Source organism: Mucilaginibacter kameinonensis (genome assembly GCF_003675385.1).
GTDB classification, from domain to species: domain Bacteria; phylum Bacteroidota; class Bacteroidia; order Sphingobacteriales; family Sphingobacteriaceae; genus Mucilaginibacter; species Mucilaginibacter kameinonensis.
The window spans coordinates 576,715-807,400 of record NZ_RCWZ01000005.1 but is presented as its reverse complement, the minus strand read 5'-3'; the positions used below and the strand labels follow the sequence as shown (position 1 = coordinate 807,400).

157 protein-coding genes, 1 pseudogene and 3 riboswitches (2 of these 161 running past the window's edge) are annotated in these 230,686 nt (G+C 43.0%); of the genes and pseudogenes, 97 read left to right on the top strand and 61 right to left on the bottom strand.

The features are described from left to right. From EAH55_RS26265 to EAH55_RS26225, 10 genes are all read left to right on the top strand, one after another. On the top strand, positions 1-1,028 hold the 3' portion of the coding sequence (locus tag EAH55_RS26265) for a FecR family protein (RefSeq protein WP_121812267.1). The gene continues 19 nt to the left of window position 1, outside the view; 1,028 of the gene's 1,047 nt are visible here — the last part of the coding sequence; its start codon lies beyond the left edge, outside the window; its stop codon occupies positions 1,026-1,028. A gap of 253 nt (positions 1,029-1,281) precedes the next feature. Further along, positions 1,282-4,569 carry a SusC/RagA family TonB-linked outer membrane protein gene (locus EAH55_RS26260; RefSeq protein ID WP_121812463.1) on the top strand — a complete coding sequence of 1,096 codons (3,288 nt, stop codon included), beginning with the start codon at positions 1,282-1,284 and terminating at the stop codon, positions 4,567-4,569. A gap of 12 nt (positions 4,570-4,581) precedes the next feature. Continuing rightward, entirely contained in the window at positions 4,582-6,219 is a 1,638-nt protein-coding gene (locus EAH55_RS26255) for a RagB/SusD family nutrient uptake outer membrane protein (protein WP_114940728.1), read from the top strand. Positions 6,220-6,287: 68 nt separating this feature from the next. After that, positions 6,288-8,264, top strand: a complete 1,977-nt coding sequence (locus EAH55_RS26250; RefSeq protein ID WP_121812266.1) for a glycoside hydrolase family 127 protein — start codon at positions 6,288-6,290, stop codon at positions 8,262-8,264. A gap of 4 nt (positions 8,265-8,268) precedes the next feature. Further along, positions 8,269-10,095, top strand: a complete 1,827-nt coding sequence (locus tag EAH55_RS26245) for a GDSL-type esterase/lipase family protein (RefSeq protein WP_162997055.1) — start codon at positions 8,269-8,271, stop codon at positions 10,093-10,095. Further along, the gene (locus EAH55_RS26240; RefSeq protein ID WP_121812264.1) at positions 10,092-10,475 is read left to right on the top strand and encodes an SxtJ family membrane protein; all 384 of its coding nucleotides are present in this window, start codon (positions 10,092-10,094) and stop codon (positions 10,473-10,475) included. The genes EAH55_RS26245 and EAH55_RS26240 overlap by 4 nt, the downstream gene beginning before the upstream one ends. 10 nt (positions 10,476-10,485) lie before the next feature. Continuing rightward, a complete protein-coding gene (locus EAH55_RS31345; protein ID WP_262707314.1) occupies positions 10,486-10,635 on the top strand; it encodes a DUF5989 family protein in 150 nt (49 codons plus the stop codon). Between the two features lie 4 nt (positions 10,636-10,639). Then, positions 10,640-12,427: a carbamoyltransferase family protein gene (locus tag EAH55_RS26235; protein WP_121812263.1), complete on the top strand. Its 1,788-nt coding sequence runs from the start codon at positions 10,640-10,642 to the stop codon at positions 12,425-12,427. 182 nt (positions 12,428-12,609) lie between these two features. Beyond that, positions 12,610-19,800: an FG-GAP-like repeat-containing protein gene (locus EAH55_RS26230; RefSeq protein WP_121812262.1), complete on the top strand. Its 7,191-nt coding sequence runs from the start codon at positions 12,610-12,612 to the stop codon at positions 19,798-19,800. Beyond that, positions 19,797-20,495 (top strand): fibronectin type III domain-containing protein, encoded by a 699-nt coding sequence (locus tag EAH55_RS26225; RefSeq protein WP_121812261.1) that lies wholly within the window; start codon positions 19,797-19,799, stop codon positions 20,493-20,495. Before EAH55_RS26230 ends, EAH55_RS26225 begins: the two co-directional genes overlap by 4 nt. 139 nt (positions 20,496-20,634) lie before the next feature. Here EAH55_RS26225 and EAH55_RS26220 read toward each other — a convergent pair whose 3' ends face one another. The 3 genes from EAH55_RS26220 to EAH55_RS26210 are packed head-to-tail and all read right to left on the bottom strand — an operon-like array spanning position 20,635 to position 26,544. After that, positions 20,635-22,323, bottom strand: a complete 1,689-nt coding sequence (locus tag EAH55_RS26220) for a glycoside hydrolase family 26 protein (RefSeq protein WP_121812260.1) — start codon at positions 22,321-22,323, stop codon at positions 20,635-20,637. A gap of 7 nt (positions 22,324-22,330) precedes the next feature. Then, a complete protein-coding gene (locus EAH55_RS26215) occupies positions 22,331-25,228 on the bottom strand; it encodes a glycosyltransferase family 2 protein (protein WP_121812259.1) in 2,898 nt (965 codons plus the stop codon). Further along, complete coding sequence (locus EAH55_RS26210) at positions 25,225-26,544, bottom strand: glycoside hydrolase family 2 TIM barrel-domain containing protein (RefSeq protein ID WP_121812258.1); 1,320 nt, start codon at positions 26,542-26,544, stop codon at positions 25,225-25,227. The genes EAH55_RS26215 and EAH55_RS26210 overlap by 4 nt, the downstream gene beginning before the upstream one ends. Before the next feature lie 399 nt (positions 26,545-26,943). Here EAH55_RS26210 and EAH55_RS26205 point away from each other — a divergent pair, with 399 nt between their 5' ends. Both EAH55_RS26205 and EAH55_RS26200 read left to right on the top strand, forming a co-directional pair. Further along, positions 26,944-27,633 carry a VIT1/CCC1 transporter family protein gene (locus EAH55_RS26205; RefSeq protein ID WP_121812257.1) on the top strand — a complete coding sequence of 230 codons (690 nt, stop codon included), beginning with the start codon at positions 26,944-26,946 and terminating at the stop codon, positions 27,631-27,633. A 12-nt stretch (positions 27,634-27,645) separates the two neighbouring features. Beyond that, positions 27,646-28,320 (top strand): cytochrome b/b6 domain-containing protein, encoded by a 675-nt coding sequence (locus EAH55_RS26200; protein WP_121812256.1) that lies wholly within the window; start codon positions 27,646-27,648, stop codon positions 28,318-28,320. Position 28,321: 1 nt separating this feature from the next. Here the strand turns inward: EAH55_RS26200 and EAH55_RS26195 are convergent, their stop codons facing one another. Continuing rightward, positions 28,322-29,089, bottom strand: coding sequence for a transporter (locus EAH55_RS26195; RefSeq protein WP_121812255.1), 768 nt, complete (start codon positions 29,087-29,089; stop codon positions 28,322-28,324). Positions 29,090-29,232: 143 nt separating this feature from the next. On the opposite strand from EAH55_RS26195, the gene EAH55_RS26190 reads away from it, so the two are divergent. Then, the gene (locus tag EAH55_RS26190) at positions 29,233-29,904 is read left to right on the top strand and encodes a response regulator transcription factor (RefSeq protein ID WP_121812254.1); all 672 of its coding nucleotides are present in this window, start codon (positions 29,233-29,235) and stop codon (positions 29,902-29,904) included. Continuing rightward, positions 29,904-31,154 (top strand): sensor histidine kinase, encoded by a 1,251-nt coding sequence (locus tag EAH55_RS26185; protein ID WP_121812253.1) that lies wholly within the window; start codon positions 29,904-29,906, stop codon positions 31,152-31,154. The genes EAH55_RS26190 and EAH55_RS26185 overlap by 1 nt, the downstream gene beginning before the upstream one ends. Here the strand turns inward: EAH55_RS26185 and EAH55_RS26180 are convergent, their stop codons facing one another. The 4 genes from EAH55_RS26180 to EAH55_RS26165 are packed head-to-tail and all read right to left on the bottom strand — an operon-like array spanning position 31,155 to position 34,096. After that, a complete protein-coding gene (locus EAH55_RS26180; RefSeq protein ID WP_112566133.1) occupies positions 31,155-31,580 on the bottom strand; it encodes a thioredoxin family protein in 426 nt (141 codons plus the stop codon). An 8-nt stretch (positions 31,581-31,588) separates the two neighbouring features. After that, positions 31,589-32,905, bottom strand: coding sequence for a DUF3570 domain-containing protein (locus tag EAH55_RS26175; protein ID WP_121812252.1), 1,317 nt, complete (start codon positions 32,903-32,905; stop codon positions 31,589-31,591). Positions 32,906-32,916: 11 nt separating this feature from the next. Next, entirely contained in the window at positions 32,917-33,138 is a 222-nt protein-coding gene (locus tag EAH55_RS26170; protein WP_121812251.1) for a DUF4266 domain-containing protein, read from the bottom strand. Positions 33,139-33,163: 25 nt separating this feature from the next. Further along, positions 33,164-34,096 (bottom strand): FAD:protein FMN transferase, encoded by a 933-nt coding sequence (locus EAH55_RS26165; protein WP_121812250.1) that lies wholly within the window; start codon positions 34,094-34,096, stop codon positions 33,164-33,166. Positions 34,097-34,504: 408 nt separating this feature from the next. Here EAH55_RS26165 and adhP point away from each other — a divergent pair, with 408 nt between their 5' ends. Next, a complete protein-coding gene (gene adhP, locus EAH55_RS26160; RefSeq protein WP_121812249.1) occupies positions 34,505-35,539 on the top strand; it encodes an alcohol dehydrogenase AdhP in 1,035 nt (344 codons plus the stop codon). 94 nt (positions 35,540-35,633) lie between these two features. After that, entirely contained in the window at positions 35,634-35,933 is a 300-nt protein-coding gene (locus EAH55_RS26155) for a hypothetical protein (protein WP_121812248.1), read from the top strand. Positions 35,934-36,146: 213 nt separating this feature from the next. On the opposite strand, the gene gap is transcribed toward EAH55_RS26155, so the two are convergent. From gap to EAH55_RS26140, 3 genes are all read right to left on the bottom strand, one after another. Next, positions 36,147-37,124: a type I glyceraldehyde-3-phosphate dehydrogenase gene (gene gap / locus EAH55_RS26150; protein WP_121812247.1), complete on the bottom strand. Its 978-nt coding sequence runs from the start codon at positions 37,122-37,124 to the stop codon at positions 36,147-36,149. A 97-nt stretch (positions 37,125-37,221) separates the two neighbouring features. Beyond that, positions 37,222-38,283 carry a GlxA family transcriptional regulator gene (locus EAH55_RS26145; RefSeq protein WP_121812246.1) on the bottom strand — a complete coding sequence of 354 codons (1,062 nt, stop codon included), beginning with the start codon at positions 38,281-38,283 and terminating at the stop codon, positions 37,222-37,224. 78 nt (positions 38,284-38,361) lie between these two features. Next, positions 38,362-39,339 carry an NmrA/HSCARG family protein gene (locus tag EAH55_RS26140; protein ID WP_208644944.1) on the bottom strand — a complete coding sequence of 326 codons (978 nt, stop codon included), beginning with the start codon at positions 39,337-39,339 and terminating at the stop codon, positions 38,362-38,364. A gap of 104 nt (positions 39,340-39,443) precedes the next feature. Between EAH55_RS26140 and EAH55_RS26135 the strand changes: the two genes are divergently transcribed. The 22 genes from EAH55_RS26135 to EAH55_RS26030 all read left to right on the top strand — a co-directional run bounded on the left by EAH55_RS26135 (position 39,444) and on the right by EAH55_RS26030 (position 75,514). Next, a complete protein-coding gene (locus EAH55_RS26135; RefSeq protein WP_121812244.1) occupies positions 39,444-39,821 on the top strand; it encodes a winged helix-turn-helix transcriptional regulator in 378 nt (125 codons plus the stop codon). Positions 39,822-40,512: 691 nt separating this feature from the next. After that, positions 40,513-43,701, top strand: a complete 3,189-nt coding sequence (locus EAH55_RS26130; RefSeq protein ID WP_121812243.1) for a SusC/RagA family TonB-linked outer membrane protein — start codon at positions 40,513-40,515, stop codon at positions 43,699-43,701. 69 nt (positions 43,702-43,770) lie between these two features. Next, positions 43,771-45,273, top strand: a complete 1,503-nt coding sequence (locus EAH55_RS26125) for a RagB/SusD family nutrient uptake outer membrane protein (protein WP_121812242.1) — start codon at positions 43,771-43,773, stop codon at positions 45,271-45,273. A 29-nt stretch (positions 45,274-45,302) separates the two neighbouring features. After that, positions 45,303-45,959, top strand: coding sequence for a hypothetical protein (locus tag EAH55_RS26120; RefSeq protein WP_112566097.1), 657 nt, complete (start codon positions 45,303-45,305; stop codon positions 45,957-45,959). Between the two features lie 33 nt (positions 45,960-45,992). After that, positions 45,993-46,973, top strand: a complete 981-nt coding sequence (locus EAH55_RS26115) for a hypothetical protein (protein ID WP_121812241.1) — start codon at positions 45,993-45,995, stop codon at positions 46,971-46,973. 326 nt (positions 46,974-47,299) lie between these two features. Next, on the top strand, positions 47,300-48,283 hold the full coding sequence (locus tag EAH55_RS26110) for an AraC family transcriptional regulator (protein ID WP_121812240.1): 984 nt from the start codon (positions 47,300-47,302) through the stop codon (positions 48,281-48,283). A gap of 239 nt (positions 48,284-48,522) precedes the next feature. Then, positions 48,523-49,092 carry an RNA polymerase sigma-70 factor gene (locus tag EAH55_RS26105; protein ID WP_112566106.1) on the top strand — a complete coding sequence of 190 codons (570 nt, stop codon included), beginning with the start codon at positions 48,523-48,525 and terminating at the stop codon, positions 49,090-49,092. 64 nt (positions 49,093-49,156) lie between these two features. Continuing rightward, positions 49,157-50,296, top strand: coding sequence for a FecR family protein (locus tag EAH55_RS26100; RefSeq protein ID WP_121812239.1), 1,140 nt, complete (start codon positions 49,157-49,159; stop codon positions 50,294-50,296). A 214-nt stretch (positions 50,297-50,510) separates the two neighbouring features. Next, positions 50,511-53,858, top strand: a complete 3,348-nt coding sequence (locus EAH55_RS26095; RefSeq protein ID WP_121812238.1) for a TonB-dependent receptor — start codon at positions 50,511-50,513, stop codon at positions 53,856-53,858. A 10-nt stretch (positions 53,859-53,868) separates the two neighbouring features. Then, positions 53,869-55,455 (top strand): RagB/SusD family nutrient uptake outer membrane protein, encoded by a 1,587-nt coding sequence (locus EAH55_RS26090; RefSeq protein WP_121812462.1) that lies wholly within the window; start codon positions 53,869-53,871, stop codon positions 55,453-55,455. A 79-nt stretch (positions 55,456-55,534) separates the two neighbouring features. Further along, positions 55,535-57,337: a glycoside hydrolase family 35 protein gene (locus tag EAH55_RS26085; RefSeq protein ID WP_208644943.1), complete on the top strand. Its 1,803-nt coding sequence runs from the start codon at positions 55,535-55,537 to the stop codon at positions 57,335-57,337. 109 nt (positions 57,338-57,446) lie between these two features. Continuing rightward, positions 57,447-59,438, top strand: coding sequence for a beta-N-acetylhexosaminidase family protein (locus EAH55_RS26080; RefSeq protein ID WP_208644942.1), 1,992 nt, complete (start codon positions 57,447-57,449; stop codon positions 59,436-59,438). 320 nt (positions 59,439-59,758) lie between these two features. Beyond that, on the top strand, positions 59,759-61,774 hold the full coding sequence (locus EAH55_RS26075; protein WP_121812236.1) for an enterotoxin: 2,016 nt from the start codon (positions 59,759-59,761) through the stop codon (positions 61,772-61,774). Positions 61,775-61,834: 60 nt separating this feature from the next. Continuing rightward, positions 61,835-62,956 carry a phosphotransferase enzyme family protein gene (locus EAH55_RS26070; protein WP_121812235.1) on the top strand — a complete coding sequence of 374 codons (1,122 nt, stop codon included), beginning with the start codon at positions 61,835-61,837 and terminating at the stop codon, positions 62,954-62,956. A 1-nt stretch (position 62,957) separates the two neighbouring features. Continuing rightward, entirely contained in the window at positions 62,958-63,608 is a 651-nt protein-coding gene (locus EAH55_RS26065; RefSeq protein WP_121812234.1) for a carbohydrate-binding family 9-like protein, read from the top strand. Between the two features lie 305 nt (positions 63,609-63,913). Then, on the top strand, positions 63,914-64,504 hold the full coding sequence (locus tag EAH55_RS26060; RefSeq protein ID WP_121812233.1) for an RNA polymerase sigma-70 factor: 591 nt from the start codon (positions 63,914-63,916) through the stop codon (positions 64,502-64,504). Between the two features lie 157 nt (positions 64,505-64,661). After that, a complete protein-coding gene (locus EAH55_RS26055; RefSeq protein ID WP_121812232.1) occupies positions 64,662-65,831 on the top strand; it encodes a FecR family protein in 1,170 nt (389 codons plus the stop codon). A gap of 197 nt (positions 65,832-66,028) precedes the next feature. Continuing rightward, on the top strand, positions 66,029-69,379 hold the full coding sequence (locus EAH55_RS26050; protein WP_208644941.1) for a TonB-dependent receptor: 3,351 nt from the start codon (positions 66,029-66,031) through the stop codon (positions 69,377-69,379). Positions 69,380-69,425: 46 nt separating this feature from the next. Then, positions 69,426-71,261, top strand: a complete 1,836-nt coding sequence (locus tag EAH55_RS26045) for a RagB/SusD family nutrient uptake outer membrane protein (RefSeq protein WP_121812460.1) — start codon at positions 69,426-69,428, stop codon at positions 71,259-71,261. A gap of 97 nt (positions 71,262-71,358) precedes the next feature. After that, positions 71,359-72,660 carry an IPT/TIG domain-containing protein gene (locus EAH55_RS26040; RefSeq protein WP_208644940.1) on the top strand — a complete coding sequence of 434 codons (1,302 nt, stop codon included), beginning with the start codon at positions 71,359-71,361 and terminating at the stop codon, positions 72,658-72,660. A gap of 211 nt (positions 72,661-72,871) precedes the next feature. Then, a complete protein-coding gene (locus tag EAH55_RS26035) occupies positions 72,872-74,425 on the top strand; it encodes a right-handed parallel beta-helix repeat-containing protein (RefSeq protein ID WP_121812230.1) in 1,554 nt (517 codons plus the stop codon). Positions 74,426-74,479: 54 nt separating this feature from the next. Continuing rightward, a complete protein-coding gene (locus EAH55_RS26030) occupies positions 74,480-75,514 on the top strand; it encodes a LacI family DNA-binding transcriptional regulator (protein WP_112565959.1) in 1,035 nt (344 codons plus the stop codon). A gap of 10 nt (positions 75,515-75,524) precedes the next feature. Here the strand turns inward: EAH55_RS26030 and EAH55_RS26025 are convergent, their stop codons facing one another. Together EAH55_RS26025 and EAH55_RS26020 are read right to left on the bottom strand one after the other, a co-directional pair. Beyond that, positions 75,525-76,937 carry an alpha-L-fucosidase gene (locus tag EAH55_RS26025; RefSeq protein ID WP_121812229.1) on the bottom strand — a complete coding sequence of 471 codons (1,413 nt, stop codon included), beginning with the start codon at positions 76,935-76,937 and terminating at the stop codon, positions 75,525-75,527. Between the two features lie 27 nt (positions 76,938-76,964). Beyond that, positions 76,965-79,097 carry an alpha-N-acetylglucosaminidase gene (locus EAH55_RS26020; RefSeq protein WP_121812228.1) on the bottom strand — a complete coding sequence of 711 codons (2,133 nt, stop codon included), beginning with the start codon at positions 79,095-79,097 and terminating at the stop codon, positions 76,965-76,967. A 283-nt stretch (positions 79,098-79,380) separates the two neighbouring features. Here EAH55_RS26020 and EAH55_RS26015 point away from each other — a divergent pair, with 283 nt between their 5' ends. From EAH55_RS26015 to EAH55_RS25995, 5 genes are all read left to right on the top strand, one after another. Further along, positions 79,381-81,720, top strand: coding sequence for a beta-galactosidase (locus EAH55_RS26015; protein ID WP_121812227.1), 2,340 nt, complete (start codon positions 79,381-79,383; stop codon positions 81,718-81,720). Between the two features lie 136 nt (positions 81,721-81,856). Further along, positions 81,857-82,330, top strand: coding sequence for a hypothetical protein (locus EAH55_RS26010; RefSeq protein ID WP_121812226.1), 474 nt, complete (start codon positions 81,857-81,859; stop codon positions 82,328-82,330). Positions 82,331-82,488: 158 nt separating this feature from the next. After that, positions 82,489-82,866, top strand: a complete 378-nt coding sequence (locus EAH55_RS26005) for an HYC_CC_PP family protein (protein ID WP_162997054.1) — start codon at positions 82,489-82,491, stop codon at positions 82,864-82,866. Between the two features lie 137 nt (positions 82,867-83,003). After that, positions 83,004-83,426, top strand: coding sequence for a hypothetical protein (locus EAH55_RS26000; protein WP_121812224.1), 423 nt, complete (start codon positions 83,004-83,006; stop codon positions 83,424-83,426). 45 nt (positions 83,427-83,471) lie between these two features. After that, positions 83,472-83,723: a heavy metal-binding domain-containing protein gene (locus EAH55_RS25995; RefSeq protein WP_121812223.1), complete on the top strand. Its 252-nt coding sequence runs from the start codon at positions 83,472-83,474 to the stop codon at positions 83,721-83,723. A gap of 162 nt (positions 83,724-83,885) precedes the next feature. On the opposite strand, the gene EAH55_RS25990 is transcribed toward EAH55_RS25995, so the two are convergent. The 14 genes from EAH55_RS25990 to EAH55_RS25925 all read right to left on the bottom strand — a co-directional run bounded on the left by EAH55_RS25990 (position 83,886) and on the right by EAH55_RS25925 (position 101,456). Beyond that, complete coding sequence (locus EAH55_RS25990; RefSeq protein ID WP_244228366.1) at positions 83,886-86,426, bottom strand: zinc-dependent metalloprotease; 2,541 nt, start codon at positions 86,424-86,426, stop codon at positions 83,886-83,888. Between the two features lie 120 nt (positions 86,427-86,546). After that, the gene (locus tag EAH55_RS25985) at positions 86,547-88,019 is read right to left on the bottom strand and encodes a RagB/SusD family nutrient uptake outer membrane protein (protein ID WP_121812222.1); all 1,473 of its coding nucleotides are present in this window, start codon (positions 88,017-88,019) and stop codon (positions 86,547-86,549) included. Between the two features lie 13 nt (positions 88,020-88,032). After that, the gene (locus EAH55_RS25980) at positions 88,033-91,305 is read right to left on the bottom strand and encodes a SusC/RagA family TonB-linked outer membrane protein (RefSeq protein WP_162997053.1); all 3,273 of its coding nucleotides are present in this window, start codon (positions 91,303-91,305) and stop codon (positions 88,033-88,035) included. Between the two features lie 230 nt (positions 91,306-91,535). Continuing rightward, complete coding sequence (locus tag EAH55_RS25975) at positions 91,536-92,696, bottom strand: FecR family protein (protein WP_121812220.1); 1,161 nt, start codon at positions 92,694-92,696, stop codon at positions 91,536-91,538. A gap of 74 nt (positions 92,697-92,770) precedes the next feature. Next, on the bottom strand, positions 92,771-93,370 hold the full coding sequence (locus tag EAH55_RS25970) for an RNA polymerase sigma factor (protein ID WP_121812219.1): 600 nt from the start codon (positions 93,368-93,370) through the stop codon (positions 92,771-92,773). A 164-nt stretch (positions 93,371-93,534) separates the two neighbouring features. Further along, on the bottom strand, positions 93,535-94,365 hold the full coding sequence (thiD, locus tag EAH55_RS25965) for a bifunctional hydroxymethylpyrimidine kinase/phosphomethylpyrimidine kinase (protein ID WP_121812218.1): 831 nt from the start codon (positions 94,363-94,365) through the stop codon (positions 93,535-93,537). A gap of 9 nt (positions 94,366-94,374) precedes the next feature. After that, positions 94,375-95,436, bottom strand: coding sequence for a HesA/MoeB/ThiF family protein (gene moeB, locus EAH55_RS25960; RefSeq protein ID WP_121812217.1), 1,062 nt, complete (start codon positions 95,434-95,436; stop codon positions 94,375-94,377). Between the two features lie 4 nt (positions 95,437-95,440). Next, entirely contained in the window at positions 95,441-96,553 is a 1,113-nt protein-coding gene (thiH, locus tag EAH55_RS25955) for a 2-iminoacetate synthase ThiH (RefSeq protein WP_121812216.1), read from the bottom strand. Next, on the bottom strand, positions 96,546-97,313 hold the full coding sequence (locus tag EAH55_RS25950; RefSeq protein WP_121812215.1) for a thiazole synthase: 768 nt from the start codon (positions 97,311-97,313) through the stop codon (positions 96,546-96,548). Before EAH55_RS25950 ends, thiH begins: the two co-directional genes overlap by 8 nt. An 11-nt stretch (positions 97,314-97,324) precedes the next feature. Then, the gene (locus tag EAH55_RS25945; RefSeq protein WP_121812214.1) at positions 97,325-97,969 is read right to left on the bottom strand and encodes a thiamine phosphate synthase; all 645 of its coding nucleotides are present in this window, start codon (positions 97,967-97,969) and stop codon (positions 97,325-97,327) included. Beyond that, the gene (locus tag EAH55_RS25940; protein WP_121812213.1) at positions 97,966-98,574 is read right to left on the bottom strand and encodes a thiamine phosphate synthase; all 609 of its coding nucleotides are present in this window, start codon (positions 98,572-98,574) and stop codon (positions 97,966-97,968) included. Before EAH55_RS25940 ends, EAH55_RS25945 begins: the two co-directional genes overlap by 4 nt. Further along, the gene (gene thiC, locus EAH55_RS25935) at positions 98,574-100,457 is read right to left on the bottom strand and encodes a phosphomethylpyrimidine synthase ThiC (protein WP_121812212.1); all 1,884 of its coding nucleotides are present in this window, start codon (positions 100,455-100,457) and stop codon (positions 98,574-98,576) included. Before thiC ends, EAH55_RS25940 begins: the two co-directional genes overlap by 1 nt. A 16-nt stretch (positions 100,458-100,473) precedes the next feature. Continuing rightward, on the bottom strand, positions 100,474-100,677 hold the full coding sequence (thiS, locus tag EAH55_RS25930) for a sulfur carrier protein ThiS (RefSeq protein ID WP_121812211.1): 204 nt from the start codon (positions 100,675-100,677) through the stop codon (positions 100,474-100,476). Positions 100,678-100,743: 66 nt separating this feature from the next. Next, a riboswitch (TPP riboswitch) is annotated at positions 100,744-100,835 on the bottom strand. 291 nt (positions 100,836-101,126) lie between these two features. After that, positions 101,127-101,456: a c-type cytochrome gene (locus EAH55_RS25925; protein WP_162997052.1), complete on the bottom strand. Its 330-nt coding sequence runs from the start codon at positions 101,454-101,456 to the stop codon at positions 101,127-101,129. A gap of 130 nt (positions 101,457-101,586) precedes the next feature. Between EAH55_RS25925 and EAH55_RS25920 the strand changes: the two genes are divergently transcribed. Together EAH55_RS25920 and EAH55_RS25915 are read left to right on the top strand one after the other, a co-directional pair. Then, the gene (locus tag EAH55_RS25920; RefSeq protein WP_121812209.1) at positions 101,587-102,381 is read left to right on the top strand and encodes a helix-turn-helix transcriptional regulator; all 795 of its coding nucleotides are present in this window, start codon (positions 101,587-101,589) and stop codon (positions 102,379-102,381) included. A gap of 65 nt (positions 102,382-102,446) precedes the next feature. Further along, entirely contained in the window at positions 102,447-103,295 is an 849-nt protein-coding gene (locus EAH55_RS25915) for an NmrA family NAD(P)-binding protein (RefSeq protein ID WP_121812208.1), read from the top strand. Positions 103,296-103,378: 83 nt separating this feature from the next. Here the strand turns inward: EAH55_RS25915 and hxlA are convergent, their stop codons facing one another. Continuing rightward, on the bottom strand, positions 103,379-104,011 hold the full coding sequence (gene hxlA, locus EAH55_RS25910; protein ID WP_121812207.1) for a 3-hexulose-6-phosphate synthase: 633 nt from the start codon (positions 104,009-104,011) through the stop codon (positions 103,379-103,381). Between the two features lie 37 nt (positions 104,012-104,048). Next, positions 104,049-104,645 (bottom strand): 6-phospho-3-hexuloisomerase, encoded by a 597-nt coding sequence (hxlB, locus tag EAH55_RS25905; RefSeq protein ID WP_121812206.1) that lies wholly within the window; start codon positions 104,643-104,645, stop codon positions 104,049-104,051. Positions 104,646-104,842: 197 nt separating this feature from the next. On the opposite strand from hxlB, the gene EAH55_RS25900 reads away from it, so the two are divergent. Continuing rightward, a complete protein-coding gene (locus EAH55_RS25900; protein WP_121812205.1) occupies positions 104,843-105,706 on the top strand; it encodes a helix-turn-helix domain-containing protein in 864 nt (287 codons plus the stop codon). Between the two features lie 28 nt (positions 105,707-105,734). On the opposite strand, the gene EAH55_RS25895 is transcribed toward EAH55_RS25900, so the two are convergent. Together EAH55_RS25895 and EAH55_RS25890 are read right to left on the bottom strand one after the other, a co-directional pair. Continuing rightward, positions 105,735-107,822, bottom strand: a complete 2,088-nt coding sequence (locus tag EAH55_RS25895; protein WP_121812204.1) for a hypothetical protein — start codon at positions 107,820-107,822, stop codon at positions 105,735-105,737. 91 nt (positions 107,823-107,913) lie between these two features. Beyond that, the gene (locus EAH55_RS25890) at positions 107,914-110,511 is read right to left on the bottom strand and encodes a bifunctional YncE family protein/alkaline phosphatase family protein (RefSeq protein WP_121812203.1); all 2,598 of its coding nucleotides are present in this window, start codon (positions 110,509-110,511) and stop codon (positions 107,914-107,916) included. 429 nt (positions 110,512-110,940) lie between these two features. On the opposite strand from EAH55_RS25890, the gene EAH55_RS25885 reads away from it, so the two are divergent. Further along, positions 110,941-111,549, top strand: coding sequence for a DUF4202 domain-containing protein (locus tag EAH55_RS25885; protein ID WP_121812202.1), 609 nt, complete (start codon positions 110,941-110,943; stop codon positions 111,547-111,549). A gap of 74 nt (positions 111,550-111,623) precedes the next feature. Here the strand turns inward: EAH55_RS25885 and EAH55_RS25880 are convergent, their stop codons facing one another. The 4 genes from EAH55_RS25880 to EAH55_RS25860 all read right to left on the bottom strand — a co-directional run bounded on the left by EAH55_RS25880 (position 111,624) and on the right by EAH55_RS25860 (position 118,375). Then, on the bottom strand, positions 111,624-114,029 hold the full coding sequence (locus EAH55_RS25880; protein WP_121812201.1) for an outer membrane beta-barrel protein: 2,406 nt from the start codon (positions 114,027-114,029) through the stop codon (positions 111,624-111,626). Positions 114,030-114,324: 295 nt separating this feature from the next. Beyond that, entirely contained in the window at positions 114,325-116,226 is a 1,902-nt protein-coding gene (locus EAH55_RS25870; RefSeq protein ID WP_121812199.1) for a hypothetical protein, read from the bottom strand. Between the two features lie 609 nt (positions 116,227-116,835). After that, the gene (locus tag EAH55_RS25865) at positions 116,836-117,426 is read right to left on the bottom strand and encodes a hypothetical protein (RefSeq protein WP_162997051.1); all 591 of its coding nucleotides are present in this window, start codon (positions 117,424-117,426) and stop codon (positions 116,836-116,838) included. Positions 117,427-117,922: 496 nt separating this feature from the next. Further along, positions 117,923-118,375 (bottom strand): hypothetical protein, encoded by a 453-nt coding sequence (locus EAH55_RS25860; protein ID WP_121812197.1) that lies wholly within the window; start codon positions 118,373-118,375, stop codon positions 117,923-117,925. 359 nt (positions 118,376-118,734) lie between these two features. Between EAH55_RS25860 and EAH55_RS25855 the strand changes: the two genes are divergently transcribed. Then, positions 118,735-119,427 carry a Crp/Fnr family transcriptional regulator gene (locus EAH55_RS25855; RefSeq protein WP_244228364.1) on the top strand — a complete coding sequence of 231 codons (693 nt, stop codon included), beginning with the start codon at positions 118,735-118,737 and terminating at the stop codon, positions 119,425-119,427. A gap of 176 nt (positions 119,428-119,603) precedes the next feature. Here EAH55_RS25855 and EAH55_RS25850 read toward each other — a convergent pair whose 3' ends face one another. From EAH55_RS25850 to EAH55_RS25835, 4 genes are all read right to left on the bottom strand, one after another. Beyond that, the gene (locus EAH55_RS25850) at positions 119,604-120,620 is read right to left on the bottom strand and encodes a VOC family protein (protein ID WP_121812196.1); all 1,017 of its coding nucleotides are present in this window, start codon (positions 120,618-120,620) and stop codon (positions 119,604-119,606) included. Positions 120,621-120,847: 227 nt separating this feature from the next. Next, a complete protein-coding gene (locus EAH55_RS25845; RefSeq protein WP_121812195.1) occupies positions 120,848-121,705 on the bottom strand; it encodes an SDR family oxidoreductase in 858 nt (285 codons plus the stop codon). A 310-nt stretch (positions 121,706-122,015) separates the two neighbouring features. Then, on the bottom strand, positions 122,016-123,095 hold the full coding sequence (locus tag EAH55_RS25840) for an alpha/beta hydrolase (RefSeq protein ID WP_208644939.1): 1,080 nt from the start codon (positions 123,093-123,095) through the stop codon (positions 122,016-122,018). A 171-nt stretch (positions 123,096-123,266) separates the two neighbouring features. Next, positions 123,267-124,337, bottom strand: coding sequence for a SphA family protein (locus EAH55_RS25835; protein WP_121812194.1), 1,071 nt, complete (start codon positions 124,335-124,337; stop codon positions 123,267-123,269). Positions 124,338-124,571: 234 nt separating this feature from the next. Here EAH55_RS25835 and EAH55_RS25830 point away from each other — a divergent pair, with 234 nt between their 5' ends. The 4 genes from EAH55_RS25830 to EAH55_RS25815 all read left to right on the top strand — a co-directional run bounded on the left by EAH55_RS25830 (position 124,572) and on the right by EAH55_RS25815 (position 127,256). Next, positions 124,572-125,219 carry a nitroreductase family protein gene (locus EAH55_RS25830; RefSeq protein WP_121812193.1) on the top strand — a complete coding sequence of 216 codons (648 nt, stop codon included), beginning with the start codon at positions 124,572-124,574 and terminating at the stop codon, positions 125,217-125,219. A gap of 56 nt (positions 125,220-125,275) precedes the next feature. Continuing rightward, positions 125,276-125,980 carry a pirin family protein gene (locus EAH55_RS25825; RefSeq protein ID WP_121812192.1) on the top strand — a complete coding sequence of 235 codons (705 nt, stop codon included), beginning with the start codon at positions 125,276-125,278 and terminating at the stop codon, positions 125,978-125,980. 155 nt (positions 125,981-126,135) lie between these two features. Next, positions 126,136-126,714, top strand: coding sequence for a Crp/Fnr family transcriptional regulator (locus tag EAH55_RS25820; protein ID WP_121812191.1), 579 nt, complete (start codon positions 126,136-126,138; stop codon positions 126,712-126,714). Positions 126,715-126,863: 149 nt separating this feature from the next. Further along, a complete protein-coding gene (locus tag EAH55_RS25815) occupies positions 126,864-127,256 on the top strand; it encodes a hypothetical protein (protein ID WP_162997050.1) in 393 nt (130 codons plus the stop codon). Positions 127,257-127,305: 49 nt separating this feature from the next. On the opposite strand, the gene EAH55_RS31470 is transcribed toward EAH55_RS25815, so the two are convergent. The 5 genes from EAH55_RS31470 to EAH55_RS25790 all read right to left on the bottom strand — a co-directional run bounded on the left by EAH55_RS31470 (position 127,306) and on the right by EAH55_RS25790 (position 132,949). Beyond that, the gene (locus EAH55_RS31470) at positions 127,306-129,243 is read right to left on the bottom strand and encodes a sigma-54 dependent transcriptional regulator (protein ID WP_121812189.1); all 1,938 of its coding nucleotides are present in this window, start codon (positions 129,241-129,243) and stop codon (positions 127,306-127,308) included. Between the two features lie 19 nt (positions 129,244-129,262). Beyond that, positions 129,263-130,162, bottom strand: coding sequence for a sensor histidine kinase (locus EAH55_RS25805; RefSeq protein WP_121812188.1), 900 nt, complete (start codon positions 130,160-130,162; stop codon positions 129,263-129,265). A gap of 636 nt (positions 130,163-130,798) precedes the next feature. After that, positions 130,799-131,179: a putative quinol monooxygenase gene (locus tag EAH55_RS25800; RefSeq protein ID WP_121812187.1), complete on the bottom strand. Its 381-nt coding sequence runs from the start codon at positions 131,177-131,179 to the stop codon at positions 130,799-130,801. 44 nt (positions 131,180-131,223) lie between these two features. After that, on the bottom strand, positions 131,224-131,682 hold the full coding sequence (locus tag EAH55_RS25795; protein WP_121812186.1) for a nuclear transport factor 2 family protein: 459 nt from the start codon (positions 131,680-131,682) through the stop codon (positions 131,224-131,226). A gap of 130 nt (positions 131,683-131,812) precedes the next feature. Then, the gene (locus EAH55_RS25790; RefSeq protein WP_121812185.1) at positions 131,813-132,949 is read right to left on the bottom strand and encodes a TlpA disulfide reductase family protein; all 1,137 of its coding nucleotides are present in this window, start codon (positions 132,947-132,949) and stop codon (positions 131,813-131,815) included. A gap of 426 nt (positions 132,950-133,375) precedes the next feature. On the opposite strand from EAH55_RS25790, the gene EAH55_RS25785 reads away from it, so the two are divergent. Then, positions 133,376-134,128, top strand: a complete 753-nt coding sequence (locus tag EAH55_RS25785) for a peroxiredoxin family protein (RefSeq protein WP_162997049.1) — start codon at positions 133,376-133,378, stop codon at positions 134,126-134,128. Between the two features lie 78 nt (positions 134,129-134,206). Here EAH55_RS25785 and EAH55_RS25780 read toward each other — a convergent pair whose 3' ends face one another. Together EAH55_RS25780 and EAH55_RS25775 are read right to left on the bottom strand one after the other, a co-directional pair. Beyond that, positions 134,207-135,103: a VOC family protein gene (locus tag EAH55_RS25780; protein ID WP_121812184.1), complete on the bottom strand. Its 897-nt coding sequence runs from the start codon at positions 135,101-135,103 to the stop codon at positions 134,207-134,209. Between the two features lie 218 nt (positions 135,104-135,321). After that, positions 135,322-137,631 carry a sensor histidine kinase gene (locus EAH55_RS25775; RefSeq protein WP_121812183.1) on the bottom strand — a complete coding sequence of 770 codons (2,310 nt, stop codon included), beginning with the start codon at positions 137,629-137,631 and terminating at the stop codon, positions 135,322-135,324. Positions 137,632-137,964: 333 nt separating this feature from the next. Between EAH55_RS25775 and EAH55_RS25770 the strand changes: the two genes are divergently transcribed. The 11 genes from EAH55_RS25770 (at position 137,965) to EAH55_RS25720 (ending at position 162,131) form a co-directional block, all read left to right on the top strand. Further along, positions 137,965-140,535, top strand: a complete 2,571-nt coding sequence (locus tag EAH55_RS25770) for a tetratricopeptide repeat-containing sensor histidine kinase (RefSeq protein WP_121812182.1) — start codon at positions 137,965-137,967, stop codon at positions 140,533-140,535. A gap of 349 nt (positions 140,536-140,884) precedes the next feature. Next, complete coding sequence (locus EAH55_RS25765; protein ID WP_121812181.1) at positions 140,885-143,251, top strand: ABC transporter permease; 2,367 nt, start codon at positions 140,885-140,887, stop codon at positions 143,249-143,251. Between the two features lie 694 nt (positions 143,252-143,945). After that, positions 143,946-146,933 carry a SusC/RagA family TonB-linked outer membrane protein gene (locus EAH55_RS25760; protein WP_121812180.1) on the top strand — a complete coding sequence of 996 codons (2,988 nt, stop codon included), beginning with the start codon at positions 143,946-143,948 and terminating at the stop codon, positions 146,931-146,933. A 12-nt stretch (positions 146,934-146,945) separates the two neighbouring features. After that, positions 146,946-148,676: a RagB/SusD family nutrient uptake outer membrane protein gene (locus EAH55_RS25755; RefSeq protein WP_121812179.1), complete on the top strand. Its 1,731-nt coding sequence runs from the start codon at positions 146,946-146,948 to the stop codon at positions 148,674-148,676. A 208-nt stretch (positions 148,677-148,884) separates the two neighbouring features. Further along, complete coding sequence (locus EAH55_RS25750) at positions 148,885-150,513, top strand: DUF6377 domain-containing protein (protein ID WP_162997048.1); 1,629 nt, start codon at positions 148,885-148,887, stop codon at positions 150,511-150,513. A 272-nt stretch (positions 150,514-150,785) separates the two neighbouring features. After that, positions 150,786-152,414 carry a DUF6377 domain-containing protein gene (locus EAH55_RS25745; RefSeq protein WP_121812177.1) on the top strand — a complete coding sequence of 543 codons (1,629 nt, stop codon included), beginning with the start codon at positions 150,786-150,788 and terminating at the stop codon, positions 152,412-152,414. Between the two features lie 210 nt (positions 152,415-152,624). Then, a complete protein-coding gene (locus EAH55_RS25740) occupies positions 152,625-155,579 on the top strand; it encodes a SusC/RagA family TonB-linked outer membrane protein (protein ID WP_121812176.1) in 2,955 nt (984 codons plus the stop codon). A 12-nt stretch (positions 155,580-155,591) separates the two neighbouring features. Further along, positions 155,592-157,091: a RagB/SusD family nutrient uptake outer membrane protein gene (locus EAH55_RS25735; protein WP_121812175.1), complete on the top strand. Its 1,500-nt coding sequence runs from the start codon at positions 155,592-155,594 to the stop codon at positions 157,089-157,091. Between the two features lie 8 nt (positions 157,092-157,099). Continuing rightward, positions 157,100-158,191, top strand: coding sequence for a SusE domain-containing protein (locus EAH55_RS25730; protein ID WP_162997047.1), 1,092 nt, complete (start codon positions 157,100-157,102; stop codon positions 158,189-158,191). A gap of 98 nt (positions 158,192-158,289) precedes the next feature. Then, a complete protein-coding gene (locus tag EAH55_RS25725) occupies positions 158,290-160,713 on the top strand; it encodes a glycoside hydrolase family 31 protein (protein ID WP_121812454.1) in 2,424 nt (807 codons plus the stop codon). Positions 160,714-160,733: 20 nt separating this feature from the next. Continuing rightward, positions 160,734-162,131 carry an alpha-amylase family glycosyl hydrolase gene (locus EAH55_RS25720; RefSeq protein WP_121812173.1) on the top strand — a complete coding sequence of 466 codons (1,398 nt, stop codon included), beginning with the start codon at positions 160,734-160,736 and terminating at the stop codon, positions 162,129-162,131. 158 nt (positions 162,132-162,289) lie between these two features. Here EAH55_RS25720 and EAH55_RS25715 read toward each other — a convergent pair whose 3' ends face one another. From EAH55_RS25715 to EAH55_RS25695, 5 genes are all read right to left on the bottom strand, one after another. Continuing rightward, positions 162,290-163,528, bottom strand: a complete 1,239-nt coding sequence (locus EAH55_RS25715) for a PQQ-dependent sugar dehydrogenase (RefSeq protein WP_244228362.1) — start codon at positions 163,526-163,528, stop codon at positions 162,290-162,292. 30 nt (positions 163,529-163,558) lie between these two features. After that, the gene (locus tag EAH55_RS25710; protein ID WP_121812172.1) at positions 163,559-166,315 is read right to left on the bottom strand and encodes a glycoside hydrolase family 2 protein; all 2,757 of its coding nucleotides are present in this window, start codon (positions 166,313-166,315) and stop codon (positions 163,559-163,561) included. A 246-nt stretch (positions 166,316-166,561) separates the two neighbouring features. Next, positions 166,562-169,765: a glycoside hydrolase family 2 TIM barrel-domain containing protein gene (locus EAH55_RS25705; RefSeq protein ID WP_121812171.1), complete on the bottom strand. Its 3,204-nt coding sequence runs from the start codon at positions 169,763-169,765 to the stop codon at positions 166,562-166,564. A 315-nt stretch (positions 169,766-170,080) separates the two neighbouring features. Continuing rightward, positions 170,081-171,760: a RagB/SusD family nutrient uptake outer membrane protein gene (locus EAH55_RS25700; protein WP_121812170.1), complete on the bottom strand. Its 1,680-nt coding sequence runs from the start codon at positions 171,758-171,760 to the stop codon at positions 170,081-170,083. 11 nt (positions 171,761-171,771) lie between these two features. After that, complete coding sequence (locus EAH55_RS25695; RefSeq protein WP_121812169.1) at positions 171,772-174,984, bottom strand: SusC/RagA family TonB-linked outer membrane protein; 3,213 nt, start codon at positions 174,982-174,984, stop codon at positions 171,772-171,774. 673 nt (positions 174,985-175,657) lie between these two features. On the opposite strand from EAH55_RS25695, the gene EAH55_RS25690 reads away from it, so the two are divergent. The 4 genes from EAH55_RS25690 to EAH55_RS25675 all read left to right on the top strand — a co-directional run bounded on the left by EAH55_RS25690 (position 175,658) and on the right by EAH55_RS25675 (position 186,282). Then, positions 175,658-179,839: a response regulator gene (locus EAH55_RS25690; RefSeq protein ID WP_121812168.1), complete on the top strand. Its 4,182-nt coding sequence runs from the start codon at positions 175,658-175,660 to the stop codon at positions 179,837-179,839. Between the two features lie 785 nt (positions 179,840-180,624). Next, positions 180,625-183,489: a sugar-binding domain-containing protein gene (locus EAH55_RS25685; protein ID WP_121812167.1), complete on the top strand. Its 2,865-nt coding sequence runs from the start codon at positions 180,625-180,627 to the stop codon at positions 183,487-183,489. 241 nt (positions 183,490-183,730) lie between these two features. Further along, complete coding sequence (locus tag EAH55_RS25680; RefSeq protein WP_121812166.1) at positions 183,731-184,099, top strand: BlaI/MecI/CopY family transcriptional regulator; 369 nt, start codon at positions 183,731-183,733, stop codon at positions 184,097-184,099. Beyond that, entirely contained in the window at positions 184,096-186,282 is a 2,187-nt protein-coding gene (locus EAH55_RS25675; RefSeq protein WP_121812165.1) for a M56 family metallopeptidase, read from the top strand. Before EAH55_RS25680 ends, EAH55_RS25675 begins: the two co-directional genes overlap by 4 nt. Positions 186,283-186,430: 148 nt before the next feature. Here EAH55_RS25675 and EAH55_RS25670 read toward each other — a convergent pair whose 3' ends face one another. Then, the gene (locus EAH55_RS25670) at positions 186,431-186,619 is read right to left on the bottom strand and encodes an FCD domain-containing protein (protein ID WP_208644938.1); all 189 of its coding nucleotides are present in this window, start codon (positions 186,617-186,619) and stop codon (positions 186,431-186,433) included. A 407-nt stretch (positions 186,620-187,026) separates the two neighbouring features. Here EAH55_RS25670 and purL point away from each other — a divergent pair, with 407 nt between their 5' ends. The 6 genes from purL to EAH55_RS25640 all read left to right on the top strand — a co-directional run bounded on the left by purL (position 187,027) and on the right by EAH55_RS25640 (position 197,904). Further along, positions 187,027-190,683 (top strand): phosphoribosylformylglycinamidine synthase, encoded by a 3,657-nt coding sequence (gene purL / locus EAH55_RS25665; protein WP_121812164.1) that lies wholly within the window; start codon positions 187,027-187,029, stop codon positions 190,681-190,683. 292 nt (positions 190,684-190,975) lie between these two features. After that, the gene (locus tag EAH55_RS25660; protein ID WP_121812163.1) at positions 190,976-192,316 is read left to right on the top strand and encodes a DUF5977 domain-containing protein; all 1,341 of its coding nucleotides are present in this window, start codon (positions 190,976-190,978) and stop codon (positions 192,314-192,316) included. A gap of 27 nt (positions 192,317-192,343) precedes the next feature. Next, a complete protein-coding gene (locus EAH55_RS25655; RefSeq protein WP_121812162.1) occupies positions 192,344-192,802 on the top strand; it encodes a hypothetical protein in 459 nt (152 codons plus the stop codon). Positions 192,803-192,855: 53 nt separating this feature from the next. Next, positions 192,856-196,857 (top strand): DUF6443 domain-containing protein, encoded by a 4,002-nt coding sequence (locus tag EAH55_RS25650; protein ID WP_121812161.1) that lies wholly within the window; start codon positions 192,856-192,858, stop codon positions 196,855-196,857. 7 nt (positions 196,858-196,864) lie between these two features. Further along, positions 196,865-197,416, top strand: a complete 552-nt coding sequence (locus tag EAH55_RS25645; protein WP_121812160.1) for a hypothetical protein — start codon at positions 196,865-196,867, stop codon at positions 197,414-197,416. Positions 197,417-197,613: 197 nt separating this feature from the next. Beyond that, positions 197,614-197,904, top strand: coding sequence for a hypothetical protein (locus EAH55_RS25640; RefSeq protein ID WP_121812159.1), 291 nt, complete (start codon positions 197,614-197,616; stop codon positions 197,902-197,904). Between the two features lie 266 nt (positions 197,905-198,170). On the opposite strand, the gene EAH55_RS25635 is transcribed toward EAH55_RS25640, so the two are convergent. Next, positions 198,171-198,620 (bottom strand): Arm DNA-binding domain-containing protein, encoded by a 450-nt coding sequence (locus tag EAH55_RS25635; RefSeq protein ID WP_244228360.1) that lies wholly within the window; start codon positions 198,618-198,620, stop codon positions 198,171-198,173. A 34-nt stretch (positions 198,621-198,654) separates the two neighbouring features. On the opposite strand from EAH55_RS25635, the gene EAH55_RS25630 reads away from it, so the two are divergent. The 5 genes and pseudogenes from EAH55_RS25630 (at position 198,655) to EAH55_RS25615 (ending at position 206,529) form a co-directional block, all read left to right on the top strand. Beyond that, positions 198,655-202,029: a TonB-dependent receptor gene (locus EAH55_RS25630; protein ID WP_208644937.1), complete on the top strand. Its 3,375-nt coding sequence runs from the start codon at positions 198,655-198,657 to the stop codon at positions 202,027-202,029. A gap of 19 nt (positions 202,030-202,048) precedes the next feature. Beyond that, a pseudogene (locus EAH55_RS31325) lies at positions 202,049-202,678 on the top strand (RagB/SusD family nutrient uptake outer membrane protein); the annotation flags it as partial. A gap of 278 nt (positions 202,679-202,956) precedes the next feature. Then, complete coding sequence (locus EAH55_RS31320) at positions 202,957-203,628, top strand: RagB/SusD family nutrient uptake outer membrane protein (protein WP_244228381.1); 672 nt, start codon at positions 202,957-202,959, stop codon at positions 203,626-203,628. Between the two features lie 6 nt (positions 203,629-203,634). Beyond that, entirely contained in the window at positions 203,635-205,023 is a 1,389-nt protein-coding gene (locus tag EAH55_RS25620) for a sulfatase family protein (protein ID WP_244228358.1), read from the top strand. A gap of 12 nt (positions 205,024-205,035) precedes the next feature. Beyond that, on the top strand, positions 205,036-206,529 hold the full coding sequence (locus tag EAH55_RS25615; protein ID WP_121812158.1) for an arylsulfatase: 1,494 nt from the start codon (positions 205,036-205,038) through the stop codon (positions 206,527-206,529). A 25-nt stretch (positions 206,530-206,554) separates the two neighbouring features. Here EAH55_RS25615 and EAH55_RS31090 read toward each other — a convergent pair whose 3' ends face one another. Genes EAH55_RS31090 through EAH55_RS25595 form a run of 5 tightly spaced genes read right to left on the bottom strand, consistent with a single transcriptional unit; the run spans position 206,555 to position 211,691 of the window. Next, positions 206,555-206,692 (bottom strand): hypothetical protein, encoded by a 138-nt coding sequence (locus tag EAH55_RS31090; RefSeq protein WP_162997046.1) that lies wholly within the window; start codon positions 206,690-206,692, stop codon positions 206,555-206,557. Positions 206,693-206,715: 23 nt separating this feature from the next. Further along, complete coding sequence (locus tag EAH55_RS25610) at positions 206,716-208,014, bottom strand: cation:proton antiporter (RefSeq protein ID WP_121812157.1); 1,299 nt, start codon at positions 208,012-208,014, stop codon at positions 206,716-206,718. A 10-nt stretch (positions 208,015-208,024) separates the two neighbouring features. Continuing rightward, positions 208,025-208,843 (bottom strand): serine O-acetyltransferase, encoded by an 819-nt coding sequence (locus EAH55_RS25605; RefSeq protein ID WP_121812156.1) that lies wholly within the window; start codon positions 208,841-208,843, stop codon positions 208,025-208,027. An 18-nt stretch (positions 208,844-208,861) separates the two neighbouring features. Continuing rightward, entirely contained in the window at positions 208,862-210,787 is a 1,926-nt protein-coding gene (locus tag EAH55_RS25600) for a family 2A encapsulin nanocompartment cargo protein cysteine desulfurase (protein ID WP_121812155.1), read from the bottom strand. Next, positions 210,771-211,691 carry a family 2A encapsulin nanocompartment shell protein gene (locus EAH55_RS25595; RefSeq protein WP_121812154.1) on the bottom strand — a complete coding sequence of 307 codons (921 nt, stop codon included), beginning with the start codon at positions 211,689-211,691 and terminating at the stop codon, positions 210,771-210,773. The genes EAH55_RS25600 and EAH55_RS25595 overlap by 17 nt, the downstream gene beginning before the upstream one ends. 146 nt (positions 211,692-211,837) lie before the next feature. Then, positions 211,838-211,960, top strand: a riboswitch (SAM riboswitch). A 97-nt stretch (positions 211,961-212,057) separates the two neighbouring features. Between EAH55_RS25595 and EAH55_RS25590 the strand changes: the two genes are divergently transcribed. The 10 genes from EAH55_RS25590 (at position 212,058) to EAH55_RS31575 (ending at position 224,084) form a co-directional block, all read left to right on the top strand. Next, positions 212,058-212,504, top strand: a complete 447-nt coding sequence (locus tag EAH55_RS25590; protein ID WP_112566059.1) for a protein-disulfide reductase DsbD domain-containing protein — start codon at positions 212,058-212,060, stop codon at positions 212,502-212,504. 435 nt (positions 212,505-212,939) lie between these two features. Then, positions 212,940-213,052, top strand: a riboswitch (SAM riboswitch). Between the two features lie 210 nt (positions 213,053-213,262). Beyond that, positions 213,263-214,576: a peroxiredoxin family protein gene (locus EAH55_RS25585; protein WP_121812153.1), complete on the top strand. Its 1,314-nt coding sequence runs from the start codon at positions 213,263-213,265 to the stop codon at positions 214,574-214,576. 29 nt (positions 214,577-214,605) lie between these two features. Continuing rightward, entirely contained in the window at positions 214,606-215,931 is a 1,326-nt protein-coding gene (locus EAH55_RS25580) for a peroxiredoxin family protein (protein WP_121812152.1), read from the top strand. 80 nt (positions 215,932-216,011) lie between these two features. Further along, positions 216,012-216,680, top strand: a complete 669-nt coding sequence (locus EAH55_RS25575) for a YceI family protein (protein ID WP_121812151.1) — start codon at positions 216,012-216,014, stop codon at positions 216,678-216,680. Positions 216,681-216,874: 194 nt separating this feature from the next. Next, positions 216,875-217,837, top strand: a complete 963-nt coding sequence (locus tag EAH55_RS25570) for a cytochrome-c peroxidase (protein WP_208644934.1) — start codon at positions 216,875-216,877, stop codon at positions 217,835-217,837. 104 nt (positions 217,838-217,941) lie between these two features. Continuing rightward, entirely contained in the window at positions 217,942-220,710 is a 2,769-nt protein-coding gene (locus EAH55_RS25565) for a TonB-dependent receptor (RefSeq protein ID WP_121812150.1), read from the top strand. Between the two features lie 10 nt (positions 220,711-220,720). After that, positions 220,721-221,563 (top strand): DUF4397 domain-containing protein, encoded by an 843-nt coding sequence (locus tag EAH55_RS25560; protein ID WP_121812149.1) that lies wholly within the window; start codon positions 220,721-220,723, stop codon positions 221,561-221,563. A gap of 98 nt (positions 221,564-221,661) precedes the next feature. Beyond that, entirely contained in the window at positions 221,662-222,402 is a 741-nt protein-coding gene (locus EAH55_RS25555; RefSeq protein ID WP_121812148.1) for a superoxide dismutase, read from the top strand. A gap of 1 nt (position 222,403) precedes the next feature. Further along, positions 222,404-223,756, top strand: a complete 1,353-nt coding sequence (locus EAH55_RS25550; RefSeq protein ID WP_121812147.1) for a hypothetical protein — start codon at positions 222,404-222,406, stop codon at positions 223,754-223,756. A gap of 142 nt (positions 223,757-223,898) precedes the next feature. Next, a complete protein-coding gene (locus tag EAH55_RS31575) occupies positions 223,899-224,084 on the top strand; it encodes a sulfatase/phosphatase domain-containing protein (RefSeq protein ID WP_394339802.1) in 186 nt (61 codons plus the stop codon). A gap of 143 nt (positions 224,085-224,227) precedes the next feature. Here the strand turns inward: EAH55_RS31575 and EAH55_RS25545 are convergent, their stop codons facing one another. Further along, positions 224,228-224,593: a winged helix-turn-helix transcriptional regulator gene (locus EAH55_RS25545; protein WP_121812146.1), complete on the bottom strand. Its 366-nt coding sequence runs from the start codon at positions 224,591-224,593 to the stop codon at positions 224,228-224,230. Positions 224,594-224,669: 76 nt separating this feature from the next. Between EAH55_RS25545 and EAH55_RS25540 the strand changes: the two genes are divergently transcribed. Beyond that, positions 224,670-225,638 carry a quinone oxidoreductase family protein gene (locus tag EAH55_RS25540; protein ID WP_162997045.1) on the top strand — a complete coding sequence of 323 codons (969 nt, stop codon included), beginning with the start codon at positions 224,670-224,672 and terminating at the stop codon, positions 225,636-225,638. Further along, positions 225,635-226,111 carry a cupin domain-containing protein gene (locus EAH55_RS25535; protein WP_121812144.1) on the top strand — a complete coding sequence of 159 codons (477 nt, stop codon included), beginning with the start codon at positions 225,635-225,637 and terminating at the stop codon, positions 226,109-226,111. The genes EAH55_RS25540 and EAH55_RS25535 overlap by 4 nt, the downstream gene beginning before the upstream one ends. Positions 226,112-226,137: 26 nt before the next feature. Here EAH55_RS25535 and EAH55_RS25530 read toward each other — a convergent pair whose 3' ends face one another. Then, on the bottom strand, positions 226,138-226,992 hold the full coding sequence (locus EAH55_RS25530) for a helix-turn-helix domain-containing protein (RefSeq protein WP_121812143.1): 855 nt from the start codon (positions 226,990-226,992) through the stop codon (positions 226,138-226,140). Positions 226,993-227,061: 69 nt separating this feature from the next. Here EAH55_RS25530 and EAH55_RS25525 point away from each other — a divergent pair, with 69 nt between their 5' ends. From EAH55_RS25525 to EAH55_RS25510, 5 genes are all read left to right on the top strand, one after another. Continuing rightward, positions 227,062-228,180 (top strand): MFS transporter, encoded by a 1,119-nt coding sequence (locus EAH55_RS25525; RefSeq protein ID WP_121812142.1) that lies wholly within the window; start codon positions 227,062-227,064, stop codon positions 228,178-228,180. A 28-nt stretch (positions 228,181-228,208) separates the two neighbouring features. Then, on the top strand, positions 228,209-228,499 hold the full coding sequence (locus EAH55_RS25520) for an RNA polymerase sigma factor (RefSeq protein WP_162997044.1): 291 nt from the start codon (positions 228,209-228,211) through the stop codon (positions 228,497-228,499). A 153-nt stretch (positions 228,500-228,652) separates the two neighbouring features. Beyond that, positions 228,653-228,835, top strand: a complete 183-nt coding sequence (locus EAH55_RS25515; protein ID WP_162997043.1) for a hypothetical protein — start codon at positions 228,653-228,655, stop codon at positions 228,833-228,835. A gap of 47 nt (positions 228,836-228,882) precedes the next feature. Next, positions 228,883-229,029, top strand: a complete 147-nt coding sequence (locus EAH55_RS31085) for a hypothetical protein (protein ID WP_162997042.1) — start codon at positions 228,883-228,885, stop codon at positions 229,027-229,029. Between the two features lie 80 nt (positions 229,030-229,109). Beyond that, complete coding sequence (locus tag EAH55_RS25510; protein ID WP_121812139.1) at positions 229,110-229,691, top strand: GNAT family N-acetyltransferase; 582 nt, start codon at positions 229,110-229,112, stop codon at positions 229,689-229,691. Here EAH55_RS25510 and EAH55_RS25505 read toward each other — a convergent pair. Then, complete coding sequence (locus EAH55_RS25505; RefSeq protein ID WP_121812138.1) at positions 229,645-230,511, bottom strand: SGNH/GDSL hydrolase family protein; 867 nt, start codon at positions 230,509-230,511, stop codon at positions 229,645-229,647. The two genes, EAH55_RS25510 and EAH55_RS25505, sit on opposite strands and share 47 nt — an antisense overlap. 127 nt (positions 230,512-230,638) lie before the next feature. On the opposite strand from EAH55_RS25505, the gene EAH55_RS25500 reads away from it, so the two are divergent. After that, positions 230,639-230,686, top strand: the 5' end (the start) of a protein-coding gene (locus tag EAH55_RS25500) for an ABC transporter permease (RefSeq protein WP_162997041.1). 3,318 nt of this gene lie beyond the right edge of the window; the window shows 48 of its 3,366 coding nt (coding positions 1-48); its start codon is at positions 230,639-230,641; its stop codon lies off the right edge, out of view.

Below are 230,686 nucleotides of genomic sequence, written 5' to 3'. Positions count from 1 at the left end.
CCGAACTATTGGAGAAATATTTTGCCGGCACCTGCGATGAACAGGAAATGGCCATGATCCATGCGTGGTACACCTCGTTTCAGGATGCGCCTGATGATGTATCGATATTGCCGGAGGCAGAACAACAGTTATTTAAAGCCGTGATGTGGGAGAACATCAAATCCAATATCGATGCAGCCGAAAATAAAAATATAGTTCCTATAAAACCCAAAAGATCCAACCTGAAACAGGTGATTTACTGGTTATCCGGCGTGGCCGCAGTTTTGATAGCTGTATTTTTTGTGCGGCTTAAAACTTCTCCTGTCGGGGTGCCGCCTAAGATGGTTGATGATCAGCAGCAGGTATTTACCAATACCGGTAATACCATAAAAGAACTCATTTTATCTGATGGAAGCAGGGTATGGGTAAGTCCAAATTCAACCCTTACTTATATAAAACCCTTTGAAAAGTTAAGCCGCAAAGTGTCCCTGAGTGGTGAAGCCTTTTTTGAGGTTACCAAAGATCATAAGCGCCCGTTTTCAATTTACACCGGTAATGTGATCACCAAGGTATGGGGCACCAGTTTCCGGATTCGTGCATACGCGGCCGATAAAACAACTAAGGTTGATGTTGTTACGGGAAAAGTTTCGGTATCAGTTGCAGGTAAAGGAACGGCACAGGTAAGTAATACCAATGCCGTTATAGCCAGCGCTGGTAATGGCGTGATGTTATTACCAAACCAGGAGGCCGTTTATGACAAACCTACAGATAACCTGAAAAAGAATCTTGAAATCAAAGATGTTTCGATAGGGATGTGGCGTAAAACGAGCTTGTCGTTTAACAATACGCCTTTAAGAGAAGTTTTCAGGGTACTAAACAAAAGCTTTAATGTCAACATCAGTTCGGTCGACGAAAGTATCAATACGGATAACCTGAAGGCCGATTTTACTGATGAAAACCTGCCAACCATACTGGAGATCCTGAAAAAGACACTTAATGTAAGCTACCGTGTAAACGGCAACCAGTTTGTTCTGGAAAGCACCCAATAAACCAATTATCTAAAACACCAATAAAACCCAAACAAACCTATATGGAGAAAAGAACCGATACTTAAACGCCCCCTCAAACTTTCCTGGAAAAGGAAATAGGAGTGCTGGAGACACTCCTATAAACTTTTAATCCCCGGTGTGCAACGCCTTTTTTTCGAGGTGATCCGGGAATCCTTTGTCTCAATTTTTTCAAAAAGAAACACTTAAATGTATGAAGATTTATTTACAAAACCACTTTGACTGGTGTAAAATTATGAGAATCACTTTTAGTCAAATTTTAATACTGCTCGTTTTTACAGGCGTTTCCCTGGCTAATCCCAGCAAGGGGCAAAGCTTGCTTGACAGGCGTGTTGATTATAATATTCAAAATGCAAGCCTTGTAAAAGCAATTCAACAGCTGGAAAAAGCTACCAGTTTGAAGTTTGTTTACCACATGAATTTGGTTGAAAAAGAGCAAGGCTTGTCGCTTGAAGCCAAACAGGAAAAACTGCGCGATGTTCTTGATAAACTACTTACCCCAAGGGGGATTACTTTCGATATCATTGGCGATCAGATTGTTTTGGGTAAAGCAAATCCGGCAAAGCAGGATAACGCTGATGATAAGGAGGATGCACCACTCGCGGTTGCAAAAACAATAACGGGTAAAGTAACCGATGATCATGATCAGCCTCTGCCCGGCGTTACCGTAGCGCTTAAGGGCACTACCGTTGGCGCGCAAACAGATGTAAATGGAAAATATAGCATCAACGTCCCTGATTCGGAAACTGAAAGGGCTTTATTGTTATTCTCATTTATCGGTTTTACTTCGCAGGAAATCCCGGCGGGTGGCCGTACGGTAATTAACGTACAATTGAAAGCTACACCGAGTTCATTGAACGAGGTTATTGTAATTGGCTATGGCAGTCAGCGCAAAGGCGATGTAACCAGCTCGGTAGCCACGGTTAAGGCCGAAAACTTTGTAAAAGGCCCGGTATTGGATGCCGGTCAGCTTTTACAGGGCAAAGTGGCAGGCCTTACGGTTTCGGCCCCGAGTGGCGACCCAACATCAGGCTCACAGATTGCATTAAGGGGTAATACTACCTTATTTGGTGCCAATTCAGATCCTTTGGTATTGGTTGACGGCGTTCCCGGAAGTTTAAAAACCGTAGTGCCTGAAGATATTGAAACTATCGACGTATTAAAAGATGGTTCTGCTGCGGCTATTTACGGTGTGCGTGGTACAAACGGCGTTATCATCATTACTACAAAAAGAGCGACAGGCAATTTCACCAATGCCGTTGATTACAGCGGTTACGTAAGTACCCAAACCCTCGCCCGCGAACCAAAACTTTTTACAGCCGCCGATTACCGCCAGCAAATTGCCGCCGGTACAAGGGATAAATCATATGACCAGGGCAGCTCGACCGATTGGCTTAAAGCTATCTCCAATAACCTGCCAATAACTACAGTACACAATTTAACGTTACGTGGCGGTACTTCTAAAACCAATTACCTGGCATCGGTTAATTACCGTTCGTTAAATGGTATTTTCCAAAAATCAGATAACAAGACATTTTCAGGCAGGGTTGATATCAATCATTACATGTTTGATGATAAGGTAAAGATCAACTTTGGCTTATTACAGCAAAATAACAGCTTCACCCAAACACAGGATGGCGGTACATTTAACGGTTATACTTATCGTCAGGCTATATTGCAAAACCCTACCTCGCCAATTAAAAATGCAGATGGCACTTATTTTGAACAGCCAAGCATTTTCAATTATCAAAACCCGGTATCCATGTTGTACAACAGCGATGGCCATACCTCTAATACAACTTCAAAATATAATTCGACTATAACTTATACGCCAATAAGCGGATTGAAGCTTTCGGCCTTGGGTTCATACACCCGCTTTAACCAGGTTGCAGGTTATTCAGAAAACAAACAAAATATTTCCAATATCCGCGATCACCTGAACGGTTATGCGGGTGTTGGCCAAACCCAGTCAATTGACAGGTTGTTGGAGCTAACTGCCGAATACCGCAAAACAATAGGCAGCCATAACTTCTCGGTTTTAGGTGGATACAGCTACCAGGATAACGACACGTTCGGCTTTTTTGAGCAGAACCATGATTTCCCTACTGATATTTTCAGCTATAACAATATAGGGCTTGGCCGTGCTGCTGCCGAAGGCTTGGGCGTTGAAAACAGCTCAAGGTCACAAACTAACCTGATCAGCTTTTTTGGTCGCGCTACCTACAATTACAAAGACAGGTATTTGCTGTTAGCCAGCGTCCGTCGTGAAGAAGCAAGTCAATTATACGGAACTAAAGAGCCCTGGGGTACATTCCCGGCAGTGCAGGTGGGCTGGCGTTTAACCAAGGAGCCTTTTATGCAATCGCAGCGTATTTTTGACGATTTAAAATTCCGTGCAGGCTATGGTGTTACCGGTAATCAGCCAAGCCAGGGGTTTTTAGGAGTAGGATTGTTAGGCTATGGTTATTATGTGTACTCAAACGGACAATGGATCCAAACGCTTGGCCCGTCACAAAACCCGAACCCGGATTTGAAATGGGAAGAGAAACACGAGGCCGATCTTGGTTTGGATTTTAGCTTGCTGAAAGGCATGGTTACAGGTTCAGTCGATCTGTATGACCGTAAAATTAAAGGCTTATTGTATGACTATGCCGTGCCAAGTCCGCCAAACTTATACAATAGTACAAGAGCAAACGTAGGTACCATGCAAAACAAAGGTATCGAGGTTATCGTAAATGTTACCCCAATCCGTTCGGCAAATTTCCAGTGGACAAGCAGCTTTAATTTTTCGACCAATTCCAATAAACTGATCAGTTTGTCAAATAGCATTTACAAAACTACCAGCGATTATTTTACAACAGGTAGTACGGGCGAGCCCATCCAAACCTTTACCAACATAGTAAGGGTTGGTAAAAATATCGGCGATTTTTACGGTTTTAAAGTAACTGGAGTATCACAGGATGGACAATGGATTTACGAAGATGCAAACGGTAAATCGGTGGCTTATAAAGATTTTACTCACTCGTTTGAGGATAAAAGGGTGCTTGGTAACGGCTTGCCAAAATATTATGCAGGCTGGAACAATAATATCAGGTATAAAGACTGGGACTTCAGTGTAACCATGCGTGGCGCTTTTGATTACCAGATCCTGAACTTTCAGCGCATGTATTATGAAAATACTTCCATTCAATATTACAACCGTCTAAAATCGGCTAAAGACAAGGTTTTTGGTACGGCAGTACTTAATAATACCATGCCGCTTGAGTTTAACAGCTACTACATTGAAAATGGCGATTTCTGGAAAATTGATAATATAAACCTGGGCTACACCTTTAACAACTTCAAGTCTAAATATATCCACGGAATGCGTGTTTATTTATCAACGCTTAATACGTTCGTGATAACCGGGTACAAAGGTATCGACCCGGAAGTTGACAGGAGCGGTCTTGCTCCCGGTAATGATAACCGCGACAAGTATCCAACCACAAGGACATTTACTTTAGGTGCAAGCGCAAGCTTTTAATTATTAAACATCATGAAAAAGATATATTATATACTAAGCAGCCTGATTATCATCAGTATAATTGCTTTTACATTTTCCTGTACTAAATTAAAGGATAAAGATTACGTAACCATTGTAGCAAGCGATTTTAAACCCGGTTCAGAAGATCTGGCATCACTTCTGGGGGCAGGCTATATTTACTGGCGCCCGCTTGAACTGGGCCGTAGCGCCAATTCTGTTTTCAGGACTAACGAAATCTCGGCTGATGAATTGGTGATTCCTGAACGCCCTAACGGATGGGTGGACGGTGGTATTTACCGCCGAATGCACGAGCATAAATGGACATCTGACGAGGATAACAGCTACCAGATCTGGAATAATGCTTATGCAGGTATTACCACCTGTAACCGCGTTATTTACCAGATTGAAAACGGCCTTATCCCTATGACAACAGGTAAGGAGGCAGCTCTGGCTGAATTAAAAGTGCTTCGTGCCTCATTTTATTATCCGCTTTGCGATTTTTTTGGCGGTGTACCCATCATTACCAAATTCGATCTGCCTTCCGGTTTCTTGCCAACCCAAAGCACCCGGAAAGATGTTTATGATTTCATTGTATCGGAGGTGACTACCAATTTGCCGCAACTTAGTGCCGCTAATGATCAAACCACTTATGGTAAATTTAACCAGTGGGCGGCGCACGCGTTGCTGGCTAAGGTGTACCTTAATGCAGGCGTTTATACCGGTACCCCGGCCTGGGACAAATGTATTACCGAATGTAATGCCATCATTAATTCGGGCGTGGGTTTTGGCCTGGAAGCCAGCCAAAGCACGGTTTTTGCAACAGAGAACCAGCTTTCAAAAGAGATTGTTTTTGCTATCCCTTTTGATGAAAAATATACTGCTGATGGCGCAAACGCTTTTGCTTTGCACATGGAAAGTCTGGAGCCGGAGAACCAGGCAACCTATAACTTTCAATACTCGCCATGGGGCGGTATCTGCGCCATCCCACAATTCATCAATACGTTTGACCCGGACGACAGCCGTTTGAAAAACAACTGGATTCAGGGGCAGCAGTATACCCTGGCAGGCGTGCCTATTAATGGCTCATTGGGTGCTTATACAGGCAAGCCTTTAAACTATATCAACGTAGTGCCAGGTGTCGATTCAACCGAAGAGGTACACGGCTTTCGCTTAGGAAAGTTTGAGTACAAACAAGGGGCCTTACTGGGCTTGAGTAATGATTTTCCGCTATTTCGCTATGCCGATGTGCTGATGATGAAAGCCGAATGTCTCCTTCGTTCAGGCGATGCAAACGGTGCGGCAGCTTTGGTTACACAAGTTAGGCAGCGTGACTTTACATCAAACCCGGCAAAGGCAACCGTTACCGGCGCTCAGTTACAAGCAGGTAGCGTGTATGATTACGGTTTAAGAAATCACATCAATACCTCGCACGAAGGTGGTGCGGATATCCAGTACGGAAGATTTTTGGATGAGCTGGGCTGGGAGTTTACAACCGAAGGCCGCCGCAGGCAGGATTTGATCCGCTTTGGTGTATTTACTAAAAAGTCATGGCTGTCGCATTCACCTAACGGCGATTACCGGGCATTACTGCCCTTACCAAGACAGGAAGTTGTTAAAAACCCTAACCTGAAACAAAATACAGGCTATTAATCAAATAAATTGAATCAGCGGAAGTTCGCGTGATCTTCCGCTGATTTCTGAACTAATATATCATCAGGATGAAAATAATACTCATTGCATTATCGTTTTATTGCGGCGCTGCTTACGCGCAAACCAAGGATTATCCCATAAAGCCGGTACCATTTACCGATGTGAAGCTCAGCGATAAGTTCTGGACCCCGCGTATCGAAACTAACCGCACAGTTACTATTCCCGCGTCATTTGCCAGGTGTGAGAATACCGGTAGGGTTAAAAATTTTGAAATGGCAGCAGCCCGCAGCGGTAAGTTTTGTACCAAGTTCCCTTTTGATGATACTGATATTTATAAAACTATTGAAGGGGCATCTTACTCCATGGCAGTTCATCCGGATGCCAAACTTGATGCTTATGTTGATTCGCTGATAACTATTGTTGGCAAAGCGCAGGAGCCTGACGGATACCTGTATACAGCCCGCACTATTGATCCGCTGCACCCGCACGCCTGGTCGGGCCCGGAGCGTTGGGTAAAGGAGAACGAATTGAGCCATGAGCTGTATAATTCAGGCCACATGTTTGAAGCGGCCGCGGCTCATTACCTGGCTACCAATAAACGAAACTTCTTAGATATTGCGCTTAGGAATGCTGATCTGCTGGTTAAAACCTTCGGCCCCGGTAAAAGGCACGTAGCACCGGGACATGAAATTGTAGAGATGGGCCTGGTACGCTTGTACCGTATCACCGGTAAAAAAGAGTACCTGGACCTGGCTAAATTTTTCATTGACGAAAGGGGACACCGCACCTACGATAAAACCAGTACCGACGAATGGAAAAACGGTATGTACTGGCAGGATAACGAGCCGGTTATTGCCCAGGAGGATGCCGAAGGGCATGCTGTAAGGGCGATGTACCTGTACTCGGGTATGGCCGATGTAGCCGCTTTAACCGGCGACAAGGAATACATTACCGCCATTGATAAGATCTGGAACAATATGGTTGGCAAAAAGATCTATGTACAAGGCGGCATTGGTGCTGTTCCCGGCGGCGAGCGTTTTGGAGCCGATTATGAATTGCCCAACACTACAGCTTATAATGAAACCTGCGCTGCAATAGGCGATGTTTTCTGGAACCAGAGAATGTTCCTGCTGCACGGCGAATCAAAATATATTGATGTGCTGGAGAAGGTATTATACAACGGTTTAATTTCGGGTGTTGGGTTGGATGGTAAAACATTTTTCTACACCAATGCTATGCAGGTAACCAATGGCATTTCGCACCATGAGCTTGAGCCCGAGCGCTCCGGCTGGTTTGAATGCTCATGCTGCCCAACCAATATGGCGCGTTTTCTGCCTTCATTATCGGGTTATATGTATGCCCAAAAAGGCAACAATGTTTTTGTTAACCTGTTTATCGCGGGTACGGCAAATATAGAGGTAGGCAGCAAAAAGGTAAATATCGCGCAAAGCAACAGCTACCCATGGAATGGCGCCTTATCTTTTGCGGTAGCTCCGGAAGCACCAATCAGTTTTGCTATGCGCATTCGTATTCCGGGCTGGGCGAGGGCGGAGGCTATTCCGTCTGATCTGTATGCTTTCCAGAATCTTTCTGCGGCAAAGGTCAGCCTTAAACTAAATGGCAAAGTAGTTCCATATAAAGTTGAAAACGGTTATGCTGTAATTAATAGGCAATGGAAAAAAGGTGATAACATCGAGCTAAACCTGCCAATGGAGGTTAAAAAAGTTGTTGCCAACAAGGCATTGGTTGATGATAGAGGCAAAACAGCCTTACAGCGTGGCCCGATCATTTATTGTGCCGAATGGAAAGACAATGGCGGTACCGTAAGCAACCTGGAAATCCCGACAAACGCCACGTTTAAACCTGTTGCAGAACCTGGTTTACTGAACGGCGTAACCGTTTTAAAGGGACAGGCTTTGAGCAAAGCCAATGGCGAAGCTGCTAAGAAAGTAGAACTCACCGCGATACCATATTATTCGTGGGCTAATCGTGGTAAAGGCGAAATGACTGTTTGGTTCCCTGAAGTAAATGCCGCCGCAAAATAAACACATGAAGCCTCAGCAATTGTCACGGAAAAAATTAAGATGGTTCAGGATTATAGCTTTAAGCATTCCTGTACTGATTTTATTGCTTGCCGAAGGCTTGCTGAGGCTTTTCAATTACGGACATGATACCAGTTTGTTTATCCGGTATCCCGATGATAATAACTATTGGGTGATTAACAAATACGCTTCAGAAAAGTATTTCACCGACACCGCCAACGCTACCAAAGGCAACATTGAACCATTTAAGGTTGTAAAAGCAAAAAACACATTCAGGATTTTTGTACTCGGCGAATCGACAACAGCAGGGTACCCATATCTGCATAATGGTTCATTTCACCGCTGGCTGCAATACCGCTTAATGCATACGTACCCCGATGTTAATTTCGAGGTGGTCAACGTGTCCTTAACCGCCGTAAATTCTTACACTGTACTGGATTTTGGCAAGCAGGTAGTTAATTATCAGCCCGATGCCGTATTGATTTATACCGGCCACAATGAGTATTATGGCGCCTTGGGCATCGGCTCTACCAGTCATATCGCCAATAATAGGTTTTTAGTGCAAACTTTACTATCGCTTAAAGAGTTGAGGTTGGTGCAAATGGCCAACAATATCATCGGCAGTTTTAAACCGGTATCATCCAAGCCCGACCAGCGTGATAACCTGATGGAACGAATGGCTAAACAGCAGTCTATCTCTTATCACTCTGAAGCATATAGGGCGGGAGTAACACAGTTTAAGGATAATATGACTGAACTGTGCCGGTTTATGCAGGACAAAAAAATACCTGTTTTTTTAAGCACGCTGGTGAGTAATGAAAAAGATCTGAAGCCCTTTATTAGTGATACTTCTGATACTTCGGCCAATCTGCAATATGCGCAGGCCAGTGATTCCTATCAGGCGGGTAAATACCGACAGGCTAAGCAGGAGTTTGTAAGGGCTAAAGAATTGGATCTGTTACGCTTTCGCGCACCGGAAGCTATGAACGATATTATTACCGGTATGGCTAAGCAATTCGGTAATGTGCATTTAGTAAATGCAAGGGCCGTTTTTGAACAACATTCGCCAAAGGGCATCCTGGGTAATGAAACCCTGCTTGAGCATGTACATCCTAATTTATATGGCTATGCGTTGCTTTCGGAGGCCTTTTATCAGTCATTGGAAAATGCTAAACTCATTAAAGCCCGGGCCGACCATGAAATGAGTTTAACAGAGTTACTTAGCCGCATGCCGGTTACGAAGGTTGATTCATTATATGGCGCTTATACCATCATGATGCTGAAGGCCGGCTGGCCTTTCAATCAACCGATCCCTGCAAACTTTAAACGGAGCGATGATATTTCGGCACAATTGGCCGGAGCTTTATCGGTAAACCGTATCAGCTGGTTGGATGCTATGGATCAGTTGTTTAAATACTGTATGAAAACCGGTGATAAAAAAACAGCGCTAAAAGCTGTTGAAGCCGTAATGCTGGAGAAACCTCAAAATACAACCTATCCCATTTACGCGGGAAGGTTAAGTTTTGAGATGGGCGACAGCAACGGTGCTGCTTTTTACTTTAAAAAAGCCTATCAGCTTGACCCTTCCTTTGCCAACACGCAAACCATGTACTTGGTGTTTTTGAAAAGCGACCAGCCCGCTAAAGCCACACCGTATATCGATTCGGCCATAAGGCAGCATCCCTCGGATATCGAACTGGTGAATTTAAAAGCTATAGTAGGAGAGATCATCAGGCTAAAAAACACAACCGAGAAAAAAGCCTACATGCAAATAGCAGCCGATTACCATGCCATTGGCGCGGATGAAGCTGCTGTAAAATACAAGCAACAATGAGTGGCAGGGAAGTAAACCGGAAATTTGGCCTCATTGTAGGAGGCGCGTGTTTATCAATATCAGCGTGGCGATACATAGCTTATCATCAACAGGTAACCTGGTTGTTTGCAACGGGTATTTTACTGGTGGTACTGGCGCTAATTACTCCACTGATTTTAAATCCGCTACGGTTACTTTGGGACAGGGTAGGCAATTGCCTGGGAACGATCAATACAACTATCGTTTTGTTTGTTCTGTATTTCCTGGTGATCACGCCAATTGGCTTGATGATGCGCTTATTCAAAAAAAGCAAACTCGAGTTGAGGTTCGATCCGCAGGCTCTCAGCTACTGGAAACCGGTAAAGCAGGAAGATCATCAATCTATGAAACATCAATTTTAATCATACAGCAATGGAAGTTATAGCCGAGTTTTTTATGTTCCTGAAATCCCGAAAGCGCTTATGGTTATGGCCGTTATTCATCCTGCTGCTTTTATTGAGCTTGCTGCTTGTCTTCGCACAGGGCTCCGCGCTCGCGCCTTTCATTTACTCTTTGTTTTAGTTCGATGTACATTCTGGGTGTTTCGGCTTATTTTCATGACAGCGCGGCCTGTTTACTCCGGGATGAGCATATTGTTGCTGCAGCGCAGGAAGAGCGTTTCACTCGTATAAAAAATGACGAAGGCTTCCCTGTAAATGCTATAAAATATTGTTTGTTGGAAGCCGGAATCTCTTTGAATCAGGTTGATCACATCGTTTTTTACGAAAAACCATTCCTGAAATTTGAGAGGCTTTTGGAAACCTATCTTGCTTTTGCGCCATCTGGTTTTATTTCGTTTATGAAAGCGATGCCCATATGGCTCAAGGAAAAGCTGTTTCTGAAAAAGAATATCGTTAAACAGCTAAAAATAATTGACGATAGCTGGGATACAAAAAAAGCCAGCTTGTTGTTTACTACCCATCACCAATCACATGCTGCCTCAGCTTTTTATCCATCGCCATTTAATGAAGCCGTTATTCTTACTGCCGATGGCGTAGGGGAGTGGACAACCACATCTGTAGCTATTGGTGAGGGTAATAAAATAGAACAGGTTAAGGAGATCGGTTTCCCGCATTCCATCGGCCTGTTATATTCGGCATTTACCTATTATCTTGGTTTTAAGGTTAATTGCGATGAATATAAAGTGATGGGCCTGGCACCCTATGGTAAACCGGCTTATGTAGATCTGATATTTAAGCATATTGTGGACTTAAAAACCGATGGTTCATTCCGGTTGGATATGCGGTATTTTAATTATTGCCAGGGGCTCACCATGACCTCTACATGTTTTAATGAATTATTTAGCCATGCAGCCCGTAAGCCCCAATCAACTATTACCCCCTTTCATATGGATGTGGCCGCATCCATACAAAGAGCAGCCGAACGGATCATGCTTACCTTAACTAAAGCATTACACCAGGAATACCAGATTGATGACCTTTGTATGGCTGGCGGCGTAGCGCTCAACTGCGTAGTTAACGGTAAAATATTAAAGCAGTCGGGCTTTAAGCGTTTGTGGATCCAACCGGCAGCGGGTGACGCCGGCGGAGCTTTGGGTGCGGCATATGCAGTTTGGTATGAGAAGTTAGGTAATGAGCGTGAAGATCCCCAGGGCGAAGACAAAATGCAGAACGCATTGCTTGGGCCTTCATTTGACGGCGCCACCGTAAGGAAATGTTTAATAGATAACCATATCAGCTTTGAAGAATTAAAAAACTCCGATCTGCATAGTAAGATCGCGCAACATCTTAGTGAAGGTAAGGTGGTAGGCTATTTTAAAGGCAGGGCTGAATTTGGTCCGCGGGCATTAGGTGCAAGAAGTATACTGGCAGATCCACGGAGAGCTGATATGCAAACCGTTTTAAATCAAAAGATCAAGTTCCGGGAATCATTCCGGCCGTTTGCGCCTGCAGTGTTACAAGAATATGCCGCCGCTTACTTTGACTTGGAACCCCCAAGCCCTTACATGCTATTGGTCAGCACAATCAACCAGGAATTACGCATTGCTTCAACCAGCGAAGACCAGCTAAGCGCATTTGATCAGTTAAAGGTTAAGAGGTCAACAATTCCGGCGGTAACACATGTAGATTATTCTGCCAGGGTACAAACCGTCAACGCAAAGCATCATTCCGATTTTTATAGGCTTATCAAAGCTTTTTACAACTTAACCGCCTGCCCCTGCATTGTTAATACCTCCTTTAACCGGATGGACGAACCCATCGTAAATACGCCCCAAGAAGCGATTGATTGTTTTCTTCAAACTGAAATGGACGTTTTGGTAATTGAAGATTGCCTTGTAGAAAAGATGGCATAAGCTAATGGTTCGCTTTTGTCCGTTAGCTGGTGTTCCCTCAAAAAGTAATATTTCATGATCGGTCCGGATATGATGACGAAATAAATTTCTTTGATAGATTATTGTGTGCCAGTGAAATTATATCTTTATGCCTGTTATTCACGGTAATTATATTTCATTTATCGTGGACCTAAACCTGCACAATGAAAAAAACTTTACTATTTTACAATATATTACTGCTCTTTACAGTAAATGCATTCGCACAATCGCCCTATGTTAGTACAGTTAGCCCCGGAACTGGCCCGGTTGGTACAACAGTAACGTTAAGCGGGAATTATTTCAACACAAATCCAACCAATAATATAGTTTTTTTTGGCGGTGTAAAAGCAAGCGTAATAAATGCAACAGCAACATCTTTAACCGTAAAGGTACCGGTAGGAGCTACTTATAAACCTATTTCGGTGTTAAATAAGGGTAATGGCTTAACAGGTTATTCCACAGCTCCTTTCCTGGTCACTTCAGATAGTAAAAGCGCGTTAGGCGCGGCCGATATTGACCCCAAGGTTGATCTGCAAACTGGTTACCTGCCTAAAAATATTTGTCTGAGTGATATCGACGGCGATGGCAAGCTCGACATGGCTGTTTTAAATACATCCGATATCAATTATAGCGTTTCAATCTACCGTAGCGTTGCCGTTAAGGGGACTATAATCAGTTCATCATTCGCAGGCAAAGTTGATATTCCAACCGGTACCGCACCAGTGGGCCTTGCATTGCAGGATATGGACGGAGATGGTAAGCCCGATTTAATAGTGGCGAACAAAGCAGATAATAATGTTACGGTTTATCGTAATAATAGCGTAAGCGGAACTATTAACTCCGCATCATTTAGTCAAAAGGTGAATTTTGCAACGGGCACGGCCCCATTAAGTATGGCTATTGGCGATATTGACGGCGATGGACGACCAGACATTGTTACCGCTAACGGAGGTGTCATATCTATACTGCGTAACGTTACGGCTCAAGGTAGTATCACAAGCAATTCTTTTGCGGCAAAGTTTGACATAGCCGTAGCTTTAAACAACGTTATACTTGCCGACTTTGATATCGACGGGAAGCTGGATATAGCAGGTCTTAACTATTCTGGAGCTATCTCCATATTGCGCAACCAGCAACAAATGGCCGGGGTGCTTGATAAAAATACATTTGCCGGCAGTGTGGATTTTCCGTCTGGCTGGGGTACAGGAGCAATTGCAGCAGTCGACTTAAATAATGATTATAAGCCAGAACTTGTTACCGTTGATACTTATGATAATGGGATATCGATATTAACCAATGCAACCAATGGCAGCGGTATTAACAGCACCGCGTTTCTGCCAAAAATTAGTTTTAAAACTGGCAAGCAACCTGCAGCTGTAGCTTTTGATGATCTTGATGGTGATGGGCGTTTAGATATAGTTGTACCAGAATATGGTGATAACGGCATTTCTATTCTTAAAAGCAGTATTGCTAATGGGAATATTACCGCCACATCATTTACTGATAAGTTAGATGTCCCAATTGCCCAGTTTACAGGTAATGTTGCATTGGGTGATATTGATGGAGATGGCCGCCCGGATATTGTGGCTACCAACGATATTAACAAGGTTTCAATTTTACGTAACAATCCTACTAACCCTCCGATAATTACTTCCATATCTCCGCTAAGTGGGCCGGTAGGAGCAGAAGTCACCATTGTGGGAGCCAATTTTAATAAAAATGCGGTAGCCAATAATGTGGTTTACTTTGGCGGCGTAAAGGCCATCATAAAATCGGCTACCGACAAACAAATCATTGTTACAGTGCCTGCCGGAGCAACCTATAAGCCCATTACGGTATTAAACAAAGAAACCGTGCGTTCCGCAACTTCATCTTTGGCATTTGATATTACTTACGCCGGTAATCCTGGTATTAAAGCTGTAGATTTTGAAATGGCGCCCGTTACGTATGGCGGTAACAGGTACATGAATGTCGACCTTGCAGATTTGGATGGTGATGGCGCCCTTGATCTGGTATCGGCCTCGTTTCAGGGAAAGATATTATCTATAGCGCGCAGCAAAGGCCTTTTGCAAGGTCACACATCTGATCAATATAATAATGCACAAGAGTTTGATATGGGCAGCATTGTTGATAAGTTTCAAATTGGTGATTTGGATGGCGATGGTAAACCCGATATAATAGTCGTATGTTCCGCAATTCAAAAGGCATATGTGTTACGAAATATTTCAACAATAGGAAACATAGCCTTTGAGCCGGCTATCACTTTAGCCCTCGATCAATATTATTATTACCAGGCCAGTGTGATGCTGGCCGATATTGACGGCGATGGCAAGCTGGATATAGTATCAGATACTTTCCTGGGCAGTGGTCTTAATTTTTATCGTAATACATCAACCGCCGAGCATCTTTCATTTACAAACACCAACGTTTATTTTGATGTTTATGGGGGGCGTGACCTGCACTTTGGCGATATAGACGGCGATGGTAAGCCCGATCTGGTTTATACCAATTCATCTGACCTCAGTTATTTAAGCGGCCTGTTCATTGCAAGAAATATTTCTGCGAATGGAAAAACTGCTTTTAGTGCTGGAGTAAAGGTTTCTGACTTTTATACAGGATTGATTAAACTGGCCGATTTTAACGGCGATAACAAACTGGATATTGTCATGTCCGGGCAATGGGTATTTCAAAATTTATCAGTCAAAGGAGTTATTGACGATAAGTCAATTGCATCCCCGCGCTTTTTGAATACCGGCCCGTATAGTGATGCATACAGCCCATTTAATATAGCCGATATCGACGGCGATGGCAAACCTGACGTAGTGGTTTCAAATCCGCTTAATAATAACCACACCATTATTGCTATTTATCGCAACAAAAGTACAATTGCTGATATTGCATTTGATCCTTCTATAGATGTTGATATTGCCGCTGAACCTGGTAACCTGGTTATTGCCGATATTAATGGCGATGGTTTCCCGGATATATTACCGGCGCTTAGCTCGGGGATACAACCTGTATATTACAACCCGCAGGTACCGGTTAGCCCGCCTAAAATCACCTCGATTAGTCCGTTAAAAGGGCAGGCCGGTACACAGGTAACTATTACGGGCAGCGGTTTTAATACACAATCATCAGGTAACACGGTTGTAATAGGCCGGATAAGTCAGGTTGTAACTACGGCATCAGCTACCAGTTTAACTGTTCCTCTACCTGTGAGTAGCGTTTATGATAAAATTACTGTTACCAATAATTATAATAACAGGGTGAGTAATTCATGGGAGCCATTTGTTACCACATTCAATTCAAAAAATAGTATCTCGGCAACAGACTTTAGCGATCCCGCCTATATCCACACCAATTCCAGAGATGATAACATTATACTGGCAGATATAGATGGCGACAGCAAACTGGACATTGTAAGTCTTATCGACTCCAATTTTTACCACGGCGCAATGTCGGTTTATCGTAATATCGCCGTAAAGGGTAAAGCCCTTAGCGTGGCATCATTTGCATCCAAAGTAGATTTTTATCCACCGGATGTGATTGCTGTAACAGATATTGACGGTGATGGTAAACCGGATATTTTAAGCAGGGGCGGTGGCAGCTATCCATACGGCTACAGTTTTGGTATTTATCCCAACACTTCTACGCCGGGTAACTTATCATTTGGGCCTGGCGTTTTTAATGGAACTGGTGGATATACACTGGCTGCCGCTGCAGCAGATATTGACGGCGACGGCCTGGTTGATGTTATATCTGTTGGCGGGCACGATGATAGCGCGGTTAAAATATCCGCTAATATTTCGCGCAAGCAACAACCCTTTAAGTTCAATACCGAAATAAGCTATAAAATAAACTCCCCATCGGTAAGCCTGGTGGTTAGTGACCTGGATGGTGATGGTAAGCCTGATATTATAACAGGAAATGATAACGGTAGCATTTCGGTTTTAAGAAACAAGGCTATTGCCAGTCAAATCAATACTACCTCCTTCGATACGGAAATTAATATAGGTATAGGCAAAACCTTGCCTGTTATACCTGTAGTTGGCGATATTGACGGCGACGGTAAGCCGGATATTGTTGCAGTTAGCACTGTTGATTTTACTTTTTGTGTATTACGCAATACCTCAATTGCTGGGAAAATTAGTTTTGCACCCAAGGTTGAATTTCATACCACACAACTGTTCCGGTTAATGTTAACCGACTTAGATGGTGATGGTAAGCTTGATATTGTTACATCGCAGATGAGTGATTTTACCAAGCCCACCGGCTTAGGTATTTTCAGGAATGTAAGTACGGCAGGTAGCTTTACCGATAGTTCGCTGTTGCCCGAGGTGGAGATAATAACCGGGGCTATTTCACATATAGCCGCCGGCGACCTGGATGGTGACAGCAAACCCGACCTGGTTATTAACTCACCTTTTGGAGGGTTGGCTTTATTTCAAAATAATCCGCACGTAGCGGGAAAGCCTGTAATCAGTGCCTTTGGGCCGGTACAAGCTGCTAAGGGCACTATGGTAACCATTAAGGGCATCGATTTTACGGGAACAACCGGTGTTAATTTTGGCGGCACCGCGGCAACATCTTTTACCGTAGCATCACCTGGCGTAATTACTGCTATGGTTGGCGACGGAGGTAGTGGCGCCGTTTCGGTTACTACACCATTGGGTACCGGGCAACTGGCTGGTTTTACCTACGGCCCGCCTAAGGGCACAGGCGCGGTTATAACACCCCTGGCCGATGTGGTTAACTTAACACTTGATAATAAAGGCACTAAAAATATCACCCTGGCAGATATTGCTACGGTGACTTCTGCAAGCGCCAACGCTACTATAACCCTATCTCCATCAAGCTTTAGCTGCGCCACAGCTGGTAGTCAAATTGTAGCTGTAAAGGTGGATGATGCAGGGGCAGCATTTAACCCGGGCGCGGTGAAGTTTGACCGCCCAACATCTATAGCTTTTGACGCTACGGGCAATATGTATGTTACCGATTACAATAATTACAGGCTGAGAAAGATCAGCACCAACGGAGTAGTTAGTACTATAGCAGGCAACGGCAATAATCAAAATAAGGATGGCAATGGTATAGCTGCTGGAATTTCTTACCCTTCGGCTGTAGTAACGGATCCGTTTAACAATTTGTATGTTGGCGGGAATGGGATCCGAAAAATAGATGCCCGGCTTAATGTATCCCCAATGGCAGGCGGACGAGCTCCCAGCGGTGATACTTATCCAGGTTCGGGGCAAGGCTCCGTTTTTGGTGTGTCCGGCATGGCCATTTCGCCCGATGGTACTTTGTATGTTGCAGATGCTGGAGGCGGAACCATTGTTAAGGTTACCCAAACAGGGGTTGCAACTTTATTTGCAGGCGTTTATGGGTCCGGGAAACAGGATGGGCCAGGTAGGCTGGCATCATTTAGTCTTCCCAAAGATGTAACTGTTGCCGCTGATGGGATGTTATATGTTGCGGATGCTAATAACGCCTCTATTCGTAAAATCACACCCGACGCTGTGGTGTCAACCCTAACATTAAAGGGAGCCGACTCCTATATCTATCCAACAGCTATAGCAGCCGGCCCGGCAAACTCATTATATATTTTGAACGGCAATTCGGTGGCGCAAATAGCTGCTGATGGTACCGTTAAAATTATAGCTGGAAGTAAAGAAGCTGCGGGCGCCTATATAGATGGCGCTGGCAATGTAGCCAGGTTTAATAATCCTACAGATATAGCTCTTGACTCCAAAGGTAACATATACGTTGCCGATGGTAATAACAACTGCATCCGCAAAATAGATGCAACAGGGAAGGTAAGCACATTTGCTGGCGGCGTAAAAGGTTATCTCGACGGCAGCATCGGTTCGGCACCGTCATCGGTAACCGCCCAGGTAAAAGTTAAGGTAGTGGGGGCACTTGTTATTAATACCACTTTTGCCGATAAACTTTTGCCGCTGGGCGCCGATGGTAAAGCAACTCTCCCGGATTACACCAACAACGTTTCTGTTTCTGGTACTTGCGGAGTGGCTCAGGTTAAAATTACGCAACTGCCGGTAGCTGGAACTAAAATTAACGCTACAGACAAAGTCACCGTTACCATTACCGCCGCCGATGATGCCGGTGCTAACATTTCAAAATCATTCACCGTCACTGCCGATGTCAATAAGGCAATTGTATTTAATGCGATAGGAGAGGTGGTTTATGGCGCGGCAGATTTTGCTCCTGATGTGGTACCGCCTACGGCCAGTACTATAACATTAAGCAGCAGTAACCCCTCTGTAGCCATTATTAATAATAATAAAATACACATAACCGGCGCGGGTACAGCTGTGATCACAGCAACCGCATCAGGCTCGTATCCTGGCCAGGCAACAAAACAACTGGTGGTAAAAACAGCACCGCTAAGTATTGCGGCTGATAATAAAACCCGTTATGTGGGCCAGTCCAATCCTGTTTTTACGTTTACTTATGCCGGTTTTGTAAATGGCGATACCGAGGCCAGTATTGCCGTAAAGCCTGTGGCCACAACAAGCGCCACTGCATCTTCCGCTGCTGGCACATACCCAATTACCCTAAGCGGCGCGGTAGCTGCCAATTATAATATAACCTATTTACCTGGCACATTAACAATTTCCAATAACCTGCCGACCGACAATTTTACAATAGCTGTAACGGGAGCTACATGTAAGGGATCGAAAAATGGCAGTATTAATATTACAGCTGCACAGAGCCTTAATTACATCGCTACTCTTACAGGCAACACCAACTTTAACCTGCAGTTTACAAATAATGGAGTGATAAATGATCTAAGTGCCGGTACCTATAATCTTTGTATAGCTATTGCCGGGCAAAGTGGTTACAGTCAATGCTACACGCTGATAGTTACCGAACCTAAAGATCTTTCGCTGTATACCGTAGTGAGCCCTGATAAAAAAACGGTGCAATTATCTATGAGTGGTGCTACCGAATATCATATCCGTTTAAATGGCGCCTTGTACACCACCACGGATAGCCTGATAAATCTGCCACTTATGACTGGTAAAAATAACCTGAGCATTAATAGCAACACCTATTGCCAGGGCGTTATAGAGAAGGTTATTAATATAGCCGAAAGTATATTGATATATCCCAATGCCTTCGAGAACTCGCTTTACATTAATTTAACTAATCAGAATCCATCCTCTGTTCAGGCCGAAATCTATTCGGCTATGGGTATGCAGGTATACAATGGCAAATTTAAAGGCCCGCTAAATCCGCTCAAACTTGATGTGTCACGCATTACTATGGCCGGTATTTACACCCTTAAGTTAACGGTTGATAACAATCAATATACGTTTAAAATAATGAAGAAATGAGGATAAGCGCTTTTCTATTGCTCCTGCTCATTATATGCTCTGGTTGTGGAAAAAGTCACAACGATAATATAATTACTCAGCCCGATCCGGAAAAACCGGTATTGTTATTCCCGGCCGAGAACGCCGCATGCACGCCAAGCAGCGTTTTGTCGGCCACGCAAAGTTCTGTTCAATTATCCTGGGCAACGGCAAAAAACGCTGATAGTTACGATGTAAGCCTTAAAAATCTGATATCAGGCGAGGTAATCATAAAAAATGTAAATGACTCTAAACTGCTTTTGTCATTAACCCGCAGTACACCTTACTCTTGGGCGGTAACAGCCAAATCGACAAAAAGCACAGCGACGGCACAAAGCGAAACCTGGAAATTTTATAACCCAGGGCCCGGTGCGACTTACTACGTACCGTTTCCTGCCGACGCGGTTGCACCTGCAAACGGTGAAAGCTTGTCTGCTGTAGCAGGCAAAATAGATTTAAAATGGAAGGGCGGCGACGCGGATAATGATATTATTGGTTACGAGGTTTATCTGGGCACTACGGCTACCGGCATGACGATTTTGGAAAGCAATGTAACAAACATGTTTTTAACCGGCGTTAGCGTAACGCCCGGAACTAAATATTATTGGAAGGTAGTTACGAAAGACGCACGGGGCAACGAGTCAAATTCTGCCACGTTTAATTTTAGCGTAAATTGAAGCTTGTGAGTGAAAATTAACAAACACCAGATTAAAATCCTCCTTATTTACTAATTTCAACAGAATCTCCGATTTCGAGTTTACCAGCATTTGCAGGTAATTTGCAAAAGGTGTAGCATAGAGGTAGATTCTGTTTGCCCTACTTTTTAAGAAGGTTGCAAAATTTAATCATGGATTTTTGGCTGATGCTCCAATCCGGAGCTTTAATATTGCCCCAGGCTTTAGGATTGTCATAAAGATTAAAATAGCAAACGCCAAATACGTGTGGATTGGTATTTATTGTTTTTGCTGCATCAATTAGCCATTTGTCCTGGAAGCTTTCTGGCCCTTTTACACCAAATTCGGTTATGAATAGTGGTTTGTCAAGAAATCTCATCCTGAAATATTTTCTGTTGAATATGGTACTAAAGGCTTCCTGTTTCTCCGGGTCGGTAATGTTTTTGTCCGGCAAACCATAAATGGCTATACTGATAAAATCCACAACATCGCTGCCTGGCCAAAAATCAGCAGAACCGCGATCACCGGCAGGGCCCCATACCTTTTTTACATTTTTACCTGGCCCGCCATTAAACTGCATAAAATATCTAAAGGCGTTGATATAAGTAACCGGTTCCTGGCTTTGCCACGCGTAACGGTGTATGGGAATTTCCATTTCGTGCATCCATCGCAGGTAAACTGTGTTGTCGGTTGCAGAAATTATGGCAAATAGTTTTTTGATCTGTTCGTTATAGCGCCCTTTCAATATGCTCTCCAAAACAGCGGTGTCAGGTTTACCGGTTATATCCCGCCATGGCTCCATGGTTACAATTACCTCGTGGTGGCGATTAATAGCCTCTGTAAATTTTTTCTCAAAATCACCCCGTTCCAGTTCGCCCCAATCGGTAAAAATGTGCTCTACGTTAATCTCTGGTTGGTTAACAAGTCGTTTGTTAGGGTCAAACACACCGATCTTTAATGAAGTTCGATTGGGTTTTGCTTTAATGCTGTCTGTATAATTGTTTTTACTATAAATGGTATTGTTGTAAGTCGTAACTAAATTCTTTTGTTCATTTAGCCAACTGTACTGAAAATCTGTTTTGCCCTTATCACTACCCATGATCAATACTGGTTTGCTAATAAACCTCAGGCGATGCAGCTTGTGCTTTAACATGGCAACAGTTGTTTGGTCCTGCGGATAAAAGTGAGTGGTGAGCTCAGACCAGCTGCCAAGTGTTATGCTTGCATAATCAACTGTTTTATTTCCCGGCCAATATTCAGTATCACCGGGATATCCTGACGGCCCCCAAACGATTTGTACATTGGGAGCATTGGCTTTTATCTTTCTTGAAAAATAGTTGAATGAACTAATATAGTCATTAGGAGATTTAAATTGCCAGGGATAAACACCTGCAGGTACTTCCATATCGGGGTTCCAGCGAATAAATACTTGATGGCTGCTCTTGGCTACTATGGCGGCCAATTTATTGAACTGCTTATCAAATCGCCCTTTAAGCACTTCCGTTAAAACATTGTTTTTATAGTCAGAGCCTTTAAGCCAGGTTTCTAAAGTGATTAATACGTCTCCCTTATTTAACGCTGTTTCTAAATCTCCATAGTTTGACCATAACGCCGTGTTTGTTAATACGCCTCTGTAACATGAAATAGTTTTAACAGGTTGGGACTTGTTTAAGTTGGTTGGATCAAATACAGCTAATACCTGTTCATTGGTGGGGTAGTAACTATTCACCAAATAACTCTTAAAAGAAAAACGCATGTTTAGTAGCAAGATACCTGCCAATAATATACCCAGGCCTACTGCTATATAAACTTTAGAGGATGTTTTTTTCACTTAACAATTAATTTTGAAGAGGTGTATTTAAAGTGGTATAGTCGTCGGTCATGTTATCGCCTTTGGCAGCAACGAGATATATTCTGTACCTGTCGTCGTTTTGCGGAATTGTAACATTTATACTTGGTCCGTCACCCAACTTTTTCATGTCGGTGGCATTGCCCCAGTTGTCTGTTTTGATCAGATACCATTCAAATTTCAAGTCGTTTTTTAAATAGCCTGCTATATTCCATTTGTTGTATGCATAAATCAGGGCGTTGTAAGACAACGAGGCACCAGGAGTTGTTGTTAAGGCTGGTTTTAGTATTTTAACATGAGGCAAGTTGTAGCTGGCCACGGTGCCATTCCAGCGTTTGCTTATGTTATTCAAATAGGGTTTATTTCGGCCCCATATATCTTTTAAACCATCAAGTGTAATAGCTACGCCACTTTGCTGATCCTGCCAGTTGGCATAAAAAGCCCCACCGGAAGGTTCTTTGCCTGCAAGGGCCATAGGGTTGGCGCTGCTGAAGAAAAAAGGAGCCTTAAGATCTGGTTTAATAAATTTTAATGAATGCTTGTTATTAATGATCAATCCAAATGCCTCAATTTGAGGCATCTGCTCATGTAATAAACTCATAGTCGTGCCAAGTGATGAGGACGACAGCAGGTCAACTGTTAATGGCCTGCTTGGGTCTGCCTGTTTGATTGCCTTTACCAGGGGCTTTAAAAAACTGATATAGTGCAGTTGGGCCTGCTGTAATTGTGCCCCTTTATAATATTGAGCCAGTTGCTGGTAACTGTTGTTGCCAAGATTCCAGGCACTAATTTGAGGGTTTGATTTATTCTTATTTATGATGTTAAGAATAACAGCAGTTTGATCCTTTAAATAGCTGGTGTCATTCAGAAAGTTTGGCGGGTCCGGCATCCAGAAACTATAATGTATTTTTAAGTTCTTTTTATCCGCAGCCTCAAAAATGGAGCGATCATAGATATTGGGCCCGTATATTTTTATGGTATTTACTCCTGCTTTGCTCATATCATCAAAGTCGTCCATGATGATCTTTTTTGTGAGCGGAGTTATGTTTTTATACCAGTAGTTCCCTTTTGAGTAGATCACACCTTTAATAGATGTAAAAAACGAAGGGTTTGCCAATAATTGTTCCTGATCTTTTACCTCGTCTTCGACACCGGTTAATGTATCGGTTAAAGAATCTTTTTGAGTGGTATGAAAAGATGCTAAAGCAGGGCCTTTGACCGCGCTGCCCGAATCCTCATCCGAATTCCGGGAGGCGTATATACTTAAACATACTGCTAACACTGTAAGAATAAGGCTCAGTTTTCTTACACCACCATATATTCTTCTTCGCAGTAACCAAAAATGCTTTTTAACATGCTGTACTTGCGAAACCATGCTAAATAAGGTAGCATGCTTACCCACGTAGCCCTGAAACTTTAGTTCCGAACTTGCTATCAGCATAAAAATCATGAACATGCAGTTCAGGCTGACAATACCTGCCATGAAAAGCGTAAACGGACTCCAGTCGTCGTGAAGGCCGTAAGCGATAGCGGCAATGGAAACTACCAATACCACGATATTAGGAAGATTGTACCTTAAGTTTTTTTCATCCTTAATATCCTTGGGGGTCGCAATATAAGGAACATCCTTTCTGATGAGGGTGTAGATAAAACCTAAAATGAATACCCACCATGTGCCAATAAGCAATAATCCTCCAACTACGTGAAATCCCCGCTCATTGTCTTCCATTACCCACTGCTGCACAAAATGCCGGATCAGGATAACCGCGGTTATAAAAGGGATGCTAATAACCAAAAACTCCGAAAAATCCATTCTTAATGGAAATACATCCATAAAAAGGGATATGACAGGAATCAGGAAATTAATAAGAAATACAAAACCCGATAAGTAAAACAAAGGTAAAAGACCATAGTGGAGCTTTTGTCGCCAGGTGAATTTTTTAAATAGCTGAACATAAGAAGTAACCAGGAGCTCAAAAACGCCCCTCGACCATTTCAATTGCTGCTTATAATAGGCAGATAATGTAGCCGGAACAAGGCCTCTCGTCAATACTGCCGGTACATAAATGGATTTCCACTTGCGTGCGTGCAGTTGCATTGCAGTATGCATATCTTCTGCCAGCCCGGCGGCGTGGCCGCCAATCGACTCCAACGCCGTTCGCCTGAAAGTACAATTGGCACCTATGGCCTGAACGGTTCCATAGCTGTTCATGCACATCATCATTGGGCCGTAAAACTGGTAGGTTTGTTGTGCCGCACCTTTCGCTATCCATCCGATGCCCTGATTGTAGTAAGCCTGTACAATTTGCACATACCCAATTTCAGGGTTGTCAAAATGTGCAACTATCGGATCGAGAAAATCGGGTGTAGGCACGTGATCCGGGTCAAGGACAACACATAGTTCTCCGGACGATTGAGCCAATGCATTGTTGATATTACCGGCTTTTGCATTTATCTTTTTAGTTCGGGTAATATGGTGAACTCCCAGTTCCTGGCACACTGATCTTAAATACGGATCATCGGCCTCATCACACAGGTATGCCTGATGCGGATAATGTATAGCCTGAATAGCAGTAAGCGTTTCAACAATCATTTCATAAGGCTCACCTGCGCAAAAAGTAGTAAATATATCTACCGTATATCGTTTTGTTAATGGTGGGGTGGAGGGAACGCTTATTGACCAGTAATGATACCACTCATATAATATTTTGAAAAACGTATATATAAAGGTCGACATTAGCAGCCAGTAAAGGGGCTGATAGCCAATAACCGATTTTTTGAACAGGCTGTATGTGAAAAAAAGCATGCAGAACACGCCGATGAGAATCATCAATCTCAAATAAAGCAGCTGTAGTTTGCTTGGCGGTTTAATTAAATTGTTCTTCATGGATTTTTTAATACATAAAAAGGTGTACTGGAAGTAGCGAAAGCTCCCTTTTGATTATATACATAAACCAATATGCGATAAGGCCCTTCTTTATCGGGGACCTTAAAGCTTAAATTGGATCCATGCTGATTGACGATTAAATTCTGAATTTCCTTTGGCTTCTTTTCATTAAAAGTACCATTGGGTTTAAACCAGTCCTCGTGAAATATTTTCCATTTAAATGTTAAGCCGGTTGTATCTGCGTTTTCAAAATATACTTTGCTGTTAACGGTTATAGCAGGTTGAAACAAGATATTGTCTCTGGCGCCCTTTCCATCTAACAACATATATTTAAGTGAAGGGGCGCTGTTTGTTGTTTTTTTGCCGGTCCAGATGTAACGCATAACCTGAACGGCCCCGGTTTCGGCGCCGTTTTCGTCAAACATACTGAACCATGTAGGGGTTAGTTCCTGTTTTTGTCCCCAATAAAATACCATTGAGCCCAAAAAACCCGGATCATTTACCGGCATGTATTTTTGGTAATTAGTAAGGTATTGTTCTGCTTTTTTTGTACTTGTGTTTTCAATGTAAGCGCCCCATGCATTTCGATTTTCTGCGAGCCAGGGCCCTTCAATGCCCCATTCTGTAATTAAGAACGGTCCGCTCCAAAACCACTTGAATTTTACAAGATCTTCTTTCAATGTTTGAATAGAGCCGAAAATGTTGAATGAAATAAAGTCGATTTTTGTGCGCAGCTTGATGTTAACGATGTTTTTCTTTTGAAAACTCATGATTGTTGTCGTCACCGGATGATTAGGGTCCTTTTGGTGAATCATATCGACGATACCATTGAACGTTGCGTAAAATTTGTTGTATTTCGGCTTGTTAGGAAATGCAAGTTCGTTACCGAGGCACCAGCTTAATAACGCAGGGTGATCTTTGAAGCGCTCAATTAAACCGGCAATTTTATCTGCATAAACATTGGCATTAGGGGTATTATAAAAATTTTCAAGGCTTTCGCTTGAAGGCATTGGCAAACCCACTACTACTGCTAAATGATTGGCTTGAGCCGAATCCAGGACACTGGCTAAGTGTAATGTGTCCCAAACCCTGATGGTATTGCCCCCCGCCGCTGCCAATTGTTTCAGGTTTGTAAAACCCGAGGCCCCTTTTACGAAAAACGGTTCTCCATTACGGTATAATTGATACTTACCATTTATATTTTGAATGCAAACCGTAACTTTTTTAGCATTAACCTGTGGCGATTGATAACATGATGAGAGTAAAAAACAAAATATGGAAAGGAGAAGGATTTGCGTAAAGAATGTAGATTTCATAAATGATAATTCGGCAGCACTTGAAAACGGATAAAAGTTCCGTGTTTGTCTATTTAAACCGCATAATGCGGATTCCCGGGCTGCATTAGTTTTTTCATATTTAAATCCAGGTAAAATTTCATTGTATCCTGTATACGCTGAATATTGACAATAGTTGGATTATAGAATAGAGAACCGGGATATTTTTAGCCAGTTACGTTCAAAAATATAAAAAAATACACTTTAAGCTTGCATTTTACCTGGCCATAAATTGCATATAGCGCCAGGTATACCAGATACTCTTTGATAGTCAGCATAATCTTACAAATTTGTGGATGTAAGCTTTTCTTGCGACTTCTGTACTTTTTCTAAACTCCAGAGTTACTTCAAAATCTTTATCTTTCTTTAAATCAAAAAGCTATGCACCACGAAAAGCACCTGAAGAGTTCAGACACCATTCGCGATATTGTTATAGGCATGTCTGACGGGTTAACTGTACCATTTGCCCTTGCCGCGGGTTTAAGCGGAGCCGTTAATGCTTCGGGAATAGTTGTTACTGCGGGGCTTGCAGAAATTGTTGCCGGTTCGATAGCCATGGGACTTGGCGGATACCTTGCCGGAAAAACAGAGATGGATCATTACCGCTCTGAGCTAAAACGCGAATATGATGAAGTTGAACGGGTGCCTGATCAGGAAAAAAAAGAAGTGATGGCGATATTTGCGGGTTTCGGCTTATCCGGCGAGTTGCAAGTACAAATAGCCGACGAAATGTCAAAAGATAAAGATAAGTGGGTTGACTTTATGATGCGTTATGAGCTGGGTTTGGAGGAGCCTGGCACTAATGCCGCAACCAAAAGTGCTATTACAATAGGGCTATCTTATGTAGCAGGCGGCATCATACCTTTATCCCCTTATTTTATGATCAGCGCGGCAAGTAGGGCATTACAATACTCCTGTGTTATAGCTCTTATTTGCCTGTTCGTTTTCGGTTATTTTAAGAGTAAAGTTACCGGCCAGCCAGTTTGGCGCGGCGCGGTGAAAGTAGCATTTACAGGCGCTATGGCAGCCGGTGCGGCTTTCGTAATGGCCCGGTTGATCGGTGGGCACTAAAAATGAGTAAATATGAATGAGCTTACTTCTGTTATAAAGGATATGGATCACTCTCCCAAAAATAAACGTTATTCGTCCCGGTTGCGTTTATGGCATTGGCTTAACGCACTTGTTATAATCGGTTCATTGCTTACCGTGCTGATCAATTCAACAATTTTAGATTCCAGGAATGCATCACCGTTAATTATCTCGGCCTTAGCCAATAAACAAGTTAACGTAAATAACAATCAGGCCCGGGCTGTAGCGCATGACCTTGCCGATAAAGTTTGGGAATGGCATACGTATTTTGGCTTTGCATTGGCCGCACTGTTTTTATTTCGGCTTGGTTTAGAGTTTTTCCAGCTGGCTGAGAGGAAACTGAGCCGTAGCATTGCAAAAGCCTATCGCCAGTTTTTTATAATCAAACAGCAAAGAGAATTGGCCGGACACGAATTCTGGGTAAAAACGATCTACACTGCATTTTATCTGGTATTATTGATATCTGTTATTACAGGTTTCGATCTGGCCCTTGAGGCTGATTTTCCGGCACTCCGTAAATTTCATTTTTTGAAGGCAATACATGAACTCAATATGTACCTTATCCTTTTGTTTATCCTGGTGCATGTGGCCGGTGTATTCCTGGCCGAACGTACCGCGAAAGACAAAGGTATTGTATCAGATATGATTAACGGAGGCAAGCAGTCTTGAATTAAAATCTCCTGCCCAAAATCATTTTAATAATACACTTGTCAGTTGCTTTCGTAAAACCATAGCCAACGCCGGCATTAAACTCCCAGTTAGGATTAAAGTCAAGATCAGTTGCAACAAATAACTGGTGTTCCTGCTGCTGAATAGGATCATAATGGAAAAATGGACCTGTAGTGCCATAATACTCCAACCCCAATGCCACTACCTTGGTTACATTGTAGCTGCCCTTTAAGTTTGGGGAAAAGGTAAGGCCGATATGTTGATCTGGCCCGGCGAAACTTTTATCCATTGTCGGGTTAAAGGAAACATACCACTTATTCCACTGCTTATCGATAATTGGCCTTATCTCCAATGAGCAGGTGTTAGCATCAAAAGCGCTTTTCTGAAAACCAAACTCGGTAGAGATACTGACGCCAACGGGCCAATCCCAGCTTTTTGGAGCCGCTACGCGGGGCCGGATATGTGAGCCGACATAAGCGGATCTTCCGCCGCTACCTACAGAATTAAAGAAATAAAAACCAGTCTCGAACCAGGGTGTCCAGCCATGTGTAATCTCAATGGTTTCGTGTTCAACATGGTTGGTTGGCAATTGCCCGCTGGATGAAATTGTTTTGCTGCCGCTGAGGGTGTTGTTGCTGTGCAGCTCAATCATGGTTCGGCCTTGTGCCACTGTTTCGGAACCATAAACCTGTATTTCATAGTTGTCCTGGGCTTTAAGTATCGCGGTGCTGCAAAAAAGTACCGCGAACATCAGTAATATTTGTTTCATTAATCAATTTAATGGTTAGCTGTGCAGGAAAATTAGGCAGAGACTTTGTAGCAAAATGGTAGTTCGGGGGCTACCGGATTTCATGTTCACTTCAGGATTACTACAATTTTTTAGCGTAATTTTATTTGTTAATCTATTACAAATTGAAACTACTGGTCATTGAAGATGAGCCTGTTTTGCTGGACAGTATCAGCAACTATTTTTCGGGTGATGGTAACATATGCGAAACGGCCACCAACCGCGAAGCCGCCATGGAAAAGATTGGGCTGTATGATTACGACTGTATCCTGCTTGACATTGGCCTGCCTGACGGTAGTGGGCTTGATGTGATAAGATACATGAAAGAAGTGGGTAAAGACGAGGGCGTACTCATTATTTCGGCACGTAACTCGCTTGATGACAAATTATCGGGCCTCAACCTTGGAGCCGATGACTACATTGTAAAACCCTTTCACCTGGCCGAGTTAAAAGCCCGCATCATGGCAGTATACCGGCGTCGGGCATTTAACGGTGTACACATGCTACAGTATGAGGATATTATTATCAATCTTGATGCTATGGACGTAAGGGTAAGTGAACATCAGGTGATACTTACACGGAAGGAGTATGATATGCTGCTTTATTTTATTGCCAACAAGGGCAAAGTAGTAACCCGTAACGCTATTGCCGAACATTTGTGGGGCGATAATATCGATCTTGCCGAAAGCTTTGATTTTATATATACGCATATCAAAAACCTGCGTAAAAAACTCCTTGACCATTCCGGGAAGGATTATTTCAAAGCCATTTATGGTATAGGTTATAAATTTAACTGATGAAGTTAGCCACACAATATACCCGTGTAAGCATGCTGACCTCGCTCGTTGTTCTGTTGATAGCCGGCGGGATCTACTATTTTGCAATATCCTATATAGCCGACCAGCAGTTTGACCGTGACCTGGCGGAAGAATTGGGAGAAATGAATGAGTTTATTCAGCAACATCATCGCCTGCCCAAACCTTTTGAGTTTGATAGCTATCAGGCCAAATTTGAACCTGTAGGGCAGCTGATGGCCCCGCCGCGTTTAACCGATACACTCATCAGCTCAAGCAGAACATCAAAAACGGCATCTGCACGTGCCATTATCGCTATAGTTCGTCTTGACAAAACTAATTACCGGATGACCATTGTGGAATCAAAGGAAACCACAGATGATCTGGTTCAGATCATTTTTCTGATCACGATATTACTGATAGGCCTCTTGCTGCTGGCCTTGTTATTGGCAAACAGGTTTTTACTAAGGGGACTTTGGCAGCCTTTTTACCATTTACTGGACAGGCTGCTTGCATTCTCACTGACGGGGAAAGTTGGAAATAGTGTACCGGAAACCAATGTTGACGAATTTCGGGAACTTCATGCGGCTATTAATGCTATGGAAGAAAAAGCGGGTTCAGAATACTTAGCCCTGAAGGCTTTTACCGAAAATGCTTCACATGAAATGATGACCCCTATAGCCGTGATCACATCAAAGCTGGATAACCTGGTACAGGACGAAAGTTTAACAGAAGAGCATCTGGCCCAGCTCCAGGATATTTATAACGCAGGGAATAAACTTTCCAGGTTAGGCCAATCGCTATTGCTATTGGTGAAAATAGATCATCAGCTTTTCAAGGATGCCGTAGAAGTTCACGTTGAGCTGGCTCTTGCCGATAAGGTTGGACAGTTTGCAGAAATCACCTCTAAAAAATCCATTGTCGTGACTTCAAAGACCGAATCGGTCACCGTAACTGCCAGTCCTTATCTTATAGATATTTTATTGAATAACCTGCTTGGTAATGCTATAAGACATAACAACAATTATGGCCAGATAAGGATCAACCTGAACAAAGAACAGCTTAGCATTGCTAATACAGGTTTGCCCAACAAGCTTGATGCCGATAAAATATTTGAGCGGTTTGAAAAAAGCCCTGCATCCGAAGGTACAGGGCTTGGTTTAACCATAGCTCGTAATATCTGTGAAGGTTATGGCTGGAAACTTGATTATAGTTTCAATAATCCATATCACACTTTCACTATCAGGTTTTGATTAACGAACGGCACTGAGGTCGTCAACAAATTGCTCCGGTGTTTCATTCGGGAAGCCATCCCAAGTCTTTAAAACTTTACCGGTTTCATCAACCAGCAGCGTGTAAGGGAATTTTCCTTCAGCATTATATTTATCGGCCAGGGCCTCGTTCAATTTTACTTGTTCGTTGCTGGGTTGATTTTTCTTTTGCCGTGGAAAGTCGGCCCTTACCAGCACCAGGTGATCTTTCGCATAAGCTTCAAATGTTTCAGTTTCCAGTATCTCGCTACGTAAACGGATACATGGCCCACACCAGTCGGAGCCTGAAAAGTTAATAAGGATCCGCTTGTGCTGTTGTGTAGCCTGATTTTTTGCTGCGCTGAAATCACCGAGCCAGCTCATACCCGGCGTAAATAATAATGCGATATAAATGAATAATAGTTTCATAGTTTTAATTATTTAAAGCCAAGACTTAAAGAGACAACATTGGATGCCAGCCCGGTAGTTTGCTGATAGCGTCCGTACCGCAATTCAAGTTCATGCAGGCTTTGCCAACCGGCTACACCCTTTGGAGGCGATAACCTGATTCCTGCGCCGAAGAAATTGGCATGAAATTGGGCATACTCGTAATTGCTTGTATAATACGTATCAGTTGGTGCATGGGCCTCATAAGGCGCGAAATATTTTGCAGCCGTTTGGTCATAATACCGGTAAAATGGCGCGATAGAAAAGAACGGTGAAATCTTTACCGGCACCTCAAGATTGATAGTATTAGAGTGGGTACCCCAGTTATCGGTATAAAAGCGATAATAAGTGCGAATGATAATTCGATCGCCCAGGAAATAATTTGCCCTGAAACCTAAAGGCAACTTAAATCTCGACGACGGAAGATGCTCAATGGTATCCCTACCTGTGTTAAAGTAAACCCGGTGAAAAGGTAAGCTTAGGTAACCATTTTGGGTAACAACATCTGCAAGAAACATGATCTGCAGTCTGGGATTGATGATCTGACTATAGGAGAATGATGCGCTGTAGGTATTTCGTGGTGAAGATGGTATACTTGATTTAGTCTCGCTGCCGTCGGCACTGAGTGTTGATGTACGCCCGCTGGCCGTAGTGACCACAGTAGCGCCGCCCGTGGTAGTTGTTGTAGATGTTGGGATAAACTCCGATGGGTAGATCAATCTTACCTGGTCAAAATATCCCTGTAGCTTTACACCAAATTCGCCCATTTTATTGGCTGTTTTTGCAGAAAAATGAAGATCGGCTCCTATTGATCTGTAATTATATTCAGAAGAAATATATGTCCCAACCCCAAAACTGGTACCTTTCTTTTCGTTTTCGCTTGTCCAATCCACCGAAGGGTAAATTCTGCTGCCACCTGTACTTGAAGCTCCGGATTTGTTGATAAATGCCTGCGAGGCCGAGGTATGGTGGTCAAATCCCAAACCGGCATCAATGGTGTTTTTATGTTGGCCGGGACCAGTCCAAACCAACTTGAGGTTGATCCCGTTTGAAAGGTCTGTTACATGCTCAGTACCAATGCCTCCGGTTACAGCAGAGTGATTGCCATTCTGCAAATAATAACTTGAAACAAGGTTTACTTCCTCTATGCGCAGTGGCTTGGTTTGATATCCCGAATTGTCGGCAGTTGAAGTAGGTTCCGCAAGGCTGAATACCTTTTTCGCGGTATCCGCTTTCATTACCTGGGCATAAGCGTTTATCCGGCAAAGCATCGCAAAACCGGCCGCGGTTAAAAATATCTTCTTCATATTTTTCCGCGTTAGTTACATCCACACCCGCCACCTGTTTTTCCTGCATTGGCACCAGAGGCTCCTTCGCGATAGGATTGAAAGTTTAGCTCATTTCTTTCGGCTTTACGATTAGCCAAAGCCATTTCGGCATCATTCAGTTTGTTTTTTTGGTATTCACGTACCTGTACGCATGCCGACGTTAGCGAGCATATCAGTAGTGCCATCAATAATTTAATTAGGTGCTTAGTCATATATGTGATTGGAGTTATTAGGGGATTAATTCAAATGAATATTATGGGAAGTGTAAATGCAGTTGTAATCGTCTATAATGATTGCCTCCATGTCCTGCAGCTGATTGATCAGGTTAAGGCCGGCACTAACACCCATTACCATAACCGGAGTAGCCATGGCATCAGCAAGCTCGGCGTGAGCAGTAATAATGGTTACGCTTTTAATGCCCGTAACCGGCAGACCTGTACGGGGATTAATGGTATGGGAATACCGTTTACCATCAATAATTGCAAACTTTTCGTAGTTACCCGAAGTGGCAACTGCCAGGTTGCTCATTTCCAAATAAGAAAAAACCTCGCTTGACCAGTCGGGGTTGGCTATGCCTACTGTCCATGGACGGCCATTAGCCTGTGTGCCCCAGGCACTCAGATCTCCGGAGGCATTTACTACACCACTTTGAACGCCCATTTGCTGCATGACGGCTTTAGCGCGGTCGGCCGCGTAGCCTTTCCCAATACCGCCGAAGCCTATGCGCATACCTTTTTCTTTCAGGAAAACAGTACTATTATTTTCATCAAGCACAATATTTCGATAATTGATAAGCCTGACCATTTGCGCGGCTGTTTGCCTGTTGGGCAATGAGGTTAGCCCCTGGTCAAAATTCCAAAGACGTTTATCCATCGAGCCATAGGTAATGTCAAATGCCCCCTGTGTTATGGAAGAGATACGGATTGAACGGCGGATCAGCTCAAATGTTTCACGACTAACTTGAACAGGAGCTATACCGGCTGCTTCGTTAACGCGTGCAGTTTCGCTGTCATCATTGAAAGTAGTGAGTAGCCTTTCAATCCTTCGGATTTCTTCAATGCCTGCGGAAATACAGTTATTTGCCCATATTGTGTCGTCTGTAACTACGCTCAGTTGAAAACGATTGCCCATGAGCTGGCACTCCTGCTTTACCAGTTGCTCTTTATGCATAATCAGGGTGTTTAATTATACAATAGTAACTGCAGATTTTGTAGTTAAGATGAAAATGACCGGAGTATCGACGAATACTGCTTTTGTATCGGTAAGTTGAAGGTTATTAAGGCGATACAGGTAGCAAGATCAGGCTATAAATGCGATATTAACTGTTTGTTACCATATTCAATGTCAACCTAAGCTATTAGAAGAACGGGAAATATGAAGCTAAGACCTTAAAAAGGCTAACAAGTTTATTACTGCCGGGTTAGGGTGTTGTAGTTTTATAAAAAGAGCAATAAATAAACGTCTGTAACCAGGTCATTACTTCAACTTTAGGTGACTGATATCATTTAATATATTGCCCGATGTTACATTTTATAAAGGATTCGAAGGTTATTTTTGAAAATAACAAATCCTTTTATCATGATACCAAAAACAATGAAGGCAGCGGTTCTGCATGCTTTTGGCCAACCACTGGCCATAGAACAGGTTCCTGTAAAAGAACCCGGAAATGATCAGATATTAGTTAAAGTGATTACTTGCGGCGTATGTCATACAGATTTGCATGCCTGCGAGGGTGATTGGCCGGTAAAGCCAAAGTTGCCGCTTATACCCGGCCATGAGGCAATAGGTTATGTTGCCGCACTGGGCTCAAATGTCAAAAATTTGAAAGAGGGTGACATTGTTGGTGTGCCCTGGTTATTTAGTGCCTGCGGTTGTTGTGAATATTGTTTTACCGGTTGGGAAACGCTTTGCGAAAGCCAGAAAAACGGGGGCTACAGTGTTGACGGCGGGTATGCGGAATATGTTGTTGCTGATGCCCGTTACGTAGCTCGGTTCCCTGCCAACATTAATTTTCTTGAAGTTGCTCCGGTAATTTGCGCCGGCGTTACCGTTTATAAAGGTATAAAGGAAACTGATACCAAACCGGGAGACTGGATTGCGATTTCGGGGATCGGCGGTTTGGGGCATATGGCCGTGCAATATGCAAAGGCTATGGGATTACACGTAGCTGCAATTGACGTTGCCGATGATAAATTACAGCTTGCAAAACAACTTGGAGCTGATATTGTAGTAAATGCGCTCGAAGAAGATCCTGGCGCTTATATAAAAAAACATACCGGGGGCATGCACGGTGTACTGGTAACCGCGGTATCACCTGTCGCATTTAACCAGGCATTAACTACCTTACGTCGTAAGGGAACGGTATCATTAACCGGTCTGCCTCCGGGTAGCTTTGATCTTTCTATATTTAATACGGTGCTTAATCGATATACCATTCGGGGTTCAATTGTTGGTACCAGGATAGATATGCAGGAAGCTATAGCTTTTGCGATAGAGGGAAAAGTTAAAGCTACTGTAAGGGCCGAAAAGCTCGAAAATATTAATGAGGTTTTTAACGAGATGAAACGAGGCGAAATAAACGGAAGGATAGTTTTGGAAATAGCTAAACCGTAAATTTCCTTACAAATCATTGATGAAATTTAATTGTAGTAAACGATGCTATAATTGATGATGGGCTGCCTCCGAAAAGAAGGCAGCTCATTTTGCTTTGATCATTGCATTGTATATTCATGACAAGTTGCTGCCTTATTCGCCGGACGATACTGTACGATGGCAGAATGTGATGTTTGAGAAGTTTAATACCATCAGTATCGGGAGCGCCGGATCATTTAAATTAAAAACCGATAACAAGATCAGGACAACAGAATACTATGGTAATATTGGCAGGTTATGTTATGGATATGAAGCGGATATAATTAAGCATATACTCACGTTGAAAATCCGGGCCGATATGAGTGACATAATTACGCTGCAATACAATATTCCATCCACCGAAAATTCATCATAGAAGGGGGTGGACAATCAGCATGATTCGTTATACGTAGTGTCGAAGCGCGTTGAAAAGAAATATCCTCTTGACGTAAAAAGGAGCCGTAATGTTCATAATGAATAGAGGCTTGATCATACACGATAAAAAGCATAAATTATATTTCTCATTAAAAAGGTTGTTTTCAATTGAAAACAACCTTTTTAGCTTTTTGAGGTCTACAACAATAAAGGCTTACAATTCGGCAATCAGTTCAGATATTCGATTGGATATCCCGACCTCATTGTCATACCAGGCAACAACCTTAACCAATTTTCCGATTGCTTTGGTCATTGTGCCGTCAACAATAGAGGAGTGTGGGTTGCCTAATATATCAGAAGATACAAAGGGCTCCTCGGTATATTGCATAATGCCTTTAAGTGAACCTTCCGCATAGCGCTTCAACACCGAATTGATCTCGGCTACTGTAGCTTCCTTTTGCAGGTTGATAGAAAGGTCGACGATAGAACCATCAATTACCGGAACCCTGTACGAATAGCCATCCAGTTTCCCTTTAAGATTGGGTAATACATCGCCAATTGCCTTAGCTGCACCGGTTGTTGTTGGAATAATATTATAGGCTGCGGCGCGAGCACGGCGTAGGTCTCTATGAGGCGCGTCTTGCAGGTTTTGATCAGCAGTAAAAGCATGTACAGTAATCATATAGCCCGATTCAATACCATATTCCTTATCAAGCACGTGCAACACTGGTGCTATACTGCCTGTAGTACAAGAGGCGGTTGAGTAAATCTGATCGCTCTCGATCAAATCGTTATTTACGCCATGTACAATGGTTTTAACGCCACCGGTTGCAGGGGCAGTGATCAAAACCTTTTTTGCGCCTGCCCTGAGGTGGGATTCAGCAGATTTCTTATCCGTAAACCTCCCGGTTGACTCGATGACAGCATCGATCTCTAATTCACCCCAGGGTAGTTTTTCCGGATCTTTTTCACTCAATAGTTTGATACGCTCTGCGCCAACAACAATGTAATCACCATCAGCGCTTACCTCGCCCGGAAAGCGGCTATGGGCTGTATCGTATTTCAATAAGTGTACAAGTGTAGCAATGTCTGTCAGGTCGTTAATAGCAACTACTTCTATATTTGTTTTATCCTGTAAAGCACGCAGGGTCATTCTGCCGATCCTGCCAAATCCATTAATGGCGATTTTCATATTGTCAAAATTTATATTGTTAAAAAAGTAAAGGCATGGGTTATTCGTTACGCTGATTTTATGGAAATAGCGTGTCTGGTATTGTCGCTTTTAAAAGTTATATGATGTTGGCTAATCTGGCTTCTGATGTAATCAGGCTTTCGATGCCTGAATCCCGAAGTGATGTTCGGAAAGCCCGGCGATAATCAGACGGGGTTGTATTTAAGTGCCTCAAAAAAATCCGGCGCATGGACACCAAACCACCCAAGCCGCACAACTCCGCAATTCTTTCAAGAGGAGTATCGGAATCTTCTAAATATTTTCTTGCAGCCTCAATCCGCAATTTTTCAACAAATTTAGCGGGTGGCATCCCTGTTTCGCGGTGAAACACGCGGGTGAAGTTACGGGTGCTCATATTCATCTGCTCAGCAATCTGGTTAACTTCCATTTTTTCATTTAGATGTCCGGCTATCCAATTCTGGGTTCTTTGGCCAATGTGCTCTCGCTCATAAATAGGCAACAGGCTACCAAATTGCGACTGAAAACCTGGCCGGCTTAAATAGAAAACCAACTTACGCGCTACGCTGATCGCTATATCTTTATTGTAGTCCTGTTCTACGAGGGCTAATGCCAGGTCGATGCCAGACGAAACACCGGCCGAAGTATAAACATGACCATCTCTGGTAAAAAACGGATTAGAATTAACCTCAATATCCGGGTAGGCTTTACTAAGGCGTTCGCTTGCCTGCCAATGCGTAGTTGCTTTTCGCCCGTTTAATATCCCTGCTTTTGCTAAAACAAAAGCGCCGCCGCAAATTGAAGCTATACGGCGCGTATTACATTCGTTTCGGGTTGCTAACCAATCATAAAATCCGGTTAAATCCGGCTGACTGGTTTCCCTGGAATCATTTCCGGCTATGATTAGCGTGTCGATGGGGCCTTGAACATCGGCAACACATAGTTCGCAACTTATGCTCATTCTGGCGTCGGTATCCAATTTTTTGTTTGAAGTAGGAGCTACTACTTTAACATCATAACCATCCAGGATGTCGTAATTTTCGAGGTATCTGTCGGCATTAATAAATACGTCGGCAGGGCCAGAAAAATTAAGCAGCATGTTGCCTGTCATGGCTACAATGATGATTAATTTTTTTCCCGGTTGTCCATTAGCTTCTTCCATGTTCAAATTTAGAAAAAATGCAAATTGTCTGAAAGGACATAAATTATACAATTTAGGCCATGGGAAGTAAGCCTAAAGCTATAAAGATGTCTGCTGCCCTTTCCAATTAGTTGCTCGCAGGAATCCCTCCCAGGTTAGGATATTTGGATCTATTTGTCGGCTCCATAATATATCGCGATCGTTACGGAAGTATCCATAAGCTCTGGCATAGGCTGCCATACCCAATATCTCATCCACCAACAAGTTATTTGAACCAAATGCAGGAAAGTATCGAAGGAAATTTTCACGCGTGTAGGCCACGCTATATACAGCCCTTTTGCCGGTTACCCGGGTGAAGGTGTCAATCATTTCGCGGGGAGAGATCATATCGCCGACGACTGGTAGTGCCTTGCCGGAATAAATGTCCGGGTTTGAGAATATCTCGAGAATGGCCGGCCCGGTAGCTGTTAAAGGGTCAACAAACGGGGCGCGGAAATCTTCAGGTAGGTACATCGGAAATACCAAAGTATCGCCTTTTTGAACAGGAGGATAATATTCCAGGAGATTGGTGAAGAAAAAAGCCATGTAGATAAAGGAACTGGTGACAGGAAGTGTGCGGATGTACATCTCTATTTTGGCTTTATCCGTGAAATGAGGGGCGAATTCTTTTCCGCCGGTAATTTGATCAACATTTTCGAGGCTACTAAAGATGATATGTTGTGCGCCAGCTTCGACCGCGGCATCTGCCAATTGTTTCCCTAATTCCAGTTCATGTGTTTGAGGGGGAGCGATCCCCGGCGTCATTATAAAAACGCCATGGGAATCTCTGAAGGCTTCTACATAATCTCTTTGATGGCCGATATCAAGGGGGAGATTTATAAGTTCGGCACCTTGTTTAATAAGATCTAATGCGAGTTGTGAATTTGCTTGGCGCGTAATACCCCGTACACGAAAGCCACCGCTTTCCAGAAGTGCTTTTGCAGCACTGCGGCCTTGCTTACCCGAAACACCGACGATTGTGATAAGCGGCTTATTGTTGGGCGTCATTGAACTTAAAATATTTGAATTTGATAGCATAATTTGACGATTTTAAATTGAACTATAAAAAGTATAGTTGCGAAACTATTTATAGTTTAATAGTTTTACAATAACTATCAACATGGATAGTTTAATTAAACGCTATGGCTATAGAATGTGAAGCAGATTTTATCAAGGTAAATGATAAGTTGTACCCATGCACGGTTAGTGTTGCGATGGATCTGATAGGAGGGAAGTGGAAAGCCGTAATACTATATCACCTGAGGAACGCAGAAAAGCGTTACAGCGAACTGGGTAAAGAAATGATCGGGGTCACCGAGAGGACATTGAGTTTGCAACTCAAACAACTGGAGGAAGATGGCTTAATTTCCAGGAAGGTTTTTGGGGAAAAGCCACCAATTAAAGTTGTTTATAGTTTAACAGATTTCGGGAAATCCTGCATTCCATTATTGGATGCGATTTTGAAATGGGGCAATGAGGTGGCGCAACAAAAAGGTGAATTTACCAACAGTTCAGTTTAATCTGCTTTAAAGTATTGGATAACAGGCTCAATGCGCTCATTTGCCTGAGCTTATCTTTTTTTGCTTATTGCTCCGGATTTTGCCCAGGAATCTGGCAATCATGCAGTTTACTATTTCTGTGTATTTCTTTAAATAATTGTCGTATTGCTGTTCTGCTGTCATATTTAGGTTGTAGAGCATCTGTGGTTGAGAGTTGGCCAGAGCCCGCCGCAAAAAGATCTTGAAGGGCTTGTTAAAAACAGGGTGCCGCGCAAGCAAGGTCTTATACTATCTGAACTACATAGAATCTTCTCTTGCTTTCAAAACGGTCGTCCCTCCAGAGCCCAATTTTAAATATCAGCGAAAATTGGCTTATACTAAGATAATTTATAAAAAAGAGGGGAGACCTCAAAAATTAAATTTGCAGTACAGATGAATTACAGGCGTTTAGCGTGCTTATTCACTTTATAAGACAGCAGCTCACAAAAGACCTTTTTTGACTCAAGTAACCGATAGCACGGATTGGATAGGCTATGCTCTTTGTGTTCACAACGCCCTGTATTGTCATCTGTTTTAAAACCTGAAAACATTAAAAAAAACAATACATGGCATAAACAAAACAAACAGCCCTACCCCGCAACCAACCCAATCGTGCATCTGCACACATCACTAATATTTAGCAAATATTCAACTTACAACAAACCCCAAACACATGAGAAAACTTATACTATACCTTACTCTGTGCTGTATGTTCTGTAGTTTCCTTAGGCCCCTTTACGCTCAAACCAATGGCACTATAGTGCAGGGAAAGGTAAAAGATACAGAAGGAAAAGCAATAATAGGCGCCACAGTATCGGAAAAAGGAATGCCGGCTAATGGCACGGTAACAAATATGGAAGGCGCGTTTCAGCTTAAACTTAAAGGCAATACAAATACCATCGTAATCAGCCTGATAGGTTACAAAAGGCTTGAAGTTAAAGCCAGCGATAAAAATACATCATATACACTGCAAGTGGATGAGCAGTCATTGAACGACGTTGTTGTAGTGGGTTATCAAAGCCAAAACCGACGCGAGGTTACAGCAGCTGTATCGTCAATTAAAGGCAAGGATATTGCCAATATACCCCAAGCCAGTTTTGACCAGATGCTGCAGGGCCGTCTGCCCGGCGTAAGCGTACTGTCAAGTACCGGTGAACTGGGAGCGAAAACAAATATCGTGATCCGCGGATCAACTAATGTTGATTTTGGCAATGCCAATGGAGGTAATTCCGGCCCATTATATATTATCGACGGGGTGATTTTCGATGTAAACGCAATTGGAACGGCATACGGTAATAATAACCCGCTGGCATTAATCAACCCGGCAGATATCGAATCGATAGATGTGTTAAAAGATGCTTCGGCAGCGGCTATTTATGGTGCAAGAGGTGGTAATGGTGTTATCATCGTAAAAACAAAGCAAGCTAAACGAGGCAAACCGCAGGTGTCAATTTCGGCATTTGCAGGTGTAACAACAGCTCCTAATTTAATTAAGGTTACCACCGGCGCGGCAGAACGTGCTTTGAAATTAAAATTGCTGGAAGGGCAGCTGGGTTACAACAACATTCAGCAGGGCGTTATCCCCCGGGCGTTAACCGATAGCTTAAATCCGGCCTTCAATAACGATGTTGACTGGCAGGGATTACTGATCAGGAAAACTACTGTAGTAAATAGTCAGAGCGCCGCTGTTGCAGGTTATGCAGGTACAACATCATACCGTTTATCTGTAAATCACTACAATGAACAAGGTATACTGAACGGCTATGGGCTTGAGAAAATTACGCCGCATTTAAACCTCACTGTTCAGCCACTCAAAAAAATGTCTGTTGCGGTTGACCTGTTGATGAGCTCGCAAAGGCAAAGCCACGGTGTAGGGGGAGCAGGCGCCTATTTGTTTACAGCCTGGAACTTTCCGAGTTCGTTTTTGCAGCTTAGTCCGGAGCAGGTTGCTGTCTATAGCGGAAAGAATCATTATTACGACGACAACCGAACATTTACCATTGTTGGCTCTGTTCATCTAACGGATACTTTAGCTAAAAACCTAACATTCAACAGTACCTACGGCGCAACAAATTATACCGATAAATACGATTACTTTTCTCCGCAGATCCTTAACGGTACATTGAATACCGCTTATAGTACCATCAGTAGCAGCCCTTCATGGTCGTTCGAAAATTTACTGCAATACAATAAGGAGTTTGGAAAACACCGGTTCATTTTTGCTGTTGGAGCATCGCTGTACAGCTACGAAAATAACTATAACTATTCATCGGCCGCAGGTATAAATATTTCAGGAATATACACGGTGCAAACCGTGCCGGCGGGTACTAACCTTAATACCAATTCAAGTTACTCGCGCAAAACTACCGAGTCATATTATGGCAGGTTTAATTATGATTACGCCGGCAAATACCTGTTTACCGCAAGTTTCCGCCGCGATGCCACGTCTATTTATAGCCCACAGTACCGCTGGGGAACCTTCCCTGCTATGGCAGGCGGCTGGATAGTATCTGACGAGTCGTTTTTTGCGCCGGTAAAAAAAGTGGTTAACTTTTTAAAATTCAGGGCAAGTTATGGTATCGACGGTAAAGACCCCGGCCAGTGGTATTCAAAATACCAAACTTTGAGTACAGATGCCAGCAGCTATGTGGGCACCAACGGAACCATTACGCCTAATGGTTATTTGGGCGGTTACCCAAGTACATACAATGGCACCACTATCATTTCGCCTTTTCCGTATTATAATAACTATTCCAGTTTCGGCGTAAAATCAAGTAGTAGTGTGCGCTGGGAAAAAGACCATCAGGTTGATTTTGGTGCTGATATGGAGCTGTTTAACAGTCGTGTGAATATTACGGTTGACTGGTATCAGAAAGATGCAAAAGACGTATTCTTTTACAATGTGCCCGCGCAGGCAACAAGCGGTTATCAATTTTACTCAGGTAACTATGTAGATATCCGTAACCAGGGGCTTGAGTTTGCTACAAATATCAATGTTCTGGGGCCAAAATCGCCATTTAAATGGAATTTCAACTTCAATATATCTATCAATAAAAACCTTGTTACTAAACTGCCAAATAATAACCGGGACTTTCTTTTTGGCGACTCATGGTTTTATAAAACGCTTACCCTTGGCGAACCCTTATTTAGCTACAGGGTATTTCATACCAACGGCGTTTACGCAACTAATGCCGATGTGCCTACAGATCCTACTACCGGTAAAAAGGAAACCTATTACGGTGTGCCGCTACAAGCCGGCGACCCGAAATATGTTGACGTAAACGGCGATTACAATATCACCAACGATGATAAATACATTGCCGGTAACCCCAATCCTAAATATACAGGCGGATTTGGCAGTTCCTTTAATTACAAACGCGTTACTTTAAGCTTTTTTGCCTCATTTGTTGCGGGCCGTAAAATATTGAACGGCGCTTTATCAGACGCGCTTAACGGCACCCGTAATCTTGGTGGTTGGGGAACAGTTGCCGGGGTAGCAACCTATACCAATACACTCAATCAGTTTTGGCAGGTTCCGGGCGATCAGACTACCTATGCCCGCCTTGTTTATCCTAATGGTTCGCAGACAGATCCCTGGAATATCGGTACCGACTATTTTATCAGGGATGGCAGCTTTATCAAATTAAAGAATGTGACCCTTGGTTATGATCTGCCCGACAGGTGGCTTAAATCGCTGGGACTTAAACGTGTTAATGTGTATGTAATGGGCGATAATCTGGCTATATGGAAGAAGGCAAAAGATATTGCCGATCCTGAATTGGTTGACGCTACAACAGGTTCGTCAAATGTGATCTATCCAACAGCGGCAAAATATACATTGGGTTTAAATATCGATCTGTAAACCGGATTGAATCAGGGATTGCCCGTTAATCCCTTTAAGCCAAATCACTTAAATTAAAATAACGTGAAAATGAAAGCTAAAAACAAAATATTATATATGACAATGGTGGTGCTGTTGTTTGCTTCTTGTAAAAAGTTTCTTGATCAAACCCCGGTAAGCACGCCAACAGATCAAACTACCTGGAAAACAGAAGGGGATGCCAATGCAGGTGTAGCTGCCTGTTATTCGTTGCTAAGATCGGCCTTCAACTCCTCAATTGCATATTATAGCTACGGCGACCTTACTTCGGGGGAGTTTTTAACGGCCGAAGACGCGTCTTTTAGTAACGTACTTAATATGCGCTGGGGAACTGCTGTGCAAAGTTCCTTTACTTACGATCCGTTGTTGAAACTTAGGATCTACACGCCTTTTTATACGGCTGTAGCGCAAAGCAACAGGAGCCTTGCTTACATCGATGCTATGCCTTTAACAGCGTTTACCGGTGATAATACGGCGTCGCAAACGGTATCAAAAAACAAGTACCTGGGCGAGGCTTATTTTACCAGGGCGTTTGCGTATTTTATTATGTGCCGTGTTTGGGGCGATGTGCCGCTGGTGCTGGAAAATACAGATGAAACGGTTTCTAAACAATATGGAAGAACATCGCAGGCAACAGTATTAAAACAAGCCATCGCAGATGCAACCAAAGCTACACAGTATTTAAACTTAAGAGATAATTCATCGGCAGACCGGGGAGTACGTGCGGATAGGGGCGCGGCCTTTGCCTTGCTGGCCCACATTTATGCCTGGATTGGAGATTATGATAACTGCAATACAGCCTGTGACGCGGTAATTAATTCCGGATCATATAGTTTAATGAGTGCGGCAAACTTTATGGATATCTATAAAGGACAATCGCAGGAGAGCATTTTTGAAATAGCGCAGAATAACATATCTGAAAGCAGCGACGCGAATGCATATTATACCCTTGCCGGTTCAACCCTTACCGCTCCATATACAAAGCGTACCGTACCGGCCTGGGTTATTGATGATAGTAAGGTTAACGCGCTTTACACCGATACTAATGATGTTCGTTTGAAAAAAGGGTTCCTGCGTTTATCAAGCGGTACAACCTCTTTTTATGAGTGTATCAAATATGTTAATGTTCAAAATGTAAACGGTAACGCTAATTACCAGGTTTCATTGAATAACATCGTCATTTTCAGGCTTGCGGATATTGAATTGTTAAAAGCCGAGGCACTCTGCGCTAAGTCTGCTCCGGATTATGGTACTGCCTTATCATTGGTAAATAAGGTTCGTGCCGCCCGTAATGCAGCTTCTGTTACAGGTGTGGCAGGTGCCGATGTTTTACAAACAGTAAGTGACGAACGCGGACGTGAATTGTTTTTGGAAGGGCACCGCTTTTATGATCTGGTACGCCTTGAAAGAATAAACCACCTGCAACAATTTGATAACATTTCGCCTGGTGAGTTTGCTGCTGGGAAGTATTACTGGCCGCTTGATCCAACACTGTTTATTAACAACTCCCAGCTTACACAAACTGCATTTTGGGTGGGCAAGGTGATGAATTGATAACGCACTTACATTAAATAACAGAAAACATGAAACACAGTATAAAAAACAATATCCTGATCATCCTTGGGCTTTTCATGGCCTGTAGCATGGTTGCCTGCAAAAAAAACGGATATCTCACAGATGGGGGCGTAAGCAAAGCTTATACCTCGTACTCTACCTATGATTATTTGAAAAATAACCAGTATCATCAATTTGATACAGTTATCATGCTGATTGATCATTACAAGCTGAAAGACGCTGTTAATAATGCCAAAACCTTTTTCGCATTTACAGATATGTCGGTGAACGGGCTTATGAAAACATTAAAAGTTACCAGCATCGATCAGCTTACAGACTCGGTAAGCTCTAAACTCTTTAGTCAGTACATGTTCAACAAAACCATAACGCTTGATGATGCTACCTTAAATTCTGTGCTGTATACCAATGAGGTTGGTACAGCAGCGCCATCAGCCATTAAAAAGATAAGCACAGGCGTACCGGTTTATCTGGCTAATAGCGCCCCTACGTTTAATTACTTCACCCTGGAGTATGTGAAGGTAAATGGTGTGGTTGATGGTTCGCCGGGTGCACCTGCCGATGATCCTGTCGACTTAGTTTTGCAATGTCAAACCACAGGCGTACAAACAAGCACCGGAACCACATTGCATGTGCTGGTAAATAACGCGGCTCTTAATAAACTATAGTATTGATGTATTTTATATTAAAATCATAACAACATGCTCAAAAATAAAAAATCGGGGTTTGCGTCACTTTTATTGGCGATTACCTTGCTGATCATATATGGCTGTCAAAAGGTACCCAAGGGATTTATAAGTGATAATATTTTTTATAACATTAACCCTTTCACCGTTTCGCAGGGGATAACTACGGTTTCTACCGGTCTGGTTATTGATGGCTCCACAACGCCGCTGAATGTTAAGTTGTTAGCGGTAAGGGACATGGCTACTGGTAAAGATGCCTCCGGCGTTTTGCTGAAGCTGGATACCATCAGGGTATTTAAGGGGACAGTTGATTACAACGACTCAACCGAGGCGTTATTGAACCTTAAATTAAAGGACAGTACACTTGCTCCGTTTAGCATCAATGGGATAGGTGGCCGGCTTCAATTTACGCAGGCTACTAAATTTGTTCCATTAGGTAACTATAATTTTGATATCCAGGTTTCCAACATCCGCGGAACAAAAATCATCAACAATGCATGTAAAATAATAGTTCAGGGAGCCTCGCCGGATACGCTTACTTATTTAGCCTACAATCAATCTGATAGCAAGTTTACAACCTTTGTAACCAAAGCAGCATCGTTACTGGATGTTAAAATAACCCATAACGCAGCGGGCCCTAATAAGATTATTTATGTATGGAAGGATAAAAACGGCAATCCCTTTAATCCGTCAAAGGGCGAAGTGATCGGGAGGCCGGCACGCCCTATCTGGTCGGACTGGGATCCGTACTATCCACAGTTGAAGACCGATACTTCTTTAGAATATGGTTATCCGGCAGGCGTGCCGCAAATGCCGGTTTTTAGCGCCGCGAAAAAGTACCCGGGATTCGGCACCGCAATTACTTATTACAGCATAGCCGGTACACACAATGATTCGGGCTCCAATGCAAACACCACATTCACCATAAATTACAACCTTACAAAAGGCACTTTTGTTGTTGTTATTACAGTGAAAGACATTGTAAGGGTTCCGTAACATTTGTTTAATTTATTGCAAAAAGCTGATCGTTTAGTAACGGTCGGCTTTTTGTTGTTATAAGCTATTTTGAAGGTTGTAGCTGTGTAAATAGTAATTTTAAATGTTTATTTTTATTAGTGTTTAAACAACAATAATAAGTCTATTTTTATTCTAAATTGATCAAATGTGGCTTTGTTTTTTATTTTTTAATGTTAAAAACACACTTAATAGATCCTGTTATTTGCAACAAATTAACTACTATTGGTTGGATATTATCTGATAAGGGTGTTGAATTAGCTTTTCAATTTTAGCACTTGTAAATTCATGATTAATCAAACCAAATCATGAAAGTTTTACAGTTTACTATCCCCGTCCCACACGATAGAAGTGTTATTGTTGAGAGAGTTAGTTTACCTCATCATTACCCTTATTTGCACAGACATAAGGAAATACAATTAACCTGGATCAGGAGCGGGCACGGCACCTTGATTGTTGGCAACAACGTTCATGATTATTGTGCTGGCGACGTATTTTTAATAGGAGCTAATCTGCCACATGTTTTTAAAAGCAGCGCCGAGTTTTTTGATCGCGGCTCTGAAAAAAAGGTGGAAGCGCTTACTTTTTTCTTTAACCCCGAAGAGACTTTGTTTTCCCTTTTAACCATGCCGGAAATGAAGTCTTCGTTAGCTTTTCTTCAGCAAAACAAGAACGGTTTCAAAGTTCCCAACCGGATCTCCGATAAAATAATTAATACCATGATAGCTCTTGAGGGTACATCCGGTCTTGACCATGTTATCCAGTTTGTTAACCTCATGGAATGTTTTTTAACGCCCGGATGTAAGTATAACGCCCTGTCCTCTCAAAGCAGCCTCCCGTCTATCAAAGAGAGTGAGGGTTTAAGGATCGGTAAAATTTATAACTACATTATGCAGCATTATAACACAGCCATCGCGCTTGAAGATGTGGCCGATATCGCCTACATGACACCGGGCTCATTTTGCCGTTATTTCAAGAAACACACGGGCCATACTTTTATCTCATTTTTAAACGAGGTTAGGATAAATGAAGCTTGTAAAAAGCTCATTGCCCATAAATTCGAGAGCATTAACCATGTGGCTTACAAATGTGGTTTTGCGAGTATTACCAACTTTAACCGTGTTTTTAAATGCCTGGTTGGAATTACTCCTAAAAATTATATCGATAGGTACAATAACAATATATTTAGTATCAATAGGGATAATGATTATGAAAACCTGCACAAGGATCATCTGGACTTTCCTGCTTTTAACAAATCGCGCAAGCTGATGACTTCAGTTTTGAGTAAATAAATTATGATAAGCCAGGTGTACAGTGGCGTAAAAGGCACTTGTAATTTTATTCAAAATGAAGCTATTCCCCGGATTTTTCGCGGCGTTGATAACCATGCTTAGCATCCTGTAACAATGTTGTAGATTTTTACGGTAACACTGGGATTAATTGTTAAAACGACACATTGAGGTTAACAAATTGCTAATCTTAAGAAATAATTCCTTAATATTGAAAAATTGAATCTCCGTTTTAATTGTTAATGAGTGTTTTTAGGTCTCTTACTGATGCAGAGTTATTGGCAAAGCTACAACAAGGCGATGCTGGCGCTTTCACCGAAATACACTCCCGATATTATGCTGTGCTTTACAGGCACGCGCTGCAAAGATTAGATGACAGCGCTGAGGTTCAGGACTTGTTACAGGAGCTTTTTTCTTACCTGTGGGATAACAGGGAAACCATTCAATTTACCGTTAGCTTACAGGCTTATCTTTATGCAGCGGTCCGTAATCGCGTTATTAACGTTTATAAACGCAATCGATTGAAATATGATTATTTTGATTCGCTTCAGTCATTTATAGATAACGGTACTCCGGAAGCAGATCAAAACATCAGGCTAAAGCAACTTACCGAACTCATAGAAACAGAGGTTGAAAAATTACCTTCACAAATGCGTTTGGTTTTTGAAATGAGCCGTAAGCAACATCTTTCGCACCAACAAATTGCCAATGAGCTTGATATCAGCGTGCTTACAGTGCGCAAACAAGTTCAAAATTCGCTTAAAATATTAAGGGTAAAACTGGGCACCTATCTTTTTTCAATTTTTTTATAATTCTTCTACTCCATAGCACCTTTTGAGTTGTCATTGGCATAATTAAAAGGAATTCCCCCTGCTTATGGATAAAAATTACCTTCAAGATTTATTGAAACGATACGATGAAGGCAATGCCTCCGAACAGGAAAAGGCTATTGTTGAATCATGGTACCTATCATTCCAGTCCGAGAAACCGTCGCCGGAAATTGATGAGGAGTTTTTGCGCCAGCTACAGCAGCAAAGCATAACCAGTTTGACCGAGCATGTACGCGGCAATAATAAAGTCCGCAAGATACATCGCGGCCGGTTTCTGATTGCCGCCGCGTCGGTTACTATCGCACTTGTTGTTGGTGCTTACAAGTTTGTTAATTTCAATAATGAAAAGCGCAGTACTGCTGTCCCGCAAACGGCATCCGCCGAACTATTACCGGGCAGCAATAAAGTTACGCTCACCTTATCTAACGGAAACAAGGTGGTACTATCCGGTGCAAAAAATGGCCAGGTGGCCCGCGACGCCGGTACTGCTATTAATAAAACAGCGGATGGTAGCATCGCTTATTCATCTGAAGCTGGCGGCCATCAATCTGATGAGCCTCTGTTTAACACAGCCACTACACCCCGGGGCGGGCAATACCAGTTTACTTTATCAGATGGTACTAAAGTATGGCTCAACGCTGCTACCACCTTTAAATTTCCTGTGCAGTTTAATGGCACGGAAAGGAGAGTGGAACTTACAGGTGAGGCATATTTTGAGGTTGCCCATGATAAGAACAAGCCTTTTCGGGTAGTATCCAACGGGCAGGTTATTGAAGTTTTAGGAACTCATTTTAACGTTAATTCCTACGCGGATGAACGCGTGATCAGTACGACACTTTTGGAGGGAAGTGTAAAAATATCTCATAACGGCGCCAGCAAGGTGATTAAACCCGGCGAACAGGCCCGTCTTAGTGCTGATAAGCTTGATGTGGTTAAAGTAAACACGGATCAGGCCATAGCATGGAAAAACGGAATGTTTTATTTCCACGACGCGAATATGTATGATGTGATGCGCCAGCTTAGCCGCTGGTACGATGTTGATGTGAAATTTGACGGCAGCATCCCTGACAGGAAGTTTTCGGGAGGGATTTCGCGAAACGTAAACGCGGCACAACTACTTGATTTGCTAACGTTTAAAAAGATCAATTACAAGATACAAGGCCGCACTATAGTTATTACTCCCTGAAAAATAATATCTATCCAATAATTTAAAACCCAACTAAACTTAAAATGAAAACAACATTACACCACAAGCCTTAGCGGCGCAATCAAAAAGGTGGTTAAATTAAAAAACGTACCCCGACGGCAATCAGGGTACGAAATACTTGAGTTAACCCCTTCCTTTTACGGAAATACGAATAATTGAACCTAATCGTGTATTAACCCAACTAATCAAAAGTATGAATTATAATGCTTTTTCTGTTGCCATGTCTAAAAAATGGCTGCCCAAAAAAATCCTCCTGGTTATGAAACTGACCACCATTTTTTTAATAGCCGGCCTGCTGCAGTGTAGTGCCAAAGCTTTTAGTCAGAAAATAAATCTTAACGAGCGCAATGCCTCCCTGGCAAACGTGCTTGATAATATCAGCAAGCAAAGCGGATACGTGTTTTTTTATGATTCTAAAGATATCACCAATAAAACGGTTACCGTGAAACTCAACGGCGCTTCGTTGTCAGAAACGCTGGAAGAGTGCCTCCGTAATCTTTCGTTAAGCTACAAAGTAATTGATAAAACCATCATTCTGCAGGAAAAATCCGGCAGTGAAACGTTACGTGTAACACAAGCGGCTGTGACTATTACCGGACAGGTAAGTGATGATAAAAACCTCCCGTTGCCCGGAGTAACCGTAAAGGTAAAAGGAGGCACGGCAGTAGCTGTTACTGATGCCGATGGTAAATTTAAGATCGATGTACCAGGCAGCAACGCTGTGCTGGTGTTTTCATTCATCGGTTTTACTACTACGGAATTGCCGGCAACATCAGGCTCGCCAATGAACGTAAAGCTGGTGCCGGATATGGGTAAACTTAATGAAGTAGTTGTGGTTGGCTATGGTACACAGAAAAAGGTAAACTTAACCGGTTCTGTATCTTCAGTTAGCGGTAACGATCTTAACTGGAAACCCGTAGGCCAGGTATCAACCGCGTTACAGGGTGCGGCATCGGGCGTTACGGTAACCCAAAGCCAGGGACAACCGGGCGCCGATCAGGGCACAATTCGTATCCGTGGTATAGGTACATTAAACAATAGCAACCCATTGGTATTGGTTGACGGTGTGCAAACCGATATTAATAATGTTGATGCCAATGATATCGCTTCCGTTTCGGTGCTGAAGGACGCTGCCGCCGCTTCAATTTACGGTGTAAGGGCTGCAAATGGCGTGGTATTGATCACTACAAAACGTGGTGCTTCAGGTAAAGCGGCAGTTAACTATTCAGATTATTTCGGCTGGCAAAACCCAACCCGGATCTCAAAATTTGTAGGTGCGCAGGAGTTTATGCGCCTGGCCAACCTGATGTATACAAATTCAGGTGCCGGCGCGGTATATTCAGATGCGCAGATCGCCGAATATAATAACCCCAACCGCGACCAGAATCTATACCCTGATAATTACTGGCTTAAGGATATCCTTACCGGCAGCGGTTTTCAACAGCAGCACAGTTTGTCAGTATCTGGTGGTGGCGAGAAAAATACCTATCGTTTCTCAACAAACTATTTTAACCAGGACGGTCTGATTAAGCAAATGAATTACGACAGGCTTACCGTAAGGCTTAATACAGATACCAAGATCACCAAACGTTTGGATTTCAGCGCCGATATATCTGCCAATATCTCTAAACAACAGGAACCACAAGGCGTAGCCGGATCTGCATGGTTTCAGTTCGGCCAGGCGGCTATCGCTAACCCTTTAAGTGTTAACCAGTATACCGATGGCACCTGGGCTACACTGCGTGGCGGGCAAAATCCGCTCCGGCTACAGGATGAAGGCGGACTTTACAGCTATAAAAAGAACCTGTTTATCGGCAACTTTAAATTAAACTACCAGGTTATAGATGGGCTTACCCTTACCGGTACGGCATCTGATAACTATCAAAGCTCATATAACAGCCTGCATAATAAGGCATTCGACTACGTACAGTATGATACCAAAAACACACTTACAGTAGGGCAGAATGATATTACGAAACAATACACCGGTTATTGGTTTCAGAACTACCAGGGTTTGATCAATTATAAGAAAACCTTTGGTAAACATAACCTGAGCGTTTTGGCGGGTGCTTCACGATTGAGCGAAAATTATGACTACCTGACGGCTTTCAGAAAAGATATTCCGGATGGCGATCTGTCTGAGATCAATGCCGGTTCGGCAAGTACTTCTACCAACACGGGTACAGCTACCGAATACCTGCTTGTATCATATTTTGGAAGGTTAAATTATTCGTTTGACGACAAGTATTTGTTTGAAGCTAATATCCGTCGTGATGGTTCGTCCCGTTTTCCTAAGGGATCAAATTACGGATGGTTCCCATCATTCTCAGCAGGCTGGAACATTGCCCGCGAAGAATTCATGAAAGACTTTTCAGGTATACAGGATTTAAAGCTTAGGGCATCGTGGGGTAAATTAGGTAACGATAACCCGCTTTCAACAAGTAATGCGGTTGTTAACTATCCATATCAGTCAACTTTTAGCTATAACAACAGTTATCCGTTTGGTGGTACATTAAATACAGCTGCAAGCCAGACAGTTTATGTGAATAATGGTCTTACCTGGGAAACCACCAAAATGGCCGACATCGGTTTTGATTTAGGTGTTTTAGATAATAAGCTGACCTTCACTTTTGACTATTACAACAAAACCACCGATAATATTTTATATGCTCTTCCTATTCCATCTACAGTTGGTTTTACTGCCTCGTATCAAAATGCTGGCAGCATGAACAATAAAGGCTATGAGTTTAGTGTAAATTATAAAGGAACTATCGGTTCTGATTTCAAATATTCGGTTGGTGCGAACTTATCGGACGTGAAAAATAAGATCACTGATCTGAAAGGAACAGATTACCTGTCTACCGATAACAATAACAATACATTCGGATTTATAACCGGAAAGCCTTTCCATTCTTACTATGGTTATCAGGTTGAAGGTATTTTCCAATCTGCGGCGCAGGTTGCCGGACATGCAACGCAAACAGCCGGCACAGCGGCTGGTGACCTGATGTATAAAGATCAGAATGGCGATGGTGTGATAGATTCAAAAGATCGTGTTTACCTGGGTAGCGATATCCCACGTTATACTTATGCATTTAATTTAAGTGCAAGCTATAAAGGTTTCGATTTTTCAACCTTGCTGCAGGGCGTTGGAAAGATTGATGTAAGCACCCTGGTAATGCAAAGGGCACCAACAAGTACCGATGGTAACTTCAAAGCTGTTCAGCAGGATAGCTGGACACCAACCAATACCGATGCTACTTATCCAAGGTTAACTACTTCAACTCAAAACTACCAGGCTTCTTCATTCTGGATTAAGAGCGGCGCCTATTTAAGGGTGAAAAGCGCGCAGTTTGGCTACACGTTTAAGCCTGCTTTGATCAGCAAACTTGGCCTGTCTAAATTAAGGCTATATGTGTCAGGCCAAAACCTGTTCACCTTCAGCAGCCTGCCAAGCGATATCGATCCTGAATCGCCCAATGATAACCGCTACTATCCGCAGGTTAAAACTTACACCTTTGGTATTAACGCAAATTTTTAAAGCAACAGAGATGAAAAAGATTCAACATATCATATTAATGCTGGCTGTTGTGACAGTGGGTTTTTCGGCTTGTAAAAAAGACCTGCTTGACAAACAGCCATTAGATGCCTCATCAGGAGCAACCTACTGGAAAACCGAAACCAACGCCGTACAGGCAGTAAATAGCATTTATCTTTATTTGGGTGATTTTACCAACAGGATATTTTTGTCATGTGCCACCGACGATAGCTATTCATGGAGCAACTGGCCTTCAGATATACAATATGCAGGTAACGGAACCGGTACCGCGAGCAATGGTGTATTCAGCAGTTACTGGTCAAACTTTTATAAAATGATAGGAGCGGCCAATAATGTACTGGATAACATCAACAAAGTAACAGGCATGAGTGATGAAATGCACAAAAGGCTTGTTGGCGAATCGCGCTTTTTAAGGGCATACGCTTATCAGCAATTGATAGGTATGTATGGCGATGTGCCTTTAATTACTCATGTACAGGCCATCAGCGAATTTAACGTTAGCAGAACGCCGAAAGCCAATGTGTCTAACTTTATAGTGGCCGAATTGGATACCGTTGCCAATTACCTGCCGCTTAGTTACGGCACTGCAGATCAGGGCAGGATAACCCGTGGGGCAGCTTTAGCTTTAAAAGCAAGGGTATTGCTTTACAACGCGCAATACACTGAGGCTGCTGCTGCGGCAAAAGCGGTAATGGATCTGAACCAGTACAGTATAGATGGCGATTACCTGAGCTTGTTTAACGGTACCAATAAAACCAGTCCGGAAATTATCCTTGCCGGGCAATATATTGCCAATACTTATGCCAACGGAACGGCTACCTGGGTTGGCGGACCTACAGTTGGCGGCTGGTCGCAGGTAGTGCCGCTGCAAAAGCTGGTTGATGATTATGAATGTACTGATGGTAATACCATTGATAATTCGCCATTATATAACGCCGCAAAACCATTTGACAACCGCGATCCAAGGCTTAAACTGACGGTTGTTGTGCCTGGTACTGTTGTGAATGGCAATACTATTGATATTACCAACCCAAATTCTATTGATGCTTTGGGTAAAAACAATGCTTCCTTTACCGGTTACTATTATAAAAAATACATACCAACGGTAATTTCAGGAAATTATGATTCAAACTCATCAAATGATATTGTATTGATCCGCTATGCGGAAGTATTGTTGAACTACGCTGAAGCCAAAATAGAGGCTGGCACAATAGATCAGTCTGTTTACGATGCGATCAACAAAGTAAGGCAAAGGCCAGGTGTTAACATGCCTGCGTTAACAGCCGCCAAAGCTGCAACACAAGCACAACTCAGGGCCGCTGTAAGGCGCGAAAGGCATGTTGAATTCCCGATGGAAGACAACCGTTTGTTTGATATTCGCAGGTGGAAGATAGCTGAAACTGTAATGCCTGGTAATGCTTACGGTATCCTTAACTATTTTAATTCATCAAGGGCAGATTATGGGCAGCATATTCTTGTTGAAAAAAGGCAGTTTAATGCTAACCGCGATTACCTGTGGCCAATCCCTCAAAATGAGGTTGACCTGAACAAACAACTGGTTCAAAATCCGGGCTGGTAAATAATTCAATATAACCGGAAAGGTTTATAAATTTCCGGTTATATTACCCTAAATTAATCAATAACTATACCCCATAATAATGAAAAAGATACTCCTGTTTGTTCTTGTTATTTTAACATCGGGTATTGCTGAAGCTCAGCAAAAACATGTTTTTTCGTTGGGCAAGAGCGAATTTTTGCTTGATGGTAAACCCTTTCAAATCATCAGCGGCGAAATGCATCCGGCCAGGATACCTAAAATATACTGGCGTCACCGTATTCAAATGGCCAAAGCTATGGGCTGTAATACCATAGCCGCCTACATTTTCTGGAACTATCATGAGCAGGAAAAAGGTGTGTTCGACTTTAAAACGGAGAACAGAAACATTGTTGAATTTATAAACCTATGTAGGGAAGAAGGTATGTGGGTATTGCTTCGTCCAGGTCCTTACGTTTGTGCCGAATGGGATTTTGGCGGTCTTCCGCCATATCTGTTGTCCATTCCTGATATCAAATTAAGATGTATGGATCCCCGGTATATGGCTGAAGTTACACGGTTTGTGGGCGCGCTGTCTGAGCAGGTGAAGGGTTTACAATGTACCAATGGTGGCCCTATATTAATGGTACAGGTAGAAAATGAGTACGGTAGCTATGCCAATGACAGGGAGTATGTAAACGCGCTAAAAGAACTTTGGATTAAAAACGGCATTAACGTGCCATTTTATACAGCCGATGGGCCAACTGCATTTATGCTGGAAGCTGGCGGCGTTGATGGCGCGGCAATAGGTTTAGACAGCGGCTCAAGCGATGCCGATTTTGAGCAGGCTACCAAACAAAACCCCAACGTACCTTCGTTCAGTAGTGAAAGTTATCCGGGGTGGTTGACCCATTGGAAAGAGAAATGGCAAAAGCCGGGCAACGATGGCATTTTGAAAGATGTTACTTACCTGCTTGAGCATAAGAAATCTTTTAACTTATATGTTGTACATGGCGGCACCAATTTTGGCTTCAACGCGGGTGCTAACGCGTTCACGCCAACGCAGTTTCAGCCCGATGTTACCAGTTATGATTATGACGCCCCGGTTAATGAACGTGGCGAACCTACTTCAAAATATTATGCTTTGCGTAACCTCATTGCCAAATATGTAAAGTATAAAATTCCTAACGTGCCAAAGCCAACTGCCGTAACTGAAGTTGCAGCTTTTAACATGGAACCGGTAAATACTATATGGAATGAATTACCAACGGCAGTAAAGTCAGCTCAGCCGGTGCCTATGGAAGCACTTGGTCAATATTACGGTTTTATTTTATATCGAACTAAGTTGGTAGGCCGGAAAAGCGGGACGCTTACCATTACCGAACCACATGATTATGCCGTTGTATTACTGAATGGCAAACTTGTGGACACGGTTTATCGCGACGGTGGTAAATGGACCGTTAAGTTGCCGACCTCAGATGTGAAAGACCCGCAACTTGATATCCTGGTAGAAAATATGGGGCATATCAATTTTGCACAATACATGGTTGATAGAAAGGGGATTACCGACAGGGTAACATTAGAAGGTATGACACTCACAAACTGGGAGATTTATAAACTCCCGATGGATGATCAGTTTATAACCTCACTTAAATCAACTGAAAATAAAGACTTTCATGATGGTACATTTTTTAAAGGGAAATTTGATTTAAAAACTGTAGCCGATACCTATCTCGATTTGAGTAATTTTAAAAAAGGTGTGATCTGGGTTAACGGACATAATCTTGGAAGATATTGGAATGTAGGTCCGCAGTTTCATTTGTATTGCCCTGCAAACTGGTTAAACAAAGGCGAGAATAATGTTACGATATTTGATTTACACGAAGTAACCGCAAAAACCATCAAAGGTGTTAAAACCCTTGAATAACAAGAAGCAATATCGTTGCATAGCCTGCACCGGTATAATTTCGTAAATTGATAATAACTCATTAAATAGCGCTCCCATAAGGAGCGCTATTGCTATAAATTTGAATTTGATGAAAAGAGTATATACTTGTTTAATTGCCCTGGCGCTTGGCAGCAACATTGCTGATGCGCAGATCGCTAACCAGCAAATTAACGCCACCGGGTTTATGCAACCTGTAACGCTGCCGGCAATATTTCCCGCTCCTGTATCTGTGAATCTTGGGAAAGGCCTAATTTCTTTAACCAAAACAATAGTTTTGATTGAAGCTAAGGGTGCCGATCAGGAAAGTGTGACGCTGGTCCGCCGCATTCTTAAATCATCGGGAGTTGAAACCATTAAAACCGCGCAGCAGCTGCCTGCTAACTTAGATGGTCTCTACATTGTTATAGGTAATGGTGATGCTCCGATTTTACGCTCGGCACTCGCGCGATGTGCGGCACAACCCGATACTCAAGCCGAAGGTTACACTATTGCAAGCATGTTGGGTGGCTCTGGCGCGCTTATCACACTTGCCGGTAAGGACGCTGATGGTTTATTTCATGCCGCGCAAACTTTCCGTCAACTAATTCAACATTCGGCAGTACCTGCTCTTGTCATTCAGGACCACCCTGCAATGCCGATTAGGGGAACTATAGAAGGTTTTTATGGTGCTCCATGGTCAATGGAAGCGCGGAAAAAACATCTCGATTTCCTGGCCACTGTTAAGGCAAACACCTACGTTTACAGCCCTAAAGATGATCCCTATGCCCGTGATCGCTGGCGGGAAGCATATCCTAAAGCAGTTTTAGCCGAGCTTAGTAAACTGGTTTCGGTTGCCCGGGCTAACCATATCAATTTTGTGTATGCGATTTCTCCGGGCCCATCTCTGTGTTTTTCCGATCCTGCAGATCTCCAGGCTATCGAACGTAAATTTGATGTGCTGCGTTCAATTGGCGTACATAATTTTTATGTGGCGCTCGATGATATTGAGTACACTAAATGGAATTGCGAAATTGATAAAACAAATTTGGGTACCCCCAGCGCGGAAGCGGCAGGGATAGCCCAATCCAAGTTTTTAAATCTTGTACAAGCCAGTCTTAATGCTCATGACCCGGAAGCTCGTCCGCTTATTATGGTGCCGACTGAATATTATGATGCCAAAGAAAGTCTATACAAAGCCGCGCTAAGGAAAAATCTTTATCCCAAAATAGTTGTGCAGTGGACCGGCACCGATGTAGTGCCGCCTGCTATTGCAATTTCTGATGCAAAGGCCGCTACTAAGGCATTCGGACGTAAAACACTATTGTGGGATAACTATCCTGTAAATGACTATGCCCAAACCACAGGTCGTCTGTTACTTGCTCCTTACGCGCGACGGGAAGCCGGATTATCCGGAGAACTTACCGGAATCCTTTCCAATCCAATGAACCAGGAAGCCCCAAGCCGGGTTGCTGTGACAGGAGTGGTCGCTTTTGCCTGGAATGATAAGGCTTATGATGCCGAACGTACCTGGAATTATGCGGCGCGTGAGCTTGCCGGTGGCGATGAGCAGGCTACAGCTGCGCTGCTGACCTTTTTTGATACCCAACATATGGCCCCAACATTCGGTAGTCAGCCATGGCAGCAACAGGCACCCCGTTTAAAAATGCTGTTGGACGGAGTACGTGATGCAATTGCTTTGGGTAATAATGAGACCCGGCACCGCGCAATTACAGAGTTGGCCCAAAAGGCTACGGAGTTTGCTGCTGTGCCTGATCTTATCCGGTCGGGAATCATAGATACCGCATTTGCCCGGGAGGCCCGCCCATGGCTTGATGCTATGCAACTATGGGGTAGGGCGCTTCAGTTAACAGCAGCAGGCCTTGACGCTGCCAATAGTGGAAGCCAGGCGGCGGGGCGTTATTTTGCTCATGCTAAGCAACTGGCTGCTCAAGCGGCTGTGATCCGTACCTTGCCAGGTGTGACCAGGACTGAAGGACCGATCAAGATAGCCGATGGAGTGCTGGACGTTTTTGTGAATGACGCGCCAAGTCTGATCGCGTTTGATACTAAGAATGATCCTGGTGCTTCCGCAGGAAAATAAAAAGTAGTTCCCTACCTGACCGGCATTCCATACTTTGTATACTGGTTGGACTGGGAATATTGAGAAAATAAATTCCGAACCCTTATTCCAATTTTGACATTATCGGGGAGATAAAAAAAGTAAAATACTCAGGCGATCAAGACTTACTTCAAAAAAATGTGCAAACGATTGTTTATGCCTGGATACTCATTTAAAGTCATTATTAGTGTGAATTTAAAAGCTAAGGTAATTCCGGCGTTTTTTCAGATGCAGGTTGCCTTCTACTTTTGTTTGCGCACAATACAAATATCAGGTGCGGTTTTCCTTTTAATCTGTCCACTATGTTAAAAAAACTATTGTTCCTGTTTTGCCTGGGCCTGACTGGCGTTTCAAGAGCCCAAAATATCTTTCTTGCGGATATAAAAGCAAACAAAGCAATCGCTATTGCCCATAACGGCACCGTTGTTTTAAAGAACAGTTACTTGTATGCTAAATTCATTGTCGATAAAAAACGACTTTATGCAAACGAATTTAGCTTTCGCGATAAACAGATCGATTTAAAAGTCGCCCCAATCTTCGAGCTGAAGTTGGAAGATAGTATTATACTTAATTCAGCAGATTTTGAATTGAGAAGCCCGTTAAAGATTGTTAACGTTAATGGTGATAAGAAGAGCATTAAACTTGCGGAAAGAGAAAGCGGAAAGGAAGTTTCAGCCGATTTACTCAATGCAGAATATGGTATTCGCGTAAAATGGACTGCCATTTTAAAAGATAATTCTAATTATATCAGGCAGGTTTTCAAGTTTAACAGCATTGCAGATTCGCTGAGGATCCGGAAATTGAAACTTATTGAGCTTCCCAAAAAAACGGGAGCTACGGCCTCGGGTATTGTTGATGGATCACCAATAGTATCAAAAAACTTCTTTTTTGCCATTGAAAGCCCTATCAGTAAATACCAGGCTGAAAACGGCTGGGTGAGCAGTTATATTGAGCAAAAGGAGCCCGCCAGGGAGCTGTCTGTATCCACCGTTTGGGGTGTAGCTCCGGAAAATCAATTGCGAAGGGCATTTCTTTATTACCTGGAACGTGAAAGGGCTGTACCATACCATCAAATGCTGCATTACAATTCCTGGTACGATTTATCCTGGAATGACCGTAAACTCAATGACACAAGTTGCCTTGACCGTATTCAAACCTTTGCTGATAGTCTGACCATAAAGCGTCATGTTGCTTTAAACGCCTTTTTGTTCGACGACGGTTGGGACGATAATCAAACCTTGTGGCAAATAAACAAAACTAATTTCCCCTGGGGGTTTGATAACATTAAGAGGTTGGCCAATAAATATAACGCTTCGTTGGGCGTGTGGATGTCGCCATGGGGCGGATATGAGCAGGCCAAGGAACAGAGGCTTCAATACGGCCTTAAACAAAATCCACCGTTTGAGACGAATTCGCACGGGTTTTCGCTGTCGGGCACTGTTTATTCAAACCGGTTTAAGAATGTTGCAGCCAATTTTGTTACGGAATATGGTGTAACTATGTTTAAGTTTGATGGTGTAGGAGCGGGTGATAAGTTGACGGGGGCCGGTGCCGGTTATCAAACGGATATGGAGTCGCTGTTGAAATTGGTATCAACCCTGCGCGGCGTTAAGCCAGATCTTTATTTTAGCCTGACCATGGGTACCTGGCCGTCACCCTTTTGGTTGAAATATGGTGACGCGCTATGGCGAAACGGCTGGGATACCAATACTGCCGGACAAGGAGACAACAGACAGCAATGGCTCAATTACCGAGATGGAGAAGTGTATGGCAACATTGTAAAGCGCGCGCCTCTTTATCCTTTAAGCTCATTAATGTATCACGGCATCTGCATAGCCGATAATGGTGCACCTGCCAAATTTGAAATGGATGATAAAGATATTTCTGACGAGATTTGGTCGTTTTTCGGATCGGGAACAAGCTTGCAGGAGCTTTATATTAATCCTCATAAATTAAACGCGGCCAATTGGAACTCCCTGGCCGCTGCTATAAAATGGGCGCGGGAAAACGCTGATATTATGCCTGACACACATTGGGTAGGAGGCGATCCGTCAAAAGGAGATGTTTATGGCTTTGCTTCATGGTCGCCTAAAAAAGCTATTCTTACTTTAAGAAATCCGTCAAATACGGCAAAGAAATTTGTTATTGATACGCGCAAGGTTTTTGAATTGCCTTTAAACAGCAAAGCGGGCTACCGGTTTTATGACGCGAAATCCGGGAGTAAACAATCAACGGCTTCGTTGTTTACGGGAGATGTTTATACCCTTACAATCGCACCTTTTGAGGTGATGGTGTTTAACGCGAAACCTACAAATTAAAGCTTTCCTTTTTGCGAATAAACTGATGAAGGGTTTATTACATATATATTATTATAACATATGCCATATAACATATCCGAAATAGTAGCCAACTTTTCTACTGAAGGGGAAATTGATACTATAATTCCATTCGGCTCCGGCCATATTAACGATACATTTCGCATAAAGATAACCGGTTCGGATTTGCCTGGCTACCTGCTTCAGCGCGTCAATCATTATGTGTTTGTAAATGTGCCTGCGCTGATGAATAATGTGCAACTGGTAACTGAGCATCTTAAAAAGAAATTGATCAAAGCACCCGGCTCCGATCCGGAAAATGAGGTGCTTACCATAGTGAGGACAAAAGATAACAAACTCTTTTTTCAGGATACTGATGATAATTACTGGCGGATGTACCTGTTTTTGAAGAACACTAAAAGCTATGATCAGGTACTTACCGAAAATCAGGCCTATGAAGGTGGCAAAGCTTTTGGTAATTTTCAATTACTGCTGGCCGATTTGGATGTTACTTTACTTGCTGAAACTATCCCCGGTTTTCACAATGTTACCATGCGTCTTGACAAGTTTAATAAAGCGGTATTGGTTGATGGTAAGGATCGTATTAAAGAGGTTTTGCCCGAGCTTAGGTTCATAGTTGAAAGGGTTGAAAAGATGACATCCATTTTGAATTTGGGCAAGGAGGGGAAATTACCCTTGCGCATCATCCATAATGACACCAAATTCAATAACATATTGCTCGATGTGCATGACCATGCTCAATGCATAATTGACCTTGACACCGTTATGCCCGGCTACGTGGCCTATGATTTTGGCGACGCAATCAGGACTATCATAAATACCGCATCCGAGGATGAACCCGATCTTTCAAAAATTAACCTGAACATTTCTTTGTTTAAAGCATACACCGAAGGTTATTTTAAAAGCGCACATCACTTTTTAACCGATCTTGAAGTTGAGATGCTGGTAATGGGCGTTTTATTGATCCCCTATATGCAGGGCGTACGTTTCCTTACAGATTATATAGAAGGCGACGTGTATTATAAAACATACTTCGCCGGGCATAACCTGCAGCGTACCAGGGCTCAGTTTCAGTTACTCAGAAAGCTGGAGGAGCAGCATGCCATTCTCGATCAGATAATTCATGAAGTTTCAGAAACATATAAAGCACCATCATCCCAATAAAATGAAAGAACTTACGGTACCATTTTTAGACAGTGTAAATCATGTAAGCCCAATAGCGCATGTTTCGTTTTTATTAGATAATTATGAGAAGAACCATATTGGCTTAATGCCATGGCCTGGCAATGGTTATAAACCGGATGTGCATTTTGCCATAGCCTATGGCCTTGATGGACTTTTCATAAAATATTATGTAAGCGAAAAATCCATAAGGGCGGCATATACACAACCAAACCAACCAGTTCATAAAGATAGCTGTGTTGAGTTTTTTGTGTCGTTTGGCGATGACAAAAGTTACTACAGCTTTGATTTTAACTGTGCCGGAACCTGTATGTTAAGCTTTGGCGCTGATAGAACGAATAGGGAATTATTGCCCGAAGCCGCTATACGGGCAATAAGGCACCATACTAATTTTAAACTGGTTAATGATATCCGGAAGGGTAGTTTAGGCTGGGAACTTACATTGATGATACCGCTGAAGGCTTTTTGTAACCACTCCTTTACCTCTTTAAACGGTAAGCAATGCCGGGTAAACTTTTACAAATGCGGTGATGATTTGCCCGATCCTCATTTTTTGGTATGGAATAACATTAAATCGGCCGAGGCTAATTTTCATTTGCCAGAATTTTTCGGAAAAATGATATTTGAAAACTAACCGTAATAGCGGTCCGGAATAACTGAATTTAAAGATTTTGCCGAATTTTATTTGCTGATGGCTTTCATTTAACAGTTTTTTTAGCTTTATTTACTATCGTAAATTATTCGAAATTACAAGTTCGGGACTTTAACCAAAATATCGTTTAAATAGTGTGAACGGTATTGATGCCAGACATTCATAAGGGGGGCTATAATTAAAATTAAGTATCCACGCGGTAATGTTAGGCCATTTGGATAATGACGAATAACAGATTTTGAGATAAGATATACCCTCGTTGATTTGGCAAATTGTTATAATGCGGAATGAATAGCCCGGAAGTTCAGTTATTTTCTGACGACAGACTTATTGCATTGATCCAGGTGAATGATCTTGCTGCGTTTGAACACATCTATAATAAATACTGGTCAAAACTTTATCTTTCGGCATATAATATACTCCGTGATCGCCAGGTATCTGAAGATATTACGCAGGAGGTTTTGGTAAGCCTGTGGATGAAAAGGAGCAGCATGCAGGTAACTACTTCTCTTAATGCTTATTTATATACCGCTGTGCGTTACCGGGTTTTCAATGTGCTGCGCTCGGGCAAGGTAAAGGCAGATCTGTTTAACAGTTTGGAAGAACTTTTCAGTAACAACGGCGGTGAAGAGATCTTGTCGGAAAAAGAGATTAACCGTTTACTGGAACAGGGTGTTGCCGAATTACCCGAAAAATGCAGGCAAATATTTTTGATGAGCCGTAAAGAACATTTATCTACTAAAGAGATTGCCGAACGCCTGGGTATTTCCCCTAAAACTGTCGAAAATCAATTAACCATAGCGCTTAACCGTTTGCGTAAAACATTGGGCGACTTTGTTTGCATGGCGCTGATCATGTTTTGTGGCCGGTGGTTTTGATATTTTTTGGCCCATTTTCAGGCCAGGTATAATCCTTCTACTGAATGCTCTTCTCTGAGCCCCCGAGTATTTGATGAATTGTTAAGCGGTAAAAAATATTAAAAATTTCTTTGGGGGTGTTGCATGTATTAAGGTACATACATACAACAACAAACCTATGGACAAAGAATTATTACTGAATTTAATAAACAAATACCTTTCGAACCAGGCCACTGCCGGGGAAGAAAAGCTTTTATTAGACTATTACGACACGCTTCAAAAAAACGAACTGAAATGGGACGAGTTTTTAATGGGCGATGAAGACACCGTTAAAACAGAGCTTTACGATAAAGTATTACAGGAAATAAAAACACGCGAATCTGTATCAAAGAAGCCTGTTATACTAAGAATGCGCTGGTTTGTAGCGGCTTCTGTGGCGCTGTTCCTTGCTGCTTCAGCTATACTGGTTGTTTACTTAAAACGTAATGGCGCCCCCTCAAATAATAACCAGCAGGTAGCCGCTAAGCATATTATCGCTCCCGGCGGCAATAAAGCTACCTTAACTTTATCTAACGGATCAAAAATTACGCTTGACGACCTTGCAACAGGTCAACTGACCAAACAATCGGGCGTAACTATTACCAAAACCGGTAATGGCAAGTTGGTTTATACTATCGCGAATGATTCATCTAAGTCGCCCCAAGGTGCTCTGCAGTATAATACCATTGAAACACCTAAGGGCGGGCAATACCAGGTTAATTTACCAGATGGTTCAAAGGTTTGGTTAAACGCGGCATCTTCTCTTCGCTATCCAACAAATTTCAGTGGTGCTGTACGTAGGGTTGAGCTAACCGGCGAGGCCTATTTTGAAGTTGCGAAGAATCCCGCCAAACCATTTAAGGTTGTGAGCAACGCGCAGGAAGTAGAAGTTTTAGGCACGCATTTTAACATCAGTACTTATCCCGATGACGCTTCGGTAAAAACTACCTTGTTAGAAGGCTCTGTCAAAGTGCTATCCACTAAATTAAACCAATCAAAACTGCTTAAGCCTGGCGAGCAATCCAATATCACAGACAATTCAATCCATGTTCAGGCAGTTGATACGGATGACGTGGTAGCCTGGAAAAACGGCTATTTTATGTTTGTTGACGAGGACTTGAAAAGCATCATGAGCAAACTTTCCCGCTGGTATAACATCGATGTAGAATATACCGGTAACGTTGATAATTTAAGATTTGGCGGGATGGTATCGCGTTCAAAAGATCTGGCTCAGGCATTGAAGATCATAGAACAAACCGGAAGCGTAAAAATTAAGATCGAAGGAAGGAGGGTTATCATTATGCCGTGATATTTTACTCCCGCATTAAGGTAACCTAAAAGTAAGCCGGAAGTGGTGGAACACTTCCGACTAAGCGTTAGGGCTTACCATGAAACTAAATTCGTAGTCCAATTTACACCTTAAACCCAAACAAGTTCAAATGTATGAAATGTTATGAAATAACATTATATGGGGTCCCCTGTATAAAAAATAAAGCTTTGTTGATTATGAAACTATCCATCATCTTATTGGTGGCAACCATACTTCAGGCAAGTGCTTCTGGTTACGCGCAAAAAATTACATTATCAGAAAAAAATACACCGTTAGAGAAGGTTCTCAAAAAAATAGGGGAACAAAGCGGATATGATTTTTTCTATAATTCAAAAGTAATTAAGGAGGCTAACCCGGTAAGTATCAATGTGCTGAATACTGACTTAGAAGAAGTGTTAAAACTGACATTTAAGGGGCAGCCGTTCATTTATAATATTGACGACAAAACGATCATCATCAAGCCCAAGCCTTTTGATATTCAGCCGCAAGCAATACCTGTTATAAAAATATCGGGGGTTGTAACCGACTCGAAGGGAGTTACTTTGCCCGGTGCCAGTGTGCGGATCAAAGGTTCTGACAAAGGTGTAATAACCGATAGTGACGGCCGGTTTACCATTGAAGCCAATGACAAAAGCGTACTTGTTATATCATTCGCAGGTTTCGTCTCTAAAGAGATTACTGTCACCGGGGCAACATCGTATTTGACGGTTCAGTTACTTGACGATACCAAGGGCATAAATGAAGTAGTTGTTGTAGGCTATGGCAAGCAAAAAAAGGTATCCATAACCGGTGCTGTTACTACGGTAAACGTGGCCGATATAACAACCCCAAACCGCTCCTTATCCAACGCGCTGGCCGGTAAGGTAGCCGGCGTTATATCCATGCAGCGCAGCGGTGAGCCGGGTTATGATAACGCCTCGTTTACCATCAGGGGCATTGGTACGTTTACAGGTAATGCAAATCCGCTTATTATTATAGATGGTGTACAGCGCGATGATGTGAATAGTACCTATGGAGGGGCTTATAATAACATCGATCCGGAAGATATTCAAAGTATATCTCTGTTAAAGGACGCCTCATCAACAGCAGTATACGGTGCCAAGGGCGCCAACGGTGTTTTGATCATCACAACTAAAAGAGGTGTTGTCGGCAAGCCTAAGATCTCTTTAAAAACAGAAGCCTCGATGTCTGGCCTTACCAAAACGCCAAAAATGCTCGACGCGGTATCGTGGATGAGACTGCATAACGAGGCAACAACAAATGATGGTAACCCGGCCGCATATTCCGAAGAAACTATTCAAAAAACAGCAAGCGGTTTAGACCCGTATCTGTATCCCAACGTAAACTGGATAAAATCTGTTTATAAAGATTGGGCGCCGGGCTACAATACTAACCTTAACGTAAGCGGTGGTGCACCATCGGTAAGGTACTATGTTTCAGCTTCTTTTTACGATCAGGAGGGAAGCTACAAGGTAACCAAACAAAATGGCTATAACCCTAACCTTAACTTTAAAAGATATGATTTCAGATCGAACCTGGATATCGATCTGAGCAAATCTACTTTATTAACAATGAACCTGGATGCCTTGCTGGTAAGCAGCCGTTATCCAGGTTTATCTGCCGGAAATATCTGGTACGAATCGTATTTAACACCACCTAACGCCTTTCCAATACGATACCCGGGTGGCCAGTGGGCTGGTCCGTTTAATAACGGCGGCTCAAACCCGGTAAACGATATTCAAAACTCTGGTTATCACAATGAATTTCGGCCAACTGTTCAGTCGGTGTTTTCCATTAACCAGAAACTGGATGCCATAACCAATGGATTAAGTGCCATGGCAAGATTTTCATTTGATTCGTACAGTGAAAATGATAACCGCAGAACCGGCGTCAATGACCTTTACCTGGCTACTTCAAGAGATGCTGATGGCAATTTAGTACTGAGCCAGTCAAGGTACGGGAATCAGTTTTTAGGCTATTCGCAATCGTCATCTGCCGAAAAAACGATGTATCTCGAAACAAATATCAACTACGATCAATCATTCGGGAAGCACCATTTTGGAGGCTTGTTTTTGTATAACATGCGCTCGAGGGTACAGAGCTCGGCCGGCGACGTTGTTAGCTCCATTCCCTACAATAACCAGGGTTTTGCAGGCAGGGCTACTTATGCCTATGCCGATAGGTATTTATTTGAGGTTAACGCAGGTTACACAGGCTCAGAAAACTTTGAAGCCGGCAAAAAGTTTGGCTTTTTTCCTTCAGTTTCGGGCGGCTGGGTAATTTCAAGGGAACCTTTCTTTAAAAACCTTACCAGTACATTTAACCTACTTAAAGTAAGAGGATCGCACGGTATGGTTGGTAACGACCAGATTGGTTCTAATTATGGTATAACAAGATTCCCCTATATCGGCCAATACGGCGCGGGTGGTTCGGTAGGCTTAGGTCTTAACGGAATTGTATTCAACGGTATAACCGAAAGCGTAATAGGAGTCGAAAACCTCACCTGGGAAAAAGCAACCAAAGACAACATCGGTTTAGAAATAGGTTTGTTTAATAAGTTAAACATCACTATTGATGCTTATAAAGAACGCAGGACTAATATCCTGGTTAAACGTAGTTCGCTATCAGGTATTTTGGGTGTTAGTGGCGCTGTATTTGCAAATCTCGGCGAAATGAATAACCGGGGTATTGAGGGCAATGTTGAATACAACGACAATTTTGGCAAAGTATCCCTTCGTTTGTACGGTAACTTAACTTACAACAACAATAAAGTTATTCAGCAGGACGAGCCTAAACAATTGTATTCGTACCAGCAGTCTACCGGCCGTAAATATGGCGACAACCTCATGTATATTGCCGAAGGATTATTTACGTCGCAGGAAGATGTAGATAAAAGCCCGTCACAATTTGGCGCGGTATTAAAACCCGGTGACATTAAGTACAAAGATGTAAACGGCGATGGTGTAATAAACAGTTTTGACAGGGTGTACACCGGTAAATCAGATATTCCGACAATATTATACGGCGCAGGATTTACGGTTGGCTATCATAATTTTGATCTCTCGCTCTTCTTCCAGGGTACTTCGAATGTTGTGATCATGGCTAACGGATCGGCTATAACAGGCTCGGGTGCAACCGGCGCGGGCATTGTGCCATTTACCGGTATGGGTACCTATCCATCTGGTATGCTGGCCAATCTGGAAAGCAGATGGACAGTTGAAAACCCAAGCCAAAATGTAGATTATCCGCGCCTGGGTATTTCAAACCAAAACAGCAATAACTACCAGCCAAGCACATGGTGGCTTAAAGATGGATCTTTTGTACGCTTAAAACAGGCAACATTAGGATATACACTTAAACCATTGGTTTTTACAAAAGCGGGCATCAGCTCTGTTTACCTGTACTTAACCGGGCAAAACTTGCTAACCTTCTCCAAATTTAAACTTTGGGACCCTGAACTTGGCTCAAACGGAGCCGGTTATCCGCCGGTAAGAATACTTGCGTTGGGATTAAGGGCCGCGTTTTAGAAATAAGGGAATTGAAATGATTTCAAAAGTATTTAAAGCTTTTCCGATGAAAAAAAATATACTAATTATGGCAATTGGGTTATGGGCCCTGAGCGCCGGTTTATCTTCATGTAATTACCTCAATAAAAAGCCCGATAACCTGTTAACCTCTGATTTGATCTGGAGCACCCGGGCCAATGCCGAATCATACCTGTACAATATATACGGCTACATACTTCAAACCGATGGTGGCAATTATAGCGCAATGGGCGCAAGTGATGAGTCGTCGGTATCCATTCCGGGCACAAACGTAAGGCAAATGGTTGCAGGAAACTGGAGCTCTGTTAACGCTTACTTTGATTACTGGGACAACTATTATACAGGTATCCGTTCGTCATTTATTTTTGAAGATAATATTGACAAAGTACCTACCAGTCAGTTAAGTGTAACCTTAAAAAATCAATATAAGGCAGAAGCCCGCTTTTTGCGCGGATGGTTTTACTGGCAGTTAATGAAGCAGTATGGTCCGGTTGTAAAGCTTACGGGCGCATTAAGTTTAAATGACGACTTTAATAAATATCCAAGAGCGTCATTTGATGAATTAAAAGGTTATATTAATCAGTTGATGGATCAGGCAGCTTCAACTTTGCCCGACCAATGGCCATCAACCAGTAATTATGGCCGACCTACAAAAGGCACTTGTTTGGCTGTAAAGGCGCAACTTGCTTTGTTGGCTGCCAGTCCGTTATGGAATGGCAATCCTGCATTGGCTTCTTTAAAAAACCAGGATGGTACAGCCCTGGCACCGGCAACCTATGATGCCAATAAATGGAAAGAGGCGGCTGACGCGGCAAAGGCGGTAATTGACCTTAACGCTTACAAGCTGTTTACCAATCTTGACAACGGCGGCACCCAATTTGACCCTTATCTATCTGTACGCGATCTATTCCTGACCAACTGGAACAGCGAGATCATTTTTTCACGAAATTCATGGAGTTACTGGGGATATACCAAATGCGTATCGCCCGGACCTGGTGGTTATAGCATTTACAATGCCACACAAAACGTAGTAGACGCCTTTGCTATGAAAAACGGCCGAACCATTGATGACCCTCAATCGGGCTATACACCAACCAATTTTGCGCAAAGCGATGGTAACAATTACTGGGAGCAGAAGAAAGGCCAATGGAATATGTATGCCAACCGCGAACCGCGTTTTTATGCATACATCCTGTATAATGGTCGCCCGGTATTACCGGCACCTACAATTGATGATAAAAATTATTATTCATCGGCCGCCAATATTGATGGCACAGGAAGGGTGGAGTTTTATTACAATGGCAAATCGGGACCGAAGGCAACCGGCGCAAGCAACAATATCACAGGATATAATGTACTGAAAAATGTGAGCCCTGCTGATAATATCAGGCAGGATCAGGCTACTTACCGTCCTTTTATCCTCATCAGGTATGCCGAAATACTGTTGAATTACGTGGAAGCCCTGAATGAATATGATCCGGGTAACCCGAATATCGTTACCTATCTCAATCAGATCAGGACGCGGGCTGGTTTACCGGGTATTGAAACCGTTTACCCCGGAGCGGTGGGAAACAAAGACCTGATGCGGAAATACATTTTAAGAGAAAGACAAGTAGAACTGTGTTTTGAAAGCGACCGCTATTTTACCCTGGTAAGAAGATTATTGCTGGGATCTGATGAAAATCAAACCATTTACGGCCTGAATGTGAACACGGACGATCAGGGACAAGGATTTTTATTTGCAGGTTTTTATAACAAAACACTGTTCCAGAAAAGGGTGTGGAACAATAAAATGTACCTGTTCCCAATTTCTCAGTATCAATTAGATCGTGATAGGGCCCTGGTGCAAAACCCAGGCTGGTAGCGCGCAGGTTGAAACAGCAGTAAGGATTTATGGAAAAACAGATAATTAACAATTGATTATTCCAATGAAAATATTCATAAAAATAATGTCAAAAGGTATGAACATATACTTTTTGGCTGGGGCGGTTTTTATCATGATAGCTTTTGCAGGTTGTAAAAAGGATAAAGTCCCAACGCATGATGCTAACGCTCCGATTGGTATCACTTCATTTATACCGGCTCAAGGTGGCGGTGGCACCGAGGTGTTGATTAATGGCTCTAATTTTTCAACCGATACCTCGCAGATTTCGGTTACCCTAAACGGGTTAAAGCTTAAGATCATTGGTGCCAATACCAAACAAATGATTGTTGTAGTACCTAAGAAAGCCGGATCGGGACCTATCATGGTAACCATTGGAAAAGGTTCGGCAACAAGCGCGGGTGATTTTACCTATCAGTATACCAGGACTGTTACTACGCTGGCGGGATCGGGCGTAGCGGGCTTTGCCAATGGCAAAGGTACGGATGCCATGTTTAACCTGAGCGGCCAAAGCTGGTACAGGAGCATGGGCATAGCCGTTGATGATAATCTTAACGTTTATGTTGCCGACCCCGGAAACCATTGTATCAGAAAAATTGATACCGCCGGAAACGTAACGACACTTGCCGGTAACCCCAATGTCGCGGGTTATGCCGACGGAAAGGGCACCGCCGCGAATTTTTATTTACCATATTCGGTGGCTACGGATGCCCAGGGCAATGTGTACTCTGTCGATCCGGTAAATTGGGATATCAGGAAAATTACTCCGGATGGCACTGCTACCACATGGGCCTGGGCAAACCAGGAGCCATGGAGTGTGGGTGTCGACAAAACTACGGGTTATGTTTACTACGGAAGCTGCTCCAACCCCGGAAACATTTACCAGATATCGGCTCAGTTTACATCAACGCAAGTTGTAGGCGGGCTGTATTATCCCGCAGGTATCGCTTTTGATAAAACCGGTAATTTATATGTATCCATGAACGGCGACCAGGTGGTTAAAAAGTTTACGGCAGGCACATGGCTGGGCAGCGTTGTTGCGGGGCAAACAGGTAGCTTAGGATACGTTAACGGAACAAGTACCGCGGCAAGGTTCGCCTATCCGTGGGGGATCGCGGTTGATAACAATAGCAATATATACGTGGCAGGCAACGGTACTGTATCTGGTAATACGGATAATCCGGATCAAAGTATCCGCTACATCCAGGCCGGTAATTTTGATGTAAGCACATTCGCCGGAAGTGGCTCAGCCGGATATTCTGACGCGATTGGTGGCTCCGCGCTATTTAGTGCACCAACTGGTGTGGCTGTTGATAAAAACGGGACTGTTTATGTATTGGATAAAAATAACAACAGGATAAGGAAGATAGTTTCGGAATAAAAAAGAGGCTTCTCATGGAGCGTCGCCAAATTGCGTCAAGCATCATTAATTATGAGATAATCTTTAAAAGCGGTCTTTCATTTACCGTGGATACCGCGAATGACAGTTTATTGTTTAGTTAGTTTATATAGCGCCCCGTAGCAGATATATATGCTACGGGCCTATATTCTTAGCCACAGGCATGGCTCTTTTAAATCTTAAATTAATTGTAATGAAATTTTATATCACTGTTTGGCTTTTATGTTTTTTCGCCATAAGTACGATGGCCACTTGTAAAAAGAATGCCGATAGGCATAATAAACCATTATCAGACAGCGCTCATGCTTACTACGTTGCTGTTGATGGATCTGACAATAATAAAGGCTCCATCAATGCGCCTTTTCAAACCATTAATGCTGCATTAAGTCATGCCATACCTGGCGACGTTATCATGGTTAGGGGCGGCAGGTATTATGACAAAGTAGTATTCCCTAAACCGGGAATAAAGAACAAAACAATTACGTTAAAAGCATATCCGGGAGAGAAACCTGTGCTTGACGGTAGCAAAATAATAGTTACAGGCTGGACGGCGTTAGTTACGCTGCGCAATGTAGCCTACATCACCTTGGATGGTTTTGAGATTTGTAATTTGACCAGTTCTGCACACGGTGTTGATCCGGAGGGGATTGTTATCGACAGTAACTCGCATGATATCACCATTAAAAACTGCGATATCCATAATGTAAAAAACAATGCTTCATTGGCCGATTGGCGCAGCGGACACGCCATCTTGGTAATAGGTAACGGAACCGCGGCAATTACCAACCTGGTTATTACCGGCTGCGAGGTACACGATACCCAAACCGGAACAAGTGAAAATGTAACCCTTGCCGGTAATGTAGATGGTTTTATCTTTAGCCATAATAAAGTTTACGACACGGAAAATATAGGTGTAATTGTAGCCGGTGGCGATAATCTTAATCCTAAAGGAGCGCTTGCCACCAACTATGCCCGTAACGGTGTAATAAGCGATAACGAATTTCACGATAACACCATGACCAAAACTCCCGAAACATGGGGGGCCGACAGGTATGGCGCCATTTCTATTTATGTATGTGGTGGCGCCAACACTATCATCGAAAGAAACATAGTATATAACAGCGATAGGGGAATAGGCCTGGTAAGTGAAAGTAACATATATGCCACCAAAACTACCATTGTACGAAACAACTTTGTATATAACTGTTATCGCACGGGCATATACATGGGCGATTATTTAAACTTTACAACCGGTGGTACTAAAGGTTGTTATGTTGTTAATAATACCCTGTATCAAAACGACCGTGTTTTAGGTGCCTTTGGTGAGATAGAAGGGGAGATAAGGCTTACCGAACATTGCGATAATAACGTGATCAAAAACAATATTGTATTTGCCAGACCGGTTGATGTATTTATTCATAAGTACACCACCACAGGCAACAACAACATTATCGATAACAATTTATATTACACCACAGGCACACCGCAATGGATCTGGAACAGCACCAACGGTGCGCCGCTTACCTCTCTTGATGCTTGGAAAGCAACCAGCAATAACGACGCTAATTCAACCAATGGTCTTGACCCTCTTCTGTTGAGCACGGCAAAGCCTGATTTACGCATACAATCATCTTCGCCTGCAAAAAATTCGGGAGTGGTTATTTCTGTTGATATAAACGGTAAAACGGATATCGATAAGAAGGCGCGTATTGTTAACAGGCAAATAAGTAAAGGTGCCTTTCAGTAAGACATTCATCAATATTAAATAAATAGTATTAATTGTTTTAAACCCAATTGCAAAATGGAAAAGATTCCCACAATTAAAGACATAGCCAAACGCTTAAAAATAAGTGCTTCAACGGTGTCCCGGGCATTACATGGACATCCAAGCATCGGTCTGGTGACTACGATGCGGGTTAACAAGATCGCAAGCGAATTAAATTATATACCTAATAAAGCTGCCATATCTTTTAAGCAAGGAAAAACATGCACTATTGGTGTTATACTTCCCGATTTTTCTGAAGCTTTTTTTGCTTCGGCCCTTAGCGCAATTGAAGATTATGCCAGCAAAAAAAGCTACAATGTTTTTATAGGGCAATCATTAGAAAACCCCGAAAAAGAGCGAAGTATCCTGGAAACGATGAAAAATCATCGTTTAGATGGTATTATCATCTCCCTAAGTAAAAACACCAAAAACTTTGAAATATTTGAACAACTGAAAAAGTATAATATTCCAGTTGTGTTTTTCGACCGGATTCCCGGTTTGAATGATATTCATTATTCGGCCTGTAACCTCCAGCCAGGAATGCAGCAGGCTGTTGATTGTTTAATAGAAAAAGGACATCGTAACATTGGGCTAATTAACGGGCCTTCACCGTTGGAGGCCAGTAAAGAGCGCCTGGATAGCTATAAAACGGCGCTTGGTAAACATGGAATTGTGATCAATGATGACCTGATTGTTTCTTCAGATCTGTCTTCGACACAAAATCAATACGCTATGCGACGGCTGCTATCTTTAACCACTAAGCCCACGGCAGTTATCGCTTTTAACGATTACGTTGCCCGCGATGCGATGGCTATAGTTAAAAGCAATAATATGATTGTTAATCACGATATCAGTTTCATCAGTTTCGCAAATTTACCCATCTGGAGTTTTATAGACAACCCACCATTGGCCTCTATCGAACAGTTCCCGAAAGAGCAGGGGATAAAAGCAGCTGAGATTCTTTTTGAACTGATTGACAGCCAGCTTGAGGAAGTACCATCAGCCCCAGTTTTTCATCGGGCTTTATTTGATGCCAGTATGGTATCTTACCGGGTAAATTCTGTAGCTTAACGATTGTGTCCTAATATTTCAATACAAAAGCACTACTATACTTTAAAGTGGTGCTCTTTTGTAACCCCTTGGGTATTTGAATGCTTAGTAGCCCGTTTTTGTAATTCCATTTTAGTTTTTGAACACTGCCAAGCAAACTTACTTTTTTAAGTGTTTCGATGTTGTTGACCGGGAAAGTAATATTGGCAGGGAGGTTTACCGTTTCTGTTTCAGATAGCCAGAATGCGTATAACGATTTTGTGGTTTTTGATTTAGTAAAATAGATATTGCCTGCTGAGTAAGGAGCTACCGGTTCTGAACCATAAATGCCCTCTCCGTTAATTTTTATCCAGTCGGCAATATCTTGTAATCGCTGATAGGCAGCCGGGTTCCAGTCGCCATCAGGTCCCGGTGCAATATTGAGCAGCAGATTGCCTCCCCGCGATACTATTTTTATAAGGGTTTGAACTAATTGCAGGCTGGGTTTAAATTCATCATTAGGCACATAGCTCCAATATTTACCAATGGTCATACAGGTTTCCCAGGGGTAGGGCAGTGGCTTATCGGGTACCTCTTGTTCAGGGGTGGTATAGTTTTCAAACTCACCGGTAACCGTGCGATCAACCATGATAAGGCCAGGCTGATGATCGCGGCTCATTTTTGCTATTTTAGCCATATCAAGGTCCTGGTTATAATGTTGCGGATCGTTATCGTTTTCATCTAAAGGCCTTACCCAGCCCCCATCCAGCCATAAAATATCAATCTTGCCATACCCGGTCATCAATTCTTCAATCTGGTTATAGGTAAAATCTTTAAATTTTTGCCAGCGTTCGGGGTAGCGTTGCGGGCTGTAATTAACGTTGTGATCTTTAGGCGGATAATAGGGCCACCAATAGTTTTGATTGTGCCAATCAGGTTTGGAAAAATATGCCCCAACCATAAAATTTTCATTACGAAAAGCGTTGAATATTTCTTTAGTTACATTGCTTCGTATATTTTTTGAAAAGGGTGTTTTAGGATCTGTAATTTTATAATCGGTTTGTTTGGTATCAAACATGCTAAAGCCATCATGATGTTTGGTTGTAAATACTACATAGCTCATTCCGGCGGCTTTAGCTGCCCTCACCCATTTTTCAGGGTTGAAGTTAAGTGGGTTAAACGTAGTTTGTAGGTTTTCGTAGGCTTTTTTGTAGGTAAAATAATCATCACTGTATGGGCCGGTTCGTTTAACCTCATCATCAGGACAAATTGTCCAGCTTTCAGCAACTCCCCATTGGCTGTACGTACCCCAATGCATAAATAAACCAAATTTTCGGTCTTGCCATTGGGCAAGCTTTTGCCTCACCAGCGAATCTTTGGGCACCCGGTATGTGTGCTCGTTTTGCGCAAATAAAACCTGGCTATATAAAAGGAGACAAATACCAGGCAGGAGTTTCCGTAACATGATAATATAAATTATTGATGATGAGTATTACATGGCTAAAATTTCGTTAACTACTTCCTGCAAAGCACGTTGTGGTTTTTCTGTAATCAGCTTTTGGTTTTCATCAACCCATTTATGCTCCCAGGTAAAGAAATCGGGTTCAGGATTATTTTGGCCTTGCAGATTTCCTCTTAGGTAGTTAAAGTAAATTTCCCATCTTGGCAGGTAATAATTATCGATCAGTCCGGCCCACTCTTTGTAAGCATACTCATGCAGGTTATCCTCTGCGCGATTGTTTTCGCCCCAATAAGTTATCTGCATCAGAATGTTTTTCAGGTTATTCGCCTTTTCTTCCGGCGTATTACCACTATTTATGGCTTGTTTAAGGTAGGTGTTGAGCCTGAAGTACTTGTCCGTATTCAATAATTCATCTGTTAATTTGATCATGCTGAGGAACTTCGTGCTTTTTTCATTGAAAGCCTGCAAATCTTTATTGTTATAGGCAGTTACCACGTTATTAAAAATAAGCGTTCCTTTATTAGCTAAAACCTGCCTAACCATATTGATCAGGTCTATTTTATAAGTGGCGGAGCTGCCCAACACCGGTAATGCTTTGGCAAATTCTTTTACAGCTTTTTCAAATTGTACGGTATCATAATCGCGCGTTAGTGTGCCCCAGCTTGATATCGATTTAACCTTCAGCGCAGGCCTTGCACAGAAGATAGATTCGCCAGCCCCTTCCTGGTACCCCGGGCGACTGTGGTATACGGTTTGTAAAAAGCCCTGCCATGCGTTACTGGTGTGTTCATTTTGCTTGCCATACCTATATTCCGCGTAATCATTGATCCAGTTTTTAGTATCTACATGAGCCTTACGCCAGCCTAATTCAAGCATTAAGTCATAATCGGGAGGATTGTTATTGATACCTTCGGGCATGATGCCTACCCCTTTTAGGTACTTGCTATAATCGCTGTTCCTGGCGCTGTCTACTTCGTCGGCAAAGCGTTGCAGTTTTCCGTAAAGACCAGGGCGTTCACCAAAGTTATTTACGCTGCACCAAATAAACGGACTACCATCATAAGCCTTACGTTTTTTCCAGTTGTTGGTGAACTCGCCAAAAAGTTCCTGTACCAGTATTTTTGATTTATCAAGCCCATCAAGCATGGCTTGTTTGGGGTTATCCTGCCAGCCTTGTAACACCCAGGTTGAGCCCGGGTAATATTTTTGCATGGATGCCTGTATGGCAGCCCCTGCTTTCTTTAGGTCAACGCCATCTGTTTTACCTCCCTCATGAAAAGGATCGCCGGCAAAAAAGCGAATATTCTTACCATATAATGCCTGCATTTCGGTGTAGTAAATTTCTGCCATACGGCTAAATTCAGGATCGGTAGGGTCAAGTATATCCGGCCTTTTAAAGGCTCCCCAGGTTAACTGATCAATGATATGGGCTTTACTTTTGCTTTTTAATGAGCTTGGTACCATGCCATAAAAGCCCTGTAACACAGGTTCTATGCCTAATTCGCGCATCCGCTTCATCATTTTTTGTTGAATCAGCTTCCGGTTGTCAATCTGGCTTTGGGGCATAGGGCCTCCCCAGCCTTCAATATTACCCATCAGCCACCATGCGGTATATGCCGGGCCTACTATAAAATCGTTGATCTCTTTTTCATTATAACCTACCTTTCTCAGCGTGTTTTGCCACACTGCTTCCATACCTTCAACGGCAAGCATCGTATTAACTCCATTTAATGCCATCCAATCAATTTCCCGTTCCCAATCTGCCCAGGTGTAAAAACTCATAGTGTAATTGTAGGTACAGTAATTTAACGCGTAGCGGTATACCGCTGCCGCCTCTATGGTTGTCTTTTTGTTAACTACGGGCAGTGGAAGTACCGGTGTCAGGTTATCGCCCATATGCGACATAGAACGATGACAATAGTATTTTAAATACCAGTTTACACCAACGGCAGCGGCATTACTGCCCGAGGCTGATATAACCAGTTTGTTATTTATGGTTTGCAGTTCAAATACTCCGGGGCTGTTGCTTTTTAGTGGTTTGAAAATAACATGATCGCTCAACCAGGGCGCACGCCTTTTAACCAACGCTTTTACAGGATCAAACTGTTGGGCAAAAAGCTGTAATGGGAGTAATAAAACAAGCAGGTAAGTTAATTTCCGCATAAAAATTTCTTGATTTTTCTGTTTAATATTTCCGAAACTAATTAAAAATTAATGGAAAGATAGCCCACTGTACATCGTATTGCAGCCTGAAAAATTACGCAAACGGTTGCGTTGCCCGCAACAACCGTTTGCGTAATTTTTAGCTGTTTTTCGGGAATATTATTTCATTACAATTGTAACTCCGGGAGGTATCATGTCCGTTTTTTCGTTGATGCCTCGTTTGTTAAAACCACAAAAAGACGACTGCTTTTTTATTTGAGTAATACAGTTCAAAATTGAATTAATGAAAAATAATATCATCAGATTATTCCTTTGTATATGCTTACTGAGTTCCGGCATGGCTATGGGGCAGCAGCAAATAAATGAACCTTTTAAAATCGGCACCGAGTCATTTATGCTAAACGGAAAACCATTTGTTATTCGTTGCGGCGAAATGCATTTTGCCCGTATCCCCAGGGCCTACTGGCGGCACCGGTTAAAAATGGCTAAAGCGGTTGGTTTAAATACCGTTTGTGCTTATCTATTTTGGAATTTTCATGAAACATCGCCGGGGAAATTTACGTGGGAGGGACAGGCAGATGCAGCTGAGTTTTGCAAAATAGCCCAGGAAGAGGGGCTGTATGTACTGTTGCGTCCGGGGCCATACGCATGCGCCGAATGGGAATTTGGCGGCTTACCATGGTGGTTGCTGAAAAAGAAAGATATTAAGTTACGTACGCAGGATCCGTATTATATGGAGCGTTGCCGCCGGTATTTAAAAGAAGTTGGCCGTGTTTTAGCTCCGCTGCAAATTACAAACGGCGGCCCCATTATCATGACACAGGTTGAAAACGAATATGGCAGCTACGGATCTGATAAGGAATACATGCTAAAAACACGAGACTATTTAAAAGAAGCGGGTTTTGTTGTTCCGCTGTTTAGCTGTGATGGCACGGTTCAATTAAAAAACGATGTACAAAAGGATATTTTTGCTGTAGTTAACTTCGGCAATAACCCAGAGGCTGCCTTTAAAGCACTGCGTGAAGTACAACCTACCGGCCCGTTAATGTGCGGCGAATATTATCCGGGCTGGTTTGATAGTTGGGGCGCGCCTCATCATACCGGCTCAAACGACCATCTTATCAAAGAGTTGGGGTGGATGCTTGACCGTAACGCTTCCTTCAGTATTTATATGATCCACGGCGGGACGTCCTTTGGTTTATGGGCGGGAGCAAACTGTCAGCCGTACACGCCCGAAACCTCCAGCTATGATTACGATGCGCCAATAAGCGAAAATGGAAATGCTACGCCTAAGTTTGATGAACTTCGTAACACGCTGAAAAAATATCTTCAACCGGGTGAGGTGTTGACAGATGTACCGGCTCCAATACCTGTACAAAAAATAGCACCTTTTAATCTTACCGCGGTTGCACCTATAATGCCACAATTAAGCAAACCCGTGCTTAGCGATACAACCTTGTTCATGGAAGACCTGAACCAGGGCTACGGAATGATGCTTTATGAAACAAACTTACCGGCTGGTGCGAAAAGAAAGCTCGATTTTACTGAGGTGCATGATTATGCAGAAGTGTTTATAGGAAATAAGTTCATTGGGGTATTAAACAGGATGAAGAATGAACATATAATCAATATTCCCGAGCTATCTAAACCAGCAAAACTTCGCGTGCTTGTTGAAGCTATGGGACGCGTTAATTATGGCTATTACCTGCCTGATCGTAAAGGATTACAAGGGGAAGTTTACAGTATAACCGGAGAAGAAAAGGCTATGCTGAAAGGTTGGAAACATTATTCAATTCCGTTAGGGGAGGGCAATCCTCAATTTAAATACAGCGCCATAAATACAATTCCTAAACTTAACGGGCCTGGCTTTTACAAAGGATACTTTAATACAAACAGTAAAAGTGATTTCTATCTGGATATGCGTTGGTTTAAAAAAGGAGTGGCCTGGATAAATGGGCATTGTCTTGGTCGTTACTGGAATATAGGGCCAACGCAAACTATGTATGTGCCTGGTGTATGGTTGAATAACGGAAGGAATGAGGTTGTTGTATTAGACTTACACCGCCCGGTCAAACCACGACTACAAGGCCTCGATAAACCTATTCTTGATAGTCTTACAACCAATGAAACCATCAGCAGTAACCACCGCGAGCCCGGCCAAAAGTTTGGAAATAACCAGAATAGCCTGATATACACAGGCGCAATGGAAAATACCGGTAAATGGCAAACGTTTACATTTTCTCCCAAAAACGGACGATATCTTGCCCTGGAAGCGTTAAGCAATTTTACAGGCGACCAGTTTGCTGCATTAGCAGAAGTAGAATTGTTAGATGAGCATGGCGAACAAATCTCCCGAAATTCGTGGAAAGTAGTTTATGCTGATAGTGAGGAACTAAAAGGTAACGATGGGAAATCCGAAAACCTGTTCGATTTGCAGTATACCAGCATCTGGCATAGCCAATGGAAGGACCTGGCACCAAAATATCCGCATCAGGTGGTTATTGATTTGGGAAACAAAACAACCATTGGTGGTATTAAAATGCTGCCCCGACAGGATATGGAAACCGGGCGTATCAAAGATTTTCGTATCTATCTTGCCGGCGAGCTATTTAAGGGGTTATAAAATCGTATTTTCATATCGGAAGTTTTGAAGGCAAAGCTTTTCGTTTACGTGCCCATGATGGGGTTTGAAAAATTAATTTGCCAATTCAGTTCCGCAGGATGTAAATTAAAAGATGAAAATTAATTAAACTGCCAAGGTGAAAATAATAGTTCAGGAATCTCTTAATGTCAAACAGATTGAAGCCGCTTTTCGGTTATGGAATAATGAGTATCCTGAAAAATTAAAGTTTGACAAAATGGAAGGCTTTAATGATTACCTTAACAATTTAGATGCAAAAAAACACTTCTTGCTAATTGATGGAGAGGAGAGTATTGTTGGTTGGTCAGCTACTTTCCTCCGTGATAACGAGAAGTGGTTCGCAATCATACTAAACAGTAATATTCACGGAAAGAGTTATGGGACAAGCATACTTAACGAAATAAAGAAGCACGAAACTCAGCTTGCCGGTTGGGTAATTGATAAAGAGGGTGTTCTGCGCGCTGATGGGCGCAAGTATAGGTCGCCTTTGCAATTTTACATAAAAAACGGGTTTAACGTCCTTACCGGGTACAGAATGGAGTCCGAAAAAATATCCGCTGTGAAAATTACGTGGCAGCTCAATTCCCGCTGATTGGTAATTACAAATATAAATCCTATTCAGATACTGATGATAGAAGGCTGATAGATAAGATCTGATGTTTTAAACTTACCAAAGCAAATGACAATAGGATATAAATTAAAAACGGAATTATATAGGAATAGCAGTTATAACTTTTCTACTTTAGTATCGTGAAACGAATAGCGGTCATATTACTTATCCTGGTTTATTCAGTTTCTGTTTTTGGGCTCACCATAAACAGGTTCTATTGTTGCGGTAAATTGGCTAATATATCACTGTCCGCATCTGCCGGGTACAAACTGGCACACAAGGCGGGCGATTTATCCTGCTGTAAAAATATTAAAATAATGCTCAAGGTAAAGGATAATCATGTTTCAAGCCGGACGGCCCTTTCCTTCAAAAACACTTTGGCTATCATTGCACCGGTATTTTTTCTTCCGGTTTCAAATCAAAGCGTAACAAAACTTAGCCAGTGCGCTTATAATAGCCAGGCACCGCCTCCCGGGCAGCCGCCACTTTATATCCTTTACGCCACTTATAAAATTTGATCCTTTCCGGTATTTCTCTCCATTTAGCCTGATCGGCCCTTGACAATCATCCGTCAGGTATTTTTCTTATTAATCTATTTTTTAACAGTTTATTGTCGAGTTGTATCTGGCAGTGAGCTACCAATATATTTTCAAAAATGAAAACGATCAAATTTTCGGCCGTTTTGGCCATCCTGTTCCTTTTAGATTCACAGGCCCAGGCAAAAAGTTTTACAACAAAAAATAATCCTCAGGATTCCCTGATCGCTATCAGCAATCCTCGCATAACCGATTATAAAATACTTGACAACGGCCCGGTTATTATTTATGAACGCCGCCGCCCGGGCGATAAGCTTAACCTTTTTAAACCCATTATTATGCATTATTTTAGCGTAAAGGGATCAGACAAAGTTTACCTGCTTACCCTGGAGAATTTAAAAAAGATTTACAGCAGCGGGCCGCATTTTGAAGTACTGGATACCCGTTTCAGGACAGATAGCGACCTGCTGGCGTATGATCGAATACACCGGCAATACAGCGTCAATTACTATTTGTCAAAAGCTGATGCTATACAACTTTAAAACCAGTAATTAATCCCCCAGATCAATAAATAACAAATCAAACTTATGAAAAAAACAATGTTAATGGCAGTTGCCGCCCTGTTTTCTGTCTCAAGTGCATTTACAGCCGATAACGGCAAAATGTTACCCGACACAACCAAAACCAATAAGGCTAAGCCAGCAAAAGTGCAGTACACCTGTACTATGCACCCTGAGGTATTGTTAGATAAACCCGGCAAATGTCCTAAATGCGGTATGCCCCTGGTGAAAAAAGAATCTGCAAAAAAGAAAGCGGATTCCACGAAAATGAAAATGTAGTTAAGTCGGCGCTTTGCACATACGTGAATATGTCAAGCAATCTGAAAATTAAGCGCCGCCACTCCAGGCGGCGCTTATTGTTGGTAAACTAAAACTGATTTCTACTGAAGGTTAAAAAATAAAGAACGAGGAGTATCTTATAAAAATTTTGTCCCGGTGGTGTTAAGCATTATTTTGCTTTGGTTTAAGCGCGTCGTTAAGGCGCTCGTACATATCTGTTAAGTGCGCCCGGATAATTCCGTTTGTACCGTTTGCTGCTGCTTTTAATTGCGAAGCCAATGATTTAGCATGCGCTTTTACTATTGATAAGCCGTCATTATCCAAGCCCGTTGATTGTTTGCTGACAATGTTGATGAGGGCCTCAACGTAAACCTTTTGGAGATCGCGACGGTAAATGCTGATGGTTTTATGAGCAGTCAGTTCGGAGAAAATACCTTTTTTTAAATCGTTCAGCATTTCGGTAACATTGTATGCTTTATCGCCATAAATATGCTCCTCATTAAGCATGGTGGTAATGCGTTGAGCACCTATAAGCTGTAATAGTACTCCTTTTTGCACCCTGGTAACGATGCTGAAATCGGTAGTGCTGCAGTCATAAAGTTTGCTATCCATTAACCAGTATGGGGTGTTAAAAAGCTGTTCCTGCAAAAAGGCCATCGCCCGTTTTTGTTTTGCCTTTTCAACCACGGCATAAATAGGGCCTGCCTGTTCAATTGTTTTGGGTGTAGTATAAATACCACCAATATGCTTTAATACATGACCCATAAAGCGCTGATATTCGGTTACTACTTCGGTGTACATGTCAGCAATTTTATCGTAGTTTTCGTTGGGTTCTTTTAACCACGTTGTAAGATTAGGCACAACCCTTTTCAGGTTTTTGATACCGTAGGTGCTGGCCAGCATGGCGTCATCACCAAGGTCTTCGCTTTGGTCGCGCGGGTCAAGGTTACTTCCTTTGTAAATATCATTGCTGTACGGATCAACCTGGCTGCCGTAAAAATACTGTTTGCCCGAAGCCAGCTTATCAACCATCCATTTGTTGAGGATAGGTTTCTCGTCGTTGGTGGTTTTTGCCTCGGGGATCAGTTTATAGCCCCATTCAATGGCCCATTTGTCGTAATCGCCAATGCGGGGAAAAATGCCCTTTTCGCTAATGTTGTCTTCGGGTTGGGCTACATAATTAAAGCGGGCATAATCCATGATAGATGGGGTGTGGCCATGAGCTTCAACCCATGCTTTATTACGCAGGTTGGCAACAGGTACGGTTGATGATGAGCCAAAATTGTGCATTAAGCCGAGGGTGTGGCCAATTTCATGCGATGATACAAAGCGGATTAACTGGCCCATCAGTTCATCATCTAATTGCGGTTTACGTGCACGCGGGTCAATAGCACCGGCCTGCACAGTGTACCAGTTTTGTACCAGGGTCATTACACTGTGGTACCAATTGATATGTGTTTCAAGGATCTCGCCGGTACGGGGATCTTTAATACTTGGGCCACTGGCGTTGGGAATAGATGAGGGTTTGTAAACCAGAACAGAGTGGCGCGCATCGTCGATATTCCAGGTTGAATCATTGAGCGGCGGTTCTTTGGCCACGATAGCGTTTTTAAAACCTGCTTTTTCAAAGGCGCCCTGCCAGTCGTTGATTCCCTGCATCAGGTAGGGAACCCATTTTTTAGGCGTTGCCGGATCGATGTAAATAACAATTGGTTTTTGAGGCTCAACCAGTTCACCACGTTTGTATTTTTCCATGTCGGCCGGTTTGGGCTCCAGACGCCAGCGCCAGATATAGCTGGTATTGGAAACACCATGAGGATTGACATCAAAATCAACATAAGAGTTGGAAAAGAAACCGATTCTTGGATCCGCTAAACGGGCTTTCATTGGTATAGCAGGCAATAAAACTATCGAACTGTTGAACTCAAATGTTACCGGCGGAGGGGCGCCGCCACCAGGACCTGGTTTTAAATTGTAAGTTTTTACCGACCGGATCTCCACATTAGTAGGAAATGCTTTTGCATCATCAATAAAGCCCCTGTCTGCAGCTAAAAAACCTAACAAACCGCGTACAAAAGGATCGCCAAGGGCAAAAATGCTGTTATCCGAGTTAATGTAGTCGGTCATGTCTATCACGCTGCTTTTACCTTCTTTATTGAGGGCTTTGATTGGGAAAGCTCCCTGTATGGTTTGGTAGTTGCTGTTGATCAGTGACCTTGACAGGCCATTGTCGGTAGTGTCGTTTGAAAACTCCCTGAAAGCGATTGACCGCATTACAATTTTATCTCCGGGGATTTTTTCAAATTCAATTACCGATTCGCCAACCTCATCGCCTGCATAGCTCATTAAGCCACCCGGTAACCTGAAACCTGCCGGTGCTTTGTCAATACGTGATACAATGAGAATATCTTTTTTTAGAAGTGAGTCGGGAATCTCAAATAAGTACTTGTCGGCAACCAAATGCAGTGTAAAAAAGCTCTTCATGGTTTTTGCCGAAGAGGGGACAACCTCTTTGTAAGGTTTAGGGGCGTTAAGTGGCTTGGCGGCCGCAAGTTGGGCAAGCGCTTTTGCTTTTGCGGTATCAACGGCCGCCGCCGGTGTTTTTGATTTTGACTTTTTCTGAGCATTGGCGGTACCAAACGCCATGGTCAATGCAGCCGCGAGCATTAGCATCCGGCATGCTTGTTTTTTGTAGTTATACATTAGTTTGTTAGTTTTTCTGTTTTATTGGTAGTAAAAAAATGAGCAAAGCAGTGGCTTAATAGCAGCACAATAGCCGGGGTGACGGCCATTATGCTGCTATAACTGTTGAAATATGTTTGCTTAGTAACCTGGGTTTTGAGTTAAGTTATGGTCAATAAGAATTTCGGATGCCGGTATCGGTACAAGTGCTTTGTATGCTGCCCATGTGCCCCCTTTTTTTGGTGTTTCCACACCCATTACCGCATCAATTTTACCGGTGCGTTTCAAATCAAACCAACGGTGTCCCCATTCTGTAAAAAGTTCAACCTGGCGCTCATGGGCAACGGCTGCTATCACGTCGGTTTGGGTACTTGCAGTAACAGCGGCAAGTGATGCGCGTGACCGGATCACGTTGAGATCAGATTTGGCACCATCTAAGTTGTTTTGCTGCGCACGGGCTTCGGCACGAATCAGATATTGTTCAGCCAATCTGAGCTCAATTGGCCACTCTGTAACCGGCGCGCTGCTGCCAAATGTGGTATTAGCTTTATATTTATACGCGTAATAGTAAGTGGTTGCAGGTGCGGTGCCGGTTGCCGCGGCATTGTATTTACCCACCCAGTTTGTGAAACGTGAGTCTCCGTTTTCAAAGGCATTTACCAACGTTTGATTAAGCGGCAACTGGGTTAAAGCCGAAGCTAAAGGAGATGCCGTTACCACCAGCATGTAAGCATCAGCATTGTTGTACCCGGTTGAAATGGGTTGCAGTGCCCAGATAGTTTCTCTGCTTGACTTCACAAATACCTGGTTAAGGTTAGGCTCAAGCACATAAATTGAAGTGCTTATTACCGAGCTTGCCTGGGCTTCGGCATTGGCCCAGTCGCCGGTGTAAAGGTATACCCTGGCAAGCATAGCTGATGCTGCCTGTTTGTTGGGCCTTAATCTGTCGGTTGTAGCACCGCCGGTACCGTTCAGGTATTTAGCGTCGCTGAGCAGGGCTTGCGCATCTTTCAGGCCCTGGATAATTTGTTGATATATCTGCGCTTTAGGTGTCCGGGCAAGGGTATTATTGGTAAGATAATCTGTTGTCAAAGGCATGGCCATATCGCCATAAAGGTTTATCGCGTAAAAATAAACATAGGCCCTTGCAAATTTGGCTTCGCCCAACAACTGGTTTTTGACTGCCGGAGTTAGCGCGGTCGAACTGGTTAAGCCCGCTATCGCTGCATTGCAATTGTAAAGCTGCTGATAAATGGTAGCCCAAAAGTAGTTGCTGTTGTTACCCTGTCCGCTGAGATTGTTGGTGAAAAACTGGCCATATACTACGCTGCTGCTGTAGTTTACCAATTCATCAGCCGATAGGCCCATCAATAAACTTATGCTGTTTTGACCGTGATAAAACGAACCTGTAGCACCCATAACATCAAATATGCCGGCCAAAATTGATTGGGCGGTTCCATTTGATGTATAAGCATTTTCGGCATCCACAGCCCCAACTTGCTGCCCAACATCAAGTAATCCTTTTTTACAGCCAGTAACAGATAAAAGTATCAGGACACAGCTCACACACATTCTAAAACCCGGAGCTGAAAATGTATTTTTAGTTAATTTCATGATCGTTATAATTTTATAATGTGACTTGTAAACCTGCAGTAATAGTTCTTAACGGTGGAAGGCGGTAGGCGCTTTGGTTCTCCGGGTCAAGGTTGCCATATTTTGAAACGGTAAACAGGTTATCGCCTTGTACATAAACCCTCAGGTTTTGCAGGTGCAGCCTTGTTAAAACATGTTGTTTGAATGAATAACTTAGGGATAGGTTCTGGAAGCGGATATACGAAGCATCGCCAAATGCCGCAGTACTGTTTTTAGCATTTGAAAGAGGCGTCAGCAACGCGAAACTGGTTCCGAAGCGTTGAATATTGGTAACGTCGCCAGGTTTTTGCCAGCGGGCCAGCATATCGGTAGTAACGTTTTCTGCTCCAAGTCCGGGAGGGAGTAAGCCGTTTTGGCCGAAAGCATTTTTGCCAACCTGGTTAATGAACCTGAAAGTAAAGTCAAGCGTAAAGCCATTATATGAAAAGCTGTTTTGCAGCGAGCCATAAAATTTAGGCTCGGTATTAATAATGGCTGTATTATCAATACCTGCAACAGGGTTTGCTGTTATATTGCCGTCCTTATCATAAAATTGATATATACCCGTTTGGGTGTTTACGCCGGCAAACCGGTAAACCCTTTGTATGGTGGTTGGCATGCCCAATATATAAGCATTGGCAAACGAGGTAGTGTTAAGGCTTGGATATTTGATGAGCGCGGTACGTGGTATTGTCAATAAACCTGTGCTTGACCATGAAAAGCTATTGCTTCTTACGTTAATGGTATTTAAGGTAAGTTCCCATCCCTTATTTTGTACAAGAGCCGGCAGATTTGATATAATGGATGTTGAACCGGTAATAATACTTAAAGGATAGCCGTACAGTACATCCGAGGTACGGTTGCGGTAGTAGTCGGCTTCAAACTCGATACGCTCGTTAAGAAAATGCAGATCGATACCTAACTTGGCTTTTTTAGTGGTTTCCCACGATAAGTTTGGATTGGCCGGACTTCCTGCCGATAAACCCGGCACACCCTGGTATGGAATAGCTGCGGTTACAGCAGTATAGCTTTGCAGGAAGCGGTATGATCCAATCTGATCATTCCCTGTTATACCATAGCTTGCTGTAAGTTTACCAAGATCGATAAAAGAAAGGGCGTTTTTAAAGAATTTTTCTTTAGAGAAAATCCAGCCACCACCTACGGCGCCAAATAAATGGTACTGCCTGTTGGGGCCAAACTTACTTGAGCCATCGTACCTGCCGCTTACATCAAGAATGTATTTTCCGTCCCATATATAACCTAATCGACCGAACAAGGCAGCAAACCGGCTTTTGTCATATCCGTAAGGAATAGTAGTGGTTATTTTTGTTCCGGCCGAGATACTTTTTAACAGCGCATCACTGGTGTAGCCTGTTACTGTTAGTTGAGTTGATGCCGATGTTTGTTCCTGCAAGCTGGCACCTACGGTTGCCGTAAAATCACCTTTACTGATTTTTCGGCTATAGTTTACTTGAGGTTCAACGCTCCAGGTGGAGTTAACATCAGTTGTAAACCTGCTTGACCCCGTAGTTACATTTTGAAATGGCGCGTAAGATGTTGTTGGCGACCCCAGAAACTCGTTTATCTCCTGCCTGTTATAGCCACTGGTTAGTTTTATCTCCAATCCTTTAATCGGCCTGTAGCTTAATATTGCACTACTTGTCAGGTTGCTTGCAGGAGTGCTGTTAATTAATTGAGTTGAGGTGTAAGGATTATAAAAAGTACCGTTTTGAAAATTGAGTGTGCCATCCGGGTTGTATATTGGAGGTGCATCCGGCGATAAGGAAACAGAACTGGTAAAGTCGACGTTTTTGATTGTGTTGTTGTTGTAGAGATAGCCTCCGGTAAATGAAACAGAAAATTTATTGTCGCTTGTTGCCGAATTGATACTGAAGTGGGCTGATGCATTCTGGTATGAGCCGCCAAGCTTCATCAGGTTTGACTGTGTATTGTAATTGCCGCTGATGAGGAATTGCGTATTAGCATTTCCACCTGATATTGTTGCCTGCGCATTGGTTGTGTGCGATGCTCCGCCTATTAACTCTTTAGCCCAGTTTGTATACCTTGTAGTGTCCCACGTGCCATTAATGTCATATGCGGTAGCGAAGGATGGCCCATCATTTTTGTAAGCTTCATGGCGCATTTCAAGATACTGCTGAGTGTTTAGGAAATTAGGCAACCGTGTAACCTTGCTTGTTCCCTGGTAAACATTCAAATCAATTTTGACATTACCGGCCTTCCCTTTTTTAGTAGTGATCAAAATAACACCGTTTGCCGCACGTGATCCATATATTGAGGTAGCAGTTGCATCCTTGAGCACGTTAATGCTCTCAATATCCTGCGGGTTGATAAAGCTGAGGGCGTCGCCGCCAATTCCCGATTTGCCGGGCAAGCCTCCCAAAGTGCTATTTTGCATATCGTAATAGCCACCCTGGTACGGCACACCATCAACAACATATAAAGGATCGGTGCCGGTGCCGTTATTTATACCATTTTGCCCCCTGATCTTCACGCTATACACACCACCGGGCATGCCTGTAGTTTTAACTATGTTCATGCCGGGTACGCTGGCCTGTAGCGCCTCCAATACATTGGTAACAGGATACTTAGCAATGTCTTTGGCGGTGATGGTAGTTTGATCGCCTACATTAAAACGTTTGGTTGTTTGGCCATAGGCAATTACCTGGATCTCGTCCAGTTTACCGATGTCTGGTTTTAGCGTAACGATGAGCTGGTTTTTAATATCTTTTATAAGGAACTCCTGCGTGGCGTAGCCTACATAGCTCACCTGCAATACGGCATCATCTTTAGGATCAATCAGCAATGCTGTAAATTCGCCTTTTGCATTGGTGATCCATACGTTTAGTGCGTTCTTTAGTTTTAAATTAACACCGGGAAGGGGATTACCTTTATCGTCAAATACTTTACCGCTGATCAACCTGTTTTGAGGTAGGGTGATTGTAATCTGCGGCAGATCTTTACGCCTGATCACAATGCTTTTATCCACTACAAGATAATCAAGCGGCTTGTTCTTAAAGCATTTCTGAAGTACTTCGTCGATGGTAGCGTCATTTATCTCCACATCAATTTTAGGAAGATTTTTTAGAGCGCCGGCTTTGTAAAAAAATGAATAACCACTTTGTTTCTCAAGCTGTTTGAAAAGTGTTTCCATGCTTATGTTGTTCGCATTTAAATTAATGCGCTGGCCATAAACTGCGGCGTTAACCTGCAGGAAACCAATTAAAAGAAGCAATGTGGTTAACTTCATCACCAATAGTAATTTTTTTAGTTGCGTATGGGTAATACGCAGCAAACAAGAAGCAGAAAAATGCATACTTTTGTACGGTTTTGGGTTTCAGTAAAGTTTGTTTAGTCAGATAAGTCAAATGAGGTTGGCCCAAACTATCGCCGGACAGTGTTGCAACCACTTTCCGGTTTTTTATTGTGCTACCATTGCACTGGTGGCCTCGCCACCCTGGTGTATATCCTGTGGAGTAGTTATTTTACGATAATTTTTCTCCCTTCTATTTTAAAGTTAACACCCGAAAATTCAAGTATTTTTAAGGCTTTGGCAGCAGTGAGGCTGCGCGGAAATGTTCCGGTAAAAACATCATCATCAGGTAATTTACCCGTGTATTCAATGTCCACATCATACCAACGGCTAATTTGGCGCATAACAGTTTTGATGTCGGTATCGTTAAAATGGAATTTGCCGTTTTTCCAGGCCATTATTTCATCGATATCAGTTACCTCGGTTACTTTGATAGCTGTAGCGGTTTCGTTATTGCTGATGGTTGATTGCTGGCCAGGTTTAAGCATGGCCGATAGGGTACCCTTGGTAATCTTTACCGATCCTTCAAATAGGGTTGTTTTAAGTGCGGTTTCATCGCTGTAAGTGTTCACGTTAAAATGGGTTCCCAGTACTTCAATAGTTTGCCCTGCTGATGATACGTGAAATGGCATCGCCTTATTTTTTGCCACTTCAAAATAAGCCTCGCCAATTAATTCAACACTACGTTCTTTGCCGGTAAATGTCGTTGGGAATTTTAATGATGATGCCGCATTAAGCCAAACCTGCGTGCCATCGGGCAAAACCACATTGTATTGACCGCCCCGCGGAGTGGTAACTGTATTGTAGGTTACTTCAGAAGTGTTAGAACCGAGGGCAGATGAAAGGTATGCCAGCATGCCGCTGCCGGTTTTTTGAACAATAGTTTTTCCCTGTGTAGCCAGTTTGCCGTTTTTAGTATCATCAAGTACAAGTTTTGAGCCGTCGGCCAGGGTGAGGATGGCTTTATTGCCCCCCGGAGCGATGTCATTTTTAGCTATTACGTTGTTTTGCTGTACAATTGAATGTTGCTTGTAATAATAAAAGGTAATGCTAATGGATAGCAGCACAGCGGCCGCTATCCATTTTACATAGGTAAGCAAAATGACCTTGTTATTTTGGGCGGGGTATTGGTTCGGTTTAAAAGTGCCAATGTAGGTTTGCAGGTTGCTAAAAGTATCCTGCTTTATTTCTTCAAGCTCATGGTCACTTTTGGAAAGTTCGGCACCGTTTAAGGATTCATACCAATTTTCAATAAGCATGCGTTCTTCGGGTGTTGCAGCACCCGAATTATACTTTGAAATCAATATTTTTAACTTTTGCTCTTCCACAATATGTTGTTTATATGCATATTCGTTTGGAAAGCTAAAAGTACTATACGATTTTACAATTTATTTGAAAAAAATTAATGATGAAGTAATAAAGGTATGTAGTAAACAATGAAACCAACAGTTGCTATTGGCGAATTATAGTCTTTAAGGCATAAACGAAGCCTTCCATAAGCGTTTTGCAATTGATTTTTTACTGTTTGCTCAGATATGCCTAATTTTTCGGCTATTTCACGGATAGAAAAATTGTCTTCTTTCTTTAAAAGGTAAATCTCCTTCATGCGTTCAGGCATTTTTGTTACCTCTCCGGCAATTACTGCTTCTAATTCCTGGTTTAATAAAAGGTTTTCTGACGATGGATCAAACGGGCTATCGGTACTAATGGCCGATTGGGTATATCTTAAATGGATTTCAGATTTTTCAAACTCGCGTAGTGTTTTATTGCGAAGTGTGCCATATAAAAAAGGTCGGATTTCTTGCGGGGTACCCAAATTATCAAGGTTATCCCACAGCACCATGAAAGCCTCCTGTACCAAATCTTTTGAAACATCTTCGGCCTGGGTTTTGCGGTAAGCATGGCGGTAAAGCTCGTGCCAATACTCGTTAAAGGCTGTTTCAAACACCTGAATTTTTTCTGACCAAACAACAGCAAGCTTATCGTGAGTACTACCCCGCATTAAAAATCAATTAGTTTTTTAAAGATACAAAAATATCTAAAAAGTATTTTGCGAACGGTAGCCCGGAGCAATAGCCGGTTCTGGCGAATCAATTAAAGATTGCCCGGTATTTTAAAGAATGTCTTTTTTATATTTAAATCTATTATCGGAACTGATATATACTTTCAAAAATTGAGCTTTGCTAACTTACGGGGATTAAAGAAATGATTCAGCGGTCCGCAACCCTCGCCAGTTTTTATATTCTGCCCTTCTTTGATGGCTATATTAACGTAAACCCCGGCCGAAGCAATAGCTTCTGTTATTGATTGCCCCCGTGCTACATAAGCCGCGATGGCCGAAGCCAGCGTGCAACCTGTTCCATGTGTATTTAAGGAGTTTATAAAAGGGTATGCAAAAGTTTCTCTTTTACCTTGCTGATCAGCATATACATTGTAAAGTTCAGCCCCGTTTAAGTGGCCACCTTTTACAAGGATAGCCCGGCTTCCTAAGTTTAATAATGCTTTTGCTGCATCTATCATATCATCAACATTGCCAACCTGTTTGCCGGTTAGCTGGGCCGTTTCATTCAGATTTGGCGTGAGTAGGGTGACCACCGGGAAAAGTAGTTCCTTCATGGCAAGCAACGCTTCGTTATTTGCCAGTTGTTTTCCGCTACTTGAACTTATAACAGGGTCGAGGATGATGGGTACTGGTTCGTAACTTTTTAAAGTATTGGCTACCGCCAGTACAGTTTCGGCATTTGGCAGCATGCCGATCTTCACCGCTGAAGGCCGGATATCGCTCATTACCGCGCTAATCTGATTTTGTACCATTGCCGGTGGAACAACATGGATATCAGTTACCCCCAGCGTGTTTTGCGCGGTGATAGCTGTAATGGCGGAGGTGCCATAGCACCCCAGTGCGGCAAATGTCTTCAGATCGGCCTGAATGCCTGCGCCGCCGCCGCTATCGGAGCCGGCAATGGTTAATACCGAACAATATTGATAATACTGCATAATCGCGTTCTAAAAATTAAATGCACTAATACCACCTTTTAAACTGAAAGCCTCTCTGCCCGAAAAAGATCGGGTTTGCTGAGCAGCAATTTTACTGCGTTGCCCGGTCTGGCAGATGAACACCAGTTTTTTATCAGGTGGAAGACTATCGACGTGTTCTTCCAATTCATAAAGCGGGATATTTACTCCGCCTATATTTTCATCGTCAAATTCATAGTCTTCACGTACGTCAACCAGATAAATTTCGTCGGGTGTTTCTCTTAGCCATTGTATAACGGTGTTGGCATCGACTTCATTTATAACTCTATTACCTTCCATCGGTAGAGTCTTATTGACCGGGAGCTGTGGTGCTGTAGTAGCTATTTTGAAAATACTGAGGCTATTGTCAAGCGCATTCAGGGTTAGCAATTTACCAGATAATAGCTCGCCCATGCCACATATCAATTTAACAGCCTCATTGGCCATATAAGTACCTATTATACCGGGTAGCACACCAATAACGCCAATTTCGGCACAGTTGGGTACTTCATTTTCCGGTGGCGCTTCGGGAAATATGTCACGATAGTTGGGGCCGCCCAGATGATTAAATACCGATACCTGCCCCTCAAATTTAAATATCGAGCCAAATACCAACGGTTTGCCGAGGGAGGCGCAGGTATCGTTTACCAGGTAGCGGGTAGTAAAATTATCAGAACCATCTATTACTACATCAAAATTGCTTATCAGTTGTTGTGCGTTGGCCGGGATAATCCTTTCGGTATAAGCTATCAGCTCCACAAAAGGGTTAAGCTGGTTTAGTTTTTGTTTGGCTATCAAAGCCTTCGGTTGGCCAACATCAGCGGCAGAATATAATATTTGCCTGTGCAGGTTGCTGATGTCAACCACGTCATCGTCCACAATGCCAATGGTGCCTGCACCTGCCGCTGCAAGGTACTGCAAAATAGGGCAACCTAAACCGCCGGCACCTATCATCAACACACGTGCAGCTTTTAATTTTTCCTGTCCATGCAAACCCAGTTCCGGCAATATCATTTGCCGGTTATATCGTTTCAGTTCTTCGCGCTCTAACATATCATTAGGTTAAACAGCTATCCCAATCTTTCCAAACCGCTTCATAACCCTGTTTGGCAATTATCGCTGCAATTTCGGCAGGACTGCGTTCGTCGGAAATCTCGAACTGCTCCAGCGATTCGGGCTCGACCGCGTACCCACCTGGATTAGTTTTTGAACCAGCGCTTATAGAAGTAATACCCAGCCTGATGATATTATTGCGGAAGTTGGCAGATTCGCGGGTGGATATCGAAAGTTCAACCTCTTCGTTAAACAAACGGTAAGCACAGATCAGCTGCACCAATTCACGGTCATTCATTTCCACCTTTGGTTCAAGACCGCCGCTAAAGGGCCTCAATCGTGGAAACGAAAGACTGTATTTGGTTTGCCAGTACTTTTTTTCGAGGTAGTTAAGGTGCATCGCCGTAAAAAAACAATCAGTACGCCAGTCTTCCAAACCTATTAATACGCCCAGCCCCATTTTATGAATCCCGGCCTGACCCAACCTGTCGGGCGTTTCAACGCGGTATTTAAAATTTGATTTTTTGCCTTTGGGATGATGCTTTTTATAATCTTCTTTATGATATGTTTCCTGGTATACCAATACGGTGTTAAGGCCATAGGGTGTAAGCTGCTGGTAATCTTCAAGGTCCATCGGCTGTACCTCCATTGAAATATGCGCAAAATGCGGCCTGATCAATTCGAGCACTTTTTTAAAGTAATCTACATGCACATTAACATTGTCCTCGCCGGTTACCAATAAAACGTGCTCGTAGCCCATCTCCTTGATAACGGCTACTTCCTGCATAATTTCCATCGGCGAAAGCGTTTTGCGTTTCACCTTATTATCGTAGCTGAAGCCGCAATAGGTACAAATGTTGCTACATTCGTTGGATAAATAAAGCGGCACATACATCTGCAGCACCTTGCCGAACCGTTTTAAGGTTAAACGCTGGCTAATCTGTGCCATTTGCTCCAGGTAGGGAGCTGCCGCGGGTGATACCAGCGCCTTAAAATCTTCCAATGTTCTTTTATCGGCGGCCAGGGCGCGCTCCACATCGGCACTGGTTTTAGCGTAGATGCTGGCCTTGGTATCGTCCCAGTTATATGTTTCAAAAATATCGTTAAAACTACTCATCTAAAAAAGAAGTTAGTGGACTACTTGCCATAGCATGTGATACCGGTTGCGCCAGTTTGGCTTCAAAGGCCATGCGACCGGCTTCAACGGCCAGTTTAAACGCTTCGGCCATTTGCACAGGGTTACTTGATACCGCGATGGCGGTATTTACCAGTATCGCGTCGGCGCCTATCTCAAGCGCTTTGGCCGCATCTGATGGAGCACCTATGCCCGCATCAACAATAACAGGTACACTGCTTTGGCTGATAATGATCTCTAAAAAGTCGATGGTTTTAAGTCCCTTATTACTGCCAATGGGCGAACCTAAAGGCATCACAGCCGCGGTACCCGCATCCTCAAGTCTTTTACATAACACGGGATCGGCATGGATGTAGGGTAGCACCACAAAACCCATTTTCGCCAGTTCTTCGGTAGCCTTTAGGGTTTCAATCGGGTCGGGCATCAGGTATTTGGGATCGGGATGTATTTCCAGCTTAATCCAGTTGGTTTCGAGTGCTTCCCGGGCAAGTTGGGCGGCAAACACAGCCTCTTTTGCATTGCGTACTCCCGAGGTATTAGGCAGCAGATTGATATGCGGGTATTTTAAACGCAACAACAAATCGTCGTTGTCGTTATGTTTTACGTCAACACGCTTCAGGGCAACGGTTACCAGTTCGGAGCCAGAGGCCAGCAAAGCCTCCTCCATCATGGCAGGCGAATTAAATTTGCCTGTACCTGTAAATAAGCGCGACTGAAAAGTTTTATCAGCGATGGTTAACATAGGCGTTACTTTTAAGCTTCGTTTAACGAAGGTTGATTTAAATGATGATATAATTCCGAAACCATTTGCCTGACATCTGTGGCCTGGGTGATGGCGCCGGATAACGCTACCCCGTGTATTCCGGTTGGTATGATCAGCGGGATATCGGCCGGCACAATGCCACCAATAGCGATTACCGGGATACTCATTTTTGCAAGACGCATTTGAGCGACGATATCCCAATAGCCCCGCAAGCCCAAAATAGGGCTCAGCTTTTCCTTGGTAGTTGTAAAGCGGTAGGGGCCAAGGCCGATATAGTCGGCACCATCGGTTGCACGCTGTTGTATATGTTCAAAAGTATTAGCCGTGCCACCAATAATCATATCCGGCCCAACAATCTGACGGGCCTGTTGTATGTGCATATCCTGCAAGCCGAGGTGCAACCCGTGCGCGCCCGCTTTTAGTGCAATTTCGGGGTGGTCGTTCACTATTAATTTGGCGCCATACTCATCGCAAAGCTTAACGGCTTCAACGGCGTATTGCAGGATGATATCTTCGGGCTGATCTTTAACCCTCAGCTGGATCCATTTACAACCCGCATCCAAAGCGGCTTTGATAGCGCTAAGGTGTGTGCCATTTTGAGATTGTTGAGAGATATAATGTAATTTATCGATCATGAATTTAATTGTTCGGTTACTTTTTTAATGTTGATAAAATTTGAAACGGCATGTTGCGGATCTTGCCAGATAGCGCCCAATACAGCCGCTCCGTCGAAATTCATATTTTTTATCTGTTCGAGATTGGACTCATCTATGCCCCCGAGGGCGAAAACTTTTGGCGAGGGCATACTTTTATCCAGACAAAAATCTGCAGGCAAAATGCTTCGATAACCAGGCTTGGATATGCTACTAAATACCGGGCTTAAAAAAGCATATTCAAAGCGTTGTAATCCGGGAATTGCGCCAATATCATGTATCGAGGTGCTCAACCGGTAGCCGTCGTTAACCAGCGAGCTTAATTTCGATTGATCGCTTTTGATGCGGTCATTTTCGGTATAATGCAAATAATCCATTTCAAAAATTTTGATCAGCTGATGGTGCTGATGACAAACAATAGCATGATGGTATGCCCGATCAATTTGAGTAATAAGATCGATGCACCGGCCAATATCCCAAGCTGGTTTGCGCAGATGTAAACGTTGTAATCCGGCCCCAAACAGGCGGTTAATGATTGGTGCTTCATTTGCCACCACATCAGGGGCCGATATCACGATCAGTTCCATTACAGGTATATTTCGCTGCCTTTTTCGGCAAATTCTCTTGATTTTTGCTCCATACCCTTTGCTAATGCATCAACTTCTTCAACACCATTCTCTTTGGCAAAGTCGCGCACATCCTGTGTTATTTTCATTGAGCAGAAATTTGGTCCGCACATCGAGCAAAAGTGCGCGATCTTGGCACCCTCGGCAGGCAAGGTTTCATCATGAAACTCTTTAGCAGTATCCGGATCCAACGATAGGTTAAACTGATCTTCCCACCTGAACTCAAACCGTGCTTTGCTTAACGCATTATCACGGTACTGCGCGCCTGGATGGCCCTTGGCTAAATCGGCCGCGTGGGCAGCAATTTTGTAGGTGATAACGCCATCCTTAACATCCTTTTTGTTGGGCAAACCCAAATGTTCTTTGGGTGTAACATAGCATAACATTGCCGTACCAAACCAGCCAATCATGGCAGCGCCGATAGCCGACGTAATATGATCGTAGCCCGGAGCGATATCTGTTGTTAATGGCCCCAAAGTGTAAAATGGTGCTTCCGAACAATGTTTCAGTTGCTTCTCCATGTTCTCTTTAATGAGATGCATAGGCACGTGGCCTGGGCCTTCAATAATGGTTTGTACATCGTGCTTCCAGGCTATTTTGGTTAGCTCGCCCAGAGTTTCCAGTTCGCCAAACTGCGCGGCATCGTTGGCATCAGCAATACAGCCGGGACGCAAACCATCACCTAAGGAGAAAGCAACATCATAAGCTTTCATGATCTCGCATATCTCTTCAAAATGCGTGTAAAGGAAGTTTTCTTTATGATGTGCCAGGCACCATTTAGCCATGATCGAGCCTCCGCGCGATACAATGCCTGTAATGCGCTTGGCGGTTAAGGGCACGTAGCGCAGCAAAACGCCCGCATGGATAGTGAAATAGTCAACACCCTGCTCGGCTTGTTCTACCAACGTGTCCCGGAAAAGCTCCCAGGTCAGGTCTTCGGCTTTGCCATTCACTTTTTCAAGTGCCTGATAAATAGGAACGGTGCCTATCGGCACAGGTGTATTGCGGATGATCCATTCACGGGTTTCGTGGATGTTTTTGCCGGTCGAGAGGTCCATAATGGTATCTGCACCCCAACGGCATGCCCAAACAGCTTTTTCCACTTCTTCTTCAATACTTGAGGTAACCGCCGAGTTGCCAATGTTAGCATTGATCTTAACCAAAAAATTACGCCCGATGATCATCGGTTCGCTTTCGGGGTGATTAATGTTTGATGGGATAACTGCACGGCCAGCGGCAACCTCTTGCCTTACAAAGTCGGGAGTAATGTAACCTTTAGGCGTATTGGCGCCAAAGCTATGGCCCTGGTGTTGCTGGCTCATTACATCATATTGTCCGGTCAGTTGTTCTTTTAACAGGTCGATACGCTGGTTTTCACGTATGGCGATATATTCCATTTCGGGCGTGATAATGCCCTTTTTAGCGTAATGCAATTGGGACACATTCATGCCCGTTTTGGCACGCAATGGTTTGCTGTGATAAGCAAAACGTAAGTGGTCCAGACCGGCATCGTGTAAACGTTCACGACCGTATGCTGATGATATACCTTCCAATTGGTCAACATCGCCACGTGAAGTAATCCATTCTTCACGCAAACGGGGTAACCCTTTTTTAACGTCAATTTGTTGGTTAGGGTCGGTATAAGGACCACTGGTGTCATAAACTGTTACCGGTGCATTGGGCTCGGTTTCGCCAAAACGGCCATGTAATTTGGTGTCGCTCAGGCTTATTTCACGCATGGCTACTTTGATATCATGCAATTGCCCTTTAACGTATATTTTTCGCGATGCCGGAAACGGTGTTTGGGTGATTGCTTGCGCGGTGGGTGTTTTTTCTGTTTTCATAAAGGCTATTTGTTGTTTATCCTCCCTGGGTTGCTTTGATGATGATGATTTTATCGCCTGCGTTGAGCATGCAGCTTTCCCATTGGGTTTTGGGAATAATAGCTTCGTTGATTGCGATGGCAAGCCCCTGGTGCGGATGCTGTAAAACATCAACGAGCAAAGCCTGCACATTGCAATTATCAGGCACAATAAAATGTTGTTGATTAACGGTTACTTCCATTACGTTGCATTAAAAAAAATCAACAATAGGAATGTACCCGTACAAGGAAAGAAAAACAACACGAATAGCATTGTCGTCACTTTTCCCTTCGCCAGCATTACCCGGATCAGGTTCAAAGGGTATTATCTCAGTCCGTCAGGACACCCCTAAAGTTGGCATAAAGGTAAAGCAATTAAATATTAACATGCAAATCATTTATTAACTGGTATGAAAATAAGTGCCCGGGAGAAGCTTAAAACCTCGAATCGTGATTGCTGTGTGGTTGAGATGGAGGAGTGACCCTAACAATATTTAAAATAGATGAAATTATATAATATAGCTAATAATCAATTGATTGTGAGACAGGTCCTTGTTTGAACTAAAGGTAGCTTAATAATTGGATCAGGAGTTCGGCATTCCAACAAGTGGCTGTTCACTATCTATAAAAAACTCATCTGTTCAAATTACTTCTATCTCCCGGCAACAACCTTCGTTTGTTCAATCCTTAGCGTTTTAACGTAAGTAGCTATCTTAGCAATTTGCTCCGGTGTAAATGTAGTGCGCCAGGATGGCATTATCTTTCGCCCATTGGTTATCACGTTCACCAGGGCCTGCTCGTCAAGTTTACTTAGCTGTAAATTGGCGGCGCCAAGAAATCCCCGGGTGCCATCTCTGCCATGGCACATTTTACAGCGTTTTTGAAAAAGAGTTTTACCATCTGCGATTGGGTTGGATTGTGCGAAGGGCATTAATGGTGTAAACATCAATGCAATAATTATGGGTGTTTTTAATGTTTTCATTTCATGTTTTGTTTGAAGCAAAAATTTAAACACCGGCATTTTTAAAATAGAACAAATCCGTCAACTTTCGGCCTGGTAGTTTTGTAACAACCAGTGGTTTAGATCATCAAAACAAAATAACTTTATAAAAATGAAGCTGAATACTTTCCTGCCTGCCGATGTATTAAAGCCTTTTGTAAGGTATTATTATACCATTAATGACGACGTTGTTGATGCAAGTGATGCCCGTTCGTTCAGGATTATAGCCGATGGTTGTCCGGGTATCCTCTTTCAGGATAACAATAGTGGTTATTTTAGTAAGGACGAAAGAATATTACCCTCTGCATTTTTGTTTGGCCAGGCCACCAAACACGCCGATATGCATTTAAAGGGAAACTTTGAAAATGTTGGTGTTTGCCTGCAACCCAGTGCCTTATTTCGTGTTTTTGGCCTGGATGCCCATGAGTTAACTGATACCTGCCTTGAATTGGACAAGCTTGCCGAACAACTGGCAAACGCGCCATCGGCAGAAGTTAAAATACAACAGATCAGTAATTACCTGCTCGCTCATTTAAATGCCAGAAAACGCGAGGGCGAACCCGGTATTGGCTACGCTGTTAACCGGATCCTTACATCAGAAGGTAATCTCTCTATACAGCAACTTCAAAAAGAACTATACCTATCTGAACGCACTTTCGAACGGAAGTTTAAACAGCACATCGGCCTGTCGCCAAAACTGTTTGCAAGGATCTGTAGTTTTCAGGCTTCATTAAAGCAACTTAACAGCAACGATTTTGATAAACTTGCCGATATAGCATATCAAAATTATTATTCGGATCAATCGCACCTAATCCGCGCATTTAAAGAATTTGCAGGTCTATCACCACGCCAATATTATAAACAGGCTAATGATGTGGCCGAAAACTTCACGTCGCTTGCAGGTTAACATTTGACGGTTTTATTCTATTTCCAGGTTCATAGCTGCCATAGTTTTGATAAAAAACAACAGTTATGAAAAACAATGAAAAAAACATATTGGTACTGGGTGCCAATGGAAAAACCGGTAGCCGTATTGTTAGCCGCCTTGAAAATTTAAACATACAAGTACGCCGGGGTTCACGTAACGCGATGCCCGCCTTTGACTGGGAAAAACGGGAAACCTGGCCCATCGCGCTTAAAGGGATAACAGATGTATATATATCGTTTCAGCCTGATTTGGCCGTTCCCGGCGCCGATGCGGCTATCAGATTATTTATAACGGAAGCCGAAACTGCCGGTGTTAGCAAAGTGGTATTGTTATCTGGCCGTGGCGAGCCCGAAGCTAAGCGTTGTGAGGAAGTAGTTATCCAAAGCGGTATCCCATACACTATTGTGAGGGCAAGTTGGTTCAACCAGAATTTTAATGAAGGTTATCTTGCTGAATTTATTGGGGGCGGCATGTTAGCTCTACCAACTGGGGGCATACGTGAGCCTTTTATTGATGCCGATGATATAGCCGACGTGGTGGTAGCGGCGTTTACCGAGACTGGCCATCAAAACCGGATATATGAAGTTACCGGCCCAAACTTGCTCACCTTTGCCGAAGCAGTACAGGAAATTGCAGCCGCGACAGGCAAACAGATTACCTATATAGATATCCCGTTACAGGATTATCTCGCCGAGTTGAAAGGTTATCAGCTACCTGAGGAAGTTATTGAATTGATGGCCTATCTATTTGGTAATGTACTGGATGGTCGCAATGCCAGTGTTACCAATGGCGTTCAGGAAGCATTAGGTCGTGCACCTAAAGATTTCCGGGAGTTTGCCCGGACCGCGGCAGAAAATCGCGCCTGGGATAATCAGCAAGTTGGTTTAGGTTAAAGGGTTTTACGGCGAGAGTCTCCTGTTCTCAAACAAAAAAGCACACCAAAATAGTGTGCTTTTTGTTTAATAAGGATAATCGTTTAGGCCGCGTCAACCGCTTCACGAAGCGCCTTAGCGGCGGCGGCAGGATCTTCGGCTCCATAAATTGCGGCGCCTGCTACAGCTACCTGGGCACCGGATTTAATAACCTCGGTAACATTGCTCAGGTTTACACCACCCGCGATAGAAACCGGAACGCCGGCCCTTGCCGCTTCATCAATTAATACCTGGATAGAGTAACCGGCTGTCCATTGCTCATCCAGCCCGGCATGCAGTTCCACGAAATCAACCCCAAGATCAGTCACTTCACGTGCACGTTTTACTCGGTCAGGATAACCAATTGTATCCACCACAACACCTTTGCCGTGGGCTTTCGCGGCTTTAACGGCACCAATAATCGTCGCGTTTCCAGCGGCACCCATAACGGTCACTAAATCAGCACCTGCTTTAAATGCAATATCCGCTTCAAGTTCACCGGCATCGGCTGTTTTAAGGTCTGCAAACACCAGTTTGTCGGGATGTGCGTTTTTCATTGCCGTTATCACGCCCGAGCCCATGTTTTTGATTAGGGGAGTACCCAGTTCTATAATATCTACATAAGGGGCAACTTTAGCGGCCAGTGCCAATGCGTCTTCTGTGGTCAATAAGTCTATTGCTACTTGTAATTTTGCCATTTTTATTTGAGTTTTAAATTTATTTATGGGTTAATAATTATTCCATGTTCGCGTGGCGTTTCCATAGTTCTTCGGCAGGAGTGCCGTTAATTTTCCAGAGTTCCATGAATATCGCGTCACCAATCAGAAGGACGGCTTGCTCAAAAAGACTCCCCGCGTACTGCATGGATTTGCTGCCACCATGATCCTGCTTTTCCGCCGCCGGGACGAGGATATGCGTATTTGCGAGTCTGGCCAGCGTTGATGCTTCATTCGTAGTAAAAGCGATTACTTTCGCACCAACCTGTTTTGCTTTTTCAGCGGCTTTCACGATAGTCCCGGTAGTACCCGACCCAGATGCGGCCCAAAGGACATCGCCCGCTTTTATAGCCGGCGTTATGGTTTCACCAACAAAATATACTTGAAAGCCCAGGTGCATTAAACGCATGGCTATAGCCCGCATCGCGAAGCCCGAACGACCTGAAGCGATAAGAAAAATTGCATCCGCTTTAATGATATCGTTAATGAGTTTGATGAATGGACTGAAATCCATCTTTTGGGACAAGGCAGTATGTTCCTGAAGTATCTGTGTCAGATTATTTTGAATATCCTTAGCTATTGCTTCGCTTTTTTGATCAATTAAATCCATTCGCATCCTTTTTAAATCGGCAGCAAATCTATTCCGGCCATTACAGGTTATCGTTACACAATGAGCTTAATAGGGTGGACTATCAGGAAATTTCCTCAATTAAAAGTCATAAATAGACATATCTGTCGGATGTATTTCCGAATAGTCCACCATAATTACCTGATCGTCCAATACACTATTTTTGAAGTCCTTACCTTTACGGCATGACGCCAATAGCCCAGGAAACACGCCTCGAAAGCGCGATGATCTATATCAGAAATCTAAACAATTGCCCGCCAAGCTATCTGAACGATCCCGGCCGGAAAGATTTTTTTGAAATTGTTTGGCTCAAAAACGAAGATCCTTTACACGCTTTAAACACTGCAGACTTTGATGTAAAAGGCGATTGGATTTATCTGATACCGCCATATCGCGTACATCAGCTAAATAAGGCAGGTAAAAACGGCGAACTATTATCATTTAAACGGGAACTGATAGACGATGAGGATAAGGAGTTTTTGTTGGATATCTTCAAGATATTCAACGTTCAGGGTGAGTTTTCCTGTTTGAGGTTGGATAGGGAGGCTGCTGATGGGTTAAGTGGTGTGTACAATTTGCTAACGGAAGAATACCAGAAACCAAACACCGAGTTAGTTATTTTGAAAGCATTACTCAGGGTATTTTTATTAAAACTGATCAAGGTTAAGGAACAAGAGTTTACCGGCCATGATATTCACCAGAAAAGGGTTTATGAATTTCTGATGCTTTTGGAAAGTAACTATATTGAAGTTCGTAATATCGATTTCTATGCCGGGAAGCTTGGCGTGAGCTCAAAAAGATTGAACCAGATCTTAAAAGATAAGCTGAACAAAACGGGTACCCAGATCATTCACGACAGGATAATACTGGAAGCTAAAAGACTTATCATTCATAGTGAACAAACCATCAAAGAGATCTCATTTGAACTGGGCTTTTCAGACCGTCCTTATTTCAGCCGTTTCTTTAAGAAGCAAACCGGGCAAACACCTGATGAATTTCAGAAACAAGCTCAAAATCATTTGAAATCAAAGTTTAACACATTGGTGTAAATTCCCCAATGCCACCAGGCTTGGTATTCTAATTAATACTTATAAGTCCGCAGCCTCTTTTCACAGGTACATTTAAGTTCAAGGTTTGGGCATATGTTACGTTTTTGAGCAGCTTCCATTTAGTTTCGCCGAGGTATAACACTTTTATTTGAAGCTTTCTCTTGTTTAACTCAGCAAACGGCAGCCTGAGCATAACTGGTACTTTGCTTGTACTGCCGCCGAACACTACCGGTATAATCACTTTGCCATTTGCTTTAAAAGCGTTAGCCTTTGCCGGTCCGTTAATTACTTGTACTATATGCGGGACAAGAAGCCACTCGCGCCCTTTTATTGCTGATAGCAGGGGGCCATAATCTAAGTAATATTTTTCGGCCCATGCATCGGGTTCTATGCAATGATCATTGCCTGGATATGGGGCTGTAAGGAAAGCGCCGAGGTATAAATGACGCTGAAAATAGGCATCGGGGTCGGGCATCAGGTTTTCTTTTGACGCGGTCCAGGCTATGATCGGTTTAAAAAATGCCATTTGCGCGCAGAGGTTTAAGCTGGATGCCATGTAACCAAACTCATCGTAAACGCCGTCGATATGTGCCATTAGATCTATGCGCCGGTCAAGCGGATTACAAAAAATAACTTTATGCGCGTTATGCATGACCCGGCTTAAGGGATCCATCAAATTTTTCCAGGATATTAACAACGATTGTGTTTTTTGGCGGTCTATCATGCTGATATGGTCGTCGCCATTGGCGTTATAAAACCGCATCCAGTCGAGCCTGTCAATACATATGCCCGACGAGGCAGGAATGTTTTTTATATGCAACGAAGCCTGGTTTAGTAAAAAAGACTTATATGCTGAATCAGCCGGATCGAGTACTATACAATCCTCCCAGTTTGAAAATATCGGTCGGTCGTCCCAATCGGGTAGCAAACCTGCCGGCTTCAAAAAAGCCCGTTTTAGCTTGGTATAAACAAAGTTATTTGGGCTTTTCCAAAGCGAATCACCAGCAACAGCCGCGGTTTTATAAGGGTAAACTATGCCATTGCCAAATTCATTTACATTGAAATAGCTAATGGTGTGGAAGCCGAGTTGATTTAAGTGCTCCGAGTATTTGTTCAGCCGGTTTATAGTGGTATAGCCATCATCCACCTGCACGCCTCTCTGTTTGTATTTTACCCATTTTTCGTCTTTGCTTTTAACCGGGGGGATAAACATACCCATGTAAGGAAAATCAAGCGAGGCCTTCCAATTTAAACTAAAGGCCATTTTATGATATTTAGCGGTGTCTAATTCGCCTTCGTATGATGAATATGCAGCACAGCCGGCAATGTTATTTACTATTGGCTCCTCGGGTAAAAAATAAGCTTTATAGGTTTTTGCCATCCAGGCTATACCATCGCGCCAATCGGCTTCGTGCAAAACAATTTGATGACGGATGTGAATGCTGTGTTTTGAATTTATCCGATGGTTAATATGACGGTAAGCTATTTTTCCATCGGCGGTGGTACGCATTTCCAGATCAAGGATGGTATCATCCAGAGATTGGAGGAAACTTAACCCAATGTTATCCTGATTAAAAAAAGTGCTGGCAATAGGTATCACAAAAGCATTAGGCGAAAGGTGTGTTTGGCCGCCATATGTTAATGCCAGGTCCTGAAAATGCGCGGATGTAAATGGATCATGCCAGGTATTTGTTTCGGGATCGGTGTGATTATCTGCCCAGGTGGTCCAAAACAACGCCGAATCTTGCCGCATCCATTGTAATGAAGTTTCGATAGGGGCTGTCCAGCTATCAGTGTCTTTCGCGGTGATCTCAATATCCCATTGTAAGCCGTAGGTTGTCCTTTTTACCGTGCTGATTAAATCACAGCTGTTTTTAAAGTTTTCAATGTGCTTTCTGACAACCATTCCTGTACTATCTGAAGACAGTAATTGGGCAGGGCTTTGATTGGTAGAGGGTATAACAGCATCCAGTATAAAACCTTTTTCGCCATTGGGGCTTTTAAAACTACTTTTTATCTGACCGTTTTCAAACCTTAACTGTACGGGAGAGATCTGACTGTAAACTACCGCCGGAAAGAAAAATATAAACAGCAATAACAAAATTTTAGGAGGCATAGTATCTATCTAAAACTAAAATGTCAAGATAAGATATTTTAACAATGCAGCCTTTATAACAGCGCAATCTTTGAAATATTTGCCTCGATACTTAATCGTCGTCGTCCTTAAATTGAGGATCAGCTTTCAATCCCAATGCTTTTAAGCCTTTTCCGTGTGCCCCGAAATAGGCCTTTGGAAAAGGTATATCACCGTGAATGGTTGACCATAAATATTCACTGAACAGCAAGGCATCCTTATCATTAAGGTCTGGTTTAGAAAAATCCAGCTTTTGTGTTAAAGGGGCCAGCTTTATCATGGTTTTACTGGTCATCTTTTTCTTTGGCGGGTTCATTTCATTTACGGCAATAGCAGGTGTTAATGAAGCATAGCCCTGATAATCCGGGTTGGCCTTGAAACAGTCGGTCATTAAAGGTGCCATTGCTACCAGCTGGTTCATGGGCTGCACGCCAAAGATCTGACAAATGGTATGGAGTACCGATGCCTGGTTATAAAATTTACTGACGATAGTATTGCGCTTAACATAAGGGCCGGCTATAAAACAAACCGACCTATGCCCATCCACATGATCGGTGCCACTTTGCGGGTCATCTTCATTAATAAATATGGCCATATCTTTCCAAAAAGAACTTTTTGAAAGGGCCTCAATTACCCTGCCGGTTGCCAGGTCATTATCGGCTACGTAGGCACGGGGAGTAGGCAGGTTTTCGGCGTAGCCACTGGTATGATCGTTTGATAAATAAATAATGGTAAAGTCAGGAAAACTGCCTTTAGCCTCATATTCCTGTAGCGCTTTGATGAAAACATCCGTTCTTATCCCTTCCGGAATGGTTAAATTCCAGCCGGGGAACCTTAAATCGCTGTATTTTTCAAGGCTTTTTACCTGGTATCCGCATTTGTAAAAGATAGAATCACTTTTGTTTTTCCAGCCGTTATACAAATCTGTCCAGGTTTTACCGTTTGTTACTTCAGCAAAATCCAGCTCTCCAAAATTGCGGAATGAAATGCCTTTGCGCAGCAAATGATCCCAGATAAAACCGCAGCCGGCGTAACACAGCGGGTCGGTGCCAAAATCATAGGCACAATGGCCAGCCGAAAAATCTTTTTCATGGTAAGGTGTCGAAATGCCCTGAGTTGCCCATTGATGCCCATCGCTTGAGTTAATGCCATTGCAATAATAATTATCCAATAAAACAAACTGGTCGGCAAGGCTGTGCGCGTTTGGCGTTACCTGTTTTGAATATTCAACAAGTTTAGGGTCGCAATTCCCTTTCCCAAAATCACCCAATTCCTGATCGAATTTTTTATTTTCCCTGATGATGTAAACAACATGTTTTATGGAAGAAGGCTCTCCAACGTTTGATGGAACAGGCTGGGGCTTTGCGTTTAAATTCGCCTCGGCCTGTGCCCTTAACATTTCTATAAAATGGAACCCTTTTTCTGCGTCTGCTGTGTATTTAGCTAACTGTTCTTTATTGGTGGGCAGTACAGCCTTTTGTAGTGAACCCTGTTTAAGCGGAGTTACATTTCCGATGAATAAATGATCTTCTGTAGCGCAAACTGCCCCCGGAAAGCCGCCTGCCGCAACAAAACCGTAAGGGCCTTTTTGCGGTTGTTTGGGGTTGATAAGCGCGATTGAGTTGTTACCCGCGTTAGCTGCGTATAAGACCTTACCGTCCGGACTGAACGATAATCCAGTCGTCAGGCTTCCGTATGGAAGCGCGGGATCTGGTTTGGTACTGATTGTTTGCACAACTTTAAAGGTTTTCGCATCTACTACGCTTATGCCGTCGCCGCTTTCATCACTTACGTAAAGCAAATTTCCATCGGGCGACAAAACCATCGATTCGGGATGTATGCGGGTAGCGATTTCGTGAACTACTTTTCTTGATTGAATATCAATTACAGAAACAGAGCCGCGCAGGGCTATAGAATAATCATCCACAGCTACCTTTGTACCTGCAGATTCCTCCGTTCTGTCCCCTTTTTTAGCATTTGGGCCACCGAAATTGCTGACGAACGCAAATCTTTTGTCCTTACTTACAACAATTGCGTAAGGGCAAACGCCAACCGGTATTTTGTTTAATATTTTGCCTTTGTCCATGTCCACAACTGCCACCTGGTTAGGGATAGCAAGCGCTATATAGGCGATATTGCTGCCAACCAACCCAATACCTAAAGGTGTTGTTGGCTTTTTATCAATTGAAAGATCAATCTCTTTAGTAAGTTTAAATACACCCGACGGGCGAATTTTTCCTATATACAAGTTTCTTTGCGCGCCGGTAAAATATACCGTAGAGTCGTTGCTGCCAATGGCAAGCCCATACATCGAGCCCGATTCGCCTTTTTCATACTCGAACTGGTTAACAACCTTAAAACTGTCGGCACTAATAACGGTTAATCCTTTATTGCTTTTTGAAACCAGAAACTTTTTTTGACGAGCCAATTCAATGTTCAATATCCGGGTACCTTTGGGTAAATCCAGGGTTTGCCCGGCTGGATTAAACAATTGACTGTTCACAAACATCCTGTCACCTGCTGATAATTTATTCCAGGAGGTATCAACCGGAGCTTTTACATCTTTTCGTTTTTGAGGTGCTTTTGCTGACTGGGCGTATGAATTTTGAGGTCCCAAAAATGTAAAGCTAAGGAGAGGGGCAATAATGAAGACTATAGTTGATATTCTCATGGTTGGATATGCCGATGTTACGAATCAGGTAAATAACAAATCTTGAATATGGTTTAACAATTATAAAAAAAGTTTATTAATGCTAAATATTATAATCGTTAATTAAGTATGAATTGTTTATTCATTTAACATCAGCATTGATTTAAGTAATGTTTTATAACTGATTGATAATGAAATTGAAATGTTATTGGTGGTGATTGTAAAAAAAGCGTTCTTGCAAACTTAACAAGTAGACCATCGTGCGGAAGAAGGTTATTTGGAGGTTTCTGTTGTCAAAAATCAAAAATGATTCTGACAGTTATTATATTTATCTTGTTGACTACACAACCGGAAGTCGGTAATGAACGATTCGCCCAGGGCCTTAATCACAGTGTTTTTTACTGTTGTTTGCGCCTTATGCTGCCATTTACTATTAAAATTTGATAAAACATGAAACTCCAGGAGGAAGCCTTTAAATTATTTGACGAATACAATTTACGCGATCCTCGTTCTATCACCTGGAAAAACGCGATATATCCACAGGAGTACGCATATTCACTGATGCTTAACGAGAGGATATTATCTTTACAGCCGGCTTCAAGCGAAGAACTTTTGCTTGCGTCGCGCAGTCAGCATATCGGTCGCTGGGAAATCTCACGGGAGAGTTATCCCGAAGGGCGGGAAAATTATTTAAAATGGCGGAAAGACCTTGCGCAGCATCATGCATCCGTTTCTGGCCGCCTGATGAAGCAAGCTGGATATGCTGAAGCTAAGATCGCCCGTGTTCAGGAGATTATTTTAAAAAAGAAGATTAAGCAGGATGCAGAAGTGCAGATTATGGAAAATGCGCTGTGCCTTATTTTTCTTGAGCATCAATATGAGGACATACGCATGAAATACATAGATGATCCCGAAAAAATGATCAATATCCTTTATAAGTCATTGCTAAAAATGGATGCACATGGTCATTCGGAGGCCCTGTTAATTAAATTTACTGATGAAGGACTTACACTGGTACAGAAAGCCATTGAACGAATTAAGCAACCGAAGTCAGCTTAATTTGGGTTGCCCCCCGACAGATGAACTGAATGCCAGCGGTGCAGGCCCGTATTAGCCTGCAGTATTTTCCTTTGTTAGCCGTTCCCTACACGTTGCATTTCATCGGCAGCACCGTTATCGCGCTTAACCGTTTTGTAGGTTTTGCCAAAGCGGTAGGTAAACGCGAGCACCACCACACGGCTATCGCGCTTAATCTTAAAATACTCGGTAGCGTTGGGGAACTGTGTTAAGCCTTCCATGGCGTTGGTATAAAATATATCACGCATACTCAACTTCAGGGTAGCTTTCTTTTTTAGTACCGACATGCCCAGCCCCGCCGAAAGCTGCCCGGTAGGGTAGAGCCGTTCCTGCACATCGTTGCGGGCACGGGTGGTATAAAAGCCCGACACCTCGCCTGTAAAACGTTTACCCATAGTGAACTGGTTGCTGGTGTTGAGGTTAAGCTGGTTAATATCTGATGTGTAATGATTGCCGTTAAAACCGCTCAGTTTTTTGTAATTGTACAAGGCCTGTGCGGTAAGTGTCCACCAGCCGGTGGGTGATGCCGTAATAGCTTCAGATACCCCGATAATATAAGTTCGCCCTACATTTCCTTGCGTATAAAGCAAAATACCTGCAAGGGTAGGATCGCTCAAAAAGATCTGTGAAAAGTAATTGTTGATATTACTGTAAGATACTGTGGTGGTGAGCAGGTTTTTATATTGATGGCTCAGCTCCAGGTTCCAGCTGTATTGCGGCAAAATGTATGGGTTGCCGGTTTGATAAGTGTACTTATTGATGATAAAATAAAATGGGTTGAGCGTTTGGTAAACCGGGCGATCAATACGGCGGCTTACCGTTAAAGTAAAGTTATTGGCAGTGTCGGCCTGGTAGCTGAAATAGCCGCTGGGGAAAAAATTGCCGTAGTTGCGCGAAAAGGCCGAATCTTTTTGAAGCAGATTGCCCAGCTGATGGGCATGATAATCGGTATGCTCGTAACGCAAACCCACCTGGTAAGAAATGGCCTTATGCTTGCTTTCCCATTGCGTGTAGGCCGCGTGAATGTTCTCGCTGTAAAGGAAATGGTTGCTACGGGTCAGGTCGTCTGTCCATTGGCCTGCATTGAGGTTTTGGTAACCGGCGGAGTTATCGGTACTGCTGTGTGCCGATTTCCAGCCCATTTGCCATTGCCCATCGTTTTCTGTTTTGTGAGTATAGTCGGCCTTACCCGAGAGGATGGTGATGCCGGTGGGGATGTTGGCGCGCGTTGATTCATTATAACCGCCGGTGGTTTGCAGGCGGTTATTAAAATTCTGTTCGCTGGTAATGTCGTAATGCAGCCAGTCGGCATCGGCGCTGATGTCCTGGGTTTTGCTGATGGCGTGGCGAAGGCTCAGACTTACCTGCCCGTTTTTAAACTTGCTGTTATTGGCGTTATCGGTAGCAATGACTGAATCTGCCGTGCCGCCCGGGTTAAGCCAGCGTGCCGAAGCTGTATTGTTACCCTTGCGGTGGATGATGGTTCCGCCAAGCACAATGCCGATTGTAGTTTTGGGTGAAACGTCATAATCCAGCCCTGTTTTTACAGTATTATTGAGCAGCGTGCCGGTGAAGTGCGAAGGCTGATCCAATGTTGAAGTGATTGCCCCGCCGGCGCCCGTGTATTTGCGCAGCGCGTACAGGTTGGTAAGGTATTTCTGATCGCTGATATTGTAATTAAAGAAAGTGCTGACGCGCCCGTCGCGATAGTTTAGCGTTAGTGTATTATTGGTTTTGAAGTAAACACCCTGGGCTACCGTGCCCGTAACGGATCCGTTAAAGCCCTTTTGCCGGTTCTTTTTGGTTTTAATGTTGATGATCCCCGCATTGCCGCTGGCATCATACCTGGCGGTAGGGTTGGCAATCAACTCAATTTGTGATACCTGGCCTGAGCTCATACTGCTGAGCAGGTTGTTCAGATCAGCGCCGGAGAGATAGGTTGGCTTGCCATCTATCATCACCAGCACCCCCGGCTTACCTTGCAAAGAGATGCCACCATTACGGTCGACCATTACACCCGGCGATTTCTCCAGTACCTCCAGTACCGTAGCCCCAACGTTGGTTACGGAAGCTTCCACATTAACAATCACCTTTCCCTGTTTCACTTCCACCGGCGGCGTTTTGGCGGTGATGCTCACCTCTTTCAGTACAGTACTAATGGCTTGCATACGGATGGTATCCTGCTTTATATACTCTGCAATACTGTAACTGCGGGTGGTTTGGGGTTGATAGCCGGTATAAGTTACCGTGAAACTAAATGCCCCCTGCGGAATGCTCTGAAACACGGCCTCGCCTTGGGCATTACTTATGATTACATTAACCTTCCGGTTAGCCTGGATCAGTTTAACGGTTGCACCATCAGCAGGCTGGGCATTTTCTTTAACAACTATCAGTGTAAACTGCTGTGCAAAGCCACCCATGGGTAATAAGGCCAGTAGAAAAAGTAAAAGTGTACGGGTCATTCAGTCAATCCTAATAATTCCGTAAGATAATCAGGCTGAGGTAGATGTTTGCAATTTAAGGTGTGAAAATATGGGTGAAAATCACTTTTTTGGTTGGGGGGACTTGCGGGGATTGCTGAATGGTATGATAGTGAGTAATTGGGGATATTTTAAGGAGATGAATAAATCTATTCATCTCCTTAATACAGTTATTGTCGTCGAACGTCGATCAAAGACCTGGGCTCGGACATTCGTCCCTACATCTTACCAGATACATTTTAAAATCGCGGGGTAGTTGCTACAAGATATAGACAGATTACTTTGTAGCTTTGAAAATATCTACTATGTACCCCACCTGAACTTGGTTGTAACTGAATTGCGGATGGTGCAGCTCATTACTATTTCGCCAGCGAAAGAACAGTTTGGAATCGTCATTGGTTCGCAAAAATCCGCTGAATTCTAAAACAGCAAGTCTGCTGCTTGCATCCGGCGACAGGACAACATCCGTATTTTTTACACCGAGCCAGTTGTTTCCGTAAGTTATTTTGAATCCATATCTCGAATCCGGCGAAAATTCGATACTGACATTGGCGTTAAAGATCCTGCTATAGATCGTGCGCTGGTCAGCGGTGCCGATTTTTGTGGCAACGCCATCGACAATTTTCAAAGAGTCAGACACGCTTGTGAGAATAATGCCATAGCCCGAGTTTAAACTCATACTTGTTGCGAAATCGGGGATGCTGTATTTGATAATATTGCTGTAAACGCTTACTCCGCTTGATTGGTAACGCAATAGTTCTATCGGTCGTACCCCGAACATTTTTACGTTTTTTGCCAGCTGTTCTTTGTTCAGTTCATCGCTCGTAAGCTGCAGGTATTTATGGTTGTCGTCAATTTTGTTCAATGTACCAAGAAGGTCAGACCCGGACACGAATGCAAAGTTGGTTTTGCCCACCTGTTTATGGTAAGTTACGATATTGGCATGAAGGCTGGCTTCGAACTGGATCAGGCCGTTTGGTTTATCACCCCCCATTCCGTTAAAATCGGTGAATGCTTTTACTGTTAAAATTTTTGATCGCAGTTGTTTTTTTAGCTCTACAGAGGTTTGCAGAGAGGAAAGGCGATATACTTTATCTTCCGGACTGTAATCTTCTTTTTGGGTTTCCAGGAAAAGAACGTACCTGATCACTTCATTCAGCCTGAAATATATATCATCATCCTTAGGATTTGTCCTTCCCTTGAAAGCTGCATGAATTTGCTTCGGATTTATGGCAAATATGCGGTTTTTGAAGAACTGAGTTGAGGCGAATTTTCCGGATATGCTGATGGGGATTGTATTCTGAAAAAAGAACTTTTGCTGCGGATCGTCTACTTTCGAAAACTGTGCATAAATGTTCTTGATTGTTCCTGATTCAAATTCAAATTGAATATCATCTATATTCATCACAATTGGGGGTCTTTTGGATGTTTCCTCATCTTCGGTGTAGACGTTAACCTGCTTTGATAGTAATTGCAGGTAAGCTGTAAGGGGTTGATCATCCTTGAATTTGATCCGGGCCTGGATTTCAACAAATTTATCAGTGGCAAGCCTGTTTACCACATCGGCATCTATTTTTAATGCAGCAACGTCGACAAACTTTGCCAGCTGGTTTTTGAAAGCCAGTTTAAATGTCTCAATATCCATATTAGTCACCAGTTGCGGTTTTTGGTCTGAACTGGCCTGCTCGGTAAGCGTCTTTACATCACTGACCGTCTTGATCATGGCTGCCAGCTTATTTGTCTTTGCCGTATCCGTACTGGAACCTAAATTTGTAGCAATAGTTTTCAGGGGCGCAAGGATAGAGTCCAGGTGATTAGTTGATGCCTTGAACATCTTAACGCCCGATTCCAGGAAATAACTTACTGAATCAATGTGTTTATCGTATACAGCCGTGTCAATTTTCAACGAATCGGCGTTTGCTTTGAGAAATTCTTTCAAGCCATTCAGTTTAGTCTCTGCTGACTTGATGGTATCAGTATTGATACCCTCGATTTGCTCAATCTGGAAGGAAGCCGACCCGTTTGTGGTTTGTTTATAGGTGTAATTGTAAACATTGTTTTGAAATACAAACGACCCGAGTACATTATATTGATTATTAGCCTGTGCTTTTGCTTTATTGGGTATACAAAACAGGCAAAGAAATAGTAATGCGCTGATCAGCGCGATTGAATGTTTCATATTGGATAAGTTAAGTTGGTCAGAAAAGAGATAAAAAAGGGGTATGAACGCACCTTGCTCTTGGGCTTTTCCGGGTTTGTGGGCAACCCGGAAACCAAAAAGACCGAGCCCGGTATTGATCTTTATTGGCTTTGGTTTAGCATCAGATCCTCAACTGCATAATAATTTTACTACCGATATACGCAGATATTTTTGTTTTTCTGTCGATCCAGTGTGTAATAATTCGAAATAAGTAGTTTTTCTTCAAGTGATTGGGGGTATGGTTTTTTTAAAAATAACCATAATGATCTGAAAAACAGTATTTTATTTTTATTTAATTGTGATATTAAAAAAGTTATTTATTCGTAAATTATATTTCGGTTGTGGATAGAAAAGCGACTCTCTATTCAGCCCTGATTGGTTATATATGCTTTCTCCAATGACTGGCCTGTCAACGTGTTATTTATGTAAAAGCCTTTTTTCGATAAAGGCTTTTGTAAGCCCTAACCGGCAAGAGTATTCGGCGCTGAATGTTATAAACCAAGTATTCGAGACTTTTTAGCTATACAAGTCACATGTATATCAAAATCGTATCAACCCCAAATTAAAAGCCGCTGCATCTAACCCAATTCACTTTGCCCCAATTCCACTGATAATCCCCTCAATCTGATTCAGCTGTTCTTTGCTCAACTGTTTCAGGTTTTCCTGGCTTAATATGGTGTTGTTTATTTGGATGTAGTTGTTTTGTTCGGTTATGACTGTGCCGGGTTGTTGTTTATTTAACGCGCCAACCATTTCAAAATAAAGCCGGGCGGCTTTGACGTCGCCGTTGCAGGCCAGCTTACAAACGCCGGCCAGTATTTTAGGCGACATAAATTTAAATTGTTCCACTTCTGCAAGGTATTGCGGGTGTGTTTTATAGCCTGTAAGGTGTTTGGCAACAGTTTGCCGGCTCAGGCCGGTTTCCCGCGCTATTACAAATTTAGGGGGCATGGAGCCATATTGGCCAATCAGCTTTGCAATGGCCTGGCCAATTACAAAGTGGTTATGTTCCCAGATCTGTTCATTTGTACTTGCCGGAATGATCTGTGCTATTTTATTTATAAAGTTGTCCCGTTCTTCGCCTGTTAACTGCTGCAGCATTTCGGTACTAATTTCGGCAAGGTAATCGCGTTCGGCATCGTTAAAATCTTCAATATCTGATGTGGTGATTTTTTGCAACCCCAATACACGGTTAATCTTCTCTTTTGAAGGCGTTAATTTGATAAGGCATTTTCAGTTTCCATTAGGTGTGGTTATCTTTTAGATAAAGATCGGGAATTTATAATTAATATACTAATATTTTTAGCAAAATCAAGGAGTATTAATCTTTTTTTTATGGTGTTGATTTTTAGGAAGTTATATGTTTTGTTCGTTTTTTAATGAAATAGCTGGCGTAACCCCGGTCGTGTTTTATTTGTCTGATTATTAATTGTTTATAAGGTTATTTCTTCAATTGTGTTAACCCTGTTAACCCCATCGGCTGTTATCTGATCCGTCTAAGCAGGGGCTGTCTAAATTATAGCACATGGCTTAAATATGCGTAAAAAAAAGCCCTCAGATTTTATTTGAGGGCTTTTAATTGACTGGAGGCGAGGGGAGGTCTATGGGGCAGCTAATTTTATTGCTTTTGTTTGTTAGTGGGCGGGATATCCGGAAAACACTAATCTCAAAACGTTTAGTTTGACCTGGTAAACACCTTATACAAATAGCTCAAAGTAAAGCCAAACAAAAGGTTAGCAAGAAAAAAGTAGAAAACACCAGATATGGGAAGTGCCCTTAAGCCAAACAATCCCTGATTTAATAAAGGCAAAACAATGATGCCGTTGATAACCCATGGAAATAGCGAAAATAATAGCCCCTTGATAAATGTAGACAGAGGTAGCCTGCCAAAGAAGGCAGGGTAAATAACAACCATAACTGCCCCGGTTGCAAAATGAAACAGGATCCAAAACCAATCTGTTTTAATAAAAGGTACGCTGCTAAAGGAACCAGTTAGCATTCTCAATGCTAACTTTAACAAGCCACCGCTTTCGGCTTTAATACCGAAAGCTTTAGCAAGCTTAAGCATTATTGTGTTTAAGGTAATCGCTGTAAATCCGGCCATTACCAGGGCTTTGTTAGGTTTCATGTTTGATTGTTCTTAAATATTAAAAGCGTTTGGTGCATTCACGGCAATATGCTGTAAATGCTTTGCTATGCATGTTTTGCCCACAACGTTATGGTGAATAACTTCGTGGGATCTGAAGTGCAAAATAGTAAGGCTTCATCACCATCCCATTGATTTACACTAAAAAACGCTGTTGACATTTGTCAATGCTTCGCCGTTTCGGCCCCGTACTTTGTTACCGGTATTTTGGTTGTTGTGATTTCGGGGATTTTCGACATTTCGGTATGTTTTTGATTGCGATATTTTTAAGTGGCTGATTTTAAGAAGTGTAGATATTGGGCTTTTTTTTGGCATAGCCTGTACAATCAAACAGACATCGTATGTACGCTAACAATATTCCAAGCCAAAACACTTCAGAAACGGGTTCCAATGTTGTCGAGAATGTTAACTACCGCATGCCCAGGGAGTCCGCTGTACGAACACTTGCCGGGCCGGCCCATTGGGCGTTATTCAAATATATTACAGGAATGTCGGGCATGTCGCTTACCGATCAGCAAAAAACATTGATCGTGGAATCAGTAAAACTTAAAAAACTGAGAAAGCGCCAGTATTTTTTGCAGGAGGGTGATTTTTGTAAACACATCGGTTTTATCATTAAGGGATCAACCCGCATGTTTTCCATTAACGAACGCGGACAGGAATCCATTGTCGCCTTCGGATTAGAAAATAACTGGATAACCGATCAGGCAAGTTTCAATCAAAATGAATGCTCAGTATATCATATTGAAATGATGGAAGATACAGAACTGCTGATGCTCAACCGATCGCAAATTGAGCTATTGATGGGAGCTGTACCCGCATTCGCTCAAATGTTTTCTGAGTATCAAAAACAACAACTGATCTATAATCAAAAAAGGATTAATGCCGCGCTCAGTATGACCGCAGAAGAGCGGTATTATGATCTGCTCAAATCCGAGCCACAATACTCAAGGCGGTTTTCACAAAATATGCTTGCCTGTTACCTGGGCGTTAAACCGGAAACAATAAGCCGGATCCGAAAAAATAACCTTTAACTGCCGCTGCCTGTATGAGTAATTGTGCCGTGTAATGTAGTTGCATTATAAATAGCATATGATAGTAAAGGACCTCAGAGCTATGCTCCGAGGTCTTTCATTTAATAAAAGGGTATCAATTTAAAAACTGGACAACATTTTCGATTACCCTTTCATAACGTTATCCAACCGAATAATTACTTAATGCTTTTTGCAGGAAGATGATCCAGGAATGCGCTCAGTGATTTTATTTTGCCGTTTTCAACAATGATCAAATCCATTCCGGAAATTAGCGCTGGTTTGACAGCGGGGCCGAAGTTCCAGTATAACCGCACAATATTATGGTTTGCGCTGATCTTAGCTAAACTGAATTTGAAACCTTTATTTGTGGTAAGCAGGTGCTCGATAAAATTGTTCATTCCCTTGTATCCCACAGATGTCTGATCCGCGTCAAAGAAAGCTATATCAGCGGTATACGTAGTTTGCATTTCTTTAAGACGGGTAGTTTGGTCATGATCATTCCAAACCTGGAGGTGTTGTTTGGCCAGTTGGCTAAGCTGTGCCGGACTAATTGTTTCTGTTGTTAGCGCTACTGTTGATACATTGTCCTTAGGCGACCACAACCTTACTTGAGGGTTGTTTTTTTCATAACCTTTACCGTGAGGATAACTGTTCAGTTCGATGGTTGCTCCCCAGGGTGTTTCAAAGTAAACCCATTTTTCGCCTTCTGTATCGCCGGCTCCCGAATTAATATCGGATACGAATTTAATACCTTTTGATTCAAGGAAACTTTTTGTCGCATTGATATCACTGGTATACAGTGAAAAGTGTGTAGCGCTCAAATCGTCCCTGTATGGTTGTTGCTGACTGCCTGCATTGGGGTTATAAGTAAACAATTCAATGTTTGAGCCATCGCCGGCACGCATCATCACCAATTCTACCTGGTTGGCGTTTTCATGTATGTGGAATTTGCTTTTCCAGTTCGCATCCATAGGGAAGGGGCCTAATTTTGTAACTGGGGTAAAGCCGAACATATCATGAAAAAATTTGATGGCCTGATCCATGTCCGGCACATTGATGCCTACGTGATCGATGCCAATAATTCCCGGGGCTTGTGCTTTTGCTTTGTTCAAAGCAAGGGAAGATATAAAGGATACAGTTATTAAAGCTACCCTTACTACATATGATAGCCTGGTATGATTAGATGTTTTCATTATTTAATTTTTATGAAGGATTATATATTTTGATTCTCGGACGCTGTCTAAAAAGCGTCATTGTGAGTAAGTAGAAGCCGGGGTGTCTGAAGGTGGTATGACAAGCGGGCTAAGACTTACGAAGTTTTTAAAACTTCGTAAGTCTGGATCTACAACTTGTAATGGACAGGAATAAGCAATGATGTTGTGGATATACCGGCTTTATGAATCGTTTTTAAACGATGCTTTTATGCAGAATATTTTTCCAGCCATTTTGCTTTAATAGCAGCTCTCGATTCGATAAACTCAATATCGGTGCCTTGAGCTATGGCATCAAGTGGTTTACGAAGCGGACGTGTACCTGCCGGCATTTCTATAAGTTCCAGGATGCCATTGGCAATAACCTGCGGATCCATGTTGAATTGTTGCATTTTACCAAAAAGGGCTGTTCCGATGGCATTGAATTTTTGAGTAGCAGTATCTCCATAAGCCTCTGTAATATCGGCTTTGTCTGAATTAATACCTTGTTTTTGACCAGTGTTCATCTCTGTTGGATATACGCCCGGTTGGATGCTTACGTTCTCAATACCAAATTCTGCCAGTTCGTCCTGTAAACCTTCGGTGATGCTTTCAACACCGAATTTTGAAGCCAGGTATGGGATCATAAATGGCATAGTATGGCCGCTTGCACCAGAAGTAATATTGATGATCAAACCTTTACCTGCGGCCCTCATGGCTGGTAATACGGCCTGGTAAGTGCGGATAACACCGTAAAAGTTTACTTCGAACATTTGGCGGATCCGGTCTAAACTATAGGCCTCCAATAAACCAAAACCGGCAACGGCCGCATTGTTTACCAATACGTCTATCCTGCCGTATTTAGCGATCATATTTGCAAAGGCATTTTTAACCGATTCGTCTTTAGTGATGTCGATCTCAACCACATCTACATTTGATAACTGTGACAATTGGTTGGCTACTTCTGCGTTCTTTCCGTCGATATCACGCATTCCTGCTATAACTGTATAGCCAGCTTTTGAAAGGGTTTCTGTAGTTAATTTTCCGAAGCCTGAGCTTGTTCCTGTGATGAATACTATCTGTGACATTTTCTTAAGTTTTTTGTTGTTTTTGATATTTCAAAGGTCATACAATGGGCTTGCCTGCACATTGATATGAAATAAAAAAACGCGTTGATATTTATCAATGCGTTTTCTTCTATATAGTTGGAAATTAGGAATTTGATAAATTAACCATTTTTCAAAAAATGCTTTAAAAGAAATCTAAAATGCTCAAATTCAAGTTTGGGTGAAATTGAAACAGGACGTGATTATTCGGCACAAAAAAATGCCCGGAAAGCATAAGCAAACCGGGCATCCAAGCTGATTATTAATCAGCAGGTAATAAGGGATTAGGATGTTACTTGGTTGAGGTTAGCGATACGGCCGTCGCTGCTTTAGCCTGAAATGCTTTTTTGAGTTCAGCTGCTCCCTGGGTCATGGCACTTCTTGTGCCGGGAATGTAGGCTAATGCATTTAACATACCCCAGTCGTGGATCATTCCATTGTAGCGCACCGCACTTACACGAACACCTGCCTCGTCAAGCTTGCGGGCGTAGGCTTCGCCTTCATCCCTTAAAACGTCGTTTTCGGCAGTTAAAACAATTGCAGGGGGCAGGCCTTTAAGCTGATCAACAGTAGCCTGTAGTGGTGACGCATAAATTTCTTTGCGTTTTTCAGGATCTGATGTATAACTATCCCAGAACCACTGCATCATGCTTTTTGAAAGAAACCTGCCGGTTGCGTATTTATTGTAAGACTCAGTTTCAAAATTGGCGTCGGTTACCGGCCAGTAAAGTACCTGAAGTTTGATTTTGGGGCCATTTTTGTCTTTGGCCATCAATGCCACAACGGCGGCCATATTGCCGCCTACGCTGTTACCCACAACGGCCAGGTTGCTTCCGTCGACACCGATTTCTTTGCCATGTGCTGCAACCCATTTTGTAGCGGCATATCCCTGGTTAACGGCTACGGGGTAGTGGGCTTCCGGTGATGGTGTGTAATTAACAAAAACTGCCGCCGCGCCTGATTCAACAACAAGGTCGCGAACCATACGTTTATGGACATCAAAATCACCCAACACCCAGCCACCGCCATGGAAAAACATAAATACAGGAAGTGTTCCCTTTGCGTTTGCCGGTTTGACAATATTGATGCTGATGGACTGTCCGTCTTCTGTGATTGTTTTTTTTGCTATGGTGATACCTGAAAGATTAACTTTTGCAGAACTTTGTGCCCCGGATAACACTGCACGGGCGTCTTTTGGCGACAGCGTTTCGATAGGTTTCCCGCCGCCCGAATTAAGTACGTTTAAAAAAGCTTTGGTGTTTGATTCGATTTGAGGATCAGATGCAGGGTTGGTAGATTGTGCCTTTAACTCAGTTCCTATTGCTAAAGTGCCTAACAGCAATGCTGCTTTGAGGGTCATTTTTGTTTTCATAATTTTCTGTTTTTCTATGGTGCAAAAATGTCTTATGGGGCAGAAATGCAACTTGACCTGGGTTAAGAAATCACATTGACTTTTGTCAACGGCTGTTATTTGTGCCCGATTGTGAAGTGCAGGCTAATAAAAAAGCCTCATATCGAGGCTTTATCATTTAAACTGTCTGGCTTACTTTGATAACGGAATCGCGATCCGAAGTGTTGGACGGGTTCCTTCAAAGCGATTCTTAGCTGCTGTTTCAAAAAATACTTTGGCTTCAATCAAAGTACCGTTCGGTGCAAAATAAGCCAGTCCCGGGCCATATCCAAATACACGCTCCTTAGTATCATCAATACCATATTTACCCTGGTAATAATGGCTGCCGCCATCATAACTATCCTGATTAAATTGTGTTAAATAATAAGCGGCTGCTTCAATTTTAAGGCTTTTTAAAATTGAATAATCGATGGAATAATTACCATTGTAATACGCCCCTGCCTTACTTTTTTGCCCAATGAAATGGCTGTTATAATTAAACTGATTTCTTGAACTTATACTGATCTGATCATTCAACATCAGTGTAAAGGCATGGTAAATACCATAGGCCCATACATGCGAAGATGGGTTGATATTATACCGGCTATCGTAACTGCCAACTGGCACATTGATGTCAAATTCTACACGATGCGAAAAAGGTTTGCCAAACAGTTTCTTATCTGACCATTGAACAGCTGTTCCCTGTACGACATCGCCTAAAACACCGGGATTAACAGTAGGAGCTTGGGCCTGGTTATTTAATCGCGATGAGGAGATCTGAACAAAAGGTACAATCACGGTAAAGCCCAGTTTGCCGCCCATTACACGTACTGGTGAAAGATAGATCAATTGGTTCATTTGTAAAAGCGAGTTAACCTTTAAATCGGAATGGGTATTGTTGCCGAAACCATCATTGAGTTGATGGGCCTGGAAATACTGGGCATATCCCTGGTAAATGAAGCCCGGTTTGCCTGCCACGCCATCGTAAATATTTGCAAGGCCGAGATTGGTAGGAGGGAGTGCCGGATCTTGCGCGTATGCTTTTACGATGGTTGATAAACAAAATGCTAATAAGAGCAACGGTCGCCTGCACCGCACTTTGTAGCTCTTTTCTTTCTTTTCCAAGGGGCGCGTAACCCTGGCTTCGGCATCGGTAATGGCTTTTACCGGTTCATCGGTCTTTTTATTTTCGTCATTTACGTTTGTATTGATTTCGTTTTTCATAACGCAAATCTCCGTAGCCGGCCAAAATTGCTGATTGACAAAAAACAAGAAAGCCCATTGATATTTATCAAGAGTCTTCCCCGTGCGCCTTTATAACTTTTATGCTATGACTGTTTAAACTGCCGACATCAACATTCTCCGGTTATTGATTGATAAAAGTCAATATCCTTTTTTATTTTATATCAATGGGCAGCCGCCTGTAGCTCGTGACCTTTATAGCAAAACTTTTAAATCATGACAACAGAAAATTTAGATATTAACAGCGCGCTCAACTGGCGCTATGCTACAAAAAGAATGACCGGTGCCGCTGTTCCGCAAGATGTAATTGACAGGATCCTTGAAGCTGCAAGACTGGCACCCTCAGGTATTGGCCTACAACCTTATGAAATACTGGTGATTACCAACCCCGAATTAAAGAAACAAATATTGCCGATAGCTGCGAATCAAATGCCGGTTGTAGAATCATCTCACCTACTCGTTTTCGCTCCCTGGGATGATTATACGCCTGAACGTATTAATAAGGTCTTTGATTATTTAAATCAACAGCGCGGAACAGTATCTACTACTTCTGATCGCCAACGCCAGTTCGCATTGAACTATTTTTCAAAATTTAGCAGTGAAGAGAACTTTCATCACGCTGCCAAACAAGCTCATATAGCGCTGGGTATCGCCGTTGCTGCCGCTGCGTTGGAGCAGGTAGATGCAACACCTATGGAAGGCTTTAATGCACAGGAATTAGATAAATTCCTCGACCTTAAATCCAAAGGACTGCGCAGTTCTATGCTGATGGCAATCGGTTATCGTGATGAGGCGAACGATTGGAATTTCAAATTGCCGAAAGTTCGTAAACCAATGTATGAGTTAATAACGCTTTATAAGTAGACGATGGCCGGTAAGGCTATTATTGCCGGCATCTTTTTAATATAGTTTGAACAAATATGGAAACTATCAATTTTTTGCCGGCATCTACAAGGGGCAATAAAAATATTGGCTGGCTTAACGGATTTCACTCTTTTAGTTTCGGTACATTCTATGAAGCCACAAGGGCTTCGTTTGGCCCGCTGCTGATGTTAAATGATGATTTTGTAAAACCTAATACCGGCTTCGGACAGCATCCGCATAAAAATATGGAGATCATTTCTATTCCTTTAAAAGGAACGATAACCCATAAGGACAGCACCGGGAGGGAAGCAACTATCGGAACCGGCGATATACAAGTAATGAGTGCAGGTACCGGTATAACACACAGTGAGTTTAATAATGGTAACGAAGACGCTAACTTCCTTCAAATATGGATCCACCCAGAGCAGAGAGATGTTAATCCAAGATATCAGCAAATATCCATTCCCCCTTCGCAAAATCAACTTCGGCAAGTGGTTTCACCGTATCCTGATGATGAGGGGCTTTGGGTTTATCAAAGGGTCTGGATTCATTTAGGAAATTTTGAGGCCGGTGCAAGTGCCGCTTGTAACATTAAACACCAGGGCGATGGCGTTTATATCTTTTTGATTAGCGGAGAGGCCTGGATTGGCGGGTATACGTTGCAAAAACGTGATGCAATTACTGTTACAGGTTTGGAGAATATCTTAATAAGGTTTACTGAAAACTCCAGGATCCTGGTAATTGAAGTGCCGGTAAAATGAGCCTGGTATAATTAGGGAATTTCCTAAAATATCGCGACCCGTTTTCAGTTAATGGCGAGTCTGATTTCCTCTTTATTCAAAATCAAGAATGTAATTATGCAGAGAAAATGCCTATTGTTTATATTTGGTATTGATTTTACCTAACAACGAGCATAGTGATTGAAGTATTTAAAAAATATATCCGTGAAAAAAGTAAGGTTTCGGAAGAAGACCTGGATAAAATTATTGCGGTTTGCCAAGTAAAGAGAGTAAGAAAGCGGCAGTATTTATTACAGGAGGGCGACGTATGGAAATATAATGCTTTCGTAACAAAAGGATGTGTGCGTACCTACACCCTCGACGACAAGGGGAATGAGCATATTATCAACTTCGCGGTAGAAAATTGGTGGACGGGGGATCGGGAAAGCCTGGCATCGGGCGAGCCATCGATCTTCAATATTGATGCGCTGGAAGATTCGGAAGTGGTTCTGATCACGAAGTCAAACTTCGAAATGCTTTGTGCCCAGATCCCTGCATTTAACGATATGGTAAACGGCATTTTACAGAAAAGTTTTATCGTTGCCCAAAACCGCATTCATACATTTATCAGTTTATCTGCAGAAGAAAAATATCTTAAATTCCTTGAAAAGTTTCCTCATTTGGTAATGCGTGTTCCACAGGGAATGATTGCTTCCTACCTGGGCATAACGCCCGAAACTTTAAGCAGGATCCGCAACCAAACTGCGAAGAAATAGAGCTAATAATAAGTTCCCGGACAGTGTTTGACTTGAAATGGCATTGATATTTATCAATGCCATTTCTTATTTAATATCAATTAAAAACGACAGGAGCATCAGCATTTTTGGATGTCGGTTTTTCTCTTTTTAGAGCCGGCAAACTTATTATGAAAAAGATAGAAGGTTTAAGAAAAATAGCGATCCGGTTGAATGGCACTACGAGCAAAGCTTACGAAATGCTCGCTGAAAATGTGATCGGATCAAAGAAAATTCTCGCAGCTCCCGGATTGACCGTATATGTATTGGTTGACGGAACAATAATGGAATTGTATGGCCCCGGTGCGGACTTTCCTGCCTATTTATTTGCAGATTCGGACGTTGTAGTTAGTTATAGGGTCAGCAATTTGGATGAAGCGCTCATTGAATTGACCAGATCGGGGGCGCAAGTTGTTGAAGTGATAGATTGTGATCAGGGATCTTTTCGTTTTTGCCATATTCGTATAGCTGGACAAAGTCTATTTGGCATATATGAGGAGCGGGAGTTACGCACAGCTTCGTGATTGATAAAATCCTTTGCTGGCATGGAGTTAACCCATACCAGCTGTAAATCTATCGGTCGTGGTACAGTTCTTTTTTGATACCAAGTTTTTTCATCCTTGATGTGAGTGTGCTTGGTGGTAAGCCCAGGATTTCGGCAGCGCCGCCTACGCCGGTTATCTTCCCGTTACAGCTCTTAAGTACCGATAGGATATGTTCAGCTTCGATCTGCTCGAGTGTTTTCCTGTTATCACCAGTAGCCGATACAGGCATAGGCTCGGTTCGTGTCATAGCGGGCATCTCGATGCTTTGAACAATTGGTCCCCTTGTTTTGATCAATGTCCGTTCCATTAAATGATTTAACTCCCGGATGTTACCTGGCCAGTTGTAAACTGATAATTGTTTTAAAGCAGTTTGACTGAGCTCCGGAGCTTCTAATCTTCCCATTTCTTCGGCGCTTTTTGACAGGAAATACTGAGCAAGGACCGGAATGTCTTCCTTGCGATCCCTCAGCGGAGGTAGATTGATCGGGTATACATTCAGCCTGTAAAACAGGTCCAGACGGAATCGGCCTTCACCAACTTCTTTCTCCAGGTTGCGGTTGGTGGCAGCCACAATACGCACGTCAACCTTGATGGTTTTGCTGCTCCCGATATGTTCAAACTGCCTTTCCTGCAGTACCCTTAACAGTTTTACCTGCGATTCTAAAGGTAACTCGCCAATTTCGTCCAGGAATATAGTACCTCCGTTGGCAGCTTCAAATTTTCCAATGCGCTTTTCGATAGCACCGGTAAATGCCCCTTTTTCGTGACCAAACAGTTCGGATTCTATCAGGTCGGCAGGTATAGCCGCACAGTTAACTGTTATAAATGGAGCATTCCGCCTTGAAGATAGCAGATGGATATTATGTGCAATTTTTTCTTTCCCTGTACCGCTCTCGCCGAGGATAAGAACAGTTACCGGGGTATCTGCAACCATTTCAACATTATCCAGTACATGCAGCAACGCCGCGCTGTTTCCATAAATGCCATCGAACTTAAGCACAGATTTAACCGGTTGGATCCGGGCTGCCCGTCTGAGGGTTTTTGAATCACCGGCATATGCCAACGACAAGGTGTTAAAAAGACGAAAGACAAACTTTTCATTCTTACATAAAAGGGTTTTATGTGCATGGTCAAACCCGTTTTCGTTTTTATTGAAGAATGCCAGCTGTAACGTGCCCTCACTCGTTTTATTCAATAACTGTAAGGATGAGTTTAGTCTGTAAGGTGCTAACAATCCGCCGGCCGAAATCCTGCCTGCCTGAAAGCTATGGAAAGCGACTCCGTTCAGTATGCTTGCTTCCACACTTTTTCGGATCTGCGTTTGATTGTCCTGGTAATAAAATACCTGGTTAAGTTGTTTGGCCTCAAGTGCAGGCAGTACCTGGTATTCGTTAAAGCCGACCCTGAAAAAAGCGCCGGATTCCGGTTTGTCACCGTTTGCTGGCATATAGCTGAAAGCGAGGTAATCGAACGGTATCAGCGATTGAAATGTAGCCGGAATTTTATTCAGTTTATTTTCCAATGTTGTTTGCTCATCTGTTAAGGCCCTTACCTGTTGTTGCAAAAGCAGCTCGCGTTGCGCGGCAAATTGTAAACTGGTTTCGTGCTTGTTTCTTGCAATATCCAGCATAATCAGCAAGTCTTTCTCTCTAAAAGGTTTAACCAAAAAACCGTATGGTTGCGTGGCCTTAGCGGCTTCCAGGATACTTTGATTAGTATTGGCAGAAATATAGATAAAGCCAATACCTTTCTCCTGCAGATAGGGGGCAAGTTCTGTTCCCATCGAATCATCCTGTAGAAATATATCAAGTAGTACCCAGGTAGGCTGATATTTGTCAACAGCTGTTTTTGCCGATTCTACACTATCCGCGGTACCACAAACGTTATAGCCGGCATTCTCCATCATATTGGTCAGGTCATTTGCAACGATGAACTCATCTTCAACAATCAGTAGTTTTTCAATCATACTTCAAATTAGCTTTTCCTTAGCAGAACGCAAAATGCGCCTGTTGATCAATTTTTGTTTTAAAATCTATTATTACCTCAAACCCGCTTATGGTATTCAAAGTTACGTTGCCGCGTATTTGCCTGGAAAGCCCCATGATCAAGGTTTTGCCAAGCGATTTTGCTGAAAGGAAATCAAATCCTTCGGGAAGCCCGACTCCATTATCCGCAAACATCAAGCGATAAGCACCATCCTGCAGGTACAAAAGGGTAATTGTTATGTTGCCCCTGGCACCGTTAGGGAACGCGTATTTCAAAGAGTTGGTTGCCAGTTCATTGATGATCAGCGCAAAAGGTATCGCAGTATCCGGATCTACCGTAATCGGTACCAGGTCCAGATCAAATGTTATCCGGTCACCACACTTAAACTCATCGATAAGATAATCCACCACTTCCTTTATACAGCACGACATTTCAATAGCAGCCCCGGTGGCCTGCTGAAATAGCTTTTGATGCACCAGCGACAGGGCATATAAGCGGTGTTTACTGTAAACCAAAACCTCCCTGCCTGTTTTATCATCCGTAAACGAAAGCTGGCTGTTAATGAGGCTGCTTAATATCTGTAAGTTGTTTTTTACCCTATGGTGCATTTCTGAAACCAACCATTCCTTTTCGGTAGAAAGTTTATTAATATCGCCTTTTAATAAGGCAATGTACAACTCCAGTGTTTTGATCTGCTGCTCGTTCACCTTTTTGCTTTTTCTTATGCTCATTTGCTCCAGCAACAATACACATCCCCCAATCAGCAGCAATAATACTGTAATTCCAATCAACCAGCTGCTTTGAAGAATACCTATTGCCAAACAGCTTGAAAAGTTGTTGGCAATATATTCTTTGCTGGCATCGGTTGCCATAACAAACCCGGCATTTGGTATCGTCATTTTTGTATTTGATTATTCCTCTGCACGGTTTTGTTAGGTTTAGCTAAGCGTATTATTTGTTCAAAGCATTTTTTGAACAAATAATACGCTTTATCAGCAATCTGCATGCCCGCGAAGAGATAGTTCTTTTTCAATTGCTTACGATTTGAAACTCATTAAATTCCCGATATTTCGAGAGTCTGCGATATTTCGGTAACCGTATTGGGTTTGAAGCAATTTGCCCTGGTTGGGGGCATTAAGTGCAATGTGCCTTATTGATCCGGTTCCGGATTAGTGTGGGGCTTGTTAGCAGGAGTATTGTTTCAAGTATCCATTACCAAAGGTCTGGACTATTTAAAAACTACCTGTTGACCTACGCTAAATAACTGCCTTGATATTTATCAATCCCGCTTTTTAATCGATACTGTTGGATATCATTTTGCTGGAAGCTACTTTGAAAATAATTTAGAAAAACGTCATTGCTGAGGAACGAAGCAATCGCGAACTATACAGGGCGACTTTGTATAGCGCCTCTACTTCCGTGCGATTGCTTCGTTCCTCGCAATGACGGCTTTTAGATGTTTTGGGGTAATATAAAGCAAAATGGGCAGCCATTCAGGCTGCCCGTTATAATACTCAGCATCTGAAACTAATTGGTTACGACACTTTACCTCTTGGATCGTCGATATGGATCTTGGCGATGTCATACCGAACGCCCTGGCGATCAAGGATCCGGACGTTTTTAACCACGGTGCTTAATGCGGTTAAAAATGTTTCGGCGTTTTCATGACGTTCATAGGCCTCTTCGTTTGCCCAGCCCTCGAGAAGGTGAAAGGTGTTTGGATCGGTAAGGTCCTGAGAAAAGGCGTAATAGATACACCCCGGCAATTTGTTTGCCGCTGTCATTTCCGGAACCACGGCGTCGATGAATATCTGACGATCATCCGGATGCACACGATAATAGGCACTTACGGTAATATCTGTTGGAAGTGTTTTATCGTGATCGTTTGATGTTCCTGCTTTAATTGAATTTTCCATGTTTTTAACTATTAATGAATTAATTGTAGCCTCTGGCGATACAATTACTGTAACACTGCACTTAAATTCCCAAATACACCAAGTTGACCGAGTAGAATAGTGCCGGCAGTATAACAATGAAATGATTTTACCTTGCCATTTTCCAGGTGAAACACGTCGCAGCAAGGCGTATGTATTTCATTTCCGGTAGCCGGAATTGTGCCGGCCGGCAATTGTAACGGACCTTTGTGTGTACCGTTAAGGGATAATTCAACCACCACTACATTTTCTTCGTCCCTTACATAAAAATCGTATAGTTCGCGGTGCATATCAGGGAAGGCGGTTGAATAGATATCAACAGTTTTGCCAATATCCGCCCCATAATATTTTGCGCCTGCAGATATGTCCCAAAAGTAGCCGTCGTCTGTAAAAAGAGCTGCAAAAGCTTTGCTATCCTGGATTTCCGCGACACGATAAAGCTCACGGATCACTTTTTCATTTTCTGAATTTGTTGGAGTTTTCATATAGTTCTTTTATAGATTTGATACAAAGGTTTGAAATACTCTTCTCCTGCAAATTGATATAAGATAAAAAAGCAGGTTGATAAATGTCAATGAATAAAGTTGAGGGTCGCATCATTCCTGCTTTTTTTAATTACTGAAGCCCGCCTTGGTTAAGTAATTGTTTCAGTTTACGCTCTAATGCTTCTCCACGCAGATTTTTAGCAATCACCCTGCCTTCGGGGTCGATCAGGAAGTTTTGAGGGATCGCGTTAATGCCATAAAGTTTCGCAGCCGTGTCATTCATGTATTTAAATTCGGAAACCTGGGGCCAGCTTAGGTGGTCATCTTTAATGGCTTTTAACCAGCTGTCACGGTACTTTGGGCCATCCAATGAAACACCCAATACTGTAAAGCCTTTATCATGAAAATGTTCGTAGGCCTTTACAACATTAGGGTTCTCCGCGCGACAGGGAGTACACCATGGAGCCCAGAAATCGATCAATACGTACTTACCCCGTAAAGAAGATAATTTTACAAGGTTGCCGCTGGCGTCCGGTTCGGCGAAGTCGGGTAGTATTTTGCCAATAGCAGTGATTTTCAGTTTTTCCAGTTTTGCTAAAAAAAATCTGCCTTCTTTACTGCCTTTTACATCTTCTCCAAATTTATCAAATATGGGTTTGAGCAATGAATAATCGGCGGTATAAGCGTAGTCATTTAAGGCCAGGATTCCGGCTATCGATGCCGTATGATTTTCAGCGAATCGTTGTTTTGAAATATAATAGGCCGAATCGATAGCGGCTTCTTCGATATGTTGCTTTGCTTTAAAGCTCGCCGATTTGCGTTCTTCTTCGGTTGCAGCATTGGCTTCGGCTTCCAATGTCTGGTATTTACTATCAAAAAACTTCTCTTCAGTACGGTATAACAGGTATTCTTCATTTAGCCTGGTACCGCTTACAACGGCATCCTCAAAGGTTGATTTGCCCTGGATAATTGTGGTGCCTTGTACAAGATAAAGCTCCAGCTTATCGTCTTTACCATCTTTGAGTATTTTATGTTTAAGCGAAATCTCTGCTTTGGTAGGTTCGGTGACAACTCCGTTAAAGGTAAAATGTCCGTCGATAACTGATGTCGCTATCTGCTGATGGACACCGGAAGGTGCAGTGTACTGTATCAAGGCACTATCGCCGGGGACAGAATTTTCAAGAGCTCCTTTAATAGTGAAAGCGTTGTTTTGTGCGGTGGAAATGAATGGTATGGCTACTAAAAGCGCTATAAATATTTTTTTCATTTTAATAATGGTGGGTAATTGGTTAAAGGAAACCTATTGATAATTCGATGACGTTGAGGTTTTGATATTATGCGATACGAATCGCGAGGGTAGGACGGTGTTATTTGTTTGTTTTATAAATCGAAGGCCAGGGAGAATAAGTGTGGTTTAACACCTTTGCAGTTCCTTTATGGATGTTTATTTTAAACGTTATTTCCTGTCATCATCTCCCTCATTAATAATCGGCCAAAGATGGGCTTGTTGCATTTATTGTCCATTGATGTTTATCAAAAAGCACCATTGCTTAATTCCTGTATGAGTCAATTAAATAGTTGACCAATAGTGTGTATGGTCAATTTCTGATTTTGACAATAGTCATCGCTAAGGAAGGGATATCCAGATAGCTTTGCCACCCGCAGTTTATTGTTAAACAATTACGAAATTTAAGTGAGATCTATAAGAACAACAACCGGCATCCTGGCTATTTCGGCAATGAGCGGTTTAATCGCATGTAAGTCAAGGGTATTAACAGAGAAGGCAACTGATGCAACTAATACAGGAACCAACCAGGCAACCCGAAACATTACCTATGTATTGCCTGATGGTGCAAAGATCAGTGCCGATAAACTGGACAGTGTAAAACAGGCCTGGGGTGCAGACAAGATGATCAGCAAACATGATGAAACAGATGATGCAAATGGTATCATACACCTTGTTCAGTTTACCGATAAAATGAAAGAGGAAATGATAGCAGCATCAACTACCCAGATGGAAACACTGCAAGCCATGACAGGGCACCAGGCGGCATCCTTTTCGGGAACCGACCCGAAAGGACATACCGTGCAACTATCCGATTTGAAGGGGAAGGTTGTGGTAGTAAATTTCTGGTTCACTACCTGCCCGCCTTGCCTTACAGAGATGGGTAGCTTAAATGAACTTGTAAAGAAATATAAAGGCAAGGCGGTGGTATTTCTGGGGATTACTTTCAATGACGGGCCGGCTGTAACCAAATTTTTGAAGTCGCATCCCTTCAATTTTCAACAGTTGGTTAAGGCAAACGATGTGATCAAAACATACGCCATCCATAATTATCCAACAAGCCTGGTTATCGATAAAAATGGTATGTTGAAACAGTTTTTCCAGTCAGGCCAGGACATAGGCGAGCAGATTTCAAAAACTATTGATGTAGCTTTAAGCTAAATTGCCCAGGGTTTTCATGAATAATCCGGGCCGATAAATATAACCGGCCCGGATTGTTTTAAGTTAGCGCGATTTAGCTTATTCTTCTCCTACAAAAACATAAAGCTTTTGCACTTTTCCGTTTTCAATCACAAACAGGTCCATACCAGTAACGGCATCTGGTTTGGCCTCGTTACCTACCTGCCAAAATAAACGGGCGATGTTATGGTGAATATTGATCGGTTTGGCGTGAGTGAAACGGAAGTCTGGATTTTTTTGATGTAAACCAACGATAAAGCCTTCTATTTCATTGTGACCGTTTGCAATAAAATGGCGATCGACCATTTCCATATCTGGCGCATAGATCTCATTGAGTATAACCTTGCGTTTGTCTTCATCCTGTTCGTTCCAAAGCTCAAGATGGCGTTCTACCAAAGCCTTGATCTCGTCTTCAGTAAGTATTATATTCTTAACGCTGCTTTTGGGCGACCAAAGTACTTTTGCCGGGTTGCTTTTCTCATAGCCTTTGCCCTTTGGATAAGAAACAAGCTCCATCTTTGCTCCCCATGGAGAAAGAAAATATACCCATGTTTCACCTTCGGTATCGCCCGATGGCATCAGGAAAGGCTCACCCAGAAACTTGATACCTTTTGATTTTAAGAATTCAACTGCTTCATCCATGTTCGCGGTATAGAAACCAATGTGGCTTGCGCCGATATCATCACTTCCCGGATGTGATTTGTTTCCCTGGTTATTGTCATAGGTAAAAACTTCAATGCTTGCGCCGATGCCCGCGTGTACCATTTTGATCGTAACTGCACCTGTATCGGGATGCATATTGTTGTTTGCTTTCCATGCGGCGTCGAGCGGAAATGGGCCGAGCTGTGTAATCGCCGAGAAACCGAAAATATCACTGAAGAAGTCTATAGCCTGTTGTAGGTCGGGTACATTGATACCAACATGGTCGATACCTAATATTTGTGCTTTTGTTGACATGTTCTTGTTTTTTAGTGTTTTTCATTCATTTGTGAACATGACAAAATTGTTGTTTTAGCTTTGACCACACATTGATATGAAATAAGAAAGGGCATTGATAATTATCAATTCTTTTATTTGGTCGGGTTATTTGTATGTAGTGTTCAGCCTGGGCGTTTCTTTACTTAGCCAGTTACTTTCCGCGAGGTTCTTAGTTTGAAGTATCTTGTTGGGAGAGTTTACAAAGAACTGAAACTCTCGTTAATAATCTTGTTACGATGCGTTGAAGTTTCGAAAGGATCTGTCTGCTTCCATTCAAGCTCTATGGTTACCCCATTTTCGCTGGTTATCTTTAACAGGGCACGTATCTGGCGGCTTAAACCGTTCATAAGCTGCATCCCCAATGATTTTGATTGCTTGATGTCAATCTCCGGAGGCAACCCCTTCCCATTATCACTGATGGTTAACCGTACATGATTATCAATATTGAAAAGACTAATAGTGACCAGCTTATCATGCTGATCTGAGAATGCGTATTTTATCGAATTTGTTATCGCCTCGTTCAAGATCAGTCCGATAGGTACGGCCTGGGAAACATCCAGCCTAACTGGTTCGGCAATCACCCGGAATTTGATATGCCCAATGGTATCAAAGCTTTCTTGCAAATAAAGTGCTATCTCCCGAATGTAGTCGCCCGCGTCTATCGTGGCGAGGTTATCAAACTGGTATAACTTCTGATGGATCAGCGATATGGACCGCATCCGGTTCTGACTTTCCCTGATCACATCAATTGCTACTACATCTTTAATATTACTTAGTTGTGAATTAAGCAGACTGATCACGATTTGCAGGTTATTCTTAACGCGATGGTGTACCTCTTTCAAAAGCCATTCCCGTTCATCAAGCAATTGCCGTAATGATTCATTTTGCGTGTTGATTTCCTCTTGCTGTTCCTGCAGATCATTGTTTGCCCGATGCTTAAGCTTGTACCGATTGTAAAGGACGGTGAGCAAAGCCACCAATAGCAGCACCGAGGCGATAAACAAGTTGCGGATCATTCTTTGGCTATGCAGTGCGCTGTTCTGTAGCTGGTTTTGATGGGTTAACAGGTCAATATGCTTTGCTTTAAAAGCGATTTCCTGATCCTTCTTTTGCAGATCGAATGTCATTTGCATCCTGCCGATCTGCTTATTATAGTTACGGGAGAGCAGTGAGTCCCGCAATAAATGCGCGTTTTCCTGGTGGATGATTGCCGAAAGGAAGTTTCCCGCGGCAGAGTCAACCTGGAATTGATAATGTTCTATTTTCTGTTTAGATATCAGGCTTTGGGTAACAGCAGCATATTTAATAAACTTTTCAACTTGTAATGCCGCTTCTGGAAACCTCTTCATCACAATCAAGTATTCTATCATTGCCGCGTCGGTGGGGCTCAATTCGATATTATGAGCGTCTGTAAGTTCTTTTAACCGGTTGTAATACCCAGAGGCTTTATCGAGCTTTTTTGTAGCTGTTGCCGTGAAAAGCAGGTTAGTGATCAGATTAGTTTGGTTCTGATAATCGGTAAAAGAACATTTTATAAGGGCCTCTTCACAGATTTTTACGGCCTCCCGGTAACGCCCAAGTTTGTTATAGATAGTCCCAAGGCTACCCGAAATCATGATCCAGTCGTTAATATTGTGGTTTTTGATTGCATAATAGCGCGCCTTCTCCATGCATTCTGCCGTTCTGTTATCCTGATTGATGGAATTATAAGTAAAGGCCAGACGATAGTAGATGGTACTTATCATTTGGCTGGTATCCTTAAACAGCTCAGCTGTTTTCAAAGCTTTTAACTGGTATGAAAGGCCTTCTACCGTGTTGCCTGAACTGGTGAGTGCGTCCCCAAGCAAATCATAAATATCCTGTAATTGTTTTACCCCAAGTGATTGATAAAGTTTCAATGATTCGTTTAAAAGCGAGACTGCATCTTTAAGGTCATATTTGCTATTCTTCAGATCTCCAAGAAACTTCAGCCCATCAGCAAGCTTCCTGGTACCTGGCGCTATTTTTCTCAAAATGCCAACCGACTTTGCAAAATAGTTTATCTTAATAATAAGGCTATCCGAATTGGTGGCATCATAGTAGGTTGATAGTTCGGCCAGTGCGTCAGCTGCTTCTATAGTTATAGCATTTTTGGGAAGTAGCTTAACGCCAAGTTCGGCATATCTTCTACCTGTAGCTATGTCTTTTTTTTCGCGGTAGCTTTGTGAAAGCAGGCTGTAGGCGGTAATTTCCTGTAATGGAAAATGATATTGATGACTTAACGAAAGGGCCTGGTTCCCATAATTAATGGCATTATTCAGATCGTCGGCCCGTTCGCCGGGTTTGTTTACATATATAGATGCTAAGCGGAGCAGCACGTTGATCTTTGCGGTGTCCTCGCTGCCGGCTGCCTTTTCGCCAACCTGTTCTTTATCATTATCAAGAGAGAGGCTGTAATGCAATTTGCCGAAAGCAGAGCGGGATAACAGCAGGACAAGAATAAAGATTTTAAAAAACAGCTTATTCATAAGTAGGGGCTGAGGCCAAAAGTATAGATTTTATAACCGGGTAGTTAAGTTTCAGTGTTTTCTTATCATGATTAGATTTTGGTCAAGCGCTTAATTGATAGGATTGAAAAAATGTCAATCAAAATTGCGGTTTGCGATCAGCGAGAGATTGTTGCTACATAAAAGCCCCTTAGTGTATATGGTCTAATGCCATGTTTTCTTTATTTTATGCGTAAATTTGGCGTTGTATTTTAGCATAGTAGCGAAAATAGCTTGAGGAGATTAGAAGCGGAATTGATTGGGTTGTTTGGCCAGATACAAACTCCCTGTTATTGAGAACTTTATTTTTTTAACATGGGAAAATGGATAGTTTCCGTTTCTGTTTTTTTGCTACTTGCGCAGACAGTTCTCAGTCAAGCGACAAAGGGCGGGCTGCTTGTAAAAAAGGAAACAGATAAAGCCCCTTTCGCTTTGCTGGAAAAGTTGAGCCAATCTCCGCCAGATACCAATAAGATCAATTTGCTCCTTAAAATCTCACACATTTATTGGTATTCCCGAACAGTAACCAACAAGGATATTGATAGCGTTGCACTGTATGCCGGCCAGGCACTTGAACTAAGTAAAGCTTTAAATTTCATCGAGGGTGGTAACGAGGCCAAATTTATGCAATGTAAGGCTTTGCTCGAGCGGGATCAGTTTAAGGATGCGCTGAAGGTAGCCAGTAGCGCTTATGGTGAAGAAAAGGCAAGGTTACTATTGCTTATTGGTGAACGCGGTGTTTTTAATTTTCCGCCGGATAGCAAAGAGTTTATTCAGGCTATACCGTTGATTCGTCAAGCGTCAGAAGCAGCGCAAAAGGTGGGTTCAACAGAATGGTTAAACGAATGTTCAATCCTTACCGGTAAATTTTACTTTAATCAGGGTAAGGTGTCAGAAGGTAAACAGGCTTTCATGGACATCATTCTACGCTTTCATCAATCGGGAGCAACTGAAAATGAAGCCCGGGCATGGTCTCAACTCGGTACATATATGCCCGAAAATAATAGCACTTATAGTGATATTATTCACAGTCATGAAATGGCCGTGAAATACTACCGCCAGGCAAATAACCTGAAAGAGGCGGGATATAGTTTACGCGATCTCGTTATTATCCGGGGAAATCATGGTCAAATTGTACAGGCAGAGAAAGACCTGTTGGAAATGCTGCGTTGTTTTTCGGTGAGCCACGAGCCTTTGTCCATAACGACCTATTATATTGTTAGTGACTTTTATCGCTTTAATGGCCGTTATGATAAGGCCCTTGACTGGGGTTTTGCCGGGGTAAAGGCCGCTGGCGATAATCCTGATAAGCAGATCAGGCCCTACATTGCCCTTGGAAACACCTACGCGGCGCTAAAGAAATATGATAAGGCCATTCAATTTTATCGCATAGTGCTCCAATATGATGTCAACAAATCGGAACGTGATAAATACGTAGACTGCTACAAGATAGCCAACTTCATGGCCTCAGGCGGGGCACCTAAAAAGGCGCTGAGATTTCTAAACGATTTTTTAAAGAAGTATCCAACCACATCGTTTAATAACAAGGAGCTGTTTGCCTCAACTTACGGCTATATTTATGACCTGCTTGGTGACCAAAAGCTGGCAGAACAAAATTACCTGGAAATGCTCAGACTTGATCAGGCTGCCGATCAGGAAAACGGAAAAAAGATAGGGACTCATTTAACTTTAACAGGTGGCGGTGCTCTATTTATCATTGGTAAATATTATACTCAGCACGACCGTTTTAAAGAAGGGAAGAAATACCTGGAGGCATCGCTGAAAAATCCGCAATATTTTGACCGCGATCAGGAACTTGATACCCACAAATTGTTGTTTAAGGCAGATTCCGCGCTTGGAAATTTCATCCCGGCCATTAGGCATTTCGCAAGGCATAAAGCCTTAGATGATTCCATCAATAATTTAGCCGCCAGGCAAAAAATATCCGAGTTGAATATCAAGTATGAGGCAGATAAAAAGTCAAAGGATATTAAACTCCTGGAGAATAAGCAGAAACTCCAGGAAGCGGTAATAGAACGTTCCAATACCATCCGGGATGTAATGATAGGTGGTGTTGTTGTCTTGCTGTTATTGGCAATCTTCGCGTTTCTTGGCTTTAAAAGTAAGCAGAAAATTAACAGGAGGCTGGAATCTCAACAGGAAGCGATAAACACCCAGAATGTGATTTTGCAGAGGTTATTATACGAGAAGGATGGGCTGCTTGCAGATAAAGACGGGCTTTTGAAAGAAAAGGACTGGCTGTTGCGGGAGGTACACCACAGGGTAAAGAATAATCTCCAGATCATCATTGGGCTTTTACGGGCGCAGGCTGGTTTTCTGCAAAACGCGGATGCCAAAGACGCTATAGCAGAAAGTGAGAACAGGGTTAACGCGATAGCACTTATTCACCAGAAACTTTATAATAATGACCAGATTGCCACGATCAATATGCCGGCATATGTGTCAGATCTGGTTAATAATCTCTCCAATGGCCTTGGCGTTGAAAAAATTAAATTTATACAGGTAGTTGATCCGCTTCATATCGACCTTTCGCAGGCAGTACCTGTTGGATTGATCTTAAATGAAGCGATTACTAATGCTGTTAAATATGCCTTTGAAGGGAAGGCCGGGCAGATTATGATATCATTTGTTAGAGATGAGCAGGATCTGGTAAATTTGGTTGTTGCTGATAATGGTCGCGGGTTACCCGGAAACTTTGACGCTCTGCGAAACAAATCGCTTGGCATGCAAATGATGAATGGGCTTGCGCGGCAATTAAGAGGAGAGTTTGAAATATCAGGTTCAAACGGTGTTACAGTGTCTGTACGCTTTAAACTTACTTCGTCTTTAAATAAAGGCTCAACTAAAACAATGTTGTACAACTAATCTCAGCCAACGAAGACCAAGCCAGGAGCATATTGAATTTTCTCTATGTTTTGAAAACGACTTATGGTAACATTTAGATCGAATTTTAAACACTGCTTATAAATAGTGGCCAGACATCCAGATACAAAGAATTAATACTTTATATATAAGGCGGGTACGTGGCAAAGTCATGCCGATTGATAGGACGGGTTTGCTCTTGATTTTAAAAAGTTAGTATATTATTGAGCCTCTATTTAATGGAGGCTTTACTTTTTTGTGTTCTTTTTAACTTTTCCTTTAAATAAAAATGAAAAAGTGCTGCAACTAAATGAAAGGTACCGGCGTCTTATAATTATCAAAGCCTGAACATATGCTCAAAAACTACTTAAAAATAACCTGGCGTAACCTGCTGCGTCAAAAAACATTTTCCCTGATTAATATCCTTGGTTTAACTATTGGCATGGCCAGTGCCGCGCTCATTTTGCTATGGATCCAGAACGAACTGAGCTTTGACCAGTTTCATGAAAAAAGGGACAGACTTTATTCAGTTTACAATCAATCGAAATTTGACGGGAAGTTATGGAGTTGGGAAACCACCCCTAAAATTATGGGCAGGGTAATGAAGCAGGAATTGCCCCAAATGGAAAAAGTGGCCAGGGTTACCAATGCCAATTTCCTGTTTACTATTGGCGATAAGCGCCTTACAGCAAGCGGCGACTTTACCGATGGCGACTTCCTTTCTATGTTCAGCTTTCCATTAATCAGCGGAGATCCCAAAACCGCGTTGAACGAATTGCACAATATCGTCATCACCGAGAAATTCTCTAAAAAGCTTTTTGGAGATGGGAACGCGATAGGCAAAACGGTTAAGATAGATAGCAATGCCTATTTCAAAGTAACCGGCGTGATGAAAGATCTGCCGAATAATACCCGCTTTGATTTTGAATACCTGTTACCATGGTCGTACCTGAAAAAAATTGGCCAGGATGATGAATACTGGGGTAATAACTCCATCCAAACATTCGTGTTGTTGAAACCGGGAGTAACAGAAGCTAACGCCGATGCTGCCGTTGAAAATTTTACTAAAAACCATTCGGATACCAAAGATATTCAGCAGTTTTTGCACCCGGCAACCAAATGGCATTTGTATTCGCATTTTGAAGATGGTAAGATAGTTGGCGGAAAAATAGAAAGGGTGAGGGTGTTTTCGCTCATTGCGGTGCTCATCCTGGTTATTGCCTGTATCAACTTCATGAACTTAAGTACAGCCAGAAGTGAGTCACGTGCACGTGAAGTAGGGATTCGTAAAACGGTAGGTGCGCTAAGGGGGGCGTTGATCTGGCAGTTTTTAGGCGAGTCTGTTTTGATAGCGGCTATAGCCGGTGTTTTTGCAGTTATTATTGTACAGATAAGCATGTCAGGTTTCAACCAGCTCACTCAAAAGCAATTATATGTGCCTTACGCTAATCCATACTTTTGGCTTATAGCGCTTGGCTTTATCCTGGTTACCGGTATTATTTCGGGCAGCTATCCGGCCTTGTACCTGTCATCTTTCAGGCCTGTGGCCGTATTGAAAGGTACATTTAAGGCGGCAAACGCGTTAGTTACGCCGCGTAAATTACTGGTAGTTATTCAGTTTACTTTCGCGGTGGTATTGATTATTTGTACAATAGTTATCCGCCAGCAGTTACAGTATGCCCAGGATAGGGATACCGGTTATAAAAAAGATAACCTGGTTTTCAGTTTCATGTCGGGCGATATTGATAAGCATTATAAATCTATCAAAAATGAATTGCTTTCAAGCGGGGCAGCAACATCCGTATCCAAAACAAATTCGCCCATCACGCAGCGTTACAGCGATAGCTGGGGCTTTAACTGGCCGGGTTCAACGCCTAACAACAAAGTAGATTTTATCATCTACAGTTCGGATGGTAGCCTGATAAAAACCATGGGTCTTAAGCTGGTGGCCGGCAGGGATATTGATCCCATTAACTATCCTACAGATTCGACCGCTATGCTGGTTAACGAAGCTTCGGTTAAAATCATGAACCTGAAAGATCCTGTAGGTAAAATAATTACCCAGGGCGAAGGCAAAGACGCCAAAGCCTGGCATATTGTTGGTGTTATTAAAGATTTTATCATCAGTTCGCCCTATGAGCCTGTACAACATATGCTGATACAAGGCCCGAGTTCATGGTTTAATATCATCCACTATAAACTCAATAACGCCAACTCAACCAAAGAGAACCTTCGCCGTGCGGAAGCCATTTTCAAAAAGTATAATCCCGATTATCCATACGAGTACACTTTTGTTGACCAGGAATATTCTAAAAAATTTGGCGACGAACAAAGGATTGGTACGCTGGCCAGCCTTTTTGCCGGCTTAACAATCGTTATCTCATGCCTTGGATTATTTGGCCTGGCCGCTTACATGGCACAAAACAGGATCAAAGAAATAGGCATCAGAAAAGTGCTTGGTGCTTCAGTGGCTAACGTAACCACACTGCTTTCGCGCGATTTCCTGAAGCTGGTTGCTATCTCATTTTGTATAGCCGCCCCAATTGCATGGTATTTAATGTTCCAGTGGTTAAAAGGATACAGCTACCGGATCAGTATCAATGTATGGGTATTTGTAATTGCCGCCGCGCTAACATTGCTGATATCTGTTTTGACGGTAAGTTACCAGGCCATCAAAGCCGCGCTAACAAACCCGGTGAAAAGTTTAAAAGGAGAATAGGAGATAGGGTACTTATATGCGAAATAGATCTGGATTCTACCCGTATAACAGCAAGTACTAAGTACAGTTAAAATTCATAAAGAAGAGGTTGTATTATAAATCATAGTACAGCCTTTTTTTATTACAAAATTATATCGGTAGAGATGCCGTTTCGAAAGCAGATATACATTCCGATAAGCTGGTTTCGTACGAGCGATTTTTACGAAGAGGTTGAGCAAAGAAACGTCTGGATTATCCTTCACTAACGCCTGTGATGGTATCGATGATTTTGATTTCAAATTATGTTCATAGATATTTTAATTAAAACATTTGATTTTAATACTACCTGCTTTTTCCGTCTTTCTGCCATTCCGGAATCGTTTAGTACTGTTTTCAATAACAATTACCGCCCTTTTTAGCTGAGATTTTTCTGGTTTTAATTTCATCTATATGTCTCTTTTATAGGCTTTTGAGTTTGTTTTTTGTGAGATTTTTTTCCTTCGGCGTCCATAATTGTGAATTCGGGAGTACTAACTTTCTAATTTCACAACATACCAATTAGCGCTTAGCCACTACCTGGCGGTTACCAAAATCTCGCTTTATGAAAACAAAAAACAGGGCAAATGCTCCGCCTTAGTGATACACATTTTCGTCGTGGCCGAAGCGTTATTTCGCGGTCAAATTAACCTCAAAAACCAATCTATAAATTCTTTTTATGTACAAGAAACTTTTACTCAGGCTCAGCACTCTGGTGTTCTGTTGTATTTTTACCGGGACGGTGCTCGCACAAAACAGAACAATATCAGGTACCATTACTGATGCTGCGGATGGTTCTCCTTTGCCAGGCGTAAGTGTTGTAGTAACGGGCATGTCGGTAGGTACTACCTCTAATGCTAAAGGCGCTTATACGCTCAGCGTACCTGCATCTGCTAAAACGATCTCTTTTTCATATATTGGCTACACCTCCCGGCAGGTACCACTAACTGCGGGTGTTACCTTAAACGTAACACTTGCCGCAGCAAATAATTCGCTGCAGGAAGTAGTTGTAGTAAGCGTAGGTTACGGTACCCTCGATAAACGGGAGGTATCAAGCGCTATCACACACGTTTCCTCAAAGGATTTGCTTCCCGTAGCATCAAACAGTCCCTTAATGTCGTTGCAGGGCAAAGTTGCAGGTCTCAGCATTACCAACACCTCCGGTGCTGATCCAAATTCATCACCTAACGTGCAGCTGCGGGGCGTTTCTTCCCGAAACGCGGGTTTAGGTCCACTGTATGTGGTGAACGGTGTACCCGGAGGCAATATTGACAATATCAACCAAAATGATATTGAAAGTATTGATGTACTTAAAGGCGGTGCCGCATCAGCTATTTATGGAACGCGCGGAAGCAACGGTGTTATCATTATCACCACAAAAAAAGGCTCATCGCAGGCGCGTACGTTTTATGAAGGTTATGCCAGTTTTGATTACCTCACCAACCGGCTGCAAAACCTTACTGCCGATGAATTCATTGCCGATAGGGTAAAAAACAGCCAGGGACAGAATTATGGCGCTAAAACAAATTGGATGGACGCCGTAACCAATTCGCCGGCTTTCGCTCAAAAGCACACAGTTCAATTATCGGGCGGTTCTGGTAAAACGAATTATTTCGCATCGGCCGATTACCGCAACGCCGATGGTATTGACCTGCGGGCGCATAAAAAGGAATATGGCGCACGCATCAATGTAAACCACACTTCCGACAATGGCGTTTTTGTGGCCACCTTGAATATTGCCCCGAGATACATGAATACCAAAAACTCGGATCAGGGTAATTTTAATAATGCGCTCACCTTAAACCCAACTTATCCCATTTACGATACTGCTGGAAAATATAACTATATCAATACCGGCTTTTTCTCCAACAACCCGGTTGAGAATGCTAATGTGATCAAATCGGAAGCACAAATTAAGGAAATGGATATCAACGGATCCTTAAAGGTAAACATTCTTAAAAATCTGAGTAGTACGGTAACCGTATCTGAGATTAGCAGATCGGTGAGGAGCTTCAATTTTACCCCATCTACATTATCTTCAATTGTGCACGCGGGCAAAATAACGCAAACCAATTTCGCTTCGCAGCGGCAGGAAGAAAATGATCAGAAAAACGTGGAGTGGACGGGTAATTACGCGCTCGATCTGGGGCGTCATCACATCAAAGCCCTGGGTGGTTATTCTTATACCTTGTACAATTACAATACCTTTTATGCCCAGAATTATGATTTTCCGTTCGATTCATATCTGTGGAACAATCTCGGTTCAGGCCTATACAATGGCGGTGCAGCCGGTCAGGGACAATCTGCAGTGAGTTCGACCCAGAATGGTTCAACACTTATCTCATTCTTCGGCCGTTTGAATTATGATTTTAATAATCGCTACATCCTTACCGCAAGCTTACGCAGAGAGGGATCATCCAAATTCGGCATAAAAAACAAATGGGGTAATTTTCCCGCTGTTTCGGGTGCCTGGCGCGTATCTGAAGAAAATTTCATGAAAGGTGCCCTGCCATGGATAAATGACCTTAAACTACGTGCAGATTACGGTGTTACCGGCAATCAGGATTTTGATAGTTATCTTTCATTGCTATTGTATGGAGGTGCTGGTTATTTCCCATATAACGGACAGGTTTACCAGGTTTATGGCCCCACTTCAAACGTAAACCCCGATTTAAAATGGGAGAAATCGATCAACTTCAACGCGGGTATTGATTTTTCGATATTGGATAACCGCATTTCAGGATCACTTGATTATTATATCCGTAAAAACAAGGATTTATTAGGGTACTACAATGTACCCCTGCCGCCAAATTCCCAGTCGCAGACTTTTGCCAACGTGGGTACCATGAAAAATTACGGATTAGAACTGGGGTTGAATGGCAGCGTTATCAGGCAGCCTGATTTTAGTTATAACATAACCGCTGCACTGGCTTATAACCGCAACAAGTTTATTTCCTTCTCAAACGATGTGTACAAAGGTGCACCATTTGTTGAGCTGGCCGGTTTGCCGGCCCCGGGTTCTCCGGGTAACATACAACGTATTCAGGAAGGACGTAGCATAGGGGAGTTTTATACACTGCGCTCGGCAGGGGTTAATAAGGATGGCGCTTTACAGGTTTATAAAAAAGACGGAACCATTGTTCAGGCCAACCAGGCATCATCAGATGATAAACAGTTTGTAGGCAATGGTTTACCGAAGTTTATCGGTTCAATCGGCAACACGTTTAGATACAAGCGGTTTGATCTGGGTATTTTTCTGCGCGGCACATTTGGTTATAAAATATTCAATACAACAGCCTTCTACATTGGTACGCCATCAAGCCAAAGCGATGCTAATGTGCTGAAATCGGCCTATGATAGTAAAAGTAAATATTCGTTGCTAACCAATCCGGCAACAACCGCTATCGCGTCCGATTATTTCCTGGAAAACGGTTCATTTGTAAAAATAGATAACGTGGCCCTTGGGTATACCCAGCCCTTTAAAACCAAATACCTTAAATCAATACGTATCTACGCCACCGGCAGAAACCTGCACACCTTTACAAGCTTTACCGGCGGCGATCCCGACCTGGTACAGGTTAACGGACTTACGCCAGGCGTGAACACCTCCCTGAGCTATTATCCGGCTACACTTCAACTGATCCTTGGTTTGCAGGCAACTTTTTAAAATCGAAATGACATGAAAAAATATAAAGTATATATCAGCGGTATTCTACTGTCGGCCATGTTAACCGGCAGCTGTACCAAATTAGACGAGCACGTTTACGATAAGGTAGACGCCGCGAGTTTCCTGAGCAGGAGGGATGACGTGATAAGGGATTTTCTGCGACCATTTGAACATGCGTATTGGAGTATCCAGGGTAACGACGTTTACGCTGCCGGTGAAGATTGCACAGACGAAATAGGTACATACAACCGCCAGGGCGATTGGCAGGATGGTGGTTATTATCAACGCATGCATTACCATACCTGGACCATTACAGATGGTTTTACCAGCGGCGCATGGACTAATTTTTACCAGGGTATAGTATTAGCAACCAACTCGCTTACCGATATGGAGGGCATTAAAGATCCAGCAAAACTCAGTGTTACCGACGCCGAGTTGACCGATTTTAAATCGGAACTGCGTACCTTACGGGCCTGGTTTTATTTACGGGCTTTTGATTTTTACCGTAACATTGAGATTGTTACTGATGTGAAAACAGCTACGCATGGTAACCCGCAGTCTACCCCGCAGGAAATGTTTAACTATATCGAATCTGAACTGAAAGTGGCAATTGAAGGCTTACCTACCCGGGAACAACTTGGAGCTACAGGTATAGGGCGATGGACAAAGGCCGGGGCCGCATCCCTACTGGCCAGGCTCTACCTCAATGCCAGGGTTTATATAGGTACAGAAAAATACACCGAATGTGAGGCCGTTTGCCGTGACATCATCAGCGGTAAATATGGTGCTTACAAGCTGGACACGCGTTGGGATGCCCCGTTTGATTATACCAATACTACATTAAACTCGGAGGTGATATATGGTTTTCCCGGCTCATTAGCACGTACACACTGGCAGTATGATGGCGGGATGTTTTTTTGGGGAATGACTTATGACGCGGCTCCGCTATATTGTGGTTTTACCGACTTCGGGCAGGCTAACCCACGCTATGCATTGCAGCCCGGACATGACATAGATAGCGTTGAGTATACATTTCAGTTAGGAAAACCATTTGTTAAATTTCATAAATACCCTGATGACCTGCGCTTAAAGAAGTATAGAAACCTGGGCAACAGTACACGTGAAGGCATGTTTTTATACGGTTATCTGCCTTACACACACTTGGTAAACGGGGTAAGTCGTACCGATACTGTGAAGGGTAATAAAGGTCCGTACCCCCTGTACATCCGTGATCAGGTAGGGATGTTTCTTGGCGCGAAGCCTGGAACTAAGATTGCTGACAAAGAGTCGGATATGAACCATGCAGATCACAACTCGGGTATTTTTATGGTGAAGTACCCCATCTATCCAACACCAGATCCCAACCGGATCACCTCGGCTTATGCAGAGGTTCGTCTTTCGGAAATTTACTATACTCTGGCCGAATGCCGCTACAGGGCTGGCGACAAAGCCGGCGCTGCAAACTACCTGAATCAGGTAAGGCGTCGTAATTATCCTGATGGCTCTCCAAGTCTTTATGCACCTGATGGCAGTCAACTTACCGACCAGGAAATGCTTGACGAGTGGGGCCGGGAATTCCTTGGTGAAAACCGGAGGCGTACCGACCTGATCCGTTGGGGGGTATTTAATACCGGAACCTGGTGGGATAAGAAACCAGATGGTGACAAACACACCGAGATATTTCCTATCGGTAGGGATATCATGAATGTTAACCCACAATTCAAACAAAACCCGGGTTATTAATAAATTTTATCACAACAGAGCCCCTATGGATTTTCAAAAAGAGGCTGTTTAGCGACAGCGAATAATCAGGTGGCTGGTTTAATAATTAAACCTGTTACCTAACCTTATAAATTCCTGATTGTATTAAATTGAGCCGGAATATTGTATTCCGGCTTTGTCTGTACAAGGCATTGTAAATAAAACTCGTACTAAAAAACGTAAACCTGAAATGAAAACCTTTTATACGCTGTTATTAACTTTTTGGGCTGTAGTCACATACGGACGGGACGGCAATGCTCACTTGATGGAGCAGTTGAAAAATACCCTGGCCAACAAAGGCTATTTTGACCATCAAAAGGAAAAAAGAATCCTGTTACTCCAGCAGCGGGTAAGAGAATGTCAACCTCAAAATTTACAAAAGCAGTACGGGTTGTATAGCCAGTTGTTTGAAGAATACAGGAGTTACCAATATGATTCGGCCTATGTTTATACCCAAAAGCTAATTAAGTTGAGCTTGGCCATGAAAGATGTACCGAAGCTATATGACAGTAAGATCAAATTAGGCATTATACTGATTTCTTCAGGAATGTTCAAGGAAACGTTGGATTGCCTCAATGAAGTTGACCCCAAAGCTTTAAGCCGAAATTCGAAGTTATGTTATTACAGGCTTAAATGTTCCTATTATGTATATCTTGCCAATTACAATAATGATAAATATTACAGCAAGGGCTATCGTGAAATTGCACAAAAATATCTGGATACGGCTATTTTATTAACGGAACGGGACTCTTTTGAACAGTTGATGTATAAGGCCGAGTTACCCGATAAACCCGGTCAGCAAACTCCTAACTATAAGTATTATGAGTTACTGTTATATCATCATAAGCTCACAGCGCACCAAACAGCGATGATCGCATCTGCATTGGGCGATTATAACCAGGGTGAGAAGCGTATGGAATTGTTATTGATAGCGGCAATCAACGATATTAGGTCTTCTACAAAGGAAACCAACGCTATTTTTAAGGTAGGGTGCGAGTTGTATAAAAGCAAGAAAGTAAAGGACGCCTATTTGTTTATACAGGAGGCGCTTAATAATGCCGAATTTTACGGTTCCCGACTCCATAAAATCGAAATATCCTCGGTACTGGCGGATATCGCGGCTAACAAGATATTGCTGGCCGAGAATGAGAAGAACAAATTTCTGGTCTACCTGCTGTCAAGCTTAACGGCCATAGTAATCATCAGTTCAATCTCATTTATAGTTTTTGTTCAGCTTAAACGCTTGCGTGTAAAAGAGGTTATTATAGCTGATAAAAATAAACAGTTAGAAAAAAATAATCTGCGGTTAGCCGAAGATGCCCGCATCAAGGAGGTTTATATTGGTTACTTTTTTAATGTATACGCTGAGTATATCATTAAGCTCGAAAAGCTAAAACGGAATGTGGAGCGGAAAATAAAGAGTGAAAAATACGGGGATGTCCTGAAACTTTTAGGTAATGTTGATATTAAAAAGGAACGGGACGATCTTTTCCGCACCTTCGACCGCGTCTTTCTCCTGATGTTTCCCGATTTTGTTACGTTGTTTAATGCGCTTTTGAGACCCGAGGATCAGATATGGCCGAAAAAGGATGAAGTGCTTAATCCACATTTAAGGATATTCGCATTGCTTCGGCTTGGTATCAGTGATAATGCTACCATAGCCAAAATACTCGAATATACGGTGAACACCATTTACACTTATAAGATACGTATCAAATCAAAAGCTATCGTTGGGCCAGATGAATTTATAAACCGGATTATGGGTATACAAGTAGTTGATAACACGTCAGCTGCTTCGCCCGATGGGCAAGCTCATTAATACTCGTGATGTAAACACCTTATCCGGATATTACCCTCCCCGCGGCTTTCAAAGCTATTGCCAAACAATGTGGAGTATGAAATGATTATGAAATTTTCCTGAATGGAAAAGGTCATTTAAAATTGATCCTGCTAATGATGCCGAAAGGTTGTGATGGCTTGCAGCTGATAAGCGGTCAGCAAAAACCTTTCATTTAACAATCATCAGTTTACGCATATAAAAACTAAAAATGGTTACTTTTAGCCTTCAAAATATACGCGAACCAATATCGGATGAACCTACTTATCAGGCTTTTTTTTACGATCAGTACAATTTTCTTTTTTAACCAGCTTATTGCGCAACCGGCAACTGACAGCTTACTGAAGAAGCTAAATAATGAACTGGCTAATCAGAATATGTATGTAAGTAAGAAGCATAGCGATATCGAAAAGTTGAACGGACAATTGATAGGTGCGCGATCGATAAGAGAAAAATATACTTTATATGATTCTCTTTATGAGCAGTATAAGTCCTTTAGTTATGATTCAGCTTATAATTATGCCAAAAAGCTTCAGGTAACATCTCATATGCTGAACGACCCTTTTCTGATCGCTTCTGCAAGAATGAAGCTGGCTTTTACGCTTCTTTCTTCAGGATTGTTTAAGGAGACGCTTGAGGAATTAAATGCCATAGATTTAAACGCGTTTCCTGCAAAAGTAAAAGCCGAGTATTATTTCCTGAAGGCCCGGACTTACTTCGATCTGGCCGATTACGATAGAAACGCAGATTATACCGCTAAATATAACCCAATTGGGATTGGATGTATTGACTCAGCCCTTACGTTAAGTGCTCCGGAATCTCCTGCCTATCTGGAATTAAAGGGATTAAAAAGCCTGAGGCTCGGGCGTTATGATGACTGCAGGAATACTTATATCGGTTTGTTGGCGCTGCGCGGGCTCACACCCCATAATTTTGCGGTTAACGCCTGCTGCCTGAGTTATATCTACCAGGTAACAGGCCAGGAAGAGCTGTCCATGCAATTACTGATTAAAGCCGCTATTGCTGATGTTCAATCCGCAACAAAAGAAACCGTGGCCAGCTATAACCTCGCTAACCTATTATACAAGAAAGGAGATATCAACAATGCCTACATTTATATCAAACAGGCAATGGATGAAGCTACTTTCTACGGCGCATTGCAACGACAAGTAAAGATCAGCAGTATTCTTCCAATCATTGAAGCTGAACATATCAACCAAATAGAACATCAAAAGAAACTACTCACTACTTACGCGGCTATTATAACACTTTTGGTTATTGTCGTAGTGGCATTTGCTGTAATCGTATTTAAACAGCTTGAGAAACTACGTATTGCAGATAATATTATCAAAGCAGCTAACGTAGCCTTACAGGAAAACAATAAAGTGCTGGAAGAATTAAATGTTAATTTAAGTACTGCCAACAAAATCAAGAACGAGTACATCGGCTATTATTTTAATATCAACTCTATCTATATTGAAAAACTCGAAAGCTTTCAAAAATCATTAGATAAAAAACTCATCAGTAAGCGGTATGAGGATGCTCTGACAGCAGTCAGGAATCTTAACCTGGAAAAAGAAAGACAACAGCTGTTTCATACTTTCGACAACGTTTTTTTGAGGCTTTTTCCCGACTTCATCAGTAAATTCAATGCACTGTTTAATAATGGTGAAGAAATTGCAATTGCCGATGGCCAGTTGCTCGGTACAGAGCATCGTATTTTTGCCCTGATTAGGATGGGGATCCATGATAACGACCGTATTGCCAAACTACTGGGATATTCAGTAAATACCATTTATTCCTATAAAAACCGTATCAAGAATAAATCATTTGTTCCTAACGACGAATTCGAAGAGCACATCATGGCCATCGAAGCGGTTTAAAGTTATTTCTTTCAAAATTGAAATCTATATTAGCGTACTGTGCTTGTGTTGTAACTATCTTTTAGTTAGGGTTTTGTATTTTTAAAATCTTTATATTTTCTATATCGGCCTCTCCGGCTATTGTCTTTCGCGCTTAGGCTCATTTCCTTTGAATCGTATTTGGCAGCAAGTCCCGATACGAAATTAAACCCAATTTAAACCAGTAATTTAATGAAAAAGATTTACTTTCTGAGGTGTAATCTTATGCTGTTTCTTGTCTGTTTGTGTAACTGGGCAATGGCCCAATCCGGCACAATAGCAGGTCGTGTAATTGATGAAACCAATCAGCCCGTACCGGGCGCAACCGTTCATGTTAAAGGAATAAGCCAATCTACGGTCACCGATGCCAAAGGGCTGTTTAAAATTTCCGCGGGTGGGTCGGCTGCTATTGTCGTGGTGAGCTATGTTGGATACGATCCGCTGGAAAAAACAATTAATGCCGGGGAAACCGTAACCCTTCAATTGGTGCCTAACCAAAAAACTTTATCGGAGGTGGTGGTTGTGGGGTATGGAACAACCAAAAAGAAGGACCTCACCGGTGCTGTTTCAACTATCGGCGCTAAAGACCTTACCCCAGGTACCGTGACTAACCCACTGCAGCAAATGACCGGTAAGGCGGCCGGTGTGAACATCGTTCAGGTCGGCAGCGAACCGGGAGTTGCTCCGACTGTACGGATCCGTGGCATCACATCGCTCCAGGGCGGAAATGATCCGCTGGTAGTGGTTGACGGTATTCAGGGCAACATGGACCTGCTTAACCAGGTACCACCAACCGAGATAGCATCGGTTGACATTTTAAAGGATGCTTCTGCTACTGCGATATATGGCTCGCGCGGAGCGCCCGGCGTAATAATTATTACTACAAAAAAGTCCGGCACGGGGAAAACAGCTGTGGAGTTCAACGAAAATGCTTCTGTGGATGTAATTCCCAAGAAGCTCCAGGTATTAAACGCTGCTCAGTGGACGCAGGAAGCCAATACCTTGGGTGTAGATGTATCTGCAAACCATGGATCAAATACAGATTGGTTTAACCTGCTTACGCGCAACGGCGTAACACAAAACCATAACGTAGCTTTTGGCGGAGGTGCCAACGAGTTCAATTACCGTGCTTCAGTAACAGCCATTGATCAAACCGGTATCGTTGCCAATTCAAATTATAAAAACTATATAGCCAGGATTACCGCAACCCAAAAGGCGCTGGATGATAAGCTTACACTTACTATGAACGTTAACAACGGAATTAACGAAGCTGCGTATGAGCCTAATGGCATTGGTAATGCTGCTTTTAGCTCTAACCTGATTACGCAGGCCGATATTGCCCGGCCAACCGACCCCGTATTTAATACCGACGGGAACTACTTCAGGGATGCCAACGTCTTTCAATACACCAATCCGTATGCTGTAAATCAGACTGTAAGGAATGATGTTAAAAGCAATAATCTGTTTGGTAGCCTGATGGCCAATCTGGATATCTATAAGGGACTTTCGGCAGGCTGGTTTGGCAGCTGGAGAAAGGTTGACGGGAATACAGGTTATTATTTGCCATCGGTATCAACCGTTCAAACAGCGATAGATAATAGCGGGATAGGTAATATCAGCAACTGGCACAATGACGAAAAATTAATGGATATTAATTTAAGTTATAAGCATGATTTTGGTAAAAATCATGTGGATGCCACCGCGGTATATGAGTGGCAAGCTCAAACCTATAATGGCAGTTTTGTACAGGGCCGGGGCTTTGTTAACGATCTGGCTTCTTATAATGCGCTGCAGCTTGGAGATATTTCCAAGGTTTTGCAGGGGGATATTTCTTCCTATAAAAATGATCGCCGGCTAATATCCTTTTTGGGCCGTTTAAATTATTCATTTGCCAATAAGTACCTGTTGACAGCAAGTTTCAGGCGCGATGGTTCAACGGTGTTTGGCGTAAATAATAAATGGGCCAATTTCCCTTCTGCCTCTTTTGCATGGCGTGTTCTGGAGGAGGGTTTCATGAAGAACCAGCACTTGTTCAGTAATCTTAAACTGCGTGTTGGTTACGGTATTACCGGAAACCAGCAGGGTATTGGTCCGCAAAATTCAATAGCATTGGTAGGGCAGGCAGGTACAGTGTTTTTTGGCGGTACTACTATTCCTAACTACGCAGCAACTCAAAATGCCAACCCTAATTTAAGATGGGAAACTATAAAGCAGGCAAATGCAGGTTTGGATTTTGGCCTGTTTAATGACCTGCTTACCGGTACCGTCGACGTGTACACAGCCAGGACCGACAACTTGTTGTTTAACTATACAGTTCCCCTTGAAGGTCCTTTTTTAACCACCAATATACTGGCGAATGTAGGTAGTCTGCAAAAACGAGGTATTGAGCTTTCGTTGAATTATAAGGTGATCCATACCGATAAAATGACCTTAACCCTTGCGGGTAACGGATCATATTTGCAAAGCAAAGTGCTAAGCCTTGGCGGGAACATAGAAGGCTATGATATCCCTACGAATTATGTGGCCTGGGGATCAAATGCCTACCTCGTAGTAGGTAAACCGATAGGCACTTATCTCATACTTAAACACAGCGGTGTTAACGCGCAGGGTGTTGAAACGGTAGTTGGCCAGGATGCCAGCGGAAATGTAGACCAAGGGCCGCAAAGTAAGTACAGGTATGAGGAAGGGCAATCTTTACCTAAATACACCTATGCATTTACGCCGACTTTTACCTTTAAAAACTTTGATATGTCAATGGTTTGGCGCGGCTCTGGTGGTAACAAGATTTACAACGGGCTTCGCCGGAATTTAAGCATGCTCGAAAATCTGGGCAAGCAAAACTTACTAACCAGTGCCATTCCAACCGGAATACATTCTTCTCCATTTGGCTCTGATGAATGGCTTGAAAGCGGAAACTTTTTAAGATGGGAAAACCTGTCGGTAGGTTACCGTTTCAATGTCACCAATGTGAAGTTTATAAATGCTTTGCGTGTGTCTGTAACGGGACAAAACTTGACATTAACAACCAAATATTCGGGTCTCGACCCTGAAGTTGACGCAAGTGGAGGCAGCTCATCAGGCGGCGACTACGGTATCTATCCGCGCACAAGGACTTTTTCGCTGGGTTTAAATGTAATTCTAAAATAATCAGGACAGATCATGAAAAAAATATTAATGAGTATTTTCATTATTGGCCTTACAGCACAAAGCTGTACCAAGGTTAATGAAAATGTATATGATAAATATCCGGCATCGGAGTTTTATTCTACACCGGCCGGTGCTGATGACGCGCTTGCAAACGTTTACGCAAAAATTACCGGTTCATGGGGCAGTAACTATGCCGGGAGGGATAATTGCTGGTATGACCTTAACAGCTTTTCCTCTGATGAGCAGGTAATCCCTCACCGCAATACGGGCGACTGGCAGCTTGATTTTGCGCAACTTTATACGCATACCGAGTTGCCTACACTTGGTATCATCAATAATACCTGGAATTGGGCATATTCATGTATTTACAGCGCCAACTTAGCTGTGGCGCAACTTACTTCGGCGAAGGCAGATCCTGCTAAAATTGCCGAGGCCAGGGTGATGCGTGCATGGCTATATTATTTGCTGATAGATGATTTTGGCGACGTCCCTTTTTATACAGACAATAACACCAATCTATCAAAAATAACACAAACGCCACGGTTAACGATCTATAATTTCGTTGTGAACGAGCTGAAAACCAATGTTGATCAGCTTTCCGAAACGCGTGGCGGCGCTTACTATGGCAGGTTTAACAAGTGGGCCGGTTACATGGCACTGGCTAAGGTATATTTAAACGCCGGCGTATATACCGGTACCCCTCAATGGGAGGCCTGTCTTGCTGCCTGTAATAAAGTTGCGTCGGGTGGCTTTACCCTGCACCCGGCAACAGCAAATGCCGGCAGCCCGCTGGGAAATACTTACTATGATCTTTTCGGTAATGTATGCCCTAATGATGAAACCATATTTGCGTTGTACATCACCGAAAATGTTGTCAGCGGAAATATTTATACTATCAGGAGCTTAAACAGTGCTAACGGTACTGCGCTTATTGGTTTCAATGGCTGGAATGGTACAATTATTCCGGGGGATTTTTATGATAAGTATAATGCTTCAGATATCCGCAGAAAACAATTCCTGGTTGGTCCGCAGGCGGGAGGGGTTACTTATACAGAAACAGTTTCATCATTGATAGATCCGGGGGCGGCCCCAAATGAAGGTATCAGGGACGTTAAGTTTTTCCCGGTACCACCCGCCGATGCCAGTGGCGAATCAAACGATTTTCCGGTTTACAGATTTGCCGATGTATTACTTATGCAGGCAGAATGTAACGTTCGCCTGGGGAATGTAGCAGCCGCCGCTCCGTTTTTGAACCAGGTTCGGAACCGGGCCGGTTTGAGCGATATAGCTGCCCCAACGCTTCAGAATATTTATGACGAAAGGGGATTTGAGCTGAATATGGAAGGCCATCGCAGGCAGGATATGATCAGGTTCGGCACCTTTTTGCAATCTCACGGCGCAGCGCCCAATATAGTTCCGGCTTCGCCTTCCTATATGCAGTTGTTCCCTATTCCTACTGCCGCGCTCAACGCAAATACAACATTAAAACAGAACCCGGGCTATCCTAACTAATGATCACGATGAAAAGATTAACTTATTTAATATTGATGGCTATATCCTGTATGGCCCTGGGGTGTCATAAAGATGCTCAACTCACTACATTGGCGCCCGTTGCTTTTACGTCAGCCATTAACGCCTCAGCAAATAAAGTGATATTATCAGCAGCTACAGATTCAACTCCGGCTGTATTAACCTTGAAGTGGCCTGCTGTAGTATACCCGGTAAAAGCACACGTGACCTATACTTTACAAGTTGACAAGCCCGCAGATACTGTTGGCTCAGGCGCATGGGCCAATGCTACATCTATTTTAGTCGGTAATGATGTCTTGACAAAATCTTTTAAAGGCGCCGATTTGAATACACTCGCGCTTGCCGTTGGTATTGCAGCCAATGATACGGCGAATATAGTATTCAGGGTGCAGGCTTATCAGGACCGTGCGACATATACGCACGGGGTAACCGTATCGGTAAGGCCCTGGAAACCTGCTGTAGTGTTTTCGCATGGCTGGCCTGTGTTGTGGATTCCAGGTGATTACCAGGGTTGGTCGCCGGGAACCGCACCTACGGTAGCGGCAGAACAGACCAACATTTACGAAGGTTATATTTACCAACCTACGGGTGGCACTCACCAGTTTAAATTTACAAATGCCCAGGACTGGAACCACACCAACTATGGTGATGCGGGTAACGGCACTTTAACCACCGACGGCAATGCCGCTGGAATGACCTTACCAGGGCCCGGTTATTATGAGCTGGTATGTAACCCGGTTACCCTAACCTGGAACTATACCCTTACTACCTGGGGAATTATAGGTGACGCCACCCCGGGTGGCTGGAACAGTGACACACAAATGTCATACGATCCTGCTAAGCAGGTTTGGTCGGTAACTTGTAATATGGTTGCTTCCGGTTCGTTCAAATTTAGGGCTAATAATGCCTGGAGCATTGATTTTGGTGTAGATGCAAACGGCAAATTAGCATATGCTGATAACCCTGCATACCCTTATAATGGCTCACTTGGTAACCTGAGTGTACCATCAAGCGGTAATTATACGATAACGCTGGACCTTCACGATCCCAATAATTACAACTTTACGCTTAAGAAAAACTAATTTATTAACGAGGCAGCGCGCAAGTGCTGCCTCGTTTTATCAATAATTCTGTACAACCATTATTTAAAATGGCTCTTGCAATTGAAATTATGAAATCAATGAGATTTACTAAGATAATTTTTGCGCTTGCTTTTCTTTTTAACCGGGCAACTGTAATGGCGCAATCGCCGGTGTTGCCTGTTGGTGACCTGGAAAAGGTAACCATAGGGGAGCAGGATATAGTTTTTAAAACTAACAATGCTTATGGGAAAGTGACGGTATACAGCCCGTCTGTTATCCGCGTAAGATTAGATAAACAAGAGTTGGGCAGGGATTTTTCCTATGCTGTTGTGGGAGTTCCGGAAAAAACAATGACCAGTATTACCCAGGATAGCCAGACGGTTACCATAAAAACCGATTCACTTAAGGTAATTGTCACCAAGCAACCTTATGCCATTGCGTTTTACACTCCCGATGGTCAACTGATCAGCGAAGACGAAAAAGGTTTAACTACTTCGTGGATAGGGCAAACGGTTACTACTTATAAAAAAATGCAGGATGGTGAGCATTTTATCGGCCTGGGCGAAAAAACAGGTAATCTCGACAGGAAAGGTAACGGGTATACCAACTGGAATTCGGATACGTATGCATACAGCATATCACAGGACCCCATTTACAGTACAATCCCATTTTATATTGGTATTCATCATAACTTAAATTACGGTGTTTTCCTGGATAATACCTACCAGAGCGATTTTAACTTTGGCGCCAGCAATAACAGGTTTTCTTCGTTTGGTGCCCGGGGCGGCGAAATGAACTACTATTTCATTTATCACAAACGCGCAGCCGATATTATGACTTCATACACTTATTTAACCGGCCGGATGCCATTGCCACCCATGTGGTCGCTGGGGTACCAGCAAAACAGGTATAGCTATTACCCGGAAGCCGAAGTTATGCGGATTGCCCATACCCTGCGTGAAAACCACATACCCGCTGATGGTATTACGCTCGATATTCATTACATGGATCGGTATCAGTTATTTACCTGGAATAACGAGCGTTTTCCAAACCCTGCTGGCATGAATGCCGAGCTTCAAAAGCTGGGGTTCCGGACTACAGTAATTGTAGATCCTGGTATTAAGGTAGAAAAAGGGGCACCGGCTTATGAAGATGGCCTTAGCAAGGATGTTTATATCAAATATCCCGACGGACAACCTTATACAGGTGAGGTATGGCCTGGATGGTGCAATTTCCCTGATTTTACCAGCATCAGGGGGCGCGATTGGTGGCATACACAGGTTGATTTTTTTGCCAGATCAGGGGTAAGCGGCATATGGAACGATATGAACGAGTTCTCGACCTGGGGGCAAAAGGCACCGGATAATATTTTGTTTGATTATGATGGAAAGCCCACCACGCACCTTGAAGCACATAATGTTTTTGGCCTGGAAATGGTCCGTTCAAGTTATGAGGGCGCACTTGAACATTTGAAGGAAAGGCCGTTTATTTTGTCTCGGTCCGGCTATGCGGGTCTGCAGCGCTACTCTGCTATATGGACAGGCGATAATCGTGCCGAAGACAGCCATATGCTGCAGGGTGTGCGTTTGATGACGAGTCTTGGTTTAAGCGGCGTGCCCTTCAGCGGCATGGACGTAGGCGGATTTACGGGTACACCATCAACTGCGCTGTACACTAAATGGATAACACTTGGAGCTTTCATTCCTTACTTCAGGAATCACAGTGCAAGCGATAGCCGGCCATCCGAACCCTGGACGTTTGGAAAGGATGTATTACAGGTTGCGCAGAATTACATTGGACTGCGTTACAAACTGATACCTTATTTATATTCTACTTTCTATGAAGCAACTCAAAATGGTTTACCTGTAATGCGTTCTTTAGCGATTGACTACACCTTTGATCCGAAAATCATGTCCGTGGATTTTCAAAACCAGTATCAATTCGGCGATGCCTTTATGGTTGCGCCTTTTGAAGGTAATAAAGATTACGGTAAAGTTTATTTACCGGAAGGTACCTGGTATGATCTGTATTCAGGGGTGAAGGAAGCCGGCAAGCAGGAAAAAATAATACCGTTAAGCAACGACAAATTGCCTGTTTTTGTTAAAGGGGGAAGTATTATTCCAATGCAATCTCTTGTTCAGTCTACAGCTGAGCAGCCAACGGATACGCTTACAGTACATGTTTATAACGGCGATACCTCCAATAGTTTTACTTATTATGAAGATGATGGAAAGAGCTTTGACTATCAGCATGGCGGGTTTTACAAACGAACCATAACCTTCAATCCTAAAAAAAGGTCTATCACATTTGTTGTTGCCGAGGGAAAACGGGCATCCCATTTTAATCATATTATGCTGATCCTGCATGGATTTGACCAGGTTACGGATATCCGGTCGGGAAGCAGCCGCATCAAACTGCTCGACGGGCAGTTCAATTACATCGGCGGGAGAGAAACACCTGGATGTCAGGTAAAGTCAGTCGTTATCAAAAATGATAGCGGCAGCATACAATTAAATTATTAATCAGAAGAGGAGAAAGCAGAATGAGGTTCAGAAGCAAATTTAAATTGTACCGTGTGCTACTCATCGCGGTATTGTCCGGCGCTACCATTGCCGGATGTGGCAAATCTAAAACAGATACCCCGGTAGTGCCACCGCCGGTAACAGATACTAATACTGATCCTGTGCAATATGGTACACCTTTCGGCAGTGTGCCTGCAACCAAGGATATTGTAATGTACGAGGTGAATATCAAAACTTATGCACCTGCAAACTTTGACGGTGTTAAAGCGAGACTTGATTCCATAAAAGCCTTAGGCGTAAACGTAATCTGGCTAATGCCTACTTATCCTATCGGCGTAGTTAAAGCAAGCGGCTCTCCTTATGCTGTAAAAGATTATGAAGGTGTAAACCCGGAGTTCGGATCGTTAGATGACCTGCGTTCGCTGGTTGCGCGTGCACACACGCTCGGGATGGCGGTGATTTTAGATTGGGAAGCAAACGATACATCATGGGATAACGCCTGGATAACACAGCACCCGTCATGGTACCAGCAGGATGCTAACGGCAACATCAAACAACTTTCAACATATTCTGATGTGGCGGCTCTTAATTTTAATAGTGCGGATATGCGTGATGCTATGATCAAAGCCATGAAATATTGGGTATATACGGCCAATGTGGATGGGTTTCGTTGTGATTTTGCCGATAATGCACCTTCCGATTTTTGGACACAGGCTATTGGTGAATTGAAGAAAATTACAACACATAAGCTGATTTATCTGGCAGAGGGCACCAATGGTTCCGAGATAACAGACGGTTTCCAGTTGGGTTACGCATTTAATTTTTATAGTACCATAAAAAGTGTATTCGCCGGTGGGCAGGCAGGTAATTTGTTTACAACCAACGCCGCCGAGTTAGCATCATTGCCATCACCCGGGATCAAGTTGCGCTATATAACCAATCATGATAATGCGTCGTCAGACGGAAGTACCATCACTGAATATGGCGGTAAGCAGGGGGCACTGGCAGCATTTGTCCTTGCATCATATATGGGCGGAGTCCCTTTAATTTACAGCAGCCAGGAGGTGGGGTATCCAAACGCAATCAACTTTTTCAACACCGTACCGGTTGATTACACCGCTAATCCCGATATGGTGGCCGCCTATAAAAAAATACTGGCTTTCAGGGCGGCACATGAGGCGGTAAAAACAGGTTCCCTAACGCAATATAATGATACAAATGTTGCTGCATTTGAAAAAGTTTCGGGTACAGACGATGTATTGGTATTAGTTAATACGAGAAATAATTCAGTGCCTTTCAATATTCCTGCACCATTGCAAAATACTACATGGATTGATGGTATGTCAGGGGGAACGACTACATTATCTTCACAGATTACACTTCAGCCTTATAGTTATTTAGTGCTGAAAAAACGATGATCCACGCATTTGACGACTTTTTATCAAGGATGCTATATCTTTTATATTGAACCTCGTCAATGCACATGTGTAGTTTAGTGAGATCTTAACCTATAAAGGCCGCCTTTTTCAGGCGGCCTTTATAGGTTAAGATTAATGGATTAGTTTTATCTGACGAATCAGTTTTTTACAATTTTATAAATACTACCATTAGCATTTTCGGGCCCCGTATCGGAGTTGGTTAGTACATATACTTCACCAGATGGATCTTCACCAAATCCGATGATCTTTAAGTTTTGAGGGATATTTTGGAAGGTGATTTTACCGCGCTGCCATTTTGAGGCTGCTTTTTGCAGATAAAATACTTTGCCTACCCAATCGGCAAACACATATTTACTTTTCAAAATGGGTACCTGCTTACCGTTATAAATATAACCACCTATAACCGAAACACCTTCAGTATGGCTATACTCGGCAATGGGCATAGTAATTTCTTTAATATCACAGCCGGTGGCTGGGTTGTAACAATGTGTCCCTTCGGTTAGGCGCCAGCCATAGTTGGCGCCTTTAATTACAATGTCAACTTCTTCCCAAAGATCCTGCCCTACATCTCCGGCAAATAATTGCCCCGAGGCCTTATCGAAAGAAAAGCGGTAGGGGTTACGGAAACCATAAGCCCAAATTTCCGGCGCTACATCTTTTTTACCTACAAAGGGGTTGCTTTTGGGGATATTATAAGGCGTGGTTGAGTTAACGTCAATCCGCAAGATTTTACCAAGTAAGTTGCTCAAATTTTGCCCATTCCCAATTTCGCCATGTTTATCGCCCTGGCCGCCACCATCACCAAATGAGATGTATAAATAACCATCGCGGCCAAACTGGATACAGCCGCCATCATGATTGCCATCCGGTTTGTCTTGTTCTAAAATCACCCGGCCGCTATTTGGATCAATCCCGCTTGAATTAGATGATAGTTTATACTCGGCTATCACATCCTTGTGGTTAAACTTGCCGGTGGTATTAGCACTATAAAAAACATAGAATTTTTTATTCGATTTAAATTGCGGGTGTAGGCAGATACCTAATAAACCGCGTTCTTCATAGCCCTTGTTCACTTTCAGCATTTTGCTCCGTAAGTCAAGCAGTGGCTCATCAAGTAATTTGCCGTTTTTTACTACCCTGATTTTGCCGGGTTGTTCAGTTACCCAAATGTCGCCATTACCCGGGAAAGCCAGGGCCGTTGGCGATTGTAAATTGGAACTGATCGGTTGAACTTTTACAGTAATAAGTGGGGGGTCAACTATGTTTGGTTTAGATTCCGGGAAAACATAGGATGAGCAAATGAGCATAATAGCGCTCATGCCCGTTATTGAGCAAAAAGCAATACATTTTTTATTGTTTGTAAATAATTGTTTCATATAGGTTTGTTGGTTGTTTTATTTTTTTGATCAATGCGAAAAATCGAACCAAAGTGTACCGTCTATTGGTTCACCATCGGCATGATTGGTTTGGCTTTGTGGCCCCATTACTTTAGCAGCCTGGAATTTGGTACCAATAGGGCTTATAGCATTTAAAAAGCCAATGCTACCTGTTGGAAATGCGGGTTCAACGTTGTTGTTGTCCAATGCGGCTTGCTCCCGCGCCGGGCGCAGCATTTGTAGGTACACGTTTTTGTTAGCTGTATAAACTGTAAAAGGCGACTCTTTATTTTCAATCACCGCCCAGTTAAGTTCAGCGTGATAACCTTTAAATTCGGGATATTCCCAGGTTTGACCGGTGACGGTATTATTGTAAGCTTTGTGCCAAACGCCAAATTGCTGCCCCTTGAGCCTGTTTTTCCAAACCCGGTACGGACCGCGGCCAAGCCATTTCATTCCGGTTATTTTATCCTCGGGGTAATTGAAAGTAATACCCATAAAATCAACGTCACCTTTTTGGCTGTATTGATACTCCAGTTTTGCAGGTTGGCCGGAGGTAAAAGTCCATTTTACATGAAGCGTTGCATCGCCATCATAATCAGCTTCAACTATGTAGCCTCCATTTAGCGCTTTATGGCTGAATTGCTTTAGCGAGGTATTGACGCCGGCTAAAACTGGTCCGCCGGATAAGGACACCGTACCGGTTGGCTTAACCACCATTTGGATGTACCCCGTGTTTTTATCAAAATAATAAACAATACCGTCACACATAACCCGCAATTGTTTACCGGTATCATCCGCTTTTAGTACCGACCTGTTGAGTGACGATACGATTTTATTGATTGCTACCGGTGTTTTCAACGCCCAGCTCCAGGTAAAAATCTCCTTTTTATCAGGTCCGTAAGCGGTAAGGTACAACGCGTCGTTTTTTGCCCATGATGTTGGCAGGTTCAAATTAAGCACACCTTTTTCGCCCGGTGTTAGATCAAATTTCGCCAATGAGCCGGAAGCGCTTACAATGGGAGAGGTGGTTTTAGCACTCGCCGACGGAAACTTGACCAGTTGCCATTTAAATGCACATTGGTTAAGATTAGTAAAGCTGTACCTGTTTTCTACGGGTATTTTTCCATTGAATGTTTTGTCAATTGGCTGGGGATCAACATAAACCGGCGACCAGATTTCTTTGATAGCATAAAAGCTGCCTTCTTTTTCGCGATGAGGGCCAACAATGCCGTCAGGTGCATGGTTGCCGTCTGAATCATAGGCCCCATTTTTATCGGTGCGGATTACTGCTTCATCTAAAAACGCCCAAATAAAGCCACCTGCGCCATGCGGGTGCTTTACCATTTGCGCCCAAAAATCATCAAGGGCAGCGCCAGCACCGCCGTCATATAAACCATGCATGAACTCGGTTGGGAAAAATACTTCCTTTCCGTTAGCTGCAGCGTTAACCATGTAGTTATAATCGGGGTAATGTTTGGTATCCGTACCATTAAATTTTTCCCAGGGGTGAATAACAGTACGCTTTTGCGGGTCATAAAGCGCGTAATCATTATCCAGATCACGGTTAAAGCCTCCTTCGTTACCGTTGTCCCAAAATAGGATGGAGGGGTGGTTTACGTCGCGCACAACCAATTCCTTTACCAGCTTACGACCGGTTGGTGTATCATAATTGGCTTGCCAGCCGGTAAGCTCATCCAATACGTAAATACCTAACGAATCGCATATATCCAAAAAATCGACGTCAGGGGGGTAGTGCGACATGCGAACCGCGTTCATATTCATCTGTTTCATCAGCTTAACATCCATTAAATGAATGTCGTGACTTAGGGTACGACCGGTTTCGGGCCAAAAACTATGACGATCACTGCCTTTCATTATAATCTTTGCCCCGTTTACATATAAGCCGTCGTTAACGCGCAATTCAACGGTGCGGAAACCAAACTTTTGCTTAACCTCATGAATAATGCCTTGGTTGTTTTTTATAGCGATAGCCACCAGGTACAGATTAGGAAATTCGGCACTCCACAATGAAGGTTTATTGATGGTTGTTTTTAGTTCGATGTGATCAGCTGCAGGAGTTGCTTTTAATGAAAAAGGTTGACCGACCTTTTCGCCGTTTAGTTTTTGTATCTGTGCCTCTATGGTTTCACCGCCTTTTAGGTTTTGCGAATATATATCGGCCTGAAATGAGCCATCGGCCCTGGCGTTAATTGCAATCCTGTCAATATAAGTTTCGGGTACAACTTCAAGATAAACCGGGCGATATAAGCCACCAAATACCCAAAAGTCACTATTGCGGCGTTCGGCATCATTTACAGATGCATTTGCAGATGTTTTATCAACGGTAATCTCAAGCAGGTTTTGCATATTGAGCTTTACCAAATCGGTTATATCATACTTAAACCTGTAAAAGCTGCCCTGGTGTACGGGGCCGGCCTGCTTACCATTCACCATTACTTTGGTATCGGTCATAGAACCTTCAAAAACAATAAGCACCCTTTTATTTTGCCAGTTACCAGCGGTAAACTCATGCTTGTATAAACCCTGCTCGTTGGCCTTAACTTTATCATGTCCGTAATTGTAAGTGCCGAAGCCTTGTAATTCCCAGTTGGATGGAACCGGGATCTTTGTCCACTGGCCGCTCTTACGCCCATCGGTACAAAAGAAATCCCATTGAACGGTGTGATCTTTATCTGTACCAGAAAGGTATTTAATAATGGTTTGTTGTCCTGAGGCGTTGAAGCAGGTAGCGATGAACAATAATTGCAGAAGTGCTTTTTTCATTACTGGTTGTTTATGCCCGTTGCGAAGGCTGATGGTAAAATGTTAATTGGTTGTAATACAGTGGCGTTTAACCCCGTCAACAAGATTACTCAACCTGAAACTGCAAAAAAAGAATATGCCCAATTAAAACTATGCAATCGTTTCCGGAAGGATGATTTGTCTGCTTGTTAATAAAATCGTCATTGCCAGGAACGAAGCAATGACGATTTTATAATTATGCTTCTCACTTTAGTATAGTAACCCTCTTTACTTTTTACCCAATAACAGGATCTGGTAAGTGAACGATGTTGGTTTTGCGTACACTCTGTATTGCTCCAGCGGCTTTGGGCCGCAGCCGTATGAACCAACACCTAAAGTTTTGTGGCTGATGCACAATACAGTCCCCTTACTTTTAGGAAGGTCTATTTTGTATTCAACATCGGTCATTTCCTCGTCGCTATATGGTAACGCTGTTACCTGGAACAGTTCATCTGCTTTTTGAATCGCGATGCCCGAACCTTTGGCTGTAAATACCTTGGCCCAGCGTACATCTTCGTGATTACCGCAATCCATTGGCTTTTCATACGGTGTCATTTGCTTCGCAATGCTGCTGCTGTAATGACCAACATCAAAACCGCTTTTCCTGTCGGCATAGTTCTCCATTGGCCCGCGACCAAAGTATTCAAACTGGTTAAGGTCTTGTTTTAGGAACAGGCGCACGCCTAAACGGCCAAGCACTATTTTATCGCTGCCATTAAAGCTCACGTTGTTATCAACTTTAATGTTTCCACTACCATCAATAGTGTAAACAGCCTGATGATGAACTGCAAAATCGTGTTTGCCGGTGCCGGTTAGGTTTGCTTTTATTTCTACATTACCGTTGGTAAGCTGGGTGGCTTTTACATCATCGGTTTTCCATGCCAATTCTTTTATCCCGTATTTAACCCAATAGTCATCATAAGCCCACATGTCATCCTTACGGTGAGGCGCACGCCATAAGTGCAGCATCGGGCCACCGTTATCCTGTAAAACATTTTCGCCGTTTTTCTCCATTTTAGTAAAAGTACCTTTGGCTACGTCAAACTCCAGCGCAAAGCCAGTTCCCTTTACTTTAATCTTATTGTCCTCGTTTGATAAGCTTAGTTTTGTTGTTGGCGCAGGTTCTTTAGCTGCAGATATAGCTATAGGAAGTTCCAGTTGCTGGGCGGCTACCTCATAACCTTTTTTTGCCCACATATTATCTGCGGCCTGGTCAAATGAAACCCTCAGGAAATATTCTGCCCCGGGTTTAGGAGTAACCGTGTATGGGATTTTTACATCCAGTTCCTGGCCGGGTTTAATTTCTTTTAATGGCAGGTTGCCTGAAGATATGATTGAACCGTTTTCGCTTACAGTCCACTTAGCAGCAAAGCTATTGAGTGTTATAAACTGGTAACGGTTTTTAATTGTAACGATGCCGTTTTTCAGGTCTTTAGGATGGATGCTGATCCACTGGTAAGCATGTTTCAGTTCGGGATAGTGTGGTTTTAATGACCTGTCTGAAAATACGACACCTTTGTGAATGAAGTATTGATCGTTGGGATACTCTCCAAAGCCTCCGCCAAAAGCAGTTATCGGGTGTTTAGGGTCGCGGTTGTTATAGATACCCTGATCCTGCCACTCCCAGATAGCACCGCCCAACAACTGAGGATATTTATCGAACAAGTCGTTATAAATATCAACTGAGCCCATGGAGTTAAACATGGCGTGTGCATACTCGCACAGGTAAAATGGCTTGGTTAAGGTTTGATCGTTGGCATGTTTTTCGAGGTTCTCCACATCGGTATACATTTCGCTGTCCATATCGGCAGGATTGTTTTTACCGATGCCAAAACCCTGGTAGTGAGTAGGGCGGCTTGTGTCAATATCTTTAATCGCTTTTAATATCGCCCGGAAGTTTGAGCCGCCGCTGCCACATTCGTTACCCAAGCTCCATATAATAACAGATGGATGATTCTTGAAATTTTCCACGTTGGCAACATTTCTGTCAATCAACGCGGCTTTGATCCTTGGCTCCTCATTGAACTCGTCCCATGCACCGTGGTTTTCTAAGTTAGCTTCAGCAACAAGGTAAATGCCATACTGATCGCACAGTTCATACCAACGTGGATCGTCGGAGTAATGGCAGGTGCGTACATGATTACAGTTGGCTTGTTTGATTAGTACAATGTCCCTGATCATCTGCTCTTCGGTAACCGCATGACCATCATCCGGCCAGTTTTCGTGACGGTTTACACCTTTTAGTTTAATTGGTACGCCATTAACCAGAAACAAACGTCCTTTAATTTCGATGTTTCTGAAACCTGTACGTGATGACAGTGTTTCAATAGCATTAGCCCCGTCATTAATTTTAACAACTGTGATATAAAGCTTAGGCGTTTCTGCCGTCCACTTTTGCGGGTTGTTTACATGAAAGCTGGTTTCAACAACAACTTCTTCGCCTGGCTTTAAGGCAGGGATAGCCTTTTTAGCAGTTGCTCCCGGAACCGGCACGCTGCCATTGTATAAAGCCACATCCAATACACGGGCTTTAACAGAGGCTGTACCATAGTTTTTTACTTTGGTTGATACAACAACATCGGCGTTTTTATACTGGCTATCCAGATTGGTTTTGACGAAATAATCCCTGATATGCTCCTGTGGGCTGCTCCAGAGGGTTACATTTCTGAAGATGCCGCTTAGTCGCCACATATCCTGATCTTCAAGGTAGCTGCCAGTAGTAAAACGGTAAACTTCGACAGCCAAAGTGTTTTTACCTGGTTTAATGTATTTGGTAAGGTCAAATTCAGCAGCATTACGGCTATTGACGCTGTAACCTACTTTCTTGCCATTCACCCAGATAAAGAAGCCTGCATCAACGCCATCAAAAGTGATAAAAATACGGCGACCATTCCATTCGGCAGGTACGGTAAAGTCACGGCGATAGCTGCCTACCGGGTTTCGTTCTTTATACGCGGTATATTTTTCGGGCGGGGTGCTCATTACCCTCGGAAAATCTTTTTGGAAAATATAGGTAAAATTGCTGTAATATGGCGTGCCATAGCCTTCAACTTGCCAGTTGGATGGCACTTTGATATCTTTCCAGCCCGATACATCATAATCGGGTTTATAAAAATTAACCGGGCGCTTCTGTGGCCAGTCTACCCAGTTAAATTTCCAAAGCCCGTTCAGGCTGCGGCTATATGACGACGCATGACGATTACCGGCCAAAGCCTCTTTTAACGAAGCATAGGGCATTAACGTAGCGTGACTGGCCTCTTTATGGATGCCAATGTTTTCAGGGTCTTCAATTTCTTTCGGCACAGACGCGGTATCCGTAGCGGATAGCCTGCTTCCGGTGGGCGCCTGGAAACCAAAACTTGACTGATAGCCGGAAAGAATGGTTACGATTGATAAAATAAGAGTCTTTTTCGAAAAGAAAGTTTTACTCATAGATATTTATATTTAGAAAATTTGGGGCAATTGATAATTGTAAGTTTTAGATACAAATAAATGTAATTTTTACAGCTGTAAATTGTCATACAGTACATTTTTATTTGCATAATGTACCTTAACCAGGATAAATTGGCCGACAATGCACCTTTTTTGACTAATGGGGCCTTGTTTTTAAATAATAGAAGTAGTACAATAAGTATTGCATTTTTGTTGTCTAAAAAGTTCTTTTAGCGGTCGTTTTTAGAATGTCTGGAAAAAAAACGGCCCCGGGTTAAGGGGGCCGCGAACCAATTAATAAACCGGATTATGAAATCAATTATATCCCGGGTTTTGTGTGAGTTTTGGATTCTGGTTGATTAACCGCAATGGCAATGGCAACCAGTTCATATACTCGGAAAAGGAATTTTTGAATATTGGTACTGGGGAGTAAGTTAATTTGCCGCCAGCATCAGCTGTAATTTTCATACCATATTCCTGCTCCTGCAAAACAGCGGGGCCTTTTGTGGTAATGTCCCAGCGCCTGATATCGTACCATCGTTTGTCTTCAAATACAAATTCAATACGTCGCTCACGCCGGATAACATCTCTCATCTGATCTTTACTTAAACCAGCAGGAACGGCGGGTAACGCAGAACCCGCGCGTTGCCTAACCTGGTTTACCGCTGCATAAACGGAAGCGTCAGGGCCAACGGCTTCGTTTTGCGCTTCGGCGTAGCTTAAAAGTACCTCGGCGTACCTGAAGATAATATAGTTGGAAGTGCCCTGTGTGGTATTTAAGCTCGTTTGCCCGCGGATAGATTCATCCAGCGTTTTTTTACCGTTATAACCGGTATTTGAAATATCACTTGATGAGCTTAAGTCAATCTCGTTATTACCACCGATGCGGGATTTAAAGATATCGCCCTGCCAGCTTGAACCATCATATACAATGGATTGGTAAAACCTCGGCTCCCGGTGTACATAAGGGTTTTGAGGGTCATAACCCGATGTAGGGTCGGTGATAGTTTTACCGTTATCCATTTCGTAATCATCAATCAAGTTTTGCGTAGGGGCCAGGTTTCCCCAGGCTTGCTGACCACCGTTCACGATAACAGGCCCGAGAATGCCTTCGCGTTTGTGGCCGCGGTTGGGTGCTGCGTATCCCCTGGCAAAAATGGTTTCCTTGTTCCAGTTGTTTGATGACAGAAACTGACCTGCGTAATCCGAAAAAATGATGTATTGTCCAAGCGTCATTACCTGCTGGTTGGTAGCGGCCGCTTTGGCCCATTTGGCCGCATCATTAGTAGTGTTACTAAGCGGACTTGCTGCAAATAGTTCAACCCAGCCCTTTAAGGTCAAAGCCGCTCCTTTGGTGGCCCGGCCTGGATCTGATGTGGTCGGTAAGGCAGCAGCAGCTGCGTCGCAATCGGCTTCTATGAAAGCAATTGTTTGATCGGCAGTACCGCGGGCCACAAATATGTCGTCGCCGGTGCGGTTGTCAAGCGGTTTTGAAATAAGTGGCACACCGCCGTAATTGGTGTATAACAATGAATAGTAGTATGCACGCATGAACGTAGCTTCGCCAATACGTTTGGTATACCATGCGTCTGAAAACTTAGCTTTGTTTGCCGTAACATTCTGAAGAAATATGTTACACTTCCGGATGTTGGCGTAAACAGTTTCCCATTTCCATGAACCAGCGGGGCCGTCGATAGCGTTAGAAGGATTGAGCGAATTAGCCCGGATCACCGATTGGCCTGTTTCCCATGATGCACCGCAGGCGCTGTTATCTGTATACTGATCCGAGTTTTGCGTCTCGTTATTAATATCGGGCAAATTGCTGTAAATATCATTAAGCACCAGGTCGGCGTTAGCTTCTGAGGAAAATGCTGCCTCATCGGTTAAAAAACCTTTAGGCGGCACGTCTAACAGATTTTTTTTACAGGCGCTTGCACTAACTACAAGTAAAGCGAGAAAGTACACCCGGCTCTTTTTTAAATATGTTGATTTCATCTCGTTATATTTTAAAATGTTGCATTAACTCCTATTGAAAGCACGCGCTGCTGGAAATAATTTTCATTACTTCCGCTGTTTTCAGGATCAATAGTTTCTTTTATCGATGGTGTCCAGGTAAACACGTTCTGGCCTGCTGCATAAACTCTTAGCGATCGCATCGCTTTGCCCAGCAGCCTGCTTGAAAAAGTATACCCTAATTCAAAGCTCCTGAGGCGCAGGTATGAGTTATTTCTTATCCACCAGCTGGATGACTGCGTATTGTTTGATTTTGGTGTACCGTATAAACGAGGGTATAACGCGTCGGTATTTGATGGTGTCCAGTGGTCTTTATAAGTTAATTCGGTTGCTGAACCGGATGCCTGGAAAGGCCACACGAAATAGTTATTAAGCTGGATATTGCTGTTTCCCGATCCCTGGATCAGCAGGTCGATATCAAAGTTTTTGTACGAAAGACGTGGCTCAAGCCCATAAATAATTTCGGGGGTATTGGGATGGCCGATGACTGTTTGGTCATTGCCATTTATTTTGCCGTCGCCATTTAAATCGGCGTATTTCAAATCACCAGGGCGGACAGCTCCAAACTGTGGAACGGGAATACCTGGTTTTAGGGTTTTTCCGTCGGCTTCAAAATCAGCCGGTGTAAAATAGCCTAATGCCTGTAACCCAAATTGGGTACCATTCGGACGCCCTGTTCGGCGTGTGTTAGGATTGGCATAAGTTCCCGCGTCTTCGTATACCTTAACCAGTTTATTCCGGGCGAAGGTGAAGGTAGCTTTAATATCCAGGCGTAAGTCTTTGGTAAAGCTTTTCGAACTGGTGATCGTTACGTCGATGCCATGATTTTGCATGTTAGCGCCATTTACCAACCCTAAACCAATGCCATATTCAGGAGGCAGGGATGCCGCGATCTGTGCCAGCAGGTTCGACCTTTTTTCTGAAAAGTAATCGACTTCGAAGCCAAGGGCGCCATTCCAAAGTGTAGCTTCTAAACCCGCATCAATTTTGGTAGCCTTTTCCCAGGTTATGTCCGGGTTGCCCTGCAGTCCCTCGTAAACGCCCTGAGTGGTAGTGTTATTTAATACTCCTGAGCTTGATGCAATGCGGTAAGGACTTAGGTACTGGTAGGTAAGAATATTACCACCACTTGCCGGATAAGCACCTGATTGTCCCCATGAACCTCTGAGTTTCAGGTTATCTATCCAGTCTATTTTACCTTTCATAAACTTCTCTTCAGAAATACGCCAGCCTGCCGAGAAAGCCGGAAAGAAACCCCAGCGATGGTCTGGTGCAAAAAGATAGCTGCCATCATATCTGCCGGTTGCCTCAAAAAGATATTTTTTGTCATAAGCATAACCGAGACGATAAACGTAACCTATTTGTTTCTGCCCGTCGGAGTGGCCGGAGTTGGTCGCATCGGAAGGAGCAGGACCACCAAAATCAAGCTCATCGATATCAAGGTTGTAATTGATCTTTTTGGCCGAGAAGGTTTTATATTTAACTGTACGGTTTTCAACTACGAGCAAGCCAGTGATATCACTCTTGCCAAATGAACCGGCATAGTTTAATAAGCCCTGCGCCGTAATAGAATGCGTTTGATTATAGGTTTCTGAGTAGCTTGGATATTGGCTGCCTTGGATACTTTGCACAAAAGTGTAAGGCTTTTTGGTTTTATCGGCTACGCTATAAAATGGGATAGGGGTACGGTAAGAACGTTGAAATGATGTTTGTGTGTTAAACAAAGGTTCCGGGCCGTTATCGTAGCTGATCACTCCTTTAATACTCAGGCCTTTGATGGGCAGTTTCTGATCGATAGACAACTGGGAAAGTAAAGCCGAGTTTTCATTGATGTCATAACCGCTATGGTAAATTTCGCCAACCAACGACTGACCTATGTAACCACCCCATAAACCATTAGTAAAGTAAACGGGGGTATAGGGCGCTGTTCGTTCAGCCTGATCTAAAATGCTTCCTGCGCCTGTACCAGGGTAATGTCCGTCTTCTACATAACTGTTTACCGAAAAGTTTACTGTGGTGCTTTTGGTAGCATTGGCGGTTAAATTTAATGATCCGTTGTATTTATTGAGATAAGTTGTACCCCACATACCATCCTGATGGGTATATCCAACCGACGCAAAATACCTGATGTCATCACTACCGCCCGAGAGCGTAATATTGTGAGCGGTAATCAGACGATTTTTCAGGATAATATCATGCAGCGGGTCACTATCCCCGTGCACATCAAGATCTGAATGATCCTTATATTTTTGCAGGTCATCATCGGTAGCAAAAGGAACATATTGCGTGCCTGCATCTGCCGCGTCATTAGCGTTGGCCTCATTACGCATCAGCGCATATTGGTAAGAGTTGGTGTATTGTGGTATAAAAGTTGGATTTTGGAAACCGACATATCCATTATAGGTTAACGATGCTTTTCCTGAACGGCCCTGCTTGGTCGTAACCAAAATTACTCCATTAGCACCGGCTACTCCGTAAGGAGCAACAGCGGCTGCATCTTTTAGTACTGTGAAACTGGCTATGGTATTAGGATCAAGGCGGCTGAAATCGCGCGGTACGCCGTCAACAATAAGCAAGGCGGCCGAGCGGTTGAACGATCCTTGCCCCCTGATCTGGATATTTGAAGCGTCAAAACCGGGTTCGCCGCTGCCCTGGGTAACTATTAGGCCCGAGGCGCGGCCCACCAGGCTGTTAGTCAAATTTACAACCGGTTTTTGGGCTATTTCAGTTGTGTTGATAGTTGAAACGGCGGCGGTGGATGATGTTTTCTTTTGCGCGCCATAACCTACTACTATTACCTCATTCAAGTTTTTGGCTGCCGGCTGTAACCTTACGTTTAGGGTGGTTTGGCCGTCAACAGGCACATCGAGCGGATCATACCCTATATAGGTAAACACCAGTACCGCATTGTTGGCTGCTTCTATGGAGAAGTTGCCGTTGATATCAGTAACTGTACCGCCGGTGGCTCCTTTGATCCTTATAGAAACTCCCGGTATAGTCTGACCGGTTACCCGGTCTATAACCCGGCCTTTTATTGTCAGGGCATTTTCTTTATTGCCCTTAGTAACCACGCCAACAATCTGATGGGACGCGGTTTTTATAGGAGCGGCGGAGCTAAAATCCGAAACAAATAAAAGGACGATACCGCCCAGGTAAAACCCGGACTTGCTAATCTTAACATACTTTTTAAGTAAAGTCTTTTTCATAATTAAACTTTTAATTGCACATAATGAGAGGTTGATCTGGATTGGTTGAGTGATGGTTTCTGTTTTTTTCGTTCATTGATTTTTGAAGTTTTTAGTTTATAATTTGATTTTAAAAATTACCGGGAGGGCCAAAGGTTAGTATAGCTGTGCAGCTTGCCCCGTTGTAGGAGGAGCGGCCACGCAATAGCAGAAGCAGTACCGCTAATAGATTTGTTACAATAATTGGCGGGAACAAATAACCTGTTTAATGAGGGCGGGAGGTTGCCAAATCGTGCATATTTATTGCCGCAAAGTGCATTTGATTGTAGTTGGGCAGCGTTAGGGCTAATAGATAGGATGCTGTTTGAAATGGCGAAAAAACGAAGATTTTGCAGGTTATAATGAGATGGGAACTATCGGGCAGATATGTCAAAAAAAGTCAATTGTCAAATCGTACATTTTTATTAGCAAATTGTGCTTTTTGAATGGGGAATATTAAATTATCCGGTGTATAAAATTCAATTTTGTTTTATTGTATCGTGCAACGTCAAACGAATGCTTTTATAGCTTATTTCCTGTATGATGTGGCAGACCAATTTTAGCACTGATATCAGCTGTTTGTAGTATCCGTCATTAATTTTACCGGATTGATATTCTTACAGTATTTTTAAATCCCAAACCGGCAGCAATATAAATGAGCATCCAAAACCTCTTCTGGGTAAATAAACGCCTTAACGTCAAAGCGCTATACTTCTTTGCCCTTTTTTATTGTATAGCTATATCTGTTGCCGGTGCCCAGCCTTATCCTTATAAATTCAATTATCTAACCGTGGATGAAGGTTTGTCTCATACGGATGCCAATTACATTGTGCAGGATAAACGGGGTTACATATGGGTGGCCACCTTTTTTGGGTTGGACAGGTATGATGGATACTCGGTTAAAAAGTTTTACAACAGTAATGTTCCGCTCAATAATGCCTTTAAAAACAGGGTGATTTCGCTTTATCCGGATGACCAGGACAATATTTGGATAGGCACGGAAGGTGGACTGCAATGTTTTAATACCCGACAGGAAAAATATACCGATTTTTCAGAAAACACCGGTTCGCGAACCGGCTTTGAAAAGGTAATCAAACCATCAGGCGATTTGTTGTATGTTTTTACAGGGAGCCAGTTTAAATTATTCAGGGTTAAGGGAAATACTATTGAAGCACAAAAGCTAAGCATGCCTGCAGGTATCCGTTTTACAGATATGACAACCGATAAATATGGAACCCTTTATTTATCGGGTAATATGGGAATCTGGACGTTTGATAAAAAGTTTATGTTGAATAAAGCGGATATTAAAGGTCTTGCCACTCAAGAGCTTTCACATGTGTTTGTCGACGACCGGAATAACCTGACAGTTACAGCAAAGAACACGTTATTCCTGGTCAATAAAAAAGGTGGCATACTTACAGCGGGTAGCCGGTTTACCTGTCCCGGTTATTCAGATATAAAAGGAGTTGTACGGAGCAGTCGTGGCGACTATTGGATCCATGTACCTAATGCGGTACTGCGACTTGACAGCCAGCTCAGGTTTATTCAGATGGTTAATGATAAAAATTCAGCTCATGGCTTAAATTCAAACTCCTTGAGTAAAATTTTTATTGACCGTACAGATTGTCTGTGGATCTGTACGTTTGGCGGTGGTGTTAACTATTGTGATTTAAACGAGAAGCTTTTTTACACCCTTCAACATAATGCGGAAATAGCTAACACCCTGGCCGGGAACCATATCAGATCTGTATTGGCCTATGGTGATGATATTTGGATAGGTACCACCGCCAATGGATTGAACCGGTACAGTTTAAAAACACAAAAGTTTAACTATTATAACACCTACAATTCGCCGGTCAGGATAAAAAGCGATGCCGTGACCGCGTTATTGTTTGATGATCATCGGAATCTGTGGATAGGCAGTTCCGGCGGAATTGATATTCTGAAGCCGGACGGAACCTTGTGGAAGCCGGCCGGGTCTGAGCTTTTTCCTACACATGTTGTGGATTGCCTTGCCAGGGACTATTATGGTAATATATGGTTTGGTAATCATCAGGATCATTTGGGCGTAATTTGGAAAGACGCCCAAAACTGCTACCGGATTAAATATTACGGTGAAGGTTATTTTATTTATGCTGATAAGAACCGGCCACAACTATTGGTGTCCAGTATTCATGGTCTGAAACGGATGATCGTTGACCGGAATGGAAATATTATCGAAAGCTTTTCCTATAATGCTTCATCCTCAAAACCAAACTCATTAAGTTCGGATTATACTTATCCTATAGACAAACAAAATGACAGCACTTATTGGGTGGGCACCATTGGAGGTGGCTTGAATAAATTAGTATTGCGCGAGAAAAACGACTCATATGCTATAACTACTTATGCAGGCAATTATGGGATTTTTAATGATGTTGAAAGCCTGGAGGTGGATAATGCCGGAAATATATGGATGGGCGGCAACGGTTTGGAATGTTTTAATCCGGTAACCGGCAAACTGATTCGTTATGATAAAAACGATGGCCTTCAGGGTAACAGTTTCAAAGTAGGAGCATCTTACAAAGGAGAGGACGGGCGTCTGTATTTCGGCGGGATAAAGGGGCTTAATTATTTTTATCCCGAACAGATCAAAGCAAACAGTATAGCCGCGCGGCCAACTTTTACAGATATCCTGATTAATAATCAGCGGCCGGTGTATGCAAATCCCGATTCGGAAAAAAACGTTATTCCGCAGGCTATTGGTTACTGCAATAAACTAAGGCTCAATTACCTGCAAAATAATTTCCAGATCGCGTTTTCATCCATGCACTTTGCAAATCCTTTAAAATGCAAATATCGCTATAAGCTTAACGGGTTTGATAAGGACTGGAAGTTTACTGATGGTAAAAACCCGGCGGCAGCCTACAGCAATCTTGATTATGCCAGTTATAAATTTGTGGTTGAAGCCACAAATAACGATGGTATTTGGAGCACATATAAAGCCGAAATGATTATTACGGTAACGCCGCCGTGGTGGAAGTCGGGTTTTGCCAAATTGATTTATGCTGTACTGTTCCTGTCGGGCTTAGCAGGTATTTATATTTATCAGGCCAGATGGTATCGTCTTAAACGGGAAATGGAGGTGCGCGCCGTTAATGAAAATAAACGTGAAGAAATGCATCAGCAACGGGAAGAACTTTACCAGCAGCAGTTGATGTTTTTTACCAATGTTTCGCATGAATTTCGTACGCCACTGACATTAATACTTGGGCCACTTGAAAGCCTTATCGGGCAGAATAAGAATTCTGCGCTCGATTATTCATACCAATTGATGTACCGTAACGCCAAGCGGTTAATGAACCTGATCAGTGAACTGATGAACTTTAAAAAAGTTGCGGACAGTATTGTTAAACTACAGGTACAACCATTGATGATCGGTCAGTTTTGTAAAGACCTGACCTGGGAATTCCAAAACCTTGCTATTAATAAAAATATTGTTTTTGAAGTTAACGCCCATATAGAAAATCAGGTTGCCGGGGCAGGCTACGCCCCGTTTGATGTTCAGGTTCTTGAAAAGATTCTGTTTAATTTACTGAACAACGCATTTAAATATACTAATGCGGGAGGGAGAGTTATCTTTGAATTATTTTTTGATATTAATCAGTTTAAGCCGTCTTTTAACACTGGTTTTGAGCTTTTAAATAAAGATCACCGTGCAAAAAAATATGCCTATTTCAGGGTCGCCGATACAGGAATAGGCATTTCCGGCGAATCTATTACCCGCATTTTTGACAGATATTACCGTATCAGCAAAAATCATTTGGGTTCGGGTGTTGGGCTGGCACTGGTGAAAAGCCTGACTCAGCTACACAAAGGTGATATTTACGTTTACAGCGAACGATATAAAGGAACGGAGATTATCATTGGCATACCATGGGGGGACGAAAATTATGAAACCTCAGAAAGGGCAACAGGTGGCGCTGTTGAAGTGCAGCTGGAAGTTATTGATAATGCTATGCCAACTCACCTGCCCGAAAATGAACCAACAGAAAACCATTTGCCGGAAAAAAGCAGCAAGATCCTGTTATTGGTTGAAGACAATAACGAATTGCGGGCATTTTTGAAGCAGGCATTTGAAAAATATTATCTGGTTCAGGAAGCCGAAGATGGAAGGCAGGGTTTTGAGCTGGCCACCAGACAAATGCCAGACCTGATCATCAGCGATGTTATGATGCCCGGTATGGATGGAATAGAACTTTGCAAACTGCTTAAAGAACAGTTTGAAACCAGCCACATCCCCTTTATCATTTTATCAGCAAAGGATGCACTGGATACCAAAATTGAAGGCATGGAGTCTGGCGCCGATTTTTATTTTGCCAAGCCGTTAAGTATCGACCTGTTGCTACTGACGGTGGCCAATATATTTGAGCAGGCCGAAAAGCTAAAACAACGCTACGCCAAAAACTACCTGTCTGAAGCCACCGAACTTGTAAACTCTGAAAAAGATAAAGCGTTTTTTCAAAAGCTAATCAACGTCATAGAAGATAATATACAGGATTTGAACCTTGACGTTGACTTTTTGTGCAGGCATTTATTCATCAGCCGTACCAAGCTTTATCAAAAAATCAAGGGGATTTCTGATCAATCGGTCGGTGAGTTCATCCGCACTGTGAGGCTCAAGCGCGCTATTCATATCATGACTCATGAGGATGTATCCATGAACGAGGTTGCAGACAGGATCGGTCTTCAAAGTAATTCGAACTTTTCAAGGGCTTTTAAAAAAGAATACGGCGAGTCACCCTTGCAGTTCATGAAATCGCTGAAGAAGCCCCAGGCGAATACTAAGCAAGGCTGACTTTGATTGAGCAGTCATAGGAATAAAGCAATCCGATAGTATTTTATAGTTGATTTTGCTGCTCTTGTTTTTGGGTGAATCGAAAAACAGATAATGGTGTATTTGTGCTGTGTCTTATGGAAATGTCAAAAGCTGTTGTTGTTTGTCGCCAACAACTTAAAATATCAACTTATTTAGGCTTTTATTTTGATAAGTGTATTTGATAATTAAATATTATATTGATCTGTAAATCAATTTTTTATTTTTTTTAATTCACTTAACTGCTGGGGATTTTACTCGTAAAACTTGAGAGTTCGCAGATCAAGGTACCAAACATAAATTTATGTTAAAAAAAATGATTGGGGTTTAGGCTCTTAACGAATTGAAACTGAATTTTGCTATTGATTCTGCCTAATCAGGGGATGAAGTTTTAAGATATAACGGTTTCTGATTTTCATAACGGGCTCGATTTGGTAGAATGGTTTTACGGAAAATCAAAATGGATTAAATTGCAATTTACACGATAGGGATGTCATCTATACTTTATTTGAGTATATAGATAGAAAAATCCATCTTTTTATGCTAATCGTCCATTTTTAAATCCACTTTCTTCAATTATTTTACCCAAATCATTTATCTGTGTTGGTGGGGTAATTCACCTGCGGTTTAAATGCTTTAACCAGTTGCATTGTAAATCTGTTAAACCTAATAAAATCTTCAGTGATTAAACATGCTCGGATTGTTTATATAGAAGTTATATAAGTATCTGTTAATTGCTTGATTATTTGGGTTAATTTTCTATTGCCATGATTAGAATAAAATACGCCCTCTTGTTTCTGTTTTTATTAACGTCTGTACTATGTTCGTTGGCACAAAACCAAGGCATTGATCACCGTAGCTTAAGTAATAATTTTAATACAATATCGCTGGCGGGCAAATGGGCATTTGAGATTGATTCTCTTAACGTGGGTATCACGGAAAAATGGTATAGCAGATCATTGAAGGATATAATCAGCTTGCCGGGATCTATGACAACTAACGGTAAAGGCAAGGATATTTCAACTACCACCCCGTGGACAGGCAGTATCATCGATTCGGGATGGTTTTATAAACCTGAATACAAAAAATATCGTGCTCCAGGCCATGTGAAAGTGCCGTTTTGGCTTCAGCCGGTAAAATATTACAAAGGCCCTGCCTGGTACCAAAAGGAAATATTTATTCCCGCTGATTGGGCTGGTAATACAATAAGGCTCTTTCTTGAGCGGAGTCATTGGTATACGAATGTTTGGATCGACAATAAGTATATAGGCGAATTTAACAGCCTCGGTACACCTGATATATTCAATCTTGGGTCGGTCAAACCCGGGAAACATCGCATAACAATACGGGTAGATAACGGTGCCAAACAGGTTGATGTCGGGCAGAATTCTCATAGCATATCAGATCATACGCAAGGTAATTGGAATGGGATCGCCGGTAAAATTGTCCTACAGGCGCTGCATAAAACCTATCTGGAAGATGTTCAGGTTTTTCCCGACATTAGGCAGCAATTAGCAGCGTTAAAACTAAATGTCGTCAACGGAAGTAAATCGGCGCGTTTAAGGGTTGCCTGCGAAGTTTATGATAACGAAGGAAGAATGGTAGCACGTAAGAATCTCGATCTTAAATATGACAGTGCTATAGTTCATGCGGGAATGAATATTTTGATTGGTAGGAATGTAAAACTCTGGGATGAGTTTCACCCGAACCTTTACCGTCTGCGTGTGTTGCTTTCCTCAAAAGGTTCGACCGTTGATTCACGGGAAATTATATTCGGAATGCGGGAGTTTGCCACAAACAATACACAGTTTACAATCAACGGGCGACTTACTTTCCTTCGGGGAACGTTGGACTGTGCTGCGTATCCGATTACAGGTTATCCGCCGACAGACGTTGTTACATGGTCGAAAATTTTTAGACAGTGCAAATCTTTCGGACTCAATCATATTCGCTTCCACTCCTGGTGCCCCCCAGAAGCTGCTTTTACTGCAGCAGACCAGGCAGGTTTGTATCTTCAGATTGAATGCTCCTCCTGGGCAAACCAGGGAGCGACAATCGGAGATGGTAAACCTTTAGATAAATTTATCTATCAGGAAAGTGAAAGGATTGTAAAAGCGTTCGGCAATCACCCCTCATTTTGTATGCTGTTATACGGAAATGAGCCTGATGGGCCAAAATTTACGCAGTTCCTTACCGACTTTGTGAAATACTGGAAAGGTAAAGACTCTCGTCGCCTTTATACCACCGGTGCAGGTTGGCCTATAATTCCGGATGCTGACTACAACAGTTCACCCGACCCTCGCATACAAGCCTGGGGGAGTGGCCTTAAAAGTATTATCAATGCACAACCTCCCAGCACTGACTACGATTGGCATGCGGTCATCGCAAAATGGAATCATCCGACAGTGAGCCATGAAATTGGTCAATGGTGCGTTTACCCGGATTTTTCGGAGATTCAAAAATATAAAGGCGTTCTCCGGGCGAAAAATTTTGAGATATTTCAGGATCAATTGCAACAAAACGGACTGGAGCAATATGCAAAGGAGTTTTTATATAATTCAGGAAAGCTGCAGTCGCTTTGCTATAAAGCCGACATCGAGGCCGCGCTGCGAACCCCTGGATTTGGTGGTTTTCAATTACTGGGGTTAAATGATTTTCCTGGCCAGGGTACGGCATTGGTTGGTGTAGTTAACGCGTTTTGGGAACCGAAAGGTTATATCAATGCAGACGAATATCGGCAGTTCTGTAATTCAGTAGTCCCACTTGCGAGGTTTAGCAAAATGATCTGGGAAAATAATGAAACCTTGAAGATCCCGGTTGAGGTGGCGCAATTTTCTGAAAGTGTTATCAGTAAACCGGCCCTTAAATGGCGAATTTTAAGTTCGGACGGAAAATCGACGTTTCAGGGGACATTTCCGGATAAAGACCTGCCAAACGGTAATGGGATAAAAATTGGTGAGATCAGCCAGAGCCTTTCCGGAATTACGAAACCGTGTAAATTGACCTTAGAGGTTAATGTTGCCGGTTATAGAAATACCTGGGAATTTTTTGTATATCCACGCTTGAAAAAAATAGATCAGCAGGATATTCTTGTGACCCAAACACTGGATGAAAAAGCCGAGGACGTGCTCTTACATGGGGGTAAAGTTCTGTGGTCATTGAAAAAGGGAAGTTTAAAAAATGAATTTGGCGGGGAAGTTCAAATCGGTTTTTCGTCCATATTTTGGAATACCGCGTGGACTGGGGGGCAGGCGCCACATACGCTGGGCATCATGTGTGATCCTGCGCACCCGGCTTTCCGGGATTTTCCAACACAATCTTACTCAAACTGGCAGTGGTGGGACGGGATTGTCCATTCAAATGCTATTGAACTTGATAAGGTAAAATCCGGTTTAAAACCGATCGTAAGGGTAATAGATGATTGGGTGACTGCAAGGTCGCTCGGGTTAATTTTTGAAGCAAAGGTTGGAAACGGACAACTGATAGTTTCGGGTATCGACCTGGTTTCAGAAACAGACAAAAGACCATCGAGCCGCCAGCTCAGATATAGTTTGATAAATTATATGCGTGGTAGTGCGTTCGATCCAAAGACGGAAATCTCAATCGAAAAACTTAAGGCTATCGCAAACTGACAGCACTAAATAAAGTGATTTCTATTATAGTACACTTGGGTGTTTACGGGATAAAGGGGGGCATTTCGGTTAAATAAGCAGGAAGCATATCGGACCTTGGTTCTGTTGTAGCTAACAAACCCCGTTAATTATATCAGTTATCTGTCAATACGAGGATATTAATTTCGATTTGAAACTGAAAAATAAATTATAAAACTGAAAAAACAGTTGTATAACTTAAAATTTAGTTTTAGATTTGGATATGGAAGAATTAACTAAGACAGAAGAACGGGTTATGCAGGTAATATGGAAGCTAAAAACAGCTTTCGTGAAAGATATTATCGACGCCCTGCCCGATGATCCAAAACCTCCTTATAATACCATATCATCTGTTGTCAGGTTGTTGGAAAAAAAAGCCTACGTTGGTTACAAGGCCTATGGCAAAACCTATGAGTACTTTGCACTGATATCAAAATCAGAATATCGTAAAGTAACGTTCAAAAAAATGTTGACGGGTTATTTTGATGACTCTCCAACCAGCTTGCTGTCTTTTATGGCCAAAGAGGAAAATCTTAGTGCCGATGATATCAAAAAAATCCAGGACATTATCAATAAAAACCAACAACTATGAACATGCTCACGTATTTACTACAAGTATCGGCATGTACAGCCGTTTTTTATCTGTTATATTTTGCTTGTTTGCGCAGGCTTACCTTTTTCAGCCTTAACCGCTGGTATCTGCTGCTTACGCTTATGGCAAGTTTTGGTATCCCCCTAATTACCATTCCTGTGAGCTCGGTACCGCAAATGATGATTAAGCAACCTGTAATTTACCAGTATTATATGGGGCAGCCTCTGCAAGTACAAGCAACAACTCCTGCAGTAACAGAAACAGCGCCGTTTAGCTGGATGCCATTGTTTACCAATATTTATTATGTGGCTGCTATCATTTTTTTTCTGCACCTGCTAACTACTCTTGTGATTTTTTGGCGTCGCAGTAAAGGTCAGCAGCTTTTACAAATGGGGCATATTAAGGTGATAAAAAGCGCCAACCGCCTATCCAATAGTTCATTTGCCAATGTTATATTTTTGAACGATGATGAACTTGAACCTGAAGAGGTAAAACAGGTATTAGCTCACGAGCTGCTACATATCAGGTTACTACACTCGGCTGATAGGATGGTAGCCCGGATTGCGCAGGTAGTACTTTGGTTTAATCCTTTCGTGTATTGCTACATCCGCTCTATTGAAGAAAATCACGAGTTTGAAGTTGACCTTATTGCCGCAAATAGTGCCGGTAAAAACATTTATGCAAACCTGTTACTTCGGCTGTCTATATCTGCTAACCATGTTTTGTACAACAGCTTTAGTAAAGCTCCGCTTAAAAAGCGCATCGCCATGTTATTTAACCAACCCTCTTCTAATATGAAAAAGATCATTTATGTACTACTATTGCCGCTGGCAATTGTAAGCTGTCTGGCTTTTGCAAATATAAAAGGCAAAACCGACCCCAAAGGTAGACGTATAAGTGCTGTTAGTGACCTCAGTTTGCTTGGCCCGCATCCGCTTGTGAAGATTGATGGAAAAGAGTATAAAGACGACATTCTTTATACCATTAGCGGCAGATGTATTTCGTCGTCAAGCATTAGCAAATCCGGAGTTGACAGGTATGGAAAAAAGGCAAAAGATGGTGTAGTGGAGATTATTACCAAAAGGGGAACAATTTTAACGATGACACCGATAGAAAAGGCAAACCTGCTTGAAATAGCGGCTATTCCTCAAGGCAAATTTTACTCGAGGTTAAGGCTAAAAAATGAAGACGGAAGCGAATATGATGAGGTATTCTTCAAGATGCCGGGAGGTGGAAGTATGAGCTCTCAGCTTGCGCTGAATGAGAAGCCCGCCCTGGTGCTGGGTAAAAAGATATATTCCGAAGCGGATGTAAATAAACTCGAACAAATGGTTAACGACCAAAAGCTGGCTATTTTTGGCACCGGTTCTACAACACAGGGGCCCCGCCCTGATCTTGGTGTGGATTTGTCGGGATTTGATAACTATTTTTTCTTTATATCAGATACTATTAAATTTCGGCAGAAGATAAAACGTACACCGCAACAACAGTTGGAGCATGAAAGAGCCCGGAAGAAAGCAGAGAATTTTAGAAAAACAGATGAGTTCAAGGAAAAAGCCGAACAGACTGAACGCGTATTGGGTAAAGAACTACCTTACAAAGTAGTTGGGTTTGGCACTTTTGGCCTTGCTGGAAACGGAAGTTGCATCAAATTGGAAAATAGTAATTATATCTTTTATATGCGTACCAGTTACGGTCAGGAAAAGCAGCTGCAAAACAAATTTAAGCTTGGCGATGTGTTGAATGTTAAAGTATTTACAGCTGCCATGGGGCAGGGAGAACCTGTGCAAATACAGCCGGCGACAATTGTTTTTAATGGTAAAAAAATATTCCAGCTTATAGAAGCCGACCAAATTCCAAAAGCGGCTTTCTTGTTTGAAGCCAACAAAGTGCGTTTTACCGATGGGCAAATCACCTCCGTAACAAAATATCCGAATGGAAAATGGAAAAGCGCGGTAGTGGAAGTGGTGAACGGCTATCGTATTAAATTTAATATTAAGCCTAATGCCCCGAGTTTTGAAGGTATTGAGTCTGGCGATCATGTAAGATTTCGCTTTATTGGCGAAAAGAAAACCGGAAATAAGGAATATACTGTAAATAACTGGGTAGCGTTAACAACAGACATAAAGGATTATGGAATCAAAAATCCAGAGCTATTTTCAAAATTCTACGAAAAAACTTAATTAATAAAGTCAACAAATCAAAGGGTACACTGCTTCGAGGTGCTGATAACATTTATTTGGAGATTTACTTTTGAACAAATTTCGCGGTTTTATTTAAAGAGTGGACTGAATAATTTGTGTAATGTCGGAATTAGGAGACAAAAGAAGGTTATCGATAATAATTAATATCAATTGGAAGGATTTTCTGGTAGATTTTTACCGAAACAATTGCTCGGAGCTCGGCAATGTCTTCTGGCTTTACCCGCTCAATGACAAAATCGACCATCCCGATCTCCAGCGCCAGCCGCATCTCAAAAATTTCTTTTAAGGTAGACTTGTCGAGGACTTCCGTGTTCATGCTTTTTTCAAGGATAGAAACCAGATCGGGGCTGGCGAGTTGTTTTTTTATTTGCGCAGAATTTGCATAAAATGCGCCATGAGATTTTTGTTGATATTTTGTAGCTGTTTTGTATAAAACGCCTGAATTAAAATATGCAAGTGTTTCGCCATAAGTGCTTTCAAAAATAAAAGTCGCTCAGAAAGAGTTTCAATATTTATTTTAGAAACGCACAATCATAATAGTTTAAAGTAAACTTCTTTAGGAGAACAGCAATAATTACTTTTTTTGCTTCCACGATTTCATTGAAGTACTAATAACTTTCAACACTATAATGGGTAATTAGTAAAGCTATAATCATAAGCAGTTCTCCTTTAATGTTGGCTGTTTTTTAAAAAAAAGCTAACTTTGCACCTTGAAACAAGGATATGATTTACTTTTTCTTTAATAAAGCAAATACGGTGTTTGCCGTACAACATAATCAAACGCTCCATCCGACAGATATTTCAAAACTAAGCTGGCTTTTTGCAGGCGCGGAGTTAAACCGGGATACAATTGTGACCGGTTTTTTTGTTGGTCCCCGGGCGGCGATGGTTACTCCATGGAGTACCAACGCGGTTGAAATTACACAGAACATGGGCATTGAAGGTATTATCCGCATCGAGGAATTTGCAGCGGTTGATCCTGATTTTTCGGCTTTCGACCCGATGCTGTTTCAAAAATATTCAGCGCTTAATCAGGAGATCTTCACGATTAACATTAAGCCGGAACCAATCCTGGAAATTGAAGATATCGCCCAATATAACAAGCAGGAGGGACTCTCTTTAAGTGACGAAGAGGTTCAATATTTAAATGGCCTTTCTGAAAAATTAGGTCGTAAGCTGACCGACTCTGAAGTATTTGGTTTTTCTCAAGTGAATTCGGAGCACTGTCGCCACAAAATTTTTAACGGAACTTTTGTGATTGATGGACAGGAGCAACCTGTTTCTTTGTTTAAGCTCATCCGCAAAACGTCTGAGGCCCACCCGAACGGGATTGTCTCGGCTTATAAAGATAACGTAGCCTTTGTAAAAGGGCCCGTAGTTCAGCAATTCGCACCAAAACGGCCCGATGTACCTGAATTCTACGAGATCAAAGATTTTGAATCTGTAATTTCCCTGAAAGCCGAAACTCATAACTTCCCTACTACTGTTGAACCTTTTAACGGTGCGGCTACAGGGTCGGGTGGTGAGATCAGGGACAGGATGGCCGGTGGCCAGGGGTCTGTTCCGTTGGCGGGCACAGCGGTATACATGACAGCATTATCGCGCTTAGCAGCAGACCGCCCCTGGGAAAATGGCGTTACCGAGCGTAAATGGCTTTATCAATCACCGGTCGATATTTTGATTAAGGCCTCAAATGGTGCATCTGATTTTGGTAACAAGTTCGGTCAGCCGCTGATCACGGGTTCGCTGCTCACTTTCGAGCATGAGGAAGAGTCACGCACGCTGGGTTATGATAAGGTAATTATGCAGGCAGGCGGTATCGGTTATGGCAAGCTATCGCAAGCCAAAAAACACAGCCCGGAGGTAAGTGATAAAGTGGTGATTTTAGGTGGCGATAATTACCGTATCGGGATGGGAGGTGCAGCCGTTTCATCAGCAGACACTGGCGCTTTAGGTTCGGGAATCGAGCTGAATGCTATCCAGCGCTCAAACCCGGAAATGCAGAAGCGCGTATCAAATGCGGTCCGTGGAATGGTGGAAAGTGATATCAACCCGATTGTTTCTATCCACGATCATGGTGCCGGCGGTCACTTAAACTGCCTTTCGGAGCTGGTAGAAGGAACCGGAGGCAAGATAGACCTGGATAAACTGCCTGTTGGCGACCCAACCCTTTCAGCGAAAGAAATTATCGGAAACGAATCTCAGGAACGTATGGGGCTGGTGATCGGGCAGGAAAACATAGAAATCCTGCAAAAGATTGCTGACCGCGAACGCTCTCCGATGTATACGGTGGGCGAAGTGACCGGTGATCATCATTTTACCTTTGAATCAGCCACTACCGGTGCCAGGCCAATGGACCTTAAAATGGACGATATGTTTGGTAGTTCACCAAAGGTGGTGATGCAGGATAAGACAATCGAACGAAAGTATAGCCCGGTAACCTATAACGTATCCCAATTACAGGCTTACCTCATTCAGGTACTACAACTGGAAGCAGTAGCGTCTAAAGACTGGCTGGTTAACAAAGTAGACCGTTGCGTAGGTGGCCGCGTGGCGAAGCAGCAATGTGCCGGTCCCCTGCAATTGCCGCTGAACAATTGCGGTGTAATGGCGCTGGATTATCAAGGCAAGGATGGTATTGCTACTTCAATAGGTCATGCGCCGCTTTCGGCGTTGATTGACCCGGCATCAGGGAGTCGTAATGCCATTGCCGAATCGCTTTCTAATATTGTATGGGCTCCGTTGAAGGATGGCTTGCAGAGCGTATCGCTTTCGGCCAATTGGATGTGGGCTTGCAAAAATGAGGGAGAGGATGCCCGTTTATATGCGGCTGTAAAGGCCTGCTCTGAGTTTGCAATTGAACTGGGTATCAATATCCCAACAGGGAAGGATTCGCTTTCCATGAAGCAAAAATATAAGGATGGCGAGGTGATTGCGCCTGGTACTGTGATCATTTCGGCAGCCGGACATTGTGACGATATTACAGGGGTGATAGAGCCTGTGCTGCAAAAAAACGGGGGCGCGATTTATTATATCAACCTGTCAGGCGATACTTATAAACTGGGCGGTTCATCATTTGCTCAAATTTTAAATAAAATAGGTTCCGAAACACCGGACGTATTAGACGCTGACGCTTTCAAAAATACGTTTAACACCTTGCAGCAACTGATCAAAGCAGGTCAAATCCAGGCCGGGCATGATATAGGCAGCGGCGGCTTAATCACTACCTTGTTAGAACTCTGCTTCGCTGACCGCGATTTAGGTGCAACAATCGACCTTTCTGCATTGGGTGACCAGGATATCATCGAAACGCTGTTTGCTGAAAACATCGGAATTGTTTTCCAGGCTGATGCAGCAGCCGAAGCGGTGCTGGAACGCAATGGTGTTGCTTTCTGCAAGATTGGGACTGTTGAAGCGGCAGCTACGCTAACAGTGAAAAATGCTAACGGTAGCTGGTCGTTTGATATTGATCACCTGAGGGATGTGTGGACTAAGACCTCTTACCTGCTGGATCAGAAACAAAGTGGCCCGGAGAAAGCAAGGGAGCGTTTTGATAATTACAAGAACCATGTTTTAAAATATAAATTCCCGGCAGGCTTTACCGGAAAGAAACCGGTTATAGATGAAGGCAAGCCACGACCAAAAGCAGCCGTAATTCGCGAGAAAGGCAGTAACTCTGAGCGCGAGTTAGCTAATGCGATGTACCTCGCCGGTTTCGATGTGAAGGATGTCCACATGACTGACCTGATCTCGGGCCGGGAAACACTGGAAGACATCCGGTTTATCGGAGCAGTAGGTGGCTTCTCTAACTCGGATGTATTGGGATCAGCCAAAGGCTGGGCTGGTGCCTTCATGTATAACGAAAAGGCCCGCGTAGCCCTTCAAAACTTCTTTGAACGCGAGGATACGCTCTCTGTGGGTATTTGTAACGGTTGCCAGCTGTTTATTGAGTTGGGCATGATCAACCCTGACCACGCCGAAAAGCCGAAGATGCTGCACAACCAAAGCCATAAACACGAAAGCGGCTTTACTTCGCTAACCGTACAACCAAATAATTCGGTAATGTTGTCTACGCTGGCCGGTTCAACGCTTGGCGTTTGGATCTCGCACGGCGAAGGACGGTTCCAGTTACCATATGCTGAAGACCAATATACCGTCGTAGCCAAATATGGCTATGAGAGCTACCCCGCCAACCCCAATGGCTCAGACTACAACACTGCCATGATGTGCGACAAGACCGGCCGTCACCTGGTGATGATGCCCCACATTGAGCGTTCTCTTTTCCAATGGCACTGGGCTAACTATCCAACCGGGCGTAAAGACGAAGTATCGCCATGGATGGAAGCATTTGTAAACGCAAGGGTTTGGTTGGAGAAATAGGATAAGTAACTTGTTTTTAGAGAGCCTCAACTTTGGTTGGGGCTTTTTTTGTGGGGGTAGTGAGAGATTTTGATTAGGCGTATGATTTCGATTTTTCGCAGATGTTGGAGTTTTGTAAAGAATATTCGATTGTGCTTGAGAAAAAAGAAAATGGCGGATCCCGGTGACAAAAGTTTTTTAAGGATTGGGCAGTTTTAGTAATTTCTCGATACTAGCCGATGACTGCTTCTAAAAACGTTCTATGGGCCTCTCTCCATTGGTCCGCAAATCACCGAAGAAATTAAAGTTCTAAATGCCAGATAATGAATATGTACTTTATAAAGTTGTGTACAATGGTAATGCAGAGACAGAAACATCCGATAGCCACCTGAAGCCTTTCCGGTATTTTAGTAAATACAACCTGAACGTCAACCTGACGGAAGAACAAACGAGCACGGTGCCTGCGAAGCTTTACAGCTATATTTACGGTTATAATAACAATCATCAAATTGCAGCTATCGAAAACGCGAAGCTGGATGATGTGGCATATACGAGCTTTGAATCCGCTGAATACGGCAACTGGACCTTGAGCGCAAGCCCGGTCTTCGATCTGTCTTCAGTAACCGGGACCAGGTTGTATGACCTTGCTAAGGGATCGATTACAAAAAGCAATTTAACGCCATCAACTTCTTATTATTTTACCTACTGGACAAAAAATACGGTTTCATATGCCATATCAGGAACCCAGGGCACACCAACGCTGCTGGCTGCAAGAAACGGATGGAACTGCTATCAGCATCTTTTAACAGGTATTAATGCGCTAACCCTCGCTGGCAATGGTTATATAGATGAATTGAGATTGTATCCTGTCGGTGCAAAAATGACCACCGCTACTTATGAGCCGTTGATTGGTATGACCAGTAAAAATGATGATAACAACCAGGTTACTTATTACAATTATGATGAATTTAACAGGTTACAGTACATACGGGATAATGGAAAAAACATCATACAAGCCTATTGTTATAACTTTAACGGTGAAGCGGGAAATTGTTTCACTACTGTAAGTAATCAGGCTCAATCGGGCTCATTTAATCGAAACAATTGTGGCAAGGGCGTCCGGGGCTCTTCTGTAACTTACACAGTTCCTGCAGGAAGGTACGTCGCATCAACGCAGCAAGGCGCCAATGGACTGGCACAAATTGAAATTGACCAAAACGGTCAAAATTATGCTAATGCAAACGGAACCTGTTCTTCATTAACTTTATATGCCAAGATTGAGTATTCGAATTATACCGGGGATTCCTGGAGCGACCCGAATACTGGTGAACAGGCGAGTTCTTCGCTTGCAGATGTTACTATCAAATTGTATTCTGATGCTGCCGGTAGCGTGCCTTTTGTTCTGGACCGAACAATAACCGTGATCGTTACGGAGGGGTCCACTCAGACGACGGCATACAATGGAACTGTTACAGGTTCCAGCAACACCAATTATACGATATCTGCAGGGCAATCATCGCTATCATTAGGGCATCGTTTGCTTTCCAGTTATGGTCAGTACCTGGATCCGTATTCCGGTTCGGGGTTCATTTACGAAAGTAGCGACTACACCTACAATGTTGTTGATAATAATGACGAATACGTATCTCTCTAGGCACGATCTAATTAAAACACACAATTCATGAAAAAGATATTTTTAGTAACGATCATATTTCTGCTGACCTCCGCTGCATTGCATGCTCAAGCCAACAGGACTATTGATACAACGGACTATATACATAAACTTGCGGGCGATCTCGATATTGCCCCCGCTCTCGCCGCCAAGGTATCAACGGCCATGCGAGCAAACGAGGCCCAGATGGCTTCACTGATAAAACGGAAAGATCTGAAACCAGATGAAAAACAGCGGCAATTCCAGCTGTTGAACAGTGAACGGGAGGCTGGCGTAAATGCTTTACTCAACGCTGGCCAGCAGCAACGTCTGTCAGAATTAATAATGCAGCGGATAGGCCGGGCCCACTTTGCACGAAAAGACAGTTTGTTTAGAGTTAAAGAGAAAGAAAAATATTTTCTATCGAAACACCTAAATTCAACTTATAACAGCAGGGACTCGGTTCAAAAAAGAGACGGCAGCCTATAATAGCGATTATAATTTACCTAAATCAATAACAGGATACAAATTCATTCATCAATATGTTTGTAAAACAAAAGAACAAAGGCACGTTGTCCAACCTGCATGTTAATGTGGTTCTTTTTCGTATCGGCATTACATTGTTTCTGTCGAGCCTTATTTCGTTTAATGCTTTTGGTCAATTGACGTTGAATGCCCCAAACACGGTTGGAAGTTATTCTGATCCGGTCAGCATAACCTTGGGGGTTAATTTTTCAGCAAACGGAGCAAATGGCGCATTTTCGGCCACGATAAATCCGAGTTATAATACCGGAAATTCACAGGTAAGTTTTGTATCCAATTGGGTACCGAGGAGCCCGTTAGCTTCCGCCTCAGCTTTAAAAGCGAAGGAAACCGATAACAATTCTGTCAATATTTCAACTAAGTTTTTTGATGGCTTGGGTAGGGTTATCCAAACGGTTGAAAAGAATTACACATCTGGTAGTAAAGACCTCATTACTCCATTTGAATACGATAATCTTGGAAGGCAGGTAAAAAAATATCTCCCATATGCTTATTTAAATACATATGCCGGCAATTATCGTCCGGCAGCGATCTCAGAGCAGCAAGCATTTTATAATTCCGGAAGTACTATTAATGCTCAAAGTAACAGTCCGTCATCCAAAGTCCTGATCGAAGCATCGCCGTTAGAGAGGATATTGGAAGAAGGAGGGATGGGGGAGAGTTGGCAATTGACTGGGACGACAGGAGGGGGACACACCAGGAAACATGATTATACAGTAAATAACACAATCGCGATCAGCGACGTGGCTAATACCCGCATAGTCGTGGCCTACGGTGTTACGGTCGACAATGATGGCAATCGGTCTCTCACTGTTTTTGGAACGAACGGATATTATAGTGATGGTGATCTTTTTGTTGAAATAGACAAGGACGAAAACTGGATTAGTTCTGACGGTCGGGATGGTACCTCGGAAACCTATACGAATAAACAGGGCGAAGTAATATTAAAAAGATCTTTCATCAAGAATCCGCAGGGCATACTGGAAATCGTTTCCACTTACTACGTATATGATGATATCGGAAACTTATGTTATGTTTTACCGCAAAATTCAAACCCTGATCAATTATCGCCAAGCAATACTGTAAACATTTCTGCATCTCTTCTTAATTCGATATGCTATCAATACCAATATGATGAAAAGCAGCGATTGGTAGGTAAACTTACGCCTGGGAAGAATTGGGAATATTTGGTGTACAACCTGCAGGATCAAGTGGTAGCGTCACAGGATGGAAATCAGAAAGTAAATAACCAATGGATAATCAAAAAGTATGATGGATTAGGAAGAGAAATTATCACTGGCGTATGGGTTAACAACTACCCGAATACAACAAGGGAATATTTGCAAAAAAACGTTTTAAACCAACAAACGGCTTTTTTTGAAACGCGCAACTCTACAGGAAACGGTTACTCATCGGTTTCGTGGCCACAAGATCTGACGGACATTTATAAGATTGATTACTTTGATGACTATAACGTACCCGGTGCCCCCGCTGGTTACACGTATCAAACTTACGCAGGTAATCCCAATGGTTATAGCAATCAGACTAATGGATTCCCTACTATATCACGTACAAAACTTATATCTGGTACTGGCCTAAATCTATGGACTTTTAGTTACTATGACCAAAAAGGGAAGTTAATACAGGTTCAGGCAACCAATCATTTATCGGGTAAGGATATCATTAATAGCGAATATGATTTTAGTGGCAATCTGACTAAGACGGTTCAACAGCATTCAAGTGCCACTGCTGTTTTAACCATTACAGACCGGTTTACCTATGATCATCATGGCCGGGAGTTAAGGCATTATGAGCAAGCCGGAACCGATACTGAAATATTGATGAGTGAGTTGACCTATAACGACGTTGGCCTAGTGATTGATAAGAAACTCCATCAAAAAAGCGGAAATACCAGGTTTTTGCAAAGCATTGATTTTAGGTATGATATTCGCGGGACACTTCTTTCAGTCAACGATCCCACTTTACTGTCAAATAGCAGTACAAATCCGGATGACACGAACGTTAGTGACAACGATAAGTTTGGGTTAATCTTAAAATATGATCAGGCCGATCAACCGCAATACAACGGAAATATAGGGTCGAAACAATGGGGGACTGCCAAACCTGCCGGAAGTTCCGCATTGTCACCGATATTTAAATATGATTATTCCTACGACAAACAGGATAGAGTCGTCCAGTCCACATCGTCTACCGGAACCATAAAAGACGAGAATTTCTCAGAATACCTGTCTTACGATAAAATGGGGAACATCCTATCTATAAAAAGATGGGCTAAATTAAACACGGGCAAATCTATCATTGATGACCTAAGCTATTTATACAAAGGAAATCAGGTGAATAGGATAGATGACGCCAGTAATAATAATATTTATGGGTTTAAGGATAACGGGAGTGGTACAATAAGTAAACAACCCGACGAATATGATTACGATCAGAATGGGAACCTGAAGAAAGATTTAAATAAGGGAATCAGTCAAATAACCTATAACTGTTTTAATTTACCTGCACAAATTACCTGGACAGATGGCAGGACATTGTTATACGACTACGATGGAGAGGGTAATAAGACCCGAAAAACCTACACGGTCGGAACTAATGTCTATATCACCGATTACCTGGGGATATTCCAATATGAGCAAGGTCAACTCGCGTTTTTCAACACAGAAGAAGGGCTGGCTAGAAAAAATGCTGCTGGAGGACCTTACATTTATCAGTATTTCCTAAAAGATCAAGTTGGAAATACGCAAGCCGTGATCCAGCCGATTTACCCGGCAGAGACTAATGCTGACGTAATACAAATAACCAATTACTATCCTTTTGGTTGGGGGTACCAATCAGATGACCCGGCGACATTATTTAGCTTCGTAAATGGAACCGCGGACAAGTATCTTTTTAACACCAAGGAATTACAAGATGGCATAGATACATATGATTTCGGTGCCCGAAACTATGATGCGGCAACCGGTCGATGGAATGCGCCGGATCCGGCAAACCAATTGCTGGACCAATCCCCATATTTAGCTATGGGTAATAACCCGGTGATTTACAGAGACCCGGACGGGAAAGTATTTGGAGTGGATGACTTGATTGTCGCAGCAGTCGGAGGAGTCATTAACTTAACCACTAATGCAATCCAGGGAAATGTCCACGGCGTTGGCTCTGCGTTTTCATACTTCGGAGTTGGTATGGCAAGTGGCGTAGCGACCTATTACGGCGGACCATTAGCCGGTGCCGCGGTTTTAGGCGCCGGAAATAACCTAGTAGACCAGGTGGTGGCAAATGGCTGGGGGCACATCAATTTGGGAAAGGTTGCAGTGGCTTCCGCAACAAGTGTAGTGACTGGATGGGCCGGGGGACAGCTTTCAGGTGTAATTTCTCCGTATATTAATGGTTTCACTTCCAAAATTGCCAGTCCTGTAGTGCAACAGGCATTGACGGATGGATTAAACAATATCGGGCCCGGTTTTGTGCTCGGAACAGGAATGGCCTTGATCAACGGAAGTAGTATTAAGGATGCATTAGGACAAGGACTAAGCGGCGCTGCCATGGGCTTTGCCACAGGATCAGTTACTGGGGCTGTACAGGGTTTCAAGTATGCTAGGGAAAATAATTTAGATTTGTGGAGCGGGAAAAGTACGAGGCCTCCTGACCTTCCTAAGGCACTGAGCGGAAGACTTGGAAATATTGATACAAGGACACAGATTAAAGATATTGCGGCGGAACTGAAAGCCAGGGGATATACGATTACTGGAGGCGGAGGTGAACAGCCTGAAGAGTATCTTCCACCAACAACGCCGGGTGCTCGGAAAGGGGGGGCATATGTAGATATAACTGCGGAACACCCCGACTATGGAATTTTACGTATAAATACTGTCGATACCTATAAAAGCGGACGAATAACGATCCGGGAGTTACGGAATGCAATCAGGATCAGATCTCAGATACCGAAAGGGCAGCATCTCCTATTAATAAAGAAGTAACAGAACTATGAAGAGTAAACAATTGATGTTTTTTGCGACGTTTGACGATATAAAAGGTATTATCGAAGACGTTGAAGCTGCTGAGCACTTGAAATCTTATCTGACTGGTAGCTTCGAAACCGAAGATAGGGTTGAATATAGATCTCTGCTTTCGGTTCCTGACTTAGGGAAAACTGATAAAGGAGACTGGATGACAAGTAATAATTATTTAATCATTCCTCGCGGGGCATCTTTGAAGGTCGAAATCGTTCCGCAGCGTAAAGGAGGGGTAAGATATTATGTGAGTCAACCATTGAACAGTGAAAGTATCGTAATTAAATTCGGGGGAATTTACACCAGCAAACCAAATGTTTTGATAGCCGGGAGAATGGGAACAGTTTCCCAGGAGGCCTTCTCACTACGCCTTTACAATTTATTTGCTTCCAAAATCAAAAAAAAGTTCAAGAAGAAAATAGGCATGTTCTATTTTGGACCCGAAGCGACTCTCTTGTTAAAAGACGGCTGGCGCTTAGTCACAAATGAACAGGCGCCAAGGGAAAGCGATTTTGTATATGAATAGGTCATGGAATTTAATTTTTGATTGAAATTATATCAAATCTATAATTGCTTTGTCTAGCAAGTTCGAAGATTTAAAAAATGCATTGCTTTTAAAAGATCGACGATATTGTGACAGTTCAATGTTTGGGACCGAGGCAACCTTCGCCTGTAAAGGGATAAGACATTCCCGAACTAGGAAATTGACTTATTAAAAACACAATGAAGAGGATTCTTTTTTTGATAAGTTTATTAAGCGTATCATTTATAGTTCGTGCGCAGTGGTCAAGTAATGGAAACAATATCTGTTACAATACAGGTAACATCGGAATTGGTACCACTGCGCGGGCTGCACCTGTACATATCAGTTTAGTGATGGCACCCGGAGCTGTAAATGAGGTTTTGCGTTTCGAACAACGTGGAGAGGGCGGCAACGAGCTTGGGGGGAATATTTTATCGATCCAAACTAAGCTGTGTCAGGCCTTGTATAGTTTGCAGTTGAATTATACGTGATCGGGCTATTTATAAATAAATATGGTTGTAGCGCTTTTTACTGGGGGCACTTTATCAATAACAAAATGATCTTATAAATAACTTTTTATAAGATGTTAAATTTTAAAAGTCACTAATAGTCATTAATAGTGTTTTTCTCTATTGATGGGAGTATTAATATTAGAATAATCAAAACTAATAATAACTCACAATGAAAAGCTTGTTTCACAAGTCCAATAACAAACATTCTTAAAACCACTGACATACAGTTACAAATTAAACCACCTTTATAGTGTTGCCTTGGCCAATGTGGCAATTTTTTTATTATGGTCTTTAAATATGTCTATAAGCATTCTCGTTTTTTCGCTTTTCCCCAATAGTTTATCCCTTAGAGTTTCAGCGTTAATAATGCTTTTTGCTTCAGTCAATTGACTGTGCGCCTCGTAAACTTGTTTTTGCAACGTGTCTAAATAGGCATTAAAGGATTTGACGTCCTCCTTAGTTCCTTTTAATCTTCCCGCACTGCTTTTCCATAGACTTGGCTCACATTCCCGTCCTGTAGTAGTTTCGGAACGTTTACCGTTTACGGTAATACGTAGATAAATCGGCACCAGGCCGCTTTGATAGTTTTTTGGCTTTTTTAAATAAAAAAGCAAGCTGAAGTTTGAATGATCTTGCAAAAACAGGAAATTTTCGCTACCGGATTTCCGGAAATCATGTAATTGTTTTTGCTGCACACAAAGAGAAATGAATTTAATAACCCCTTATAATATGAATGAAAATTTCCCCAACAAACTATTGGCGATACGACGACTGGCCCGGGTGCTCATGCTGAGTTTCCTGTTGATCTCGTGTACTTCGTTTCTTTTGTTTGCCGGTAGTATAAACGGACAAACTATTAATGATACCAAAATATCGGTAATTTTTGAAAACGTAAATCTGAAGACCGCATTAACGCAGGTTGAGCAAAAAAGTGGATTTATTTTTGTTTACAACGAAAGTCTACTTAATCCATATAACAACTTTACTTTGAATAAGATAAATATACCTGTTGCCGATTTACTGAACCTATTGCTCAAAAACACCGGTCTCACTTATAAAACGCATAACAATAAGGTTTTAATTGTGCCGAAAGAAAAGCCAAGGCCTTTAGTGCCAAAACCTGCCGTAAACATTTCGGTAAGCGGTAGAGTAACAGATGATAAAGGTGTAGCGCTGCCTGGTGTTACCGTAAAAGTTAGGGAAGTAAACCAGGCGGTGGTAACTGATGCGGACGGTAATTATAAGATCACGGTCAACGAAGCAAACACTACGCTTGTTTTTTCATTTGTTGGTTTTAAAACCCAGGAAATAGTGTTGAACGGCCGAACTGAAATAAATGTTCAGCTTGCAGTTGCTGCCGGACAGCTGGATGCCGTAGTAGTTGTTGGCTATGGCACACAGAAAAAGACCAGCCTTACCAGCGCGGTGAGCCAGGTAAGCGGCAATACACTTGTGCAAAGACCAGTATCAAATGTGCAGCAATCATTACAAGGCCTTGCACCGGGAGTAACTGTATTAGACAGGGGAGGTGCGCCGGGGCGTTCAAATGCCACCATACGTGTACGTGGCATTACTACTTTCAATATTAACAGCAGCAGCACTGGCGGATATGACCTGAGTAAAAATGATGCGTTGGTTATTATAGATGGTATCGAGCAAAAACTGACGGATATTAACCCTGATGATATTGATAATGTATCTATTTTAAAGGACGCGGCGTCTACGGCAATTTATGGTTCAAGGGCCACTAATGGCGTAATACTAATTACCACTAAACGTGCGAAGGAAAATAAGTTATCTGTAAATTATAACTATTACTATGCTTCGCAAAATGCTATTAACAAGCCCGAAATGATGGGCCTTGAGGCCTATATGCGTTTGGAGCAGGTAGCCTATACCAATGCCGGTGCTGCATTGCCTACCCGTTTTACTGATGAGTCTATCAATACCTGGGTAAACGCTACCGATCGCCTCAAATATCCTTTACCTAACACTTGGTTTCAGACCATGCTGCATTCAGCTCCGCAGCAAAATCATAGTTTATCATTGGCGGGTGGCGATGACAAATTCAAAGCCCGTTTAAGCGCCCGTTATTTAACGCAGGATGGTATTGTGGTTAATTTTAAAGACCAGATCAAGGAGGCAAAACTGAATACGGATTACACCGCGGCCAAGATCCTGAAGTTTAGCGGCGATCTTAATTACCGCAGCAATTACTCTACAGTACCCACTGTAGATCCGTTTAACAATTTTTACCATGGATCGCTTTGGGCTGTTCCTAAATATCCCGATGGCACTTACGGCTTGAGCACACAGGGTAATAACCCGTTGATGTTCGCCGAAATAGGAGGGCTTTCATCTCAATATGATGATAACCTGATCGCTAACTTTAAAGCCGAACTGGAGATATTACCCGGCCTTAAATTGTCTACACAATACGGTGCAAGGATAGAATATATCCAGCAAAAGAATTTCACTAATTCGTATTCCAATACCGATAAAAACACCAGCATTACAAAAACGGTTGCCAACAACAGTTTAACAGAGGTGCGCAATAATTTACGGGAATATACCTGGAATAACCTGCTTACTTATGAAAAAACAATCGGTAAGCACTCGTTTCGCGGACTTGTTGGGTACTCCGAGATTTACGATACCCAAAGTTATTTGAGTGCTTATCGCGAAAGGTTTTACAATAATGATGTAGAATCGATAGGGCAGGGTGCCAACGACGGCACCAAAAGCAATTCGGGATATGACGCCAATTTTGGTTTGCGCTCTTATTTTGGGAGGATCAATTATACTTACGATAACAAATACCTTTTTGAAGCCAACGGCCGCTATGATGGTTCATCTAAATTTACCGGCGATAAACGCTATGGCTTCTTTCCTTCATTCTCGGGCGGCTGGCGCATTTCACAGGAAGGTTTCTGGGACAATGTGAAAAATGTTGTCAATGATCTTAAGCTGCGGGGATCATGGGGTAAAACAGGTAACCAGTCAGTCGACCTGTACAGCTATTATTCCGCACTGGCCCTAACAATTTACACCTTCGGCGGTGCATCGGTGCCCGGTTATCGCCAATCAACACTGGCTAATACAAACCTTGGATGGGAATCGACTACGCAGCTTGATCTTGGTCTGGATGCAACATTCCTGAATAATCGCTTAAACGTAACGGCAGACTACTACAGAAAAGTAACCAATGATATTTTATTAAATCTGGGAATCCCTGCAACGGTCGGTCTATCCGCGCCGCCTCAAAATGCCGGTTCTGTCGAAAATAAGGGCTTTGAGTTTAGTGTTGGCTACCATGGCGGCGAATCTGGTTTAAGGTATAATATCAACGCCAACTTTACCATTAACCAGAACAAAGTCCTCGATCTGAAGGGTACAGGACCTTATATTACCGGTTCTGATATCGATCCCCGGTATATCATCAAGGTCGGTTTACCCGTCAATACACTTTGGGGATATAAAACTGATGGTTTATTTCAGACGCAGGCCCAGGTTGACGCTTATCCAACATATGCAGCAAATTCTAAACCAGGCGACGTGAAATATGTCGATCTGAATAAAGATGGTAAGATCGACGCAAACGATATGACCGCCATCGGTAATCCGTTCCATAAATATACCTTCGGCTTAAGCAGCGACTTTGCATACAAAAACTTCGATCTAAACTTCTTGTTCCAGGGAGCTGCGAAGGTAGATACCCGCCTGTCGGGTGCCCTTGCCGAAATGGGCAACCAGGAAGGTTTTACATCAGCTATTTATACTAATAACTATTGGACGCCCGAAAACACCGGGGCCCGTTTCCCAAGACCTATTAAGTTCGATCTGCGTAATGTAGCTACCTCTGATAGGCTGATCATTAACGGCTCATATCTGCGCCTGAAAAATATACAGATAGGTTATAGCCTGCCGAAAGAAACAGTAAGCAAACTGCATCTGAGCCGGATCAGGTTCTATGTGTCGGCTACCAACCTGCTTACTTTCTCCAAACTTAACGAGTGGAAACTTGATCCTGAAGTGGAATCCGGAAGGGCTACTTATTACCCTCAAACATCGCTTTATACAGCAGGTATCAATGTTCAGTTTTAACTCCCTTTAGTCAAACATCATGAAAAATACTTCATATAAATATTTTATCGCTATTGCACTGGCCGGAGGGCTTTCGTCGTGCCGTAAAAATCTGCTCGATTCTGTACCTAATGATCGCGTATCATCCAATATTTTTTGGAAAACCGAAAACGACGCGCTATTGGCGGATAATGCCTTGTATACCGATCTGGATGGAACCAGTATTTTTACCTGGGATGCCTTGAGCGATATTGCTCATACCAACCAAAATTTTGATACCCAGGCATTCATCGAACTGGGAACCTATGACATCGCCAACGCTAAAATTTATAACGAGTGGTCGGCGGCTTATACCGGTATCCAGGCAACAAATTATTTTCTGGAGAACATTGATAAAGTTCCTTCAATAAATACTACGCTAATTAACCGGTTTAAAGGCGAGGCTAAAGTACTACGCGCTTATCAGTATATTAAATTGGCCGGCTTTTTTGGCGATGTGCCTTTAATTACCAAGACGCTTACCATTGCTGAAGGGCAGCAGGTTAGCCGTACGCCGATAAGTCAGGTATGGGATTTTGTGGATAAGGAACTGTCTGATGCCGCAGCATTGCTGCCTGCGAGCTACGCAGCTGCTGATAAGGGACGAATTACTTCAGGTGCTGCCTGGGCACTTAAAGCCAGGGCCGATCTTTGGGCCGGCAGATACCAGCTTGCCGCAGACGCGGCAACGCAAGTGAAAGGTTATACGCTTTATAGTTCCTATCAAAACCTGTTTAAATACGCTGCAGAGAACAATTCGGAAGTTATTTTAGATAAGCAATTTTTAAAAGATTCTTATTCAAATGGAGTGTTTGCACTGCTTGCTCCATACAGTCAAAAAAACGCACAAAGCTACTATGTGCCAACCAAAGCGTTGGTTGATGCATATGAGACATCAGGAGGTAAAATATCAATGATGCAGGCAGTGGTTTTGATCCCTACCATCCATATGATAACCGTGACCCGCGCCTTCGTTTTTCTGTTTATGTTGATGGGGATCTATTGCCAAGCGGAATTGCCTTTAAACCGGCCCCAAATAGTGGTACAGCAGATGCCATCGGAAGTACCTACATTGCGTCAACAACCGGTTATAACATCAAAAAATATATCAATGCGGAGGATTACGCCAATCCATCAAACAGCGGTATTAACATCATCTTACTGCGTTATGCTGAAGTTTTGCTGACCCTTGCCGAGGCTAAAATTGAACTGGACCAGATAGATCAATCGGTTTATGACGCTATCAATACGGTGCGTAACGGTCGCAGCGATGTTAAATTGCCGAATATCCCCACGGGGTTAACCCAGGAACAGCTCAGGCAAATTGTGCGTCATGAGCGCACGGTTGAGCTTGCTTTTGAGGGCTTGCATTTGTTTGATATCCGTCGCTGGAAAACGGCAGAAACGGTAATGAACGGCCCGGTTTACGGAATCACCTACGCCGATGCCAGCAACAAACTTGTAACCGTACAGGTAGTGTCATTTAACCGTGTGTTTGATAAATCAAGGCATTACCTGTGGCCTATCCCACAAAAGGAAACTTACCTGAACCCCAACTTAAAACAAAATCCCAACTGGTAAACGATAATGAGAAAGCTAAATATGAAATATAATTTGAAAGCAGGTAAATGGATGTTTGCGGCAGTCCTGTCATTAACAATGGCAGGCACGAAGGCCCAGCAAAGGCCCAATATCATTTTTGTACTGGCCGATGATATGGGTTATTCAGATTTGAGTTGTTACGGTAACCCGGTTATCAAAACGCCTTTCCTGGATAAAATGGCATCAAAAGGTGTCAGAGAAACTAACTATGTAGTGACAAGCCCTTCGTGTTCACCATCACGAGCTTCACTGCTTACCGGCAGGTACGCTTCGCGCATGAATGTCCCTTATCCGCTTTCTCCGGGATCAAAACTTGGCCTGCCCGACAAGGAGGTAACTATTGCCGAAATGTTGAAAGGAGTTGGATACCGTACTGCCATGATTGGAAAATGGCACCTTCGGGATCATTTTTCTTTTCAGCACCCCATGGCACAGGGCTTTGATTCATACTATGGTTTGCTTTACAGCCACGATTACCGGTCGCCTTATGTAGTTACAGATACCACCGTCAAACTATTCCGCAATCACAAGCCCGAGGCTATCAAACCTGCCGATTCTTCAATAGTTGATCTGTACACTAACGAGGCTATCAGATTTGTTAAAAACCAAAAGAAAGATAAACCGTTTTTCCTATACCTGGCTCATAATATGCCGCATTTGCCAGTGGCATTCGCTTCATCTAAAAAGAATAAAGGCCGCTCTGATGGGGGACACCTTGGCGATGTTGTTGAACAACTGGATGCCAGCTTGGACGAGATCTGGAAACAACTGGAGAAACAGGGCCTTGCAGATAATACCGTGTTCATGTTCTCAAGCGATAATGGTCCGTGGATAGAGTTTCCATCACGTATGAGTGGTGACGGTGCGACCAAGCACTGGGATGCAGGCACCGCTGGCGTGTTCCGTGGCAGTAAAGGTTTGAGTTACGAAGGTGGCGTACGCGAACCTTTCATCGTTTATTGGAAGGGACATACCGCGGCCGGGGCTTCTTTAACCAGCATGACCAGTAACCTTGATGTGTTGCCAACCCTTGCCGAATGGGCCAAAGCACCGTTGCCAAAAGGACGTACGCTGGATGGGCAATCCATTTCGGGCTTGCTGCTTGGTAAAGAAGCTAAACCAAAACACCGGGAGATCTACTATGTAAATAATGGTATTTGTGAGGCCGTAAGGCAGGGCGATTGGAAGTATCGCGAAATTAAGAGCAGCAATACCAATACCGGAATAGTAAAACAGGTTCAGGAATCTAAAACAGAACTGTTTAATTTAGCGTACGATCCGAGTGAGCGCACCAATGTAATAGAGGAGTATCCTGAAATCGCGAAACAGCTTAAAGCTTTATTTGATCAGTTCCCGGGTAATACAGAAAACTAAATTCAAAACCTTATGAAAATCCCTTTTATTTTCCATCTGATCGTAACGGCGTTTCTGACATTGTTCAGCATAACTGCAAGCGCTCAAAAAAAGCCTAACATCATCTATATTTATGCGGATGATCTGGGTTACGGCGAGTTGGGTGCTTATGGCCAGCAAAAGATAAAAACGCCGTTTCTGGACAAGATGGCGAAAGAAGGGATTAGGTTTACGCAACATTATACCAGCACGCCGGTTTGTGCACCGGCGCGCTGTATGTTACTCACCGGCAGGCATGGTGGCCATTCCTACATCCGCGGAAACTATGAGTTCGGTGGTTTTGCCGACTCGACAGAAGGGGGGCAGATGCCTTTGCCGGAAGGCACTTTTACTATTGGACATATGTTGAAGCAAGCTGGTTATACTACCGGGGCCATAGGCAAATGGGGGCTGGGAATGAGTGCTACTACAGGTGATCCGAATAAACAGGGTTTTGATTATTTTTACGGTTATCTTGATCAAAAGCAGGCCCATAATTATTACCCAACCCATTTATGGGAAAACGGTAAATGGGATACACTGCACAACTCCAGCATTTTTGTGCACCGGAAGCTCAGAGACAACGAAACGGATAAAGCAGCCTACGATTACTTTATAGGGAAAGATTACTCGATAGATCGCCTCTCGGCAAAAGCGCTCGATTTTATTGGTAAAAACAGGGATAAGCAATTTTTCCTGTATTTGCCATTTACCATTCCGCACTTATCATTACAGGTGCCACCGGAGGCATTGAAACCCTACCTGGGAAAGTTTGATGATAAGCCTTACCGTGGGGAGCAGGGTTATGCGGCTACTTTATATCCGAGGGCTACCTATGCGGCCATGATTACCTATATGGATACGCAGATAGGGAAGATCTTTGCTTTATTGAAAAAGCTGAACCTGGATGAAAATACAATCGTAATGTTTTCAAGCGATAATGGAGCAACCTTTGATGTTGGTGGCGTAGACACCCATTATTTCAACAGTGTTGCAGAGTTGCGCGGCCGGAAACAGGATCTTTACGAAGGCGGTATCCGCGAACCTTTTATAGCACGATGGCCGGGAAAAATTCCCGCCGGTAAGGTGAGCGACCTTGTTTCGGCACAATTTGATATGATGGCAACATTTGCCGAAATAGCGGGTATAAAAGCCCCTCAAAGTGATGGCCTATCCATATTACCCACTTTGCTGAATAAGCCGGGGCAAAAACAGCACCCATATTTGTATTTTGAGTTTCCTGAAAAAGGCGGACAACTGGCTATCAGATATGGCCACTGGAAAGGTGTAAAATCAAACATGAAAAAGGATCCTGCCACCCGTTGGGAACTTTACGACCTTAGTAAAGATCCGTCTGAAGAAAATGACATAGCCCAGGCACATGCCGACCTGACTGCCTATTTTGACCAGATCGTTAAAAAAGAACATCGCCAGGCACACATTCACGAATGGGAATTTGTAATGCCGAAGTTCAAGGCCGGTGATTGAGCGCAAGAAATCAGCACTGATGCTGCTATTTATATGAAAAAAGATCAGGATACTTCCTTGCTGCGGTGAAAATCATATTCATCGAATCGGCTACCCAGATCCTGACATCATCAACCATTTTCAACGCTTCTGAAGTCACTGCTTTAGAACGCCTGACCTTCATATAGCCAAAGTTATAAAACCGGCTTAAAAAGTTTCTTGGGTGACATCGATTGATTGAATAACTGCAGGTTCTTTTTCTGTTTGCAATTGCTGTTCTTTTAAAAAATAATGTTTCATAATTGGGCCGGATATAATCATGGTGCCTACGGTCATTACTACCAAACCCTCAAACACAGGTCCGCTGATGATTTTGGCCTGCAGAGCCAGCAATCCTAAAACTATTTCCTGCGAACCCCTCGCATTCATTCCGAAGGCTACAGCTATCGATTCGTTTTTACTCATGCCACTCATAGCGCTTCCAATTCCGGCACCTATTAATTTAGCCAGGCAGGCTATTACCAGAATGATCAATACAATTTCCAGATCAAAATTGGCAATGAAGTTTAGCCGTAAGCCAACCGATGCAAAAAACAATGGCGCCAAAACGTTGATAGTGAACTGGTGTAAAACGTGCTTATGTTTCTCGGTAAAATATGGAGAATCATTAATGCCGATACCCACCAAAAAAGCACCGAAGATACCACGCACGCCAAGTCCTTCGGTAACGCATGCGCTGATCAGGCACAAGCAAACAGACATGGTAAGCACCCGCCCGGGTTTCTCGCCTTTGCCGGCCAATGCTAATAGTTTGTGAATAAGCCAGCGCCCACCGGTAAGCATGAAAATCGCGTAAAGTACAACTATACTTACTGCCCAAAAGGAGGCGTCACCTTTGCCAACATTCATCAATTGGATAATGACCGAAAACAAGATCCAACCCAGAAAATCATCCACCATAGCAGATGTAAGCACAATATTGCCTATCCGCGTATTGAGCAGGTCGAGATCAAGCAATATTTTGGTGATCACCGATAGGGCGGTGATAGAAAGCGCTGTGCCAAAAAATAATGAAGTTACCAGTTGGTTATTAAACCCGTTAGCAAAATGGCTCTGGTATAAAAACCATACCGAGCCAAAGCCAATGGCAAACGGGAATAAGATACCGGTAAGGCTGATACTGATAGCCTGCTTTCCGTTCTGCCTGATCTGCTTCAGATCTACCTCAAAGCCCGCAATGAACATCAGTAAAATAATACCTATGTTGGCAATGCCGTCAAATGCCTGGAAGGCATGAGGCGTTGATAGAAACACACCATTAAAAAGACCGGGAGCTAACGCCCCAACTACGGTAGGGCCTACAATAATCCCGGCAAAAATCTCGCCTATGATGGCAGGTAGCTTGTACCTGCGGCATAACTCGCCCAATAGCCTTGCCGGTATCAGGATGATGAGCAGGATAAGCAAAAAGTGTATTATCTCTGATGAACTAAGTTTAGAAACCATATTGAAAAAATTACTGCGGGTTTTCTTTTACCTCAATTCGTAATTGATGGGTATTGAAAACATGGGAAAAGGGCTGAACACTTTTTGTTAAAAACACACTGCCACCAATTACGCTATGATGACCGAGAACAGTACGTCCACCTAAAATGGTACTGCGGGCATAAATCACTACGTTATCCTCAACTGTTGGGTGCCTTTTGGTTTCGGATAATTCTTTGCTTACTTGTGCTGCCCCTAATGTTACACCTTGATAAATCGTAACATACTTTCCAATAATGCTTGTTGCACCAATTACTATACCTGTGCCATGATCTATGCAGAACGGTACTCCAATTTCTGCTTTGGGATGGATATCTACACCGGTTTGGCCATGCGCGTGCTCAGATAATATCCTGGGTAAAATAGGGATGTTTAGCCGTGTAAGCTGATGCGCTATGCGATAAACAGCAATGGCATAAAAACCGGGGTATGAAACAATAACCTCATGTACACTGGTTGCAGCAGGGTCTTTTTCATAGATCATGGACGCATCCTTCCGCAGACGGTTGTAAATTTCATTCAACGAATCATAAAAGGAGGCCACGGCATCCTCAATATCGAGATCCTTCGGATCGAGATAGCTTAATAGGATATTTTCAAGATCTATCTGGTTCTTTTTCAGGTGCCCGCCGTATATCGATAGTTTATTGGCATGGTTGTTCGGGAATAGAAACTCAAACAGATCAGACAGCCAGCCAACGCACTGTCTGATCTTTGGAGTAGCTTCCCATTCGGCTTTATGAGTTTCATAAAGCAACTGTATAAAACTGTCAAGCTTATCGTCTTTCATTGTGGTGGTTTTGGTGGTTTATCTTTTAAGACCGTGAAGCGTATTTACCAACAGGTCAATTTCGGCGCAGGTATTATAAAATGCCAGTGAGGGCCTAACTGTGGCTTCAACACCAAAGCGCCTTAAGATAGGCTGGGCGCAATGATGCCCAGAACGAACAGCGATGCCTTGTTCATTTAAAGCATGACCAACTTCTTCGGTTTTGTAGCCCTCAAGCACAAATGATAATACGCTGGCTTTTTCTTTTGCGGTACCAATCAACCGGATCCCTTTTACTTGTTTAAGCAGATGAGTAGCATATTCAAGCAGGTAATGTTCATACTGGGCGATAGCAGGCATGCCCAGCCGGGTAACATAGTCAATAGCCGCACCAAGACCAACCGCGTCTGCAATGTTACCGGTTCCGGCCTCGAAGCGTGCGGGTGCATCATGGTATTGGGTGTATTCAAAAGTAACATCCTTGATCATGTTACCTCCGCCTTGCCAGGGTTGGGTTTGATTGAGCAGCTCTTCTTTGCCGTAAAGCACACCTATACCTGTAGGGCCGAACACTTTATGTCCCGAAAATACAAACCAATCGGCATTTAAAGCTTGTACATCAACCGGCATGTGCGATACAGACTGTGCGCCGTCAACCAATACTTTGGCCCCGGCCAGATGTGCGAGATGAACAATTTGGGCCGCGGGGGTAACCGTACCTAAAGCATTTGATACCTGCGTAAATGAAACCAGTTTGGTTTTAGGGCCAAGTAGTTTTACATATTCGTCAAGGATGATCTGGCCGTCGTCATCAACGGGGATCACTTTAATTTTTACACCCTTTTTAGCCGCCAGCTGCTGCCACGGAACTATATTGGCGTGGTGTTCCAGTTGGCTAACAATGATCTCGTCGCCGGCGCTGAGGTTTTGCTCGCCCCAGGTTTTGGACACCAGATTAATGGCTTCGGTTGCGCCACGTACAAAAATGATCTCGTTAATTGATCCCGCGTTCAGAAAGGTCTGCACTTTTTTGCGTGCGCCCTCGTAAGCATCCGTTGCCCTTGCCGCCAGTTCATGGGCCGCGCGGTGGATATTTGAATTTTCGTGCTCGTAAAAATAACTGATGCGCTCAATCACCTGCCGGGGCTTTTGGGTAGTGGCTGCATTGTCAAGCCATACCAATTGTTTCCCGTTCACCTGTTCTTGTAAAATCGGGAAATCGCGCCTTACAAGGTTTACATCAAACGGCGGACTGATAATGCTACTGATACCAACCTGCTTAACCTTTTCCCCGTCGGATTTTACTGCCGGTAATCCATGGCCGTCCGTTAGAAAATAAAATGGAATTTCGGCGGCGACAGGCACACCGTTAAATGGTAGCACTTTTGAAGGCCCTGACGTATTAATATTGCTTAATATCTTCTTCAGTTCTGCTTCAAAGCCCTGATCTTGCTGATAAGGAAGGTGGAGCAGATTTTGGGGAGCGGTTGAAAGCTGCTCAACCTCGAAATTTTGCTTTAAAGCCACATCGGGTATCAGATCTGTTTTTACCAGATATGAGTCGTAACCAAAGCTGGGTTTTGAGGGTAATTGCGCTCCAAAAGCGTTAATCGGGTTATGCCGGACAGGCTCTGAAACATTAGTATGTGCGCTTAAATTAGGATCCGCGAAACTGGTTTGCGGATCCTTCAGGTTAATAGCATTATTCTGATTAATAGCCGATGGCGAAACGCCGCCACCGCCAATGGTACTTGATGGTACCGAAGTAGCAGGTGCATTGGCCTGAGGTTGCGGCCCCAATAAACTTGCATCACCTATACTGCCCGGCAATGGAAAAGCTTGCGGCGTTTGCTGAACCGGCAATTGACCTACAATGTCGCCTGGCTCGGCCTTAAAAAACTGGTTGGCCAGTTGTTCCAGTTCCTGCAGGCTGGGCAGGTTATCCGGATTAATATTTGTACTCATAATAGTTACCTAAATCAACATCTTCCAAAACAGCTATAGCATCATCAACTAAAACAGCTAACGAGCAGTAAAGCGATACCAGGTATGAAGCAATGGCCTTATTGTTAATGCCCATAAAGCGCACCGATAATCCTGGTGACTGTTCGCCCGGTAAACCCGGCTGGAATAAGCCAACTACGCCCTGGCGGCTTTCGCCTGTACGCAAAAGGATGATCTTTGATTTGTTATTTACTATAGGTAGTTTATCAGAAGGGATAAGCGGGATCCCTCGCCAGGTAATAAATTGTGACCCAAATAAGGATACTGTTGGCGGCGGCACACCACGGCGGGTACATTCGCGGCCGAAAGCGGCTATCGCTAATGGATGCAGCAGGAAAAATCCGGGTTCTTTCCAAACTTTAGTGATCAGTTCGTCAAGGTCATCCGGAGTAGGGGGGCCGAGCCTTGTTTTTATCTTTTGCGATGAGGCTACGCTGCTCAATAAGCCATATTCAGGATTGTTGATCAGCTCGCTTTCCTGGCGTTCTTTAACAATCTCGATAGTAAGGCGTAACTGCTCGCTGATCTGGTTATAGGGTTTACTGTACAGATCAGATACCCGGGTATGCACATCTAATACTGTATTTACAGCGCTCAGGTTATACTCCCGCGGGTTTTCTTCATAATCAACATAGGTAGATGGCAGCTCACGCTCATCGCGGTTAGAGCAATCAACTTCTACATTGTTAGCATCAACAACTTTGTTTAAACGATAAACGCCTGATTCAACAGGGATCCAGTTTAATAAATGTGTTAACCAGCGAGGAGTAATGGTTGACAATTGCGGAACGGTACGGGTGGCTACTGCCAACTGCCTGGCGGCTACGTCGCCGAGAGCGGTTTGTTTTTGTTTTTGATCGGGCATTTTTTAGTAAATGAAATAAGTGTTTAAAGCTGATTTGGTGGTGCTTTTCAATGTTTAACACCTGCTTTGCAATGATATAAAATAAATTATATAAAATCTATAGGAATTATAGATTTTATTGTATGTTTGCATCATCAGTTCTTTAACACTTATCCAGAAAAGACGGAGGGAAAGGCCCCATGAAGTCTTGGCAACCTGTACAATACCTTATATTGTAATATTGTAAAAGGTGCTAATTCCTGCTCCCGGCAAAGGGAGAAAGATAAGATGCTACAGGTTTATACAAATATCTCCACAGCTCTTTTCCTGGTAAGTTTACTGAACCCTAAAAAAAGAAGAGAATAAACCATATCATCACTATATCGAATGAAGAAATTCATACTTACCGCTTTAACTTCTGTTATTGGCACTGTGGCTTACTCGCAGATACTTGCTCCGGTAAAATGGTCGTACGCGGCAAAAAAAATTGACAAAGAGCAAGCCATCGTTTTTATAAAGGCCGATATTGAAAAAGGCTGGCATATCTATTCGCAGCGTGTTGCTGATGGCGGACCGGTAAAAACTTCGTTTACGTTTGATAAAAGCGATGACTATACATTGAGCGGAAACACTTCAGAACCTAAGGCTGTCAGTAAGTACGAAAAGGCATTCAGTATGAATGTGCAGTACTTTGAGCAATCGGTAATTTTTCAGCAAAAAATAAAACTTAAAAACGGGCAAACTTCGGTTAAAGGCACACTAAATTATATGGTGTGCAGCGACAAGCAATGCCTGCCTCCTGAGGATGTAGAATTCAGCGTCCCTGTAAAATAAATACCACATAATAATAGTGTTTAACAGATCAATAGCCACCAACTGAACTGTTAAACGGATGTTGAAGCGGTACAAAAAACTGCTTTAAAAACTAATACCATGAAACCGAAAACGAATATTATCACTAACGCCTTTGAACAGAATGGTGGCGCCCTTTTCTGTTGTTACCAGTATTGTTAATTAGCGCAGTTTGTGTCACGGAAATTGATCCTGAAATAAGATCAACATCCTGGCTGTACTAAGTGCGTTGCTTTGCTATGGTGGTAAAACAGGCGTGTGCTGTACAGACCAGGATGTTTATTGTTTACAATATAAGATTTTAATGAAATTCAATTCTAAATAAAAAATATTCTACTAAATCTATAGATTTTATTGTTTTTATCATATTTATTACTATCTTTACAGCATTCTAATTAACCCCACCATTAATTAGTTGATTTATAAAGAATAAGGGAGAGGAAGTCTCGATGATCTTATAGCAACTTTTCAGCAATGAAATAAGTGCTCAAACTTTTTTGCAGGGCGATGTTGCTATGCAAATATAAATTAACTAAACACCATGAACACTAAACATGACTATCCGCAGCAGCAGGCAATTGCCATAAGGCGATGTTGTTGTTTTGCACAGCGCCTTTTCTGGTTTTAACAACCGGTTCCTGAAATTTTATTGCTCCATTTTTTAGGGCCTTAGAAGGTCACGTGGCATTGCTATGTCTAATTTTTAATCAAATCAATAACAATAAACTAAAACTGATAACATGAAAACCACAAATTACTTAACTAAAGCAAAAGTATTAAGTATTGCACTTTTGCTTGGTGCCGCGGGTGTAACGCATGCCGATCCTAAGCCTAAATTTATTAAAGAAGGCAAATGGCGTGGCGAATTTACCGTAAGCGAATCAAAAGTGCCCTTCAATTTTGAGCTGAAAGGAAAAGATGCTGAACACGCGGTATTTACGCTTATCAATGGCTCACGCCGGGATGATTTTCATGTAAAATCTATCGGCCAGGATTCGGTGTACATCAAAATGAATACCTATGATGCAGCCTTGGTTGCCAAAGTGGAAGACGACGGATCTTTAACCGGCGAGTATCGCAGCCTGGTTCCGGGCTTCAGGGGGAATTCGCTGCCATTTAAAGCAGAATATGGTAAAACTTACCGCTTTGTTGAACCGGGAAAAGACGTTGCCCCTACGGCAGACCTGAGCGGCAAATGGGAAATCAAAACCTACAGCAAAGAAGCCGTTCCGGCGTCTATCGCCCTGCTAAAACAAAAAGGCAATAAGCTTACCGGCGTGGTAATGACTGTAGTAGGTGATACGCGCGAGTTGGAAGGCACCGTGCAAGGCGATGAATTTGCGTTGAGTGGTTTCACAGGCCCAAGCCCATTCATTATTAAAGGTAAGATCAATGCTGATGGTACATTGAGCGGTGAACAGGGTTTCGGGATCTATAAAAACCTGAAGTTTGACGCAGCTAAAAAAGCCGAAGTTGAATTGCCGGATCCTTATAAATTAACTTTCCTGAAAGAGGGTTATAAAAAGCTTGATTTTTCGTTTCCGGGGATTGATGGTAAACAGGTATCGTTGAGCGATAACAAGTATAAGGGTAAGGTGGTGATCGTGGAGATCATTGGTACCTGGTGTCCCAACTGTACAGATCAAACCGTGTTCCTGTCGCCTTGGTTTAACAAAAATCATAACCGTGGGGTAGAGGCCATTGCTTTAGGCTTCGAGCAAAAAGATAGCCTGGAATATGCTAAATACACGCTGAGCAAGCTGCGCGATAAATATGCTATTAACTACGATATCGCTTTTGGTGGATTAGCCGATAAGAAGCTGGTATCGCAAAAACTACCTGCATTGAACAAGTTTATCGCGTTTCCTACTACGATCATTATCGACAGAAAAGGTGATGTACGTGAGATCTATACCGGGTACACCGGCACCGTAACCGGCAAATACCATGAAGATTACGAAAAGAAATTCAACAAGCTTTTAGACGAGCTTATCGCGGAGCCTGCGCCAGAAACTGCTGCCGTTGTTGATCAGCCGGCACGTCAAGGTAAGTAAACAACTATTAACTATCTATAATTTATCAAATGAAAACACTCAATTTAATTACTTCATTCAAATGCCTGACAGTAGGGTTGCTGTTGAGCAGCACAGTGTTTGCGGCCGATAAAAATCCGCCGGTAAAATTTATCAAAGAAGGCGTATGGCGCGGCGTGTTTACTGTAGCCGAAACAAAAGTTCCTTTTAATTTTGAATTGAAAGGTAAGGACGCGGAACATGCTACCTTCACGCTCATCAATGGTACCCGTCGCGATAACTTTCATGTTAAGCAGGTAGGCAAAGATTCGGTATTTATTAAAATGAATACCTATGATGCCGCATTGGTTGCCAAAGTAGAAGATGACGGAACCTTAAGTGGCGAATACCGCAGCCTGGTACCGGGTTTCAGAGGGAATTCACTACCCTTCACCGCCGAATACGGCAAAAGCTACCGTTTTGTTGAGCCTGGTAAGGATATTGCACCAGCCGCCAACTTAACCGGTAAATGGGAGCTGAAAGTTTACTCGAAAGAGCAGGTACCTAACAAGATAGCTGTCCTGAAACAGACTGGTAATAAATTAACTGGTGTAATTATGCAGGTAACCGGCGATAGTCGTGAACTGGAAGGCACCGTGCAGGGCGATGAATTTGAGCTGAGTGGCTTTACCGGGCCGAGTCCTAAAATTTACAAGGGGAAGATCAATCCGGATGGTACGCTGAGTGGTGAGATAGGGCAGGGCATTTATGATAACACCAAGTTTGATGCTGTAAAGGATGATAAAGCCGAACTACCTGATCCGTACAAATTAACCTACCTGAAAGAAGGCTACAAAAAATTGGATTTCACCTTCCCCGACCTGAACGGTAACCAGGTTTCATTAAGCGATGCCAAGTATAAAGGTAAGGTTACCATCATAGAGATTGTGGGTACCTGGTGCCCTAACTGTACCGATCAAACCGTGTTCCTTTCGCCATGGTTTAATAAGAACCATAACCGCGGAGTTGAGGCGATAGCTATAGGCTTTGAGCAGAAAGACAGTTTAAAATATGCGCAGTATACTTTGGGCAAGCTGAAGGAAAAGTACGATATCAAGTATGATATTTTATTCGGTGGCTTGGCCGATAAAAAGTTAGTATCGCAAAAACTGCCCGCTTTGAATAAGTTCATAGCATTCCCGACTACAATTATCATCGACAGAAAAGGCGATGTAAGGGAGATTTACACAGGGTATACCGGTACAGTTACCGGTAAATATTACCAGGATTACGAAAAGAAGTTTAATAAACTGCTTGATGAACTGATAGCCGAACCTGCACCGGCCAACGATGCAAATATTGTTGAAAGCAATAACGAAACCTTAAAAGGAAAATAAACAATAAACTGACACCTGACCCGGCTAAGGGTAAAAGCTTTGCCGGGTTTATTAAAACAACTTATTAACGATAACCCACCATGACAAAATTTACTGGCGCTGTATTATTTACAGCATTTATATCTCTTACTTCGTTCACATCTCCTGCCATAAAAACGGTTAAACTTACCAAAGGGAAATCAGGTATTATCAAAACTGCCGATACAAAAAGGAAAATTAAAATAGCATCCTTCAAAGTAGATAATGAAAGCAGCAAGCTTACCTGGTCCGCCAAGAAAGCCACCGGCGATCATAATGGCGAAGTGAAGATCAGCAATGGTAACTTTTCGATAGAAAACAACACGCTTAAAGGCGGTAGCTTCGATATCGACCTGAATACCATTACTGACGCTGACTTAACCGATCAGGCACAAAACGAAAAGTTGGTTAGCACCTTGAAAAGCGAGACTTTTTTCAATACTGAAAAATTTCCAAAAGCGAACCTGGTCATCAACTCGGCTACCAAAACCAGCGGTAACCAATATGATGTTAAAGGCAAACTAACCATCAAGGGTATCACTAATGACGTAAGCTTCCCGGCTACCGTTACTGTTAATGGCAAAAAGCTTTCCGCAAGCGCCAAAATAACTGTTGACCGTACCAAATATGATATCAAATTCAGATCAAAAAACTTTTTTGAAAACCTGGGCGATAAGGTGATCTATGATGATTTTGATCTGAATGTTAACCTTACCGCTAATGCGCAGTAACAAACTGTAAAGCAAGACACAGATAATCTTATTTTGATGATAAAAGCCGACCCGTTTTGGGTTGGATGGCCACAGCCATGACTAATAAAAGCATTTAAAAGCTCATGTAAAGTTGGAACAGATCCGGAGCCGGGGGAATTGGATACCCCGGCAATGGGCTGAACTTCGAAGCAGCTAATTAGATGTGGAACAATATGAAAAAAGGAAAAATATTACTGGTTTTAGGAGCTATCATGGTATTGATCGGCTTCATGAGTTTTGTAGGCTCCAAAGATGATGTACAAACCAGGGAGCAACTGGGCGAAAAATTATTTTTTGACCCCATATTATCGGGTGATAACACCATCAGTTGCGCCTCATGCCATAAACCAGCATTTGCTTTTGCCGATACTGCCGTGTTTAGTAAGGGAATAAAAGGTCAGCTCACTGCGCGTAACTCGCCGGGGTTGACCAACCTTTCGGGCAGGCCGCATCTTTTTTGGGATGGCCGGGCTTCATCGTTGGAAGAGCAGGCTTTAGGCCCCATCACATCGGCCGCAGAAATGGGGCTTCCGATAGAAGATGCCGTAAAAAAATTAAACGACAATAAATTTTATGCCGATGCTTTTCAAAAAATATTTAAATCAGCACCCACCAAAGATAATCTGTTGAAGGCCATAGCCTCATTTGAACGCACGCTTGAAACATCAAACAGTCCTTACGACAGGTATGTAAACGGCGATGACCATGCCATTTCAGAATCTGCCGCACGTGGCAGGTTATTGTTTATTGGTAAAGCCGCTTGTAACAATTGCCATTCGGGTGAGGATTTTACGGCCGACAGGTTTAAAAGTATAGGCCTGTATAATGGTAAAGACCTGAACGATCCGGGACGCTCGGCTATTACAAAGAGCAAAACCGAAGAGGGTGAATTTAAAATTCCCGGCTTACGTAATGTAGCATTAACGGCACCGTATATGCACAACGGTAAATTTAAAACTCTCAAGGAAGTGGTTGAATACTATAACAATCCATCGTTAGTGGTTAAAGATGGTATTAATCGTGATTTGGCGCTTGATAAGCCGCTTAACCTTACCAATGCGGAAATTGATGATATCGTGGAGTTTTTAAAATCCCTCACCGATGATCGTTTCAAGCAGAAATTAGCCTCAAATTAACATACCCCAATAAAATAATTAATTAAAACAACCGGGCAAACATTTGCCGGCAGGTCAGTTTTTGCCCTGCCGTAGCCACCGCTTTGCCCCAGAACTATTGTAACATGAAGAAAATTGTACTCTTGCTTATGTTCTTCGCCCTTATTGTGGGGCACAACGCATATGCACAAAAACGAACGGTAACCGGGGTTGTAACCTCTGCCGATGATAAAGCGCCATTGCCCGGCGTATCTGTAACAGTAAAAGGATTAAATGAAGGTGCAGTAACCAAGGCAGATGGTAGCTTCAGTATCGTGATCCGTAACGGTAAATACCTGGTGTTTTCGTTTGTAGGTTTTGAAAGCCAGGAAGTGGAAATTGACGGTATCAAGCAATTTCAGATCAGCTTGAAGCCATCAAAAAATAACGCGCTGAATGAAGTGCAGATTGTTGGATCGCGCAATGCCAATCGCACCAAGCTCAACTCGCCGGTAGCGGTGGATGTTATTGATGTTAAGCCGCTATTGGAATCCGCCCCGCAGGTTAGCGTAACCCAGATACTCCAATACATTTCGCCATCTTTCCACTCGGTTAATGGCAGTAATGCAGGTGATGCCGGTTCGGCATTAAGCCTGGCCCAACTCCGGGGCTTGGGGCCCGACCAGGTTTTGGTGTTGGTGAACGGAAAACGCAGGCATAAAAGCTCCAACGTTAATTACGGCGGTTTGGGTAACGGATCAACCGGTTATGATCTCAACGCTATTCCTACAGGTGCTATCGACCGGATAGAAATTTTGAGGGACGGTGCCGCGGCTCAATATGGTTCGGATGCTATCGCTGGGGTGATCAATATCGTACTAAAGAAAAAAACGGACGATTTTGCGGTTAATACTTCTGGAAGTGTACGCCGTCGTGGAGATGGAGCGGTTACCCGTACCAGTGCTAATTACGGCGTTGGTATAGGAAACAATGGCGGTTACGTAAATGTGACCACCGAATACGCTACACAAGCCATTTCTTTACCGGCTGGCCGAAAAGATGCAGGCTTATATAATGGCCCCATTTATGGTGGTGGTGCAAACACACGTGGTTATGATGCAATATACACCAAAGATATTGACGACGCTATTTTAGCAAGTCGTGGCATCGACCGTCATTTTTTTGATCAGCGCGCAAGTGGTTCCAATGCCGGTCAGGATGCCTTGCTGTTTTTCAACGCCGGTTTACCCTTAAAAAATTCTGCCGAACTGTATGCTTTTGGCGGTATCAGCAGCCGTAATTCACAATTTACGGCTACCTACCGATTACCCGGCTGGACATCACGTAACAATAACTTCATTTATCCTGATGGTTTTTTACCGGCAATGGAAAATAATATAGTTGATGAATCGATAGCCGTAGGAATCAGGGGTAAAGTTGGCGACTGGAATGTAGATTTCTCAAACGTGTACGGAAAAAATATATTCGGTAACCGGGTTGATAATTCGCTTAATGCCAGTCTTGGTTTAAAAAGCCCAACCAGTTTTGATGCGGGTAGTTACAATGCCAGTCAAAACACAACAGCGCTTGATTTTACCCGCTATTTTGACAAGGTATTAAAAGGATTAAACGTAGCTTTTGGCGCCCAGCATCGGGTCGAAGGTTTTCAGATTATTGCGGGAGAGGAAGCTTCTTATTCAAAAGCTGATCAGCGTACCATTGTTGATATCGACACAACCGCAGGCGGGATACCATACCTATCCAATGCGGGTGTAACATCCCTGAATGGTCTTTCGGCTGGCTCGCAGATCCATTTGGGTTTCAGGCCGGAGAATGCGGTTAACGTTAGCCGTTCGGTAACTGCAGGTTATGCTGATGTGGAATTGAATGTTACTAAGCAGTGGCTTGTTTCCGGTGCCGGCCGTGCCGAGTATTTTTCGGATTTTGGTAATGTGTTTACCTGGAAAGCGGCTACCCGCTACAGTTTCGCCAGATGGTTAAGTATCAGAGGATCGGCAAATACAGGTTTCCGGGCACCGGATTTGGCACAATCTTATTATACCTCGGTGTCCACAACCTTCCAACAGGGCAGGGGCGTTGACATCCTTACGGCATCCAATCAAAGCGCTGCGGCAAGGGCATTGGGCATCCCGAAACTATCGCCCGAAAAATCAAAAGGATATACTTTGGGCTTAACTTCGGCCCCGGGCAGCAATGTGGAATTAACTGTTGACGCGTACCTGATCAATATTGATAACAGGGTAGGCAACACAGGCAACTTTACGGCGACAGACACCAATCTGCCTACGGATGTTAAAAATTTGTTCCAGCAAACCGGTGCTGCCCAGGCCAACTTTTTTTACAATGAATTCAGTACCCGCACAAAAGGCATCGAGTTTACAGGCAGCTACAAACTGCTATTGGACAGGGGGAATATCAACTTCCTGTTTGGCGGCAACTTCGAAAAAAATGAGGTGACCAAAGTTAATACACCTAAAGGTCTTGAAAAATATAAAAACGTGATCCTGAGCCCCGGCGAAAGGGCGAGGGTAACCACCAATATCCCAGCGCAGAAAGTAAATCTGCAGGGCATTTACAGTTTAGATAAATTCACTTTCCTTGCCCGTACGGTATACTTCGGCAAGGTAACTACGGCAACGCTGCTTAGCGCCTCAGATCCGCTTAACCCGGTTTACTTTTATCAAAACCTGAAACCCATCTGGGTAACCGACCTGTCGGTCGGGTATAAGTTTACCAGCCGTATCCAGGGTACAGCAGGTGTTAATAACGTATTTAACGTTTTGGGTGATTATACGGACCCATCCATTGCCGGTTTACGCAATCCTACGGTTGTAGGTATCCAGAACGGCAGCGCCGGTATCCAGCCGTTTATCAAACTATCAGCTCATTTATAATTGCTTAATCATGAAAAGTATTTTGAAATCCATATATAAACAAAATTTGAAAACGGCAAAGTTTTCAAGATCAGCAAGGCTATCGATACTTGCCGCGATCACTATGCTTTTTGCCTCATCCTGCAAAAAGACAGATTATTTAGATATTAACGCGGCCGACAGACCCGCCCTCGCCGCGCACATCAGCTTTGTAAACGCCCGCCCGGTAAATACCGGTATACAGTTTTGGGTGTACACTACGCAGGTAACCAAAACAGCTTTGGCTATCAATACTAAAAGCGATTACATCGATACCCAGTTTGGCGACGTACAGATCAATTTTACCGAAGGAACCAATACATCCTACAAAGCCTCAAGGCAATTTGGTAACAGCGCCACCTTTACATCAACCGGAGGCCCTAATGGTCCGATAGCTAATTATTATCATACGGTATTCGCTGTAAAAAACAACAAGGCTACGGCCGATTCACTGATCCTTTTTTACGACGATCTAAGCGCGCCTGCTGCAGGTAAAGCCAAGGTCAGGTTTGTAAACCTTGCGCCGGGTACCTCTAATGTCGATTTTGGTATTGCCGGTCAAACCGCGCTTTTTACCAATACAGCTTACGGCAGGGCAGGAGGCTCGGTGTTGTCTGGGACGGGTTTGAGCACATGGTCGTTAGGGCCGTTTGCTACGGTTGATGCCGGTATAGTTAATTTCTCGGTTACACAAACTTCAGATCATACGGCAGTTAATATCGCTAATGATAAATTAAAAGATGTAACGCTTACTGCCGGCAAGATCTATACCATTTATATCAACGGCACGCCCGGCTCATCGGCTATAGGGGCAACTATACTTACACATAACTAAATTAAGACAAAGCACAGCATGGTGGAATAAGTTGTGCCAGCAAGCTGTCCCGGCTTTGATGTCGGGCAGCTTCTTTGATAATCATCAAATAATATATTATGAAAACTAACAGCAGAAGACATTTTATAGAGAATACGCTAAAGGCGACGGCGGCCGTAGCGCTAACCGGGCCATTGATTCTAAGTTCAGATAAAGCCTTGGCTGCTTACCAAAAAAATGAGTTCCCTTTACAAACCGGCGACGTTTTAAAATTCACCCAGGTACCGCTGGGTTTTGATTATAAAGCTTTGGAACCTCATATAGACGGATTAACCAATGAGATCCATTACACCAAACACCATACCGCGTACATCAAAAATGTAAATGACGCTATCGTTGCCGAAAAGTTGACGTTTGCTATGGAAAAAGAGTTTTTTGATCATGCCTCACAGCTTTCGCCTAAGGCTCGTAACAATGGCGGCGGTGCCTGGAACCATAATTTTTTCTGGGAGGGTTTAGCTCCGGATGCTAAAGGCCCGGACGGGAAGATCAAAGATGCCATTGCGGCAACATTTGGTTCGGTAGATCAATTTAAGGAGCAGTTTACACAGGCTGCGCTCGGCCGCTTTGGATCGGGTTGGGTTTGGCTGATCAATCAAAACGGTAAGTTGGTAATTGCTTCAACCGCCAACCAGGATAATCCACTGTTTGACAACGCAGCAGTAAAAGGTGCACCGCTGCTGGCTTTGGATGTTTGGGAGCATGCCTATTATCTCAAATATCAAAACCGGCGAAACGAATATGTTGCCGGTTGGTGGAATGTAGTAAACTGGAATGCTGTAAACAAAAGATTATCCTGATATGGCGCATCCCTCAAATTATACAGGCCCCGCTTCCGGACTATTGCAAAAAATACTATTAAGATCGGGCATTGTATATGCTGCTACTACAGTAATACCATTTGTTCCCGCGTTTTATCAGCAGGATTTTGATGCAGGCTTTTCAGTTAAAGGATACCCTTACCGGTGGCTTGATGTAATCAGCCAGAATAATCCCTGGTTTTTTAGTAGCCAGGGCGGTAAAAATTATGAAGGCTGGCTAATTACTTTACTGGTATGCCTGGTTATTGGGATTATATGGGCATTGGTAGAAAAGCAGGTTAATAAAGACCGGAACGCATTAGCTCAAAATAGTGTTGATGATCGTCTTTATAACTTGTTTTTTATTTTGGTGAGATACCAGATTGCGCTACGAATGTCATGGTTTGCAATTGCTAAAGTATTCCCGGTGCAAATGCCGTTCCCAACCCTCAGTCAGTTAAATACCAACCTCGGCGATTTTACTCCGGGTAAACTTTATTGGCTTACTACCGGTGTGTCTCCTTTTTTTGAGGTGTTTGCCGGAGTATTTGAACTTGTTGCAACTGTGTTAATCCTATTTCGGCGTACTGCCACATTAGGTTCGTTGATGATGATAGCTATTTTGCTGCCGATCTGGTTTGTAAACATCGGCTATGATGCAGGAGTTGAACTGGCGAGCCTTCATTTATTGTTCCTTTCTATTACGCTGCTGGTTAAAGACGCTGATAGTTTTTATAGTATCCTGATTAGGCACCAACAGGCGATAGTCAGTTATATACAACCGCCTGAGTTCAATAAGCAATGGAAAAGAGTTGCACGGGGTGGGTTTAAAGCTGTATTTATATTCCTGTTCCTGTTTTATCGCGGCTATCATTACGGGCAGTTATATGCAGCAGGCAAAACCTTTAAATTGCCTTTGGATGATGGGATTAAGAAATTTACCGGTTTTTATAACGTAAGCCAGTTCAAAATAAATAATAAGGCTTTACCATATGCCCCGGATGATACCGTACGTTGGCAAAATGTGGTGTTTGAAAAGTTTAATACCATCAGTATAGGCAGTTTGAAGCCATTCAGATTGCGAACCGATAATAAGAGCCGAACAACCGAATATTATGGAAATATCGGCAGGTTGTATTATGGGTATGAAGCAGATACTGTTAAACAGGTGCTTGTTTTGAAGAACCGGGCCAATATGGCAGAAATAATTAGGTTTACCTACATAGAGCTATCAGCAGGCGAGTTTATACTTAAAGGCAAGAACAATCAAAACGACTCACTTTACATTGTACTTAACAAGATTAAAAAAAATTATCCACTTGCTATTAGAACAAACGACAATATACGTGATTGATATAAGTGAACATTTTAGTTTATACCCCGTGACATTCCGGGCAGGTTGAAATTTTGCAGACTAAGTAGACTAAGGGTGATTATCATATTGAATTGCACCTCAAATTGATTATTGATTCAGCCCAGTTTTTGGCAATCATGACTTGATCGACAAACGCCATTTTTATGAGGAGTCGACCAAGGTGCCGTTTCTTGCCAGGTGTCCTGAACTTTTCAAGGGGGCGGTTGTGAGTAAGATGTTCCAGAATGTTGATGTCGCGCCAACGATCCAGCAGGCTGGGAACTTGCAAATGCCTGTCAATACGCCGGGCAGTTCATCTGATTATTGAAAGGTGATTCGACGAAATGGCGCGATAAGATCTTTCATGAAAATTACTGGGAATACTGTCTGTAAAATAAACTGTGTCATGTGCATTCGTGACTAAAGCAGGTTAAACGGCGACGCGTTTTTAGCTTTTATCCTCAGCACCAGCTAACGTAGTTCTGTGCGGTGGTTGAGTCCCCATTGTACGATCTGGTCAGTCAGCGGAATAACGGTCAGCCCATGCTGCGTAACCTGATAGGCTACCATGACCGGTTTAGTCGGCAGGACAGTGCGGGTGATCAGCTGGTTGGTTTCCAGTTCCTTTAATTCCTGCGTCAGCACTTTGGCAGATATGGCGCCCAATTCCCGTTGCATTTTCTTAAACGTATTTTGCTCATCAGGCCGGTTGCTCAGGTAACGCAAAATCGGCAGTTTCCATTTACCACCTAAAGCCTCAAATGTATCCAGCATGGCGATTCGCTCCTGTGGGCAGGTCGCTTCCTGCATCTTACCGTTAATATTTATCGTTCCCATAGTTTCCTTTCGGTTACCGCTTACCTACAGGTAACCCATGCGGCAAAATATGATATTAAGCCCCAATTTTGATCATATGAAAGCCATACTATTAAAAGAAGAGGAGCTGTTTTTGGAAGATGTACCGACTCCGGTTCCGGGGCAGGGTGAAGTGCTGGTGCAAATTGTTGCTGCCGGTTTTAATCCAATTGATTATCAAATGAGGCGCGGTAAAAGCGAACGGAAGAAAATGCGTTCTCCGATCCTGGGAAGAGAGTTTTCGGGTATCGTGGTTAAAAATGGTCCGCAGGCAGAGAAGTTTCAGCCAGGCAGCCCTGTGTTTGCAGCAGCCGGCAGTATGGGATCTAACGGGACTTATGCGGAATTCGTCGTTGTACCGGAAGCGATCTTGGCAGGAAAGCCTGATAACCTCAGTTTTGAGGAGGCGGCCGGTGTACCCGTGGCTTATTTGACAGCCTTGCAGGTAATGAACAGGGGGGGCTTATCGCTTGAAAAAAGCATTTTTATTACCGGGGCCGCAGGTGGTGTCGGCCTCGCTTTGATCAAATTGTTATTAGGAAAAGGTTTTACAAATATTGTGGCTACGGCTGGAAGCACCCAAAGCAGGCAGGCATTGATCCATTGCGGCTTACCAGAGACCAATATCATAGATTATAGGAGCGAAGCTGTGAAAGTTGAGCGGTTATTTGATCACTGTATAGATATTGTTGGCACTGCCATGTCAGAGCTATGCGCAGGTTTACTGGCTGTTAATGGCACCTACATTGACATTACCGCTTTAAGTACCTCTTATGCCCGCGAACTTTTATTTGATAAGGGGGCCATAATCATCAACATATCCAATTATGCCTATGCGACTACTGGCAACACCGTTTACTACGGGCAACATCTTAAAACGGTGGCTGAACTCATGAGAGCGGGGGAGCTTACCGCACCGCCGGTAAAACTAATTGGGCGCTTAAGCGTGGAAACAGTAGAACAAGCGCATGATTTGCTTGAAAATAATAGGAGTAAAGGACAAAAATTAGTAATGCGAATTTCATGAAAACGATACCCAGAAGAATAGTTACCGGTACCAGGGACAATCGCTCTGTAATTGAAAGTGATCAGATCGTTACCAATGTGTCAGAAGACATTCCCGGGCTGATCATTTCAGATCTGTGGAACACCGGCGAGAGCCCGGCAAGTTTAAGTTGGGAAAACCCGATACCTAATACGGCTATGCCAAATACACCTGCACGGGGCACCTATTTTCGCTATGTACAGATACCGCCGGATAAACAACTGGGTATCATCGCCGAACAAGGTCAACCGCATCCCCTGATGCATCAAACGGCAACTCTGGATTATATCGTTATTCTGTCGGGAGAAATATACCTGGTGCTGGACAAAGAGGAAACGTTATTAAAATCCGGTGATATTGTGATACAACGGGGAACGAATCGCGCCTGGAGCAACAGGTCCGGAGAGCCGTGCATTCAGCTCGCTGTTTTGATAGATGCGGTAAAGGTATCCTGAAAACTGTTAGGCTGGCGCAATGCTTTTTATGAAAGGCTCAGACCATTTAAATATATATTTTTCCTGTACTGTGTCAGGCCTACTTGTTTGTGCTTTTTGAAAAATTTGTTGAGATGACTTTCGTCTGAAAAACCAAATTCGGCAGCGATCTCGCCAATACGGTGATCGCTGTATCTTAGTCTGTGTTCAATGAGCCGCAATCGGTAGTTTGCAATATAATCCTGGATATTTTGACCACTTTGCTGTTTAAAATAACTGCTCAGATAAGTAGGGGCCAGGCCGAATACCCGCGCGATGACCTGGAGTTTAAGACACTCCGGCTGGTGAATGTTTTTTTGAATGTAACTGATCATTTCCAGCACGCGGTCATCAGAATGTGCTTTCAAACCTGCTGGTTTGAGCCGTGCTATATTCCTCGCGGCTACAATCAGTAATGCGTTTACAAAATGCAGGATCAGGTCTTTTCCATAAAGCCCCTCGTTGCTTATTTCACGCAATAGAGTTTCCGATATGCTGCTTACGATCATAGAATCTCCCTGGTCATTCATTACACAGCCCGAAACCCTGCCGGCATGATACAGCAACGATTCCAGGCAATCGATATGTACTGAACTATAATTCCGGATATAATTACTTGTTACTCTAATAAACAGAAATTCACTTGTATCGTTAATGTCGAACCGATAAGGATCGCCTGGCGTTAGTAGTAGCAAATTTTCGGCGCGATAGGACATTTTATTTTCGTTCATGCTCAGGCTTCCCTTACCAGCCACTACGTATACCATCTGAAAACGTACCGATTTATTGCAGGTTAATTGCGTGCATTTATCCGTACGAAGGTGCTCTATCTCCATAAACCCATTTATATCTGCCGTTTTCATCGCATAAATGTACTTATTTATCACATAATAATACCGAATTAGTTTGTTTTTACGGTATAATTTAGTGAAATGAAAAATACCGAATTATCAGGGACAAAATTGAAGGCGTTAGCTGGGGTATGCCTATCATCACTCATGTTTGGCCTGGAAATATCCAGTGTCCCGGTTATACTACCTGCCATTAAAAATACGCTACATGCAAATTTTACTGACCTGCAATGGATCATGAATGCTTATACCATTGCCTGCACTGCGGTGCTGATGGGCATAGGCGCGCTTTCAGATCGATTTGGCCGCAAGCTGATCTTTCTTATTAGTGTTGTTTCATTCGGCATTTCATCGTTCGCCTGCGGAGTGGCTCAAAATGTCGCCGTCCTGATCTCCTTTCGGGCAGTTCAGGGAATGAGCGGCGGAGCGATGCTTATATGTCAGGTATCCACACTGTCAAACCTTTTTCCTGACGGCAAGGAGCGTGCCAAGGCTTTCAGTTACTGGGGAATTATTTTTGGGGTAGGTTTGGGTTTCGGCCCTGTAATAGGTGGCGGGATATTAGCAGTTAGTAGCTGGGAATGGGTTTTCCTTATTCACGTATTGATAAGCTTTATTACCTTTCATCTCATTTATTTGGGCATTGGCGAGATACGGAAACCAACGGAGAAAAGCTTCGACTATATCGGGATGTTTAGCCTTACGTTCTCGGTGTTTTTCATTACTTACTTTATAACTCAAAGTTCTGGCGAGGAAATGCGGGCTACCGCTTTAATTCCGCTCCTGTTAGCAGTGGTATGTTTGCTCGTATTTCTGTTTGCTGAAAAAAAAGCTGCCGATCCGGTGATCGACTTTTCGGTTTTTCGTGTGCCGGCCTTCACCGGGGCAGTACTTGGCTCTATCGGAATGAATATAAGTTTCTGGCCATTTATGATCTACCTTCCAATATATTTTCAAAATGCGCTAGGGTATGATAGTACCTTCACCGGCCTGGCTTTGCTGGCTTATTCGCTGCCCCCATTGTTCCTTCCGCCTTTAGCTGAGAAGCTATCCCTTCGTTACTCAGCCGGTAGGGTAATCCCTTTTACACTACTCACCATTGGGGCCGGATTTTTTTTAATGTGGCTTGGCAACCGTAGCCCGCATGCCGGTTGGCTAACACTATTACCCGGCTTGATCACAGCAGGCGCAGGTTTATGATTTATATGCCGGCAGGATATACCAGCGTTTGATCAATTTACTTAAAGACGAGGATATCGCCGATCCCATATTACAGGATGTTTTCCTGCGGATCTGGGAGCGGCGGCGGGAGCAGATCGATATCGCGCAACCCTTCGAAGTCTACCTCTACAAGATCGCCGAGAATTTTGTGTACGATCATTTTCGCAAGCTTTCCCGTGACCTGCGGATGCAAGCCAGGTTACGCCACCTCGTTAAAACCACCAAATCGGTACGCGAATATGTGGTCGTCGCAGGTGGAGCAAGCCTGGCCATCATGATCCTCTTTTCGAGATTCTGATCTTAAATGTTGCTAATTTTATTAGTATTTCCCATCGTTTTTCTTGAATTTATTTTTCATTTTTGTTTTATGAAAAGTCTGCTGTTCGAAGAAAGCCCCAAAACATACCAAACAAGTGCCGGAAGGTGGGTCCGCGTCCTGCCGGATGACGGATTGACTTATCACCTCCATGACCTGGTACACGGTACAGCCCTTGGACGCCTATTAGTGGATGAGCAGGCGTGCTGGATTTATGATGGCGATATCCTGGAAGTAGCGGAGCAGGAGGAGTTGGCGGGGCTGGTTACGGGTTACCGGAAAGAAATGACGGAATTGCTGCGGACAGCAGGAATATAAAAAACATTGGAAGCAATCAGTAAATCTTTTAATTTCAGCGCGCTGTTATGGGACAATTGTTACGCCTTCATTTTGAAAATAAAGATCATGGTTTCAGGATTTTGAATAAAGAACCGGTAAGTCGTGAAACAACCGCGATCGAATTACTGTTAAACGGTGCGGCCCATATGATCATTAAAAGCGGGCAGATCTGACTGTTGAAAGACCCGGCTGATGAGCTACCTGCCGGCCTGGTGCAGGCGATCGCGAAGTCCATAACCCTGCGTTTCCGTATATGACTGTTATAGAAAGTGATGTTTATTGTATCGATCCTTTAGGTGCCGCTGACATCCGGCAATATGACCAGCTTGTTGCCGGGATCTATCAGTTGCTGACAGATGAACAAACTTTGCGGTTCCTGCCTGAGAAAAAGCTCCAATCGATGGCTGCTGCTGAAAACTGGCTGAATGCGGCAATACTTAACTTTTATTCGGGCCGCAACCAGGTCCACCTGATCCGGTCTAAAGGGGGCGGAAAACTGGTTGGTATTATCGACCTGATACCGCCTGCCGTGGCCAGGGAACACTACCGGCTGGCGGATTATCCTTTCTTTATTGAGTTTTACTTAAAAGGTGACGCCAGTGGAAAAAACCTGATGTCCCGATTGCTGCCGCAGGTGCTTTCCCATTTAGCACAGGAGGGTGTAGACCAATTGGCAGCTGTGGTGAACCGCCGGAATATCGCCGCCGCTAAGGTGCTGAAACGGTCCGGCTTTTGCTGCGCAGGCCAATTTGACCTGCAGCAGGATATCTATCGTTATTCAGCATTATCTAATTTTCGTGTTTTGCGTCCTTTGCGGCATTCAGCAGGGTTTTAAATATTTTGATCAGTTCGCCAGCAATGATCACATTTCCCTGGTCAGATGGGTGCAAACCGTCATAAGTCAAGCCTATAGCCTCTTTAGGATAGGGGTAATCGTCGGCAACCGGATGAAAGGGGATGCCGGCTGATTGCGGGTAGGTATAGTTGACGTACCTGCCGGTTATGGTATCTTTAAGCCGTTTGAATTTAACGAGCGCCGCCATAGGCAGCCGGCGGTTATGGTAAAGGTCTACAACCGGTATCTGTTCAAAGCGTCCGATGGAATCGATGGCATTGACGATGGTTTCGAGCGCCTGGCCGTTCTTTTCGCGGTAAGAGCCGTAGGCATTATTTCGAGGATCGTTGATGTAAACAAAGTCATTTCTTTGCATCGGGGTGACCAGGACGATCCTGGCGCCGGGGTTCAACCGGCGGAGTTTGCTAATAATGATCCGGAACGCCCCGTATACTGTACTGTTCCCTTTATTGTCCTTATAGTCATTGAGATTACCTGCAGGCCTGCCTTGCCACCAGTCATTGGTACCTAAGAAAACAGTGTAAAGATCTGCTGAGGGAATACCCAGGCTGTCGATATGCTGTGCGATGCCGCCGGATGTCCAGCCGTTTAAGCCTTTGTTGATATAATGTAAACCGGGAAAATGTTCGGTCACCCGGCTGAGGTAGCCCTTGGTTACGCGGTTACCGGTTTCATCCAGGTGATCATTCAGGTAAGTGATCGAGTCGCCGATGGCGACCCAGGTCTGTTCCCGGGGTTTGTAGGCGCTGAACAGCAAGATGATTGCTGCGAGCAGTGCGATAAACTTGGTTTGTTTCATAAGGGTTGTATTTCGGTTTTTTATTTAGATGAAGATAGCTTTAATAATTACATTGACCAATTTGTCATAACGGGCTGTAACGATCTTACCTGACAGGCGTCTTGTACTTGACCTGGTCATGATGACCATGATGAACCAATCGATGATGGTGATCTATCCGCTTAGTATATTCCAA

Bases quoted from the DNA above. Each gene is read 5' to 3' on its own strand.
- EAH55_RS26075 (WP_121812236.1), top strand. From the start codon at position 59,759: ATGTTAAAAAAACTATTGTTCCTGTTTTGCCTGGGCCTGACTGGCGTT.
- EAH55_RS25705 (WP_121812171.1), bottom strand. From the start codon at position 169,765: ATGAGTAAAACTTTCTTTTCGAAAAAGACTCTTATTTTATCAATCGTA.
- moeB (WP_121812217.1), bottom strand. From the start codon at position 95,436: ATGTTAGAGCGCGAAGAACTGAAACGATATAACCGGCAAATGATATTG.
- thiS (WP_121812211.1), bottom strand. From the start codon at position 100,677: ATGGAAGTAACCGTTAATCAACAACATTTTATTGTGCCTGATAATTGC.
- EAH55_RS25755 (WP_121812179.1), top strand. From the start codon at position 146,946: ATGAAAAAATATAAAGTATATATCAGCGGTATTCTACTGTCGGCCATG.
- EAH55_RS25740 (WP_121812176.1), top strand. From the start codon at position 152,625: ATGAAAAAGATTTACTTTCTGAGGTGTAATCTTATGCTGTTTCTTGTC.
- EAH55_RS26100 (WP_121812239.1), top strand. From the start codon at position 49,157: ATGGATAAAAATTACCTTCAAGATTTATTGAAACGATACGATGAAGGC.
- EAH55_RS25670 (WP_208644938.1), bottom strand. From the start codon at position 186,619: ATGAACACGGAAGTCCTCGACAAGTCTACCTTAAAAGAAATTTTTGAG.
- EAH55_RS26140 (WP_208644944.1), bottom strand. From the start codon at position 39,339: ATGCTATCAAATTCAAATATTTTAAGTTCAATGACGCCCAACAATAAG.
- EAH55_RS26130 (WP_121812243.1), top strand. From the start codon at position 40,513: ATGAGAAAACTTATACTATACCTTACTCTGTGCTGTATGTTCTGTAGT.
- EAH55_RS25900 (WP_121812205.1), top strand. From the start codon at position 104,843: ATGACGCCAATAGCCCAGGAAACACGCCTCGAAAGCGCGATGATCTAT.
- EAH55_RS26105 (WP_112566106.1), top strand. From the start codon at position 48,523: ATGAGTGTTTTTAGGTCTCTTACTGATGCAGAGTTATTGGCAAAGCTA.
- EAH55_RS25800 (WP_121812187.1), bottom strand. From the start codon at position 131,179: ATGGAAAATTCAATTAAAGCAGGAACATCAAACGATCACGATAAAACA.
- EAH55_RS25510 (WP_121812139.1), top strand. From the start codon at position 229,110: ATGACTGTTATAGAAAGTGATGTTTATTGTATCGATCCTTTAGGTGCC.
- thiD (WP_121812218.1), bottom strand. From the start codon at position 94,365: ATGCAGTATTATCAATATTGTTCGGTATTAACCATTGCCGGCTCCGAT.
- EAH55_RS31345 (WP_262707314.1), top strand. From the start codon at position 10,486: ATGGAAGTTATAGCCGAGTTTTTTATGTTCCTGAAATCCCGAAAGCGC.
- EAH55_RS26095 (WP_121812238.1), top strand. From the start codon at position 50,511: ATGAATTATAATGCTTTTTCTGTTGCCATGTCTAAAAAATGGCTGCCC.
- EAH55_RS25950 (WP_121812215.1), bottom strand. From the start codon at position 97,313: ATGTTAACCATCGCTGATAAAACTTTTCAGTCGCGCTTATTTACAGGT.
- EAH55_RS25725 (WP_121812454.1), top strand. From the start codon at position 158,290: ATGAGATTTACTAAGATAATTTTTGCGCTTGCTTTTCTTTTTAACCGG.
- adhP (WP_121812249.1), top strand. From the start codon at position 34,505: ATGATACCAAAAACAATGAAGGCAGCGGTTCTGCATGCTTTTGGCCAA.
- EAH55_RS26050 (WP_208644941.1), top strand. From the start codon at position 66,029: ATGAAACTATCCATCATCTTATTGGTGGCAACCATACTTCAGGCAAGT.
- EAH55_RS25645 (WP_121812160.1), top strand. From the start codon at position 196,865: ATGAAGAGTAAACAATTGATGTTTTTTGCGACGTTTGACGATATAAAA.
- EAH55_RS25805 (WP_121812188.1), bottom strand. From the start codon at position 130,162: ATGACGATACCAAATGCCGGGTTTGTTATGGCAACCGATGCCAGCAAA.
- EAH55_RS25550 (WP_121812147.1), top strand. From the start codon at position 222,404: ATGGCGCATCCCTCAAATTATACAGGCCCCGCTTCCGGACTATTGCAA.
- EAH55_RS25815 (WP_162997050.1), top strand. From the start codon at position 126,864: ATGAAAAAGATAGAAGGTTTAAGAAAAATAGCGATCCGGTTGAATGGC.
- EAH55_RS25890 (WP_121812203.1), bottom strand. From the start codon at position 110,511: ATGAGAATATCAACTATAGTCTTCATTATTGCCCCTCTCCTTAGCTTT.
- EAH55_RS25835 (WP_121812194.1), bottom strand. From the start codon at position 124,337: ATGAAAAACGAAATCAATACAAACGTAAATGACGAAAATAAAAAGACC.
- EAH55_RS25605 (WP_121812156.1), bottom strand. From the start codon at position 208,843: ATGAAAGACGATAAGCTTGACAGTTTTATACAGTTGCTTTATGAAACT.
- EAH55_RS25940 (WP_121812213.1), bottom strand. From the start codon at position 98,574: ATGGAACTGATCGTGATATCGGCCCCTGATGTGGTGGCAAATGAAGCA.
- EAH55_RS26230 (WP_121812262.1), top strand. From the start codon at position 12,610: ATGAAAAAAACTTTACTATTTTACAATATATTACTGCTCTTTACAGTA.
- EAH55_RS26210 (WP_121812258.1), bottom strand. From the start codon at position 26,544: ATGAAATCTACATTCTTTACGCAAATCCTTCTCCTTTCCATATTTTGT.
- EAH55_RS25780 (WP_121812184.1), bottom strand. From the start codon at position 135,103: ATGTCAACAAAAGCACAAATATTAGGTATCGACCATGTTGGTATCAAT.
- EAH55_RS25830 (WP_121812193.1), top strand. From the start codon at position 124,572: ATGACAACAGAAAATTTAGATATTAACAGCGCGCTCAACTGGCGCTAT.
- EAH55_RS25840 (WP_208644939.1), bottom strand. From the start codon at position 123,095: ATGAAAACAAAAATGACCCTCAAAGCAGCATTGCTGTTAGGCACTTTA.
- EAH55_RS26225 (WP_121812261.1), top strand. From the start codon at position 19,797: ATGAGGATAAGCGCTTTTCTATTGCTCCTGCTCATTATATGCTCTGGT.
- EAH55_RS25620 (WP_244228358.1), top strand. From the start codon at position 203,635: ATGAGAAAGCTAAATATGAAATATAATTTGAAAGCAGGTAAATGGATG.
- EAH55_RS26205 (WP_121812257.1), top strand. From the start codon at position 26,944: ATGCACCACGAAAAGCACCTGAAGAGTTCAGACACCATTCGCGATATT.
- EAH55_RS25525 (WP_121812142.1), top strand. From the start codon at position 227,062: ATGAAAAATACCGAATTATCAGGGACAAAATTGAAGGCGTTAGCTGGG.
- EAH55_RS25920 (WP_121812209.1), top strand. From the start codon at position 101,587: ATGAAGCTGAATACTTTCCTGCCTGCCGATGTATTAAAGCCTTTTGTA.
- EAH55_RS25610 (WP_121812157.1), bottom strand. From the start codon at position 208,014: ATGGTTTCTAAACTTAGTTCATCAGAGATAATACACTTTTTGCTTATC.
- EAH55_RS26195 (WP_121812255.1), bottom strand. From the start codon at position 29,089: ATGAAACAAATATTACTGATGTTCGCGGTACTTTTTTGCAGCACCGCG.
- EAH55_RS25640 (WP_121812159.1), top strand. From the start codon at position 197,614: ATGAAGAGGATTCTTTTTTTGATAAGTTTATTAAGCGTATCATTTATA.
- EAH55_RS26125 (WP_121812242.1), top strand. From the start codon at position 43,771: ATGAAAGCTAAAAACAAAATATTATATATGACAATGGTGGTGCTGTTG.
- EAH55_RS26060 (WP_121812233.1), top strand. From the start codon at position 63,914: ATGAATAGCCCGGAAGTTCAGTTATTTTCTGACGACAGACTTATTGCA.
- EAH55_RS25690 (WP_121812168.1), top strand. From the start codon at position 175,658: ATGAGCATCCAAAACCTCTTCTGGGTAAATAAACGCCTTAACGTCAAA.
- EAH55_RS25745 (WP_121812177.1), top strand. From the start codon at position 150,786: ATGAACCTACTTATCAGGCTTTTTTTTACGATCAGTACAATTTTCTTT.
- EAH55_RS25615 (WP_121812158.1), top strand. From the start codon at position 205,036: ATGAAAATCCCTTTTATTTTCCATCTGATCGTAACGGCGTTTCTGACA.
- EAH55_RS26145 (WP_121812246.1), bottom strand. From the start codon at position 38,283: ATGGAAGAAGCTAATGGACAACCGGGAAAAAAATTAATCATCATTGTA.
- EAH55_RS25735 (WP_121812175.1), top strand. From the start codon at position 155,592: ATGAAAAAAATATTAATGAGTATTTTCATTATTGGCCTTACAGCACAA.
- EAH55_RS25760 (WP_121812180.1), top strand. From the start codon at position 143,946: ATGTACAAGAAACTTTTACTCAGGCTCAGCACTCTGGTGTTCTGTTGT.
- EAH55_RS25925 (WP_162997052.1), bottom strand. From the start codon at position 101,456: ATGAAAACATTAAAAACACCCATAATTATTGCATTGATGTTTACACCA.
- EAH55_RS25655 (WP_121812162.1), top strand. From the start codon at position 192,344: ATGAAAAAGATATTTTTAGTAACGATCATATTTCTGCTGACCTCCGCT.
- EAH55_RS25980 (WP_162997053.1), bottom strand. From the start codon at position 91,305: ATGAAGTTAACCACATTGCTTCTTTTAATTGGTTTCCTGCAGGTTAAC.
- EAH55_RS25575 (WP_121812151.1), top strand. From the start codon at position 216,012: ATGACAAAATTTACTGGCGCTGTATTATTTACAGCATTTATATCTCTT.
- EAH55_RS26085 (WP_208644943.1), top strand. From the start codon at position 55,535: ATGAAAAAGATACTCCTGTTTGTTCTTGTTATTTTAACATCGGGTATT.
- EAH55_RS25720 (WP_121812173.1), top strand. From the start codon at position 160,734: ATGAGGTTCAGAAGCAAATTTAAATTGTACCGTGTGCTACTCATCGCG.
- EAH55_RS26185 (WP_121812253.1), top strand. From the start codon at position 29,904: ATGAAGTTAGCCACACAATATACCCGTGTAAGCATGCTGACCTCGCTC.
- EAH55_RS25775 (WP_121812183.1), bottom strand. From the start codon at position 137,631: ATGAATAAGCTGTTTTTTAAAATCTTTATTCTTGTCCTGCTGTTATCC.
- EAH55_RS25505 (WP_121812138.1), bottom strand. From the start codon at position 230,511: ATGAAACAAACCAAGTTTATCGCACTGCTCGCAGCAATCATCTTGCTG.
- EAH55_RS25710 (WP_121812172.1), bottom strand. From the start codon at position 166,315: ATGAAAAAAGCACTTCTGCAATTATTGTTCATCGCTACCTGCTTCAAC.
- thiH (WP_121812216.1), bottom strand. From the start codon at position 96,553: ATGAGTAGTTTTAACGATATTTTTGAAACATATAACTGGGACGATACC.
- EAH55_RS31090 (WP_162997046.1), bottom strand. From the start codon at position 206,692: ATGAAGGTCAGGCGTTCTAAAGCAGTGACTTCAGAAGCGTTGAAAATG.
- EAH55_RS25675 (WP_121812165.1), top strand. From the start codon at position 184,096: ATGAACATGCTCACGTATTTACTACAAGTATCGGCATGTACAGCCGTT.
- EAH55_RS25590 (WP_112566059.1), top strand. From the start codon at position 212,058: ATGAAGAAATTCATACTTACCGCTTTAACTTCTGTTATTGGCACTGTG.
- EAH55_RS26215 (WP_121812259.1), bottom strand. From the start codon at position 25,228: ATGAAGAACAATTTAATTAAACCGCCAAGCAAACTACAGCTGCTTTAT.
- EAH55_RS25870 (WP_121812199.1), bottom strand. From the start codon at position 116,226: ATGAAACATTCAATCGCGCTGATCAGCGCATTACTATTTCTTTGCCTG.
- EAH55_RS25700 (WP_121812170.1), bottom strand. From the start codon at position 171,760: ATGAAATCAACATATTTAAAAAAGAGCCGGGTGTACTTTCTCGCTTTA.
- EAH55_RS25845 (WP_121812195.1), bottom strand. From the start codon at position 121,705: ATGTCACAGATAGTATTCATCACAGGAACAAGCTCAGGCTTCGGAAAA.
- EAH55_RS25555 (WP_121812148.1), top strand. From the start codon at position 221,662: ATGAAAACTAACAGCAGAAGACATTTTATAGAGAATACGCTAAAGGCG.
- EAH55_RS26240 (WP_121812264.1), top strand. From the start codon at position 10,092: ATGAGTGGCAGGGAAGTAAACCGGAAATTTGGCCTCATTGTAGGAGGC.
- gap (WP_121812247.1), bottom strand. From the start codon at position 37,124: ATGAAAATCGCCATTAATGGATTTGGCAGGATCGGCAGAATGACCCTG.
- EAH55_RS25995 (WP_121812223.1), top strand. From the start codon at position 83,472: ATGAAAAAAACAATGTTAATGGCAGTTGCCGCCCTGTTTTCTGTCTCA.
- EAH55_RS26235 (WP_121812263.1), top strand. From the start codon at position 10,640: ATGTACATTCTGGGTGTTTCGGCTTATTTTCATGACAGCGCGGCCTGT.
- EAH55_RS25595 (WP_121812154.1), bottom strand. From the start codon at position 211,691: ATGCCCGATCAAAAACAAAAACAAACCGCTCTCGGCGACGTAGCCGCC.
- EAH55_RS25570 (WP_208644934.1), top strand. From the start codon at position 216,875: ATGAAAAAAGGAAAAATATTACTGGTTTTAGGAGCTATCATGGTATTG.
- EAH55_RS26065 (WP_121812234.1), top strand. From the start codon at position 62,958: ATGAAAGAACTTACGGTACCATTTTTAGACAGTGTAAATCATGTAAGC.
- EAH55_RS25565 (WP_121812150.1), top strand. From the start codon at position 217,942: ATGAAGAAAATTGTACTCTTGCTTATGTTCTTCGCCCTTATTGTGGGG.
- EAH55_RS25585 (WP_121812153.1), top strand. From the start codon at position 213,263: ATGAAAACCACAAATTACTTAACTAAAGCAAAAGTATTAAGTATTGCA.
- EAH55_RS26015 (WP_121812227.1), top strand. From the start codon at position 79,381: ATGAAAAATAATATCATCAGATTATTCCTTTGTATATGCTTACTGAGT.
- EAH55_RS25715 (WP_244228362.1), bottom strand. From the start codon at position 163,528: ATGAAACAATTATTTACAAACAATAAAAAATGTATTGCTTTTTGCTCA.
- EAH55_RS26000 (WP_121812224.1), top strand. From the start codon at position 83,004: ATGAAAACGATCAAATTTTCGGCCGTTTTGGCCATCCTGTTCCTTTTA.
- EAH55_RS26110 (WP_121812240.1), top strand. From the start codon at position 47,300: ATGAAAGTTTTACAGTTTACTATCCCCGTCCCACACGATAGAAGTGTT.
- EAH55_RS25765 (WP_121812181.1), top strand. From the start codon at position 140,885: ATGCTCAAAAACTACTTAAAAATAACCTGGCGTAACCTGCTGCGTCAA.
- EAH55_RS26180 (WP_112566133.1), bottom strand. From the start codon at position 31,580: ATGAAACTATTATTCATTTATATCGCATTATTATTTACGCCGGGTATG.
- EAH55_RS26170 (WP_121812251.1), bottom strand. From the start codon at position 33,138: ATGACTAAGCACCTAATTAAATTATTGATGGCACTACTGATATGCTCG.
- EAH55_RS26055 (WP_121812232.1), top strand. From the start codon at position 64,662: ATGGACAAAGAATTATTACTGAATTTAATAAACAAATACCTTTCGAAC.
- EAH55_RS25885 (WP_121812202.1), top strand. From the start codon at position 110,941: ATGAAACTCCAGGAGGAAGCCTTTAAATTATTTGACGAATACAATTTA.
- EAH55_RS25880 (WP_121812201.1), bottom strand. From the start codon at position 114,029: ATGACCCGTACACTTTTACTTTTTCTACTGGCCTTATTACCCATGGGT.
- EAH55_RS26070 (WP_121812235.1), top strand. From the start codon at position 61,835: ATGCCATATAACATATCCGAAATAGTAGCCAACTTTTCTACTGAAGGG.
- EAH55_RS25630 (WP_208644937.1), top strand. From the start codon at position 198,655: ATGAATGAAAATTTCCCCAACAAACTATTGGCGATACGACGACTGGCC.
- hxlB (WP_121812206.1), bottom strand. From the start codon at position 104,645: ATGCGAATGGATTTAATTGATCAAAAAAGCGAAGCAATAGCTAAGGAT.
- EAH55_RS26120 (WP_112566097.1), top strand. From the start codon at position 45,303: ATGAAACACAGTATAAAAAACAATATCCTGATCATCCTTGGGCTTTTC.
- EAH55_RS25770 (WP_121812182.1), top strand. From the start codon at position 137,965: ATGGGAAAATGGATAGTTTCCGTTTCTGTTTTTTTGCTACTTGCGCAG.
- EAH55_RS26030 (WP_112565959.1), top strand. From the start codon at position 74,480: ATGGAAAAGATTCCCACAATTAAAGACATAGCCAAACGCTTAAAAATA.
- EAH55_RS25990 (WP_244228366.1), bottom strand. From the start codon at position 86,426: ATGTATAACTACAAAAAACAAGCATGCCGGATGCTAATGCTCGCGGCT.
- EAH55_RS31470 (WP_121812189.1), bottom strand. From the start codon at position 129,243: ATGATTGAAAAACTACTGATTGTTGAAGATGAGTTCATCGTTGCAAAT.
- EAH55_RS26035 (WP_121812230.1), top strand. From the start codon at position 72,872: ATGAAATTTTATATCACTGTTTGGCTTTTATGTTTTTTCGCCATAAGT.
- EAH55_RS25970 (WP_121812219.1), bottom strand. From the start codon at position 93,370: ATGCGGGGTAGTACTCACGATAAGCTTGCTGTTGTTTGGTCAGAAAAA.
- EAH55_RS25730 (WP_162997047.1), top strand. From the start codon at position 157,100: ATGAAAAGATTAACTTATTTAATATTGATGGCTATATCCTGTATGGCC.
- EAH55_RS25915 (WP_121812208.1), top strand. From the start codon at position 102,447: ATGAAAAACAATGAAAAAAACATATTGGTACTGGGTGCCAATGGAAAA.
- EAH55_RS25535 (WP_121812144.1), top strand. From the start codon at position 225,635: ATGAAAACGATACCCAGAAGAATAGTTACCGGTACCAGGGACAATCGC.
- EAH55_RS25580 (WP_121812152.1), top strand. From the start codon at position 214,606: ATGAAAACACTCAATTTAATTACTTCATTCAAATGCCTGACAGTAGGG.
- EAH55_RS25895 (WP_121812204.1), bottom strand. From the start codon at position 107,822: ATGCCTCCTAAAATTTTGTTATTGCTGTTTATATTTTTCTTTCCGGCG.
- EAH55_RS25600 (WP_121812155.1), bottom strand. From the start codon at position 210,787: ATGAGTACAAATATTAATCCGGATAACCTGCCCAGCCTGCAGGAACTG.
- EAH55_RS25530 (WP_121812143.1), bottom strand. From the start codon at position 226,992: ATGAAAACGGCAGATATAAATGGGTTTATGGAGATAGAGCACCTTCGT.
- thiC (WP_121812212.1), bottom strand. From the start codon at position 100,457: ATGAAAACAGAAAAAACACCCACCGCGCAAGCAATCACCCAAACACCG.
- EAH55_RS26245 (WP_162997055.1), top strand. From the start codon at position 8,269: ATGAAGCCTCAGCAATTGTCACGGAAAAAATTAAGATGGTTCAGGATT.
- EAH55_RS26090 (WP_121812462.1), top strand. From the start codon at position 53,869: ATGAAAAAGATTCAACATATCATATTAATGCTGGCTGTTGTGACAGTG.
- EAH55_RS25985 (WP_121812222.1), bottom strand. From the start codon at position 88,019: ATGAAATTAACTAAAAATACATTTTCAGCTCCGGGTTTTAGAATGTGT.
- EAH55_RS25790 (WP_121812185.1), bottom strand. From the start codon at position 132,949: ATGAAAAAAATATTTATAGCGCTTTTAGTAGCCATACCATTCATTTCC.
- EAH55_RS25685 (WP_121812167.1), top strand. From the start codon at position 180,625: ATGATTAGAATAAAATACGCCCTCTTGTTTCTGTTTTTATTAACGTCT.
- EAH55_RS26260 (WP_121812463.1), top strand. From the start codon at position 1,282: ATGAGAATCACTTTTAGTCAAATTTTAATACTGCTCGTTTTTACAGGC.
- EAH55_RS26255 (WP_114940728.1), top strand. From the start codon at position 4,582: ATGAAAAAGATATATTATATACTAAGCAGCCTGATTATCATCAGTATA.
- purL (WP_121812164.1), top strand. From the start codon at position 187,027: ATGATTTACTTTTTCTTTAATAAAGCAAATACGGTGTTTGCCGTACAA.
- EAH55_RS26175 (WP_121812252.1), bottom strand. From the start codon at position 32,905: ATGAAGAAGATATTTTTAACCGCGGCCGGTTTTGCGATGCTTTGCCGG.
- EAH55_RS26020 (WP_121812228.1), bottom strand. From the start codon at position 79,097: ATGCGGAAATTAACTTACCTGCTTGTTTTATTACTCCCATTACAGCTT.
- EAH55_RS26080 (WP_208644942.1), top strand. From the start codon at position 57,447: ATGAAAAGAGTATATACTTGTTTAATTGCCCTGGCGCTTGGCAGCAAC.
- EAH55_RS26040 (WP_208644940.1), top strand. From the start codon at position 71,359: ATGAACATATACTTTTTGGCTGGGGCGGTTTTTATCATGATAGCTTTT.
- hxlA (WP_121812207.1), bottom strand. From the start codon at position 104,011: ATGGCAAAATTACAAGTAGCAATAGACTTATTGACCACAGAAGACGCA.
- EAH55_RS26200 (WP_121812256.1), top strand. From the start codon at position 27,646: ATGAATGAGCTTACTTCTGTTATAAAGGATATGGATCACTCTCCCAAA.
- EAH55_RS25660 (WP_121812163.1), top strand. From the start codon at position 190,976: ATGCCAGATAATGAATATGTACTTTATAAAGTTGTGTACAATGGTAAT.
- EAH55_RS25795 (WP_121812186.1), bottom strand. From the start codon at position 131,682: ATGAAAACTCCAACAAATTCAGAAAATGAAAAAGTGATCCGTGAGCTT.
- EAH55_RS25560 (WP_121812149.1), top strand. From the start codon at position 220,721: ATGAAAAGTATTTTGAAATCCATATATAAACAAAATTTGAAAACGGCA.
- EAH55_RS25695 (WP_121812169.1), bottom strand. From the start codon at position 174,984: ATGAAAAAGACTTTACTTAAAAAGTATGTTAAGATTAGCAAGTCCGGG.
- EAH55_RS26135 (WP_121812244.1), top strand. From the start codon at position 39,444: ATGGCTATAGAATGTGAAGCAGATTTTATCAAGGTAAATGATAAGTTG.
- EAH55_RS25855 (WP_244228364.1), top strand. From the start codon at position 118,735: ATGTACGCTAACAATATTCCAAGCCAAAACACTTCAGAAACGGGTTCC.
- EAH55_RS26165 (WP_121812250.1), bottom strand. From the start codon at position 34,096: ATGCATAAAGAGCAACTGGTAAAGCAGGAGTGCCAGCTCATGGGCAAT.
- EAH55_RS25860 (WP_121812197.1), bottom strand. From the start codon at position 118,375: ATGAAACCTAACAAAGCCCTGGTAATGGCCGGATTTACAGCGATTACC.
- EAH55_RS31085 (WP_162997042.1), top strand. From the start codon at position 228,883: ATGGGACAATTGTTACGCCTTCATTTTGAAAATAAAGATCATGGTTTC.
- EAH55_RS26025 (WP_121812229.1), bottom strand. From the start codon at position 76,937: ATGTTACGGAAACTCCTGCCTGGTATTTGTCTCCTTTTATATAGCCAG.
- EAH55_RS25650 (WP_121812161.1), top strand. From the start codon at position 192,856: ATGTTTGTAAAACAAAAGAACAAAGGCACGTTGTCCAACCTGCATGTT.
- EAH55_RS26250 (WP_121812266.1), top strand. From the start codon at position 6,288: ATGAAAATAATACTCATTGCATTATCGTTTTATTGCGGCGCTGCTTAC.
- EAH55_RS25850 (WP_121812196.1), bottom strand. From the start codon at position 120,620: ATGAAAACATCTAATCATACCAGGCTATCATATGTAGTAAGGGTAGCT.
- EAH55_RS25750 (WP_162997048.1), top strand. From the start codon at position 148,885: ATGAAAACCTTTTATACGCTGTTATTAACTTTTTGGGCTGTAGTCACA.
- EAH55_RS25945 (WP_121812214.1), bottom strand. From the start codon at position 97,969: ATGATCGATAAATTACATTATATCTCTCAACAATCTCAAAATGGCACA.
- EAH55_RS25540 (WP_162997045.1), top strand. From the start codon at position 224,670: ATGAAAGCCATACTATTAAAAGAAGAGGAGCTGTTTTTGGAAGATGTA.
- EAH55_RS26045 (WP_121812460.1), top strand. From the start codon at position 69,426: ATGAAAAAAAATATACTAATTATGGCAATTGGGTTATGGGCCCTGAGC.
- EAH55_RS26115 (WP_121812241.1), top strand. From the start codon at position 45,993: ATGCTCAAAAATAAAAAATCGGGGTTTGCGTCACTTTTATTGGCGATT.
- EAH55_RS25825 (WP_121812192.1), top strand. From the start codon at position 125,276: ATGGAAACTATCAATTTTTTGCCGGCATCTACAAGGGGCAATAAAAAT.
- EAH55_RS25545 (WP_121812146.1), bottom strand. From the start codon at position 224,593: ATGGGAACGATAAATATTAACGGTAAGATGCAGGAAGCGACCTGCCCA.
- EAH55_RS25680 (WP_121812166.1), top strand. From the start codon at position 183,731: ATGGAAGAATTAACTAAGACAGAAGAACGGGTTATGCAGGTAATATGG.